At 65.7% G+C, this 230,686-nt stretch carries 196 protein-coding genes, 1 tRNA gene, 1 pseudogene and 2 riboswitches (1 of these 200 cut by a window edge); of the genes and pseudogenes, 97 read left to right on the forward strand and 101 right to left on the reverse strand.

Annotated features, from left to right (window positions below; all coding sequences use genetic code 11):
• Positions 1-62: 62 nt before the first annotated feature.
• On the reverse strand, positions 63-1,043 hold the full coding sequence (locus U5805_RS07755; protein WP_322102881.1) for a LysR family transcriptional regulator: 981 nt from the start codon (positions 1,041-1,043) through the stop codon (positions 63-65).
• Between the two features lie 190 nt (positions 1,044-1,233).
• Here U5805_RS07755 and U5805_RS07760 point away from each other — a divergent pair, with 190 nt between their 5' ends.
• From U5805_RS07760 to U5805_RS07770, 3 genes are all read left to right on the forward strand, one after another.
• Positions 1,234-3,420: an FUSC family protein gene (locus tag U5805_RS07760; RefSeq protein WP_415914555.1), complete on the forward strand. Its 2,187-nt coding sequence runs from the start codon at positions 1,234-1,236 to the stop codon at positions 3,418-3,420.
• A 166-nt stretch (positions 3,421-3,586) separates the two neighbouring features.
• Positions 3,587-3,790, forward strand: coding sequence for a hypothetical protein (locus U5805_RS07765; RefSeq protein ID WP_322102883.1), 204 nt, complete (start codon positions 3,587-3,589; stop codon positions 3,788-3,790).
• A 172-nt stretch (positions 3,791-3,962) separates the two neighbouring features.
• On the forward strand, positions 3,963-5,495 hold the full coding sequence (locus tag U5805_RS07770; RefSeq protein WP_322102884.1) for an acetyl-CoA hydrolase/transferase family protein: 1,533 nt from the start codon (positions 3,963-3,965) through the stop codon (positions 5,493-5,495).
• Positions 5,496-5,556: 61 nt separating this feature from the next.
• Here the strand turns inward: U5805_RS07770 and U5805_RS07775 are convergent, their stop codons facing one another.
• Positions 5,557-5,808, reverse strand: coding sequence for a GlsB/YeaQ/YmgE family stress response membrane protein (locus U5805_RS07775; RefSeq protein WP_322102885.1), 252 nt, complete (start codon positions 5,806-5,808; stop codon positions 5,557-5,559).
• 202 nt (positions 5,809-6,010) lie between these two features.
• Positions 6,011-6,718 carry an MgtC/SapB family protein gene (locus U5805_RS07780; protein ID WP_322102886.1) on the reverse strand — a complete coding sequence of 236 codons (708 nt, stop codon included), beginning with the start codon at positions 6,716-6,718 and terminating at the stop codon, positions 6,011-6,013.
• A 232-nt stretch (positions 6,719-6,950) separates the two neighbouring features.
• Here U5805_RS07780 and U5805_RS07785 point away from each other — a divergent pair, with 232 nt between their 5' ends.
• The 6 genes from U5805_RS07785 (at position 6,951) to U5805_RS07810 (ending at position 16,635) form a co-directional block, all read left to right on the forward strand.
• Positions 6,951-8,015 (forward strand): LysR family transcriptional regulator, encoded by a 1,065-nt coding sequence (locus tag U5805_RS07785; RefSeq protein WP_322102887.1) that lies wholly within the window; start codon positions 6,951-6,953, stop codon positions 8,013-8,015.
• Between the two features lie 234 nt (positions 8,016-8,249).
• The gene (locus U5805_RS07790) at positions 8,250-11,504 is read left to right on the forward strand and encodes an efflux RND transporter permease subunit (protein ID WP_322102888.1); all 3,255 of its coding nucleotides are present in this window, start codon (positions 8,250-8,252) and stop codon (positions 11,502-11,504) included.
• Positions 11,505-11,548: 44 nt separating this feature from the next.
• Positions 11,549-12,796 (forward strand): efflux RND transporter periplasmic adaptor subunit, encoded by a 1,248-nt coding sequence (locus tag U5805_RS07795; protein WP_322102889.1) that lies wholly within the window; start codon positions 11,549-11,551, stop codon positions 12,794-12,796.
• Positions 12,793-14,346 carry an efflux transporter outer membrane subunit gene (locus tag U5805_RS07800; RefSeq protein WP_322102890.1) on the forward strand — a complete coding sequence of 518 codons (1,554 nt, stop codon included), beginning with the start codon at positions 12,793-12,795 and terminating at the stop codon, positions 14,344-14,346. Before U5805_RS07795 ends, U5805_RS07800 begins: the two co-directional genes overlap by 4 nt.
• Positions 14,347-14,509: 163 nt before the next feature.
• A complete protein-coding gene (locus U5805_RS07805) occupies positions 14,510-15,199 on the forward strand; it encodes a heavy metal response regulator transcription factor (protein ID WP_322102891.1) in 690 nt (229 codons plus the stop codon).
• Entirely contained in the window at positions 15,196-16,635 is a 1,440-nt protein-coding gene (locus U5805_RS07810) for a heavy metal sensor histidine kinase (protein WP_322102892.1), read from the forward strand. The genes U5805_RS07805 and U5805_RS07810 overlap by 4 nt, the downstream gene beginning before the upstream one ends.
• Positions 16,636-16,665: 30 nt before the next feature.
• On the opposite strand, the gene U5805_RS07815 is transcribed toward U5805_RS07810, so the two are convergent.
• Positions 16,666-17,757: an AI-2E family transporter gene (locus tag U5805_RS07815; protein WP_322102893.1), complete on the reverse strand. Its 1,092-nt coding sequence runs from the start codon at positions 17,755-17,757 to the stop codon at positions 16,666-16,668.
• 129 nt (positions 17,758-17,886) lie between these two features.
• Entirely contained in the window at positions 17,887-19,044 is a 1,158-nt protein-coding gene (locus U5805_RS07820; protein ID WP_322102894.1) for a metallophosphoesterase, read from the reverse strand.
• Between the two features lie 411 nt (positions 19,045-19,455).
• Between U5805_RS07820 and U5805_RS07825 the strand changes: the two genes are divergently transcribed.
• Both U5805_RS07825 and U5805_RS07830 read left to right on the forward strand, forming a co-directional pair.
• Complete coding sequence (locus tag U5805_RS07825) at positions 19,456-19,788, forward strand: hypothetical protein (protein ID WP_322102895.1); 333 nt, start codon at positions 19,456-19,458, stop codon at positions 19,786-19,788.
• 111 nt (positions 19,789-19,899) lie between these two features.
• Positions 19,900-20,496 (forward strand): alpha-ketoglutarate-dependent dioxygenase AlkB, encoded by a 597-nt coding sequence (locus tag U5805_RS07830; RefSeq protein WP_322102896.1) that lies wholly within the window; start codon positions 19,900-19,902, stop codon positions 20,494-20,496.
• Between the two features lie 223 nt (positions 20,497-20,719).
• Here U5805_RS07830 and mdcH read toward each other — a convergent pair whose 3' ends face one another.
• The 8 genes from mdcH to U5805_RS07870 are packed head-to-tail and all read right to left on the reverse strand — an operon-like array spanning position 20,720 to position 27,725.
• Positions 20,720-21,670, reverse strand: coding sequence for a malonate decarboxylase subunit epsilon (gene mdcH / locus U5805_RS07835; protein ID WP_322102897.1), 951 nt, complete (start codon positions 21,668-21,670; stop codon positions 20,720-20,722).
• Complete coding sequence (locus U5805_RS07840; protein ID WP_322102898.1) at positions 21,667-22,344, reverse strand: malonate decarboxylase holo-ACP synthase; 678 nt, start codon at positions 22,342-22,344, stop codon at positions 21,667-21,669. The genes mdcH and U5805_RS07840 overlap by 4 nt, the downstream gene beginning before the upstream one ends.
• Positions 22,344-23,156, reverse strand: coding sequence for a biotin-independent malonate decarboxylase subunit gamma (gene mdcE / locus U5805_RS07845; RefSeq protein ID WP_322102899.1), 813 nt, complete (start codon positions 23,154-23,156; stop codon positions 22,344-22,346). Before mdcE ends, U5805_RS07840 begins: the two co-directional genes overlap by 1 nt.
• Entirely contained in the window at positions 23,153-24,034 is an 882-nt protein-coding gene (locus U5805_RS07850) for a biotin-independent malonate decarboxylase subunit beta (protein ID WP_322102900.1), read from the reverse strand. The genes mdcE and U5805_RS07850 overlap by 4 nt, the downstream gene beginning before the upstream one ends.
• Positions 24,031-24,345 carry a malonate decarboxylase subunit delta gene (locus tag U5805_RS07855; protein WP_322102901.1) on the reverse strand — a complete coding sequence of 105 codons (315 nt, stop codon included), beginning with the start codon at positions 24,343-24,345 and terminating at the stop codon, positions 24,031-24,033. The genes U5805_RS07850 and U5805_RS07855 overlap by 4 nt, the downstream gene beginning before the upstream one ends.
• Positions 24,333-25,265, reverse strand: coding sequence for a triphosphoribosyl-dephospho-CoA synthase (locus U5805_RS07860; protein ID WP_322102902.1), 933 nt, complete (start codon positions 25,263-25,265; stop codon positions 24,333-24,335). The genes U5805_RS07855 and U5805_RS07860 overlap by 13 nt, the downstream gene beginning before the upstream one ends.
• Positions 25,266-25,270: 5 nt before the next feature.
• Positions 25,271-26,932 (reverse strand): malonate decarboxylase subunit alpha, encoded by a 1,662-nt coding sequence (mdcA, locus tag U5805_RS07865; protein WP_322102903.1) that lies wholly within the window; start codon positions 26,930-26,932, stop codon positions 25,271-25,273.
• The gene (locus U5805_RS07870; protein WP_322102904.1) at positions 26,916-27,725 is read right to left on the reverse strand and encodes a GntR family transcriptional regulator; all 810 of its coding nucleotides are present in this window, start codon (positions 27,723-27,725) and stop codon (positions 26,916-26,918) included. The genes mdcA and U5805_RS07870 overlap by 17 nt, the downstream gene beginning before the upstream one ends.
• Positions 27,726-27,951: 226 nt before the next feature.
• Between U5805_RS07870 and U5805_RS07875 the strand changes: the two genes are divergently transcribed.
• Complete coding sequence (locus tag U5805_RS07875; protein ID WP_322102905.1) at positions 27,952-29,253, forward strand: MFS transporter; 1,302 nt, start codon at positions 27,952-27,954, stop codon at positions 29,251-29,253.
• Positions 29,254-29,339: 86 nt separating this feature from the next.
• Here the strand turns inward: U5805_RS07875 and U5805_RS07880 are convergent, their stop codons facing one another.
• Positions 29,340-30,266, reverse strand: coding sequence for a DMT family transporter (locus U5805_RS07880; RefSeq protein ID WP_322102906.1), 927 nt, complete (start codon positions 30,264-30,266; stop codon positions 29,340-29,342).
• Positions 30,267-30,377: 111 nt separating this feature from the next.
• Here U5805_RS07880 and U5805_RS07885 point away from each other — a divergent pair, with 111 nt between their 5' ends.
• Positions 30,378-31,247, forward strand: a complete 870-nt coding sequence (locus U5805_RS07885) for a LysR family transcriptional regulator (protein ID WP_322102907.1) — start codon at positions 30,378-30,380, stop codon at positions 31,245-31,247.
• Here the strand turns inward: U5805_RS07885 and U5805_RS07890 are convergent.
• On the reverse strand, positions 31,244-32,677 hold the full coding sequence (locus tag U5805_RS07890; RefSeq protein WP_322102908.1) for a carbohydrate porin: 1,434 nt from the start codon (positions 32,675-32,677) through the stop codon (positions 31,244-31,246). The two genes, U5805_RS07885 and U5805_RS07890, sit on opposite strands and share 4 nt — an antisense overlap.
• 251 nt (positions 32,678-32,928) lie before the next feature.
• Between U5805_RS07890 and U5805_RS07895 the strand changes: the two genes are divergently transcribed.
• Complete coding sequence (locus tag U5805_RS07895; RefSeq protein WP_322102909.1) at positions 32,929-33,777, forward strand: arylamine N-acetyltransferase; 849 nt, start codon at positions 32,929-32,931, stop codon at positions 33,775-33,777.
• Between the two features lie 323 nt (positions 33,778-34,100).
• Here U5805_RS07895 and U5805_RS07900 read toward each other — a convergent pair whose 3' ends face one another.
• The 11 genes from U5805_RS07900 to U5805_RS07950 all read right to left on the reverse strand — a co-directional run bounded on the left by U5805_RS07900 (position 34,101) and on the right by U5805_RS07950 (position 44,096).
• On the reverse strand, positions 34,101-34,880 hold the full coding sequence (locus tag U5805_RS07900; protein ID WP_322102910.1) for a hypothetical protein: 780 nt from the start codon (positions 34,878-34,880) through the stop codon (positions 34,101-34,103).
• A gap of 82 nt (positions 34,881-34,962) precedes the next feature.
• On the reverse strand, positions 34,963-35,130 hold the full coding sequence (locus U5805_RS07905) for a hypothetical protein (protein ID WP_322102911.1): 168 nt from the start codon (positions 35,128-35,130) through the stop codon (positions 34,963-34,965).
• Positions 35,105-36,109 carry a cytochrome d ubiquinol oxidase subunit II gene (cydB, locus tag U5805_RS07910; RefSeq protein ID WP_322102912.1) on the reverse strand — a complete coding sequence of 335 codons (1,005 nt, stop codon included), beginning with the start codon at positions 36,107-36,109 and terminating at the stop codon, positions 35,105-35,107. Before cydB ends, U5805_RS07905 begins: the two co-directional genes overlap by 26 nt.
• 39 nt (positions 36,110-36,148) lie before the next feature.
• Positions 36,149-37,582: a cytochrome ubiquinol oxidase subunit I gene (locus U5805_RS07915; protein ID WP_322102913.1), complete on the reverse strand. Its 1,434-nt coding sequence runs from the start codon at positions 37,580-37,582 to the stop codon at positions 36,149-36,151.
• Between the two features lie 362 nt (positions 37,583-37,944).
• Positions 37,945-38,133: a 4-oxalocrotonate tautomerase gene (locus tag U5805_RS07920; RefSeq protein ID WP_322102914.1), complete on the reverse strand. Its 189-nt coding sequence runs from the start codon at positions 38,131-38,133 to the stop codon at positions 37,945-37,947.
• 32 nt (positions 38,134-38,165) lie between these two features.
• Entirely contained in the window at positions 38,166-38,942 is a 777-nt protein-coding gene (locus U5805_RS07925) for a class II aldolase/adducin family protein (RefSeq protein ID WP_322102915.1), read from the reverse strand.
• Between the two features lie 72 nt (positions 38,943-39,014).
• Complete coding sequence (locus tag U5805_RS07930) at positions 39,015-39,935, reverse strand: urea transporter (protein ID WP_322102916.1); 921 nt, start codon at positions 39,933-39,935, stop codon at positions 39,015-39,017.
• A 194-nt stretch (positions 39,936-40,129) separates the two neighbouring features.
• Complete coding sequence (gene kch / locus U5805_RS07935) at positions 40,130-41,314, reverse strand: voltage-gated potassium channel protein (RefSeq protein ID WP_322102917.1); 1,185 nt, start codon at positions 41,312-41,314, stop codon at positions 40,130-40,132.
• Entirely contained in the window at positions 41,311-42,213 is a 903-nt protein-coding gene (locus U5805_RS07940) for a mechanosensitive ion channel family protein (protein WP_322102918.1), read from the reverse strand. Before U5805_RS07940 ends, kch begins: the two co-directional genes overlap by 4 nt.
• A gap of 185 nt (positions 42,214-42,398) precedes the next feature.
• The gene (locus U5805_RS07945; protein WP_322102919.1) at positions 42,399-42,941 is read right to left on the reverse strand and encodes an N-acetyltransferase family protein; all 543 of its coding nucleotides are present in this window, start codon (positions 42,939-42,941) and stop codon (positions 42,399-42,401) included.
• Between the two features lie 252 nt (positions 42,942-43,193).
• The gene (locus U5805_RS07950) at positions 43,194-44,096 is read right to left on the reverse strand and encodes a DMT family transporter (RefSeq protein ID WP_322102920.1); all 903 of its coding nucleotides are present in this window, start codon (positions 44,094-44,096) and stop codon (positions 43,194-43,196) included.
• Between the two features lie 116 nt (positions 44,097-44,212).
• Here U5805_RS07950 and U5805_RS07955 point away from each other — a divergent pair, with 116 nt between their 5' ends.
• Positions 44,213-45,640 (forward strand): PLP-dependent aminotransferase family protein, encoded by a 1,428-nt coding sequence (locus U5805_RS07955; RefSeq protein ID WP_322102921.1) that lies wholly within the window; start codon positions 44,213-44,215, stop codon positions 45,638-45,640.
• Positions 45,641-45,763: 123 nt separating this feature from the next.
• On the opposite strand, the gene U5805_RS07960 is transcribed toward U5805_RS07955, so the two are convergent.
• A complete protein-coding gene (locus tag U5805_RS07960; RefSeq protein ID WP_322102922.1) occupies positions 45,764-47,278 on the reverse strand; it encodes a DHA2 family efflux MFS transporter permease subunit in 1,515 nt (504 codons plus the stop codon).
• 95 nt (positions 47,279-47,373) lie between these two features.
• Between U5805_RS07960 and U5805_RS07965 the strand changes: the two genes are divergently transcribed.
• The 3 genes from U5805_RS07965 (at position 47,374) to U5805_RS07975 (ending at position 50,566) form a co-directional block, all read left to right on the forward strand.
• A complete protein-coding gene (locus tag U5805_RS07965) occupies positions 47,374-48,096 on the forward strand; it encodes a TetR/AcrR family transcriptional regulator (RefSeq protein WP_322102923.1) in 723 nt (240 codons plus the stop codon).
• Positions 48,097-48,317: 221 nt separating this feature from the next.
• Positions 48,318-49,862 carry a deoxyribodipyrimidine photo-lyase gene (locus U5805_RS07970; RefSeq protein WP_322103106.1) on the forward strand — a complete coding sequence of 515 codons (1,545 nt, stop codon included), beginning with the start codon at positions 48,318-48,320 and terminating at the stop codon, positions 49,860-49,862.
• Positions 49,863-50,155: 293 nt separating this feature from the next.
• A complete protein-coding gene (locus U5805_RS07975; RefSeq protein ID WP_322102924.1) occupies positions 50,156-50,566 on the forward strand; it encodes a response regulator in 411 nt (136 codons plus the stop codon).
• A 193-nt stretch (positions 50,567-50,759) separates the two neighbouring features.
• Here the strand turns inward: U5805_RS07975 and U5805_RS07980 are convergent, their stop codons facing one another.
• Complete coding sequence (locus U5805_RS07980) at positions 50,760-51,365, reverse strand: Fur family transcriptional regulator (protein ID WP_322102925.1); 606 nt, start codon at positions 51,363-51,365, stop codon at positions 50,760-50,762.
• A 46-nt stretch (positions 51,366-51,411) separates the two neighbouring features.
• Positions 51,412-52,038 carry a glutathione S-transferase family protein gene (locus U5805_RS07985; RefSeq protein ID WP_322102926.1) on the reverse strand — a complete coding sequence of 209 codons (627 nt, stop codon included), beginning with the start codon at positions 52,036-52,038 and terminating at the stop codon, positions 51,412-51,414.
• A 346-nt stretch (positions 52,039-52,384) separates the two neighbouring features.
• On the opposite strand from U5805_RS07985, the gene U5805_RS07990 reads away from it, so the two are divergent.
• The gene (locus U5805_RS07990; protein ID WP_322102927.1) at positions 52,385-54,049 is read left to right on the forward strand and encodes an ATP-binding domain-containing protein; all 1,665 of its coding nucleotides are present in this window, start codon (positions 52,385-52,387) and stop codon (positions 54,047-54,049) included.
• Between the two features lie 37 nt (positions 54,050-54,086).
• Here the strand turns inward: U5805_RS07990 and U5805_RS07995 are convergent, their stop codons facing one another.
• Positions 54,087-55,034, reverse strand: a complete 948-nt coding sequence (locus tag U5805_RS07995) for a phosphoribosyltransferase (RefSeq protein WP_322102928.1) — start codon at positions 55,032-55,034, stop codon at positions 54,087-54,089.
• Between the two features lie 217 nt (positions 55,035-55,251).
• Here U5805_RS07995 and U5805_RS08000 point away from each other — a divergent pair, with 217 nt between their 5' ends.
• Together U5805_RS08000 and U5805_RS08005 are read left to right on the forward strand one after the other, a co-directional pair.
• Entirely contained in the window at positions 55,252-55,785 is a 534-nt protein-coding gene (locus tag U5805_RS08000) for a molybdopterin-dependent oxidoreductase (RefSeq protein ID WP_322102929.1), read from the forward strand.
• A gap of 22 nt (positions 55,786-55,807) precedes the next feature.
• Positions 55,808-57,670: a hybrid sensor histidine kinase/response regulator gene (locus U5805_RS08005; protein ID WP_322102930.1), complete on the forward strand. Its 1,863-nt coding sequence runs from the start codon at positions 55,808-55,810 to the stop codon at positions 57,668-57,670.
• Between the two features lie 118 nt (positions 57,671-57,788).
• On the opposite strand, the gene U5805_RS08010 is transcribed toward U5805_RS08005, so the two are convergent.
• Positions 57,789-58,643, reverse strand: a complete 855-nt coding sequence (locus U5805_RS08010) for a helix-turn-helix domain-containing protein (RefSeq protein ID WP_322102931.1) — start codon at positions 58,641-58,643, stop codon at positions 57,789-57,791.
• A gap of 396 nt (positions 58,644-59,039) precedes the next feature.
• On the opposite strand from U5805_RS08010, the gene U5805_RS08015 reads away from it, so the two are divergent.
• Positions 59,040-59,639, forward strand: coding sequence for a C39 family peptidase (locus U5805_RS08015; protein ID WP_322103107.1), 600 nt, complete (start codon positions 59,040-59,042; stop codon positions 59,637-59,639).
• Between the two features lie 100 nt (positions 59,640-59,739).
• On the opposite strand, the gene U5805_RS08020 is transcribed toward U5805_RS08015, so the two are convergent.
• Positions 59,740-60,696, reverse strand: a complete 957-nt coding sequence (locus U5805_RS08020) for a LysR family transcriptional regulator (RefSeq protein ID WP_322102932.1) — start codon at positions 60,694-60,696, stop codon at positions 59,740-59,742.
• Positions 60,697-60,976: 280 nt separating this feature from the next.
• On the reverse strand, positions 60,977-62,029 hold the full coding sequence (locus tag U5805_RS08025; protein WP_322102933.1) for an NAD(P)-dependent alcohol dehydrogenase: 1,053 nt from the start codon (positions 62,027-62,029) through the stop codon (positions 60,977-60,979).
• Between the two features lie 212 nt (positions 62,030-62,241).
• On the opposite strand from U5805_RS08025, the gene U5805_RS08030 reads away from it, so the two are divergent.
• The 3 genes from U5805_RS08030 (at position 62,242) to U5805_RS08040 (ending at position 66,510) form a co-directional block, all read left to right on the forward strand.
• Positions 62,242-63,231: an AraC family transcriptional regulator gene (locus tag U5805_RS08030; protein WP_322102934.1), complete on the forward strand. Its 990-nt coding sequence runs from the start codon at positions 62,242-62,244 to the stop codon at positions 63,229-63,231.
• Positions 63,232-63,327: 96 nt separating this feature from the next.
• Positions 63,328-64,260, forward strand: coding sequence for a 2-hydroxyacid dehydrogenase (locus U5805_RS08035; protein ID WP_322102935.1), 933 nt, complete (start codon positions 63,328-63,330; stop codon positions 64,258-64,260).
• A 225-nt stretch (positions 64,261-64,485) separates the two neighbouring features.
• Positions 64,486-66,510: an EAL domain-containing protein gene (locus U5805_RS08040; RefSeq protein WP_322102936.1), complete on the forward strand. Its 2,025-nt coding sequence runs from the start codon at positions 64,486-64,488 to the stop codon at positions 66,508-66,510.
• 240 nt (positions 66,511-66,750) lie between these two features.
• Here U5805_RS08040 and U5805_RS08045 read toward each other — a convergent pair whose 3' ends face one another.
• Together U5805_RS08045 and U5805_RS08050 are read right to left on the reverse strand one after the other, a co-directional pair.
• The gene (locus U5805_RS08045; RefSeq protein WP_322102937.1) at positions 66,751-67,152 is read right to left on the reverse strand and encodes a DUF3597 domain-containing protein; all 402 of its coding nucleotides are present in this window, start codon (positions 67,150-67,152) and stop codon (positions 66,751-66,753) included.
• Positions 67,153-67,380: 228 nt separating this feature from the next.
• Positions 67,381-69,963, reverse strand: a complete 2,583-nt coding sequence (locus U5805_RS08050; RefSeq protein WP_322102938.1) for an adenosylcobalamin-dependent ribonucleoside-diphosphate reductase — start codon at positions 69,961-69,963, stop codon at positions 67,381-67,383.
• A gap of 473 nt (positions 69,964-70,436) precedes the next feature.
• On the opposite strand from U5805_RS08050, the gene U5805_RS08055 reads away from it, so the two are divergent.
• On the forward strand, positions 70,437-70,928 hold the full coding sequence (locus tag U5805_RS08055) for a thioesterase family protein (protein ID WP_322102939.1): 492 nt from the start codon (positions 70,437-70,439) through the stop codon (positions 70,926-70,928).
• Between the two features lie 43 nt (positions 70,929-70,971).
• On the opposite strand, the gene U5805_RS08060 is transcribed toward U5805_RS08055, so the two are convergent.
• Positions 70,972-71,262, reverse strand: coding sequence for a DUF3331 domain-containing protein (locus tag U5805_RS08060; protein WP_322103108.1), 291 nt, complete (start codon positions 71,260-71,262; stop codon positions 70,972-70,974).
• Positions 71,263-71,621: 359 nt separating this feature from the next.
• Between U5805_RS08060 and U5805_RS08065 the strand changes: the two genes are divergently transcribed.
• Positions 71,622-72,689, forward strand: coding sequence for an AI-2E family transporter (locus U5805_RS08065; RefSeq protein ID WP_322102940.1), 1,068 nt, complete (start codon positions 71,622-71,624; stop codon positions 72,687-72,689).
• A gap of 39 nt (positions 72,690-72,728) precedes the next feature.
• Here U5805_RS08065 and U5805_RS08070 read toward each other — a convergent pair whose 3' ends face one another.
• Both U5805_RS08070 and U5805_RS08075 read right to left on the reverse strand, forming a co-directional pair.
• Positions 72,729-73,592 carry an alpha/beta hydrolase gene (locus U5805_RS08070; protein ID WP_415914559.1) on the reverse strand — a complete coding sequence of 288 codons (864 nt, stop codon included), beginning with the start codon at positions 73,590-73,592 and terminating at the stop codon, positions 72,729-72,731.
• Positions 73,593-73,755: 163 nt separating this feature from the next.
• The gene (locus U5805_RS08075) at positions 73,756-74,853 is read right to left on the reverse strand and encodes an OpgC domain-containing protein (RefSeq protein WP_322102942.1); all 1,098 of its coding nucleotides are present in this window, start codon (positions 74,851-74,853) and stop codon (positions 73,756-73,758) included.
• 777 nt (positions 74,854-75,630) lie between these two features.
• Between U5805_RS08075 and U5805_RS08080 the strand changes: the two genes are divergently transcribed.
• A complete protein-coding gene (locus U5805_RS08080) occupies positions 75,631-76,389 on the forward strand; it encodes a peptidoglycan DD-metalloendopeptidase family protein (RefSeq protein WP_322102943.1) in 759 nt (252 codons plus the stop codon).
• A 19-nt stretch (positions 76,390-76,408) separates the two neighbouring features.
• Here U5805_RS08080 and U5805_RS08085 read toward each other — a convergent pair whose 3' ends face one another.
• The 5 genes from U5805_RS08085 to prpC form a co-directional block, all read right to left on the reverse strand.
• The gene (locus U5805_RS08085; protein ID WP_322102944.1) at positions 76,409-76,780 is read right to left on the reverse strand and encodes a type II toxin-antitoxin system VapC family toxin; all 372 of its coding nucleotides are present in this window, start codon (positions 76,778-76,780) and stop codon (positions 76,409-76,411) included.
• Positions 76,777-76,974 carry a type II toxin-antitoxin system VapB family antitoxin gene (locus tag U5805_RS08090; protein WP_322102945.1) on the reverse strand — a complete coding sequence of 66 codons (198 nt, stop codon included), beginning with the start codon at positions 76,972-76,974 and terminating at the stop codon, positions 76,777-76,779. Before U5805_RS08090 ends, U5805_RS08085 begins: the two co-directional genes overlap by 4 nt.
• Positions 76,975-77,069: 95 nt before the next feature.
• Positions 77,070-78,260 (reverse strand): 2-methylaconitate cis-trans isomerase PrpF, encoded by a 1,191-nt coding sequence (gene prpF / locus U5805_RS08095; protein WP_322102946.1) that lies wholly within the window; start codon positions 78,258-78,260, stop codon positions 77,070-77,072.
• A gap of 33 nt (positions 78,261-78,293) precedes the next feature.
• Complete coding sequence (gene acnD / locus U5805_RS08100) at positions 78,294-80,903, reverse strand: Fe/S-dependent 2-methylisocitrate dehydratase AcnD (protein WP_322102947.1); 2,610 nt, start codon at positions 80,901-80,903, stop codon at positions 78,294-78,296.
• 144 nt (positions 80,904-81,047) lie between these two features.
• Entirely contained in the window at positions 81,048-82,214 is a 1,167-nt protein-coding gene (gene prpC, locus U5805_RS08105) for a 2-methylcitrate synthase (RefSeq protein WP_322102948.1), read from the reverse strand.
• Positions 82,215-82,437: 223 nt separating this feature from the next.
• Between prpC and prpR the strand changes: the two genes are divergently transcribed.
• Positions 82,438-84,447 carry a propionate catabolism operon regulatory protein PrpR gene (gene prpR, locus U5805_RS08110; protein WP_322102949.1) on the forward strand — a complete coding sequence of 670 codons (2,010 nt, stop codon included), beginning with the start codon at positions 82,438-82,440 and terminating at the stop codon, positions 84,445-84,447.
• A 102-nt stretch (positions 84,448-84,549) separates the two neighbouring features.
• Here prpR and U5805_RS08115 read toward each other — a convergent pair whose 3' ends face one another.
• Positions 84,550-84,942: a hypothetical protein gene (locus U5805_RS08115; RefSeq protein ID WP_322102950.1), complete on the reverse strand. Its 393-nt coding sequence runs from the start codon at positions 84,940-84,942 to the stop codon at positions 84,550-84,552.
• Positions 84,943-85,152: 210 nt separating this feature from the next.
• On the opposite strand from U5805_RS08115, the gene U5805_RS08120 reads away from it, so the two are divergent.
• The gene (locus U5805_RS08120) at positions 85,153-85,779 is read left to right on the forward strand and encodes a DNA-3-methyladenine glycosylase (RefSeq protein WP_322102951.1); all 627 of its coding nucleotides are present in this window, start codon (positions 85,153-85,155) and stop codon (positions 85,777-85,779) included.
• Between the two features lie 205 nt (positions 85,780-85,984).
• Positions 85,985-86,332 (forward strand): DUF4148 domain-containing protein, encoded by a 348-nt coding sequence (locus tag U5805_RS08125; protein ID WP_322102952.1) that lies wholly within the window; start codon positions 85,985-85,987, stop codon positions 86,330-86,332.
• 330 nt (positions 86,333-86,662) lie between these two features.
• Here the strand turns inward: U5805_RS08125 and U5805_RS08130 are convergent, their stop codons facing one another.
• Positions 86,663-87,106 carry a CBS domain-containing protein gene (locus tag U5805_RS08130; RefSeq protein ID WP_322102953.1) on the reverse strand — a complete coding sequence of 148 codons (444 nt, stop codon included), beginning with the start codon at positions 87,104-87,106 and terminating at the stop codon, positions 86,663-86,665.
• Positions 87,107-87,430: 324 nt separating this feature from the next.
• On the opposite strand from U5805_RS08130, the gene ribA reads away from it, so the two are divergent.
• The gene (gene ribA, locus U5805_RS08135) at positions 87,431-88,078 is read left to right on the forward strand and encodes a GTP cyclohydrolase II (protein WP_322102954.1); all 648 of its coding nucleotides are present in this window, start codon (positions 87,431-87,433) and stop codon (positions 88,076-88,078) included.
• 208 nt (positions 88,079-88,286) lie between these two features.
• Here the strand turns inward: ribA and U5805_RS31770 are convergent.
• Positions 88,287-88,406 (reverse strand): annotated as a pseudogene (locus U5805_RS31770) (sugar ABC transporter substrate-binding protein); the annotation flags it as partial.
• A 184-nt stretch (positions 88,407-88,590) separates the two neighbouring features.
• The gene (locus U5805_RS08140) at positions 88,591-89,421 is read right to left on the reverse strand and encodes a helix-turn-helix transcriptional regulator (RefSeq protein WP_322102955.1); all 831 of its coding nucleotides are present in this window, start codon (positions 89,419-89,421) and stop codon (positions 88,591-88,593) included.
• A gap of 95 nt (positions 89,422-89,516) precedes the next feature.
• On the opposite strand from U5805_RS08140, the gene U5805_RS08145 reads away from it, so the two are divergent.
• Entirely contained in the window at positions 89,517-90,608 is a 1,092-nt protein-coding gene (locus U5805_RS08145) for an NAD(P)/FAD-dependent oxidoreductase (RefSeq protein ID WP_322103109.1), read from the forward strand.
• A gap of 62 nt (positions 90,609-90,670) precedes the next feature.
• Here the strand turns inward: U5805_RS08145 and U5805_RS08150 are convergent, their stop codons facing one another.
• A complete protein-coding gene (locus tag U5805_RS08150; RefSeq protein ID WP_322102956.1) occupies positions 90,671-91,645 on the reverse strand; it encodes a Dyp-type peroxidase in 975 nt (324 codons plus the stop codon).
• Between the two features lie 341 nt (positions 91,646-91,986).
• Here U5805_RS08150 and U5805_RS08155 point away from each other — a divergent pair, with 341 nt between their 5' ends.
• Entirely contained in the window at positions 91,987-94,656 is a 2,670-nt protein-coding gene (locus tag U5805_RS08155; protein WP_322102957.1) for an excinuclease ABC subunit UvrA, read from the forward strand.
• 109 nt (positions 94,657-94,765) lie between these two features.
• Here the strand turns inward: U5805_RS08155 and U5805_RS08160 are convergent, their stop codons facing one another.
• From U5805_RS08160 to U5805_RS08175, 4 genes are all read right to left on the reverse strand, one after another.
• Positions 94,766-96,103 (reverse strand): NRAMP family divalent metal transporter, encoded by a 1,338-nt coding sequence (locus tag U5805_RS08160; protein WP_322102958.1) that lies wholly within the window; start codon positions 96,101-96,103, stop codon positions 94,766-94,768.
• Between the two features lie 72 nt (positions 96,104-96,175).
• Positions 96,176-97,171: an asparaginase gene (locus tag U5805_RS08165; RefSeq protein ID WP_322102959.1), complete on the reverse strand. Its 996-nt coding sequence runs from the start codon at positions 97,169-97,171 to the stop codon at positions 96,176-96,178.
• Positions 97,172-97,229: 58 nt separating this feature from the next.
• A complete protein-coding gene (locus U5805_RS08170; RefSeq protein ID WP_322102960.1) occupies positions 97,230-98,480 on the reverse strand; it encodes a D-amino acid dehydrogenase in 1,251 nt (416 codons plus the stop codon).
• Positions 98,481-98,604: 124 nt separating this feature from the next.
• Positions 98,605-99,687, reverse strand: coding sequence for a GlxA family transcriptional regulator (locus U5805_RS08175; protein ID WP_322102961.1), 1,083 nt, complete (start codon positions 99,685-99,687; stop codon positions 98,605-98,607).
• Positions 99,688-99,913: 226 nt separating this feature from the next.
• Here U5805_RS08175 and U5805_RS08180 point away from each other — a divergent pair, with 226 nt between their 5' ends.
• The 3 genes from U5805_RS08180 to U5805_RS08190 all read left to right on the forward strand — a co-directional run bounded on the left by U5805_RS08180 (position 99,914) and on the right by U5805_RS08190 (position 104,075).
• Entirely contained in the window at positions 99,914-101,068 is a 1,155-nt protein-coding gene (locus U5805_RS08180; protein WP_322102962.1) for a branched-chain amino acid ABC transporter substrate-binding protein, read from the forward strand.
• Positions 101,069-101,494: 426 nt separating this feature from the next.
• Positions 101,495-103,546, forward strand: a complete 2,052-nt coding sequence (locus tag U5805_RS08185; protein ID WP_322102963.1) for an alkyl/aryl-sulfatase — start codon at positions 101,495-101,497, stop codon at positions 103,544-103,546.
• A 7-nt stretch (positions 103,547-103,553) separates the two neighbouring features.
• Positions 103,554-104,075: a hypothetical protein gene (locus U5805_RS08190; protein WP_322102964.1), complete on the forward strand. Its 522-nt coding sequence runs from the start codon at positions 103,554-103,556 to the stop codon at positions 104,073-104,075.
• A 175-nt stretch (positions 104,076-104,250) separates the two neighbouring features.
• Here U5805_RS08190 and U5805_RS08200 read toward each other — a convergent pair whose 3' ends face one another.
• The gene (locus tag U5805_RS08200) at positions 104,251-105,141 is read right to left on the reverse strand and encodes a LysR family transcriptional regulator (RefSeq protein WP_322102965.1); all 891 of its coding nucleotides are present in this window, start codon (positions 105,139-105,141) and stop codon (positions 104,251-104,253) included.
• Positions 105,142-105,279: 138 nt separating this feature from the next.
• Here U5805_RS08200 and U5805_RS08205 point away from each other — a divergent pair, with 138 nt between their 5' ends.
• From U5805_RS08205 to U5805_RS08230, 6 genes are all read left to right on the forward strand, one after another.
• A complete protein-coding gene (locus U5805_RS08205; protein ID WP_322102966.1) occupies positions 105,280-107,232 on the forward strand; it encodes an alkyl/aryl-sulfatase in 1,953 nt (650 codons plus the stop codon).
• 55 nt (positions 107,233-107,287) lie between these two features.
• Positions 107,288-111,136, forward strand: coding sequence for a LuxR C-terminal-related transcriptional regulator (locus U5805_RS08210; RefSeq protein WP_322102967.1), 3,849 nt, complete (start codon positions 107,288-107,290; stop codon positions 111,134-111,136).
• A gap of 152 nt (positions 111,137-111,288) precedes the next feature.
• On the forward strand, positions 111,289-112,998 hold the full coding sequence (locus U5805_RS08215) for a long-chain-fatty-acid--CoA ligase (protein ID WP_322102968.1): 1,710 nt from the start codon (positions 111,289-111,291) through the stop codon (positions 112,996-112,998).
• A gap of 51 nt (positions 112,999-113,049) precedes the next feature.
• A complete protein-coding gene (locus tag U5805_RS08220) occupies positions 113,050-114,477 on the forward strand; it encodes an aldehyde dehydrogenase family protein (protein WP_322102969.1) in 1,428 nt (475 codons plus the stop codon).
• 63 nt (positions 114,478-114,540) lie between these two features.
• The gene (locus U5805_RS08225) at positions 114,541-116,223 is read left to right on the forward strand and encodes a GMC family oxidoreductase (RefSeq protein WP_322102970.1); all 1,683 of its coding nucleotides are present in this window, start codon (positions 114,541-114,543) and stop codon (positions 116,221-116,223) included.
• 89 nt (positions 116,224-116,312) lie between these two features.
• Positions 116,313-117,626, forward strand: a complete 1,314-nt coding sequence (locus U5805_RS08230) for an MFS transporter (RefSeq protein ID WP_322102971.1) — start codon at positions 116,313-116,315, stop codon at positions 117,624-117,626.
• Positions 117,627-117,770: 144 nt separating this feature from the next.
• Here U5805_RS08230 and U5805_RS08235 read toward each other — a convergent pair whose 3' ends face one another.
• Entirely contained in the window at positions 117,771-118,901 is a 1,131-nt protein-coding gene (locus tag U5805_RS08235) for a porin (protein ID WP_322102972.1), read from the reverse strand.
• A 355-nt stretch (positions 118,902-119,256) separates the two neighbouring features.
• Here U5805_RS08235 and U5805_RS08240 point away from each other — a divergent pair, with 355 nt between their 5' ends.
• The 4 genes from U5805_RS08240 (at position 119,257) to U5805_RS08255 (ending at position 123,411) form a co-directional block, all read left to right on the forward strand.
• On the forward strand, positions 119,257-120,459 hold the full coding sequence (locus U5805_RS08240; RefSeq protein ID WP_322102973.1) for an acyl-CoA dehydrogenase family protein: 1,203 nt from the start codon (positions 119,257-119,259) through the stop codon (positions 120,457-120,459).
• Between the two features lie 14 nt (positions 120,460-120,473).
• On the forward strand, positions 120,474-121,640 hold the full coding sequence (locus U5805_RS08245; protein WP_322102974.1) for an acyl-CoA dehydrogenase family protein: 1,167 nt from the start codon (positions 120,474-120,476) through the stop codon (positions 121,638-121,640).
• Between the two features lie 66 nt (positions 121,641-121,706).
• Positions 121,707-122,456 carry an electron transfer flavoprotein subunit beta/FixA family protein gene (locus tag U5805_RS08250; RefSeq protein ID WP_322102975.1) on the forward strand — a complete coding sequence of 250 codons (750 nt, stop codon included), beginning with the start codon at positions 121,707-121,709 and terminating at the stop codon, positions 122,454-122,456.
• 10 nt (positions 122,457-122,466) lie between these two features.
• Positions 122,467-123,411: an electron transfer flavoprotein subunit alpha/FixB family protein gene (locus U5805_RS08255; RefSeq protein WP_415914556.1), complete on the forward strand. Its 945-nt coding sequence runs from the start codon at positions 122,467-122,469 to the stop codon at positions 123,409-123,411.
• 237 nt (positions 123,412-123,648) lie between these two features.
• Here the strand turns inward: U5805_RS08255 and U5805_RS08260 are convergent, their stop codons facing one another.
• Both U5805_RS08260 and U5805_RS08265 read right to left on the reverse strand, forming a co-directional pair.
• A complete protein-coding gene (locus U5805_RS08260) occupies positions 123,649-124,890 on the reverse strand; it encodes a CoA transferase (protein WP_322102976.1) in 1,242 nt (413 codons plus the stop codon).
• Positions 124,891-124,919: 29 nt separating this feature from the next.
• Complete coding sequence (locus tag U5805_RS08265; protein ID WP_322102977.1) at positions 124,920-126,086, reverse strand: acyl-CoA dehydrogenase family protein; 1,167 nt, start codon at positions 126,084-126,086, stop codon at positions 124,920-124,922.
• Between the two features lie 251 nt (positions 126,087-126,337).
• Here U5805_RS08265 and U5805_RS08270 point away from each other — a divergent pair, with 251 nt between their 5' ends.
• From U5805_RS08270 to U5805_RS08295, 6 genes are all read left to right on the forward strand, one after another.
• Entirely contained in the window at positions 126,338-127,414 is a 1,077-nt protein-coding gene (locus U5805_RS08270) for a MaoC family dehydratase (protein WP_322102978.1), read from the forward strand.
• Positions 127,411-128,406, forward strand: a complete 996-nt coding sequence (locus U5805_RS08275) for an HpcH/HpaI aldolase/citrate lyase family protein (protein ID WP_322102979.1) — start codon at positions 127,411-127,413, stop codon at positions 128,404-128,406. The genes U5805_RS08270 and U5805_RS08275 overlap by 4 nt, the downstream gene beginning before the upstream one ends.
• 162 nt (positions 128,407-128,568) lie before the next feature.
• Positions 128,569-129,978, forward strand: a complete 1,410-nt coding sequence (locus U5805_RS08280; protein ID WP_322102980.1) for an arylsulfatase — start codon at positions 128,569-128,571, stop codon at positions 129,976-129,978.
• Positions 129,975-130,925: a transporter gene (locus tag U5805_RS08285; RefSeq protein ID WP_322102981.1), complete on the forward strand. Its 951-nt coding sequence runs from the start codon at positions 129,975-129,977 to the stop codon at positions 130,923-130,925. Before U5805_RS08280 ends, U5805_RS08285 begins: the two co-directional genes overlap by 4 nt.
• 48 nt (positions 130,926-130,973) lie before the next feature.
• Entirely contained in the window at positions 130,974-132,101 is a 1,128-nt protein-coding gene (locus U5805_RS08290) for a formylglycine-generating enzyme family protein (protein ID WP_322102982.1), read from the forward strand.
• Between the two features lie 168 nt (positions 132,102-132,269).
• A complete protein-coding gene (locus U5805_RS08295; protein ID WP_322102983.1) occupies positions 132,270-133,046 on the forward strand; it encodes a GntR family transcriptional regulator in 777 nt (258 codons plus the stop codon).
• Between the two features lie 28 nt (positions 133,047-133,074).
• Here U5805_RS08295 and U5805_RS08300 read toward each other — a convergent pair whose 3' ends face one another.
• The 10 genes from U5805_RS08300 to U5805_RS08345 form a co-directional block, all read right to left on the reverse strand.
• Positions 133,075-133,674 carry a DUF2889 domain-containing protein gene (locus tag U5805_RS08300; RefSeq protein WP_322102984.1) on the reverse strand — a complete coding sequence of 200 codons (600 nt, stop codon included), beginning with the start codon at positions 133,672-133,674 and terminating at the stop codon, positions 133,075-133,077.
• A 73-nt stretch (positions 133,675-133,747) separates the two neighbouring features.
• The gene (locus U5805_RS08305) at positions 133,748-134,518 is read right to left on the reverse strand and encodes a citryl-CoA lyase (RefSeq protein ID WP_322102985.1); all 771 of its coding nucleotides are present in this window, start codon (positions 134,516-134,518) and stop codon (positions 133,748-133,750) included.
• Positions 134,519-134,534: 16 nt separating this feature from the next.
• The gene (locus U5805_RS08310; RefSeq protein WP_322102986.1) at positions 134,535-135,032 is read right to left on the reverse strand and encodes a MaoC family dehydratase; all 498 of its coding nucleotides are present in this window, start codon (positions 135,030-135,032) and stop codon (positions 134,535-134,537) included.
• 11 nt (positions 135,033-135,043) lie between these two features.
• Positions 135,044-136,207 (reverse strand): acyl-CoA dehydrogenase, encoded by a 1,164-nt coding sequence (locus tag U5805_RS08315; RefSeq protein WP_322102987.1) that lies wholly within the window; start codon positions 136,205-136,207, stop codon positions 135,044-135,046.
• Entirely contained in the window at positions 136,200-136,949 is a 750-nt protein-coding gene (locus U5805_RS08320; protein WP_322102988.1) for a 3-oxoacyl-ACP reductase FabG, read from the reverse strand. Before U5805_RS08320 ends, U5805_RS08315 begins: the two co-directional genes overlap by 8 nt.
• A gap of 85 nt (positions 136,950-137,034) precedes the next feature.
• Positions 137,035-137,490 (reverse strand): MaoC family dehydratase, encoded by a 456-nt coding sequence (locus tag U5805_RS08325; RefSeq protein ID WP_322102989.1) that lies wholly within the window; start codon positions 137,488-137,490, stop codon positions 137,035-137,037.
• A 35-nt stretch (positions 137,491-137,525) separates the two neighbouring features.
• On the reverse strand, positions 137,526-138,722 hold the full coding sequence (locus U5805_RS08330) for an acyl-CoA dehydrogenase (protein ID WP_322102990.1): 1,197 nt from the start codon (positions 138,720-138,722) through the stop codon (positions 137,526-137,528).
• A gap of 45 nt (positions 138,723-138,767) precedes the next feature.
• On the reverse strand, positions 138,768-139,679 hold the full coding sequence (locus U5805_RS08335) for an SDR family NAD(P)-dependent oxidoreductase (RefSeq protein ID WP_322102991.1): 912 nt from the start codon (positions 139,677-139,679) through the stop codon (positions 138,768-138,770).
• A 40-nt stretch (positions 139,680-139,719) separates the two neighbouring features.
• Positions 139,720-140,919 (reverse strand): acetyl-CoA acetyltransferase, encoded by a 1,200-nt coding sequence (locus U5805_RS08340; protein WP_322102992.1) that lies wholly within the window; start codon positions 140,917-140,919, stop codon positions 139,720-139,722.
• Between the two features lie 14 nt (positions 140,920-140,933).
• Positions 140,934-142,382 (reverse strand): 3-oxoacyl-[acyl-carrier-protein] synthase III C-terminal domain-containing protein, encoded by a 1,449-nt coding sequence (locus U5805_RS08345; RefSeq protein WP_322102993.1) that lies wholly within the window; start codon positions 142,380-142,382, stop codon positions 140,934-140,936.
• 440 nt (positions 142,383-142,822) lie between these two features.
• Between U5805_RS08345 and U5805_RS08350 the strand changes: the two genes are divergently transcribed.
• Entirely contained in the window at positions 142,823-144,379 is a 1,557-nt protein-coding gene (locus U5805_RS08350; protein WP_322102994.1) for a long-chain fatty acid--CoA ligase, read from the forward strand.
• A 28-nt stretch (positions 144,380-144,407) separates the two neighbouring features.
• Here the strand turns inward: U5805_RS08350 and U5805_RS08355 are convergent, their stop codons facing one another.
• The 3 genes from U5805_RS08355 to U5805_RS08365 form a co-directional block, all read right to left on the reverse strand.
• On the reverse strand, positions 144,408-144,650 hold the full coding sequence (locus tag U5805_RS08355; RefSeq protein ID WP_322102995.1) for a hypothetical protein: 243 nt from the start codon (positions 144,648-144,650) through the stop codon (positions 144,408-144,410).
• Positions 144,651-144,745: 95 nt separating this feature from the next.
• Positions 144,746-145,693: a sterol desaturase family protein gene (locus tag U5805_RS08360; protein WP_322102996.1), complete on the reverse strand. Its 948-nt coding sequence runs from the start codon at positions 145,691-145,693 to the stop codon at positions 144,746-144,748.
• Between the two features lie 25 nt (positions 145,694-145,718).
• Positions 145,719-146,816 carry a 2Fe-2S iron-sulfur cluster binding domain-containing protein gene (locus U5805_RS08365; protein ID WP_322102997.1) on the reverse strand — a complete coding sequence of 366 codons (1,098 nt, stop codon included), beginning with the start codon at positions 146,814-146,816 and terminating at the stop codon, positions 145,719-145,721.
• Between the two features lie 178 nt (positions 146,817-146,994).
• Here U5805_RS08365 and U5805_RS08370 point away from each other — a divergent pair, with 178 nt between their 5' ends.
• The gene (locus tag U5805_RS08370) at positions 146,995-147,672 is read left to right on the forward strand and encodes a Crp/Fnr family transcriptional regulator (protein WP_322102998.1); all 678 of its coding nucleotides are present in this window, start codon (positions 146,995-146,997) and stop codon (positions 147,670-147,672) included.
• Positions 147,673-147,732: 60 nt separating this feature from the next.
• Here the strand turns inward: U5805_RS08370 and U5805_RS08375 are convergent, their stop codons facing one another.
• The 7 genes from U5805_RS08375 to U5805_RS08405 all read right to left on the reverse strand — a co-directional run bounded on the left by U5805_RS08375 (position 147,733) and on the right by U5805_RS08405 (position 152,922).
• Positions 147,733-148,197 (reverse strand): c-type cytochrome, encoded by a 465-nt coding sequence (locus tag U5805_RS08375; protein WP_415914560.1) that lies wholly within the window; start codon positions 148,195-148,197, stop codon positions 147,733-147,735.
• A gap of 17 nt (positions 148,198-148,214) precedes the next feature.
• Positions 148,215-148,712 carry a cytochrome c gene (locus U5805_RS08380; protein WP_322103000.1) on the reverse strand — a complete coding sequence of 166 codons (498 nt, stop codon included), beginning with the start codon at positions 148,710-148,712 and terminating at the stop codon, positions 148,215-148,217.
• The gene (locus U5805_RS08385; RefSeq protein ID WP_322103001.1) at positions 148,709-149,254 is read right to left on the reverse strand and encodes a methylamine dehydrogenase light chain; all 546 of its coding nucleotides are present in this window, start codon (positions 149,252-149,254) and stop codon (positions 148,709-148,711) included. The genes U5805_RS08380 and U5805_RS08385 overlap by 4 nt, the downstream gene beginning before the upstream one ends.
• Before the next feature lie 38 nt (positions 149,255-149,292).
• Positions 149,293-149,898: a methylamine dehydrogenase accessory protein MauD gene (gene mauD / locus U5805_RS08390; protein ID WP_322103002.1), complete on the reverse strand. Its 606-nt coding sequence runs from the start codon at positions 149,896-149,898 to the stop codon at positions 149,293-149,295.
• Positions 149,895-150,461 (reverse strand): MauE/DoxX family redox-associated membrane protein, encoded by a 567-nt coding sequence (locus U5805_RS08395; RefSeq protein WP_322103003.1) that lies wholly within the window; start codon positions 150,459-150,461, stop codon positions 149,895-149,897. The genes mauD and U5805_RS08395 overlap by 4 nt, the downstream gene beginning before the upstream one ends.
• Before the next feature lie 7 nt (positions 150,462-150,468).
• Positions 150,469-151,617: an amine dehydrogenase large subunit gene (locus U5805_RS08400; RefSeq protein WP_322103004.1), complete on the reverse strand. Its 1,149-nt coding sequence runs from the start codon at positions 151,615-151,617 to the stop codon at positions 150,469-150,471.
• A 348-nt stretch (positions 151,618-151,965) separates the two neighbouring features.
• A complete protein-coding gene (locus U5805_RS08405) occupies positions 151,966-152,922 on the reverse strand; it encodes a helix-turn-helix domain-containing protein (protein WP_322103005.1) in 957 nt (318 codons plus the stop codon).
• A gap of 439 nt (positions 152,923-153,361) precedes the next feature.
• Between U5805_RS08405 and U5805_RS08410 the strand changes: the two genes are divergently transcribed.
• The 7 genes from U5805_RS08410 (at position 153,362) to oxlT (ending at position 164,243) form a co-directional block, all read left to right on the forward strand.
• Entirely contained in the window at positions 153,362-154,726 is a 1,365-nt protein-coding gene (locus tag U5805_RS08410) for a DUF1329 domain-containing protein (RefSeq protein ID WP_415914557.1), read from the forward strand.
• Positions 154,727-154,801: 75 nt separating this feature from the next.
• On the forward strand, positions 154,802-156,631 hold the full coding sequence (locus U5805_RS08415) for a DUF1302 domain-containing protein (RefSeq protein WP_322103007.1): 1,830 nt from the start codon (positions 154,802-154,804) through the stop codon (positions 156,629-156,631).
• A gap of 63 nt (positions 156,632-156,694) precedes the next feature.
• Positions 156,695-159,055 (forward strand): efflux RND transporter permease subunit, encoded by a 2,361-nt coding sequence (locus U5805_RS08420; RefSeq protein WP_322103008.1) that lies wholly within the window; start codon positions 156,695-156,697, stop codon positions 159,053-159,055.
• 29 nt (positions 159,056-159,084) lie between these two features.
• Positions 159,085-160,047, forward strand: a complete 963-nt coding sequence (locus U5805_RS08425; RefSeq protein ID WP_322103009.1) for a WD40/YVTN/BNR-like repeat-containing protein — start codon at positions 159,085-159,087, stop codon at positions 160,045-160,047.
• A gap of 211 nt (positions 160,048-160,258) precedes the next feature.
• Positions 160,259-161,041 (forward strand): GntR family transcriptional regulator, encoded by a 783-nt coding sequence (locus U5805_RS08430; protein ID WP_322103010.1) that lies wholly within the window; start codon positions 160,259-160,261, stop codon positions 161,039-161,041.
• Positions 161,042-161,244: 203 nt separating this feature from the next.
• Positions 161,245-162,813, forward strand: coding sequence for a gamma-glutamyltransferase family protein (locus U5805_RS08435; RefSeq protein ID WP_322103111.1), 1,569 nt, complete (start codon positions 161,245-161,247; stop codon positions 162,811-162,813).
• Between the two features lie 116 nt (positions 162,814-162,929).
• A complete protein-coding gene (gene oxlT / locus U5805_RS08440) occupies positions 162,930-164,243 on the forward strand; it encodes an oxalate/formate MFS antiporter (protein WP_322103011.1) in 1,314 nt (437 codons plus the stop codon).
• A 236-nt stretch (positions 164,244-164,479) separates the two neighbouring features.
• On the opposite strand, the gene U5805_RS08445 is transcribed toward oxlT, so the two are convergent.
• The gene (locus U5805_RS08445) at positions 164,480-165,142 is read right to left on the reverse strand and encodes a hypothetical protein (RefSeq protein ID WP_322103012.1); all 663 of its coding nucleotides are present in this window, start codon (positions 165,140-165,142) and stop codon (positions 164,480-164,482) included.
• A gap of 241 nt (positions 165,143-165,383) precedes the next feature.
• On the opposite strand from U5805_RS08445, the gene U5805_RS08450 reads away from it, so the two are divergent.
• The 7 genes from U5805_RS08450 (at position 165,384) to U5805_RS08480 (ending at position 174,012) form a co-directional block, all read left to right on the forward strand.
• Positions 165,384-165,506 carry a hypothetical protein gene (locus U5805_RS08450; protein WP_322103013.1) on the forward strand — a complete coding sequence of 41 codons (123 nt, stop codon included), beginning with the start codon at positions 165,384-165,386 and terminating at the stop codon, positions 165,504-165,506.
• A gap of 772 nt (positions 165,507-166,278) precedes the next feature.
• Positions 166,279-167,247: an SH3 domain-containing protein gene (locus tag U5805_RS08455; protein ID WP_322103014.1), complete on the forward strand. Its 969-nt coding sequence runs from the start codon at positions 166,279-166,281 to the stop codon at positions 167,245-167,247.
• Positions 167,248-167,981: 734 nt separating this feature from the next.
• Positions 167,982-168,404 carry a hypothetical protein gene (locus U5805_RS08460; RefSeq protein WP_322103015.1) on the forward strand — a complete coding sequence of 141 codons (423 nt, stop codon included), beginning with the start codon at positions 167,982-167,984 and terminating at the stop codon, positions 168,402-168,404.
• Between the two features lie 282 nt (positions 168,405-168,686).
• On the forward strand, positions 168,687-169,385 hold the full coding sequence (locus U5805_RS08465) for a response regulator transcription factor (protein WP_322103016.1): 699 nt from the start codon (positions 168,687-168,689) through the stop codon (positions 169,383-169,385).
• Positions 169,382-170,821, forward strand: coding sequence for a FecR domain-containing protein (locus tag U5805_RS08470; protein ID WP_322103017.1), 1,440 nt, complete (start codon positions 169,382-169,384; stop codon positions 170,819-170,821). The genes U5805_RS08465 and U5805_RS08470 overlap by 4 nt, the downstream gene beginning before the upstream one ends.
• Before the next feature lie 11 nt (positions 170,822-170,832).
• A complete protein-coding gene (locus U5805_RS08475) occupies positions 170,833-173,253 on the forward strand; it encodes a CHASE2 domain-containing protein (RefSeq protein WP_322103018.1) in 2,421 nt (806 codons plus the stop codon).
• Positions 173,254-173,325: 72 nt separating this feature from the next.
• On the forward strand, positions 173,326-174,012 hold the full coding sequence (locus U5805_RS08480; RefSeq protein ID WP_322103019.1) for a DUF4136 domain-containing protein: 687 nt from the start codon (positions 173,326-173,328) through the stop codon (positions 174,010-174,012).
• On the opposite strand, the gene bluB is transcribed toward U5805_RS08480, so the two are convergent.
• From bluB to U5805_RS08500, 4 genes are read right to left on the reverse strand one after another with little or no spacing between them, the layout of a single operon-like run.
• On the reverse strand, positions 173,999-174,655 hold the full coding sequence (gene bluB, locus U5805_RS08485; RefSeq protein ID WP_322103020.1) for a 5,6-dimethylbenzimidazole synthase: 657 nt from the start codon (positions 174,653-174,655) through the stop codon (positions 173,999-174,001). The genes U5805_RS08480 and bluB overlap by 14 nt on opposite strands.
• Entirely contained in the window at positions 174,639-175,943 is a 1,305-nt protein-coding gene (locus U5805_RS08490; RefSeq protein ID WP_322103021.1) for a cobyrinate a,c-diamide synthase, read from the reverse strand. The genes bluB and U5805_RS08490 overlap by 17 nt, the downstream gene beginning before the upstream one ends.
• The gene (cobO, locus tag U5805_RS08495) at positions 175,944-176,546 is read right to left on the reverse strand and encodes a cob(I)yrinic acid a,c-diamide adenosyltransferase (protein ID WP_322103022.1); all 603 of its coding nucleotides are present in this window, start codon (positions 176,544-176,546) and stop codon (positions 175,944-175,946) included. It abuts the gene before it with no gap.
• An 18-nt stretch (positions 176,547-176,564) separates the two neighbouring features.
• Complete coding sequence (locus U5805_RS08500; protein WP_322103112.1) at positions 176,565-176,963, reverse strand: cobalamin biosynthesis protein; 399 nt, start codon at positions 176,961-176,963, stop codon at positions 176,565-176,567.
• A 203-nt stretch (positions 176,964-177,166) separates the two neighbouring features.
• A riboswitch (cobalamin riboswitch) is annotated at positions 177,167-177,432 on the forward strand.
• A gap of 255 nt (positions 177,433-177,687) precedes the next feature.
• Here U5805_RS08500 and cobW point away from each other — a divergent pair.
• The 4 genes from cobW (at position 177,688) to U5805_RS08520 (ending at position 184,395) form a co-directional block, all read left to right on the forward strand.
• On the forward strand, positions 177,688-178,779 hold the full coding sequence (cobW, locus tag U5805_RS08505) for a cobalamin biosynthesis protein CobW (RefSeq protein ID WP_322103023.1): 1,092 nt from the start codon (positions 177,688-177,690) through the stop codon (positions 178,777-178,779).
• A 74-nt stretch (positions 178,780-178,853) separates the two neighbouring features.
• Entirely contained in the window at positions 178,854-182,645 is a 3,792-nt protein-coding gene (cobN, locus tag U5805_RS08510; RefSeq protein ID WP_322103024.1) for a cobaltochelatase subunit CobN, read from the forward strand.
• Positions 182,642-183,700 (forward strand): ATP-binding protein, encoded by a 1,059-nt coding sequence (locus U5805_RS08515; RefSeq protein WP_322103025.1) that lies wholly within the window; start codon positions 182,642-182,644, stop codon positions 183,698-183,700. Before cobN ends, U5805_RS08515 begins: the two co-directional genes overlap by 4 nt.
• A gap of 149 nt (positions 183,701-183,849) precedes the next feature.
• The gene (locus tag U5805_RS08520) at positions 183,850-184,395 is read left to right on the forward strand and encodes a vWA domain-containing protein (RefSeq protein WP_322103026.1); all 546 of its coding nucleotides are present in this window, start codon (positions 183,850-183,852) and stop codon (positions 184,393-184,395) included.
• An 8-nt stretch (positions 184,396-184,403) separates the two neighbouring features.
• Here the strand turns inward: U5805_RS08520 and U5805_RS08525 are convergent, their stop codons facing one another.
• Positions 184,404-185,345: a flagellar brake protein gene (locus tag U5805_RS08525; RefSeq protein ID WP_322103027.1), complete on the reverse strand. Its 942-nt coding sequence runs from the start codon at positions 185,343-185,345 to the stop codon at positions 184,404-184,406.
• Positions 185,346-185,731: 386 nt separating this feature from the next.
• On the opposite strand from U5805_RS08525, the gene U5805_RS08530 reads away from it, so the two are divergent.
• Positions 185,732-185,992, forward strand: coding sequence for a DUF1488 domain-containing protein (locus tag U5805_RS08530; RefSeq protein WP_322103028.1), 261 nt, complete (start codon positions 185,732-185,734; stop codon positions 185,990-185,992).
• Between the two features lie 96 nt (positions 185,993-186,088).
• Here U5805_RS08530 and cobJ read toward each other — a convergent pair whose 3' ends face one another.
• Genes cobJ through cobG form a run of 4 tightly spaced genes read right to left on the reverse strand, consistent with a single transcriptional unit; the run spans position 186,089 to position 190,654 of the window.
• Positions 186,089-187,864, reverse strand: coding sequence for a precorrin-3B C(17)-methyltransferase (cobJ, locus tag U5805_RS08535; protein WP_322103029.1), 1,776 nt, complete (start codon positions 187,862-187,864; stop codon positions 186,089-186,091).
• A complete protein-coding gene (locus U5805_RS08540; RefSeq protein ID WP_322103030.1) occupies positions 187,861-188,592 on the reverse strand; it encodes a precorrin-2 C(20)-methyltransferase in 732 nt (243 codons plus the stop codon). The genes cobJ and U5805_RS08540 overlap by 4 nt, the downstream gene beginning before the upstream one ends.
• Complete coding sequence (locus tag U5805_RS08545) at positions 188,593-189,219, reverse strand: precorrin-8X methylmutase (protein WP_322103031.1); 627 nt, start codon at positions 189,217-189,219, stop codon at positions 188,593-188,595.
• Positions 189,212-190,654, reverse strand: a complete 1,443-nt coding sequence (gene cobG, locus U5805_RS08550; protein ID WP_322103032.1) for a precorrin-3B synthase — start codon at positions 190,652-190,654, stop codon at positions 189,212-189,214. The genes U5805_RS08545 and cobG overlap by 8 nt, the downstream gene beginning before the upstream one ends.
• A gap of 141 nt (positions 190,655-190,795) precedes the next feature.
• Positions 190,796-190,989: riboswitch (cobalamin riboswitch) on the reverse strand.
• Between the two features lie 72 nt (positions 190,990-191,061).
• Between cobG and cbiE the strand changes: the two genes are divergently transcribed.
• Genes cbiE through cobM form a run of 3 tightly spaced genes read left to right on the forward strand, consistent with a single transcriptional unit; the run spans position 191,062 to position 193,756 of the window.
• The gene (cbiE, locus tag U5805_RS08555; protein ID WP_322103033.1) at positions 191,062-192,285 is read left to right on the forward strand and encodes a precorrin-6y C5,15-methyltransferase (decarboxylating) subunit CbiE; all 1,224 of its coding nucleotides are present in this window, start codon (positions 191,062-191,064) and stop codon (positions 192,283-192,285) included.
• Complete coding sequence (locus U5805_RS08560; RefSeq protein WP_322103034.1) at positions 192,282-193,028, forward strand: cobalt-precorrin-6A reductase; 747 nt, start codon at positions 192,282-192,284, stop codon at positions 193,026-193,028. Before cbiE ends, U5805_RS08560 begins: the two co-directional genes overlap by 4 nt.
• Positions 193,025-193,756, forward strand: coding sequence for a precorrin-4 C(11)-methyltransferase (gene cobM / locus U5805_RS08565; protein WP_322103035.1), 732 nt, complete (start codon positions 193,025-193,027; stop codon positions 193,754-193,756). The genes U5805_RS08560 and cobM overlap by 4 nt, the downstream gene beginning before the upstream one ends.
• A gap of 3 nt (positions 193,757-193,759) precedes the next feature.
• On the opposite strand, the gene U5805_RS08570 is transcribed toward cobM, so the two are convergent.
• The gene (locus U5805_RS08570) at positions 193,760-194,206 is read right to left on the reverse strand and encodes a MarR family transcriptional regulator (RefSeq protein WP_322103036.1); all 447 of its coding nucleotides are present in this window, start codon (positions 194,204-194,206) and stop codon (positions 193,760-193,762) included.
• Positions 194,207-194,289: 83 nt separating this feature from the next.
• On the opposite strand from U5805_RS08570, the gene U5805_RS08575 reads away from it, so the two are divergent.
• Together U5805_RS08575 and U5805_RS08580 are read left to right on the forward strand one after the other, a co-directional pair.
• The gene (locus U5805_RS08575) at positions 194,290-194,652 is read left to right on the forward strand and encodes a hypothetical protein (RefSeq protein WP_322103037.1); all 363 of its coding nucleotides are present in this window, start codon (positions 194,290-194,292) and stop codon (positions 194,650-194,652) included.
• Positions 194,653-194,704: 52 nt separating this feature from the next.
• Positions 194,705-195,322: a glutathione S-transferase family protein gene (locus U5805_RS08580; protein ID WP_322103038.1), complete on the forward strand. Its 618-nt coding sequence runs from the start codon at positions 194,705-194,707 to the stop codon at positions 195,320-195,322.
• A gap of 77 nt (positions 195,323-195,399) precedes the next feature.
• On the opposite strand, the gene U5805_RS08585 is transcribed toward U5805_RS08580, so the two are convergent.
• The gene (locus U5805_RS08585) at positions 195,400-196,875 is read right to left on the reverse strand and encodes a sodium:solute symporter (RefSeq protein WP_322103039.1); all 1,476 of its coding nucleotides are present in this window, start codon (positions 196,873-196,875) and stop codon (positions 195,400-195,402) included.
• Positions 196,872-197,087, reverse strand: coding sequence for a DUF3311 domain-containing protein (locus U5805_RS08590; protein WP_322103040.1), 216 nt, complete (start codon positions 197,085-197,087; stop codon positions 196,872-196,874). Before U5805_RS08590 ends, U5805_RS08585 begins: the two co-directional genes overlap by 4 nt.
• 257 nt (positions 197,088-197,344) lie before the next feature.
• Here U5805_RS08590 and U5805_RS08595 point away from each other — a divergent pair, with 257 nt between their 5' ends.
• Entirely contained in the window at positions 197,345-198,046 is a 702-nt protein-coding gene (locus U5805_RS08595; RefSeq protein ID WP_322103041.1) for a MarC family protein, read from the forward strand.
• Between the two features lie 14 nt (positions 198,047-198,060).
• Complete coding sequence (locus U5805_RS08600; RefSeq protein WP_322103042.1) at positions 198,061-198,894, forward strand: class II glutamine amidotransferase; 834 nt, start codon at positions 198,061-198,063, stop codon at positions 198,892-198,894.
• A 12-nt stretch (positions 198,895-198,906) separates the two neighbouring features.
• Here the strand turns inward: U5805_RS08600 and U5805_RS08605 are convergent, their stop codons facing one another.
• The 6 genes from U5805_RS08605 to treF all read right to left on the reverse strand — a co-directional run bounded on the left by U5805_RS08605 (position 198,907) and on the right by treF (position 205,364).
• Positions 198,907-200,850 carry a PAS domain S-box protein gene (locus tag U5805_RS08605; protein WP_415914561.1) on the reverse strand — a complete coding sequence of 648 codons (1,944 nt, stop codon included), beginning with the start codon at positions 200,848-200,850 and terminating at the stop codon, positions 198,907-198,909.
• 134 nt (positions 200,851-200,984) lie between these two features.
• Positions 200,985-201,944: a glycosyltransferase family 2 protein gene (locus U5805_RS08610; protein WP_322103044.1), complete on the reverse strand. Its 960-nt coding sequence runs from the start codon at positions 201,942-201,944 to the stop codon at positions 200,985-200,987.
• 210 nt (positions 201,945-202,154) lie between these two features.
• Positions 202,155-202,298, reverse strand: a complete 144-nt coding sequence (locus U5805_RS08615; protein WP_322103045.1) for a hypothetical protein — start codon at positions 202,296-202,298, stop codon at positions 202,155-202,157.
• Positions 202,299-202,312: 14 nt separating this feature from the next.
• Positions 202,313-202,453 carry a hypothetical protein gene (locus tag U5805_RS08620; RefSeq protein ID WP_322103046.1) on the reverse strand — a complete coding sequence of 47 codons (141 nt, stop codon included), beginning with the start codon at positions 202,451-202,453 and terminating at the stop codon, positions 202,313-202,315.
• Positions 202,454-202,469: 16 nt separating this feature from the next.
• Positions 202,470-203,144 (reverse strand): HAD family hydrolase, encoded by a 675-nt coding sequence (locus U5805_RS08625; RefSeq protein ID WP_322103047.1) that lies wholly within the window; start codon positions 203,142-203,144, stop codon positions 202,470-202,472.
• Positions 203,145-203,531: 387 nt separating this feature from the next.
• Positions 203,532-205,364, reverse strand: coding sequence for an alpha,alpha-trehalase TreF (treF, locus tag U5805_RS08630; RefSeq protein WP_322103048.1), 1,833 nt, complete (start codon positions 205,362-205,364; stop codon positions 203,532-203,534).
• Positions 205,365-205,580: 216 nt separating this feature from the next.
• Between treF and U5805_RS08635 the strand changes: the two genes are divergently transcribed.
• Positions 205,581-206,753 (forward strand): 4-hydroxybenzoate 3-monooxygenase, encoded by a 1,173-nt coding sequence (locus tag U5805_RS08635; protein ID WP_322103049.1) that lies wholly within the window; start codon positions 205,581-205,583, stop codon positions 206,751-206,753.
• Positions 206,754-206,827: 74 nt separating this feature from the next.
• Here the strand turns inward: U5805_RS08635 and U5805_RS08640 are convergent, their stop codons facing one another.
• The 4 genes from U5805_RS08640 to U5805_RS08655 all read right to left on the reverse strand — a co-directional run bounded on the left by U5805_RS08640 (position 206,828) and on the right by U5805_RS08655 (position 210,089).
• Complete coding sequence (locus U5805_RS08640) at positions 206,828-207,880, reverse strand: Ldh family oxidoreductase (RefSeq protein WP_322103050.1); 1,053 nt, start codon at positions 207,878-207,880, stop codon at positions 206,828-206,830.
• A gap of 361 nt (positions 207,881-208,241) precedes the next feature.
• Positions 208,242-208,571 carry a DUF4148 domain-containing protein gene (locus U5805_RS08645; protein ID WP_322103051.1) on the reverse strand — a complete coding sequence of 110 codons (330 nt, stop codon included), beginning with the start codon at positions 208,569-208,571 and terminating at the stop codon, positions 208,242-208,244.
• Between the two features lie 151 nt (positions 208,572-208,722).
• Positions 208,723-209,403 carry a DJ-1/PfpI family protein gene (locus U5805_RS08650; protein WP_322103052.1) on the reverse strand — a complete coding sequence of 227 codons (681 nt, stop codon included), beginning with the start codon at positions 209,401-209,403 and terminating at the stop codon, positions 208,723-208,725.
• A 248-nt stretch (positions 209,404-209,651) separates the two neighbouring features.
• Positions 209,652-210,089, reverse strand: coding sequence for a carboxymuconolactone decarboxylase family protein (locus U5805_RS08655; RefSeq protein WP_322103053.1), 438 nt, complete (start codon positions 210,087-210,089; stop codon positions 209,652-209,654).
• 167 nt (positions 210,090-210,256) lie between these two features.
• Here U5805_RS08655 and U5805_RS08660 point away from each other — a divergent pair, with 167 nt between their 5' ends.
• The 3 genes from U5805_RS08660 (at position 210,257) to U5805_RS08670 (ending at position 213,685) form a co-directional block, all read left to right on the forward strand.
• The gene (locus U5805_RS08660) at positions 210,257-211,795 is read left to right on the forward strand and encodes a PLP-dependent aminotransferase family protein (protein WP_322103054.1); all 1,539 of its coding nucleotides are present in this window, start codon (positions 210,257-210,259) and stop codon (positions 211,793-211,795) included.
• Between the two features lie 246 nt (positions 211,796-212,041).
• A complete protein-coding gene (locus tag U5805_RS08665; protein ID WP_322103055.1) occupies positions 212,042-212,485 on the forward strand; it encodes an HU family DNA-binding protein in 444 nt (147 codons plus the stop codon).
• A 261-nt stretch (positions 212,486-212,746) separates the two neighbouring features.
• Positions 212,747-213,685: a LysR substrate-binding domain-containing protein gene (locus tag U5805_RS08670; protein WP_322103056.1), complete on the forward strand. Its 939-nt coding sequence runs from the start codon at positions 212,747-212,749 to the stop codon at positions 213,683-213,685.
• Between the two features lie 230 nt (positions 213,686-213,915).
• On the opposite strand, the gene U5805_RS08675 is transcribed toward U5805_RS08670, so the two are convergent.
• Both U5805_RS08675 and U5805_RS08680 read right to left on the reverse strand, forming a co-directional pair.
• Entirely contained in the window at positions 213,916-215,118 is a 1,203-nt protein-coding gene (locus U5805_RS08675; RefSeq protein WP_322103057.1) for a porin, read from the reverse strand.
• Positions 215,119-215,337: 219 nt separating this feature from the next.
• Positions 215,338-216,759: a YhjD/YihY/BrkB family envelope integrity protein gene (locus tag U5805_RS08680; protein ID WP_322103058.1), complete on the reverse strand. Its 1,422-nt coding sequence runs from the start codon at positions 216,757-216,759 to the stop codon at positions 215,338-215,340.
• Between the two features lie 255 nt (positions 216,760-217,014).
• On the opposite strand from U5805_RS08680, the gene fdnG reads away from it, so the two are divergent.
• From fdnG to bcsB, 12 genes are all read left to right on the forward strand, one after another.
• Complete coding sequence (fdnG, locus tag U5805_RS08685) at positions 217,015-220,086, forward strand: formate dehydrogenase-N subunit alpha (RefSeq protein WP_322103059.1); 3,072 nt, start codon at positions 217,015-217,017, stop codon at positions 220,084-220,086.
• A 9-nt stretch (positions 220,087-220,095) separates the two neighbouring features.
• Positions 220,096-221,034: a formate dehydrogenase subunit beta gene (gene fdxH, locus U5805_RS08690; RefSeq protein WP_322103060.1), complete on the forward strand. Its 939-nt coding sequence runs from the start codon at positions 220,096-220,098 to the stop codon at positions 221,032-221,034.
• The gene (locus tag U5805_RS08695) at positions 221,021-221,650 is read left to right on the forward strand and encodes a formate dehydrogenase subunit gamma (RefSeq protein WP_322103061.1); all 630 of its coding nucleotides are present in this window, start codon (positions 221,021-221,023) and stop codon (positions 221,648-221,650) included. The genes fdxH and U5805_RS08695 overlap by 14 nt, the downstream gene beginning before the upstream one ends.
• Positions 221,651-221,778: 128 nt before the next feature.
• The gene (gene fdhE / locus U5805_RS08700) at positions 221,779-222,711 is read left to right on the forward strand and encodes a formate dehydrogenase accessory protein FdhE (protein ID WP_322103062.1); all 933 of its coding nucleotides are present in this window, start codon (positions 221,779-221,781) and stop codon (positions 222,709-222,711) included.
• Between the two features lie 7 nt (positions 222,712-222,718).
• Positions 222,719-224,170, forward strand: coding sequence for an L-seryl-tRNA(Sec) selenium transferase (selA, locus tag U5805_RS08705; RefSeq protein ID WP_322103063.1), 1,452 nt, complete (start codon positions 222,719-222,721; stop codon positions 224,168-224,170).
• Positions 224,167-226,086 (forward strand): selenocysteine-specific translation elongation factor, encoded by a 1,920-nt coding sequence (gene selB, locus U5805_RS08710; RefSeq protein ID WP_322103064.1) that lies wholly within the window; start codon positions 224,167-224,169, stop codon positions 226,084-226,086. The genes selA and selB overlap by 4 nt, the downstream gene beginning before the upstream one ends.
• 33 nt (positions 226,087-226,119) lie before the next feature.
• Positions 226,120-226,212: transfer RNA gene (locus tag U5805_RS08715), tRNA-Sec, on the forward strand.
• Between the two features lie 434 nt (positions 226,213-226,646).
• Positions 226,647-227,342, forward strand: coding sequence for a cellulose biosynthesis protein BcsD (gene bcsD, locus U5805_RS08720; RefSeq protein ID WP_322103065.1), 696 nt, complete (start codon positions 226,647-226,649; stop codon positions 227,340-227,342).
• 82 nt (positions 227,343-227,424) lie between these two features.
• Positions 227,425-228,030 (forward strand): BcsR/BcsP family cellulose biosynthesis protein, encoded by a 606-nt coding sequence (gene bcsR / locus U5805_RS08725; RefSeq protein WP_322103066.1) that lies wholly within the window; start codon positions 227,425-227,427, stop codon positions 228,028-228,030.
• Positions 228,027-228,353 (forward strand): hypothetical protein, encoded by a 327-nt coding sequence (locus U5805_RS08730; RefSeq protein WP_322103067.1) that lies wholly within the window; start codon positions 228,027-228,029, stop codon positions 228,351-228,353. The genes bcsR and U5805_RS08730 overlap by 4 nt, the downstream gene beginning before the upstream one ends.
• A gap of 11 nt (positions 228,354-228,364) precedes the next feature.
• Complete coding sequence (gene bcsA / locus U5805_RS08735) at positions 228,365-230,608, forward strand: UDP-forming cellulose synthase catalytic subunit (RefSeq protein ID WP_322103068.1); 2,244 nt, start codon at positions 228,365-228,367, stop codon at positions 230,606-230,608.
• Positions 230,605-230,686, forward strand: the start of a protein-coding gene (gene bcsB, locus U5805_RS08740) for a cellulose biosynthesis cyclic di-GMP-binding regulatory protein BcsB (protein WP_322103069.1). Its footprint extends 2,363 nt past the window's final position; only the first 82 of its 2,445 coding nucleotides appear in the window; it begins with the start codon at positions 230,605-230,607; its stop codon lies beyond the right edge, outside the window. The genes bcsA and bcsB overlap by 4 nt, the downstream gene beginning before the upstream one ends.

Raw genomic sequence — 230,686 nt, forward strand, 5'->3', positions numbered from 1 at the left:
TGGAAGAACAGGCCGCCTTGAATGGGCGGCTTTTTTACATCACCACGATACGAATCAAGTCCTCATCGTATCTCGGGAACACTCTCCAGACTTTCTCCCTCCACATTCTGCTCCTGCGTTAACTCTTCCAGCAAAGCCAGGTCGCGTGCAATGACCTGTGGAAGATGCGCGCGCAGAAATTCCACCCACGTCTTCGTTTTTGCATCGACAAATTTGCGCGACGGATAAAGCGCATAGACATTTGTCTTTTGCAGTTTGTGATGCGGCAACACGCGAACGAGCGTGCCGTTGCGCAAGCCCTCGATCGCGGCATACACCGGCAACACACCAATGCCCATGCCCTCGCGTATCGCGACCGCTAATGATTCGGCGATATTCACCTGCACCGGACCATCGACATGCATTTCGATACTGCCTTCCGGGCCCTCGAGTGTCCATTCGTGCGCAGGAAACGCAGGAGTCCGAAGAATCAGGCATTCGTGGTGCGTAAGATCGGCGGGCAGACGCGGCGCTCCGTGCGTATGCACATATCCCGGAGACGCGCAGAGGATGCTGTAAGTCGAACCCAGTTGATGCGAAACGAGATCGGAATTGGGCAGCGACGACGCCGTAACCACTGAAACGTCGCTGCTTCCCTCGAACAGATCGGGCATACGCTGCGAAAGCGTCAACTCGACCGTAACCTCGGGATGCAATGCGCGGTAGCGCGAAATGGCGGGCAATACATATTGCTGCCCAATACTCGCGAAACTGTGCATACGCAGCGCTCCGGCAGGGCGCTCATGCGCACAACTGGCCTCTTCCTCGGCGCTACCCACGTCGGCGAGAATCTGCGAACAGCGCTTCAGATATCGCTCGCCGGCGGGCGTGAGTGCGAGCCGTCGCGTCGAGCGATTCAACAAACGGGTGCGTAAGTGCGCTTCGAGTTCCGATACGGCGCGCGACATCGCACCCGTCGTTGAGTTCAGCGATTGTGCCGCGGCCGTGAAACTGCCTGCTTCCACGACGCGAACGAACACTCGCATATTTTGTAACGTATCCATCAATCCTTCTTGTTCGACATAGAAACGATATTGTCCGCTTCGCCGCCGTCCTCATTGTTGAGTGATCTGGAAGAGACGTTTTGCCGCCTTCCAGTTAATCCGTTTCTCTGACGCTTCTACAATCGGCGGCAGTCGATGTGGGTGATCCGCATTGCTCCCACTTCCCAAAACCCGGGCGTAGTACGTTTTCATGAGCCGTCATTCTGCGATTCATCGACAAGGCGATGCACGTCGGCGTATGGAAATCGTATGGCGCGCAGTGCGGAGAGCCGCTCGCGACTGGCGCGCCACCCATGGCGCGATCTGGCTGCACCTGTCGAAAACGGTCATGGCGGTGTTGCTCGCAATGGGCATCTCGATGGTGCTCGATTTACCGCAACCCCGCATCGCGATGACGACCGTATTCGTACTTATGCAGCCACTTTCCGGCATGGTGTTCGCGAAGAGTGTGTATCGCATCGCGGGCACCGCGGTCGGCATGATTGCGGCGGTGGTGCTTGGCGCGGTGTTCGTGCAGCAGCCCGAGCTTTACATACTCGGGATCACGGGATGGGTGGCCGCGTGTACGGCCGCAGCCATGCGGAATCGGCATTTTCGGTGGTACGGTTTCGTGCTTGCCGGCTACACGGCAGCGCTAATCGGCGTTCCGCTCGTGATGCAGCCCAACGAACTCTTTCTTGCTGCACTTGGGCGCGGAGCGGAAGTCGCCGTTGGCATACTTTGCTCGGGCGTGGTCAGTGCCGTGATCGTGCCCCGGCAAACCGGCTCAGTGCTCGCATGCACGTTACGCGTTCGTTGTCTCGATTTTACTGCGTTCGCGTCGGCGGTGCTGGCTCGCCGGCTCGAAAAGGACGCTTTTGAAGGGCGATTTGCACGTCTTGTCGATGACGTGGTCGGCTTCGAGGCGACGCGTGCTTTCTCATTTTTCGAAGATCCGACGACGCGTTTGCGCACCGGCGTGCTCGCGCGGCTGAACGCCGAGTTCATGGATGCATGCGCGCGGCTTCACGCGTTGCGTCAGCTACTCAAGCGCTTGCACTGGCATGGCGTGTCGCTCGCGCTGCTTACGCCGTGGTTCGACGAGCTTGCGGCATTGCTCGCACAGCGGCCACGCGCTAACGAATGCGATCGCGATTACGCACAACGTCTCGCCGATACGCTCGATGCATTTCAACGCACGTTGCCGCGCAACGTACGCGAGACCCGTCGCCCGCTCGAACACGCGCACCCCGAAGCCTTGCCCGACTTCGATACGTCTGCCGAACTCATCTACCGCTTCACCACCGAGGTCGTGCGTTATGCCCGTACATGGGCGTCGCTGATGTCGCCGGGCCATGCGCACGTGCCCTCTGTTGTGCGCTATCTTCCGCGCACCAGTTGGTATGTGGTGACGTTCACGTTTGTGCGTACCGCTGCGGTGATCGCGGCGCTGGGCTGGTTCTGGATCGAAACCGACTGGCCGAGCGGCGGCCTGGCGGTGATCGCCGCCGCGCTTACCTGCGCGCTCACTTCGGCGGCGGCGAATGCCTCCCGCATGGCGGCGCAGATGTCGCTCGGCGCCGCAGCCGCAACCGCTGTCGGTTACGCGTACACGTGTTACCTCTATCCCAACGTCGACGGCTTTCCGTTGCTTTGCGCAGCGCTCGCGCCGGTGCTCGCAGCAGGCGCCTTTCTTGCCACGCGCGCGCGTAGCGCCGGCTATGGCGTCGGCTTTTCGGTGTTCTTCTGTCTGCTTGCTGGGCCTGACAACGTCATCGTCTACACGCCTGATCTGTTGATCAACAATGGCATTGCCGTGGTTACGGCGATGCTGGTCGCGGCGCTGGCCTTTGCCGTGATCTTTCCGCCGCATATGTCGTGGCTCGTCGAGCGCATGTGCGCGGCATTGCGTGGCCAGGTGGTGCTCGCGTGTACGGGCGAGCTTCGCGGACTCGGTCAGCGCTTTCAATCGGGCACGCACGACTTGATGCACCAATTGCGGCTGATACTGAGCGGACATCGCCGCGCGCATCGGCGCGCATTGCGATGGATGCTCGTTACGCTCGAAGTAGGACATGCCGTTGTCGATTTGCGCGACGAAGCGAGGTCGGCAATATGGCTCGATGCAGCCGACGCCAGATGGACACCAGCACTCGACCGCGCGAGAGAAGCCATTGCGCGTCTTTTTGCGCGCCCCGACGGCATGGCGCTGCGGCGCGCACTGAGCGCCGTTCGCGCGGCAACCTGGATCGCACAGGAGGCACTCGACGCGAATCACGGCGACCGGGAACGGCGCCACGGCGCGCAACGCATTCTCAGTCACCTGCACTTCATTCGCAGCGCTTTACTCGACCGCGACGCGCCGCTCGGCGTGATTGCTCGTCGCACATCGGGATGATGCGAATAATCGAATCCGTTTTTTAAAACGCAATGGGAATTAGCGCTTTAATTGATCTTGCTAAAACCTGGAAATATGCCTTCCATCGCGACTCATTAATTTATTCCCACCTGGGGCATATAGTCACATCGTCGCGTTGCGATTCCCGTTAGTACTGGAGAGTAAAATGAAGTCTGTGAAGATCGCTGTTGTTGCTTGTTCGCTGTTTGCCGCCGGCACCGTCTATGCACAAAACGAAGCCCCGGCAACGAACGCCTCTCAACACGTTGCCCAAAACGCCAACGCACCGGCGCAAACCTCCGCCAAGCCGGCAAAGCACGACGAATGCGTCGGACCTGCCAGCTTCTGCAATATTTATTTCGGTAGCTGAGTCGAATCGAGCCGGCCATGTGCGGGCCAACTATGTGCCGCGACGCCTTCATCGGGTGCCGCGGTTTTGCGCATTGTGGATGTGAGAACGCTTGCGAGATTCGCAACGTACGCGCGTCAATGAGAGAGACCTGGAACAGGCGCGGCGATCAGAGAGTTTGTGGAGACTGAAGATGTACGAAGACCGTATTCGTTGTGCCGCATTGCGCGGAAAAATCACTTCGGCTGCCGAGGCGGCTCAACTCGTGCGCAATGGCATGCGCGTCGGTGCAAGCGGCTTTACGCGCGCGGGCGACACGAAAGCCGTGCCCATCGCGCTCGCCCGTCGCGCACGCGAGGAGAAGGAACCGCTGCGAATTACCCTCATGACGGGCGCTTCGCTCGGCCACGACGTCGACCGCGTGCTGACCGAAGCGGGCGTGCTCGAACGGCGCTTGCCGTTTCAGGTCGACGCAACCTTGCGTCAAGCCATCAATCGCGGCGAAGTCATGTTCGTCGATCAGCATCTTTCCGAAACGGTGGAGATGTTGCGTGCGAATTTGCTCGGCAAACTCGATCTCGCGATCATCGAAGCCGTGGCGATTACCGAAACCGGCGCAATCGTTCCCACGACTTCGGTCGGTAATTCGGCGAGCTTCGCGATTCTCGCGGAGAAGGTGATCGTCGAAATCAATCTCGCGCAACCGCTCGCGCTAGAAGGTCTTCATGACGTGTGGATTCCCGGCCGGCGCCCGCATCGCGACCCGTTGCCGATCGTGCGCCCGCAAGATCGCGTGGGTACGCCGGCAATCGAAATTCCGCCCGAGAAAATTGCCGCCATCGTCATCACGAACCAGCCGGATAGTCCTTCCACCGTTCTGCCCGCCGACGACGAAACCGCGCGCATTGCCGGACATCTGATCGAATTCCTGCAACACGAAGTGAAGCACGGCCGCATGAGCGCGCAATTGCCGCCGCTTCAGGCCGGTATCGGCACGATCGCGAACGCCGTGTTGTCGGGTTTCGTGAATTCGCCGTTCGAAGCGCTCACGATGTATTCCGAAGTGCTGCAAGATTCCACGTTCGATCTGATCGACGCGGGGAAAATGGTGTTTGCGTCGGGGGCATCCATGACGCTTTCCGCGTCGCGTCAGGCGCAAGTGCTTGCCGAACTCGACCGCTATCGCGACAAGCTCGTGCTGCGGCCGCAGGAAGTGAGCAATCATCCCGAAGTGATTCGCCGTCTTGGCCTCATTGCGCTCAATACCGCGCTCGAATGCGACATTTACGGCAACGTGAATTCCACTCACGTCGGCGGCACGCACATGATGAACGGTATTGGCGGGTCGGGCGACTTCGCACGCAATGCGTCGTGCGCGATCTTCGCAACGAAGGCCATCGCGAAGGACGGCCGTATTTCGAGCATTGTGCCGATGGTGCCGCACGTCGATCACAACGAGCACGACGTCGACGTGATCGTGACGGAACAAGGACTTGCCGATTTGCGCGGGCTCGCGCCGCGCGAACGCGCCGCACTCGTGATCGACCGGTGCGCGCATCCGCTTTATCGTGATCTGCTGCGCGATTACTATCGCGATGCATTGAAGATTGGCGGTCAAACGCCTCACGATCTGGCGCGTGCGTATGAAATGCATTTGCGTTTTAACGCATCGGGTTCGATGCTGCCGGAAGCCGGCGGCAGCGGCGGCCTGGTCGCCAACGCGTAATTGTTGAGACGTAAAAAAACGGGAGCGCGGCTCCCGTTTTTTATTTCAGCGATATGAACCGCTACGCTCGTCGCACAAGACGAATGAGAAACAGCAGAATCACTGCGCCAATAATAGCCGTGATGATCGAGCTGATCATGCCGGTGCCGATATGAATATGCAGCAGGTCGGCGAGCCAGCCGCCGATAAACGCGCCGACAATGCCGACGATGATATCGACGATCAACCCGAAGCCGCCGCCCTTGACGAGTACGCCTGCAAGCCAGCCAGCAATTGCGCCGATGATGAGCCAGGCAATGATGCCATGTTGCATGTGAGAGCTCCCTTGTATGCGTGAACGAGTCACGGTAAATGGAGCTTAGTGCAAGGGCGGGAACGCGTCCACGAATTGACGCCGAAATTGACAGTTCTTGAAAACTGATGCGGACAGTTAAAAAAACGCAATGAAAAAGAAATGAATTCGTAATGATTGGTATGAGCAATAGCCGCCCGCATTCGTCGAATGAAAAGCAACGTTATTCGGGTGCGACTTCGGTTTCGGCCGCGGTCCAACTCACGCTCGACACGCCTTTTTCCATGCTCAACCGGCTGGCCATCTGTTCGAGCTTCGCTTGATATTTAGGGTGCAGTCTCATGGTTGCCGTCACGCGCAAACGTTGCGGCTCGCCGGACAAATCTTCGCTCGTCAGGCTTTGAAATGACAGCGGCGTCGAATACATTGAATTCGATAGCACCGTGCGAATGTGGACTTCGTCTTCCTCGCGGCACACCACGGTCAATACGTAACCGCGTATGAGATCGGCGTTGGAAACCGGCGTTGCGTTGATGATGCGGCTGACTTCGCGCAGCACGGTATTCGTCAACAGCACGACGCCCGTGCCGGCCAGCGCGGGAACGTAGTGGCCCGCGCCGCACAGCACGCCAACCGCTGCCGAGCACCACAGCGTGGCCGCCGTGTTGATGCCCTGGATCGACCCCTTGTCGCGCATGATGACGCCGCCGCCAAGAAAACCCACTCCCGAAACCACATAAGCGGCAATTTGCGTGACGCCGGTCGATCCATTGCCGGTCAGCACGCCGAGCGTGACGAACAGGCACGCGCCGCTCGCGACGAGCGTAATCGTGCGCAGGCCCGCCATGCGTTGGCGAATCTGCCGTTCGAGTCCGATGGCGACGCCGCAAGCGAATGCCGCGAAAAGGCGCAAGGCGAATTCGAAAGTCATCGTTTTGTCATGTGGCCGCGGGCCGTGCGAGAGAGCGGCGATGCGAGCGCAAATTCATGCGAAAAGCGTGCCGGGCGTGCGTCGGGCGCGCGGTGGATCATACGCCGGACAAGGCGCTGCGCCAAGCTGTCAACGCCGCCATGTTGAAGTCAGCGTCGGGCCACGGCGCGTGCGCCACACTGTGCGCATAAGTGGGAATGGCAAAAGCCGGGCGATCAAAGAGGAGTTGCTGATGGATACGCTGCGCAACATGCGGGTCTTCGTGCGGGTGGTGGAATCGGGTAGTTTTACGCGTGCCGCCGCGAGCGAAACGATGACGACGGCGCAGGTGTCGCGCGCGGTCACCGACCTCGAATCGCGTCTGCGCACGCGCCTCCTGAATCGCACCACGCGGCGCATGTCGCTGACCGAAGCGGGCGAACGCTACTTTCAGAGTTGCAAGCGCATTCTGGGCGACATCGAGCAGGCCGAGGCGGAGGCCGCCGCGGCGCATGCGAATCCCGCCGGCAAATTGCGCGTGTATGGTGGCACGAGTTTCGGTCAGCACTATGTCATGCCTTTGATCGCGCGCTATCAGCAGCACTTGCCGGAAGTGTCGGTCGACCTCACGATTGCCCAGGAGATGCCCGATATCATCGAGGAAGGCTTCGACGTGGCCGTGGTCGTGGCGGCCGAGCTGGAAGATTCCGCGTTGATTTCCCAGCATTTGGGCAGCACCGCCGCCATTCTCTGCGCATCGCCGGCCTATTTGCGCGCGCGCGGCGTGCCGAAGTCGTTCGACGATCTCGAGGTGCATACGTGCTTGCATCTCACCGATTCGAGCTTGCCGGCAGGGCAGTGGGTTTCGGAAGGGCCGCACGGCGAAACGTTTCGCCATACCGGCGTGACGCCGTTCCAGGTGAACAATCCCGAAGCGCTCGCATTGGCGATACGCGAAGGCATGGGCATCGGCCCGTTGCCGGTGCCGGTTGCCTTGCCCGGTCTCGTCGACGGCACGCTCGTGCGCGTATTGCCCACGCACCGGCTGCAAAAGCTCAATATCTACGCGCTCTATGCATCGCGCCGTTATATCGACGCGAAGATTCGTACCTTTGTCGAATTCCTGCGCGAAAAGGTGCCGCTCGTGCTCGACGAGCAGGAGGCAGCGCTTGCCACGCCGGAAACGCCGGTGCGGCGTCATCTCGACGCCGCGCAAGCCAGCGGACACGGCGCCCGTCCGCGTGAATCGCGCGAAAGTCGCGGCACGCGCACCAGTCGCGACCTACGCGAACAAGAGCGGCTCCGACTCGTGAATTGAAGTAGTTAATGCAATGCAGCGTCCGCTTGCGAATACCTTAACGCGGCGGCGCTTTTTCAAAGCCTAGGCGGCACTTTCTCCGCGCGCCCGCGCACTTGCCGCATGATCGAGTTATTGCCTGTCGGTTTCGTCATATTGTCGCCAGCGACATGCCATTGCGCTTGCCTATGATGCGGCACCGCAGATGAGTGCGTTTCCGTCTCAACCCTCGCCTGAGTTGTCCGAAACACCGACATGTGGATTGTCAATCTCGCGCTGAAGCGGCCCTACACGTTCATCGTCATGGCCATCATGATCGTGCTGGCCACGCCGTTCGTGCTGATGTCGATGGCCACCGACGTGCTGCCCAACATCAACATTCCGGTCATCAGCATTATCTGGACGTACACGGGCTTTTCAGCGAAAGACATGGCCGACCGCATCACGTCGGTCAACGAACGCAGCCTCACGACCACGGTGAGCAACATCGAGCACGTCGAGTCGCAATCGCTGCCGGGCATTGCCATCATCAAGCTTTTTCTTCAGCCGCATGCGAGTTTGCAAACCGCAATTGCGCAGGCGGTGGCTTCGGAGCAGGCACAAGTCAAGCAGATGCCGCCGGGTGCGACGCCGCCGCTCGTCATCAGTTATTCGGCATCCAGCATTCCGGTGATTCAACTCGGTCTTTCGAGTACGTCGATGAGCGAACAGGCGCTGGCCGACGTGGCAATGAATTTCCTGCGCCCACAACTCATTACGATTCCCGGCGCGCAAGTTCCCTATCCTTATGGCGGCAAGACGCGGGTTATTTCCGTCGACATCGACACGCATTCGCTGATTTCGAAAGGACTCACGCCCGCCGATATCGTCAACGCGGTCAACGCGCAAAATCTGATCTTGCCGACCGGCACCGCGAAGCTCGGGCAAACCGAATATCGCGTGGACACCAATGCGTCGCCCGACACCATTGCCGGTTTGAATCGCATTCCCGTGCAGACGATCAACGGCGCGACCACGTATCTTGGCGACGTCGCGCACGTGCGCGACGGCTTCACGCCGCAAACGAATATCGTGCGCCAGGACGGCCAGCGCGGCGTGCTCATGTCGGTGCTCAAGAGCGGCGACGCCTCCACGTTGCAGGTCGTGGGCGCATTGAAAAACCTGTTGCCGAAGGCGCGCGAAACGCTGCCGAGCAATCTCGTCATCAAGCCCTTATTCGATCAGTCGATTTTTGTTTCCGCCGCGGTGCAAGGCGTGGTGCGCGAGGCGTTGATCGCCGCCGCGCTGACCGCTGCGATGATCCTGCTTTTTCTCGGCAACTGGCGCAGCACGCTCATTATTGCGGTGTCGATTCCTCTGTCGATTCTCGCGTCGATCATCGCGCTTTACGCATTGGGCGAGACGATCAACATCATGACGCTGGGCGGTCTGGCTCTCGCGGTCGGCATACTCGTCGACGACGCGACCGTGACGATCGAAAACATCGAGCGTCATTTGCATTTAGGCTCCGACCTGCACACGGGGATACTCGAAGGCGCCGGGGAAATCGCGGTGCCCGCGCTCGTTTCCACGCTCTGTATCTGCATCGTGTTCGTGCCGATGTTCTTTCTCACCGGCGTGGCGCGATTCCTCTTCGTGCCGCTGGCCGAAGCGGTCGTGTTCGCGATGGTCGCGTCGTATGTGCTCTCGCGCACGCTCGTGCCGACGCTCGCCATGCTGCTATTCGAAGGACACGACCCTTCGGCGCACGCGAAGCAAAACGAGTCGCGCCCGTTCTTCGCCAACATTCATTGGCGCTTCAATCACGCGTTCGAACGCGTGCGCGCGAATTACATTGCACTGCTGAGCGTATTGCTCGCGCGCCGCCGGTTTTTCGGCGTGTCGTTTCTCGCGTTCTGCGTGCTCTCGCTCGGGCTGATTTTCTTTCTCGGCCGGGACTTCTTTCCGACTGTCGATGCGGGCGATATTCGCCTGCATATGCGTGCGCCCACAGGCTTTCGCATCGAGGAAACCGCGCGGCTTGCCGATGAAGTCGAACAGGTCATACGCGAAGTGGTGCCGCCCGAGCAACTCGACACCATCGTCGATAATCTCGGTTTGCCTTATAGCGGTATCAATCTCTCGTACAGCAATGCGGGAACGGTCGGCACGCTCGACGGCGAAATCCAGATCGCACTCAAAGACGGCCACGATCCTTCGCTGACTTATGTCGACAAGCTCAGAACGTTGTTGCCGCAGCGTTTTCCGGGCGTGGAGTTCTTCTTTCAACCCGCAGACATCATCACGCAGATTCTCAACTTCGGTCAGCCCGCGGCGATCGACGTGCAAGTGGTGGGCGCGAATCTCGGCCAGAACATGACGCTCGCCAGCGTCTTGCTCAAGCAGGTTCGGCAGTTGCCGGGCGCCGTGGACGCGCATATCCAGCAACGCAACGACGAACCGGCGCTCATGCTCGCGATGGACCGCACGCGCATGCAGCAATTGAATTTGAGCCCGCAAAACGTGGCCCAGGATGTGTTGATCGCGCTTTCCGGCAGTTCACAAACCTCGCCGGCGTTTTGGGTGAGTCCGCAAAACGGCGTCGAATATCCGTTGGCCGTGCAAACGCCGCAGTATCGCGAAGCTTCGGTAAACGAACTGATGGGCACGCCCGTTTCGGCGCACGAGACCACGGCAAACGGCCCGCTTCAACTCGTGAGCAATCTCGTGCAACTGAAGCCGCACGACGGCCCGGCCGTTGTTTCGCACTACAACATTCGCCCCGTGATTGATTTGCTGGTGAGCGTGGAGGGCAGCGATCTCGGCTCGGTGGGTGCGCATATCGACAGCATCATCAAGCAGGCGCAAGCGCATGCGCCGCGCGGGACGACCATCACGATGCGCGGGCAGATCGACACCATGCGATCTTCGTTCATCGGCCTCGGCGTGGGTATCGCGATGGCGGTGGTGCTCGTGTATCTGCTGATCGTCGTGAACTTTCAATCGTGGGCGGACCCGCTCATCATCATCAGCGCGTTGCCGGCCGCGCTTGCCGGCATTGCATGGATGCTGTTCATCACCGGCACGCACCTGAGCGTGCCCGCGCTCACGGGCGCGATCATGACGGTGGGCGTGGCGACGGCCAACAGCATTCTCGTGGTCGCGTTCGCGCGTCAACGGCTCGCCGACGGCGCGAGTCCGCTCGCGGCCGCGCTCGAAGCGGGCGCCACGCGTATTCGTCCCGTCTTGATGACGGCGTTCGCGATGATGATTGGCATGATGCCGATGGCGCTCGGTCTCGGCGAAGGCGCGGAACAGAATGCGCCGCTCGGGCGCGCGGTGATCGGCGGCTTGCTGTTCGCCACGGTCTCCACCTTATTGTTCGTACCACTAATGTTTGCAACGGTGCATACACGGCTCGCGCGGCGGACTGCCGCCAAACGCGAGCGGCAGTCGCAAGCGCAGTCGCAGGGGCAGTCGCGGAGACAGTCGCAAGCAGCGCCGAAGCGCGATGCCGAGCGCCGCGACTGAGGCAAACGCCGCGTCATACCGTTACTCCAGAACCGGCCGAAGACATGAACGAACCTCATCACCATTCATCTCTCGACATCTCCGTGAGCGGCGAGCAAGGCCTGGATTTGCCGGCGCGCGGGCAGGCGGGCAAGCGCGCGCGTCTTGCCGTGATCGTCGTGGCATTGCTGCTTGCGGCAGGCGCGACTCGCACTATCGTCTCGAACCTCATGAGTTCGCATCATCTCGTCGACGTCACGAAGCAGAACGCAAAGCAGTACGTGAGCGTGGTGCAGCCCAAGCCCTCCGGCGCGGACGGTCGTCTCGTGTTGCCGGGCACGTTGCGCGGTTATGTCGAAGCGCCGATCTACTCGCGCGCGAACGGCTACGTGCGCAAATGGTATGCGGATATCGGCGCGCATGTTCGGCAAGGGCAGTTGCTCGCCGATATCGACACGCCCGAGATCGATCAGGAACTCGCGCAGGCGCAGGCGCAACGCGATCAGTCCGCATCGACGCTTTCGCTCGCGAAGACCTCGTTCGATCGCGCGCAGCAATTGCGCCAACGCGACGCCGTTTCGCAGCAGGAACTGGACGATCGGCAAGGCGCGTATAACCAGGGGCAGGCGAATCTTGCCGCCGCCGATGCGAATGTGCGCCGCCTCGCCGAGATGAAGTCGTTTCAGCGTATCGTCGCGCCCATCACGGGCATCATCACGCAGCGCAATGTCGATATCGGCGATCTCGTGAACGCGGGCAACGGCGGCGCGGGGCATGCCCTTTTCGCCATTGCGCAGTCGGACCCGCTGCGCCTTTATCTCGACGTGCCGCAAACCTACGCGCAGCAAGTGACCGTTGGGGAGCACGTCGGCGTGAGCGAGCAGGAGATGCCCGGCGTCACGTTCGACGGCACGGTCACGCGCACTGCGCAAGCGATCAATGTGGCGACGCGCACGTTGCAGGTCGAAATCACGCTGCCGAATCACGACGGCAAACTCTTGCCTGGCGCTTACGTGCAGGCCGCCTTGCACACCGACTCGAAGGGCTTGCTGACGGTGCCCGGCAACACGCTGCTGTTCCGCGCCGAAGGCCCGCGCCTCGCGGTGGTGGACGCCAACGGCAAGATCAAGCTCAAGGCCGTGGAGATTGCACAGGATCTCGGGCAAACGCTCGAAATCGGTCATGGCATCGACCCGGGCGACCGCATCGTGGTGAATCCGGGCGATTCGATTGCCGACGGCGATACAGTCGTGGTCGTGCCGCAAAACAAGGCCGGCGCGGGGCACGAAGCACCGAAGCGGAGCGCGACGTGAGCCACGCGCCAAAATACGCAGGAGGACTGACTATCGTCGTACTGCTGCTTTCCGCGTGTACGGTCGGCCCCGACTATCGGGCGCCGCAAACGGCGAGTCCGGCCGCATGGCGTGTCGATCCCGCCGATGCGTACTGGCACGCGGCGCAGCCTTCGCATGCGCAGCTCGATCAACCGTGGTGGAAAGTTTTCGACAACGACGAACTCGACGGGCTCGAAACCGATGCGCTTGCCGGCAACCAGACGTTGCGCGTGGCGGCCGCGCATTACGCGCAGGCACGCGCGACGCTCGCTTCTGTGTCGTCGCAACAGAGTCCGCAGGTTTCGCTCGCGGGGGGCTTGGCGCGCGAACGCATTTCGGCGAACCGGCCGTTGACGAACTACGCGGTGCCGAGTGAATCGACGGTGCAAAACGATATTCAGGTCGGTCCGACCATCAGTTACGAACTCGATCTGTTCGGCCGCATCCGGCGCATGGTGGAGTCGGCGCAGGCTTCGTCGCAGCAGGCCGGCGACGACCTCGCGAACGCGCGCCTCGTGCTCACCGCCGAACTCGCGACCGACTACTTCGCGCTGCGCGAACTCGACGACGAGATCGACGTCGTGAATCGTTCCGTCGCGTTGCAGCAAAAAGCGCTCGATTTCGTGAACGCGCAACATGACCTGGGCGCCGTGTCGGGGCTCAATTTATTGCAGCAAAAGGCGCAACTCGACGCGGCCAGAACGCAAGTGCATCTGCTGGAGAATCAGCGTCAGCAAAATGAGCATGCCATTGCAGTGCTGGTCGGCAAGCCCGCGCCCGAATTCTCCATTGCTCCCGGGGCTGTGCCGCTGCCGGTGCCCGCGCTGCCCACGGGCTTGCCCAGCGAATTGTTGCAGCGGCGCCCCGACGTGGCTTCGGCGGAGCGTGCGATGGCCGCGGCCAACGCGCAGATCGGCGTGGCGCGCTCGGCGTACTTTCCCGACCTCGCGCTGTCGCCCACGCTCGGTTGGGAATCGACGCGTTTCGGCGGGCTTTTCTCGGTGCCGAGCCTGATGTGGTCGGTCGGCGCGACGGCGGGCGAAGTGCTGTTCGACGGCGGCAAGCGCGCGGCGGGCGTGGATTACGCGCAGGCGGGCTACGAGTCGGCGCAGGCGTCGTATCGGCAAACCGTCCTCACGGCCTTTCAGGAGGTGCAAAATGCGGTAACGGGGCTTTCGGTGCTCGAACGCGCATCGAGCGACGGTCAGGCTGCCGTCGACGACGCGCGCAAGTCGTTCGATCTTGCGAACGACCGCTACCAGGGCGGCCTGGTGGCGTTTCTCGACGTGCTCAACGCGGAGCAGCAGATGCTCACGAGCGAGCGCCAGGAAGTGCAGATTCACGGCCAGCAGGTCGCGACCGTCGTGTATCTCGCGAAGGCGCTGGGCGGCGGCTGGAGCGCCGGCGACCGCGAACTCGCATGCAGCGCGGGAACGTGCAGCGAAAAACCGGCGGCACAGGAAAGCATGAAAACGGGCGCGGCGCAGCAGCCGGGCAGCGCGCCCGAAACGGCGGCATCGTCGGACTAGCCGCACGGCGGGGCCGATAACGAGGCATAGTAGAGCCATACACCGTGGCGTGAAAGGCGCGTGAGGTGAAGCAAGCGGCCACGAGCCGCAACGGGCGTTCGCGGCGCATCAGGGGAAGCGCGCGAAACCGCACCGTCTGGCACGCGCGATAAGGAGGGCGGGCATGAAAGTATTGGTAATCGAAGACGAGCGCAAGGTCGTGGACTATTTGCGCAGCGGACTCACGGAACAAGGCTGGATCGTCGACGTGGCGATGGACGGCGAAGAAGGCGCGTGGATGGCCACGGAATACGACTTCGACGTGATCGTGCTCGACGTGATGCTGCCGAAGCTGGACGGCTTCGGCGTGCTGCGCGCGGTGCGCGCAAGGAAGGATACGCCGGTCATCATGCTGACCGCGCGCGACCGCGTGGACGACCGCGTACACGGCTTGCGCGACGGCGCCGACGACTATCTGACCAAACCGTTTTCGTTTCTCGAACTCGTCGAACGACTGCGCGCGCTGACGCGCCGCGCACGCGCGCAGGAGTCGACGCTCATTTCAGTGGGCGATTTGCAGGTCGATCTGATCAGCCGCCGCGCGACGCGCGACGGCGTGCGCCTCGATCTCACCGCGAAGGAGTTCCAGTTACTTTCGGTGCTCGCACGCCGTCGCGGCGAGATTCTCTCCAAGACGCTCATCACCGAACTCGTTTGGGACGTGAATTTCGAAAGCAATGCAAACGTGGTGGAAACGGCCATCAAGCGGTTGCGCGCGAAGCTCGACGGCCCGCACGCGGCCAAGCTGCTTCACACCATACGCGGCATGGGTTACGTGCTGGAAATGCGCGAAGACGGAGGCCAGTTGTCATGAAGCGCTCGATCTCGCTGCGCTTGTCGGCGATGTTCGCGGCGGTCTCGCTCGTGGTGTTCACGCTCACGGGCGCGGGACTCTTTTTCCTCATGCAGGGGCTGCTTTTCAACGAGTTGCGCGAGACGCTCGACACGCGTGCGCGCATCGCGAATCTGATCGTTGCGCATGCACCCGACGAACAGAGATGGGCCTTCGTGCAGGAGAAGCTGCGCGATCTCTCGCCGGCGGACAGTCCCATGCATTACTACGTGGAAGGCCCCGATCCGCGTTTTCGCTTCGGCACGCCCATTGTCGGCAAGGTCAGGGGCAACGTGGGGCCCAATCATCTGATCGTGCGGCCGCCGGGTTGCGATTACGATGTGATCGTGTCGACGTACACGATTCCCGCCAGCGGCGACCGCCCCGAGGTGAAGCTCGTGGTCGGCAGCGACTGCGTGCGCACCGAAGGCATGCTGCGGCGCTTCGGTGTTGCATTGGGCGTGCTCATCGCGCTGTCGACGATCGCCGTGGCGCTGCTGAGCCGCGCCGTCACGCGTTTCGGTCTTGCGCCGCTCAGGCGGCTGTCGCGCGAAGCCATGCAACTGAGTCCGTCGAATCGGCGTCAGCGTCTGCACGCCGACGAATTGCCCGAGGAATTGCACGAACTCGCCACGTCGTTCAACGGCGCGCTCGAACGGCTCGATAAAGCCTACGAGCGGCTCGAGTCGTTCAATGCCGATGTCGCGCACGAGTTGCGCACGCCGGTGAGCATTCTGATCGGCCAGACGCAGGTGGCGCTAACGCGTGACCGTTCCGTCGAGCAGTTGCAGCAAACCATGCAATCGAATCTTGAGGAGTTCGAACGATTGCGCGTGATCGTCAACGACATGCTGTTTCTCTCGCGCAGCGATCGCGGCGAACGCGCGACCGAACTCACGGAAGTGTCGCTGCGCTCGGAGATCGAACGCATGCTCGACTTCCTCGAAATGCCGCTCGAAGAAGCGCAATTGCGCGTGGAAGTGCATGGCGACGCGAGCGCGTGGGTGAATACCTCGTTGATCGGCCGCGCGGTCAGTAACCTGTTCGTCAACGCGATCCAGCACTCGTCGCCGGGCACGACGCTACAGGCGACCGTCGCGCCGCAGGACGGGCACGTGGAAATTGCCGTGTCGAATCCGGGCGAGCCGCTCGATCCGTTCGTGCGCGAGCATATCTTCGATCGCTTCTATCGCATTCAGGAAGCGCGCTCGAACAGTCACGAGAACCACGGGCTTGGCTTGTCGATCGTGAAGGCCGTTGCGGAGATGCACGGCGGCACCGTGTTCGTGCGCAGCGCGGACGGCATCAACACGTTCGGCTTTTCGGTGGCGATTGCCAGCGCCGGGGCGGCCATCGCGCCCGAGCCAGGCATCATGCGGCAAGGGCGCGCGGGACTGCCCTTGCACGTTTCGCCCTGAAAACAAGGGCTGTTTCGTCGGGCGCGGCGCTCAGACCGGTTCGTCCTCGACGTCGGTGCTTTCGTTTTCGGAGGTGTGCTGATCGCGGCGCAGCAAGTCCCAGCAACTGATGAATAGCGCCGCGATCAACGGCCCGATCACGAATCCGTTGATGCCGATGAGCGAAATGCCGCCGAGCGTGGAGATCAGCACGACCCAGTCGGGCAGGCGCGTGTCCTTGCCGACCAGCACCGGGCGCAGCACGTTGTCCACCGTGCCGATCACCACCGAGCCGAAAATCGCGAGGCCGATGCCCTTCGCGAGCGCGCCGGTCGAAATGAAGTACACGGCAATGGGCGCCCACACGAGCGCGGCGCCCACGGCGGGCAAGAGCGACAGCACCATCATCACGAAACCCCACAGCAGCGGGCCTTGAATGCCGAGCACCCAGAGCGCGAGTCCGCCGAGCGTGCCTTGCACGACGGCCACGGCCACGTTGCCCTTCACCGTCGCGCGAATCACGGTCGTGAATTTGCGTATCAAATGCAGTTTGTGCTGCTCGTCGAGCGGAATGGCGTCGCGAATGAGGCGCGAAATCTCGCGGCCGTCGCGCACGAGAAAGAAGAACAGATACAGCATCACGCCGAAACTCACGAGAAATTGCAGCGTGTTTTGCCCGAAGGTGAACGCCCGCGTGGCGACGAACTGGCTGATTTGCGCCGCGCCCGCCGAAAGCCGCTGTTGCAGTCCCGGCAGATCCATGAGGTCGTAGCGCGCGAGCAGATTCTGGATGGACTGCGGCAGCGCATGCACGATCTGACTGAAATACGCGCCGATGTCGAGACTGCCGCCGCGCACTTGCGCATACGCGGAAGCCACTTGCTGCACGAGCGTGCCCGCGACCAGCGTGAGCGGAAAGATCACGATGAGCAGGCAGGTCGTCAACGTGATGAGCGCCGCGAGATTGCGCCGGCGCCCGAGCTTCGCCACGAGCCGCCGCTGTACCGGCTGAAAGATCAGCGCGAGAATGGCGCCCCATAGCACCGTGCTGAAAAACGGTGCGAGCACGAAGCAAAGCGCGACCGAAACGGCGAACAGCATGAGGTAAAACGAAGTCTGATGCAGATGCTTGTTGCCTTCCATGAGCGGTAGGCTCCTCGGTAGATTCGTCGTGATACGGGCGGTTGCCGCCCCATGATACCGGCAAGCGCATGCGGGCAAGCGCACGCGTGGCCGCCGCCGCATGCGCGGCGACGTTTCGCCGCGAAGCGCTCAGCTCGCGCCGACAAGCCGCACGCGCGTGATTTCCGAAGGCGCGCCAAGGCGCTTCGGCGGTCCCCAGTAGCCGGTGCCGCGGCTCGTATACACCCACAGGCCGTCGAGCTGATCGAGGCCCGCCGTGAACGGCTGTTGCAGGCGCACGAGGAAATTCCACGGAAAAATTTGCCCGCCGTGCGTGTGGCCCGAAAGCTGGAGCGTGAAGCCCGCGTCGGCGGCGGCGTGCGCGCTGCGCGGCTGATGCGCGAGCAGTACGCGCGTGTCGACGTCCTCGGGTGCGCCGCGCAAGGCGCCCGCGGGATCGCTCCGATGCGCGGGATCGAAATGCCCGCCCGAGAAGTCGGTGACGCCGGCCAGCACGAGCCGCGCGCCTGCATGTTCGATCACGACGTGCTGATTCATCAACACCGTCAGGCCGATGCGGCGAAACTCGGCAACCCATTCGTCGGCGCCCGAATAGTATTCGTGGTTCCCCGTCACGAGATAGACGCCGTGACGCGCGTGCAGCGTGCCGAGCGGCGCGGTGTGCGCGGCAAGGTGCGCCACGCTGCCGTCGACGACATCGCCCGTGATCGCGATCATGTCGGCGTCGAGCTGATTCACGGCGCGCACGATCGCTTCGACGTAACCGTGCTTGATCGTCGGTCCCACGTGGATGTCGCTCAGTTGCACGATCGTGAAGCCGTCGAGCGCGGCGGGCAGGTCGCGAATCGGCACGTCGACGTTGCGCACGCGCGCGCGCCGCCGCGCATTGAAGAAGCCCACGCCCGCCGCCACGAAGGCGAGCACGACCACGGCGGCCGCGCTATCGGCGCGCCACACGGCGAGGTCGATGACGTTGGCCCAGAGCGCGGCAACGGTCATGGCCGAGGCGAGCACGATGTCGCGCACGATCGTCAGCATCAGCAGCGACGAGAAAAAGCCCATCGCGAGCATGCCGATCCACGCGAGCCAGTCGCCGAGCGGCTGGCGCTTGAAGCGGCGCGCGAGCATGCCAGGCGGAATGAACAGCACGGAAAGCACGAGCCAGAGCACCGCGATCCACTTGCCCGCGGCGGGAACGGGCAACTCGGGAATCAGGCGGAAGCCGACATAAGCGTGCAGCAACACGCCGATGGCGATGAAGCGGACCAGAAACGAAAGTCGGGGCATGGCGGCGATGGGATGAAGTGGCGCGCGCGAAGCGAATGCGGCTGTCGCTACTGTGGTGGATGGGCGGACCGGCGCGGCGTAATGCGATGCATTCTACCGAGAGCGCAGAGATCGTGCCGGATCGTCGCCGGAAGATGTTGCGGCGCGCCATCGCGTGGCTGGCCTCGGCGCTATCCCTACGTTCCTGTGTGTATGCAGCGACGCTGGCGCGCCTCGCGCGTGCGCGCGGCATCGCAACAATCGGCGCGACGGCCACGGGGCGCACGTTCCGCGCGATACGGTTTTGCGCTGCGGATAAAGGACGTCGCGAACGTTCGCGGCGGTCTATTAAACGTCCATTGAATCACCCCGCGCGATGAACTATGCTCGAAATGAGGCCCGCGCGGTACGGGCGCTCTGGGGAGACGGGTCATGAAAATCGTCAAGCCGCTTGCTCATGAACATCATGGGCTCAATGGTCGTCATGTCGGGTACGAAGGCAGTCACGTCATGCTGCCGCTGGTTGTGCTCTCGATCATGGCCGTGATCGTGTATGTTGCGGTCAAACGCATCGACATGCTCGACATCGGCCGCAACGCTTTGTTCGGCGTCGTGATGCTGTTCGTCGCGCTGGGCATCGCCGGCCTCTTCGGCGTAGTGGGTGCGTGGCTGCGCTCGCGCACCACTGAAGATGCGCCGGAAGGCTTTTGCTTTGTCGGTGCGTTGATCGGTGCGGCGGTCTTTTACATCGCGCTGCTGACCTGACGCGCGCCGCCGGGTGCGGCCGATGAAACCGCAAGGCGCGCGGGCTCGCGCCATGCGACACTGTGCGTTCCCTGTGCTTCCTTCGCACGTTATCGGCGTTTTTTGCCCGCGATGTTCGATCTCTTCGACGATACCCCGCAACCCGACGTGGTTTGGCACCCCGCGTGGCTCGCGCCGCACGCTGCCGCCGATGTGCTCGCGCGCATCGTGGCCGAAACCGGCTGGCGCCAGGAACGCATTCGCACGCCGGGCGGCTGGGTGGACCAACCGCGCTTGACCGCATGGCAAGGCGATGCGGGCGCCATCTACGTGTACTCGGGCATTCGTAACGAGCCGCAGCCATGGACGCCAACAGTCGGCCGTCTGCGCGACGCCATCTCCGACCTTTGCGGCGTGCGCTTCAACAGCGTGCTGCTCAACCGTTACCGCACCGGGACCGACAGCATGGGCTGGCACGCCGATCACGAACCCGAACTCGGCCCGGAACCGGTCATCGCGTCGCTGAGCCTGGGCGTCGCGCGCCGCTTCGATCTGCGCCACAACCAGACGGGCGTGGTTCGGTCGTTTCGCCTGATGAGCGGCAGCTTGCTCGTGATGCAGGGAAAAACGCAATCGGAATGGCGGCATCGCGTACCGAAGGAACCGACGATCTCCGGCGAGCGTGTGAATCTCACGTTTCGCGTGGTTACGACAGGTTATCGGAAATAGGCCGTATGTTCGATGTGAGATAACGGACGTTGACTGATGGCTTGCCGGTTATGCATTGGCGCTAAATTTGCGATAAGACTTTATGCGCATAAATGCGCGCGCTGCGGCGGCGGCTCCTGAAAGCGTTTCAAACGCCGCTGACGATTTCCGCTGCCGAAGTCCTTGATTCGCTAACGGTTCGAGCGGCTACGACCGCAAGCGGCAAGCGGCAAGCGGCCGAACCTCAGCCCTCCTTGCCCAGCCGCCTTTTGACGATCGCAGTCAAGCGCTCGAGCGAAACGCCCGACGCCGCGACCGCCGTGACATCGGAAGCGGCATCGGCATAGTGCTCGCGCGCGATATCGGTGAGCACCTGGCCGGGTGGCGCTTCGACGAATACGTTCGCGCCAGATTCGACCATGACCGTGAGCGCGTCGAACCAGCGGACGGTGTAGCGCATGTTGGTGGCGAGATCGGCGCGAATGGCGTCGCCGGTGTGGAGCGGGCGGCCGCCACGATTGTCGACATACACGCCGCGCGGCGCCTGAAACGGAATGCCGCGCGCGAACTCAGTGAGCGCTTCGGCGGCATTGGCCAATAGTTCGCAGTGCGAAGGAACCGAAACCGCGAGACGCTGCGCCTTGCGCGCGCCGGCCGCGAGCGCGCGCCTGGCGAAATTGTCGAGCGCCGCATCGGCACCGGCCACGACGATCTGGCGCGGCGCGTTGACGTTCGCGACGTAGACCGCGCCGTCGTTTTCCCGCGCGCTGATTTCCGCGAGCGTTTCGATCTGCGTTTCGCTCAAGCCGGCAATTGCGCTGAGACCGTAACCCGAAGGCCACGCGTTTTCCATCAATTCGGCGCGTTTGCGCACCATGCGCAGCGCGTCGGCGAATGCGAGCGATCCGCAACTCACCGCCGCCGCGTAGGCGCCCACGGAAAGCCCCGCGCTGAATCGCGGCACGAGTCCTTCATGCGCGAGCGCGCGGGCCACGGCCACGCCCGCGACCGTGAGCCCGATCTGCACGGCGATGGTGGAGCGCAATGCGTCGGCGGTGTCGAGCGTGAGCACGTCGATGCCGAGTATCGCCGACGCCTCGTCCAGCGTCGCGCGCACCGCGTCATGCGGCGGCAAGCGGTGGAGAAAGTCCGCGTCTTGCGCGCCTTGGCCGGGAAAGAGCAGGGCAAGCGTCATGGCGCACGCCAGGGATCGGCGACGAGTTGCGCGCCGCTGCTTGCGCGCGCGAGCACGCGCGCCTTTCCGGCCGCGAGTTCCGCGAGCGCCACGCCGCCGGCGGGCGTTTCCAGTTGTGCGTCGATGCGCGTGCCCGCGCGGCTGGCGGCGAGCAGCAGCGTTTGAGAAAGCGCTTCGATCGCCGGCCGCTCAAGACGGCGCGGCGTGCGAATCAGAATGTCCAGATCGCTCGATTCGGTCAGCGTGCCCGTTTGCGTGGCGAGTTCGAAACCGGCACTGCCGGTCGGCCCCCAAACGAAATCGCCGAGCGCGGACGGCGTGCGGCGTAGCATTGCGAGTGCAACGAATGCGGGCAGCGCTTCGCGCTCGGGCGCCGCAGTTCGGTCGACGAGATTTTCGGGGCCTAAAATTACTTCGACATCCTGAATATTGATCCATGCGCCGAACCGCTGCGCGCGCGTGGCGCCTCGCACACCCACGGCGATAAATCCTTCCGCCGCCTGCGAGCGCCGCACGACGACCCACGGCGCACGCCTCATCGCATCGCGCACCCATTCCGGCTCGTCGCCCGATGACGCGAGATGCGTCACGCGCAACAGATCGTGCGCGCGCCAGCGCACGTCGCTTACGCGCGGCGCGTCGGCGGAGAAGGGCGGCGCGGCGCACGGCTGCATCAACTGGCGTCCCACTGTTGCGCGAGCCGCTTGCGCACTTCGATCGACGCCGCGCGCGTGCGTTGCGCGGACTCGCTCTGCAAGCGATGCGCGAGGCCGCTCGCATCGGCGCGCGCCTCGCGCACTTTCTGCGCGAGCACGTTGCGCACGCGAGCGATTTGCGCGTCGCTGGGCGCGTCGGCGTTCACGTCCTGGATCAGTTCGTCGAGCAAGCCGAGCTTCGCGAACGACGCCATCGAATACGACATCGGCACGATCTTCTCGCCGAGCGCATCGAGATCCTCCACGCTGCGCCGCGTGACGCGCGCGGCCGCCTCCTTGCCCATCGCATGCACCATCGTGCCGGGCGCGTCGAGCGCGACGATGCGGTTCGCCTGATAGCCGTGCGCGAGGAACGCGCCCGACATCGCCGGGCCGACGATCAGCGCGACCACGGGATGACCCGCGAGCCGGGCGCTCGCATACGCGTCCACGGCCGCCGCGCACGCGAGATGAACGCCGAGCATTTCCTCGCGATAACCGTATGCCTGACTTTTTACGTCGACGATCGCAACGATCGGACGGCGTGTGCCGCTCGCGGCGTCTTGCGCAACCGCGCCGCGCACGGCCTGCGCAAGACGCCAGCCTTGTTCGAGGCCGACCACGTTGTCGCGTGCGCGCGGAAAGCGGTTGCCGGCATCGGGCACGACGGTGATAAAGCGCGCCGTTTCGCCGTCGAGCGGTGCATCGGCGAACTGCACGCACGCGCCGTGTGCGTGGTCGCCGGCAAGCGCGCGCAGCCATGTTGCGCCGCGGCTCGTCGTGTCGTTCATGCGTGTTCTCCGCGAATGTCGAGGGGCGTCGCGGCGAAAATCGCCCGCATCGTATCGGGAGCGATGCGGGCGGGATCGACTTGCGCGAGCTTTGCCAGCGTTGCGTCGACGGCTTCGGTGCGATGCACGGCCGGCACGCCGCGCTCGAACGCCGCGCGCACGGCGGCGCGCACGTCGTCCACGGCGTCGTCGACGAGCGCATCGGCGAAACCGGTGCGCGCGCGTTGTTCGCCGCCGATCAATTGCCATACGCGGCGGCGATCGCTCGCGTCGAGTTCTTCGATGCCGGCTTCCTGCTCGATCACTTCGGGTCCGTTCATGCCGAGGCGTCCTTGCTTCGTCATCACGAGCGCGGAGCAGAGCGCGGCCGCGAGCGACATGCCGCCGAAGCAGCCGACCATGCCCGCGATCACGCCCACCACGGGCACGTGACGGCGCAATGCGACGATGGCCGACTGGATTTCCGCGATCACGGCGAGGCCGAGATTCGCTTCCTGCAAGCGCACGCCGCCGGTTTCGAACAGGATCACGGGCCGCACGAGCTTGCCACGCTCGTGGTCGGCAAGCGCGAGTTCGAGCGCCGCCGCGATCTTGCTGCCCGACACTTCGCCGATACTACCGCCCTGAAACGCCGACTCGATCGCGGCCACCACGGCGGGTTGTCCGTCGATGGTGCCGCGTGCGATCACGGCGCCGTCGTCGGCCTGGCAAACGATGCCTTGCAACGGCAGCCACGGCGATTCGAGCCGGTCGAACGGACCGAGCAATTCGCGGAACGTGCCCTTGTCGAGTATCGCGGCCGCACGTTCGCGCGCCGTGAGTTCGATGAAGCTTTCACGCAGCATCGCGCCTGGCGCAACATGATCAGGCGTACTCATGAATTTTCTCCTTGCGCGGTGTCCTGCGCCGCTTCCACCGCTTCGGCGAGCCGTAACGCGACCACGCCCGGCGTCGCGCCGAAGTCGTTGATCTCGATGAGGGCCGCGCCGTCGAAGCGCGTGAAGAATCGGTCGAGCACGCTCTTCCAGATATGGCTGTAGCCGTCCACGCTCGTGTGGACCACCACGTGCGCCTGCATGTCGTTCGCGGGTTGCAACAGCACTTCGAGATCGCCCGAGCCGACCACGCCCACGTGCGCGCGCGCCGTTACGGCCCGTTGCGCGGGATAGTCGAAATTCAGTTGTTCCATGTAACCGTCCTTCCGCCGATGCGGTGCTGAACCAGTGTGTCGATGAAAAGCGTTGCAGCGAGCAGATCGGCCGCACCGCCCGGCGAGGCGTTGAGTGCGAGCAATTCGCGCTCGAGCGCGTCGAACGCGGCGCGGCCCGCCTGCGTGGCGATGCCGCCGGCGTCCAGCACGCGTCGCGCGCCGCTTTGCGCCGCTGCGCGTCCCGCGAATCCGGCTCGGTGCAGCACGCAGGTGTCGTCGAGCGAAGCCATGATCGCGAGCAGCGCGTCGACGCGCGCATGCGCTTCGTCGCTGCCTTGCGCGCGCGCCGCGAGCAGCGCGGGCAAGCCCGCTTGCATCAGATGCGGGAAGCCGTCTTGCGCTTCGCGCCGCGCGCCGCCGACGTTGTAACGTTCGCGCACGCGTGCGCCGTTGCTCGCCATGGGCTGCGCGAGCAGATCGTGGAAACGCGCGATATGCGCGGCCGTTTCGCAGATACGCCGCGCGTATGCCGTTTCGTTTTCGCCGATAACGGGCGTTTGCGCGATCGTTGCGCCCGCAACCAGCAGCCCGACGATCCAGATCGCGCCGCGATGCGCGTTGCTGCCTTGCGTCGCGCGCATCATCGCGGCTTCGCCGGAGCGGCCGATGCGCGCGAGGTCGGTGCGCAACGCGGTGCCAGGCAGCGCGCCGCGCGAAGCGCGCGCGAGCGCTTCGAACGTGGGTTCGAGCGCATGCGCCGACCGCAGCATGGTCGCGAGATCGAGGTCGGTGTGCGCGCCGTTGCCGCGCGCATCGACGAGCGCGGGCTTAGGCGTGAGGCGCGCTTCGTCGATCAGCGCGTTACGGGCGAAGCGCGCCAGTTGCGCCGCCTCGCCGAAAGGCGCGGGCGCACAAGGCGCGGACCCTTGCGCGAACGTGTCCAATGCGAGCGTGCGCATCGTGCTTACCAGCTACGAAAGCGCGCCGGCGGCGCATAAAGACCGCCCGACCACGTCACCAGATCGTCGATACTGCGCGCGGCGAGCAACGAGCGTTTGGCGTCGCCGCGCCGAATGCCTAAATCTTCGGGGTACTGAACAATGCCTTTGCGGCGCAGTTCGCCGGTTTTCTGCGCTTGCGCGCGCAGGCCGATGGGCGTGACGCCGGCCACGGCCGCGAGCGCGGCGCGCCGTTCGTCGATGCCTTCCGCGCGGTGCAAATGCGCGATGCCTTCCTCGGTGACGACGTGGCTCACGTCGTCGCCGTAAATCATCACAGGCGCAACGGGCATGCCGCTCTTGCGGCCGACCGCGATGGCGTCCAGTTCGTCCACGAAAGTCGGCTCGCCGCCTTTCTTCCACGTTTCCGCGAGTTGCACCACGAGCTTGTGGCCGCGCGAAACAGGGCCGGTGTCTTCGAGCAGCTTGAGCCACGCTTCGCTCGCATGCCGGCGCCCGCGCGGATCGTGGCCCATGTTCGGCGCGCCGCCGAAGCCCGCCAGACGCCCGCGCGTCACGGTGGAAGAATTGGCATCGGCGTCGATCTGCAAGGTCGAGCCGATGAACAGGTCCACGCCGTATTGACCCGCAAGCTGGCAGAGCACGCGATTCGAGCGCAGGCTGCCGTCGCTGCCGGTGAAGAACACGTCGGGGCGCGCGGAAATATACGCTTCCATGCCCACTTCGCTGCCGAAGCAATGCACGCTCTCGACCCAGCCCGACTCGATCGCGGGAATCAGCGTGGGATGCGGATTGAGCGTCCAGTTGCGGCAAATCTTGCCCTTGAGGCCCAGCGATTCGCCATAGGTCGGCAGCAGCAATTCGATCGCGGCCGTATCGAAACCAATGCCGTGATTGAGCGAAGAAATGCCGTAAGGCGCATAAATGCCCTTGATGACCATCATCGCCGTGAGCACCTGCAAGTCGCCGATATGACGCGGGTCGCGCGTAAACAGCGGTTCCACCGCGAACGGCCGGTCGGCTTGCACGACCACGTCGACCCACGAGCCAGGAATGTCCACGCGCGGCAGTTCGTCGACTATTTCGTTGACCTGAACGATGACGATGCCCTGGCTGAACGCGGCGGCTTCGGCAATCGTCGGCGTGTCCTCGGTGTTCGCGCCGGTGTACAGATTGCCGTGACGGTCCGCTTTTTCCGCGCACAGCAGCGCGACTTGCGGAATCAGGTCGACGAACATGCGCGCGTAAAGTTCGACGTACGTGTGGATCGCGCCCACTTCGAGCTGGCCGTCTTCGAGCAGTTGCGCCACGCGCAGGCTTTGCGGCCCTGCAAACGCGAAGTCCACGCGATGCGCGATGCCGCGCTCGAACAGCGTGAGATGCTCGGGGCGGCTGATGCTCGAAATCAGCAGATGCACGTTGTTGATTTTCGCGGGGTCAGCCTCGGCGAGCGAGCGCGAGAGAAAGTCGGCCTGCTTCTGGTTGTCGCCCTCCAGCGCAACGCGGTCGCCGGGGCGAATCAGCAATTCGAGCGCTTCGGTCATGCGCGCGGCGGGGAGCACGCCGTCTTCGAGCCAGCCCGAAACAGCGTTCAAACGGCGGGCTTTTTCGTCGCGGCGCGTGGTCCACGAGCGCGGCACGCTCGGCGTATCAGCTTGAGGCTTCATCGGCGGTTCGACTCCGTGAGCGAATGGTGGCCGCGCGCGCCCTGGACGGCGCGGCGGCTTTGGTCGATTTCGCGCGCGCGGCGGGCAGCGCGGCGCGCTCGGTCAGGAAACGGTAGATCAATTCGCCCGTGCCGAGCAGGTGCGCGGTCACGAGCGCCTGCGCCGCGCCTACGTTGCCGCGCTTCACGGCGGCGATGATCTCGGCGTGCTCGGAATCCGATTCTCCCTTGTATTCGGGAAAGCCGAATTTCAGACGCAAATAGCGTTCGCCGCGCCGATGCAACGCGGTCAGCATTTCCATTAGCTGCGGGCGATTGGCAGGACCGTAAAGGCTCATATGAAACGCTTCGTTGCGCGCGACGTAGAGCGACGGATCGCTTTCGCGCTTCGCGGCGGCGGCCAGCGCGCTCGCCTGCCGCAGCGTGGCATTCGTGTGATGGGGAATGGCGAGGCCCAGCGCGAGACTTTCCAGCGCCGAGCGGATCTCGTAGATTTCGCGCGCTTCGTCGGCGGAAAGCGGCGCGACGCTCGCGCCCTTGTTCACTTCGATCTTCGCCCAGCCTTCGCTCGCAAGCTGGCGCAGCGCCTCGCGTACGGGAATTGCGCTGACCGAAAAATGCCGCGCGATGGCGTCCTGGCGCAGCGGCGCGTTGGGCGCGAGCTTGCCTTCGACGATGGCGGCACGCAACGCGTCGGCGATCATGCGGGATGTGCTGGTACGCGGCGCGGGCGCATTGGGCAAGCCCGGCGCCGTGCCTTCGTCCAGGGGAAAACCATTCGTTGCGTCGCTCATAGGATCAAATATTATATATAAAACGGCATGGGCGGAAGTCTCCAAAACCCGCCGGGCGCGCAACGCGGCGCCTACGAAAACGCAATAAAAGATGCCATCAAGGCGGGGCAAACAGGGAGTTTTTCGATGACGGCCGGCGTCAGACCGGGCCGCATGGGCAGTGCCGATTACACGCATCGCGAGCGCGTTCGCGCGGGAACGAGGCAGCCAAGGAGAGAGACGCATCATGAATTCGATTAGCGAACCCGCGCGGCGCGCTCACCGCAAGACCCCGCTCAACCGCTCGCAGATCGCCGGTTTCTGGGGCGCATGGGCGGGCTGGACGCTCGACGGCATGGACTCGTTCATCTATGCGCTCGTGCTCACGCCCGCGCTCACGGAATTGCTGCCGCGCTCGGGTTACGAGGCCAGCGCGGCCAACGTCGGGCTCGCGGGCTCGATTCTGTTCGCGCTCTTTCTGGTGGGCTGGGGGCTGTCGTTCATCTGGGGGCCGCTCGCGGACCGCTTCGGCCGCACGCGCGTGCTGGCGGGCACCATCTTCATGTTTGCGATTTTTACCGGGCTGGCGGCCACGGCGCAAAGCGTCTGGGCGCTCGGCTTCTACCGCTTTCTCGCGGGCGTGGGGATTGGCGGCGAATGGGCGCTGGCGGGCACCTACGTGGCCGAATCGTGGCCCGAGGACCGGCGCAAGATGGGCGCCGGTTATCTGCAAACCGGCTATTACGCGGGCTTTTTCGTGGCGGCGGCGCTCAACTACACCGTGGGCGTGCATTTCGGTTGGCGCGCGATGTTCCTGACGGGCGCGTTGCCGGTGGTGGTGGCCATTCTCGTGCTCACGCGCGTGCAGGAGCCGGAAAAGTGGCAGAAGTCGGAGGCGAGCCAGGTGCATCGCACGCGGCCGCTGCGCGAGATTTTCGGCGATGTGTATCGCGCGCGCACCGTCGTGGCTTGCGCGTTGCTGACGATTGCCATCATCGGCTTGTGGGCGGGCGCGGTGTACGAGCCTTCCGCCGTGATCCAGCTTGCGACCAAGGCCGGCGCGAGCAAGGCCGAAGCCATTCGCACGGCGTCGATCGCCACGGGCATTCTCTCCATCGGCACGATACTCGGCTGTCTTGCGTTGCCGCCGATGGCCGAGCGCATCGGCCGCAAATGGACGCTCGCGATCTACTTCGCGGGCATGGCCGTGACCATCGCGCTGAGTTTCGGCTGGGCTTACTACTTGCAGAATGGGCTCGTGCCGTTCATCGCATTGCTGTTCGTGCTGGGGTTTTTCGGCGGCAACTTCGCGCTGTTCAGCCTGTGGCTGCCGGAGCAGTTCGAAACGCGCGTGCGGGCGACGGCCTTCGCGTTCTGTACGTCGTTCGGGCGTTTCGTGGGCGCGGGCGTGAACTTTCTTCTCGGCGCGGCGGTGCTGCATATGCACACTTTGGGCATGCCGGTCGCGCTTACGGCCATCGCGTTCGTGTTAGGACTTCTGATTATTCCGTTCGCGCCGGAAACGAAGGGCGAAACCTTGCCGACCTGAACCGCCTTCTCGCCGCAACGCGCAATCGCAATCCGCAATCGCAATCCGCAATCGCAACCCGCGGTCGCAATCATTGACCGCCACGGTTAGCGCCGCAATTTGACGAGCCTCGGCGGCAGCAAACGCCAGCCCAGATTCACGCCGAGGCTCGCCGTCACGATCAGCGCCATGCCCGCGAGTTGCGGCACGCTCAGCGCGCGGTGATAGACGACGGCATCGACGGCGATGGCCGTCAGCGGATACACGAACAGCAGCACGGCGATCACGGGCGTGGTGAGTTTGGGCAGCGCGCCATAGATCAGCACGTACGAAAGCCCCGTGTGCAGTACGCCCATGCCGACGAGCCAGCCCCATTGCGCGGGCGAAATGTGTACGAGTTCGAGCGGGGCGAAAAACGGCGCGATGATCGGCAGGCATACGGCGCCCACCACGCATTGCATGAGCGTGAGCAGATGCGGGCGAAATCCGCCCAGACTCTTCGCGATCAGCGTCACGCTCGCGTAAAGCACCGAGCCCACGAGCGCTTCGAGCAAGCCGATCAGATAGCGCGGGTGATCGGCCACATGATCTTCGGCCAGCACGCCCGAAGCGAGCACGAGGCCCGCGAAGGCAATCGCGATCCAGCCCAGCCGGTCCGCGCCCAGCCTTTCGTGAAAGAGCGCCGCGCCGATCAGCACGACCCAGAACGGTTGCACATGAAACACGACCGTCGCCACGGCGATGCTCGTGCGATGGATCGCATCGAAAAAGCCCACCCACTGCGTGACCATCAGCACGCCCGAAACGAGCGCGAGCGCCAACGTGCGGCGCGTGAATTGCCGTGGCGAGAGCCAGCCCTGGTACGCGCAATACACCGCGAGCGCAAGCATGCCGAACAGGCAGCGGAAGAATACGAGCGTGAGCGCGCCGAGACGCGCTTCTTCGACGAACACGCCGAGCGTGCCCATCAACAAGCCGCCGCTCGCGAGCATGAGCACGCCTTGACGGCGGCTGCTGTGGAAATCGGAATGCATGGCGGTCGCGCGCAAAGCCGAAGCGGGTTGAAAGCAGCCCAGTATTCGGCAGTTGCAGCCCGTCGGCAAACGAATTAAATTGAACAATTCCATTAACGCAGCTTATGAATCATGAATCCCGAGTTCGATATTGATTTGTTGCGCACGTTCGCCGCCGTGGCCGATGCGGGCAGCTTCACGAGGGCCGCCGTGGCGGTGCATCGTTCGCAGGCCGCCGTGAGCATGCAGATCAAACGGCTCGAACAGATGCTCGGCACCACGCTGTTCACGCGCGACACGCGCAATCTCGCGCTCACGCGGCCGGGCAACACGCTGCTCGAATATGCGCGGCGGGCGCTCGATTTGCAGGAAGAGGCGTGGGCGGCCATGGTGCGCCCGGAGGTGACGGGCCGCGTGGTGCTGGGCGCGCCCGACGACTACATGGCTTCGCTGCTGTCGCCGGTGTTGCGGCGCTTTTCGATGCTGTATCCGCACGTCGAAATCGAAATCGTTTGCGCGCAGAGCGTGGCGCTCGGGCCGATGCTCGCCGACAACAAGATCGACATCGCCTTCGTCACGCGCGACAGGAAGCTGCGCGGCGAATTCGTGCGCAGCGAGGAGATGGTGTGGGTGGGCTCGGCTTCCGATCCCGCTCCGCTGGCAATGTCGCCGTTGCCGGTGGGACTTTACGAGCATGGCAGCGTGGCGCGCGCGCATACGGTCGCCGCGCTCGACGCGGCGCGCATTCGCTATCGCGCGGCCTACAGCAGCGCGAGTTTGATGGGACTGATGGCGACGGTGGAGGCGGGCATCGCGGTGGTTGCGCTCACGCGTTGCAGCGTGCCGCCGCGCTTCGCGCTGTTGGGCGACGCGCACGGCCTGCCGAAGATCGAGCCGCTCGATATCGTGGTGGCGCGCAGCCTGAAGTCGAATCGACCGACCTGCGACTACCTTGCGCAGCAGATGGTGCAGGATCTTTCGCTGCCGCGCCAGCGCGCCTAGAACGTGACGTTGGTGCGCACGCCGATCACGAACGTATTGCGCAGCGGCGCGGCGGGATTCTGCGGATTCTGCCCGGCGCCCGCATTGAAGGTGTATTGCGCGTCGGCCTGAAGCAGCCACCACGGCGCGATCTGATATTGATACGTGGCTTCGAGCGCGGTTTCCTGCGTGCGAATACCGTAAGGATTGCCAACGAAGTGCAGATGGTCGAGGTCGAGGTCGTGGGTGGCGTTGCCGACCTTGATATACGTGGCCGCAAGACCGGCGCTGTCGTTGTCGCGCCCCTTGAACGGCGCTTTCATCACCACGCCCACGTTGGCCGCGAAACTCACGAGGCTTCGGTTGCCGGGCGCGCCCATCACGCGCGCGAATACGCCCACGCTGCGCGCTTCGTCGGGGTTAGGTCGCCAGACGGTCTGATCCGCGACGGCATAGACGCTGTAGTTGCCGCCGTGCGTTGCGGGCACGCCGGTCGTCGCCGGGTTGGCGAGCGAAAGGCCGGTGTTGTCGAAGCGTTGATCGTCGAAGCGATTGCTGTTGTACCAGAAGCCCAGTTTGTACGTGCCCGGCAAGCCTTGTGCGCCGGCGTGGCCTTCGGCGTCCGGTTGATTGATCGCGTATTGCAATTCGCCGATCACGAACGCGCCGTTGTGCAGATTAAAGTTCGTACCGCTAACGTTATGCGGATTATTGCCGAGCGGGTCGCCGTCGTAGACGCCCAGCAAGCCGGTGAGCGCATTCGTGATCTGGCCGCGCACGCGCACGCCGAGACTCGCGAGCGGATACGCCGGGCCGCCCGAAGGCAGATCGTAGCTCGGTACGGCGGGCCAGCCGAACATCGTGTTGGCGAACAGCGCGCCATACTGGCTCAGCAGGAATTCGGTGTCGGCGCTTTGCTGGCCGATTTTCACGTCCACGCGCTTGTCGAACAGCGACTGCTGATACCACAGCTCCCAGAGCCGCGTGGCGTCGGGCGCCTCGATGCCGCTTGCCGTATTCAGCGTGCCGAGATGCGTCGCGCTCAGATGCGCGCCGTGAATCTGCAACGCGCTGATGTTGAAAAGGCCGCCTGGAATATGCAGCGCCTTGCTCGTGTCGAGTTGCAGCGTGCCGATCGTCAGGCCGTCGTAATCGCCGCCGCGTGCGAGACCGCCGCGCAGGTTCGCGAGATACTCGCTCGTTTCCGTGAGCGAGAACGTCACGCCGAACTGGTCCAGCCACGGCCGCACGCCGCCCATGTCGCCGAGCAGGGCGGAGCGCGTCCACAGGTTCGCCGATGCGTCGGCGGCGGGCGTTCCGGCCGCGGTTTGCGCGGTGATTTCGCCGGCGGTGCCGGCATTGGCGGCTTCGCCTTGCGCGCACGCCGCGCCATAAGCGAACGATGCGCACGCCGCGAGCGAGGCGAAACGGATTGAACGGTGTGTATTCATCGTATTGCGGGTCTTTTTTACGGCTTTTACTCGCAAGCCGCTGAATATCCATCGGTTCGCGGACGGCGCAATCGTACTGAGCGGCCCTCGCAGCGTCAATTGGGTGCGGCGTTTTTTCAACGCTTCGACGCGGCATTAAAACAGGCTTACGATTGCGGAACGATTATCGCCGCGCCGTGTTACGTCGCCGATGAAATCGCTTCTCGCGCTGCCGCACACGCGGCTTCGCGCTCAATTCCGACTAAAGCGTTATGACTCAAGCCCATTCCGATTCCGCACTCGATCTCGACGCCTATTTCGCCCGCATCGGTTATCGCGGGCCGCGCGCCGCGACGCTCGACGTGCTGCGCGAACTGCACTGTTTGCATCCGTTCGCGATTCCGTTCGAAAACCTCGATCCGCTCGCGGGTCGGCGCGTCTCGGTCAAACTGCCCGATATCGTCGAAAAACTCGTGGCGCGGCGGCGCGGCGGCTATTGCTTCGAGCACAACACGTTGTTCGCCCATGTGCTGATGCAACTCGGCTTCGCCGTCACGCCGCTTGCCGCGCGCGTGCTCTATGGCCAGGCGCCCGGCGCCAGCACGCCGCGCACGCACATGCTGCTGCGCGTGCAGGCCGAAGGCGATGCGTGGCTCGTGGACGTCGGCTTCGGCGGCACGACCGTTTGCACGCCGCTCTCGCTTTCGACCGGGGCCGTGCAGCCCACGCCGCACGAGCCGGTGCGCATCGCGGCGTTGTCGGCGCACGAGCGCAAGCTCGAATTGTTCGACGGCGAAACGTGGGTCGATCTTTATCGCTTCGAAACCACGCCCGCCGAATGGTGCGACTACGAAGTGGCGAACTGGTACACCTCGGCGTCGCCGGAATCGTTCTTCACTTTCAGCCTGATCGCCTGCATCGCGCACGAAGGCGGCCGGGCGATTCTCTTCAACGAGCGTTTCAGCGAACGCGACGCGCAAGGCCGCGTGACCGGGGAGCACACCCTCGCGAGCGGCGCGGAACTCGAGCGTTGCTTGCGCGAGCGCTTCGGTATCGACACTTCGCAACTCGACGCCGGCGCGTTATTCGCGCGCATGACTTCGCACGCCGCGAAGCGCTAGCGCACTCGGTTTCACGCAGCGCGCGAGGCGCGGCATGGCCGATGCGTTGTGCGCGAAACGCTTCGTGCGGATCGTGACGGCCGCGTCGAGGAAGCCGGTCGGTTACGTCGTTGGCTCGCGTGGTTGGGCGCGCTGCTGTTCGTTCCGGCGGGCGCGCCGCTCGTGCCCGGCGCGTGGCGGGGCTTGGCGTGCGTGCCGGCGCGGGTGCTTGCGGTCGCGTGGAGCGGTGTGCGGGAGGAACGCGCGCCGGGCAACTGCCCGGCTATCGCGTGTAGGCGGAGCGCGTGCGGTATCGCTTCGCGCCGGGCGTCTGGTGACGCGTGTTACGAGGCGGCGCGAGTCTTGAGCGCGTCGCCGTAACGCCGATACAGCCAGGCGAGCGCCGTGGTGGTGATGAGCGCGAACACGATGTTGCCGATGCTTTGGCCGATGGCAAGCGCCGTGAACCAGCCGGGCGTTTGCACGATGGCGGGCGAAACGCCCGCGAGCCCCATGCCGAGCAGAATCACGAGGCCGGCGATGGCGATCGGCAGCGCGGCCACGAACACCACGCCGAACAGGCTCCAGAAATGTCCACGACTGTCACGCCACGCCGCGCGGAACGCGATCGGTCCGCCCGCCGCGATCGACGGAAACAGCAGCGAGAAGCGCACGGCCACGAAAATCCAGATCGCGCCGATCACGGCCATCAGGAACGCCTTGCCGCCGTCGTATTGCGGACGCAGCACGAGCAGCAGCACGAGCACGACGGCGACAAGCGCGGCCACCATGATGAGGCCGACCGCGAACAGCCGCAGGAACGGCTTCGCGCCCGCGGGCATGAGCGGCGTGGTGCGTTCGCCGAGCAGCACGAAGCGCGAAACCTTGAGCGTGAACCACAGATAGATCAACGAGTTGACGATGGAGGCGAGGTTGCCGAGCAGCACCAGCGCGCCCGATGGCGCGGCGCCCTCGACCGGCACCGGGCGCCCCGCGAGCCCGAACCAGCCGAGCAGCGCGTAGGCAAGGAAGGTGCCGGCCACGAGCAGCGGCATGCCGGCGACGGCTTGCCCCGCGCTGGCCCATGCGCGCTTGACGCATTCCATGAAGGTCATCTCTTGCATATCGAATTCGTTGAAGTTGACAGACGGCCTACAGTCTAGCGCGGTCTGTCGCGCCGCAGCGAATCCGCGTGCGTGCGCGCCGCTATTTCACGGCGAACAGCGTGAGGTTCATGAACACCTTGAACGCGAACCCGAGCGACATCGCCGCGCCCACGCCGCCGCACCAGAGCAGCACGAACCAGAGCCAGCCGGGCAGCTTGCGCGCCGTGCGCCCGCGCGCGGTTTCAGTGGTAGTGATGGGTGTCGCCATGACGCACCTTGCCTCGAAAAACCCAGTAGCCGAGCGTGGTGTACGCCAGGATGACGGGAAGAATGACGGACGCGCCCACCAGCGTGAAAGTCTGGCTCGCGCGCGGGGCGGCGGCTTCCCAGAGCGTGAGGCTCTGCGGAATCGCGTAGGGCCACAGGCTCACCAGCAGGCCCACGTAGCCGAGCAGCACGAGCGCGAGCGCCGCCGCGAACGGCGCCTTGTGATGGCGGCCCTGCACGGCCCAGCGCATCCACACGGCGCACGCGACCACCAGCAGCGGCACGGGCGCGAGCCGCCAGAACAGGCCCGAATGGAACCAGCGATGGGCGATGGCGGGATCTTGCAGCGGCGTCCACAGACTCACGAGCGCGATGAAGGCGAGCAGCATCATCGTGAGCGGCCAGACGAGACGGTGCAGGCGCCGTTGCAGGTCGCCCTCGGTTTTCGCCACGAGCCAGCCGGTGCCGAGCAGCGCATACGTGGCTACGAGGCCGAAGCCCGAAAGCAGGCTGAACGGCGTGAGCCAGCCGAAGGCGTCGCCGGCGAAACGGCCGTCGTCGACGGGAATGCCTTGCAGGAAGGCGCCCAGCGCGATGCCCTGGAAAAACGCCGCGCCCGTCGAGCCGCCGATGAACGCGAGATCCCAAAGATGTTTGGTGCGATTGGCCTTGGCGCGAATCTCGAACGACACGCCGCGAAAGATCAGGCACGCGAGCATGAACACGAGCGGCAGATACAGCGCGGAAAGCACGGTCGAATAGACGACCGGAAACACGGCGAACAGCCCCGCGCCGCCCAGCACGAGCCACGTTTCGTTGCCGTCCCAGACGGGCGCGACCGTGTTCATCATGAGGTCGCGCTCCGCTTCGTCGGGAAAGAGCGGAAATACGATGCCGATGCCCAGGTCGAAGCCGTCGAGCACCACGTAGAGAAGAACGCCGAGCGCGATGATCGCGGCCCAGATAACGGTGACGTCCATGCTTGTCTAGCCTCTTTCGTGAAAATGAGTGCGCGCGCGTCAGGCGTCGATCAGTTGATCGGCGGCGGACATGGGGCGGCGCGCGGTCTGGTTCGCATCGAGCGCGGAATGCGGCGGGCGGGCGTCATGCGGCGGCGTTCCCGTCGTCGCGGCGGGCGCCGCCGGCCCCGTTCGCAGCAACTTGAGCAGGTAGTAAATGCCCGTGCCGAACACGAGGAAATACACGACCACGAACGCCATCAGCGAAACGCCCACTTGCTGCGTGGTGAGCGGCGAAACCGCTTGCGAGGTGCGCATCACGCCGTACACGACCCACGGCTGGCGGCCGGCTTCGGTCGTCACCCAGCCCGCGAGCAGCGTGACGAAGCCGGTCGGTCCCATTGCAAGCGCGAAGCGCTGGAAGAGGCGCGATTCGTAGAGCGTGCCGCGCCGGCGCAGCACCCAGCCCGCGACGGCCAGCACGATCATCAGGATGCCTAAACCCACCATCACGCGAAAACTCCAGAACAGCAGCGGCGAATACGGGCGCTCGTCGGGCGGGAACGTCTTGAGGCCGCGAATTTCGCCGTCCCAGCTATGCGTGAGGATCAGGCTGCCGAGATGCGGCACCTTGAGCGCGTAGCGCGTGGTTTCGGCTTTCATGTCGGGCATGCCGAAGAGGTTGAGCGCGGTGCCGCCGTGTTCGGTGTCCCAGATGCCCTCGATGGCGGCGATCTTCGCGGGCTGATATTCGCGCGTGTTCAGGCCGTGCGCGTCGCCCACGAACGCCTGCACGGGCGCCAGCACCAGCAGCAGGCCGAGCGCCATCGAAAACATCGTCTTGACGGCGGGGTCGCGGCGGCCCTTGAGCAGGTGCCACGCGCCCGTTGCGGCCACCACGAGCGCGGCGACGAGGAACGCGGCAATCGCCATGTGCGCGAGCCGGTACGGGAACGACGGGTTGAAGATGATCTTGAACCAGTCGATGGGCACGACGTGGCCGTTCTCGATCGCAAAGCCCTGCGGCGTTTGCATCCAGCTATTCGAGGCGAGAATCCAGAACGTCGAGATGAGCGTGCCGACGGCGACCATCAACGTCGCGCCGAAATGCGCGCGCGGGCTCACGCGGTTCCAGCCGAACAGCATGATGCCGAGAAAGCCTGCTTCGAGAAAGAACGCCGTCATGACTTCGTACATCAGCAGCGGCCCGGTGATCGGCCCGGCGAAGGACGAGAAGCCCGACCAGTTGGTGCCGAACTCGTAGCTCATCACGACGCCCGACACGACGCCCATGCCGAACGCCACGGCGAACACCTTCGACCAGAACACGCAGAGTTCCTTGTAGAACGGCTTGCGCGTCTTGAGCCAGCACGCTTCGAGCACGGCGATGAAACTCGCGAGGCCGATGCTCAATGCGGGAAAAACGATGTGAAACGAAACCGTGAAGGCGAATTGCAGCCGGGCGAGATCGAAAGCGGAAAGTGACGTGTGCATGTGAGTGCCTGTTGCGTTGCCTGATGCCTGCGTGCCGGAAAGCGGTGCGATGGGCGTAAGCGTAGGGGAACGGCGGCACTTTTGCTGCGCTGCGGCGTGTGCCAGCTTGTCGCATCAGTCAATCGAAAGGCGACGAAAAGATGCGCTAACGCATTGATAAAAATCAATTAAGCGTCGCGATTCGCGGAGGCGTGTGGGGCGCGCGCCGCGGCGCGCTGCGGCAATCGACCGCGCGCGGCGCGTGCGATGCGTCAAAGTGCCCAGGGGCGTGGGCGAGGGAGCGCGACGAGGCGCTCGCCATGCGGAGGGCGCGAACGCATGGCGAGGCGGAAACGGTCGGGAATTCGATGCAGTCGGCGGGATTAGCGCGGGTCGCTCCAGAGCTTTCCGGCCGTCGCCCAGTTCTCGGGCTTCACGTCGTGAAAGACGATGTCGACCGATTGCGGTTCGACGCCGAGCACCTTGCAGGTGGTTTGCGTGAGCGCGGCGGCGAGTTCGCGTTTTTGTTCGATGCTGCGGCCTTCGAACATTTCGATGTGGAAAGTCGGCATGAAAATGCTCCTGACGATGACGGTTGAAAAACTCAATCGCGATACGACGCGTCGAGGCGGTCGAGCTTGCGCAGCAGCGCGGGCCATTCGAGTTCGCCTTCGACCGCGCCGCCGTCGCGCAACTGTTCGGCCGTGCGCGCGGCCACCTCGGGCGGCGGCAACACGAGCGGCGTGCCGCCCGCCTGCGCCTGAAGCTGGATTTCGCACGCCTTGACGAGCGTGACCATCAGCACGTAAGCCTCGGCGACGGTGCGGCCCGCGGTGAGCGTGCCGTGGTTGCGCAACAGCATCGCGAAACGCGTGCCGAGGCAAGCGGTGAGCCGCGCGCCTTCGGCCGGCGTGAACGCGAGACCTTCGTAGTCGTGATAGGCGAGGTCGCCGTGAAAACGCAGCGCGTGCTGCGAAGCGGGCAGCAGCCCGTCGCGCTGGATCGACACCGCAATGCCGGCCGTGTTGTGCAGATGCATGACGCAGACGGCATCCGCGCGCGCGAGATGCACGGCCGCGTGCAGCGCGAAACCCGTTGCGTTGACCGCATGTTCGCTCGCGCCGACGATGCGGCCTTCGGTGTCGATCTTCACGAGATTCGAGGCGCGCACCTCGTCGAAGGCGAGCCCGAACGGATTGATGAGGAAGCGCCCCGGCTCGCCGGGCACGGCCGCCGAAACGTGCGTGTAGATGAGATCGTCCCAGCCGTTGAGCGCGATGAGGCGATACGCGGCCGCGAGATCGACGCGCATCTGCTGCTCGGCGGCCGAAGGCGGCGCGGCTTCGATGCGGGCGCCGCTCGGGCGATGGGCGAAAGACATGGCGATTCCTTCGTTTGGCGACGTTTGACTGCGATGGTTTCCTGGCGGGCTTTAGGCGGGATTCGGTGCAATTTAGCCGATTGCGCCCGGCTCCGGCGGCCGGCGAACGCGCGCGGTCAGATGCACGCACCAACTCGCGAGCACGAACGGCGCCGTCAGCGCGGGCACGCCGCAGCGCGCGGCGGCGAGATGCAAAGCCGCGGCGAGCATCGTCGCACAGAATGCGGCGCGCTGGCCGAGCGCGGCGGTGGCCAGCGCGGCCAGCGCGCCGTTGAACCCGGCGAGGCCCGCGTCGAACCCGGCGAACGGCGTGCCGCACGCGAGTTCGAGGGCGCTCGCCAGCGCCGCGCCGCCCAGCGCGAAAGCCGCCGCGCGCCGCGCCGCGAGCGCCACGCCCGCGAGCACGCACGCGCCCGCCGGCGCGCCGCTCGCGAACACGGTTTGCGCGAGACCGCTCAAGACGCCCGCGAGAAGCGCGAGCGGTGCGCGGGTTTCGGCGACAAGGATGTCGTGCGCCGCCGGGAACAGGCCGCTCGCGTGCATCGGCAGCCGCCACGCCGCCGTGACGATCAGGCAGGGCGTCGAATACGGCGCGAGCCGCCAGCGCGCGAGTTGCCGTTCGAGCGGGCCGCCGATCCACGCGCCGGCGCCGCCCGCGATCAGCGCCACGGCGGCCGCCATCGACGTATCGCCGATCAACGTCTGCGCGGCCAGCCCCGCGAGCGCGCCGTTGAAGCCCGCGCGGCCCTCGCGGATCGCTTCGGCGGCGTGCCCGGCGACGAGCGCGCAGACGTTGGCCGCCGCCGCGCCCATGAGCGCCGCGCAGGCAAGCCGCCTGTCGGTCAGCGCGAGCGCCGCGAGCACGCACGCGCCCGTGCCCGCGTGCGCTTGCAGCACGATCTGGCCGAGGCTGCGCAACAGCGTGCGCAACGCCGGCCAGCCGTGAGCGTCGTGAGCGTCGTGAGCGGAGGCGAAAGACGGTCGGGCGAGCATCGGCGGCATGAGCGAGAAGGCGAACGGCAACAGCGAGCGCAAAAAGAGAGGATGGCGCGAGCATAGGCGAAGCCGCGCGCGAACGGCGTGCGCGCGCGTGATAACCGCTATTTGCGCGCAAGATGCGCATTGCTTGTTCGAATACGAATGCGTGTTCGCGTGACGCGCGCGCCGTGCCGCGAACCGCGCCTCAGTCAGCGCGCGCTTTCGTCACGTTTGCCGCCGAACAGCAGCTTGTCGATCAACGTGTTGTCGATGGTTTCGTTGTTGAGCGTGCGCGCGAGCAATTCGCCCGCGAGCAGTTGCGGCGAAAACAGGATGTCCGGCTGCAACAGCCCCAGCCGTTGCAGATTGCGGCTGTCGTTCACGAGCGCGACGGTGCGCACCGCCGGCGCGAGTTCCTTGATCGCGAGCGTCACGAACGCGTTTTCGGCGTCGTCCACGCGCAGCGCGAGCACGGCGCGCGCGGTTTCGGCGCCCGCGCTGCGCAAGGTGGCGATGTCGCTCGCGTCGCCGACCACGAGATCCGTTCGCTCGGGATACGTGTGCTGCGTGCCGGGCGCGACGATCACGGTCACGGCGTAGCCGCGCGCCGCCAGCCCGTCGTGCACGCTGTGCGCGAGCGGCGAGGCGCCCACGATCAGATAATGGTTTTTGCGGGTCACGTTGGGCATGCCTCCCTTCACGATGCGTTGCAGATGACCGCCGATCAACGGGCCGACCACGGCGCTGATGGAGGTCGCGAACACGGTGATGCCAAGCACGATGACCGACGTCGTGAACAGCCGCGCGGTGCCGGTGTGCGGCACGATATCGCCGTAACCGACGGTGGTCATCGAAACGATCGAAAAGTAGAACGCGGTGATGGCGTCGCGGATCGGCGGCGTGAAGTCGTTGCCCAGATAAAGCGCGCCGAACACGGCGTAGACGATCAACGAGCCGATGCTCAGGAATGCGAACAAACTGCCGGCGGCCACGCTCACGCGATCGAAGCGGCGCCATTCGTACGCGAGCACGCCCGCCAGCGCGAGCGAGAAAGCGGCGAGCGCGGCGCTGCGATAGCCGCCCCACACGCTCAGGCTCGCGGCGGCGGCGAGCAGGAGCAGCGAGAACACCCATGCCACGCGCGCGCGCAAGGCAATGCCGATCGCCATGATCGCGAGGCCGGTCGCGGTGAGCGCTTGCGGCAGCGCGAGCACGCCGAACGCGTCGATCATCGCGATCCAGTCGTCGAACCAGGTGCCGCGCGCATGGTCGAGCGCCTTCAGCGCGACGGGCCGCAGCAGCAACAGCGCGTCGATCACCATCAGCGCGGCAAGATAGCCGTGCGGCGCGAGTTGCCGCGCGCGCGTTCGCAGACGCCGGGCGAGCGCGTTCATGGCGAGCCGCGTTGCGCCTCGGGTTGTGCTTCGGCTTGTGCCTGGAAAGGCGCCCCGGCTTGCGCTTCGCGGCGCGTCTGCACGATATGCAGTTCGCGCGCACGCAGCGGCAGCGAGCATTCCGCGTCGTTGAGCGCCTGGCGCACCTTGCGCGAGAGTTCCCAGCGCATGTCCCAGTAGGTGTCGATGTTCGCCCAGACGCGCACGTTGAGCACGGCGGTGCTGTCGTCGAAACGCGCGACCATCACTTGCGGCGCGGGCGCCTGGAGCACGCGCGGATCGGCGGCGGCCAGCGTGCGCAGGGCGTCGATGGCGCGGTTCACGTCGTCGCGCACCGACACTTCCACTTCGAGATCGAGCCGCCGCGTGGGATTGCGGCTGTAATTGCGGATCGAATTGCTCCAGAGGGCGCTGTTGGGCACGTATTCGCAGATGCCGTCGGGTTTGGTGAGGCGCGTCGTGAAGAGATTCACTTCCTCCACGATGCCCGCGACGTTGCCGCCGCCGCCGTCGATGGAATCGCCCACCTTGAACGGCCGCAGCAGCAGCAACATGATGCCCGCCGCGATGTTCTGCAACGTGCCTTGCAGCGCGAGACCGATGGCGAGACCGGCCGCGCCGAGCACCGCGACGATGCTCGCCGTCTGAATGCCGATCTGGGAAAGGCCGCCGACGATGGCGATGAGCCGCACGCCCCAGAGCGCCGTGTCGCGCGCGATCGGACGCAGCGTCGGGTCGATGCCGGCCTGGCGCGCGATCCAGTTCGCGACGCGCCGCGCGATCCACCAGCCCAGCCACAGAATCGCCACGGCGGCGCACAGGCGCAGCGCGAAGGCGGTGAGCGCGTCCCACAGAAAACTCCAGTTGGACGGATGGACGTGCGCGAGTAGGGATTGCATGGGCGAGGGTCCTGGCAGGCCGCGTGGCCCGGAAGGACGTATTGTACGAGGCGCGGTATGCGCCGCGTTTCGTGCCTTGCTTCGTGCCTTGCTTCGTGCCGCGTTTCGCCTCGTTTCGTGCCGCGTTTCGCGTCGTTTCGCGCCTCGTTTCGCGCGCGGACGGCGCGTGCCGGGGCGCTCGCGTCTCAACCGGCCGGCGGCGCATCCGCGCCCAGCCCGAGCGTGCGTTGCAGCAGCGCCGTGTCGCGCCACGCGCCGTGCTTGAAGCCGATGCCGCGCAGCGTGCCGATGGACGTGAAGCCGAGTCGTTCGTGCAGCGCGAGCGAGCCGCCTTGCGGGTCGGCGACCACGGCGATCATTTGCCGCCACGGCCCCGCTTCGCAACGCGCGATGAGCGCGGCGAGCAGCGTGCGGCCAAGGCCGCGTCCGCGAAACGCTTCGTCGATATAGATCGAATCTTCTATCGTGTAGCGATACGCCGGGCGCGGCCGGTACGGCGTCGCATAGCAGTAGCCCGCGAGCGCGCCGTCGAGTTCGGCCACGAGCCACGGCAGGCCATGTTCGCGCACGGCGGCGAAGCGGCGTAGCAGTTCGTCGACGCCCGGCGGCGTTTCCTCGAACGAGGCCGTGCCGTACATGACGTGATGCGCATAGATCGCGGCGACGGCGGGAAAGTCGGCAGCGGTGGCGTCGCGCACGAGCGCGGGCGTGGCGGAGATCGAAGTCATGGGCGGGACGTGCGTGGAGCGTGGCGAATCTTGCACTATGCCTCGGCGCGGCGCGGTTTTGAAGGGCTTTAAACATGGCGTCGATGCCGCGTGTCGGCGCTTGCTTTATCGTCGCTTCATGCGTGCCGGATTTCGCTGCCGCAAGCGAGCGTGGTTCGGGATTCCGCTCGCTTCAAGAGCACGTCGAGCGCGAGCGCGCATCGACCGCCCGTCGAGCAACGAGCGCACGTCGACACGCACGTCGGCCGCGAATCAAACACGAACCCGCGCCGCAGCCGGAGCGCGCCCAAAGCGCCGCGCGCCCGCCACGCACGCGATCACCACGACGGTTACGGCAATCATCGCGGGCGGTACGGCTTCGTGCAGCAACAGCGCCGCGAGCACGAAGCCGAAGAACGGCTGCAACAATTGCAACTGGCCGACGCCCGCGATGCCGCCGAGCGCGAGCCCGCGATACCAGAACACGAAGCCGATCAGCATGCTGAACAGCGAGACGTACGCGAGCCCCCACCACGAGGCCGCGCCCACGGCCGCGAGCGATGCGGGCCACAACCCCCACGCGAGCGGCGCCATCACCGGCAGCGAAATCACGAGCGCCCAGCAGATCACCTGCCAGCCGCCGAGCCGCCGCGAAAGGCGCGCGCCTTCCGCGTAGCCGAGCCCGCAGACGACGATGGCGGCGAGCATCAGCGCGTCGCCGAGCGGCGAGGCGCTCAGGCCGTGGCGCAGCGCGAACGCCACGACAGCGGCGCTGCCTATCGCCGAAAAAATCCAGAACGCGGGCTGCGGACGCTCGCCGCCGCGCAGCACGCCGAACAGCGCCGTGGAAAGCGGCAGCAAGCCGATAAAGACGATCGCGTGCGCCGAACTGACGTGCTGCAACGCAAGCGCCGTGAGCAGCGGAAAACCGACCACCACACCGAGCGCCACCACGATCAGCGGCCCGGTTTCGCTGCGTGCGGGCCGCGCGGCGCGCAGTCCGAGCAGCAGCAACGCGCTGATGACGCCCGCGATGGTGGCGCGCGCGCCGGTCAGGAACAGCGGTTCGAGGCCGAGCACGGCCAGCCGCGTGGCGGGCAGCGAGCCGCTGAAAATGAGCACGCCGGCAAGGCCGCAGAGCCAGCCGTCGGTGGTGGAGTCGAGCGATTTGCGCATGGTCGGGGGAAGAAAAGCCAGGGAAAGTGCGGCCGATGATGCGCTTCCCGCACGCGGACGGTAAGCTACAGATCAGTACAATTTTGTCGAACTGTATTGATTACGGAGCAGTACAGATGAAAGACAGCCGCTCGGATCGGCTCGTGATGACGCGCGTCGGGCAAGTCATGGAGACGTTGCGCGAACGCATTGCCGCCCGCGCGCTGGCCGCCGGGGCGCGCGTGCCGTCGATCCGCACGATGAGCGAGCAAACCGGCATTTCGAAATCGACGGTGGTGGAAGCCTATGAACGGCTCGTTGCGGAAGGCGTGCTGGTGTCGCGGCGCGGCGCCGGTTTCTTCGTGGCGGGACATGCGCCGCCGCTCGCGCTCGCGGCGCTCGGGCCGCAACTCGACCGCGAGATCGATCCGCTCTGGCTCACGCGGCAGTCGCTCGATACCGAAGCGGGCGCGCTGCGTCCGGGCTGCGGCTGGCTGCCCGCCGCGTGGCTGCCGCAAGACGCGGTGCGGCGCGCGTTGCGCGCCATCGCTCGCGACCCGCGCGCGCAATTGACCGATTACGCCTCGCCGCTCGGCTTGCCCGCGCTGCGTCAGCAACTTGCGTGGCGGCTCGCGCAGCATGGCGTGGAAGCCGCGCCCGAGCAGATCGTGCTCACCGACGGCGGCACCCAGGCGCTCGACCTGCTGTGCCGGCTGCTGCTCGAACCGGGCGACACGGTGCTCGTCGACGACCCGTGTTACTTCAACTTTCAGGCGCTGCTGCGCGCGCATCGCGTGCGCGTGGTCGGTGTGCCGTTCACGCCGACCGGTCCCGATCTCGCCGCGTTCGAGCGCACGCTCGTCGAAGCGCGGCCGCGTTTGTACGTGACGAATTCGGCGGTTCACAATCCCACCGGCGCGACGCTCGCGCCCGCCGTCGCGCACCGCGTGCTCAAGCTCGCCGAAGCGCACGATCTGCTGATCGTCGAGGACGATATTTTCGCCGACTTCGAAAGCGAAAGCGCACCGCGCCTCGCGGCATTCGACGGCTTGTCGCGCGTCGTCACCATCGGCAGTTTTTCGAAGACGATGTCGGCGGCGGCGCGCTGCGGCTTTATCGCGGCGCGGCCGGACTGGATCGAGGCGCTGGTCGATCTGAAGCTCGCGGTGTCGTTCGGCAATGGCGAACTGGCCGCCGATCTCGTGCAGCGTCTGCTCGTGGACGGCACCTACCGGCGCTATCTCGACGGCCTGCGCGCGCGTCTGGCCGACGCGATGGGCGACACGCTGCGGCGGCTCGATGCGCTCGGTTTGCGCGCGTGGACGCGTCCGCAGGCGGGGTTGTTCTTGTGGGCCGAATTGCCCGATGAACTCGACGCCGCGCAGGTCGCGCGCGAGGCGCTCGGCGAAGGCGTGGTGTTCGCGCCCGGCAACGTGTTCAGCGTGTCGCACGGCGCGGGCGCGTTTCTGCGCTTCAACGTCTCGCAATGCAATCGGCCGAAAGTCTATGAGACCTTGCAGCGCGCGATGGAGCGGGTGGCGCGGCGCGTCGCGCAATCGGCATGAAGCACGCGCGCCTTCGCGAGCAAGCCGCGCGACGGAACGCGTGCGTTCCGGTGACGCGGGTGGCGCGGGCGGCGCGGCTGCAAGGGCGGAGGAAAGGAGAGCGAGGAGAAAGGTAGGGCGCGCTCATTGCTGCTTGCGCAGCGGCACGTCGCGCAACAGCCACGAAAGCGCGAACGAAAACACCACCACGCACGCAGCCGTCAGGTAGACGGTGTGCAGCGCGCCCGCGAACGCGTCGAGATATTGCGCGTGCAGCGCGGGCGGCAAATGACGGATCGCCTCCGGCGTGAGCGATTGCGGCAATTCGGTGTCGGCGGCGAGCAATGCGGCGAGGCGCGCGTGCAGGCCGTGCGAGAACACCGCGCCGAACGCCGCCACGCCCACGGAGCCGCCAATCGAGCGGAACAGCGTCGCGCCCGACGTGGCCACGCCCATGTGCCGGAATGCCACCGCGTTCTGCACCGCGAGAATCAGCACCTGCATCACCATGCCCAGCCCGCAGCCGAGCAGGCCCATGTAGACGTACATGCGCGAAAGCGGCGTGTCGATCTGGATGCGCGCGAGCAGCATCATCGCCGCGGCCACGAGCGCGGTGCCCATGATCGGAAACATGCGGTACTTGCCGATCTTGCTGATGATGCGCCCCGTGACCACCGACATGAGCAGCACGCCGCCCATCATCGGCAACATCTGCATGCCGGCCTGCGAAGGCGTCGAGCCCTTCACCACTTGCAGATAGAGCGGCAGGAACGTGACCGAGCCGAACAGCGAAACCCCCACGATGAAGCCGATCAGGCTCGACAGCACGAAGGTGCGCTCGCGAAACAGTTCCAGCGGCATGATCGGTTCGGCGGCGTGCTTTTCCTCGTGGACGAAACCCGCGACGGACACCGCGCCGAGCACGAGCGTGAGCCACAGCGTGGGCGAATTCCACGGCAGCATCGAGCCGCCTTCGCTCGTGAAGAGAATCAGGCAGGTGAGCGCGGCCGCGAGCCAGGCGGCGCCCATATAGTCGATCACGTGCTTCACGTGCGCGGCGCGCGGCTTGAACACGGCGCCGATCACGGCGAGCGCCGCCGCGCCGAGCGGCAGGTTGATGTAGAAAATCCAGCGCCACGACAGATGCTCGACCAGAAAGCCGCCGAGCAGCGGGCCGACCACGGTCGCGAGGCCGAACACGCCGCCGAACATGCCTTGGTATTTGCCGCGCTGCGCGGGTGGAATGACGTCGCCGATGGCGGCCATCGTCACGACCATGAGGCCGCCGCCGCCAATGCCTTGCAGCGCGCGCAGCGCGATGAGCTGCGGCATGTTCTGCGCGACGCCGCACAGCGCCGAGCCTGCGAGGAAGATGACGATGGCGGCCTGGAGCACGATCTTGCGGCCGAACAGGTCGCCGAACTTGCCGTACAGCGGCACGACGATGGTCGACGTGAGCAGGTAGGCGGTGACGACCCACGAAAGCCGGTCGAGCCCGCCCAGTTCGCCGACGATCGTGGGCAACGCCGTCGAGACGATCGTTTGATCGAGCGCGGCCAGCAGCATCACGAGCAAGAGCGCGGGAAACAGCAGGCGGATCGGCGGGTGGCCGTCGGCGTTCGGTGCCGTCGGCGCGGAAGTATCGAGGGTGCTTTCCATCGCTATTTTTAGCTTGTTCAAGCTTGAAATTAATTAACTTGGCGATTAATATTAGGACAATTATTCCAGTCGGTCAAAATCTGAATCGTAACCAGATGAAAACCTCGCATTCCCCCTCGCATTCCCCTTTGGAGCCGGATGCCCAACCCGCAGTTGCCGCTCCCGCGCGGCGGCCGGGCCGCCCGAGCGGCGGCGGTGCGGGAGCCGCCGGGCAGCGCACGCGGCTGATCGAGGCGGCGCTCGCGCTGTTCGCGCGGCAGGGCATGCTGGACACGTCGCTGGCCGCCATCGCGCGCGAGGCCGGCGTCACGCCCGCGATGGTCCACTACTACTTCAAGACGCGCGATCAGCTCATCGACGTCATCATCGACGAGCGTTTCCTGCCGCTGCGCGCGGCGCTCGGCGGTCTCTTCGAGGCGCATCCCGACGACCCCGTGGCGGCGCTCACGGCGCTCGCGGAGCGGTTCGTCGAAGTGGCGCAAACTTATCCGTGGTTCGCGCTGCTCTGGGTGCGCGAGGTCATCACGGAAGGCGGCCTGCTGCGCCAGCGCATGCACGAGCGTTACGGGCACGAGAGCCAGCGCACGGCGCACGCGGCGGTCGAGCGCTGGCAGCGCGAAGGCAAGCTCAACGCCGCGCTCGAACCGGCGCTGCTGTTTCATTCGCTGATGGGGCTCACACTGCTGCCGCTCGCCACCGCGCCGGTCTGGCGCAGCGGACCGGGCAAGCGCGATGTCGATGCGAAGGACATCGCCCGGCATGCGGTGGCGCTCATCGCGCACGGCGCGGGTCCGGTGCACGGTGCCAATCGCAACTAACTGCCGAATCGGTCGAATAGCGCTGCGACCGGCGAACAGGGTGTGGCCGCCGCCGTTGCGGCGGCGGGGGCACGTTCCGGGGAAAGCCGAGGCTGGCAAGCGTCAATCGACGTGATACGCTGCGGCCGCCGAAACAGGATGCGGCGCGATTTTTGCGCGAACGCGCGCAATCTGCCGTTTCCGGGTCCGGCATCCTCAAATTCCTTCCGGCCGAGGTCCGTCTGACTGCTTCCAGGTCTTCCCAAGCCGCGCCCGCCATCGTCTGGTTCCGCGACGATCTGCGGCTCGCCGATCATCCCGCGCTTGCGCATGCGGCGGCGAGCGGCGCGCCGCTCATCTGCGTGTGGATTCACGACCCCGACGCGGCGGGCGAGCGTCCCGAAGGCGGCGCCGCGCGCTGGTGGCGTCACGTTTCGCTCGCGGCGCTCGAAACCTCGCTGCACGAGCGCGGCGGCAAGCTGCTGCTGCTCGAAGGCGACGAGGCCAAAACGATCGAATGGCTCGTCGAGGAAAGCGGCGCGCAGGCGGTGTACTGGAACCGCCGCTACGGCGCGGCGCAACGCGAATCGGACGGCGCGCTCAAGGCCGGGTTGCGCGAGCGCGGCCTGAGCGTCGAAACTTTCAACGCGCATCTGCTCAACGAGCCGTGGACGGTGCTCAACCAGTCCGGCGGCCCGTTCCAGGTGTACAGCGCGTATTGGCGCGCGTGCCTGCGCAAAGGCGATCCGGCGCCGCCCGAAGGCGAGCCCGATTCGATGATTTTTCAACGTCTGCCTGCACGTCTTACCCAGCGAGCATCGAAGCTGGACGATTTCGGCTTCGCGCCGCGCAAGCCCGACTGGGCGGGCGGCCTGCGCGAGACGTGGCCGGCGGGTGAGGAAGCGGCGCTTGCGCGCCTGCGCGCCTTTCTCCACGACGACCTGGACGCTTACGGCGAGGAACGCGACGAGCCGGCCGGCGCATCGACGAGCCATTTGTCGCCGTATCTCGCCATCGGCGCCATTTCGCCGCGTCAGGTCTGGGCCGCGCTGAAGGCCGCGCAGCACGCGCATGGCCGCGGTTCCGCGCGGCGCGCGTCGAGCGCGGAGAAGTTCGCGAGCGAACTGGGCTGGCGCGAGTTCTGCCATTACCAACGCTTTCATTACCCCGACCTCGCGGCGCGCAACCTGCGTCCCGCCTTCGACGCCATGCCGTGGCTCAAGGACCGCAAGGGATTGCGCGCATGGCAGCGCGGGCTGACCGGATATCCGCTCGTCGATGCCGGGATGCGCGAGCTGTGGCGCACGGGCTTCATGCACAATCGCGTGCGCATGGTGGTGGCGTCGTTTCTCGCCAAGCACCTGCTGCTCGATTGGCGCGAGGGCGAAGCGTGGTTCTGGGACACGCTGGTGGACGCCGATCCGGCCAGCAATCCCGCCAACTGGCAGTGGGTGGCGGGTTCGGGTGTCGATGCGGCGCCGTATTTCCGCATCTTCAACCCGGTTCTGCAAGGGCGAAAGTTCGATCCGCGCGGCGTGTACGTGCGGCAATGGGTGCCGGAACTCGCGAATTTGCCCGATAAATTCGTACACGAGCCTTGGAAGGCGAGCGCGCAGCAGCTCGCAGCGGCGGGTGTGCGGCTCGGCAAGGATTACCCGGAACCCGTCGTCGAGCACGATCTCGCGCGCAAGCGCGCGCTGGAAGCCTTCGCGCAAACCGGCAGGCAGCGCGGGCTTGCACCGCCCGGCAGCGGCGACGAAGAGGAGTCCGGCGCGACAAGACGGTAACGCGGTGAGACGGCAAGGCGGCCGTTGATCGGGCTCACTGACAGTGCGGATAATGTGCGCGGCGCCACACGGCGCGAGCGGCTTTCATGTCAGATTCGGTGGCGGACCCGCGCGAAATTCGACGGAACCCGCGGCACCAATATTGCTCTATCAAGTCGGCCCGCGTCGATGCACGCCTTGGCGTGCCGGGTTTTTCCGCCGCCTCGCATGCGCACCGGCCATTGCCGTGACACGGCCGGCCTCGCGGTGGGCCTGATATTCGGCCTGACAGACAGAAAGGCATCAAAAAGACAATGAACGCAGTACACAAGCTCGACCGGACGACCATCGTTCTCGTCGAAGACGACCCGCAAAGCCGGGCCTCCCTGACTTCGCTGCTGGAAGCGGAGGGCGCCCGCGTCGTGGCGGTCGAAGACGCCGAATCCGGCGTGGAAGCCGCGCTGGAATTGCTGCCCGACGCCGTCGTATGCGACCTCGACTTGCCGGCGATGGACGGTTTCTATCTGATCCAGCGTTTGCGCGACCACGAAATCCGCAGCGATCATGCGCCGGCCGTTGCTGTGGCGCTCACCGGCCACACCGACGAAACGTGGCGGTTGCGCAGCATCGGCGAAGGCTTTCAGCACTTCATGACCAAACCCGCGAAACCCGAGGCGCTCGTGACGCTGCTCAGCAACGCCATCGACGCGCGCCAGTCGCTCTAGGCGTCAACGCCGCGGCCATCCGAAAAGAAACGCCGCGAAGACGCGGCGTTCGTTGTCGATTCTCGGGCTTGATGCGCGGCCATGTTCGCGAAGGCGCGCTTTTAAGGGCCGGGAAGCGCGCATCGCGCTTTCGAGCCTGGAGCCGATCATCTCGCCGGCCTGGTCGCCCGGGCGCAAAGGCGGCACGCTCAGCTCAGGAATGCGCAGATTCCGACGATGCGGTATCGGCCTGCGCGGTCTGCGCGGCCTGCGCCGCCTGGCATTGCGCGCACAAGCCTTTTAGCTCGATGCCGTCGCCCGCGAGCCGGTAGCCCGCCGCTTCGATCTGCGCGACGAGCGCCTGGCGCAGCTTGGGCTCGTGCAGTTCCGTGACGTTCCCGCATTGCTGGCACACCACGAGAATGCCGTGCTGGCACTGCGTGAGGTCGTGGCACACGGCGAACGCGTTGATCGACTCGATGCGGTGAATCAGCCCCGCCGAAAGCAGGAAATCGAGCGCGCGATACACCGTGGGCGGCGCGGAGCCGGGGTGGATCTGGCGCATTTCGTCGAGCAGCGAATACGCCTTGGTCGCGCGCCCCGACGCGAGCAGCAGCTCCAGCACCTTGCGGCGAATGGGCGTGAGCTTTTCGCCGCGTTCGCGGCAATAGTTCTCCGCCATGGCGAGCGCGGTTTCGAGCGGCACGCCCGACACGCCTTCATGCGCGTGCGCATGCACGTGCGCGTGATTCGCGTGATCGTGGGGGGCGTGCGCCGTGCCGTGGAGCGCGGCGTCGGGGGAAGGTTTTGCGGTCTTCATCGCTCGATTATAAAGGGCGCGCCGCCGGCCCGCCCGCGTACCCGCGTCACGTGAGCGGCATGCCTACGTATTTGCGAAAACCCTCGCGTTGCGCGATGCGCTGATACCACCGCTCCAGATTCGGCAGCGGCACGCGCTCCACGCCTTCGAGGCCGAACCAGCGCCGCGCGAACGCGCCCAGCACGATGTCGGCGATCGAAAAGCGCTCGTTTTCGAGGAAAAAGCGGCCCGTGAGATGTTGATCGAGCAGCCTCCAGAGCTGGCTTAGCTGATGCAGGTCGGCCGCGATCTGCGCGGTGTCGCGTTTCTCGGGCGGCGTGCGCACGAGCGCGAGGAACACGGGCCGTTCGGCGGGGGCGAGCGTGGCGGCCGACCAGTCGAGCCAGCGCTCGATCGAGCCGCGCACCTTGGGATCGGCGGGATAGAGCACGCTGGACGGGCCGTACTGCATGGCGAGATAGCGTACGATTGCATTCGATTCCCACAGCACGTAATTGCCGTCGACGAGCGTGGGCACCTTGCCGTTCGGATTCAGGGCGAGAAACGACGGTTCGTCGAGGCGGCCGAACGCGCCGCCCGCGTCGATGCGCTCGAACGGCAGCACGAGTTCGTCGCAACACCACAGGACTTTCTGGACGTTCACCGAATTGGCGCGTCCCCAGATCGTGATCATCTGGCGTGTTCTCCTTGCAATGAATGGGGGCGCCAGTCAGGCGCTGGCAGCCACGATACACGAACCGGCGCCGGTTTTTCGCGTCCGTTCGGCCTATGTCTTTTGGCCGGCTTTTCGAAACCGGCGCATTTCGTAGAATAGGCGCTGCATCGCGCGAGGAGTTCCGCGGACGTTCTGCGATTACCGTTTTTACGTCGCGATTACGTTTGTTATTGCGTTGCGGCTTACGTCGTCGTTACGCCGCTGTATGCAGACATATGCCGCCGGATGCCGCCGTCATGCGGTCTTTTTTCATGGACGTGTCGCACACGGTTTCGCGCCCCGCCCACACCGCCTCGAAAATTTTATGGCCCGCATTGTCCCTGACGACTGGCAGCATCTCGAAGCCACCGGCGCCGCCGCGCGCGAACGCGAAACCCTGGCGGCGTTCGCGCGCGGCTTGCCCGCCGACTACACCGTCTATCACGGCGTACACTGGACGCGCCTTTCCGAAGGCTTTTCGGTGTTCGGCGAGGCGCAGTTCGTGATCGTGAGCCCGGCCGGGCGCGTGATGCTCGTGGAGCAGCGCGCGGGTTTCCTGCGCGAAACGCCCAACGGCCTCGTCAAGGCGCATCTGCAAACCGAGCGCAACGTGGCCGTCGCGCTCGCGCGCACGGTCGAGAATCTGCACCGGCGCTTCACGGCGGCGTTCGGCGCGGGCACATACGGGCTCGAAGAACTGTTTTACTGCCCCGACCACGCGGTGCGCGAACCGGCCATCGCGGGCGTGAATCCGGCGCGTATCGTCGACGCCGCGCGTAAGGCGCAGCTTTGCGCCGTCGTGCTCGAAGCCCTGCCCGCCGACGAGCCGCGCCTGCCGTGCGCCGCAAAAATCCACCACTTTCTCGCCGACCAGCTTTCGCTGACGCCCGACACGAGCGCGCTGATCGGCGCGGCGGGCACGCTCGTCACGCGGCTCGCGGGCGGGCTCGCCACCTGGGCGCGGCGGCTCGAATTCGCGCCGTTCCGCCTGCGCGTGATCGGCACGGCGGGATCGGGCAAGACGCAGCTTGCCGTGCAGGTCATGAAAGACGCGGTCGAGCGCGGCGCGCGCGTGCTCTACGTCTGTTTCAACCGGCCGCTCGCGGATCACATCGCGAAGCTCGCGCCGCCCGAGGTCAAGGTCGCGAACTACCACCAGTTATGCGATTGGGTCGCGCGCGACGGCGGCTACGTTCCCGACTTCGAAGGTCGGGCCGCATTCGGCGAACTGGAGCGGCGCTTCGCGCAAACGCCCATCGACGCGCGCTGGCAGTTCGACGTGCTGATCGTCGACGAAGGGCAGGATTTTCAGGAAGCCTGGGTTGGCGCGCTTGAACGGTTGCTGCGCCCCGCGGCCGCGTGGTGGTGGCTCGAAGACCCGCTGCAAAATCTCTACCTGCGCGAGCCTGCCGCGCTGCCGGGCTGGACCGTGCTGCGCGAGAACACGAACTATCGCAGCCCGCGCGACATTCTCGCGTTCCTGCGCGACGTGGCCGGAGCAACGGTGCCCGACGTCGCGCAACTCGTGGCGGGCAGCCCGTTCGACGGATCGGACGTCACGGTGGCGGCGTGGGACGAGCGCGCGGGCGAAGCGGGCGTGGTCGACGCCACCAAGCGCGCGATCACGCAAGCGCTGTCGCTCGGCTTTCGCAAGCAGGACATCGTCGTGTTGTCGTATCGCGGGCGCGAAAATTCGCGCTTCACGGCGCTCGACGATCTCGGGCCGCATCGGCTGCGGCACTTCATGGGGCAATACGACCTGTTCGGCAATCCGCAATATCGCGAAGGCGACGTGCTGCTCGATTCGATCTATCGCTTCAAGGGGCAGTCCGCGCCGTGCGTGATTTTCACGGAAGTGGATTTCGAAACCTTCGACGAACGCGCGGCGCGCAAGCTGTTCGTGGGCGCCACGCGCGCAACCATGAAGCTGATCGTGGTGGCGTCGCCGCGCGCGGCGGCGTTCATCGAAGCCCGGCGTGCGGGCGCTTGAGCAGCGCGCGGCGCGCGGCGCGCCGAGCCCGCGCGCGTCAACTCCATGCCGAAGCGCCGATCAGCGTGCCGGTGCGCGTTTGCGCGTTCCACCAGATCACGCGCAGCAGCGGCGCGCTTTGCGCGATGAGAATGGCCTGCACGGGATCGCTTTCGATGAAATGCGTCACGCCGCATCTGATCGCGGCCGCCGCCTTGTGCGCGGCCGCGCCCGCCGCGGTTTCGTCGTGCGAGTCGGGCGTGCGCATGATGAGTTCGAGATGCCCGAAGCCGTGCCGTTCGAGCCATGCGAGCGTGCGCTCGCGGTCCATTTCCGGGCGGCCCGTGATGATGGCGCGCGTGCGTTTCATGTCGATGCCGGGCAGGCGCTCGAACGGCACGAGCGCGTCGCGTTCGGCGAGCGCGGCCACGAGGTCTTCGTCGTAGCGCGCGAGCGGAATGTCGGGCAGCAGCACGCCGTCCAGGTCGATGGCGTACACGGCGTATTCGTGGTCGTCGGCCATGAGCATGCCTTCGCTCTTGCCGTCGCGTGTCCAGTCGGCGCGATAGCGGTCGGTGTAGGCCTGGCGCTCCCACGGAAACAGCGCGAAATAGCCGCTCGCGTCGATCGAATAATCGGGCCGCAAACGGCTCAGGTCGTCGAACGCGCCGGTGAGCGTGCGCACCACGAGGCCGTGCTCGCGCAGGAAGGCAATGCAGTCCACGAGCGTGTTGCCACGGCCCGCGATGTCTTCGCAAAGCAGCACTTTCGAGCCGGGTTCGGGCAAGGGCAGCGCCGAATCCCAGCGCACTTCGCGCGTCGCGCGCTCGTAGCGCAGAAACGCGACGCTCGCGCCCGTTGCGTGCGAAACCATCAATGCGAGCGGCGCGCCGCCGCGCAGAATGCCGACCACCATCGCGAATTCTTCCGCGATCAATGCCGGTTGCAGCGATTCGACCCAGTGGTCGAGCTGTTCGTAAGTAAGCGGAACGATGGGCTTATCCATTCGAAGATCATGCGGTGCAATCGAACTCCGACGCGGTTTCCCGACGCGTTTGCGCGCGAGGAAGTGGCCTGGTGTCGGCGCAATGTTTGGCGATATTATGCCTATGCTCGCGAGCCGGTGCTGGCCGCGCGGGCCTGCGCGGCGGCGGGGGCCGCTGCGCGAAAGCCCGGAAATAGACGCGATCGACGCGATTCGTCGCGCGAACAAGGTGAAATAAATGCAGGTTTTCAAGGACTGGCCGCGCTGGCGGCGCGCCGCCGCCGTGCTCGCGTGCGCGCTGGGCGTCACGCTGGAAGCGGCGCCGTTGGCGCGCGCGGCGCCGCCCGCGCTTGCGCTCGACGTGGACGGCGAGGTACGCATGACGAACAATGCCGCGCACACGTCGTTTCATTTCGGCGAGGCGCAGTTGCTCAAGTTGCCTTCGCATTCGATCTCGACGTCGACCACGTGGACGCCGAAATCGACCTTCACCGGCCCGTTGCTGTCCGACGTGCTCAAGGCCGTGGGCGCATACGGCAGCCAGATCGAGATCCATACGATCGACGACTACACCTGCGTCGTGCCGGTCGCCGACGCGGCGCGCTACGGCGTCGTGCTCGCCTACGAGATGAACGGCCGGCGGCTCAAGGTCAGCGACTTCGGCCCGCTGTTCCTGATTTATCCGCGCGATCAATATCCGCTCGATCTCGACGGCGCGGCGGGCGACGCCAAGTTCGCGTGGCAGATCAAGTCGATGACCATCAAACGGTGAACGGCAGGCCATGCACGACCGATTGAAGACTCCGTTTCCGACTCGCCTGCGCCGCTTCGTGCAGGTCGCGATCTGGGTCGCCGCGCTCGCGCCGCCCGTGGTCGCCGTCGGGTATCTGCTTTACGCGAATCTGCTCAATCCGAAAGTCGTGCAGCGCCTGACCGGCAGCTACGACGGCCTTTACTGGGACGCCGCGCAGTTGCAGATCGCCTATGCGCGTTTCGAAAGCCAGTTGCTGATTTACGCCGACGGCATCGACCGCGACGTGGACAAGGTGCGGCTGCGCTACGAATTGCTGCAATCGAAGCTCAACGTGATGAAGGGGTCCACGCGCGCGCTCGCAGCCACGCCCCGCCTCATGAAGCGTCAGGAAGCCGATCTCGCGGTGCTCGACGCGACCATTTCGCCGTTCGAGTCGCAGATCGCGTCGCTCGAAGCGTATCCGTGGCGCGCCGCGCCCATGCTGACCGCGCTCGATTCGCACTGGGCGCAGGTCACCGACCTGGCGCTGAGCCGGCGTTCCGTCGACGTGAGCGAGCGCGAGTCGATCCGGCGCGATTTCATCGCCAAGCGCCGCGACTTGTTCGTGGCCGGTTTCCTGCTGCTCGTGCTTTCCGCCGCGGCCGCCGTTCTGCTCGTGATGAACGGCTATCGGCGCACGCGCCTGTTGCATCAGCAGCGCGCGGCGCTCGAAGCGGAGCACCAGGCGAGCCTCGCGGCGCGCGAGGCGAGCATGGCGAAGGACGCGTTTCTCGGCATGATCAGCCACGAATTGCGCACGCCGCTGCACGCCATTGTTTCGTCGATCGAACTGCTCGGTTTCAACTCGCATTCGGAGGCGGACCGCAAGGTGATCGGGCGGCTCGAAACCGCCGCGCGCCAGCTCGAAGCGCAGATGAAAGACCTCACCGATTACGCGCGGCTCGGCGCGGGCAAGCTCGAATTGCGCGAAGAGGAATTCGATTCGCGCGAACTGCTGCAATCCATCGTCGACGAGAACGAGTGCGCGGCGCTCGCGCGCTCGCTTACCTTCGAGCAGGGTTTTGCGGGCGCGGCGCGGCGCGTGGTTGCCGACCCGCATCGCATTCGCCAGATCGCTAACAATCTCGTGACCAACGCGATCCGCTACACGGAGCGCGGCACGGTGCGGCTCGAATTCGCGCTCGAAGCGAACGTGGCGGCTTCGGCGCCTGCGCCGCAAACGCTCGTAATCCGGGTGAGCGACACCGGGCCGGGCGTGGCGGCCGAGCAGATTCCGCTCATCTTCAAGGAGTTCACGCAGCTCGACGCGTCGCGCTCGCGAAGGTATGAGGGCGCGGGCATGGGCCTCGCGATCGTGCGCGGGCTGGTCGAACTGTTCGGCGGCACGATCGACACTCAAAGCCGCGTGGGCGAGGGCACGACGTTCACGGTGCGCATTCCGGTCGCCTCCGTCGAGCCGCCGGCCGCGCCCGTCGCCGCCGTGGCGCAAGCGGGCGCGCTCGCGCCGCCGCAGGTGCTGATCGTCGACGACAACCCGCTCGTGCGCGAGTCGTTGTGCGAAATGGTCTCGCACATGGGCTACGCCGCGCTCGCCGCCGCCGATGCCGACAGCGCGCTCGCGCGGCTAGACGCGGCGCCGTGCGACGTGGTGCTGCTCGATCTGCACATGCCGGGCCGCGACGGCTATGCGTTCGCGGCCGCGCTCGAAGCGCGCTGCGGCAGGCGCAAAAAACCGCGCGTGATTGCCGTGAGCGCCGACGCGGGCGGCATCGCAACGCTCGCGCAGGCGGAACCGGGCGCCGATGCCGCGTTCTTCGACCGCCTCACGAAACCGGTCCACTACGAAGTGCTGCGCGCGGCCGTGCAGCGCGCGCTGGCGGCGTCGCGCGAGACGCGTGCGTGAGAACGGGTGGCGGGCGTGCGGCGGCGCGATGGAATCCGCGGTCGCGGTTGCGCTGGAATGAGCGATCGGGGCGTTCGGGGCGTTCGCGATAGGCGCGCCGGCCACGCGGCGCGCAGCATCAACCGCGATTCAGACGCTTGGACAGATCGGCGACGAGAATCGCCATGCGCGCGGGTTTTTCGTAGCACGCCACGTTGTAGTGGCGCACGACCTGGCTGATTTCCGATTCGCTGGCCTTGCCCGTGAGCAGTTCGCCGGTGAGCACGAAAATGGGCGCTTCGGGGTTTTCGGAGGCGCGCACGCGGCGGATCGCCTCGGCGGCGGTTTGCGAGCCGAACAGCCAGTCGATCACCACGCCGTCGAATACCTGGCTGTCGAGCGCCTCGTTGAACGCGGCGAGGCCGTACAGCGCATGCGCCGTGTAGCCGCTGTGTTCGAGGTAGTCGCGCAGGTTGTCGGCGGAAGCCTGGTCGTCGTCCACCACGGCGATGGCTGGCTTGTCGAGTTCGGCGCGGCGCGGGTAGATCTCGATCTTGTGGACTTCGCGCGCGTTCTGATACAGCGCGCCGTCGGGGCGCACCACGCGCCATTGCCCCTGCTTTTCGTAGGCGACGAAGTCCGGGCGGCTGCCGGCCTCCACGGGCGCGCCGATCCACGCGGTGCAGGGCAGTTCGGCCGCGCTCACGCACAGCAGCGCCTCTTGCGCGTTGGCGCCCACCATGCCCGGATCGAGCAGTTGCGCGCCGAATAGCTGGCTTGCCGGTTCGCCGAACGCTTCCGCCACCTTCTTGATTTGCGCGAGCGTCCACGGACTGTTGCCGCGCAGCTTGCGATGACCCTGCGAAAAGCTCAGGTCGAGAATCCGGCAAAGCTCGGTGGTTTGCTGGCGTTTGCCGATGCCGTGACGCGTCATCAGCTCGCGTACTCGCTCCGCGACCGTAGCCGAGTCGGTGGTGTCTGCAACGTTCGACATACTGCGATAGGGGAGGAAGAAGGATTCGGTTTTTGATTATGGCGCGCCGCCGCGCGCGCCGCGTGATGGGCGTACGGAGCGGTTGCGTGCGGGTGGCCCATTATTCTAAACGCATAAAAAGCCGAAGGCGGACCGTTTTTTTTACGAAATGTAATCAGGGCGCGAAACGCCGCGTGCTACGCGCGCGCGTGCGACCGCCGCGTTGTGCGGGCGGCGTTCGATCTGCGAAGATGGCGGCTTTCGGACGGATTCGGACCGGATTCGGACGGGTTCGGGTCCGGCAGCAGCGAGGAGTCGAGCTTGGAAAAAGTGCGCGAAAACGGGAACGGCGAAGCCTGGTGCGGGAACGGCGAAGCCCGCTTCGGGAATGGCGAAGCCCGGTGCCGCCATGCGGGCGTGCCGTATTACAGCCAGTGGGGCAGCCCCGAGTGGGTCGCGGCTATCGTCGGGAACAATGCCGATCCGTGCGACGATCCCGGCTGGCAACGCAGCGGCTTCGCGCATGCCGACGATTACCGCTTCTGGGCCAAGCGTCTATGCGGCCTGACGTGCCTCGAATCGGCGCTCGATTACTGGGGCGTCGGCCACGCGCCGCGCGCCGGGTTGCTCGAGGCGGCGCTGCGCCACGGCGTCTACCGCGTGCGCGAGGACGGCGGCGTGGACGGCCTCATCTACCGTCCGTTCGCCGCGTGGGTGGAAGCGGACTTCGGCGTGCGCGTCGAGGTGATGACCGACGAAGGCATCGAAGCGAGCGCCGCGCGCCTGAACGCCGACACGCTCGCGATCGTCTCGGTGAGCCCGGAAATCCGCTATCCCGATCGGCCGAACGCGCGCACCGGCGGCCATTTGATCCTGCTGCACGGTCGCGGCGACGGCGGCGTGTGGTTTCACAATCCGTCGGGCGTCGCGCCGTATCAGGCAGACGCCTGGCTGCCTTACGCCACCGTCGCGCGCTTTCATGCGCGCCGCGGCATGACCCTCGCCAGGCCGCGTTGAAGCCGCGCTCGATCCCGGTCGAAGCCGCGCTGAAAGCGCGCGTCGCGACGAAAACGCACGCGACGAAAACGCAACGCATGCGCCCGCGGCGCGGCCTCGCTCACGCCGGCTGCAAACCTTCCAGCAGCCGCCGGACGTGCGAGAGATCGCGGTTGATCGGGCCGGCGTCGTCGAACAGCTCGGCGAGCCAGTCGACGAACACGCGCACGCGCGGCGAAAGCTGGCGCGACTTCACGAACGCCACCGAAACCGGCGTCGGCAGCGGCTTCCACTGCGGCAGCACCTCGCGCAGCGCGCCGCTGCCCAGATACGGCTGGGCGGCGAGCAGCGGCGGCTGGATCAGCCCGTAGCCTTGCAGGCCGCAGGTGAGATACGCGAACTCGTCGGAAACGTGCACGAAGCCGTCCACCTTCACCTTGGTCGCGCTGCCGTCCACTTCGAAGTCGAATTCGAACGGGCGGCCCGTGACCGGCGAAAGAAAATTGACGACGCGGTGCCGCGCCAGATCGTCGAGCGTTTCGGGCGCGCCGTGCCGCGCGAGATAGGCGGGGCTCGCGCAGGTCACGTGCTCGAGCACGCCCAGCCGGCGCGCGGCCAAACCCGAATCGGGCAACTCGCCCAACTGGATGCTGCAATCCACGCCTTCGCCGACGAGATCCACGTTGCGCAGGCTCACGCCGACCACGAGATCGATCTGCGGATAACGCGCGTGGAAGTCGTCGAGCGCGGGCAGCACGATCGCGTTGGCGATCAGGCCGGGCATTTCCACGCGCAGCCGGCCGCCGATCGCGCCGGGCTGCTGGCGCACGCTCGCTTCGGCGTCGTCGATGTCGGCGAGGATTTGCGAGGCGCGTTCGTAGTACGCGGCGCCTTCGGGCGTGAGCGAAAGCCGCCGCGTCGTGCGCACGAGCAATTGCGTGCCGAGCAGCGATTCGAGATTTTGCATGAGCGTAGTCGCGCTGGCGCGCGGCATGTCGAGCGACTGCGCGGCTTTGGTGAAACTGTTGGTATCGACGATGCGGACGAACGTGCGCATCGCCTGGATGCGGTCGATCACGGGCGAGCTCCTACGGTTTGTCGAAAGGGAACGGCATCCGCGTTGCAACGGCAAAAGCGAAAGACGAACCGGCGTCTCGCGGACAGCGACGCACGGCAGCGGCGAAGCGATACAGGCGATAACGGTTAATGGCGGCGCACGAGGGCGCCGGCTCGACTACGGGGACCGCTCGCGAAACCCGCGCGCGAGGCGGCGGATTCGTTGCGGAGGAAGGAAGGGCTGGCGGGCCGTCCGATCGGACGGCCCGGCGGGGCACGGCGTTGGGTCGGAGCGGCGGCGCTTACTTGCGCAGCGAATCGAGATCGATCACGAAGCGGTACTTCACATCGCTCTTGAGCATGCGCTCGTAGGCGTTGTTGATGTCCTGCATCGGGATCATTTCGATATCCGACGTGATGCCATGCTTCCCGCAGAAGTCCAGCATTTCCTGCGTTTCCGCGATACCGCCGATCAGCGAGCCCGCGAGACGGCGGCGCTTCATGATCAGGCTGAACACTTGCGGCGACGGGTGATCGTGCTCGGGCGCGCCCACCAGCGTCATCGTGCCGTCGCGGCGCAGCAGCTCGATGAACGGGTTCAGGTCGTGCTGCGCGGCCACGGTGTTGACGATCAGGTCGAAGCTGTTGGCATGCTTCGCCATTTGCTCCGGGTCCTTCGAGATCACCACTTCGTCGGCGCCGAGGCGCTTGCCGTCCTCGATCTTCGAAGGCGAGGTGGTGAACAGCACGACGTGCGCGCCCATCGCGTGAGCGAGCTTCACGCCCATGTGGCCGAGACCGCCGAGCCCGACGATGCCGACCTTCTTGCCGGGGCCGGCGCCCCACGCGCGCAGCGGCGAATACGTGGTGATGCCCGCGCAGAGCAGCGGCGCGGCGGCGGCGGCGTCGAGGTTCTCCGGCACGCGCAGCACGAAGGCTTCGTCCACCACGAGTTGCGTGGAATAGCCGCCGAGCGTGATGTCGCCGGTCAGCTTGTCGGCGCCGTTATAAGTGCCGACCCAGCCGTTTTCGCAATACTGTTCGAGGCCTTCCTCGCAGCTTGCGCAGGTGCGGCACGAATCGACGAGACAGCCCACGCCGACCAGTTCGCCCACCTTGAACTTCGTCACGCCGCTGCCCACTTCGGCTACGCGGCCGACGATTTCGTGACCCGGCACGACCGGGTAGATCGAGTTGCGCCATTCGTCGCGCGCCTGGTGCAGGTCGGAGTGGCACACGCCGCAGAAGAGCACGTCGAGACGCACGTCGAGGTCGCGCAGATCGCGGCGCTCGAATTCGAACGGGGCGAGCGGCGAAGCGGCGTCGCGTGCGGCATATCCTTGAGTTGGGTACATGGGGGCTCCTTTGCGTTGCGGTTGTCGTTGCCTGGGTGTTGCGGCAGGGTTCCTATCGTAAGGACCGGGCTCCACCCAGGGAATACCTGAATCTATCGAACACTTGCCTGTTTCTCCTGGCGAAGTCCGCGCGCGCGTGAACGGTGATAGATTGGCAAGCCTGTTTCTCTGCGCGCCTTGTCTATTTGGGGCACAAACTCAGGCACAAACCTATGGTCTACGTCAAAACCGTGGCCGCGCCGGCCGTGACCGCCGCCACGCCGCCCGCCGCCAACCAGCCGCGCATCGTCGAACTGCTCATGCAGCTCACGCAATGCGACGGCGTTCACCCCACGCCTCTCGAAGGCGTGCGCCTTTATCGCGGCAGCCAGAGCCACCCGCGCCAGCCGGTGATGTACGAGCCGAGCATCTTCATCGTTTGCCAAGGCCGCAAGCGCGGCTTTCTCGGCGACCAGGTGTTCATCTACGACGCGCAACATTACCTGGTGCTTTCCGTGCCGATGCCGTTCGAGTGCGAGACCGAGGCGAGCCCGGAGCAGCCGATTCTCGCCATCAGCGTGCGCGTCGATCTCACGACCGTGGCCGAATTGCTGATGGCGCTCGACGATTCGCGCGGCGGCGCGTACTCGGAGCCGTCGGGCATTTACGCCACGCCGCTCGACGCGCCGCTGTCGAACGCCGTGTTGCGCTTGCTCGAAGCGCTCGCGCAGCCGTGCGAGGCGCGCATTCTCGGCCCGGCCATCGTGCGCGAGATCTGCTACCGCGTGCTCACGGGCGAGCAAGGCGACGCGATTCGCGCGGCGCTCACGCATCAGCATCATTTCGGCCGCATCGCCAAGGCGCTGCGCCGCATTCACACCGACTATCGCGGCGAACTCGACGTGGTGACGCTTGCCGCCGAAGCGGGCATGAGCCTCGCGGTGTTCCATGCGCATTTCAAGGCCGTCACGTCAACGTCGCCGATGCAGTATGTGAAGACCACGCGCCTGCACCACGCGCGCCTGCTCATCACGCACGACGGTCTCAACGTGAGCGCGGCGGCCGTGCGCGTGGGCTACGAGAGCGCGTCGCAGTTCAGCCGCGAGTTCAAGCGCCTGTTCGGCATGACGCCCGCCGACGAAATGCGCCGCGCGCGCGACGCCGCCGTGGCCGCCGCGCCGCGCGTGGAAGTCGCGCCGCCGCGCTACGTGAACGCGGTGTGACGCACGCCGTGCCGCGCGCGCTGCGAGAGCGTCGCGGAGCCCTCACCAAGCCATCAACTCGCCACCACCGAGCCATGACAGAGGAATGACAAGCCGATGAAGCCATGCCTGCTGATCCTGATCCTGCTGACCGACGACGACCGCGCCACGCTCGGCGCGTCGTACGACCTGGTCTACGCGCCCAACGCCGACTCGCGCGCGCAAGCGGTCGCGCAACACGGCGAGCGTGTGCGCGCGGTGCTGACGAACGGCACGACCGGCCTGAGCGCCGGCGAAATCGACCGCATGCCGCAACTCGAATTCGTGAGCGCGCTGGGCGCGGGCTACGAAAACATCGCCGTCGACCACGCGCGCGCACGCGGCATCGCCTTGTGCAACGGCGCGGGCGTGAACGCCGATTGCGTGGCCGACCACGCGCTCGCGCTGCTGCTCGGCGCCGTGCGCGCGATTGCGCAATACGACGCCGCGTGCCGCGCGGGCGTGTGGCGCGACGACCTGCCGATGCGGCCCACGGTGACGGGCCGCAAGCTCGGCGTGGTCGGCTACGGGCATATCGGCGCGAAAGTGGCGCGGCGCGCGGCGGGCTTCGACATGGAAGTCGGCTATCACAATCGCAAGCCGCGCGAGGGCGCGCAGGCGCGCTATTTCGACACGCTGATGGCGCTCGCGCAATGGAGCGACTATCTCGTGATCGCCACGCCGGGCGGCCCGCAAACGAAGCATCTGGTCGATCGCGCCGTGCTGGAGGCGCTCGGGCCGCAAGGTTTTCTCGTCAACGTTTCGCGCGGCAGCGTGGTCGATACGGCCGCGCTCGCGGCGGCGCTCGAAGCGGGCACGCTCGGCGGCGCGGGTCTCGACGTCTACGAAGGCGAGCCGAAGCCGCCCGCGGCGTTGATCGGCTTGAAGAACATCGTGCTCACGCCGCATACGGCCGGCACGTCGCCCGACGTGCGCAACGCCACGGTGCGCCATTTCGCCGAGAATGCGCGCCGCCATTTCGCGGGCGAACCGTTGCTCACGCCGCTTTGAGGCGCGCGGGTAGCGGCGCATCGTTTTCTTGAGCTTTTCCCGGCGTGGGCGGTATCGCGCACGGTCGGCGCGGGCCGATGACGTATGATCTCGCTTCGTGCGAGCCGGGAGCGTTGACGCAGCGGCCAACAAAGCGGCCAACAACGCGGCCGCCGCCGACTCAACGCAACGGCCAGGGATCGGGCGCGCCTGCCGCGCCGGGGCGGAGACCTCAAAGGCTCAATAATGAAAACGCTGATCGAGGCGCTGCAAGACCATGCGGCGCTCGTGGTGCGCCGGTTCTATGAAGAACTCGCGCGTCTGCCCAAATCGCGCCGCATCCTCGAAATGCTCGCGGGCGAGGAACTCGCGCATCTCAGGGCGCGCCAGATCCAGAATCTCCTCGCGCTCGCCAACCCCGATCTCACCGCGCGCGAACACGCGGAAATGGCGCAGCGCATCGGCCGCATTCACGCGATTGTCGGGCTCGACAAGGAGGAGCTGGTGCGCAGCCGCAGCGTGCTCCAGGAATTGCTCTACGCGCAGATCGAAGGCGCGGTGAACACCGAATCGCTCGCGCTTTACGCGCGCCGTTTGACTTCCGATCTGGCGTGGCAATTGAAGGCTTATCAAGACGTGCAGGACTCCCAGCAGGAAGCGCTGTTGCGCATCACGCGGCTGGTGTGGGAAGCGGGCAGCTATACGAATTTCATCGATCAGGTGATCGCGACGCTCGCGGCGCATGCCGAAATCGCGGCGTGCCTGATCGGCCGCCCGGACGCCTCGGGCATTTTCCACTTCGAGGCGGGCGCGGGCGGGCGCACGGAAGGCGGCATGCTCGGCGTGCTCGCGGCGCACGGACGGAGCGTGAGCGTGCGCGCCGATCATCCGCAGGGGCTGGGCGCCGTGGGCCGCGCGTGGCGCAGCGGCAAACCGGAGCGCGTCGTCAACTTCCAGACCGACCCGCTCGCCGCGCCGTGGCGCGACCTTGCGGCGAGCGAGGGCGTGCGTTCCTCGGTGGCGATTCCGGTTGCCGCGCCGGGGCAGCCGCCGCTCGCGCTGCTGATTCTGTACAGCGCGTTTCCGGGCGGTTTCGTCGGACCGGATCAGGTGGCGTTCGTCGAATTGCTGCAAACGCTGCTGGGCTGCGCCGCGATGCGTATTCAGATGCACGACGGCATCAGCGCGGCCGTGCCGGTGAGCGTGCGCCAGCACTGGGCGGCGCTCGTGCGCGTGGGCGCGCTGGAGATGCACTATCAGCCGCTGCTCAGTCTCGCGACGGGCGCGGTGAGCAAGGTCGAGGCGCTCGCGCGCCTGCGCGACGGCGAACGCCTGCTCGCGCCCGACGAATTTCTCTCGGCGCTCGCTTCCGACGACTTGCTCGCGCTGTTCTCGCGCGGCCTCGATCTCGCGCTCGCCGACCGCGCGCGCTGGTGCGCGCAAGGGCGCACGCTGGAAATCTCGATCAATCTGCCGCCCGCGGCGCTCAACGACATCCGCTATTTCGAGGCCACGCGCACGACGCTGGCAAGGCACGATTGCCCGGCCGCCTGCCTCACGCTCGAAGTGCTGGAAAACGAAACCTTGTCGCTGAGCGAGGGCAAGCGCGCGATTCTCGAAAAATTCTGTGCGCTCGGCGTGCTGCTCGCGCAGGACGATCTGGGCTCCGGTCACAGCGGGCTCACGCGTTTGCGCGAGTTGCCGTTCGACTGGATCAAGCTCGATCGCGACATCGTGCAGGTGAGCGGCGACGAAGCGCTGAACACGCTGCGCGTCGTGTATCAGCTCACGCGGCTCGGGCATTCGCTCGGTCAGCTCGTGCTGGCCGAAGGCATTGATTCGTTGGACCTGCTCCACGCGCTCGCGATTCTCGGCGTGGACGGCGCGCAGGGCTTCGTCATCGCGCGGCCGATGGAAGGCGAGCGTTTGCTGACGTGGCTCGACGACAGGCCCGCCCTCGCGAACGGCGGCGCGCACAGCCTGCTCGCGCGGCTTGCGCGCTTCGTGATCTGGGAGGAACGCATGCTGATGATCGCCGCGATTCCCGATGCCGCGCAAAACCTGTTGGGCGCGCTGACTTCAGGCGGCGCGAGTGCGGCGCTCGCGCAATCGCTGGTGGGATTCGGCGAGATTTTGCCGGCCACGTCGCAGCGCGAAATGCTGCATCGCGAGATCGTCGGCGCGCTGCTCGCGGGCGGGCGCGAGAGCGAAGCCTGGCGCGTGGCGCTCGCGGCGTTGATGACCGCGATGCGGGAAGCTTCACCGCGTTGATTCGCTGTTCGCCGATTCACTGATTCGCCGATTCGCGGGGCGCGTGGCGCGTGGCGCGTGGCGCGCCGGCGTTGCGCGGCGTGGCCGAACGCGCGCGTCGCGCGGAAGTGCTTGAGAGCGGAAAAAAGCGAACGCTATCGCGGATAGCGTTGCGGCGGGAAAGCGCGAGGACCGGCTGCCATCGCCGCGCGCTTTCAGGACCGGAGCGCGGGGCGATCCGGTCCTTGCCACATCAGCGCATCAACCCGCGAGATCGGCGGGCAGCTTGCCGCCATTCGCGGCCAGTGCGGCCATCACCTGACGATGCAGCCAGACGTTCATGCTGGCCGAGTCGTTCATGTCGCCGGAATATTTCAGTTCCTGCGCCAGTTGCTTGCGGTGTTCCAGGCTGCTGTCCACGCCCAGCGCCTTCATCGTGTCGACGATGGACGTGCGCCAGTTCAGCGTTTGGCCGCTTTGCGCGACGAGCTGGTCCATCACGGCCGCCACGTCGACGTCCGCGAGAGGCGCAGGCGCGGGCGGCGTGCCCGGTGCGGCGGCCTGCGCGGCGGCCGGATCGGGCGTCGGCTCGGCAGCCGGCGCCGGGGCATCGGGTTTGGCCTTGTGGAACAGTTTGTTGACGATGTCACCAAAGATACTCATTTTCTTCATCCCTCCTTTTCAGAGAACGGCCTGTTTGCGATTCGCGGCGGCGCTGCGAATCGCGCGACAAACGCTTCGGAAGTATGGCGCAGTTCGACGCAACGATTTTTCAGAAAAGGTTAAACGATCGAGAATCGTCTCGCGCTGAAGATGTTCGCCACGAATTGCCGCCACGTATCGGCGCGATACGCATGCGCTGTGCCGCGTGAAAAGCGGCGCAAGGCGAATTCAGCCGCACGACCCGATCTCTCCGCACGCCGTGCAGAAATCGCAACCATCCTTGCGGATCACCGCATTCGCGCCGCAGGACCCGCAGCGGCGGCCGAACATCGCATGCGGCCACGCGTGCTGCGCGTCGGCGGGCAGGGCGTTGTCGCTGGGCAGCACCTGATCGCCGGGGCGCTCCCCGGTTTCGGCAACGGCAGTGGAAGCGGACGCCGAAGCCGAAGCAGGAACCGAAGCCGAAGCCAGGGCCGCGTCGCGCCGCCGCGCCAGCAAACGCGAGGGCACCTGGCGTCCTTCCGCATCGAGAAAACCGCGCCGATGCAAAATCTGCTGAATCGCATACGCGATCGCCGCGACTTCCGAGTCGTGCCAGAGCGGCGTGCGGCGTCCGTCGAGACGTTGCGTTTCGCCATAACGCACCTGGCCGCGATCCCACGACACCTTGCGCAAATCCTGGAGATTGCGCGCGACAAAGCCGCCGCGCGCCGCGAGCGAAAGCGAGCGCATCGTCGCCGTGATCCACTGCTGCGATTCGTCGCGCTGGCCCACGGGAATGAAGAACTCGATGGGCCGCTCGATCGTGGTGGTTTCGCCGCTCACCTGGCCCGTCACTTCCATGAACGACACGGCCACGTAAAGCGATACCTTGCCGGTCTGCGTGATGTATTCGATCTTCTCGATCACGGCGGGCAATTCGCCTTTCGGCCGATGGTCGATGGCCACGCGCAGCGGGTCGAGCAAGGCGTCGCTGGCGGCGTCGTCGGGCGTGGCGGCGGGCGCGGGCGTTGGCGTGGCTTGCAGCACCGCGCCCAGCGTCTCGTTCGGCCGGTAGGTGGCGAGCCCCTTGAGGCCGCGCCGCCACGCGTCGAGATAGAGGTTCTCGAAGTCCTCGAACGGATAATCGGCGGGCACGTTCACCGTTTTCGAAATCGACGTATCGACGAAAGGCTGCACCGCCGCCATCATCGCGACGTGTTCCTGCGCGCTCATTTCCAGCGCGCTCACGAAGTACGGCGGCAGCGCGTCCACGTCGCCGCCAAGCTGGCGGTAGCGCCGCCACGCATGGTCTTCCACGTTGAAGGTTTCGCGGCTGCCGTCGGCCATGCGGCGCGTGCGCTGATACGTCCACGAGAACGCGGGCTCGATGCCGTTCGAGACGTTGTCGGCGAAGGCGAGGCTCACGGTGCCGGTGGGCGCGATCGACAGCAAATGGCTGTTGCGGATGCCGTGCGCGCGAATTTCCGCCTTGATGGCCTCGGGCAGACGCGAGGCGAACGTGCCTTCGGCGAGATAGGCGCTCGCGTCGAACAGGGGAAACGCGCCGCGTTCGCGCGCGAGTTCGACCGAGGCACGATAGGCCGCGTCGCGCATCGTGCGGCCCACGCGCGCGCCGAACGCGCAGCCTTCCTCCGAGTCGTAGCGGATGCCGAGCATCACGAGCGTGTCGCCGAGTCCCGTGAAGCCCACGCCGATGCGGCGCTTGGCGGCGGCTTCGGCTTGCTGCTCGGGCAGCGGCCAGAGCGTGGCGTCGAGCACGTCGTCGAGAAAACGCACTTGCGTGCGCGTGCGCTCGGCGAGCGCTTGCCAGTCGAAATCGGGGCGGCCGCCCTCGAGTTGCGCGAAGGCGTCGATCACGAAGCGCGTGAGGTCGAGCGGCCCGAGATTGCAGCAGCCGTACGCGGGCAGCGGCTGCTCGCCGCACGGATTGGTCGCGCGGATCGCCTCGATCGCGCGCAGGTTGTTGTCTTCGTTCATGCGCGAGATGAACACCACGCCGGGCTCGGCCACGTCGTAGGTCGAGCGCATGATGGTGTCCCAGAGCGTGCGCGCGCGTAGTTCGGCGTAGACCCACTTGCCGTCGTCGCGGCGGCGCAGATCGCCCGAGGCGCGCAGCGCCGGCGAGGGTTCCGCGCGATGCACGAGTTGCCACGGCGCGTCGGCTTCCACGGCGCGCATGAATTCGTCGGTCACGGCCACGGACACGTTGAAGTTGTTCCAGCGTCCCTTCGAATGCTTGGCTTCGATGAATTCGGGCAGGTCGGGGTGATCGCAGTCGAGCACGGCCATCTGCGCGCCGCGCCGCGCGCCCGCGCTTTCCACGGTGCGGCACGAGGCGTCGAACACGTCGATATAGCTGCACGGGCCGGAGGCGCTCGATCCCGTCGATTTGACGTGCGCGCCGCGCGGCCGGATCGCCGAGAAGTTGTAGCCCACGCCGCCGCCTCGCCGCATGGTTTCCGCGGCTTGCAGCAGCGCGACGTAGATGCCGGGGCGGCCTTCCTCGTCGACGCCCTGAATGCTGTCGCCGACGGGCTGCACGAAGCAGTTGATGAGCGTGGCTTCGATGTCCGCGCCCGCCGCGCTCATGATGCGCCCCGCGCCGAGCGCGCCGTGCCGCAGGTTGTCGACGAAACGCGCCTCCACTTCGGCGCGCAGTTCGGGCGGCTCGACCTGCGCGACGCCTCGCGCGACGCGGCGATAGATGTCGTCGGCGGTTTGCTCGTCGCCCTTGGCGTACTTTTCGAGCATGACGTCGAGCGAAAACTGTTGCGGGGGAAACGCGAGCGGGGGCGTGTTCTCTGCCATGGCCGGACCTCGGAAGCGCCGCGCGGGCGGCGGCGGTGGAATCGGTTGCAAGGAGCGGTTGCAAGACGCGCTTGTAAATCGCGGTTTTAAGGCGCGATTACGATGCGCGGGCGCAAAGCGCCGTGGAAACGGTTGCAAGGCGCGGTTGCAAGGCGCGCGGTTGCACGGCGCGGCGGGGTTGCGTTCGAATTGCGGTCGAGCGGCTTGAGCGCTGCCCGCCATGCGCGTCGTTCAACCTTACCGCAGCCAGGCGCTGTGTGCACGGTGGCGGATCGGCGCGCGGCGGGACGTGCCCTTGACGCTCCCTTGCCGCTCCCGTCATCGCCCGTTGGCTGGCGGCCTTCGCTGCGGTGCCGCGGCGTCGGCATGGCGTTGGCGCGGCATTTGCCCGCCTCGCGGCGGCGTTCGAGCGCCTGCGGTTACACTGCTGCACGCGCAAACGCCGGGCCGCCGGCCGGGGAAGGAGACAACCGATGAACGAGGCGGCGCCGCTCGTCTACCGCGACACGGTGCGCGGCGAATGGGTCGATTACAACGGCCATCTGCGCGACGCGTTTTACATGCTGATCTACAGCTTCGCGACCGACGCGCTGCTGGACGCCATCGGCCTGAACGCGGCGGCGCGCGAGGCGCGCGGGCGCTCGATGTACACGCTGGAAGCGCATGTGAACTATCGGCGCGAGGTGAAGGCGGGCGCGCGTTTGCGCGTCGAAATGCGCGTGATCGAGCACGACGCGAAGCGCATACGCGTGTATCTGGAAATGTTCGCGGAAGGCGGCGCGCAAGAAAGCGCCGCGCCCGTTTCGGCGAGCGAGCAGCTTTTACTGCACGTGGATCGCGCGGGACCGCGCGCCGCGCCGTTCGACGCCGATGTGCTCGCGCGCGTGGCGGCGCTGGACGCGGCTTCGGCGGCGCAAGGCTTCGTGCCGCGTTATGCCGCGCGGGCCATTGCGCTGCCGCGTTGAGCGTGTCGAGCGCGTTGCAGGCAAGCGCCGGACGCCGCCGCGCTCATTCCGCCGCGACGAGTTCGCCGAACACTTCGGCCGCGATCATCACGGAGGCATTGAGCGGAGCGGGGCGCTCGGCCGGTTTGAACACGGCGTCGCCACGGCGGATTTTGCGGCGCGACACGGCGCAGGTTCCCGACGTATGCGCCGAGCGCCGGCGCCAGCGCTGTTCGCCGTAATGACAGCGCCCCGGCTCGACCCAGCGAATCACTAGCGCAGAATCGGTCTGCTCGAGTATCTCGATGCGCTCACCGTTGGCTCCGCTAAGCGCAAGGCACGCTTTTTTCTTCATTGTCGGCTCCGTAAGTGGGTTGCCGCGACTGTATTCCTGCGCGCCGACAAGTGCCATTGTGTCGCCGTTGAAACACCATTCCAATTCCGGCAACAATTGCCGATAGTCATGTTCCGTCTAACGGCAGAATGCGGGTTTGCGGCCGATCAAGGGCGAAATCTCGAATTTGTGCAACGCACTGTTGTGCGTGGCGCGACATGCGGCGGCCCGAAAATCGGCTTGGAGACGGCGTTTGAAGGAGGGACGGAACGCCCGAAGCGGACGCGAATCTGAAGAAAAACCGGTTCGCGAGATTTGCGTTGCTGCGCCGCACGGCCGGAATCGCGTGAGCGCCTTTTTAAAAATTTTCCCGAGGTTACATGATTCATCGCCCGCCTGCTCCCAACTCCGCACACGAGCAGAAAATCCAGCGCGCTGCCTCGGCAGTGCTGTACGCCATTCTCGTGGTGCTCGCGTTGTGGGTCGTGCGCGAGTTCCTGCCGGCCGTCGCGTGGGCGGCCGTGCTTGCCATCGTGCTGTGGCCGGCCTTCGGCGCTATCGAGCGGCACGCGTGGCTTCGCGGCCGCACGACGGTGATCGCCACGTTGCTCACGCTGGCGATCGGCCTGCTCGTCGTTCTGCCCATTACCGTCACGGCGATCCAGGCGGGCGGCGAGGCGCACGATCTCTATCTCTGGCTGCACGACGCGCAGGAGAACGGCGTGCCGGTGCCGGCGTTCGTCGCGCGTCTGCCCGTGGGCAGCCGCCAGGTGAACGACTGGTGGCAAGCCAATCTGACGCAGCCGCTCAAGGCGTCGCCCGCGATGAAGCATCTGCACGGAGACACGCTCGTCACGTTCGGCCGCCACTTCGGCGCGCGGGCCGCGCATGCCTCGATGACGTTCGGCTTCATGCTCGTCACGCTGTTCGTGATCTTTCAGGCGGGGCCGCGGCTCTCGTCCACGCTCATGCGCGGCGCGCGCCGCGCGTTCGGCGCCGACGGCGCGCAACTGCTTCAGCGCATGGCGGCGGCGACCCGCGCGACCGTGACGGGGCTCGTGGTCGTCGGGCTGGGCGAAGGCGTGCTTCTGGGCGCCGCGTATCTCGGCACCGGCGTGCCGCACGCGGCGCTGCTGGGCGCCGTGACGGCCATCGCGGCCATGCTGCCGTTCTGCGCGCCCATCGTGTTCGCGTGCGCGGCGCTCTGGCTCGCGGCTCAAGGCTCGATGATCGCGGCGGTGGTGTTGCTGGCGTGGGGCTGCGTGGTCGTGTTCGTCGCCGAGCATTTCGTGCGGCCCGTGCTGATCGGCAACTCGACGCGCCTGCCGTTTCTGCTCGTGCTGTTCGGCATTCTGGGCGGCGCGGGCACGTTCGGGCTGATCGGCATCTTCATCGGCCCGGCGCTCATGACGGTGCTGATGGTGCTGTGGGCGAACTGGGCGGAATAACGTGAATTATCCGCAAGATGTTGCTTGTTTCGGCGACGTTCAACGTATGCAGGCGAGTGTGTACCTGAGCGCGGCGGGCAGCAACTCGCGCCAGACGGGCCAGACGTGGCCGCCGTCGACGATGCGCAGCGCCGCCGGATTGCCTGCCTCGCGCAGCCGCGTGTAAAGCAGTGACGATTCGGCCTGGATCACGAGATCGTCGTCGCCGGAAGAAACGAAGAACGGCACGCGGCGCGGCTGCGCGAAATACGCGTTCCAGAGCGCCGGATAGTTGAGCGCGCGCCAGACGCGCGAATCGAACTGGCGCTCGCCGAACACGCCCACGCGCCGCGCCGACGAAGCGGGCGGCGGCTCGCCCGAATAGATCGCGGGCGAGAGCAGCAGGGCGCCGCAGAACATGTCCGGATGCTCCAGCGTGTAGCGCAGCGCGCCGAAACCGCCCATCGACACACCGCCGATCGCGCGGCCGTCGCGGTCGTTCGCCACCGCAAAATGCGACTCGATCTCGGGCATGAGGTCGTCGAAGAACGCCGTTTCCATTTTTTCCCTGCGATCCACGTACCACTCGGTGCCGCCTTGCGGCATCACGATGACGACGGGCGGAATCTCGTGGCGCGCAATCAGTGCGTCGGCGGCGGTCTGGAGCTGGCCTTGCGTGATCCAGTCCATCGCTTCGCCGTTGTTGCCGTGCAGGAGGTACAGCACCGGGTAGCGGCCCTGATCGGCGCGATAGCCAGCCGGCAGATAGACCACGTACGGCCAGTCGCGATTGAGCGCGGCCGAGTGGAAAGTGCGGACGGCGATCGTGCTGGCGGCGGCGGGCTTGGCCGTGGCGGCGAATGCGGCGAGCGTCGCGCAAGTCAGCAGCAGCGGGGCGAATGCGGTGCGGAGAAAGCGGCGCATGGCGGCGGGGCGGATGAGGCGCGGCATCATCGGGTCGACGGCGGATCGGCGGGCGGTGTTCGATGGGGGACGGGCGGCGTGAGGCGAGCGGCGCGGGCTCACGCCGTGCAAGACTCGTTCATCATGGCCGGACGCGAGCTTCGAGGCCAGACTTGCCGGCACATCAGGCCGACGCCTTCGCCCGCGAGGGCAGCAAACGCTTGAGTGGGTCCGACGCGCGCGCAACGAGCAACAGCGCCGTCAACGCGAGCGCGTCGGCAACGAGGCCGGCCGGCACGTTGAGATAGCCGTCGGTGTACCAGTACAGCACGGAATCGACAGTAAGCGAAATCACGGCGCCGGCCACGAACGAGAGCAAGCCCTTTTGCCCGACGAGCCCGACCCACGGCAGCGCGCGTGCCAGCCGCTTCGCCCAGCCGAGCTTGATGACGTGCGCCGTGAGCCATGCGATGCCGACGAAATTGAGCGCGCGGAACCACGCGAGATTGCGCTTGAAGTCGGCGTCGAGCGCGACGTTGCCGAGCTGGAGCCGGTAAATGGCCGCCGCGCCCACGACGAGCAGCGCGAACAACGTGACGAGCACGCCGAGCCGGTGCGCGCTCACGCGCTGGAACACCGGCTGCGCCTGCGCGATCACGCCGAGCACGAACAGCAGTTGCCAGCCGAACGGATTGAAGTCCCACTGCACGTCGGCGACATGCGGCAGATACGGCGCCGCGTGCGGCGCGATGCCCCACAGCGCGAGACTCACGCCGAACAGCAGCCACGGCTTGCTGCGCGCGAGCGGCAGCGCGAACGGCGCGGCGAGCGCGAAGCACGCGTACATCGGCAGCACGCCCGCGAGATACGGCTGGCGGCGCAGCAGCACGATGTCGCGCAGCGCGGCGGCGGGCGCGAGCGTGAGGTCGTCGAGGTCCGTGGTGGCGAGGTTGGGCGCGTCCACGTTGCACGCCACGAGAATGGCCGTGACGAGCAGCATCAACAGCGCGGTGACGACGAACGCGCGGTAGATCTCGAACGCGCGCTTGATGAAGCGCTGGCGCGCGACCGCTTCGGTGCGGCGCGTGCAGAGCGCGGCCCACGCGGTGGCCGTGGCGTAGCCGCCCAGAAACACGAACACTTCGGCCGCGTCGCACAGCGCATAGGCGTGCAGCGTGACGCGCGACAGAATGCTGCCGCCGATGTGATCGACGACGATGAACAGCAGAACCAGGCCGCGAAAAAAATCGAGTTCGACCAGGCGATTGGATGACTTTGGCATGAATGGGGCGGCAGGCCGGTCCTTGCGATGGCGCATTCGATGGAATCGTGCAGCCGGAAGGCCGGACGGGCCGTGCGTGCGTAACGTTATGAATTGCTGCGGTCTGGCGAATCGGGGCAGCTTCCGCGCGCGAGAATGCGGGCGTTTGAAGCGTTGCGCCGCCGCGCCGCGATGCACCAACAGACCGTTAAAACCCTTAAGGGTTCCTACCAATCAACGAGGGTTGGGCGAAACCGCCCGAATACTACCCGAATCAGGAAAACGCGTTTGCGGCCGCGCGCCACATCGTCTCAAGTTTTTCGCTGCTTATGCCGATAAAGTCTTGAAAGGGCTGGATCGCACGTCTGCGCAAACGTTTCCGTATCTCGAATCGTCGAATTTCTCCATGGGTATGAGCTACGGAAATTCGCGTGTTTAACAGTTGTATCAGAGTGTGTGGGCGGCCTGCCGTGCGGAAATTGGGCTTTACAATGCCGCATCCATTTTGAGATTGAGCGCCTCGTTGTTGCGTCCAGGATGGCGCACGTTGACGGTGATTTCTCAGAGTTTCGCTGGGTTTGAATGCAGATCGCGCGGCCGATCCGCGCCGCATGGCGGGATTGGGAGGCGAGAGCGCGTTGAGCGCTGCGCGCCGCCGCGCATGGCGCGTAACGCCCGCGCCGTATGGAAAGCTGGAGGTTCATCATGTTCGAGGATCGTCGCGCTCGCCGCACCCACGGTCTAACAAGTTTTTGCGCCGCACTCGGTTTGGCGGCGCTTTTGGGCGGCTGCGCCCCCATGAATCAGCAGCAGCCTCAGCCGCAACAGCCGCAGCCCGACACGTCGGCGACGAACCAAAACGACAACAACCAGAGCAACGCGACCAGCGCCGCGGCAAGCGTGCCCGTTACGCGAGTCGTCACCAAAACCACTTACGTGCGCGTGCGCCGGGGCGACACGCTGCAACGCATCGCCCAGAGCCAGGGCGTGCCGGTCAAGGATCTGGCCGCGTGGAACCGGCTAAAGCCCAATAGCCGTTTGCGTGCGGGTCAGTCGATCAAACTGGTCTCGAAGCAAACCGTCACGGTTCAGGCGCCGCAAGCCGGCGACACGAGCAATGCCTCGAATGCTCCCAGTGCCGCGGACGCTCGCGAAGTAGCGGCCCAGGTGGGGCGTCACGCCAATAGCGTCGCGCTCGTGTGGCCAGCGCGCGGGCGCGTGGTCGAGCCGTTCGCACCCGGCGAGACGCGCGGCATCGAGATCGGCGGGCGGCCCGGCGACCCGGTTATCGCGGCCGCCGACGGCAAGGTCATGTACGCGGGCACCGGCTTGAACGACTACGGCAGTCTCATCATCGTCCAGCACAACAAGGACTTCCTCACGGCCTATTCGCACAACCGGCGCTTGCTCGTGAAAACCGGCGACATGGTTCACCAGGGCCAGCAGATTGCCGAAATGGGCAGCGAGAGCGCCGACCGCGTAGCCGTGCTGTTCGAATTGCGCCGCGACGGGAAGCCCGTGGACCCGATGCCGTATTTGCCGGCGCCGCAAAGTTAGCCGATGTAATCCGGCGCGCCTAATGCGCGAGTTTTGCGCCCAGGCATAGCTCCCCGGCGACCTGCTGCAAGCGCTTGTCGCGCGTCCAGATGGTGACGCCGGGAATTAGCCGCGCGGAAGCCAGCAGTGACGTGTCGACAAAGCCGATTCCCCGGCTGAACAGCTTTTCGCGTTCGATCAGGTAAAACATCTCTTCCGGCGTGGCGACGGGCGCATGCGGCAGGTCGTGCAATGCGCCGAGCACCACGTCCCGCTCGCGCAAACTGCCGAGCGAAATCTCGCCGATCACATACGGATGCGTCAGCACGCGCTCGTCGTTGAGCAAGCTGACGAGCAGCGGATCGGCCGCGTCAAGATGGTCGATCCAGACCGAGGTGTCGACGAGAATCATGCGCTGTCCGGCCGGCGGCGTGGCGTGGCTTCGACGCCGGGCTGGCTGCCGCCCAGATTCGCGAGCCGCCGTGCGGCTTCGCGCTGGATCAGCGCCTTGAGCGCCTCGCGCACGAGTGCGGTTTTCTCTTCCAGGCCGGTATAGGCCTGTGCCTTGGCTACCAGATCGTCGTCGAGTGCAATGGTCGTGCGCATGGAACACCTCGTATCAATGGCACGAATTATAGCATCACTTGATGCTGTGTTACGTGCCTCCGAATAGGAGGCGGCGCGAAGCGAGGCGGCATTCATCAAAACGAATCTCCCGGCACACGCACCCAGCCTTCCATCAGCACGCGTGCGCTGCGGCTCATGATGGCTTTCGTCACCGTCCATTCGCCATTGACCTGGCGTGCTTCGGCGCCCACGCGCAACGTGCCCGACGGGTGCCCGAAGCGTACGGCGCCGCGCTCGCCGCCGCCCGCCGCGAGATTCACGAGCGTGCCGGGAATGGCTGCCGCCGTGCCGATCGCCACGGCCGCCGTGCCCATCATTGCGTGATGCAGCTTGCCCATCGACATTGCGCGCACGAGCAGATCGGCGTCGCCGGCTTCGACGCGCTTGCCGCTGGACGCCGTGTAACCCGACGGCTTCGCGACGAACGCCACCTTCGGCGTGTGCTGGCGAGTGGCGATCTCGTCCAGATTCTTGATGAGCCCCATGCGCAGCGCGCCGTGCGCGCGGATCGTCTCGAACTTCGCGAGCGCTTCGGCGTCGCTGTTGATCGCGTCCTGCAATTCCGTGCCCGTGTAGCCGATGGCATCGGCGTTCACGAAGATCGTCGGAATGCCCGCATTGATCATCGTGGCCCGGAGCGTGCCCACGCCGGGCACCTCGAGATCGTCCACGACGTTGCCCGTGGGAAACATCGCGCCGCCAGCGCCTTCTTCCTCGGCTGCGGGGTCGAGGAATTCGAGCTGCACTTCGGCGGCGGGAAAGGTCACGCCGTCCAGTTCGAACGCGCCGGTTTCCTGCACCTGGCCATTGGTCATCGGCACGTGCGCGACGATGGTCTTGCCGATGTTGGCCTGCCAGATGCGTACCGTCGCCACGCCATTTTCAGGCACGCGGCTCGGGTCGATCAGTCCGGCGCTGATCGCGAACGGGCCGACGGCCGCCGAAAGATTGCCGCAGTTGCCGCTCCAGTCGACGAAAGCTTTGTCGATCGCCACCTGGCCGAACAGGTAGTCGACGTCGTGGCCTGGCCTGCTGCTCTTGCCGATGATGACCGTCTTGCTCGTGCTCGACGTCGCGCCGCCCATGCCGTCGATCTGCTTGCCGTAGGGATCGGGGCTGCCGATCACGCGCATGAGCAGGCGGTCGCGCGCGGCGCCGGGTTGTTGCGCCGCCTCGGGCAGATCCTGCAAGCGGAAGAACACGCCTTTGCTGGTGCCGCCGCGCATGTAGGTCGCGGGAATCCTGATTTGAGGAACGTGTGCCATGTGCTGTCCTGAAACGATGATTGGAGCCGCGGGTCAAGCCGCCGGGCGCGATGACGCGGACGAGGATTCGAGGAAGTCCTGCGCGAAGCGTTGCAGCACGCCGCCCGCTTCGTAGATCGACACTTCCTCGGCCGTGTCGAGCCGGCACGTGACCGGCACTTCCACGCGCTCGCCGTTGCGGCGCTCGATCACGAGCGTGAGCGTGGCGCGCGGCGTGCGTTCGCCAACCACGCTGAAGGTTTCCGTGCCGTCGATGCCGAGCGCGGTGCGGTTGGTGCCGGGCTTGAACTCGAGCGGCAGCACGCCCATGCCGATCAGGTTGGTGCGGTGAATGCGCTCGAAGCCTTCCGCGACGATCGCCTCCACGCCCGCGAGCCGCACGCCCTTGGCCGCCCAGTCGCGCGACGAACCCTGGCCGTAATCCGCGCCCGCGATGATGATGAGCGGCTGCTTGCGCTCCATGTAGGTTTCGATCGCTTCCCACATGCGCACGACCTTGCCCTCGGGTTCGATGCGCGCGAGCGAGCCTTTCTTCACCGCGCCGTCGACCACCGCCATTTCGTTGAGCAGCGTGGGGTTCGCGAAGGTCGCGCGCTGCGCCGTGAGGTGGTCGCCGCGATGCGTGGCGTACGAGTTGAAGTCCTCTTCGGGCAGGCCCATTTTCGCGAGATATTCTCCCGCCGCGCTGTTCGGCAGAATTGCGTTGGAAGGCGAAAGGTGGTCGGTGGTGATGTTGTCGCCGAGCACGGCCAGCGGGCGCAAGCCGCGCAACGTGCGTTCGCCCGCGAGCGCGCCTTCCCAGTAGGGCGGGCGGCGGATGTACGTGCTTTGCGCGCGCCAGTCGTAGAGCGGGTGGGTCGCGTCGCGCTTCGCGGCCGTGGCCGCGAACATCGGCTCGTACACCTTGCGGAATTGCTCGGGTTTCACGCTTTGTGCAACGATGGCGTCGATTTCCTCGTCGCCCGGCCACAGGTCTTTCAGATACACCGGTTGGCCGTTCCGGTCCGTGCCGAGCGAGTCTTTTTCGATGTCGAAGCGGATCGTGCCCGCAATCGCATACGCGACGACCAGCGGCGGCGAAGCCAGAAACGCCTGCTTTGCATACGGATGAATGCGTCCGTCGAAGTTGCGGTTGCCCGAAAGCACGGCGGTGGCGTAGAGGTCGCGATCGACGATCTCCTGTTGAATGGCCGGATCGAGCGCACCCGACATGCCATTGCAGGTCGTGCAGGCGAACGCCACAATGCCAAAGCCGAGCTTCTCCAGTTCCGGCAGCAGCTTCGCCTCTTCCAGATACAGTTCGACCGCCTTCGATCCCGGCGCGAGCGAGGTTTTCACCCACGGCTTGCGCGCGAGGCCGCGCGTGTTCGCGTTGCGCGCGAGCAGCGCGGCGGCAATCACGTTGCGCGGATTGCTGGTGTTCGTGCAGCTCGTGATGGCCGCGATGATCACGGCGCCGTCCGGCATCCGGCCCGGCGTTTCTTCCCACTTGCCCGCGATGCCGCGTTCGGCGAGCGCGGACGTGGGCAGGCGTTTATGCGGATTAGACGGGCCCGCCATGTTGCGCACCACGGACGAAAGGTCGAATGTGAGCGTTCGCTCGTATTGTGCGTTCGCGAGCGTATCGGCCCAGAGTCCGGCTGTTTTCGCGTAGGTTTCGACGAGTTTCAGTTGCGATTCCTCGCGGCCCGTGAGGCGCAGGTAATCGAGCGTTTGATCGTCGATGAAGAACATCGCGGCCGTGGCGCCGTATTCCGGCGCCATGTTCGAGATGGTTGCGCGGTCGCCGAGCGTGAGGCTCGATGCGCCCGCGCCGCGAAACTCCAGATACGCGCCCACGACTTTCTCCTTGCGCAGAAATTCGGTGAGCGCGAGCACGATGTCGGTGGCCGTGATGCCGGGCTGGCGCTTGCCCGTGAGTTCCACGCCCACGATGTCGGGCAGGCGCATCCACGAGGCGCGGCCGAGCATGACGTTTTCGGCTTCGAGGCCGCCCACGCCGATGGCGATCACGCCCAGCGCGTCGACATGCGGCGTGTGGCTGTCCGTGCCCACACAGGTGTCCGGGTACGCCACGCCTTCGCGCACGCCGATCACGGGCGACATTTTCTCCAGATTGATCTGGTGCATGATGCCGTTGCCGGGCGGAATGACGTCGATGTTCTCGAACGCTTCCTTCGTCCAGTTGATGAAGTGAAAGCGGTCTTCGTTGCGCCGGTCTTCGATCGCGCGATTCTTCGCGAACGCATCCGGGTCGAAGCCGCCGCATTCCACCGCGAGCGAGTGATCGACGATCAATTGCACCGGCACGACCGGATTGACTTTCGCCGGGTCGCCGCCTTGATCGGCGATGGCGTCGCGCAGGCCCGCGAGATCGACGAGCGCGGTTTGCCCGAGAATGTCGTGGCACACCACGCGCGCCGGATACCACGGAAAGTCGAGGTCGCGCTTGCGCTCGACGAGCTGCTTGAGCGAAGCGGCGAGCGTGGCCGGGTCGCAGCGGCGCACGAGATTTTCGGCGAGCACGCGTGAAGTGTAGGGCAGCGTGTCGTAGGCGCCGGGCTGAATGGATTCGACGGCTTCGCGCGCGTCGAAGTAATCGAGGCCGGTGTCCGAAAGAGACTTGCGATAAGCGGTATTCACGGCGTGGGGACCAGTTTGAACAGGATGAATGCGAAGGGTTGCAGCGGCGCTGCATGCGTTCCGTAGCGTCAATCTACGCGCACGCCGCGCCGCGTTGCAGTCGGCCGGACGTCATAGTCCTTCCGGGCGACTGGCATGCTCGGATCAGCGCTTGCCGATCGGCACGAACTTCAGGTTTTCCGGCCCGGTGTAGTTGGCGCTCGGGCGAATGATCTTGTTGTCGATGCGCTGTTCGATGATGTGCGCGCTCCAGCCCGCCACGCGCGCGATCACGAAAATCGGCGTGAACATGGCCGTGGGCACGCCCATCATGTGATACGAAACCGCGCTGAACCAGTCGAGATTCGGGAACATCTTCTTGATTTCCCACATCGTGGCTTCGAGCCGCTCGGCAATCTCGAACAGCTTCATGTTCGACTGTTCTTTGGAGAGCTTTTTCGCCACTTCCTTGATGACCTTGTTGCGCGGGTCCGAAATGGTATAGACCGGATGGCCGAAGCCGATCACGACTTCCTTCTTCTCGACGCGCGCGCGAATGTCGGCCTCGGCCTGATCGGCGTTGTCGTAGCGCGTTTGGATTTCGAACGCCACTTCGTTCGCGCCGCCATGCTTCGGGCCGCGCAGCGCGCCGATCGCGCCCGTGATCGCCGAGTACATGTCCGAGCCGGTTCCCGCGATCACGCGGCCGGTGAAAGTGGACGCGTTGAACTCGTGTTCGGCGTAGAGATTGAGCGAAACGTGCATGGCGTCGACCCACGACTTCGACGGCTCCGCGCCGTGCAGCAGGTGCAGGAAGTGGCCGCCGATCGAGTCGTCGTCGGTTTCCACTTCGATGCGCTTGCCGTTGTGCGAATAGTGATACCAGTACAGCAGCATCGACCCGACCGAGGCCAGCAGCCGGTCGGCGATGTCGCGCGCGCCGGGCAGGTTGTGGTCGTCCTTTTCGGGCAGCACGGTGCCGAGCACGGAAACGCCCGTGCGCATCACGTCCATCGGATGCGCCGAGGCGGGCACCCATTCGAGCGCTGCCTTCACGTTGGCGGGCAGGCCGCGCAGCGCCTTCAACTTGGCCTTGTACGCGGCGAGTTCGGCCGCGTTCGGCAGCTTGCCGTGGACGAGCAGGTACGCGACTTCCTCGAATTCGCAGGCCGTGGCCAGGTCGAGAATGTCGTAGCCGCGATAGTGGAGGTCGTTGCCGGTGCGTCCCACGGTACACAGCGCCGTGTTGCCCGCGGCCACGCCCGACAGCGCGACCGACTTCTTCGGCTTGAAACCGCCTGCGGATTGCGTGCCGTTGTCTGCTTCGCTCATGATGTCTTCCTCTCTTTGACTGGATGGGATGCGCGGGCGGCGGTGCCGCGGCGCGTGCTTTATGCATTCGGAGATCCGGGCCGATCTTGCGAATAACGTGCCAGGTCGCCGTGCGCGACTAGTGCGTTGATTTTGCGCCGGTTTGGCCGTGCGTGACCGTGGCCCTCGATTTCCTTTGTGAAATCAGCATTTCAAAATTGAAATTCGGCGGATAATGCGCGTCATGAACCGCTTTCCCGCCTCCGCTGCTTCAACCGAATTCCGCCCGCGCGTCTGGGCGATGGGTATCAGCCGCCTGCGCGACCTGTTTCGCGACATCGCGCGCGAGTATGACGACCGCGCGGACTTGCGCGTGATCGCGCGCGGTTTCGAGGAAGCCGCCGCCGACATCGCCGCCGCCGGTCCCGGCCAGCGCCCCGACGTCGTGGTGGCGTCGGGCTCGAACGGCTCGTATCTGAAGTCGCGCGTGGACGTGCCCGTGGTGCTTGTGCAGCCCAGCGGTTTCGACGTGATGCAGGCGCTCGCCCGCGCGCGCCGCGAAGCCGATCACGTCGCGCTCGTCACCTATGGCGAAACGCCCGCCGAAGTGCGGCGCTTCGCGAGCGCCTTCGGCATCGACGTGACGTTTGCTTCGTATCGCACCGTGCAGGACGCCGAGGCGTGCGTGCTCGATCTGCGCGATCGCGGCGTGGGCGCGGTGGTGGGGCCCGGTCACGTGAACGACCTCGCGGCGCGGCTCGGGCTCGTGCCGTTCTTCGTCTACTCGCGCTCCTCGGTGCGCGCGGCGTTCGACAACGCGCTCGAACTCGTGCAGGCCACGCAGCGCGAAACGCAGCGGCGTCAGCGGCTCGACAGCGTGCTGCAACATTTGCGTGACGGCGTGGTGGCGCTCGACGCACGCGGCCGCGTCGAAGCGATCAACCAGCGGCTCGCGGCCGTGCTGGGCATCGACCCGGCGACGGCGGCGGGCCAGCCGCTCGCCACGCTCGCGCCCGACATCGCATTCGCGTTGCCCGAAGCCGACGGGGAATCGATCGAAACCGACGGCGAGTCGCTCGAAACCGTGCGCGGCGTGAGCTACGTCGTGCATCGCGGGCCGCTGATCGACAACGGCGTGACCACGGGCGCCGTGCTCACGTTCCAGGAATCGCGCGCGGTCGAACGCCTCGACCGCACCTTGCGCTCGCGTCAGCGCACGCAGCAATTCGTCGCGCGTTACCGGCTCGACGATCTGAGCGGCGCGGCGCCCGGCATCGAGCGTATTCGCGCGCTCGCGCGCCGTTACGCCAAATCGGACGCCACCGTGCTGATACGCGGCGAAAGCGGCACCGGCAAGGAAATGGTCGCGCAGGGCATTCACCGCGAAAGCGCGCGGCGCGATTTTCCGTTCGTCGCGCTTAATTGCGGCGCGTTTCCCGAAGCGCTGCTCGAAAGCGAACTGTTCGGCTACGAGGAAGGCGCGTTCACGGGCGCGCGGCGCGGCGGCAAGGTCGGGCTGATCGAGGCGGCGCATCGCGGCACGCTTTTTCTCGACGAGATCGGCGAAATGCCGCTGCCGCTGCAAAGCCGCCTGCTGCGCGTGTTGCAGGAGCGCGAAGTCGTGCGGCTGGGTGCGACGGAACCCACGCGCGTGGACGTGCGCGTGGTCGCGGCCACGCATCGCGCGCTCACCGGGCAGATCGAAACCGGCGAATTTCGCGCGGACCTGTTTTATCGGCTGAACATTCTCAACCTCGCGATTCCGCCGCTGCGCGAACGCGGCGCCGACGTCGCGCTGCTGGCCGCCGAACTGCTGTTGCAGGCGGCGCGCCGCGAGCCGCGCGTGGCCTTGCGCATCCGCACGCCCGACGACGCCGCGCGCGCGCTCGCGCTGGTGGGCGTGCCGCTCGCGCGCCATACGTGGCCCGGCAACGTGCGCGAATTGCAGAACGTGATCGAGCGCATGGTGGTGGAACTTGCCGATTCCGACGACGACGTGCTCACGCCGCACGTGCTGCGCGAGATCGCGCCGGAAGTGTTCGAGACGCGCGAGGTGCCGGCCGGCGAGCGCGGCGGCGCGGGCCAGGCGCTCACGCTGCGCGAGCGCAGCCTGCATGGCGAAGCCGATCAAATTCGCGCCGTGCTCGACGCCTGCAACGGCGACCGCGATCGTGCTTGCGAACTGCTCGGCATCAGCAAGACGACGCTGTGGCGTCGCTTGAGCGCGGCGAAGCAGCGAACTGACGCGCGGTAAAGCGCGCTTAAAAAACGCCGGTTGAAAGCGCCGGTTGAAAGCGCCGGTTCAAAGCGCGTCTGAAATGCGGTTAGAGCGCGCGTCTGACCGCCTTCCCGGCACTCAGTTTTTCAGCGCATTCAGCAGCGGCGCGACGGTGCCGTGCAGATGCAGGATGTCGGGGCTTGCCTGTAGCAGCGCCTGATAGCGCTCGTAGAATTCCGCCGATTCGTCGCCCGAAAACAGCGCCGCCACGCCTTGCGCCGCGCCCACGCGGTCCTCGGGTGCCGCGTCCTTGGCGTCGAGCGTTTCGTCGACATTGGCGATCACGGTCGAAAGCGGCATCAGCCAGCGAAACGCCGTGCCGTTGATGAGCACTTGCAGGAACGCCGCGGGCGTGACCGGGCCGAATTCGCGTTCGTACGCGGCGCGCTCGTGATCGAGAATCGCTTTGTGCAGCGTGAGCAGCGGCCTGCGCACGTCGTTGAGAAATTGAATCGCGCTCTGTTCGTTCATCGTGCGTCTCCTTCAATGACGATGACGCGCGCAAAACCCGGGCCGCGCGCGCCGGTTCGTGGACCGCCGGTTCACCGGCGGGGGTGTGCCGGTGGATGAGAAGGCGCGAGCGGGTCGCGCGGGAATGCGGTCGATGGTAACGCAACGCGCGTGCGCGCGCGCTCGGGCGCGGCGCTACACTGGGCGGCCCGAACCGCAACGGAGAGACTCTTGCCCGCCATCCTGCCGCTTCGACGCGAAGATTTGCCTGTCGATACCGCCGAACTCGCGCGCTTCATGGTCGGCAAATACCTGGTGCGCGACATGGCGCAAGGGCGCATGGCGGGGCGGCTCGTGGAAGTGGAGGCGTATCCCGTCGGCGATTCCACGAGTCATGCGTTCATCGGGCGGCGGCCGTACAACGAATCCATGTTTCGCGAGCGCGGCCATGCGTATGTGCGCCTCACTTACGGCAGCGCGTGGATGCTCAATATGTCGAGCGAAGCGCTGGACGTGGGCGCGGGCGTGCTGTTTCGCGCGGTCGAGCCCGTCGAAGGCATTGCGGCGATGGAAGCGCGGCGGCCCGGCGTGCCGCTGCGCGATCTCGCGCGTGGTCCGGGGCGACTCACGCAGGCATACGGCGTGGGCGCGGCGTTCGACGGTGCCGATCTTTGCCTCGGACACGGGCTGTGGATCGGCTGCGTGGAGGAGCCGGGGGAACCGGCGGAACCGGCGGAACCGGCGCGGCTCGTCGGCGTGACGACGCGCATTGGCCTGTCGCGCGAGATGGATCGGCCGCTGCGCTTTTACGAACTCGGCAGCCGCTTTGTCAGCGGGCCGCGTCGGCTGCTTGCCTAGTACAAGCGTCTCGCGCCAGGCCGCAAGCGCTAAGGGTATGCCGCCGCGATCGTACCCTTACAGTTGTGCTCATTGTTTCCGCGCTTGAAACTGTGTCTTTTAAAAATAGGGGTTTCCCCTAGGTCGCCGCCTGCCTAGACTTCCATCACTGGCCCGGCAATGCCATCAAAGCCGGCACACAAAACAAGTGTTGGAGGTCAATGTCATGAAAACCCGTACGTTCGTTCAAGCCGCGTTGGTTGCTGCTCTGGTTGCGGCACCGGCGCTCTCGTTTGCCCAAGCTCAAGTGCAAAACAACGGACCGCTGACGCGCGCCGAAGTCAAGGCGCAGCTTATCCAGCTCGAAAGAGCCGGCTACAACCCGGCCACCGCCGACGACGCCACCTATCCGAACGAAATCCAGGCCGCCGAAGCGCGCGTCGCCCAGCAGCAAGGCGTGGCGCAGGCGCAAGCGCCGGAAACGAGCGGCTATGGCCCGTCGACGTCGGGTTCGTCGCAGTCGGGGCAACCGGCCACGGTGCGTCCGTCGCAATCGGTTTATTTCGGCAACTGACTTTCGGCAAGGCAGAGGCCAACGGGCACCGTGGTGGAAGTCGAGCCGCAGCAGGCGCGGCCGTTAGTTCGGCCGCATCGACACGGCGGGGCGGCGTTTTTGCCGGCTCGCGCGGCATCGAAATGATTGTGAACGGTTGTACAAACGGTTGTACAAAGAGTTGTACGCAGGCACGGCGGCATCGCGTCCGCCGTTGCCGCACGCCGGCGCGACGTGTCCGCGCGACCGTCGTGCAGGAACCTCCGCCGCCGTCGAGGTGGCTTCGCCCAAGCCCGTGCGGGATTGGGCGCTTTTTCGTGACCGTCTCCCGCTGCCGTTTCGCGGCGGATGTCACCCGCCCGCGCCGCCCTGGATGTATTGCTCCAGTTGTTCGATCGTGAACTTCTGCTCGGCGATGATTTCCTTCACCAGGTCGCCGATCGACACCATGCCCACGAGCTTGCCGCCGTCCATCACCGGCAGGTGGCGCATGCGCCGCTCGGTCATCAGCGCCATGCAGTCGTAGGTGGTCTGTTCGGGGCTCACGAAGCGCACGTGCGGACTCATGATGTCGCGCACGGCCGTCGTTTTCGAGGCGCGATCCATCAGCACGATCTTGCGCGCATAGTCGCGCTCAGTCACGATGCCCGCGATCGCGGCGCCGTCGGTCACGAGCAACGCGCCGATCTGCTTTTCGGCCATCAGCCGGATCGCATCGTAGACGGAATCGCCGGCGTCGATCGTATAGACCACCTGTTCCGGCTTCGATTTCAGTACCTGTGCAACGGTTGTCATAGAGCGGTTCCCTTTTTGGTCCTGTGCGTCTTTTGAGTTGCGGGTCCGTGGGGCGAGCTGATTCCAGATTCCATGCAAGGCGCGGTGCGGTGCGTGGCCGTTTGTCGGGCCGCGCCCGTATGCCGGCCGTATGCCATCAGAAAGCCTTTCCAGTATAGGCGGATGAATTCGCATGCGACCTCGGGATAAGCGCGAAGTCGGCGGCGGCCGCCGTTGGCGATCGAGCAGGGCCGCCCCGGCGTGGTGCGCCAAATGGCGGTAAACTCCGGTTCCGAACTTCAATCCGGCTGCGTGCCGGTTTTTGCCAGCCTCTTGCCTTAGATCATGCCTACGCTTACTGAGCCGTCCTGCGCGGACGACGACAACGCCAACGAATGCGTCGTGCTCGACGCGACCGCCAAGCTGCCCACCCGTTACGGCACGTTCGAGTCCTATGTGTATCGGGTGAAGGACGGCGGCGCCGAGCATCTCGCACTCGTGATGGGCGACGTGGGCAACGGCGAGCCAGTGCTGACGCGGCTCCACTCCGAATGCCTGACCGGCGACGTGCTCGGTTCCTACCGCTGCGACTGCGGCGAACAGCTCGATCTCGGGCTGCGTTACATCGCGGCCGAAGGCCGTGGCGTGATGCTGTATTTGCGCGGTCACGAAGGGCGCGGCATCGGCCTGTCGAACAAGATTCGCGCGTATGCGTTGCAGGAGCAGGGCCGCGACACGGTCGAAGCGAATCTCGACCTCGGCTTGCCCGACGACGCGCGCGAATACGACTCGGCGGCGGCGATCTTGCGCCTGCTCAACGTGACTTCGGTGCGGCTGATGAGCAACAACCCGAAGAAGTTCGACACGCTCGCGCAGCACGGCATTCCCGTGATCGAACGCGTGGCGCTCGCGATCCCGATGCGCGAGGAAAACGAACGGTATATCCGCACGAAGCAGACGAAGTTCGGCCACTATTTCGAAGAAAACGAGTAGGTCGATGGACCTTCGGGTCTCCGTTGACCTTTCTCTGTTTGACGGGCTGGGCTGGTGACGGTTTTTCTCCGTCGGTTTTCGCCTGTTGCGGGAAAACCTACGCTCGCGGTCTTTTCCGCAAAAAATCCACGCCGGGAATCGGTAACCCATCGGCAACCCTTTACGCATCGCCGCGATGCCGGTCACGACGCGTCGCTGCCTGAACGTGTCACTGAGCGTTGGGCATCCATGCCGCCGTCGCAGCGTCGCTGGCGCGGAACGCGGGGAATTGCGCGCCCGGTTCGGCTATCGTGCGGATGTCGTTTCTCACCGGATCGTCGCGCGTCACCCCTGGGCGTCACGACGATGCGATGCGCGAGCGGCCGGCCCGTCAAAGCCGCGTGCCGGCTTATACCTTACGACTAGGGCGGCAGTACGGCGTTGTGCTCCTTGAGGCATTCAAGGCAGTCTCAGGCTTCGCCCCACTTTCTTTACCGCGTTAGTTGGCCGAACCTTTCCCGAGAACGCCGGCATCAGGCGTCCTGACCGCTAGTCCTGACATATCTTCCCGGCGTCACGCCAAAAGCAGTACGGAACATAGCAATGAAATTGCTCGGGCTGGCATAGCCCAGGACATCTGCCACCGTCGATACGGACTCGCCCTGCGCAAGCAGATCGATTGCACGCAGCAGCAGCGCCTGCTGGCGCCACTCCGCCAACGATATACCGAGCGCTGCGGAAAACAGGCGCCGAGCGCTTCGTGGCGACAGCCCGGCCATTAACGACAGTGCTTCCAACGAGTGTTCCCGGCTCAGATCATTCAGCACGACGTTGACCATCTTTAGAAGGCGCTTGTCGTCGGGTAGCGGAAGGTGCAACGGTTCGTGCTTTGCCGCGCGAATTTCATCAATCAACACAGACACGACGCGCGCTTCTTCGGGCGTTCGCGTGGCGGTATGGTCCCACAGGGCGACGCGCTGTATCAGCGCTTCCAGCAACGATCCGACCGCCAGCACCTGCGGCCGCCCCGGCAGCAGACGGCAGCGTTTAGGCGATAGCAGAATGTGCGACCACGCTTTGGCGCCTCGCAAGTCGCCGGTATGCATGAGATCGGGCGGAATCCAGATCGCACGCCTCGGCGGCAGCAACCATGCACCGATCTCGGTTCGAATCTGCAAGCGGCCCGTCGCGATGTAAATGAGCTGTCCTTCCGGATGCCGGTGAAATTCGGTGCGGCGTTTGCCTCTTCCTGGCAGGATCTCGCATGCACAGACCTCAGTGGCATCCTTCGCATTCGGGTTGGCTTTGACTGATTCTCGAGGCGGCATCGTAGGCGTATAAAAAGATTGGCCGATATCCAGCATATTTTGACCAGATACCGATAACCAATCAACCCTCGCAACCGTTAGTGTTTGGCATTCCCGGGCCTGATATCCAGAATCCGATCACCAGAACCGAGATGCCATCGAAACCATCCATCTTGATTGCGGGCGGCGGCCCGGCTGGGCTACTTGCCGCGAACATGCTTTGGCGGCACGGACTTGACGTGACCGTACTCGAAGCCGATGCCTCGCCGTCTTCGCGAGATCAGGGCGGCACGCTGGATCTGCATCCACATGAAGGGCAACTGGCGCTACGAAAGGCCGGTTTGCTAGCGCGATTTCTTGCTCTTGCCCGCCACGAAGATCAGGAGCAAAGGGTTGTCGATGCCGTGACGGGCGTGGTCCTGCGCGAAGAGATTCCAGAGCCGGGAACAGGAACACGTCCGGAGATCGACCGGATTGTGTTGCGAAAGATGTTGCTGGATCCGCTTCCACCGGAGAAGGTCGTTTGGGGGGCTCGCGTCATCGACGTGGTCGAGGCAGCCAACGGGCGCTGGTCGGTACGGCTGCAAGGCGGGGTGGCGCGCGAATGCGACCTGGTCATAGGCGCGGATGGGGCCGGCTCGGCAGTGAGAGCGGCACTCACCGATGTGCGTCCGGTCTACACAGGCGTGTGCTTCGTTGAGCTGTGGATGACTGACGTGGACCGCAAGCATCCCGCCAACTCGCAATTCGTGGGGCGGGGCACACTCTTCGCACTGCACTACGAGAAAGGAATCTTTGCTCAGCGCAATGGCAATGCCGTAGTACGCGTGTACGCCGCGTTCAAAACGTCCAACGACACCGCCGAACGACCAGAACGAGCGTTGGCGGGAATGAGCAGAAACGATCTTCTGGCCCGATACGAAGGCTGGTCGCCTGCGCTGCGCTCGCTCATCGCGGACGCCGATCGGATCGCTGCCGTTCGTCCGATCGTTAGCCTTCCTGCCGGAACGAAATGGCCCTCGAAGTCGGGACTCACGCTAGTGGGAGATGCCGCCCATGTCATGCCGCCAATGGGCTCGGGCGTCAATCTCGCCATGCTCGACGCTGCCGAACTCGCTGAAGCAATCGTCTCTGCGCCGGATTGGCGAGCCGCGGTTCGCGCGCAGGAGCAGGTCATGCTCGATCGGGCGACGCCTATCGCAGAAGCGTGTCTGCGCGGTTTCGGCAAATGGTTTGACGCGTAGTTACCCGCCCGCGACAGTCGCGGTCGCGGCGAGCGCGGACATGACGCGTGTGCGAGCGTGCTTCAATCTCCAAGGCCCATCAGGAACGACCGGCTAGGTACAAAGAAAGTGTTGCCAGTCATCGCTTTCGAAAAATCGAGGATACGGTCGTGAAAAGGGGGAGGGTCGCCGATGAACATGCGTTGCAGCATTTTTTCGATGACCCAGAGGTGACGCGAGTAGCCGACGAAGTACGTGCCGAACTGGCCCATGCCCGGCACCGCAAAGGGCATATTGTCCCGGAGGATGTCGTGCTCGCCTTCGGCATCAACGATCGTACACAGGCTCTTGTGAGACTTCTGGCTATCGGTGGAGTCCGGCAATTCCACGTTGTCATACTTCGTTCTGCCAATGATCTGCTCCTGGGTTTCGATCTGCTGTGACCGCCAGGCATTCAGATCATGAACATATTTCTGCACAACGACGTAGCTGCCGCCCGCGTGATCCGGGTCCTCGCTTCCAACCAACGTCGAATCAGGTAGTTCATCGCCGTCTGGATTGCCCGTTCCGTCGACAAATTCGAGTAAATCCCTTCCGTCGAAATATCGGAAACCCGCTACGTCATCCACGGCCGTAACGGAAAGAGCAAACGCTTCCAGAAGGAGTTTTTCGAATTCGACGATCAGGTCCATCGACTCCGCGCGAATGTGATACAGGAGATCACCTGGAGTAGCGACCGCAACATGCTTCGCTCCTCGCACTTCCTGAAACGGTCGCAACTCGGCGGGCATCGGCTTTCTGGTGAGTGGCGTCCATATGCGATGCGATATTCCAACGTTGCACGTGAACAATCCGGTGTTGGAACGCAGCCTGATTCCCTTAACGAGATCGTCCGTATTATGCGCAATCACGGATCGCACCTGCGAGAGAGCGCGTTCGTCTTCCTTGACGTTAAGGACAAGGAACGCTGCGGCAGACGAGAGCGGGGCGTCGATGCTCTGCAACCCCGAGAGAGGGCAAGCCTGGCTCGTCACGTTGAATGCAGTTTTCTGGCTCACCTGGCGCTCCTGGATATTCGTGTGAAAAGGACAATCCTGTTGGCAAAAAAGGGTGTCCCGATCGTTTTAAACCCCAGGAAGGGGATGTCGGTCATACAAGGCTACCACTCAATGCCGATGCGTCCACCATGAACCCGAGGGCTGCACGGCGGGTCAGACTACTTCCGCGGCGGTACATGGCCGGAGTGTGTTATCAACGGACGGATCGCGCAGAAGTCAAGTCGGGAGAGGCTCGTGCGGCTTCGTTTGTTTGCCGGGATGGTACCGGTAGCAAAGCGTCATGATCTGTCGTGGCGGAATGTGCGCAAGATCCGCGCCAATGCGAACTGCAAGGGAAAACAATGCCAAACAATTCGTCCGGTAAATCAGACCATAACGCTTCGACCAGCGGCTTCGTGGAAGTGCGGGGCGCGCGCGAACACAATCTCAAGGACGTGGATGTCGACATCCCGCGCAATGCGCTGGTCGTGTTTTCCGGCGTCTCCGGCTCCGGCAAATCCTCGCTCGCCTTCGGCACCATTTACGCCGAGGCGCAGCGGCGCTATTTTGAGTCGGTGGCGCCGTATGCGCGGCGTCTGATAGACCAGGTGGGCGTACCCGACGTGGATGCCATCGACGGCTTGCCGCCGGCGGTGGCGCTTCAGCAGCAACGCGGCGCGAGCAACACGCGCTCCTCCGTGGGCAGCGTAACGACCTTATCCAGCCTCGTGCGAATGATGTATTCGCGGGCCGGCGCTTATCCGGCTAATCAGCCGATGCTGTATGCCGAGGACTTCTCTCCTAACACGCCGCAAGGGGCGTGCGCTGCGTGTCATGGGCTCGGCCGCGTCTACGAAGTCACTGAAGCCACCATGGTGCCGGACCCGTCGTTGAGCATTCGCGAACGCGCAATCGCCGCCTGGCCGCCGGCGTGGCATGGACAGAACCTGCGCGACATTCTGGTGACCTTGGGCTACGACGTCGATCGGCCGTGGAAGGATCTGCCTAAAAAAGACCGCGACTGGATACTGTTCACCGAAGAAACCCCCACAGTGCCGGTCTACGCGGGTTTGAGTCCCGCCGAAACTCGTGCGGCTCTCAAACGCAAGCTGGAGCCGAGCTACATGGGAACCTTCACCGGCGCGCGGCGCTACGTGCTGCATACTTTCGCGAACACGCAGAGCGCGCTGATGAGAAAGCGCGTGTCCCGCTTCATGGAGGGCAAGCTCTGCCCGGCCTGCCACGGAAAACGGCTCAAGCCGGAGGCGCTTGCCGTGACCTTCGCCGGCGTGGATATCGGCGAATTCATGCAGATGTCGCTGGATGGTCTTGCGGCCTTGCTGGAGCCGATAACTCGCGGCGATTTCCGCACCCATGCCGCCGGATCTGGCGCCAATAAGGAAGCGACGCGGCGTGACCGGGCCGAGCGCGCAGCATCGGGCCGCGCCACTCACTCCATCGCACCGGACGTGCGTCGCACCTCGGCGCTATCGGAAGAAAAGCGTCTGGCCGCGCAACGCCTGGCGGATGGGGTGGTTGCGCGGTTGCGCCAACTGCGGGGGCTGGGCCTCGGCTACCTGACGCTCGACCGGGCAACGCCAACCCTGTCGGCCGGCGAACTGCAACGGCTACGGCTGGCCACGCAACTGGGCTCCCTGCTGTTCGGCGTCGTGTACGTGCTCGACGAGCCCTCGGCCGGTCTGCACCCGTCGGACAGCCAGGCCCTGTACGATGCGCTCGACAGGCTGCGCGACGCGGGCAATTCCGTCTTTGTCGTCGAGCACGATCTCGAGTTGATGCGCCGCGCGCAATGGCTGGTCGACGTCGGCCCCGAAGCCGGCGAGCGAGGCGGCCGGGTGCTTTACAGCGGCGCTCCCGCTGGCTTGCGCGAAATCGCCGAATCCCGCACCGCGCGCTACCTGTTCGACAAGATTCCCGCGCCGGCCGGCCGCCGTCGCGAACCCACCGGCTGGCTGGAATTGCAGGGCATTCACCGCCACAATCTGCGCGGCGTCGACGCACGCATTCCACTGGGCGTGTTGACCGCGGTAACCGGAATCTCCGGTTCCGGCAAATCCAGTCTGGTCGTGCAGGCGCTGCCCGAGCTGTTGCTGCTGCACCTGGGTCACGAACCCGACGACGATTCGGCCGAAGGCGCAGGCGAGAGCCCGGCCATCATCGAAATAACGGGCGGCCATCTGGCTGGCGACGTGGATGCCGTACAGCGCCTGGTGCAGGTCGACCAGAAGCCGATCGGGCGCACGCCACGATCCAATCTGGCCACGTACACCGGCCTGTTCGATCACGTGCGCAAACTATTCGCCGCGACGCCCGATGCACGGCGCCGCCGTTTCGACGCAGGACGGTTTTCGTTCAATGTGCCGAAGGGGCGCTGCGAAACCTGTGAGGGGGAGGGATTCGTCAGCGTCGAACTCCTGTTCATGCCCAGCGTGTACGCACCCTGCCCGACGTGCCACGGCGCACGCTACAACGAGGCGACGCTCAAGGTGCTCTGGAACGGACGCAATATCGCGGAAGTGCTGCGAATGACGGTGGACGAAGCGCACGACTTCTTCGGCGGCGAGGAAGCGGTGGTCCGCCCGCTCCAGTTGCTGCGCGAGATCGGGCTGGGCTATCTACGCCTGGGGCAACCGGCCACGGAACTCTCCGGTGGCGAAGCGCAGCGTATCAAGCTGGCCACCGAGTTGCAGCGCAGCCAGCGCGGACGCAATCTGTACGTACTCGACGAGCCCACCACCGGCCTGCATGCGTCCGACGCCGACCGGCTGATGGTGCATTTGCAGCGTCTGGTCGACGCGGGCAATACGGTGGTGATGATCGAGCACGACATGCGGGCGGTGGCGCAAGCCGACTGGCTGATCGACATAGGGCCCGGCGCGGGGGATGCAGGCGGGCGAGTGGTGGCGGCAGGCACGCCGCATCACGTCTCGCGGGTGCGAGATAGCCGGACAGCGCCCTTTCTCGCGCAGGAACTGGCACGCGGTCACGCCGAAAAGACGGATCGCCGTTGAAAAGCGGGCGGACCGCGGAAATTGGCGCGGCGCCGCTTCAACCTCGATTTGCGGATCGTCGACGCAGCAGCAGGAATCCGGCGCATCGCATGCACTTTGACGTGTTGTGTTAGCGCGCAGCCCATTGCGCGACCTCCAGCACGAAGTGTGCGACGACGACTGCGCCGGTGACGAGCACGGCGAGCCAGCACAGGGCGCGTAATGACCAGTGTGCCGCCATGCTGCCGACCACTTCGCTTTTTGCGCTGAGCAGCACCAAAAGCACGAGTACGGGCGTCATCGTCATGCCGTTGACGATGGCGCTCCAGTACAACGCCCTGACGAGATCGACGTGCCAAGCGCCAAGCACAACGCCGAGTGCGGTGCCCAGAGCCGCAATGCCGGTCAGCATCCGCGCAATACGAATGTCGCGCCGCTCTCCATGGGCCCAGTCGAACGAACTCGCGACGGCCTGCGCCGCCGAGCCGGCAAGCGGCGGCAATGCGAGCAGCGCCGAGCCGATCAATGCAAGCCCGAGCAGTGGGCCTGCATATCCGCCCGCGAGCGGTTCGAGTACCTTTGCCATTGGCGGGTTAAGGCCGATGGGAACCGTGCCGTGCAGCGTGGCGGAAGCCGCGACGATTATCAATAAAGCGACGCCGCTTGATAACGCGGTACGTAGCAGCGTTTGCGCACGTAAATGGCGAAGCAGCGCTGACGAACGCGGATCGCGACTGGCGGGACTTGCCTGTGGCCGGGGGCCTTCCTTCTCTTGCTGTGCCGTCTGTTCGGCTTGCGAAAAGAGCAGATACGGACTCATCGTCGTACCTAGCACGGCCATCAGCATGGTAATGAAATCCTCTCGCCATTCGAGGCGCGGCACGAGGGAGCGCAGCGCGACGGTGTGCCAGGGCACATCGACGATTAGCGTCACACCGGCGTAGGCGAAGACGGGCAAGATCAACCATTTGAGAACGCTCGCATAGCGAGGGTAGGGAACGAACCATTGCAGTGCTATGGATGCACCTCCGCACGCGATTGCCAGCGCGCCCAGAGGCGCGTGGAGGAAGCGCTGCAAGGCCGCTGCCATCGCCAGAACGTCGACAGCAATATTCAGTGTGTTCGCGATCGCAAAGCGCACCACCGCGAAATAGAAGAACAAAGGCGAGTAGTGGGCCCGCATGTTCGCCGTCAGTCCCTTACCGGTGAGGGCAGCGACGCGCGAACTGACCAGTTGCAGCGCGACCATCGACGGGTAAGTGAGCACGCAGGTCCACAACATATCGTAGCCGTACCATGCGCCCGCAAGCGAATAGGTTGCGATTCCGCTTGGATCGTTATCGCTGCCAAGACTCGTCAAACCTGCGCCAATATCGGCGGCCCACGAATGGGCCGCCCGGGAGGCGGCGGCCTGCGGAGTATTTTGCGGCGCGCTGCCCGGGTTGCGCTTTTCAGGAACGGAGTGCATCGGTCGAGGACGCGGGATGGGGATGCCGCCGTGCCGCGCAGAAGACGTTCCCGCTCGCGGGCGGGCGGCGCTTCAAAAGCGATAAAAGGCTGCCTGCAATGCGCGGCGATCGTCCGGGTTATCCAGCATCGCCAGCATCAAAAGAATGCGGGCTTTTTGCGGCGGCTGATCGTCGACGACGAGCCAGTCATAGTCGTCGTCGGGCTGCGCGCCGTTGCGGATGACCACACCGCTGCCGGTGCGTGACGCCCTCACCACGTGTACTCCCCGGCGCGCCGCCTCCCGCAGCGGCTCGACCATATGCGCCGCGATGTTGCCGTTGCCAGTGCCGGCGAAGACAAGCCCGCTCGTATCGGCCGCAATGGCGCGGACCCGTTCGCTCTCAAGCGCACCATAGGCATATACGACGTCGACTTTCGGAAGCGTCTCGATGTCGTCGATCGACCACGGAGTGGATACAGTGTGATCCCGCGAGGGCGTACGGTAGTAGCGGGGCTTGCCTTGCGCCACGTAACCGAGCGCGCCATAGGGCGAACGGAATGCCTCGAGCTTGAAGCTATTCGTTTTCGTCACGTCTCGCGCGGTGTGGATTTCCTCGTTTGAAACGACAAGCGTTCCTTTTCCATGCGACGATGGATGAACCGCCACCGCGATCGCGTCGTAGAGATTCAGGGATGCATCGGAACTCATCGCCGATGGCGGCCGCATGGAGCCGACTACGACCACGGGTTTCACACTCTTCAACGTCAGATGAAGAAAGTACGCTGTTTCTTCGATGGTGTCGGTGCCGTGCGTGAGAACGACGCCATGTACCGTATCGTCCTTGAGCACCTCGGATACCCGCTTGCCGATCATAAGCAGATGCTGCTCGCTGAAATTCTCCGAACCCGTCTGGAGCAGTTGTTCCGCGCTCAGGTTCGCGAGCGACGACGCTTCCGGAACGGCCGACAAGATTTCGTCTACCCCCAGCACCGAGCATGTGTAGGCTGATGTGTCGACGGCGTTTGCACCACGCCCGGCAATCGTCCCGCCCGTGCCGATGACTGCAATATTGGGCTTGTCTTTCATTCGGTATCGATTCGAGAATTTTTGTTGGAGGAGCGCGAGGCCTCGCACGCCGCACGGGTCATTGTGCGGTCGAGAAAAGACGGGCCAGCGAAGCGTCAGGCTGCCCGTCGATCCAACCCGCGAGCAACGCAGCCGATCCGCAGGCCAGCGTGAAGCCGAGCGCACCATGCCCGACGTTGAGCCAGAGATTGGGATATCGTGTAGGCCCGATAATCGGCGCGCCGCCGGGCGTCGCCGGGCGCAAGCCGGTCCACTCGGCCGCATCGACGCAATCGGCCACGACCTGCGGGAACAGCGCGGCGGCCTCGCCACGCAACGCGGCAAGGCGCGAGGAATCAGGCTTTAGCGAGTAGCCGTCGAGGTCGGCCATGCCCGCCACGCGCAACCGGTCGCCAAGACGCGCATAGACCACCTTGCGCGCGAAATCGGTGACGCTCAGTGTCGGTGCCATGGCTTGCGGTCCCAGCGGGTAGGTCAGGCTGTAGCCCTTGAGCGGATAAATGGGCACGCGGAGGCCCAAAGGCCGGAGCAGACGCGTTGCGCCGGCCCCGGCAGCCACGACGACATGGTCCGCATCGACCACCCCGTCACTGCCGCGCGCCACGACGTGTCCGCCTTTGACTTCCAGTGCGTCGATGCGCGTATTCATCGCAAAACGCACGCCGCGCGCCCGCAAAATGGCTTCGAGACCTTTGCTGAAGCGATGGCAGTCCGCGGTATCTTCGCTGCGCGTATGAATGCCGCCGACGATCCGTTCGCGCACATGAGCCAGCGCGGGTTCGAGCGCGACGCATTCGTCGGCGGAGAGCGCCTCCTGCTCGCAGCCGAGCGAGCGCTGGAAATCGAGCAGATCGACGGCGCCTTGCATCGCGGCGGCGTCGCGGTGCAGGACGAGCTTTCCGGAGTGCTGAAAGTCGAAGTCGAGCGTGGGTTCGTCGCGCAGGAATCGGTGCATGAGCGCACGGCTCGCGAACGAGAGCGAGAGCAATTCGCGCGTGGTGAGATTGCTGCGCCGTTGCGTGCAGGCGAACACGAATTTCAGGCACCAGAGCCACTGTTCCACGCTCGCCGACGGCCGGAAGCGCACCGGCGAATCCCGCCGGGCGAGCCATGCGGGCAGCTTCGACAGCACGCCCGGCCCGGCAAGCGGCGCGACGTAGCTATACGACAACTGGCCGCCATTTCCGAAGCTGGATTCGGTGGCCACCTCGCCATGCCGGTCGATGACGATGACCTGATGGCCGGCACGGTTCAAATAGTAGGCGCTCGTCAGACCGACGACGCCCGCACCCAATACCGCAATCTGCATGTCGCCTGTTTCCCTGTTTTACGGTGCATTCGCACGAAACAGGATGTTGAGCCAGGCGACACCGGCGGGATTGCACCGACGAGCAAAAAAATAGAAGAAACGCGACAACGAATCGTCGCCAGCTTTAGTGTTCGGTGGGACCGGCGCGCGAGCCGCGCAGCTTGCCCGGCGTCACGCCGTAGGTTTCGCGGAAGACCCTGATGAAGTGAGCGGAATCGGCGAAACCGCATTCGTAGGCGATGGCCGTGACCTTGCGCCCGGTGTTCAGCAGCATCCAGCGCGCATAGCGCAGCCGCATACCGCGATAGAACTCATTCGGCGACACGTTCATCTCCGCCATGAACGCCCGCTCCAACTGACGCACGCTCGTGCCGATCATCTTCGCGATCACCGCGATGTTGAGCGGCGCTTCGAGGTTTTCCTCCATGAGCAGCGCGGCATGACGTACGTTTGCATCGTCCACCGACAGGTAGCCCAGTGCGCGGCGGCGCTCGATGAATGAGGCGCCGGCCTGCCGGCTGACAGTCATCTGATGAATCACTTTGGATGCGCGGTCAGGTCCGCAATGCAGATTGACGAGCCGCGCCGCGAGTTCGATGACCGAGATTCCGCCCGCACAGGTGATGCGATCGCCGTCGATGAGGTAGTCGGCGTGCGTGACAACGCGTAGCGCGGGAAACCTGTTCCGATAGTCGTCGAAGTGAAAGCTGTGTACGCACGCAACGTGATCCTGCATTAGCCCCGCATCGGCAAGGACAAAGCTACCCGTGCAGATGCCGACCAGCGGAACGCCTGCTCGTGCGGCGGCGCCCAGATAGTCCCAGTAGCGCCGGTCCACCTTCTCCAGATGCGAGAGCAAGCCGCCGATGACGACGACGTAATCAAACTGCGCGACGTCCGGAAAGGCCGCCTGAACCGGTACGGCGATACCGCAGCTCGATTCGACGGTGGTGTCGCGCACGCCGATCGTCGTCCAGAGACAGCGCAACTGGCGGCTCTGATCGCTGCGGTCGGCAGCGTGACGTAACGCGTCGCAAAGGCCGCCGAGCGACAGGAGCGGAAAGCGCGGCCATAGCAGGATTCCGACGTTGAGCTCCGCGCCGGAACGCCCCTGAGGCGAGTCGGATGCCGTGGACAGCGAGTCAAGCCGGTCGACCAGTTCGTGAGCTGGCGGTGCTTGGGTCGGGGGATCGTCGGAGAAAACCATGGGCGGCGCGAATAAGCGGTGTCACGCCATTATAGGGCTGCCCGACCCGCATCGCCGCTGTCGCATTTCTTCTGTTTTCTGGCAAATCGGTGCAATGCCGCCGGTTTGTGTCCGCATAAATTTGTCTCGCCGGCGCAGACCAACGGGTGCGCGGTAGCAGGGCGGAGGCGACGGGACAATCCAGCAGATCGCCCTCGATGCAGACAACTATCGACGAGGTAATGCAATGACCAAGAGCAGGAGATTGGGTCGCCGTGCGACGGCCTTTGGCATTCTGGGGGCGCTGGCCGCCGTTTCCAGCGGAGCGGCGCAGGCCGACGAAACCGTGAACGTCGGCGAAGTTGCGCCGCTCACCGGTCCGGCTTCATATCTGGGCAAGGACACGGAGAACGGCGCAAGGCTCGCTGTCGAGGAGATCAACAAAAAGGGACTGGTGGTCGGTGGAAAGAAAGTCACGTTGGTGCTCGACGCCGAAGACGATGCTGGCGATCCGCGCCAGGCCACGCAGGTCGCGCAAAAGCTTGTCGACGACAAAGTCGCGGCGGTGGTCGGCCACATGAATTCGGGAACGACGATTCCCGCGTCCAAAATTTACAGTGACGCCGGTATCGTGCAGGTCTCGCCGTCGGCTACGAATCCGGCATACACGCAACAGGGCTTCAAGACCGCATACCGTGTGGTTGCGACCGATGCCCAGCAAGGGCCGACCCTCGCCGATTACGCGACGCGGACGCTGAAAGTCAGGACGGTTGCGATCGTCGACGACGCTACCGCATACGGGCAGGGTTTAGCCAACGAGTTCGAGAAGCGTGCGAAGGCGGACGGTCTTTCGGTGATTTCTCACGACGCGACCAACGACAAGGCCACCGACTTCCGCGCGATCCTCACCAAAATCAAGGGCGAGCATCCGGACATCGTCATGTATGGCGGTCTCGATGGAACGGGCGGCCCGTTCGCGAAGCAGGCAAAGCAGCTTGGCATGGCGCAGAAGATTCTCGCGGGCGACGGCCTGTGCGCGGACGACCTTGCGAAACTTGCCGGCGACGCAGCCGACGACGTGATCTGCTCGATTGCAGGCTCGCCGCTCGAGAAGATGCCGAAGGGCCCGGCCTTCACACAGCGCTACGAAAAGCGCTTTGGGACGCACCCTGTCTTGAACTCGCCATTCGCCTACGACGCGGTGTATGTCATCGCCGACGCGATGAAGCGTGCCGGTTCGACGGCTCCGGACAAGATTCTTGCCGCAATGCCGGCGACGAACTATGAAGGCGTGCTGGGTCAGACACAGTTCGACTCGAAGGGCGACCTGGTCCACGGGACCATTTCTCTCTACAAGTACGTCGGAGGAAAGCAAACCCTTCTCGACTACGTGAAGAACTGACTCGCCAAGGTCTGCCGGGAAGGCGAGGCGAAGCAGATGCTCGACGATCCGAAGGCGCGCGGCGTATCCGGGGGAGTAAATCGGGAACGCCAGTAAAAGCCGAACTCCCCCGAGAAACATTAAGTGCCGAGACAAAATGCCGCTGGTGCAGCTTCGCTCGACTGGCGCTAAAGACCATACTCAATCAATCTGAATATTCTTGCCTTCTTCCGAACGCATTTAGTTTCTATTCGTTCGATACATTATCTGGCGACATTACGCGCGTTTTTCTCCCCCCCAGTAATTTACCCCCCCCATTCGGAATAAAGCAGCCACCCGTCGTTCCGTTTGAAGTTTTCTAGCCGATTACGTAACATCCATATCGTTGTTTGAAGCATTACTGCTCGCGTTTCACCTCTCAGATCAAAACATAACAGGAAGTTGGCCATGTCCAAGGAAAAGGAGCCGGCAGTTCCCGGCACACGCAGGGCTTTCTTGAAGAACGTGGCGATTGCCGGTGTCGCCACCGGCCTGGGTTCCACGCTTGGCGACGCTGCCGCTCAAACGCAAACGATGATGCCGAGCGGAGTCGCTTTCAAACCTGCAACGCGCGCGACCATTGAAATTAACGCGGCCTACGCCAACTTTCTCTCGTTTGCAGACACTCAGGATTTCGAGGACGCTCAACGTGGCCGGATCGCCGCTTTGCCGGAGCCCGTTGTCATCCCCGGCAAGGGTGACTTTCCCGCCTGGAATCTCCAGCAGTTTGCTTTCCTGAGCGGCGGCCCGGAAAACAACGCCCCACCCACCGTTAATCCCAGCCTTTGGCGCAACGCCAAGCTGAACATGCATCACGGCCTCTTCGAAGTCGTGGATGGAATCTGGCAGGTGCGAGGCTACGATTTGTCGGTGATGAGCATCATTCGCGGCGAAACGGGATGGATCGTCGTCGACCCCTTCATCACGACGGAAGTTTCGTCTTACGTCTGGAAACAACTGGTCATACCGCATCTGGGCGATCGACCTATTTCCCATGTGATTTATACGCACAGCCACGCCGACCATTACGGCGGCGTGCGCGGCATCGTCTCGGAAGACGATCTTAAGTCGGGCAAGGTGAAGATCGTCGCGCCCACCGGCTTTATGGAAGCCGCGGTGGGCGAGAACGTCATTGCGGGAAATGCAATGGGGCGGCGCGCAACCTACATGTACGGCACGCTGCTGCCTCGCAGCGCGACGGGTAGCGTTGATGGCGGCCTCGGCAAAGCTTCTTCGGTGGGCACCATTACGCTCGCCGATCCCACCATCTTCGCCGAAAAAACCGGCCAGTCCCTGATCCTGGATGGTGTCGAGATCAACGTATTGATGGCGCCCGAGTCAGAAGCGCCATCTGAATTCATGTTTTATTTACCCAAATTCAAGGCGTTTTGCGCGGCGGAAGACGCCACGCATACGCTACATAATCTCTACACGCTACGCGGCGCCAAAGTGCGCGACGGGCTGCTCTGGTCAAAATATCTTCAGGAAGCGATCGACGCCTTCGGCGCAGACGTGCAGGTAATGTTCGCTTCGCATTACTGGCCGACCTGGGGAAATGAACGCATTGTTCAGTTCCTCGGCGCGCAACGCGATATGTACCGTTATCTGCACGACCAGACCATGCGGCTGGCGAACACCGGGTACACGCCGCTCGAAATCGGCGAGATGATCCGATTGCCCGACGCCCTGGCAAAGCACTGGTATTGCCGCAGTTACTACGGCACGGTTTATCACGACGCAGTTGCGCAATACAACCTGCGCCTCGGCTTCTTCGACGGTGTGCCCGCCAACCTGCACCGTCTGCCACCGGTCGAAAACGGCAAGCGCTATGTGGAGTACATGGGAGGTGCGGCAGCGGTGTTGCACAAGGCTCAGGCGTCCTTTGACAAAGGCGATTACCGGTTCGTCGCGGAAGTGGTGAATCATGTCGTGTTTGCCGATCCCCAAAACGTGGCGGCAAAACATCTTTTGGCGGATGCCTATGAGCAACTCGGTTATCAGTCGGAGTCCGCGCCTTGGCGGAATTTCTATCTGACGGGAGCGCAAGAGTTGCGCGGCGGCATCAGGAAATTGCCGGCGAGCAATCCGCAAAGTCCGGACACGATTCGCGCCATGCCGCTCGATATGTTTCTGGACTTTCTGGGAATTCGTTTGAATGGCGACCGGGCGGCGGGCAAGAAAGTCAGTTTCAACCTGATTCTTGACGACACGAAGGAAAGCTACGCAGTTGGCGTCGAAAACAGTGCGCTGCATTACTCGAAGGGACGAACATCGAACTCGGCGGATGCAACGCTCACCATGGCGCGTGCGGACCTGAACGACGTAATGCTGGGCACGATGACGATACAGAATCTGGTGATCGCCGGTAAGGCAAAGATAGACGGAGATAGTCAAAAGCTCGGGGACTTCGTCTCTTGGCTCGATAACTTCGAAGTCTTTTTCAATATCGTCACGCCATGAGGCGACCATGTGTGCGATCTGCGATTTCAAAGTCGAATTCAGCGTCAGTCACCCGCAGGCGCTGAAGGTTGCCGTAGCAACGCGCCAGGGCATCGAACAGGGCCTGTTGCGAGACAGCGCCACGCAAGGAGCACTGGCTAACGCCCGGCAGAAAATCATTGCGGTGGAGACGCTGAGCGAGTTTCAGGCTCACGTGGAAGCCGCCGTGCCGATCGAGCAATTGCTTGGCTTGCCCGATTTTTACGTGTTGTTGATCGAGAGCGACACATGGGGATTTTTCCATCCGACACCGGACGGATTCGATCCCGATGTCGTTCCCGATCTGCCCGATCTGACTGCCACGGACAATGCGAAACGCAGCGTCGTAATGATTACGGCGGAATGTGCCTTGAGAGCCTTGATCGAAGGAGCGCTCGACTTGCAACATTCGTTGGACGCGGGCCTCGTTGTGCTCGACGGACCTGAGCACGGTGAGACGATGCGCTCGCTGTTGCACCAGGTATTCGGCAAAACGGTCGCCGTGTCGTGACCCGTAGTCCGACCGAGGCGGGTCGAGGCTGGTCGAATCGCATATACGACAAACGCCATCAATAGCACGCACACGCGGCTGCGCAAGGTCGTGGAGAATCGCGGCCCTTTTCCGGGCTGCGAAGCCGCCAGCAAACCGCGGTATCCCGCCTTGCGCAATATCGCGAGCAGAACCGTCAGCCCACCGCCTCGATCGTTGCGATCGCTTTCTCCGCCGCCGGCGAAAGCGTTCGTTGCGCAAGATAAGCAATCGAATACTGCACCTTGAAATCCCGAAGGTCTTCGACGCGCAACTGCACGAGTGCGCCCGCCGCCAGTTCATCTTCCAATGCGCGGTTCGGCGCGATCAGGATGACGTCCTCATGGCGGGCAAGCTGCGTCAAGGCACGAAAATCGTTGCTCTCGACGCGCGTCGCCACGTCTTCGCCGGGGCGGCATCGAAGCAGGGTTCGCCAGCGCTCGTGTACCGCCACCGGCAGCGGCACAGAGGCGAGCCTCGCTTCGCGAATCTGCACCAGCTCGACGGGAGTGCCGCACAACGGATGATCGGGCCGCACGAAAAAGCCCATCGGTTCGGGCATCAGCGGGCGCACTGCCATTTCAACGGTTAGCGGCATCAAGCTGTTCGCGCTCAGCACGAAATCCAGTTGCTCCGATTGCAGTGCCGCGAACAGGACTTCGCTGTTGCTGACTTCCGCGTTGACGCGCAGATTGGGCCAGTTGCGCTGCATGACCCTGAGAACGCGCGAAAGCAGAATGGCGGCCGGAAACGGGCCGAGCCCAAAGCGCACGCTGCCCATTTCATGCTGTTGCACGAGCTGGAGGTCGCGTTCGAGGCAGCTTGTCTCGAACAGGATGCGTCTTGCCCGTTCCAGCACCATCCGTCCCGTCGACGTCAACGTCACGCCGCGGGCGCCGCGATCGAAGAGCGCCATGCCGGCCTCGTCCTCCAGTGTCTGAATGCTGCGTGTCAACGCAGGCTGCGTGAGGTTGACGCGCCGCGCCGCCGCGGCGAGCGTTCCTTCCTCCACCACGGCCACCAGATGTTCCAGTCGCTTAAGGTTCATGAATTAACCTTTTCTGCATGGCTCGAATAAAAAACTTTCATTTGAATTATATGTCGCGTGGGGATGAAATGGTGCCTGCGGTTCAAGAGCACAACGAAACATCAAAACGAAACATCAAAACGACCGGAGACCCCAAGCATGTCGTTTGTCCCCCCCGTTACCCCTGTTACCCCCGTTGCACCGTCCGAAAACGAGCGCGCCGAGCGCTTTGCCACGCCGTCGACCCTAGCGGCCCATCAGCAGGCCATCCGCGAGTTGCCGGTGGAGGACCATATGGACGAGGAGGAGGCGCGGCGCGGGTTCATCGGCACGGTGCCCGATGCCGAAGTGCGCGACGCGTACGGCAAGCTGGTATGGAGCGTGGCCGACTACGGTTTCCTGAGCGATCCCGTGGCTCCGGCAACCGCCCACCCGTCGTTGTGGCGTCAGGCGCGTCTTAACCTCATCCACGGTCTTTTCAAGGTCACCGAGCGCATCTATCAGGTGCGCGGCTTCGATCTGTCGAACATGACGATTATCGAAGGCGATTCGGGGCTCATCATCATCGACCCGCTGACCTGTCGCGAGACGGCTCAGGCAGCGCTCGACCTGTACCTGCAACACCGTCCGGAGAAACCCGTCGTCGCCGTGATCTACAGCCACAGCCACGCCGACCACTTCGGCGGCGTGAAGGGCGTGACGACCGAGGCCGACGTGCGCGCCGGCAAGGTGTCCGTGATCGCGCCGTTCGGCTTCATGGAAGAGGCGGTGTCGGAAAACGTCATGGCGGGAACGGTCATGTGGCGGCGCGCGCAGTTCCAGGGCGGCTCCACGCTCGCGCGCAACGCCTGTTGCCAGATCGACGCGGGGCTCGGCAAGACCGGCCCGAGAGGCACCGTCACGCTGATCGAGCCTACGCAACTGATTCGCGAGTTGACCGAGACGCACGTGATCGACGGCATCGAGATCGTGTTTCAGTTGACGCCCGAAAGCGAGGCGCCCGCCGAAATGCACTTTTTCTTTCCGCAATTGCGCGCGCTGAACCTGGCCGAGAACGGCACGCGCACACTGCACAATCTCTGCCCGCTGCGCGGCGCGCAGGTCCGCAACGCGAAATTGTGGTCGAACTACCTGAACGAGTCGCTCGAGCGCTACGCGCCGCATGCCGATGTCGTGTTCGCCCAGCACCATTGGCCCACGTGGGGCAATACGCGCCTCACCGCCTTCATCGAGCAGCAGCGCGATCTCTACAAATTCCTGCACGATCAGACCGTGCGCATGATGAATCACGGCCTCAGCGGCGTCGAGATCGCGGAACAGATGCGTCTGCCCGATAGTCTCGCGTCGCAATGGCACGCGCGCGGCTACTACGGCACCGTCTCGCACAACGTCAAGGCGATCTACCAGTTTTATCTCAGTTGGTACGACGGCAACCCCAGCAACCTGCATGCGTTGCCGCCGGAGATGTCGGGGCCGCGCTATGTCGAGTACATGGGAGGCGCGCAAGCGATGATCGAGCGCGCTCGCCGCGACTTCGAGCGCGGCGAATACCGCTGGGTCGCGCAGGTGATGAACCATTTGGTCTTTGCCGAACCCGGCAACCGCGACGCACGCGAACTGTGCGCGGCGGCGCTCGAACAGATGGGTTTTCAGGCCGAATCGGCGACGTGGCGCAACGCGTTCCTGCTCGGCGCGCGCGAACTGCGCGAGGGCCGCGCGAGCACCGCGGCGGTGAGCCCGCGCAGCGCCGACATGGTGTGCGCGATCAGCGACACGCTGTTCTTCGACTACCTCGCGATACGCGTGGACGGTCTCAAGGCCCAGCACATGCACAGCCGTTTCGCGTGGCATTTCACGGACACGGGCAAGCGCTATGCACTCAACCTCCAGCACGGCGCGCTGACGCACTCCGAAACGCCGCACGTCCTGCCCGCGCATGTGACGGTGTCGCTGTCCCGCGCCACGCTGAACCAGATCCTTCTGGCGCAGATCACGTTTGCGGACGCCATCGCGCAAGGGCATATCGTGCTCGAAGGCGAAGCGGCACGCTTTACGGCACTGCTGGCCACCCTGGACCGTTTCACTGGGGACTTCAATGTTGTAGAGCCGTGAACCAACGATCACGGCACGTTTGCGATTTTCAATAGCCATTTCATCTCGTCCGATCATGCGCGTTGCTCCTCCTGTTGTTCTCTCTGCCGCCGAGCGCGATGAACTCGTTGCACTGGTTTCGTCTTCCATCGGCAATGCGAAACTCGCCCAGCGCGCGCGAATCGTGCTGATGGCGGCCGACGGTGTCCAAAACAAACTGATCGCGCACGACCTCGGCATTGGCCGCATGCAGGTGGCGCGTTGGCGCGAACGGTACGTCCGTTCGCGCATGGCCGGGATCAAGGAGGAACTGCCGCGCGGCGCGCCGCCCGTCAAGGTCGACGTCGCGCGGCTCGTCTCGCTCACGACCGAGACGCCGGGCAACGGCGAAAAGGCCTGGAGCACGCGCAAGCTCGCGGCGGAACTGGGCGTGAGCGCGGCAAGCGTGTCGCGGCACTGGAAGGCAACCGGAATCGCGCCGCAGGGGACAAGCGCGCAGCGCGGCGACGGACTGCTGGAGTTGTACGGCCGGCACGTGGCGATCGTCGGGCTTTATATCGCGCCGCCGGAGCACGCGCTCGTCTTTGCGCTCGACGAGCGGATCGAGGCTCACCCCGCGGCCGACCTCGCGCGCGCGCCTGGCGTTGCGCGTCCGGTTCACGCGTGGCAGCGTCACCTGGCGACATCGCTGATTACGTCGCTGCGGGCTTTGATGAACGGCAGCGGCGGAACCTACCTCAACGTGCAGCGCCACGTATCGTGGCTCGGCTTCCTCGGCCAGCTCGAAACGAGGCTGGAGCCTGGCAAGCGTCTGCTGGTCGTCGCGGACAATCATCTGTCCCATCATCATCCGGCGGTTCAGCAGTGGCTCTGCGGCCGCGAGCATTTTCTGGTTCAGCTCGCGCCGAACGGCAGCGCGTGGCTGCGTCTGCTCCAAGGCTATCTGCGCGATGCGCAGTCCGGGCTGTGCGCGGGCGGCTTGCCCGAGCATATTGCCGAAGCGCTGTCGTTCATCGAAAAGCAGCGCGCCTCGCAGGGAGCGCGAGGGTTTCACTGGTTCATGAACGCCTACGGGGCGGAGGCGCTTCCTTTGGCGGGTTTCGGAAACGACGGCGCCGCTGACGAGAACCTTCAGCCGCCGACGTCGGCAGAGGCCGCCGCGCCGGCCGGCGCTCACGCGGCGAGCGAGACGGCGCCGCCCGATCGCGCCGTGCGGCCCGTTGCCAGCACCAAGCTGCTGCCTCCGCGCGGCACGCGGCGCATGATGTCGCGCGATGCCCTCATGACGCGCCTGCTCGAAGCGCGGCGCCATCGTTGCGTCGTGATCCAGGGGCAGGCCGGCAGCGGCAAGACAAGCACGATGGTCGCGTGGCGCAAGTCGCTCATCCTGATGGGCTTCGACGTGAGCTGGCTCTCGCTTTCGAGCGAGGACAACGAGCCGGCCCGGTTCTTCGACTGCCTGCTCGCGAGCATCGCCGAAGCCGACCCGTCCGTCGTGCGCGATGCCGCGTTGCTGGTTGCGCAGGGAAGCGACGATACGGCGATCGAGCACTGGGTCATCACGCTCGTGCAGGCGCTCGGCAAGCGTCAGCGCCACATCATGCTGATGATCGACGATCTGCATCACGTCAACGATCCGCGTATTTTCGAGGCGCTTCAATGGCTGCTCGACTATGCGCCGCCTCAGTTACATCTCGCGCTGTGCTCGCGCAGCGCGCTTGCGCTTTCGCTCGACCGGCTGCGATCGCAAGGCGTCGTGAGCGAGTTCGACATGCGCGACCTGCGCTTTAGCGAAGCGGAATCGGAGCGTTACCTGCGCGAGCAGCTCGGCTCGATCGAACCGCGCGACGCGGCCGCGCTGCATGCGCTGACCGACGGCTGGGTGGCCGGGCTACAGCTTTTCGCGGTGGACCTGCGCACGCGCCAGGGAAGCGACTACCCGGTCGTGAAGGTCCACGATCCGCGCACCTTCGCCAATTATTTCGAATGCGAAGTCCTGTTGCGGCTCGCGGCGGACGACCTGGACATGCTGACCCGCGTGGCCGTGTGCCATCGCTTCAGCGCTCCGCTCTGCGCGAGCGTCGTCGGGCGCGAAGAAGCGCTGGCCCGTATCCGGGCGCGGCTCGCGCAGCTCGAAGCCGACAACCTCTTCATCACGCAGGTGGGCAGTCACGACCGCGAGATCTGGTATCGCATTCATCCGCTGCTGCGCGAAACGTTGCTGACTCGTCTCGCGGAACGCGATGCCGAAGCGCTGCGTCGCGCGCACGCCGTGGCATGGCGCTGGTTCGAAGCGCACGGCCAGATCGACGATGCGGTGTTTCATGCCGTCAAGGCGGGCGATCCCGCCGCGGCGGCCGGCATGGTGGAGCGGTGCGCGCAGGCGCTGCTGGCCCAGGGCGAGCTGAACCAGTTGTCGGGCCTCTTGCGGATGCTGCCGCTCGAACTGGTCCAGAAGCGCTTCGCACTCCATATCGTGATGGCGTATGTCCATCTTTATTCGCGCAACTTCCAGGCGCTCGGGCGCAGCCTCGATCAGCTCGAAGCCACTTCGGATGCGCTCGACGAGCGCCAGCGCTATACGCTGTGCCTGCTGCGCGCCGGCCTCGCGCTCCAGCAGGACGACACCGACGCGGTCGTGGCCATGCTGCCCGCGTTGCGCGCAATACCGGCCGACGCCGACGATTTCGCCTGGAACGGCCGCGGCAACGTGCTCTCCTGGCTGCATATGTCGAGAGGCGAATACGACGAAGCGCGGGCCGTGCTCGACGACATGGGGCGGCGCGCGGGAGCGCCGCGCAGTAGCCTGCTGGGCCGTTGCATGGGCGCGCTGAGCCTTTCCATGGAAGGGCGCATCAGGGAGGCGGAGAAGATCATCCGCGAAGTGCTCGACGAGGCCGAGCGCCAGGGGCCGCCGTACGTGGGCGTTGCGTGCATGGCGGCGAGCCTGCTGGCCGACACGCTCTACGAACTCAACGACATCGAGGCGGCGTGCCAGTTGCTCGAGCCGCGCATCGGCATGCTCGAACGCGTTTCGCTGCCCGAGATCGTGATGCGCGCCTTCGTGGTGCTCTCCAACGCCCATTGGGCGGCGGGGCGGCGAGCGCAGGCTTGCGCCTGGCTCGACCGTCTCGAATCGTATGCGGGGCGCTACGGCCTCGACCGCGTGCTGGCGGAAGCGCTCGTGCTCCGCTTGCGCAGACATCTCGAGCAGGTGGAAACGGAGCGGGCCAATACCGTGGTCGAGCGCCTCGCCACGCTCGAAATGCGTTATGCGGGCGCGGGGCCGGACACGGCGGCGCGAATTCGCTTTGCCGCCGCCCGCGCATGCGTGGAAATGTGCCTGCACACGGGCGACTACGCGGGTCTCGTCGGCCGTCTCGAAGCGCTGGTTGCCGCCTCCGAGCAGAACGGCCGCGGCCGGCTCTCCACAACGCTCCGGCTTCAACTGGCCATGGCGCATCACGGCGTGGGCAATGAGCCTGCCGCGGAAAAAGCGTTCGTTCACGCGTTACGGCAGGGGCACGCGCTCGGCCTCATGCGCACGCTGCTCGACGTCGCGGCAAGCGCACCGGGCATGTTTGCCGCCCTGGCCAGCCAGACCGTATCCGATCCCGTGCTCGCGTTTTACGGCGAACGCCTGCGTGCCGCGCGGGCGACCGCGGTGGTCATGCCCGCCGCAAGGGCGGCGGCCGCCGTCGTGCCTGTCGACGCCCTGAGCGAGCGCGAACGCGAGATTCTTGCGCTGCTCGCGCAGGCTATGTCGAACAAGAAGATCGCCACGGTGCTCAACGTGTCGGCCGAGACCGTGAAGTGGCACCTGAAGAACATCTACCTGAAGCTGGGAGTGGGCGGGCGCGGCGGCGCGGCGGCGCGTTTTCGCGATCTCAACGCGAGTCACGCCGAGGCGCACATGGTTTCCTGATGTGTCGCCCCGGTCCCGCCGAGGCTGCCTTGCGACCTATGCATAAGCACTGCGGCTCTTGCCCCCCGCGTCGGGGAGGGGAGTGCCGCAGCCGGCCAGCGATGATGCGAACAACCGGGACGCCGTCCCGCCCAACCTTGTGACCCACCGCCATGGCGCGATTGACACGACACTACGCACACTGGCCCGAGGGCGTGCCCCATACGCTGCGGGCGCCCGAGTCCAACCTGTTCAGCTTCCTGGCTGCGAGCGCGGCGCGCTGCCCGGAGAAAACCGCAATCGATTACTACGGCGCGCAGATGAGCTACCGCACACTGCACGAAGCGGTGCTCAAGCTCGCCGGCTACATGCAGCAACGTCTTTCGGTGCGCAGCGGCGACCGCGTACTGCTGCTCATGCAGAACTGTCCGCATTTCGCCATCGCGTATTACGCGGTGCTGCGCTGCGGCGCGGTCGTCGTGCCCGCCAACCCCATGAGCACGGCCGCCGAAGTCGCCTATTACGCAGCCGACTCCGGTGCGCGCGTGGCCGTCACCACCCAGGATATGCTGCCGCGCCTCGCCCCGCTGCTGGATAGCGGCGCGCTCGCCGGGTGCGTGGTCGGCGCGTGTTCCGAATTTGCCGGCGAGCCGCGCGACGTGCCGTTCATGGAGATTCCCGCGTTCGTGCGCGAGCCGCGCCAGCGCCTCACGCAAGCCGGCGTACACGAATTCGCCGGCGCGCTCGCTGCCGGCATCGCACCCACGCCGCTTGCCGACGGCGCGGGACTGGCCGTGATCGGCTACACCTCGGGCACCACGGGCGAGCCCAAGGGCGCGATGCTCAGCCACCGCGCGTTTTCGTACGTGGTCAGCCAGCGCGTGCTGTGGTTCTCCGACGATCCCGAGAGAAGCGACCTCATTACCCTGCCGGTGAGCCACGTAGCGGGCATGTGCGCGCTGAATCAGGCGCTGGTCCAGGGCCGCACCATGGTCCTGCTCGCGCGCTGGGACGCCGCCGCCGTGCCGCGCCTCATCGAGCATCACCGCATCGGCTGCTGGGCCGCGGTCACACCCATGCTCGTCGAGCTGCTCGGGCGTCCGGAACTGGCGCAGCACGACGTTTCCTCGCTGCGGCGTCTGTACGGCGGCGCCACCGCGATGCCCGAAGCCGTCGCGCAGCAGATCGAACAGCGTCTCGGCGTGCCCTACATCGAGTGCTACGGCATGACCGAGACCTGCGGCAGCACGCACATGAATCCGCCGCAGGCGCCGCGCCAGCAGTGCGCGGGCATTCCGCAGATCAACGTCGATGCGCGGGTGATCGAGCCGGACGGCGGCGCCGAACTCGGCCCGAACCAGCCCGGCGAGCTGGTGATGCACAGCCCGACGCTGTTCGACGGCTACTGGGGCCGGCCCGACGCGAGCGAGGCGGCGTTCATCGAAATCGAGGGCAAGCGCTTCGTTCGCACCGGCGATATCGGCCACTACGACGAGGACGGCTACTTCTACATCACGGACCGGCTCAAGCGCATGATCAACGCGTCGGGCCTGAAGGTGTGGCCGGCGGAGATCGAGTCGCGCCTGCATGGACACCCGGCGGTGCAGGAAGCCTGCGTGATTTCGGCTCACGACTCGCACCGCGGCGAGACGGTCAAGGCGCTGGTGGTGCTGCGCGAAAAAGCGCGCGACACGCTCACGCCCGAAGCGCTGATGGAGTGGGCGCGCACCTGCATGGCGGCCTACAAGGTGCCGCGCCAGATCGAATTCGTGGAAAGCCTGCCGCGCTCGGCCGCCGGCAAGCTGCTCTGGCGCATCGTTCAGGACAATCAGAATCAGCTCGACAGCAAGGCAAATCTCGCATCACCGACAGAGCGCGGCTAAAGCGCCAAACCGGGCCGGCAGCGTGCCAGGCCCCATGGACAGGAGACGGCATTGAAGCAATTGAAGCAGTTTTACATCGACGGCGCGTGGGTCGAACCGTCGTCGCCCGACACGTACGTGGATATCGTCGATCCCGCCACGGAAGCTGTGGTCGGCACGCTGGCCATGGGCGGCCCCCAAGATGTCGAGCGCGCGGTCGCCGCCGCGCGCGCGGCGTTTCCCGCGTGGTCGCGCAGCAGCCGCGAAACCCGGCTCGCGCTGCTGGAACGCGTGGTGCAATGCTACAAGACGCGCATGGCGGACCTCGCCGCGGCAGTCACCGACGAGATGGGCGCGCCGTCATGGCTCAGCCGCGAGCTGCACGTGCCCGCCGGACTCGGCCAGATCGCGACGACCATCGCGGCGCTCAAGGACTTCGCGTTCGAGACGCGCCGGGGCTCGACCTCCATCGTGCGCGAACCGGTGGGCGTCGCGGCGCTGATCACGCCCTGGAACTGGCCGCTCAACCAGATCGCCGCCAAGGTGGCGCCCGCGCTTGCCGCGGGTTGTACCGTCGTCCTGAAGCCTTCGGAAGCCGCGCCGCTCGACGCGCACCTCTTCGCGGAAATTCTGCACGAGGCCGGTGTGCCGCGCGGCGTGTTCAACATGGTCTACGGCGACGGCGAGCGCGTGGGCGCGTCGTTGTCGAGCCATCGCCATGTCGACATGGTTTCGATTACCGGCTCCACACGCGCCGGCGTGGCCGTCGCCATCAACGCCGCGCCGAGCGTCAAGCGCGTGGCGCAGGAGTTGGGCGGCAAGTCGCCGAACCTCATTCTCGACGACGCCGATCTGTCCGCTGCGGTCTCCGCCGGCGTGGTGAGCTGCATGATGAACTCGGGGCAGACCTGCATCGCGCCGACGCGCATGCTGGTGCCGCGGCAACACTATGCGGCGGCGGTCGACATCGCGGCCGCCACCGCGTCCGCGCTGAGCGTCGGCGACCCGCGCGAAGCGGCGAACAAGCTGGGCCCGATGGCGAGCCGCGCCCAGTTCGAGCGGGTCCAGCAAATGATCGCGACCGGTGTGAGCGAAGGCGCACGGCTCGTCGCGGGCGGCCCGGGCCGACCCGAGGGCCTCGCGCGCGGCTTCTACGTCAAGCCCACGGTCTTCGCGGACGTCCACGCGGACATGACGATCGCGCGCGAAGAGATCTTCGGGCCGGTTCTCGTGATGCTTCCGTACGAGGACGAGGCGCACGGCATTGCGCTCGCGAACGACACCGATTACGGCCTTGCCGCCTATGTGTGGTCCGCCGACTCCGCGCGCGCCAAACGCGTGGCGGGCGAACTGCGCGCGGGCGCCGTGCTGATCAACGGCGCGCGCATGGACCTGAGCGCACCGTTCGGCGGCTACAAGGCGTCGGGCAACGGACGCGAGTTCGGCGAATACGGCATCGCGGAATTCCTCGAGTTCAAGTCGGTGGTGGGAGCCGCATAACGACCAGCGCCGTGAATGCGCCGTGAATATATGCGGCGCCCGCAAAACGATATGGAATGCTAAATGATGAATAACGGGAAAATGCCGTCGCCGCCGAGTGCGGGCGAGTTCGACTATATCGTCGTCGGCGCGGGGTCGGCGGGATGCGCCGTGGCGAGCCGGCTTGCCGAGGACGAGGGCGTGACGGTGGCGTTGCTGGAAGCGGGTCCGCACGATCACCACTACACCGTGTGGACACCCATCGGCATCGCGAAGACGGCGGGCCATCAAGGCGAGCGCAACTACGGCTATTACTCGGAGCCGCAGGACGCCATGGGCGGGCGGCGCTCGTGGCAGCCGCGCGGCCGCGGTCTTGGCGGCTCCTCGTCGATCAATGCGATGGTGTACATTCGCGGCCACCGCCGCGATTACGATCACTGGGCGACCCTGGGTTGCAATGGCTGGAATTACGAGGACGTCCTGCCGTATTTCCGCCGCAGCGAGTGCAACGAGCGTTACGCAGGCCGCGACGACAACCCGTGGCACGGCGGCACCGGCCCGTTATACGTGAGCGATCTGCGCACGCCGAACCCGTTTTCCCGGCGTTTTCTGGAAGCGGCGCAGCAGGCGGGCATCTGCCTGAACCCGGACTTCAACGGCGAGACGCAGGAAGGCGCCGGCCTCTTTCAGGTCACGCAGCACAACGGCGAACGCTGGAATGCGGCGCGCGCCTATCTTCATCGGGCCGACGCGAGCGACACCGGTTTGAACGGCGGCCGCAAAGGTCTTGCCGTGCTGACCGACACCCAGGTGCTGCGCATCGGCTTCGAAGGGCGTCGGGCAGTCGGCGTGACGGTCGTGCGCGGCGGCGTGGAGCAGACGCTGCGGGCGCGGCGCGAAGTGATCGTGAGCGGCGGAGCGTACAACTCGCCGCAGTTGCTGATGGCTTCGGGTATCGGGCCGGCCGCGCATCTGCGCAATCACGGCATCGACGTCGTTCACGATCTGCCGGGCGTGGGCGAAAACCTGCACGATCACCCGGACATCGTCATCAACAAACAGGTCGATTCGACCGATCTGTTCGGTTATTCGATGCGGGGCTTCGCACGAATGCTCGGCGAAATATTGCGCTACCGCAAGCACCGCACGGGCATGGTGGCTTCCAATATCGCCGAGGCGGGCGCTTTCGTGAAGAGTCGGCCTGACCTTTCCGAACCCGATCTGCAACTGCACTTCACGGCGGCGATGGTGGGCGAGCGCGGCGAAGGCAAGAAGAAGCCGCCGCACGGCTACTCGTGCCACGCCTGCGTGCTGCGCCCCCATAGCCGGGGCCACGTCAGGCTGCGGTCGGGCGACATGCGCGATGCGCCGGTCATCGACGCGCGTCTCTTGTCCGACGAGCGCGACATGGAAGGGCTCGTTGCCGGCGTGAAGCTGATCCGCAGACTCTTCGCGCAACCGGCGCTCGCCCTCGAGGGCGGACGCGAGATCGCGACGGAAGCGTTCGACGCCGACAACGCGAACGACGACGCGATCCGCGCCTACGTGCAAACGAGAGCCGAAACCGTGTTCCACCCGGTCGGCACTTGCCGCATGGGCGTGGACGGGATGGCCGTGGTCGATCCGCAGCTTCGGGTACGCGGCATGGAAGGCCTGCGCGTGGTGGACGCTTCGATCATGCCCACGGTGCCGGCCGGCAACACGAATGCGCCCGCCATCATGGTGGGCGAGAAAGCGGCGGACCTGATTCGCAACGCCGCGAAATAAAAGGGCGCTCGCGCGGCGGCCTTCGGTGCCCGGCGCCGCGAGGCGCATGCAGCGAAGCGCCGGGCGTGACAGTCCACAAAGGAGACGATATGAGCACGCAATACGAGCCGTTCAAGGCATGGCGCATCGCGCTGCTGATGCTGGCCTTTCTGATGGTTAACTTTTTCGACAAGGTGGTCATCGGCATGCTGGCCGTGCCCATCATGAACGACCTTGGGTTGACGCCCTTGCAGTTCGGCATCGTGAGCAGCAGTTTCTTCTGGCTGTTCGCCTTGGGCGGCATTGCCGGCGGCTTTATCGCCAACCGTATTTCCACCCGCGTCATCGCGCTCGTCCTGGCGCTCTCCTGGTCGCTGTGCCAGTTGCCGCTGGTCGTCTCTTCGTCGATGCTGGTGTTCATCGCTTCGCGCGTCGCGCTCGGTTTCACGGAAGGGCCCGCCTATCCGGTCGCCGTGCATGCGGTCTACAAATGGTTTCCGCCCAGCAAGCGGATCTTGCCCGTTTCGCTGTACGTGGCGGGCGGCAGCATCGGCTTGCTGGCCGCCGGCGTCATCGTTCCCCACGTGACGCGGCATTGGGGCTGGCGCGCGAATTTCATCATGCTGTGCATCATTGGCGTGATCTGGTCGGCGATATGGCTGGCTTACGGCAGGGAAGGCCGTCTCGACGAGTCCCCGGTCTCGCATGCGCCGCAGGCGCGCGTGGCTTATCGACGTCTGCTCACGGATCGCACGGTGCTCGGCAGCATGCTGCTCCAGTTCGCATCGTATTGGGGCGTTGCGCTCGGCTTTACATGGTTGCCCGTTTATTTTCAGAAGGGCTTGTCGTACGACGCGGTCGCTTCGGGGCGCTACTACGCGCTCGTGATGGCGGCGGCCGTGCCGGTGTCGCTTGGCCTGTCGTTCGTCGCACAGCGGCTGATCGGAGGAGGCGTGCGTTCCCGCTTCGCGCGCGGCTGGTACACGTCCGGCTGCCTTCTTGCGGCGGGTCTCGGTTACATGAGCATGCTCGACGGTCAAATGCCGCTTGCGCTGCGCCTTGCGATTCTGATCCTGACGTTCGGCTGCACGCCGATCGCTTATGGGCTGTGCCCGGCGTTGCTGGCCGAAGTCACCCCCGCGCCGCAACGAGGCGCGATTCTGGCGATAGGCAATTCGGTGGCATCGCTCGCCGGCGTGATCGCGCCCGTGGTGATGGGGCGGCTCGTGCAAGGCATGCCCGGCGCGCAAGGCTACGAAGCCGGCTTCGCGCTGTGCGGCGCGCTTGCGGTCGTGAGCAGCCTGATCGGCGCGGCGCTCATTCATCCGGGGCGAACGATGGAGCGCCTGCGCATCGCCGTGCCCGTTGCGCGGACCCTGGCCGGCGATTCGACGAAAACGATCGAACCTGCCGGGCAGCGCTGATTGCTCCGCGCGGTTCGAACGCGCTTCCGGCAGTTCCGCAGGTTCCGCAATGAAGCGGGCCTTGCCTGGTTTCCCAGGCAAGGCCCGTTTTCTTGTTTCGCGTCGTCGTTAAAGCGTGGGCCGCACGCAGGTGCGGCCCGATGTTCAGAACGAATGCCGCACGCCCAGCAGAACCGCCACCGTGCCTTGACCCGGCGCGACCAGTTGACCGTAAGTGACCGGCACGCGCATGGTGCCCATGTTGTTGACGCCGCCTACGTCCGCATACAAAACGGTGCGCTTCGAGACGTTGTAGTCGGCCGTGACGGCCCACGTGATCGACTTGTTCGAAGCGTTGTTCTTGTCGCGCAGATAGTAGGCGCCGCTCGTGACGTTGAGGGCGGGCGTGAACTGATAGCCCGCGCCGAGCGACCAGAGGTCGTAGTTCACGAGGTTCGAGCGGGCGGGGCTCTTGCCGTTGCTGTAAGCCCCCGATACGGAGAAGCTGCCGATCGTGTATTTTGCGCCGAAGTACAACTGCTGGTTGTTGTCGACGCCGGTGGGCGCCCCGGGCGCGACCGGCGACGGATTCGTGTCGTGCGCGTCGTACCAGGCCGCCGCGAGATTGAGACTGCCGTTCTGATACGAGAGCACGGCGGACTCGCGCGAACGCGCCGTCAGGCTGCCGGAGACGCCGCCGGGCGCATATTCGAGGGCGAGCTGCGCGCCCATGAAGCGGGGCGAGTGGTAGATGAGCGCGTTGCTGTCGAAGAGTGCGCCGATAGGCACGTTCGTGCTCGCGCCGGACCATCCCGCCTGGAAGTTCATCCCGGCCCATGTGGTCAGAACGCTGCCGAAATATTGCGCGCCGCGCACATCGGTATCGACCATGGCAATCGCGATGGGCGCGATCTGACGGCCGACGTCGAACGAGCCGAACGGCCCCGATACGCCCACGCGCGCGATCTGATTGAACAGCGCCACGGTTCCCGCCGTGTCGGGAAGGCCCAGCGCGCCCGTCCCGGTGTTGAACGCGCTTTGCAGCTTGAAGTTGAGGCGATAGCCCCCGCCGAGGTCTTCGGTCCCGAGCAGACCCCAGAAGCTCGAATAAATGCCGCCGTCCTTATAGCGGAACACCGATCCCATATTGGCTGCGGTTGGACTTAACGTGGCGGCCGATGTGTTCTGGTACATCAGACCCGCGTCGAGTGCGCCGAAGAGCGTGACCGAGCTTTGCGCATGCGCTCCTGCTGCCATGACTGCCAGTGCGGCGGCAGCAACTGACTTCAACTTCATAGCGTCTCCTGATTGTATTTCCGGCCACCTGTCGGGCAGCCCTTATGTTGGCGTCCGCCGACGGCATGAGATGCGCGGTTCGGCCTGGACACCGGTAAGGTGACGCGAAACGCCCGAATCGCTGCCCCCCAACGTGGGGGGCCGATTTCCTGTGGGATTAAGGCCCGTTCTGCATGCACGCAAACCTTTCGTCGATCGCGTCATCGGGTGGCGATCCATAACGCTGTTGCCTACCTGGGTAGGCTTAAGAACCCCCAACGGTGGGGGGCGTTGCCTGTCCAGGTGCTCCCCTACCATGCGTCGAATCTGGCAGACGCACCTGCGCCGCGTTTGCCCTCATTCTGGAGAGCTACGCATGGACTTTCGATCGGACCCGGGCCTCAGTGCGTTTCGCGAGGTGGTGCGCGATTTTCTGCGCAAGCATTTGCCGCCGGACCTGCCGCGCCGCACCGACGGCGTGCGGTCGCCGCGCGCGCAACTGGCGCAATGGCAACGCATCCTGAACGAGTACGGCTGGGGTGCGCCTTATTGGGCAAAAGAGCACGGCGGTACGGGCTGGAGCGTCGCGCAGCGCCTCATATTCGACGAAGAATGCTCGACCGCGGGCTCGCCTTCGCAGGACACCTTCGCGCAACGGCTCGTCGGTCCCGTGCTCAACCACTTCGCCACCGCCGAACAGAAAGCGGAGCACGTGCAGGCCATTCTTCGCGGCGAACGGATCTGGTGCCAGGGATTCTCCGAACCCGGCTCCGGCTCCGATCTCGCCTCGCTGCGCACGCAGGCCGTGCGCGAAGGCGACCATTATGTCGTGAACGGCCAGAAAATCTGGACGAGCTACGGTCACGAAGCCGACTGGATCTTCCTGCTCGTGCGCACCGATACCACCGTCAAGAAGCAGGCCGGCATCAGCTTCCTGCTCGTCGACATGAAATCGCCGGGCATCACGGTGCGCCCGATCATCAGCATCGACGGCTGTCATCATCTGAACGAAACGTTCTTCGACAACGTGCGCGTACCGGTGGGCAACCTGATCGGCGCGGAAGGCGACGGATGGAAGCTCACGAAATTCCTGCTCAACAACGAACATGCCTCCACGGCCGATCTGCCGTCGCTGATGCGGTTCCAGCGCAAACTGCGCAAGCTCGCGCGCGAAACGCGGTTTGCCGGCTCGCCGCTGATCGAGCGCGACGACGTTGCCTTGCGGCTTGCCGCGCTCGAAGCCGAGCTGCGGGCGATCACGGTGCTGGTGCAGCGCGTGGCGGCGCTGGAAGAGGACCATAGCCCTGCCGCGCATGCGATAGGGTCGATCCTCAAGGTGCGCGGCACGGAATTGCAACAGAAGATGAGCGCGTTTCTCGTCGAGTGCCTGGGCGACTACGGCGCGGTCGCATGGGCCGGCCCGAGAGGCGAAGGTGCCGGTGCGCAGCCGGTCCACGCGCTTCAGTCCGAAGCGCGAAGCATCGCGGCAGAAATGTTCTTCCGCCGCGCCACCACGATTTATGGCGGCACGAGCGAAGTCCAGCGCGGCATTGTCGCGAAGATGATGTTTCAGTTCTGAGGGATAGGCCCGAGATGAATTTCAACCTGAATGACGAGCAGAAGATGCTCGAAGACAGCGTGCGCCGTTTTGTCGACAAGGCCTACGCATTCGAAACACGCAGCGCCATCGTCAAGGCGGCCGAGGGCGGCAGCGCGGAAAACTGGCGCACGTTCGCCGAGAACGGCTGGCTCGCGGCCGCATTGCCGGAGGCGCACGGCGGACTGGGCGGCACCGTGCTCGACACGGCGCTGATCGCGCAGCAATTCGGGCGGGCGCTCGTGGTCGAGCCGTACCTCGGCTGCGCCGTGCTCGCGGCCCAGACGCTCGCCGCCGCGGGCACGCCGGACGTCAAGGACGCGCTGTTGTCGGCGCTCGCCGACGGTTCCGAGCGCGTCGCGCTCGCCTACAGCGAAGCGTCGTCGCGCGGAGACCCCGCCATCGTGCAGACGCTGGCGATTCGCGACAAGGACGGCTATCGCCTCGAAGGCGCCAAGACGCTCGTGCTCGGGGCGGCCCATGCCGACTGGTTCATCGTCTCGGCACGAATCGTGGACGACGGGCGCCAGGACGAGGGCATTTCGCTCTTTCTCGTGCCTGCCGGTTCGTCAGGGCCGGCGCAGCAGACGCTGCCGTTGCATGACGGCACGCAAGCCGCCGAATTGACGTTCGCGCAGTTTGCCGTGCCCGCGAGTGCGTTGCTCGGCGAGCGCGGAGCCGGCCTCGATGCGCTGCGTTTTGGCTTGTCGCATGGCATGACGGCGTTGTGCGCCGAGCTTGTCGGCGCGATGGAACGCGCGATCGAAATCACGGCGGAATATCTCAAGGTGCGCAAGCAGTTCGGCGTGCCGATCGCGAGCTTCCAGGCGCTTCAGCATCGCATGGCCGATATGGCGGCGGAACTGGAGCTTTCGCGCTCCATGCTGTACGCGATGCTCGCGGCGCTCGAATGCGAGTCGGGGAAGGCGCAGCAACTGACGCTCTCGCAAGGCAAGGCGTTCATCGGGCGCGCGGCGAAATGGGTTTGCGCCCAGGCCATTCAGTTGCATGGCGGCATCGGCATGACGGAGGAGTACGCCGTCGGGCACTACTTCAAGCGCGCCGTGGTGGCCGACATTCTGTTCGGCACCAGCGATCAGCACGAGGCGGCGAACGCAGCGGCGCTTCAGCACGCGCTGGGCGCGCAGACCGAACTGGTTTGAACCGGCGCGCGGGTGCGCGCGCGATGGCGCCGCCACGGCGGCCTCAACGGCTAAAGGAGCAGACAGATGAAAGTATTGGTGGCGGTAAAACGCGTGGTGGATTTCAACGTGAAGGTGCGGGTCAAGCCGGACGGCTCCGGCGTCGATCTCGCCAACGTGAAGATGAGCATCAATCCGTTCGACGAGATCGCGGTCGAGGAGGCGGTGCGGCTGCGGGAGAAGGGCGCGGCCAGCGAGGTGGTTGCCGTGTCGTGCGGCGTGGCCGCGTGCCAGGAAACGCTGCGCACGGCGATGGCGATCGGTGCGGATCGGGGCATCCTCGTTCAGTCCGACGAGGAATTGCAACCGCTGGCGGTCGCTCGCCTGCTTAAGGCGATCATCGACAAGGAGCAGCCGCAGCTCGTGATCCTCGGCAAGCAGGCCATCGACAACGACTGCAACCAGACCGGGCAGATGGTCGCCGCGCTGGCGGGCCTCGCGCAGTCCACGTTCGCCAGCAAGGTCGAAATCGCGGACGGTCACGCGATCGTGACGCGCGAGATCGACGGCGGCCTCGAAACGCTGAAGCTCGCGCTGCCCGCGGTGATCACGACCGATCTGCGTTTGAACGAGCCGCGCTACGCGACGCTGCCCAACATCATGAAGGCGAAGAAGAAGCCGCTCGAAACGGTGACGCCGCAGGAACTGGCGGTGGACGTGACGCCGCGGCTCAAGACGCTGAAGACGGTCGAGCCCGCCGGGCGCAGCGCCGGCGTGAAAGTCCCCGATGTCGCGACGCTGGTTGCGAAGCTCAAGAACGAAGCAAAGGTTATCTGAGGAGAACTCCATGACTGAACGGATCAATGTGCTGGTCGTGGCCGAGCACGACCATGTCTCGATCAAGGGCGCGACGCTCAGCACGGTGGCGGCCGCGCGCCAGTGCGGCGGCGAGGTTCACGTGCTGGTGGCGGGCAATGCGTCGTCGGCGGCGGCCGCCGCGGCAGCGCGGATCGAAGGCGTCACGCGCGTGCTGCACGCCGACGCGCCGCAGCTTGCCGAGGGCCTCGCGGAGAATCTGGCGGCGCAGGTCGTGGCGCTCGCGCCCGCCTATGCCGCTATTTTCTTCGCGGCCACGAGCAGCGGCAAGAACGTCGCGCCCCGCGTGGCCGCGCTGCTCGACGTCGCCCAGGTCTCGGACATCACGCGCGTGGTCGGCGCCGATACGTTCGAGCGGCCCATCTATGCCGGCAACGCGATCGTGACCGTGCAGAGCAGCGATGCCGTCAAGGTGGTCACCGTACGCGCCACGGCGTTCGACGGCGTGGCGGCGCAAGGCGGCGCGGCGGAGGTCGTCGGGATCGACGCCGTGCCGGATAGCGGCCTCTCCGCTTTCGTCGAGCGTGTCGTGGCGCAGAGCGACCGGCCGGAGCTTGCCGACGCGCAAATCGTCGTGAGCGGCGGCCGCGCGCTCGGCAGCAGCGAGCGCTTCGCCGAAGTCCTGACGCCGCTCGCCGACAAGCTGGGCGCGGCGCTCGGTGCCTCGCGCGCCGCCGTCGATGCGGGCTTCGCGCCCAACGACTGGCAGGTGGGGCAGACGGGCAAGATCGTCGCGCCGCAACTGTATGTGGCCTGCGGCATCTCGGGGGCGATCCAGCATCTGGCGGGCATGAAGGATTCGAAGGTGATCGTGGCGATCAACAAGGACCCCGAAGCACCGATCTTCAGCGTGGCCGACTACGGCCTCGAAGCGGACCTCTTCGAAGTCGTGCCGGAGTTGACCGCGGCACTCTGACGTAACGCCTGACCCGGCGCGCATGGATACCTCGTTATCCATGCGCGTTCTGCTTTTTGCGCGGCGCGAAGCTGCGCCGCCACGGCGACAAGGAGGCGAGGCGGCGAGGCGGCGAGGCGACGAGGCGACGAGGCGACGAGGCGACGAGGCGGCGTTGGCGGGAAGGGAAGAACCAGGATGCGCAGCGAACCGCGCCAGGACTCGATGCAGGCGCCGGACTGGCGCCTGCGGTGAGGATCAGCGAATCGCGCCCGACTCGCGCAGGCGGGCAACGCCGAGCGCATCGTAGCCGGCCGCGAGCAGCACTTCGTCCGTGTGTTCGCCGAGCATCGGTGCGCGGCGATGCACGCCGCCGGGGGTGCTGCTCATCTTGATCGGCACGCCGGCGATCTTGACCCGCGTGCTCGAGCCGGGCTGCTCGACGTCCACGAGCATGTCGCGCACGCGGTAGTGCGGATCGCCGAAGATTTCCGCCGACGTGTAGACCGGCCCGAACGGAACGCGGCCGCCGAAGCATTCGGCAAGCTCGGCCTTGGTCCGCACCGAAGTGAATGCCTCGATGATTTCCACCACCTGCTGCGTGTGCTTCACGCGCGCGGCGTTCGTGGCGAAGCGGGCGTCGGCGATCAATTCGGGCTGGCCGATCGCATGGGCGAGCTTTTCCCAGAAGCCGTCGTGCGCGACCGCGATCGACACCCAGCCGTCGCGCGCCTGAAACAGCCCGAACGGGCAAAGCAGCGGATGACGGTTGCCTTCCGGCGTCGGCACGGCGCCCGTGTACGAGGTCTGATAGACGATGCGCTCGCACATGGCCAGCACGCAGTCGGTCATGGCGACGTCGACGAATTGCCCCTCGCCGGTCTCGCGCGCCCGCAGCACGGCGGCCAGCAAACCGATGCAGAGCATGAGCGCCGGCACGGTGTCGCCCACGCCGGGGCCGATCTTCATGGGCGTTTCGCGGTCGGGCCCGGTGATGCCCATCATGCCGCCCATCGCCTGGGAGACGACGTCGTAAGCGGGCCACTCGGCATAGGGGCTTTCGCCGCTGCGCGGATCGCCGAAGCCGCGCACCGCGCCGTAGACGAGCCGGGGGTTGAGTTCGCGCAGGTCTTCCCACGCGAGGCCGAGCCGCTCCATCACGCCGGAGCGGAAGTTCTCGACCACGATATCGGCCTGCGCGATCAGCTTGCGCACGACGTCGAGTCCCTGAGCCGTTTTCAGATCGACGGCAATCGAGCGCTTGTTGCGGTTCACGCTCTGAAAATAGCCGCCGAAATCGCGCAGCGTGTCGTCTTCGCAGTAAGGGCCGTTGGCGCGCGTGCCGTCGCCGCTCAGGCCTTCGATCTTGATGACGTCGGCGCCATGATCCGCGAGGATCTGCGTGCAGAACGGGCCGGCCAGCATTTGCGTGAGATCGACGACGCGTATGCCGCTGAGCGCTCCGCCGGACTGCTGCGCCGTGGTGGTGGAAGTCTCCATGTTCTTCTCCTGTGCCTCGTGAAAGCCGCCTACGCAGCGGCCTTGCCGAGCAGGGCGTCGGAGATGATGCGCATCTGGATTTCGGACGTCCCCTCGAAGATCTTCGTGAGGCGGGCGTCGCGCCAGTAGCGCTCCGCGGCGAAATGCGTGGTGTAGCCCGCACCGCCGTGAATCTGCAACCCTTCGCTCGTCACGCGCTCGGACATTTCGCTTGCGAAGAGTTTCACCATCGCGGCTTCGGTGTCGCAGCGCTTGCCCGCGTCGATCTGTTCGCACACCGAATAAAGCAGCGCGCGCGACGCCTCGATTTGCGTGGCCATGTCGGCGATCTTGAAGCGGATGGCCTGGAAGTGCCCGATGGGGTGGCCGAACTGCGCGCGGTCGTGCGCATACTTCATCGAGTCTTCGAGACTGCCCTGAGCGAGGCCGATGGAGCGCGCGGCCGTATGCGCACGCGCGGTTTCGAGACCGGCCGTGGCGAGATAGAACGCCTTGCCTTCCTCTCCGACCATGCTCGAAGCGGGAACCCGGCAGCCGTCGAACGCGAGTTCCCACGTGGTCCAGCCGTGATAGCCGATCTTCGGAATCGGGCTGCCCGCGACGTTGGCGGGCAGCTCGCCGCGCGGCTTTTCGACCATGAAAGCGGAAAGCCCGCGGTGACGCGCCTTGGGATCGATCTCCGGATCGGTGCGCGCGATCACGAGAATGAAGTCGGCTTCGTCGGCGAACGTACACCAGTACTTGCTGCCGGTAATGAGCCAATCGTCGCCGTCGCGCACCGCGCGGCACGAAATGTTGGCGACGTCCGAGCCCGCGTTCGGCTCGGAAAGCGAGAAGGCGCCGAGGAATTCGCCGCGCGCCATGCGAGGCAGATAGTCCGCCTTCTTTTCGGGGCTGAGGCTCTTGAGCGCGCCGATCAAGCCGTTGCCGCGCGCGATCAGGCTCGCCACGCTCATCCAGCCGCGCGAAAGCTGTTCGGCGACGAGGCAGTACTCGTACGCGCCGAGGCCGAGGCCGCCGTACTCCTCGGGAATCAGGATGCCGAAGTAACCGAGTTCGGCCATTTCGTCGATCAGCTCGCGCGGAATCTTGCCCTTCTCGGGGTCGAGCTTGTTGGCGAGAGGAAGCACGCGCTCCATCGTGAACTGGCGCGCCGACTCCTGAATCATGCGGCGTTCGTCGGTGAGTCTCTGCATGGGGGCTCCTTGAGTTCGGTCCATGTTTCCAAGATGCGCGTTGGCGCGACTATGTACGGACATATTAGCAGTGCGCTTGATCGGAAAAAGCAGAGATTCGGGGGGTGTTAAGTTCAAATAAGAGCTTAAAATCGCGGAAAAATGCGCAATAAGTCCGCATCTTCGAAAACGGTTGACGCCGTGCGGTGTTTTCGTGAATATGTACGGACATATCGCCGACGCGCGGGAAAGCGCAGCGAAACGGAGGAAGGATGGTCAAGAACCGCAGCGGCAATTTTTTCGAGGATTTCCGCGTGGGCATGAAGCTATGCCATGCCACGCCGCGCACGCTTACCGAAGGAGACCGGAGTCTCTACATCGGGTTGACGGGAAGCCGCGCCGTGATCGGCACGGCTACGACGAACGCGCTTCAGTTGGGCTTCGACGTGCGGCCCCTTGAAGATTTGCTGGTATTCAACACGGCGTTCGGCAAAACGGTGCCCGACATCTCGCTCAATGCCGTTGCGAATCTCGGCTATGCCGACGTGCGCTTTCTCGCCCCCGTCTATCCCGGCGACACGCTCACCGTGGAAACCGAGGTGATCGGCTTGAAGGAGAACACGAGCCGCAGGAGCGGCATCGTGTACGTGCGCTCCACGGCCAGGAACCAGCTTGGCGAAGCCGTGCTCACCTGGGTGCGCTGGGTGATGGTCCACAAGCGCGACGCGCAGGCCGACTGCGCGCAAGCCCATGTGCCGGCGCTGCCGGCTTCGGTGGAAGCGGGGTGCCTGCCGCGTCATCCTTTCGGCCCGAATGTCGCGCAGATCACCGCGCTCACGGGCGTCGCCGATTTGTGGGAGGACTACGCCGTTGGCGAACGCATCGATCACCCCGGCGCGATGGCGGTCAACGACAGCGATCACAGCATCGCCACGCGGCTGTACCAGAACACGGCGAAGGCGCACTTCGACGCGCGCGCGGCATCCGCCAACGAAGGGCGCCGCCTGGTCTACGGCGGCCATGTGATGTCGATCTGCAAGGCGCTCGCGTACGACGGGATCGAAAACGCCCTGACGATGCTGGCCATCAACGCGGGCACCCACGTCAATCCCACGCTGGCCGGCGACACCCTCGTTTGCGCAACCACGGTGACCGGCAAGTTCGAATTCGGCGACGACCACGTGGGCGCGCTGCGCTTGCGCATGATCGCGGCGAAGAACGTGGATGTCGCCTCGATCGTTTTTCCCGCCGCCGACGCGGGTCGCCCCGTTCATTCGTCCGACGTCGTGCTCGATCTCGACTATACGATCGCAATGCCCAGGAAATCTGCAACACGGAGCCAGTCATGACTGTCCACACGCATCCGAAAAACGCCCTTTTCTCGGGCGAAAAACCGTTTCCCGCCTTGCCCGCCTGCGAGCACTTCGCCGGCAGCGAAAAGCTGATCGCCAAGGCGTTTGGCCTGCAAGCCGAATACGGGCCGGTTTTCGACATCACCTGCGACTGCGAAGACGGCGCGGCGGCCGGCCAGGAGCGCGAGCACGCGCAGATGGTGGCGCGCATGATCAACTCGGAACTCAACCGCTTCGGCCGCGCGGGCGCGCGCATTCACGATCCGTCGCACCCTGCGTGGCGCCAGGACGTGGAGATCATCGTCGGCGAGGCGGGGCAGCGCGTCGCCTACATCACGATCCCGAAAGCAACCACGGCGGTGCAGGTCGCCGAGGTGATCGAGCATATTCAGGCGGTCGCGCGAAAGCGCGGCGTCGATCATGCCGTCCCGGTTCATGTCCTGATCGAAACGCACGGCGCGCTGCGCGAGGTCTTTGCAATCGCGGCGTTGCCGCATATCGAAGTGCTCGACTTCGGCCTCATGGATTTCGTGAGCGGCCACCACGGCGCGATTCCCGCCGCGGCAATGCGCAGCCCGGGGCAGTTCGAGCACGCGCTGCTGGCGCGCGCCAAGGCCGACGTGGTGGCGGCGGCGCTCGCCAACGGTATCGTCCCGGCGCACAACGTCTGCCTGAATCTCAAGGACGCCGCCGTGATTGGCGCCGACGCGGGCCGGGCGCGCAACGAGTTTGGCTTTTTGCGCATGTGGAGCATCTATCCGGCGCAGATCCAGCCGATCGTCAACGCCATGCGGCCGGATTTCGAGGAGGTGGCCGACGCTGCCGCGATTCTCGTCGCGGCGCAGGACGCCGCCTGGGGGCCGATCCAGTACGAGGGCGAACTGCACGACCGCGCCACTTACCGGTACTTCTGGAGCGTGCTGGAAAAGGCGAAGGTGACGGGCATGCCGTTGCCCGCCGAAGCCGAGCAGCGCTTTTTCGCGGGCTGAGCCTGAGCCGGCCGCGCATTCGCTGCGCGGCGCTCCGGCCTCGGCGCGCCTCGACATTGATGCTTTTCGGCTGTGTGAGCGTGCGATCGGGCGATTCGCCGGCGCGGCGTAATCGGTTCGACGCACACCTCGATCATCTCGATACTAAAAAGGGGAACGCCAATGAGATCAGCGACGCTGCTGTTGCTCTTCGTGCTTAGTTTCGGCGCATTTGCCCAGGACAAGCCCAACATTGTCTTCATCCTGATGGACAACCTGGGCTACGGCGAACTGGGCGTGTATGGCGGAGGCGAACTTCGTGGCGCTCCCACGCCCCGCATCGACCAATTGGCGGCCGAGGGCATGCGCCTGACCAATTTCAACGTCGAAGCGCAATGCACGCCCAGTCGCTCGGCGATCATGACGGGACGGTTCGCGATTCGCTCGGGCACGCATTCGGTGCCGCTGCCCGGTTCTCCGGAGGGGCTCACCCAATGGGAAGTCACGATCGCCAGGCTCCTTTCGGGCGTCGGGTACGCAACCGGCCATTTCGGTAAATGGCATCTTGGCAGCGAGCAGGGCCGCTTGCCGACCGATCAGGGATTCGATGAATGGTACGGCATTCCGCGCACGACCGATGAGGCGATGTATCCGTCGCAGGCAGGGGCGAAGGCGGCCGGGTCCGTCAGGTTCATGCACGTCATGGAAGGGCGCAAGGGCCAGAGGAGCCGCGAGCTGGGCGTGTACGACCTGCAAGAGCGCCGTTTGATCGACGGTGAAATTACCCGGCGAACCATTGATTTCATGCAGCGCAGCGTTGCGGCGGGCAAGCCGTTCTACGCATACGTGCCGTACACCCAGGTTCACTTCCCGTCATTGCCCAATCCGAAATTCGAAGGTGTTTCCGGGCACGGCGAATTTGCGGACAGCCGAATGGAGATGGATGCCAACGTCGGTCAGATACTGGACGCCATTGACGCGCTACAGATCAAGGGCAACACCATCGTTGTTTTCACGAGCGACAACGGGCCGGACCCGACGTTTCCCTCCAATGGGTCGGCCGGGCCGTGGCACGGCTATTACTTTACCCACATGGAGGGTTCGCTTCGCGTGCCGTTCATCATCCGTTGGCCGGGCCATATTCCCGCTGGGCGCGTGAGCAACGAGATCGTTCACGAAGTCGATACCTTCACCACCTTTGCGCACATTGCCGGCGCGAAGATTCCCACGGACCGGCCGATCGACGGAACGGACCAGTTGGATTTCCTCTCGGGCAAGACCCGCAGTTCCGCCCGCGAGGGATTCCCGGTTTTCGTTGCAGACCGTCTTGAAGCGGTGAAGTGGCATGACTACAAGATGGCTTTTTACGGCGACGAGCGCGATTGGTGGACGCCGCCCACACAGTTGGGTGTGCCGAAGATTTTCGATCTTCTGAACGACCCCACGGAAGAGTATGGCAAAACGCTCACGCCGGACGGTTGGACCGCGGGGCCGATGATGAAGATCGTCAGTGATTTCCGGTCGAGCGTGAAAAAGTACCCGTTGATCCCGCCGGGCGCACCGGACCCCTATAAGCCGGCAAAGGAAAAATGATGCGCGTTCTCGTGCTCGCTGCCATGCTGGTCACGTCGGTTGCCGTCGCGGACGAAGGCGGCACCAGTTTCTGGCTCCCCGGCAATTTCAGCAGCCTGGCGGCTGTTCCGACCGACCCCGGATGGGCGCTGCCGGTCATCAATTACTACAGCTCGGCGAATGCGGGAGCGGACCGTACTTTCATCCGCGGGGATCGCGTGAGCGCCGGCGTTAGGGCGCAAGGCGACTTCCTTTTCCTTTCGCCGACCTACACCTTCGCCACGCCGCTGGCCGGCGCGCAGGCTTCAATCAGCGTGACAAGCGCAATCGGTTACGTCAACGCAAGCGCCGACGCATCGTTGAGATCGCCGAACGGGGCGGCCGTGGCCGGTAGTCAGTCGGACTCGCGCATGGGGTTCAGCGACCTTTACCCGACCGCGACGCTCAAGTGGAACCATGGCGTCCACAATTTCATGACGTACGCCGCCGCCGAAGTGCCGGTGGGGACTTACGACAAGACCCGGCTCGCCAATATCGGATTGAACCACTGGGCGATCGACGGGGGCGTGGGCTACACCTATTTCAACGAGAAATCGGGCAACGAATTCTCGTCGGTGCTCGGTCTCACCTACAACTTTGAAAATCACGCCACGCATTACCGTAATGGCAACGACCTTCACCTCGACCTCGCGGCATCCCACTTCTTTTTGCCCACGTTTCATGCGGGGCTGGTCGGATATTTCTACCAGCAGTTGACGGGCGACAGCGGCAGCGGCGCGATATTGGGCGATTTCAAATCCAGAGTGGCGGGAATCGGGCCTCAGGCAGGCTGGTTCTTCAACGTGGGTAAAAGAAAGTGGTACGCAAACATACGTGGCTATTACGAGTTCGCGGCACAGAATCGACCCTACGGCTGGAACCTCTGGCTCACGCTGGCGATTCCTCTGTCCGAGCCTGCTGCGCCGTAAGCAAACGTCGCAAAGGTCTTAGCGATTGTTCATAGCCCAGGAAAGCGGATGAAAGTCTTGACTCGCTGGAGGTTCATCGGCGCCGTTGCCGCCTGCGCCGTCGTGCTTGGCTGCGTGTATGCGGCTCGCGGCGAACACGTCGCGCCCAGGCCGCTCACGCTCGGAAACGGCATCTCCGGACCTCGGAACATGGTCTGGATACCGGGCGGCAAATTCGTGATGGGCAGCAGCAGTCGGCATGCCCAACGCAACGAAGGGCCGCCTCATGAGGTGAAACTGAGCGGCTACTGGGTCGATCGCTATGACGTGACCAATGCCGATTTCGCGAAGTTCGTCGCGGCAACGGGATATGTCACGACTGCCGAACGCAAGCCGCGCTGGGAAGACCTGAAGGTGCAACTGCCGGCTGGCACGCCACGGCCCGACGATAGCGTGCTCGTGCCGGGCGCGCTCGTGTTTCAGGGGACGGACGCGCCGGTTCCGTTGAACGACTACTCGAGGTGGTGGAGGTACATGCCGGGCGCCGACTGGCGTCATCCGACGGGGCCGGACAGCAGTATCGCAGGCAAGGAAAATCATCCGGTCGTACAGGTTTCCTATGAGGACGCGCAGGCGTACGCACGGTGGGCTCATAAGCGTCTGTTGAGCGAGGCAGAATGGGAGTACGCGGCGCGAGGCGGACTTGAACAGGCCGACTACGCATGGGGTGCGGATTTCGCGCCCAACGGCAAGAAGATGGCGAACACCTGGGACGATGCGGCCCGGCCGTTCCCGGTTTCCGCAGCGGATGTTTCGGGCGAGAAAGTCCACGTGGGTACTTCGCCCGTCGGTCAATACGCGCCGAATGGCTATGGTCTTTACGACATGGCCGGCAACGTATGGCAATGGGTTGCCGACTGGTATCGCGCGGATGCCTTTCGTATCGAAGCGGCGTCGCCGGGCACTGTCGAAGATCCGCGCGGACCGGCAACCAGTTGGGACCCGGAGAGCGCCGTGACCACGGCGCCGTCGCGAGTGACCCGGGGCGGCTCGTTTCTATGCAGCGAGACCTATTGCATGAGTTACCGGACCAGCGCCCGGCGCGGCACGGACCCCGCAAACAGCATGTCGCATCTGGGCTTCCGTCTGGCGATGGACGAAAGCCAATGGGAGGCGCGGCGCGACGGCGCGCATTGACGTTGCCGGTCGCGCATCGAACAGGCGAAGAGAGAACGTCTCGCGAGGTTTCGCCGTGCGATCGTTCCGGGCTGCCCCACCGGTTTATCGGCAGCCCGCAGCCCTCACGTACAATCGTTCTCTGCGAAGCGGCGCCCACGCGCTACCGTAACGACGATGCAGCAACCCATGAGCGCGAACCCCAAAGATAACCCGATCAATCCGCCGTTGCCGACCACCCGGTACGCCGCACTCGCGCAAGCGCTGGTGAAAGCCATTTCCGGCGGGCGCTATGCGGTGGGGAGCTTGCTGCCGACGGAACCGGAACTGGCCGAGTTGTACAGCGTAAGCCGTCACACGGTGCGGGCGGCGCTCAAGATGCTTCAGGATCTGGGGTACATTTCGCGCAGGAAGTCGGTCGGTACGATCGTCGAGAGCGCCAATCCGCGAACGGCTTTCACCCAGTCGTTCGAAACCCCCGAAGACCTGATGAGGGTGGCGGCAACCGAAGTGCGCTCGATCGAGACGGCCACGCCGGTCAAGCTCGATCGCGCGCTGGCGCGGACCTTGGAGGCGCCGCCGGGAAGTCACTGGATACGGCTTTCGGGGTTGCGCGTTGAGGCGGGAAAGCGCGGGGCGCCGCTCGCGTGGGCCGACATTTATATCGACGCCGCGTTTGCGCATTTGATCGACGAAATTCGCAGCCGCCCAGGCGAACTCGTGAGCGCGATGATCGAGCGCGAGAGCGGACAGCCGTTCGACGAAATCAGGCAGATCGTGAGGGGCGTGCTGATCGACGCCGCGCTCGCCAGGCGGCTGAAGGTGGAACCCGCCTCGGCGGGGCTGCGGCTCGTCCGGCACTATCGTCGTCAGGACGGCCGCATCCTGGAGATTTCCGATACGCGCTATCCGGCCGACCGCGTATCCGTATCGTTTCAACTCAAGCGCGGCCGGCTGCCCGGCTGAGCCCGGGCCGGCCGCTCCATGGCTGCGTCTACGTCGCGGGCCGTCTGTGCAGCGGCCACAGCACCTTCATGGCCTCGCCATCGGCGCGATTGGTGTAGCAACTGTTGATGACCGCGGGCGGAGCCATCGTTCCGGATTCGTCGGCGGGCAGCCGTCCGTTGCGCTCGACGCGACCCACCGCGAAGCGCGTTTGCATCGCCGTATTCGCGAGCAGGCCCAGCAGCTCGGTCAGGTGCGTGCAGCCGCTCACTCCGCCAACCACCGCCTTGATCTGCTTGCGAAAGCCCGCGCCGATCTGCATGCCTTTGAGCCCCGCATAAGCCGACTCGATGTCCACGCAGTACACGGTCGGACCCGCCTCGATATGCGCCTTCACGTCCTGAATCACCATTTTCGTGTCCAGCGTCATGACGATGCGCATGTGATGAATCGGCTCGCCGGCGGGCACGCGCTTGAAGAGGAGATCGGTGTCGACCGGGGTGATGTCGCGCAGTTCGCCTTCGATGTCGAAAAGACCGTCGCTGCGCAAATAGCCGTTGCAGCTCATCGTGCGCGTATGCATGAGCTTGCGCGCAGCGGCTGAATCGGTTGAACCGGCTGAAACAGGGGAAGCGGGGGAGGTGTCCATGGAGAGCATCCTTTTTCCACGAATGAAAAGGCGGCGCCCCGCCTCAGTGCCGCGGGACGCCCGAGGGTGGAGATCAGGGCAGGACGTTGCGCGGGTCGTCCCTCAGCACGAGTTGCCAGGCTTCGCGGGCCATGGGTGCGCTCTTTTCTTCCATGATGTGGGCGAGCAGGCCGGCCGAACGGCCGACCAGCGAAAGGCCGCGAGCGATCAGCGGATCGAGGCCCATCGCGGCGACGATGGCCGCGATCGCGCCCACCGCGTTCAGCGGCAGCGGCTTCTTCTGCTCCTGGGTGAGCACGTCGCCGATCGCGTCCATGAGCCGCCAGTGTACGTTGTAGTAGCCGTTCTCGCGGGCCAGTTCGCGCAGCGTGGGAACGCGCGGATCGCCGTCGATATGGATCGGATGCCCCACGCCGTAAATCGCGCGGCGCTGCTCCTTGTGCTGGCGAATCACCGCGCGGGCGGCTTCGCGAACCTGCTCGTCGCTGGCGTCCGCTTGCAGGTCTTTCGCGCCTTCCAGCAGCATTTCAGCCGCATTCTGCATCGTGCCGAGAAATACGCTGCCCGCGCCCAGCAGGCCGGCCGCGACCGCGCCCTGGAGCGCTTCCGGCGCGCCGATATAGGTCAGGCGGCCGGCGAGCGAACTGGGCGTGATGCCGTGGTCGGCCGTGGTCACCAGCAGCGCGTTGACCATGACCTTCTCGCGCGGCTCGGGTTTGCGGCCGAGCGTGGTGAAAAAGATCATGTCGATGAAATCGAACTTGCCGATGATCTCGGTCGACAGGTTGAGGCCGCGCACCATGATGGTGTCGGTCGTGGTGTAGCCAATTTCGGTCTTTACCATGAAGCTGTCTCCGCAATCACTGCGCCGCCGGGTGGCGTCGCTTGAACAGGCACGTCGCGGCCATCTCGGCGACGCACTCGTTGCGCTGGTTGATGCCGCGACGCATGAAGGCGATGATGCCGCGTTCCGGCCGGCTCGTTTCGCGCTGTTCGAGCACTTCGATCTCGACGCGCAGCGTGTCGCCGATGAAGGTCGGCTTCGGGAACTTGAGCCGGTTTTCCAGCACGCTGAAAAGCGCGCCTTCCATCAACTGGTTGGGAATCGAGCGCGAGGTCAGACCGGCCATGAACGAAGCGACCAGCATGCCGTGCGCGATGCGCTGGCCGAAGATCGTGCCCTTCGCGTATTCGGCGTCCACGTGTACCTTGTTGAAGTCGCCGGTGAGGGCGGCGAACGCCGCCACGTCGGCTTCCGTGATCGTGCGCGAGGAAGTGGTGTAGGTCGTGCCGGGCGTGAGGTCTTCCCAGTAGATCGACGCCTTGGCGATCTCTTCGAGGACGCTGGTTTCAGTCATGTTGTGTCTCCTTAGGTGAGCGCTGAAATGCCGAGGATCTCGCGCCCGATGATGAGTGTTTGGATTTCGGTCGTCCCTTCGGGGATCATGCCGCCGCGCGTGTCGCGGAAGATGCGCTCGATCGGGTACTCGGTCGCGTAGCCCATGCCGCCGTGTACCTGTAGCGCGTGATTCGCGACGTCGAATGCGGCTTCGGTCGCGTACAGCTTGGCGATCGAGCATTCGGTGCGCGCCGTGCCGTTCTGCATCGCGCGCGCGGCGCGATAGCCCAGCGCGCGGGCGGCCAGCGTTTTCGCGCTCATGTCGACGATATGCTTCTGCACGAGCTGGAACGATCCGATCGCGCGGCCGAACTGCTTGCGCTGCTTCGCGTATTCGATGGAAAGATCGAGTGCGCTTTGCGCCGCGCCGACCGCGCCCATCGCAACGTTCAGGCGTCCGAAGTTAAGGCCGATCAAGATTTGCCGCAGCCCTTCGCCTTCTTCGCCGATCAGGTTCGCAGCGGGAATCTCCGCATTTTCGAACGTAAACGCGGCGGTGCCGGTGCTGCGCGCGAACATCGTTTCGACCGGGCTCACGTCGAATTTCGTTTCGCTGCTCTCGACGAGAAAGAGCGATAGCTTGCCGTCGCACTGCTCGCTGTAGGTGCGCGCCACAACGATGCCGAAGTCGGCGAACAGACCGTTGGTGATCCACAGCTTGCTGCCGTTGAGCACGTAGCGGTCGCCGCGCTTGTCGGCGCGCGTCTTGATTTCGGCGACGTTCGAGCCGACGTCCGGTTCGGAGATCGACACGAAGGTCTTGCGTTCGTTGCGCAGCAACGGCCGCATGAATCGCGCTTTCTGGTCTTCCGTGCCGTATGCGTTGATGATGCCCGAGACGATGTTGAGGCCGTTGAGCAGGATGCGCAGCGAAAGCCAGCAATAGCCGGCCTCTTCCATCATCACGGCCCAGGTCAGATAGTCGATGCCGAGGCCGCCGTCCGCTTCGCTCAAATGGCCGCCGAGATAACCGAAGTCGCCGAGGCCGGTGAGCACTTCGTGCGGAAAGCGCTTGTCGCGCTCCGCCTGCTGGATGCGCGGCGTGACGTGCTGCTTCAGGTAACGGCGGATGTTGTCGCGCAGCAGTTGCTGGCTGCTGTCGAGGCCATCGACGTCGCAGTCGAGATCAGCCATAACGTCCTCCGGTCACGAAGAGCGTGGTGCCGGTGATGTAACGGGCGTGCTCGGACGCCATGAACGCGACGGCGCCCGCGATGTCGCTGGTCTGCCCGGCGAACGTCACCGCGTTCTTGGCCAGCGCGTTTTCGCGAATCGTGTCGTAGTTGGGCAGGCTCTGGATATATTCCGTTTCGATGAAGCCCGGCGCGATGGCGTTGACCGTGACGCCCTTGCGCGCCTGCTCCAGCGAGAGCGCACGCGTGAACCCGACGAGCCCCGCCTTGGCGCTCGAATAGTTGGCCTGGCCGGGGTTGCCGAACATCGCCCGCGAGCTGATGTTGATGATGCGGCCCCAGCCGCGCTCGTGCATGTGCGGCAGCACGGCGCGGCAGCAGTGGAACGCGCCCTTGAGCGTGACGTTCAGGACGAGGTCGAAGTCGGCTTCTTCCATCTTGAGCAGCGTGCGGTCCTTCACGAGGCCCGCGTTGTTCACCAGCACGTCGATGCGGCCGAACGCCTCGGCGCCGGCGCCGACCATCTTTCGCACCTGCTCCTCGCTACGCACGTCGCACTGCACGGCGATCGCCTTGCCGCCGTTCGCCTCGATATGACGCGCGTTTTCCTGTGCCGCGTCGGCGTCGAGGTCGGTGACGACCACGGCCATGCCCTCGGTGGCGAGCATGCGCGCCGTTTCCGCGCCAATGCCGCGGGCGGAGCCCGTCACGATTGCCACGCGATCTTTCAGTCCCAGATCCATCTTCGTTCCTCCATTCCTGGTTGGATTAGTTTGCGGCCGCCTGGCCGTTGCGCCTTGCCGTTGCGCCTCGTCGTATCCCGCGATCTCAGGGATAGCGCCGCAAGATCGATTCGGCGATGCACACCGGTTTGGCCGAACCTTCGCGCTCCACGGTCATTTCCACTTTTATCTGTGCGCCGCCGTTCTCGAGCGGCTCCCACGCCAGCAGGCGAAAATGCGCGCGCACGAGGCTGCCCACCGGCACCGGGGCGGGGAAGCGCACCTTGTCGAGCCCGTAGTTCACGCCCATGCGGCTTTGCTCGATGCGATACGCCGTGGAGGAGAGCACCGGCAGCAGGCTCAGCGTGAGAAAGCCATGCGCGATCGCGCCGCCGAACGGGCCGTTTTTCGCGCGTTCCGGGTCCACGTGAATCCACTGGTGATCGCCGGTGGCGTCGGCGAACAGATTGATGCGCGCCTGGTCGATCGTCGTCCACTCGCTCGTGCCGATCACTTCGCCGACCAGCGGCTGAAGGTCGGCGATCGTTTGATACGTCTTCATGTCGGTTCCTTCGATTTCGATGTGACCGTTCGCATTCAAAACTGAAACAGCGCGCGCGCGACGATGGTGCGCTGAACTTCGCTCGTGCCGCCATAGATCGTGGACGCGCGGCGGAAGAACATTTCGTTGGCAAGGCCGCGGCCAAGCTCCTGCATCGGCAGCGTTGCCGCGTCGCGTTCCTGCGGACCCGGATACGCGATGGCGCCGTGATCGCCGAGCGACTCCACCACGAACGCGCTCATCTGCTGTTGCAGTTCGGTCGCGCGCACCTTGAGGATCGAGCCCATGGCGTGAGCCGCGGGGCTGTGATCCTGCTCCAGTGCCGCCACGCGCTGCACCATCATGGCGATGGCGTTTGTTTCCGCTTCGAAACGCGCGAGACGCAGGGCGAAACTGGTGCGCTCGATCAGCGGGCTTGCGCCGTCGCGCGCGAGGACCGCGAGCGAGCGCAACTGCTTGAGGTAGCGTCGCAGCACCGGCAGGTCGGCGGTCGAAGCGTGCTCGTTGTTGAGCAGGAACTTGGTGATCGACCATCCCTCGCCCTCGGCGCCCACGCGGTTCGATACGGGCACGCGCACGTTGTCGAAGAACGTTTCGTTCAGGTGATGGCAGTCGTCGATGCTGCGGATCGGGCGCACCGTGATGCCGGGCGTCTTCATGTCGACCAGCAGGAAGCTGATGCCGGCCTGCTTCTTCGCTTCCTGGTCGGTGCGCACCAGCAGAAAAATCCAGTCGGCCCGATGCGCGTAACTGGTCCAGATCTTCTGGCCGTTGACGACGTAGTGGTCCCCGTCACGATCGGCGCGCGTGCGCAGCGAGGCGAGGTCCGATCCCGAGCCAGGCTCGGAAAAGCCCTGGCACCATTGACGCTCGCCGCTCAGCAGCAACGGCAGATGCGCCGCTTTTTGCTCAGGTGTGCCAAATGCATTGAGCACGGGGCCGAGCAGTTTCTGCGCGCCGCCGTCCTGGGTCGGCGCGCCCGCATTCATGCATTCCTCGTCGAAAACGAGGCGCTCCTGCACGCTCCAGCCCGGGCCGCCATGTTCGGACGGCCACGAAGGCGTGCCCCAACCCTGCTCGTTGAGGATGCGCTGCCAGCGCGTCACGTCCTCGCGCGCCGAACGCGTGCCGGTGCGCAGCGGGCGGACGAGGTCGGCCGGCAGACGCTCGCGCAGGAAGGTGCGCACGTTCTGCCGGAAGGCCTCGAGGTTTCGATCAGGCTGGAAATCCATGTGTACTGTTCCTTTGCGTGCTGGCGGAGCGCGGAGCCGTCCCGCTCAGACCGGGTCCCAGGCGAAGACGTCGCGCGAGAGTTCGAGCGGGTAGAACGACTTCTCGAACATCGGAATGGCGCGCTCCACGCAGGACTCCACCGTCCAGCCTTGCGCCGTGTGCGCGGTGCGGATGGGGCGCGGCTGCGAGAACAGATAGATTTCGTTGTTTCGCACACCGAAGATCTGGCCGTTGACGTGCTTTGCGTTGTCGGTGAGAAGGGCGAGCGTGAACGGCGCGATCTTGCCGGATTCCATCGTCATGTAGACCTTCATGCGCTCCTTCGCTTCATCCGATTCGGTCGGCACGCTGCCGACCATGCGCGTGAACGCGAACGGCGCGATGCAGTTCGAGCGCACGTTGAAGCGCTGCATGTCGATCGCGATGGACTTGGACAGCCCTACGATGCCCATCTTGGCGGCGGCGTAGTTCGCCTGGCCGAAGTTGCCGATCAGCCCCGAGGTCGAGGTCATGTGTACGAACGCACCGCTTTCCTGCGCCTTGAAGTGCGGCGCGGCGGCGCGCGACATGTTCCAGGAACCCTTCAGATGGACGCGGATGACGGCGTCGAACTCTTCTTCGGTCATGCGGTGGAACACCGTGTCGCGCAGATTGCCGGCGTTGTTGACCACGGCATCGACGCGGCCGAAGGTGTCGAGCGCCTGCTGGACGATCTTCTGCGCCGATTCCCATTCCGCGACGCTATCGGTGTTGGCGGCGGCTTCGCCGCCCGCCGCGCGAATCTCGTCCACGGTCTGCTGCGCGGGGCCGGCGCTGCCGCCGGAGCCGTCGATGTTCACGCCGAGATCATTGACGATGACGCGCGCGCCCTGGCGCGCGGCCTCGCAGGCAATGCCCTTGCCCACACCGGCGCCCGCGCCGGTCACGATGACAACCTTTCCTTCGAGCAAACCCATTGTGTACTCCTCGATGAATCGGAATCCTGATGTTCCGTTGTTAGTGGTGAAGACCCAGCACGCTGATCGCGGCAATACCTTGGTAGGGCACGCCGCCCAGGTTGTGCGTGAGCCCGATGGCCGGGTCCTTGAGCTGGCGCTCGCCGGCGCGGCCCTGCAACTGGTTGTAGATTTCGTAGGCCATGCGCAGGCCCGACGCGGCGATGGGATGGCCGAAGCATTTGAGGCCGCCGTCGATCTGGCACGGCACGCCGCCGTCGCGGTCGTAGAAGCCGTCGAGCACGTCGTGCACCGCGCGTCCCGCTTCGGAGATGAAGAGATCCTCCATCGTCACGAGTTCGGTGATGGAGAAGCAGTCGTGGACTTCGATCAGATCGAGCTGTTCGCGCGGGTTCGTGATGCCGGCTTCGGCGTAGGCGCGTTGTGCCGCGTTGCGCGTGTTGCGCACGTGGCTGCCGTCCCACACGTTGGTCGTCGATTCGATGCCGGAACTCACGCTCAACTGGATCGCCTTGATCGTCACCATGTCCTTGCGGCCGAGCGCGCGTGCGATTTCCGGCGTCGTGACGATGGCCGCCGCCGCGCCGTCGCTCACGCCGCAGCAATCGAAGAGGCCGAGCGGTTCCGCGATGATCGGCGCGCCGAGAATCTGCTCCATCGTCACGGCTTTGCGCAGATGCGCCTTGGGACTCAGCACGCCGTTCTGATGGCTTTTCCACGACACGCGGGCCAGCGCGCGCTTGAGTTCGTCCTTCGCGATGCCGTGCCGCGTGCGATAGCCGTCGGCCAGTTGCGCGAAGCCCGCGGGCGCGGAGCCGAGCGGCAGCCACAGGTCGTTCATCGTGCCCTTGTAGGTGGGCGGCAGGCCGCCGTAACCGGTGTCCTTGAGCTTTTCCGCGCCGATGGCCAGAGCGATGTCCACCGCGCCCGAGGCGACCGCGTAGGCCGCGCCGCGCAGCGCTTCGGTGCCGGTCGCGCACATGTTTTCCATGCGGCTGAACGGAATGCCGTCGAGGCGCAGCGCGAGCGAGGCCGGAATGGCCGAGTTGCCCACGTTCACCGCGTCGAGACACGAGCCGTACCACGCGGCGCCGATCTCGTTGCGCGCGATGCCCGCGTCCGCGAGCGCTTCGTTGAATGCCTCGGCGAGCAGGTCGTGCGTGCCCGCGTCCCAACGCTCGCCAAAGCGCGAGCAGCCCATGCCGATGATGGCGACCTTGTCCTTGATACCGTTTGCCATGGTTGTCGGCTCCGTTATGCCGCAAGCGGCGTGGCTTTCCAGAAATAGCGCGGATAGTTGCGCGCCTTGTCGATGTCCTTGATGCGGAACACCATGCGCAGCGGCGTGCCCACGTCGAGACCTGCCGTGCCGACGTCGGTGACTTCCATCAGCACGCGCGCGCCGTTGTCGAACTGCACGAAGCCCACGTAAAGCGGCGGGGCCGGGTGGTACGAGAGCCAGTCGGCGGTCATCGTCAGCACCTTCGCGCCCACGTCGTAGAGCGCCACAGGCTCGAACTCCGTGGCGCTCGCGTGGCAGTTTTCGTTCACGCAATAAGCCAGTTGGGGAAACTGCACGGTGCCGCAGCGGCACTTGCCGGCCACGAAGCCGCCGAGCTGCCACGCGCTGCGGTATTGCTCGGTGAACGCGGTCTTGACCTGCTTTTCGGCGCGCATGCCCCATTCGAGGTCGATGGCGTTGTCGTACGAGAGCATGCGCAGATAGTCGCCATGCACCTGGGCGTCGGCGAGTGCCTGCGCCAGGCCGCGGCGCGAACTGAACGACGCGATGGCGTCGGTGGTCTTGAGCACGAGCACGTCGCATCCCTGGCCGAAGCCCGCCACCACGACGATCTCGCCCGGGTGCGCGCGTTCGAGCGTGGCCGCGAGCATGAGACACGGATGCGCGGCGCCCGCGTAGCCGCAGTGTTCGTCGAGATGATCCGCAACGGCCGGCGCGGCGATGCCGGCGCGCTTGGCCACGGTTGCGCCCACGCCCTTGAGCGGCGCGGCGAATACGAAGTGCGCGACCGCGTCGGCGGGCACGCCCGCGCTTTCGAGCGCGGCCTTGACGGTGGCCGGGACGATCTTCGCGTAGCCTTCGTCGCGAATCCAGCGCTCCTCCCAGTAGTAATCGTGCTTGCCGTCGGCGGCGCGAAAATGATCGACGAACAGATTGGCCTCGCTCGCGCTGCCGATGAGTTCGGCAATCACGCCTTCGCTGCCCAGCGTGAACGCCGCGGCGCCCGCGCCGTACGCGAGTTCCTGCGCGCTGGCGGGCTTGGCCGCCGGATGGTCGCTCGCGACGAACAGCACGTCCTCTCGCGCCGCGCGCAGGTGGTTCAGCAGGCCCGCAACGCCGGCGCGCTGCGATTGCCCAATTTCGAGCGTGCGCACGCTGGCGGGCAATTCGAGCGCGCCGGCGACGATGCTCGCGCCTTGCAGATCGGCGAAGGCGGGGCGGGTCGTGGCGAGCGTCAGCGCTTCGATGTTCGTGCGCGCGCGCTGGCCGAGCGCGTCGCGGGCGGCTTCGACGGCCATCGTGATGCTGTCCTCGTCCCAACTGCAAAAGGCGCGCTCGCCTTTGGGCGCGGAACCGGCGGCGCCGCTCATCCAGCGATGGGCGGCGGCAATGGCGGCGCGCTGCATGCGCAGGCGCGGCACGTAGCCGCCATAGCCGGTGATGCCATACGTTCGGGTCATGCTTACCTCGCGGTCTTGGATGCTTGATGAGTCCTGCCGTCGAGCGGACCTTGGTGGTGCAGGGCGCCCGGGTAGCCAAATCATCGCCAGAGGTCCGATCGGGGCCACTCCCCAACGCGGGGGGCGGCGAGGACGGCACTTAAACGCCGGGTGGGAAGCGTGCGAACCGCCCGACGAGGGCGAGCGTAATGTCGGGACGGCGTGAAGGGGGGGCGACGGGCGGCACGAAGCGCGGCACGGAGGACAGCACGAAGGGGCCGGGTGCGGCAGGCGCGCCCGGCGAAGGCGCAAACGGAACTTATGCGCGTGGCCGGAGCGGCTTGCCCCCTGAGTCGAGGGGGCGGCGATATCATGCCCGGCGCCATACTGGCGCAAACGATTTTTCGTCCATTTCAGGGCCGCGCGTTCCGATATGGATACCGACAACGGAGACAATCACGATGTATCTCACCCAATGCCTGCATCGCGCGGTTCAGCAATACCCGGACCGGACGGCCACTGCGTTTCGCGGGCGTCGCCGCAGCTACGGCGAATTCGGCGAACGCGTCGCGCGCCTCGCGGGCGCGCTCGTGGGCCTCGGCATGGCGCATGGCGACCGGGTCGCGATGCTGGCCCCGAATTCGGACCGGTACGTCGAGTACATCATGGGCGTGTGGTGGGGCGGCGGCGTGCTCAATCCCATCAACGTGCGCTGGAGCGTGCCGGAAATCGTCTATTCGCTGGACGATTGCGATACGCGCATCCTGTTCGTCGACGACGCTTTCCTGCCCCATGTCGAGGCGATTCGCGCGAAAGCGAAGCACGCGCCGCTCGTGATCTACGCGGGCGACGGCGAGGCGCCCCAGGGCATGCTCTCGTTCGAGACGCTGATCGCCGATACGCCGCCCATCGAGGACGCCTGGCGCGGCGGCAACGATCTCGCCTGCATCATGTACACCGGCGGCACCACGGGCTTTCCGAAGGGCGTGATGCAGACGCACCTGAACCTGTGGTCCGGTTGCGTGCCGCGTCTCGCGGAGATGCCGCAGCCGCCCAATTGCGTCGTCATGCACGTGGCGCCGCTCTTTCACGTGGCGGGGCTCGGGCGAGTCGCGACGCAGTTCCTCGCGGGCGGCACGCACGTGCTGGTGCCGTCGTTCGACGCGGGCGAGCTGCTCGCAACCATCGAACGGGAAGGCGTGACCGAATCGGTGCTGGTGCCGACGATGATTCAGGCGCTGCTCGCGCATCCCGACCTCTCGCGCTACAACCTGAGCAGCCTGCGCCGGCTGTACTACGGCGCGTCGCCGAGCGCGGGCGCGATGGTCGAGCAACTGCTCGTGCAGTTTCCGGGCATCGAACTATCGCACAGCTATGGCCTGACCGAGACGTGTCCCGTCGTGTCGAGCAATCCGCCGGAGAATCACAGCGAGGCCGCGCGCCGCAGCGGGCTTTCGCGCTCGGTGGGGCGCGGCGGGATCGGCGTCACCATCCGTATCGTCGATACCGAAGGACGCGAGGTGCCGCGCGGGACGGTGGGCGAAATTGTCGTTCGTGGTCCTAACATCACGCCGGGATACTGGAACAAGCCCGAGGAAACGGCGCGCGCCATGCGCAACGGTTGGTTCCATACCGGCGACGGCGGGTACATGAACGAGCAGGGCTATGTGTTCATCGTCGACCGCATCAAGGACATGATCGTGACGGGCGGCGAAAACGTCTATTCCGCCGAGATCGAGAACGTGATCGCGCGCCATCCCGCGGTGGCGATGTGCGCGGTGATCGGCGTGCCGCACGAGCACTGGGGCGAGGCGGTTCACGCCGTGGTGGTGCTCAAGCCCGGCGCCGCGCTCGACGAAACCACGCTGCGCGAGCATTGCCGCGAGTTCGTCGCAAGCTACAAATGCCCGAAGACCGTGGAGTTTCGCGAAGCGCTGCCGCTTTCCGGCGCCGGGAAAATTCTGAAGAAGGATCTGCGCGAGCCTTACTGGAGCGGCAAGGCTCGCGAGGCGAAGTAACACGGATTGCAGGCGCGGCGCGCCTCGATCAACGGAACTGGCCGCCGGCTAGCTGACCGGCGGCCAGTTCGTTTGCGTGACAGCAGAGGATCGCGTCGAGCGCGGCGACGCCGTGTTCTTGCGGCCGCACCGCGAGCGGGTTGATTTCCAGCTCGCTGACCGAACCGGCATGGCTCATGACAAGGTCGCGCGCTTTCACCGGAACGGCCGCCGGCGCATCGACGTCGTAGGCGCACTGGGCGCGATGGCCCTTGAGTGGCGGCGACGGCAAATAGCCAGCAAGCGCTGGCTATTTGCCGTCCGCGAAGCGGTTGCACGAGGGATCAAAGCGGCAGGCTCCCCGACGATTCGAGCGGCAGCCCGCGTCTATGCCTGGCTCATGACGGCAATGGCGACGCCGCTGGCCGTGACGATCACCGCATCGGCCGCGGCCAGTGCCGCTTCCGAGCTTTGTGCCAGCGGCGTGCCTTGCTTCTGACTCGAACGCCCGTCGCGCAGGAGCGGCCAGAACAGTTGCACCATTCCGGGTTCCACGGGCATGCCGGCGGGCACGCCGTAGGCGTCCTGCCGGCGCGGTCGACTCTGGCGGGTCGTGCCGTGCAGCACGTCCCAGACGCAAAGAATATTGCCGTAGTTCGAAGACGCATTGCCATAACGGCCAATGCCGTGGTGCGCGTGGTGAAAGTCTTGCAGCACCACGACCTTTTCCACGATGTCGAGCATCAGACGGCCCGCGCGATATCGCCGTACCTGAAGATCCCAGCGATAACACGTGTGCTGGAGCAGCGTCACGACCCCCTTGAATCCGAATACCACGGCGGAGGCCGTGCCGGCGCCGAGATAGATCAGCACAGGCGCCATCCACAAGGCCGGAACGAGAAAGTAGTAGAACGCATTTTCGCGCCCCGCCATCAGGACGTTCAGATAGGTCGGCGTGTGATGGGGCTTGTGCAGGCGCCACAGCAGCGGCCACTGGTGCGCCATGCGATGCAGCCAGTAGTTCAGATAGTCGTCGATCAGCAGGATGATCAGGAACATCGCCCACACCGGCACCGCAGCCAGCGCGCCCTTCCATTGCGGCAGGAAGCGGGCGATCGGCCAGGCGAGCGCCACGAGCAGCAGCGCCCGAACCGAAAACGTCAGAATCTGGCTCAACACGACCAGGACGTCGATGCGCGAGCGCTCGGGCGTGATGTTCATGCGCGACGAGTTCTTGATCGCGCCGCCGATGGTGAGGTGAATCGGGGCGCTGGCGGCGTGTGCGTAAGCGGTGAGGGACAGCAGCAGGCTGGCAATAAGGGTTTTCTTCGTCATGATGGATTGGCTCTGGCGGTCGGGTTCAGGCGGTGGCTTCGGCGAGATGGCTGCGGTCGAAGAACCGGTCGTAATGGATGCAATGCGCGGGCGTTTGCTCGTGAAGCTTTTCGAGGGTTGCGTCGATCATCGGCGGCGGTCCGCACAGGTAGAAGCTGGTGTCGGCGAGGCTGCAAAACTGTTCGAGATGCTCGGTGCAGAATCCGCGCAAGCCTTCCCAGCCCGATTCGGCGGCTTCGCTGGAGAGAACCGGCAGCACGAGCAGGCGCCCGGAGCCGGGCCAGCGGCGTTGCAGGTGCGCCAGCTCGTCCATGCAGTACAGGTCGCGCTGGCTGCGCGCGGCGAAGAAGAGCGTCGTGTCCGGCGCGGCGGGCAACTGGCTCATGTGTTCGAGCATGGCCTTGACCGGCGCGAGTCCGCTGCCGCCCGCCACGCACACGACCGCGCGGCCGTCGTCGTGAAAGCCGAAATTGCCGAGCGGGCCTGTGAGGGCGAGCGCGTGTCCCGCGCGGTCTCCGGCGAAAAGCCATTCGGTGAACTGACCGCCGGGGACGCGCCGCACGTGGAACTGCACCTCGGTCTGCGCGCGACCTTGCGAAGCGGAACTGAACGAATAGCAACGCGGCGCGGACTCCAGCAATGGATGTCCCGGCACGCAAAGCTGTGCGTATTGTCCCGAGCGATAGGCGATGGCTTCGTCGAGTTCGACGGTAAGCAGCCGGATATCGTGATTCAGTTCGCTCACCGATTTGATGCGGCCGCCGGTGTTGATCAGCGCGCCGGTTTCCGTGCCGCGCGAAAGGCCCGGCACGGCCAGCAGAATGTCGCTTTGCGCCTCGCTTTGGCAGGCGAGCACGTGGCCGCTTCGCAGTGCGGCGGCATCGACATGGCCGGAAATGTCGCGCTTGAGCCGAACCCTTCCGCGCACGAGGCGACAGCGGCATGACCCGCATTCGCCCGTCATGCACAGATGCGGAATGCGGATGCCCTGACGCACCGCGGCCTTGAGCACGCTCTCGCCCGGACGCAGCCAGCCGGACCCCGCACCGTCGGCGATGTCGAGGCGAAACGCCCCCGGCGGAACGCTGTCGCGCTCCGTTGTCGTGTTGTCTCCATCGTTCATTTTGTATGTGCCTGGCTCGTGAATGGATCGGCACCGCTTTTCGCCGCTGACTTTCGCCGCTGACTTTCGCCGCTGACTTTCGCCGCTGATGGACCGCGATGCCACGCTTGCCACGCGAAACTTTTATCAGCCGGGTAGCCGGTAGAATATGAACGGATTCACAATTTTGGGGTTATCGATGACTGCCCAGGACCCTCGCGGCCCTCATCTGCTGTTCGCCACGCTCGACGATGCAGCGCGAGCCGAATTGTTCGCCGGGGGCAAGGAAGTGCGCTATCGCCCGGGGCAGACGATCCACCGGCAGGGCGACCGCGATAGATCGCTACAGGTCATCATCGAGGGGCAGGTGAGTTTCAGCCGTCTCGACCTCGACGGGCGCAAGGTGAATGCGGCCGTTTTCGGGCCGGGGGAGACGTTCGGCGAGATTCCATTGCTCACGGGGCGCGCGCGCACTCACGACGCCGTGGCGGTCGGCCCCGTGCGGCTGCTGCGCATCTCCGATCGCCAGTTCAGGGAGCTGCTGGATCGCAAGCCGTGTCTGCGCGACCGGCTGCTCGCGGAGCTTGCCGAAAGGCTGATTCATGCCGCGGACAGGCTCGACAGCGCGCTGCGCCTCTCGGTGCCGCAACGGGTCGCGCAATTTCTCGTCGGCGAGACGGAGCGGGGCGCGGGCGCGCGGACCCTCGGCGTGCGGCAAGCGGATATTGCCGAAGCGCTGGGCGTGACGCGCGAGGCGGTCGCGGCGGCCTTGAGGCAGTTCCGGGCGGCGCGGTGGATCGAGACCCGCTACCGCGCGATCGACATTCTCGATGTCGAGGCATTGCGCCTCGCGGTGCGGCGCACAACCGCTGCCTGAATCGCGTCGCGCCGAAGGCCGGGCATCAACGGACGAAACTCGAACGGGCGCAGTGCCGTTTCAGTAATTGGGTGCGACCTCGTGAATGCCGCGCCGTTGCATTTCGCGCACGAGCGCGGCCCGGCGCGGGGCGACGTCGGCGAACGCGGGGCGGCGGTGTTCCGCGACTTCGGCCGCCGTATAGGGCTTGAAGTCCGGCGGAATTGCCTCGCGGTTCATCGTGATGAGCAGCCAGTTCAGCACGTCGGCCAACTGCTGATCCGAGAGCGCGGAGTTGGATGCGCCCGGCACGCGCATGACGTACTCGCGCCCGCCCGGCACGCGCTCGAAATAGCCGAGCGAATGCGCGAGCGGCGGGACTTTTCCGGCAATGCCGCCGCCGGTGGCCGTGTGGCAGCCCATGCAATTCTGGACCCAGTGCTGCCGGGCGAGGGGCCATGCGCTGTCCTGGCCGGCGGGCGCGCCGACCCCGGCCGCCGTCGCGGCACTCGTCCAGACCGAGACCAGCGCGAGGCAGCAGGTCATCGACCGGAAAGCGGATTTCATCGCAGGCCTAGCGCTTTCGTGACGGCGGCTCGCTGCGCATAGACGGCGCCGGCGTCCATCGCTTTCGCGCGCGCGGCCTTGATTTCCGCCGCCGTGAACGGCTTCGCCGCGCCGTGGCTGCTGCCGCTCAGGTCGAATACGACATAGTTCAGCACCTGGGCGAGTTCGTCGTCGCTCAGACTGTCGAAGTTGGGCATCTTGAAGTTGTAGGTCTTGTCCGCGACGCGGATTTCCCCGTACATGCCGTGCAGAACCGTATCCGGAAGCTGATGCCGGCCTTGTGCCGAGGCCGCATAGTGGCCGGGATACGCGGTGAGCGGCGGCGCGAGGCCGTCCTGTCCCTTGCCGCCGGCTTGGTGACAGACGGCGCAGCGGGCGTCGAACGTGGTCTTGCCTGCCGGAAAGCGGATCGCATCGGCGTGCGCCGTGCCGGTTGCGATGCCGAGCGCGCAGAGCACGGCAGCGCCGCAGGATTTGAGGGCGTCGATTTTCATTGTTTGGCGGCTCCCAGCAGCACGGAAACCGAGCAGTGGTAATTCGAATTGCTGTTCGCCATGCACCAGTTGATGTCGTTGTTCAGAGAAAGTTTGTAGAGCGGCTTTTCGCGTTCGTTGCGGTTGCAGAAGCATTGCCCGCAGGAAGTCTTGCCGCAGCAGTCGTTGTACGAAACGATGTAGTCGGAGCCATCGTGCGGATTGCGGCAGGTGCCGATCCAGGTAATCGGCGAGGCCGTCGTGCCCGGCGGGCAACTGCTCGACGTGCCGCCGCAGCAACTGCATAGCCAGCCGTCGATAGCGCAGTACTTCCAGTAGTCGCAGCTCGTGGGGTCGTCCACGCCCGGCGCCAGGGCTGCCGCGCCCGCACCGCTTGCGGCAGCGGGCCTGTCCGCCGCGTAAGACGTGCGATCCACGGGCAGCAAGGGAACCAGCGCCGAGCCGACCAGTACCTTGCCGAGCCGCGCCATCGCGCTGCGCCGGGAGCTTCGCTGCGCTACGCCGCGCGCGGAATGCTCGAACCATGAATCAAACCAGGCCATACAGGAAATCTCCGGTCAAATTGAATGAAGGGCGGTGCTCACGCGTGCTGTTGACCATGCACGTACTGCTGCAAGGAGGCAACGCCCCGTTCCTTCGCTTCGAACAGGCTTTCGAGGTGCTCGCGCGTATTGACGAGACCCTTGGCGCGCACCTTGCCGCTTTCGTCGAGCAGGACGGCGTAAGGAAGCTTGCCGATCTGGTAAGCCATGCCGAGTTCCTGGGAAAGCACGTACGGGAAGCGCTCGAGCTGTTGCTTCCGCGCGAAGCGCGTGTGTTCGGCCAGGTCGCCGTCGCTTGCCAGCACGACGTTGACGGGCGTCGCTTCGCTCGTCTGAATCGAAGGCAGCAGCGGCAGGAGCTTCTTGCAGACCGGACACGTGGGCGACAGGAAGAACAGCAACGTGGCCTTGCCGGTTGCATCGAGGCCGCCGACCTTCACCGCGCGCCCGTGGATATCGGCCAGTTCGAAAACCGGCGCGAGCGTGCCGACGGCCGGACCCTTGTCGATCATCAGTGCGCCGGCCGGCATGATGCGTTCGTACAGAATGCCGACCTGACGAACGAGCGCGAGGCAGATCGCACCCAGCGCGAGTACGGCGACCCAGAGCATGGCGGTGGAGACGGCAAGAGCGGTTTGCATCATGAATTCCTCAGGTGTTCGAGCTTCGGGCCGTTGGCGATCAGTGCGTCCAGCGTGAGCAGCACGCAGACGATCGACAGGACAGCGAATAAAAGCGTGAGATGGTCGAATGAGACGGTGGCGCGCGCGGTGCTCTCCAGGTACGCCGTGGCGGTGAGCGCGGCAAGCAGGCCGAGCCGCGCGACGTGCCACCAGCCGATGCCGCGCGGGACGGCGTCCGGCCCGCTTTGCGCGAGCGAAGCGAGGCCCGAGCAGCCGCAATCAATGTCCGTATGGCCGCGCAGGATGTTGAGCGCGAGACCCGCAGCGAAGAGGGCGAACAGGGCGATGAGCAGCGTCGCGCCATCGACGCGCGTTTCCTTGCAAAGGAGCGCGAGTGCGCCGAGCGTTTCCGCTGCCGCTATGGCGATGGCGCCGGGCCAGGCGAGTCTTTCCGGCACGATCTGCCACGCGGCGAGTGCGTCGCGGAACGCGGCAGGACGCTTCCACTTGGCCAGTGCGCCCAGCAAGACGATGATCGCCGCGCCCGATTGCACGGCGCTGGCGAGAACGGGGTCGATCTGCATGGCGGCCTCAGGGGTTCACGAGCAGCGTCGGCGTGCGCGCTACGTGTTGCGTGATGTAGTGCAGCTTGCCGGTCTGGGCGTCCATCACCACCAGATCGCCGGTCAGCGTGAGGCCGTAGAGCAGGGGATGATCGTCCTCGCTGACCTGAATCGACGCCACGAGCGGCCGAATCTTCTGATCCGCAAGGCTCCAGCGCGCGATGCGCTTGCGGGTGCTCAGGTCGAACACCCAGATTTCGCTGGCGGACTCCTTGTGCGAGCCGTCCGCGCCTTGATGCATGGCGACGTAGAGGCGATGCGTCTTGTCGTGGACCGCGGTCGGCTGGAGGCCGCCGGGCCGCCATCCGGCAGCGCGTTCGGCGTCGGTGAGAAGCGTCCAGGGCGAACCGAACACGGCCTTGTCGCCGCGAAAATCAGCAGTGCGAACCATGCCGTGAAAGGTGGTGAAGACGTAGCCGCCTTGCGACGGCGAGGCGTTGGCGAACGCCGGATCACGTTCCACGTCGATGAACGCTTCGGACATCGCGCGGCGGCTTTCCTTGCCGGCGGCGTCGAGCGTGATGGTCAGCGCCTTGCCGCTTTCGCACAGCGCCGTGAATTTGTTCGGGCCGCTCGGCAAGGCCAGCACGCAGGCGGCCATGTCGATTTCGCCGGTCAGCTTGCGCGAGTGCGCGTCCACCACGCTCACCGAGGCCGACGGCGTGAGATTCGCCACGTAGATACGCTTGCCGTCGGAGCTGAAGGTCGTGTTCCAGGACGACGGAACGGACTGGGCGTGCTTCGGCGGGATGATCGTTTCGCCGGTGTGATCGAGCGTGCTGTTGTCGGTGAACTCCATGACGTCCGTGCGCGTGCCATGCGAGCCGCGCGAAAAATAGGTCGTCGCGACGACGCTCGTCTTGTGGTCGGGCGAGATGACGAAGCCCGGAAGAAAGCCTGCGTCGATCTGGCCAAGCTCCTTGCGCGCGTCCGCGTCGTACAGGTAGACACGGCCGTCGGTCGCGGCGTCTCCGGACGGATCGACGATGAAAATCTCGTGAGGATGCCAGGCCGGCAACTTCTGGATGGTCAACTCTTCCGGCTTCTCGGCGGCCGTTGCGGCGCACGCGAATGCCAGAACCGCCGCGGCAGCCGCAGCGCGCTTTCTGATGGTCATGTTCACTCCTCGATCGAATCTCGATTTGGAGCGGACTGTAATACGGTACGCGCGGACTCGATGGCTCGAATCGGCAGACCGTGGATGAGGGCTTGCCCTGGTGGGGCGTGACGGCGCCGAGGCCGCGCCGAGCGCGCTCGGCCGAACGCCTGCCGCCCTGTTGATGACCGCTATCGCGCTGGGCGTCGTAAAAAAAAAAACCGCGCGAGGCCCGCGCGGTTTTCGGTTTGAGTTTCGGTTTGAGTTTCGGTTTGAGTTTCGGTTTGAGTTTCGGTTTGAGTTTCGGTTTGAGTTTCGGTTTGAGTTTCGGTGCGAGTGTCGGGCGTTCGGCGCAGTGCGTTCAGGCGTTCAGGCGAGCGTGCCGAAGCGCGAAGTCTGCGAGGGCAACTCGCCGAACAGGCGCCGGTAGTTGCTGGCGAATTTGCCGAGATGGACGAAACCCCAACGGGCGGCGATGCTCGCAATGCTCATTTGCGCGGCGCGCTCCTCGCGCAGCATCTTGCGCACGCCGCACAGCCGTACCGCGCGCAGATAGTCGGCAGGCGACTCGCCCGTGATTTGCCGGAAGCACGTTTGCAGCGTGCGGCGGCTCACACGCAGCTCGGTGCAGAGATCGAGAACCGTCACCGGATTGCCCGCGTGACGCATGACGTAGTCCTGGCTGCGCCGCACGATCTCGCTATAGGTGAGCCGCGTCAAGTCCTCGCGCGGCGCAGGCGCGAGTTCCTCCATGGCGAGAAACACGTCGTCGAGCAGCGCTTTGCGGAATGCGTATCGCGTGGCGGGGCACGCGAGCCGATCGGCGTGAGCCCTGAGTTCGCCCACGCGCGCATGGAGCCTGAGAAGCGCTACGGGTGACGTTTCGCCGGTGGGCGTGGGGGCGTCGCACCGGGCGTCGCGCCGGTTCCCCGCACGCCTGAGGTGTTCGGCCAGCCCGTCGAATTCCGATTCGGCCAGGGTAATGCCGAACATCGTGGCGTCCGAGGGAAGATGCACGACCCAGTCGTTGTCGCTGCGCGCGGCGCTGATGGTGCGATTGGTGATTTCGCGGCCGCGCGAGGTGGGCGCCACCGACGAATGCGAAACCCAGCCGATGCCAACCATGCCTGCCGAGATCCGGCCGCATTCCACGACCCGCCGGTTGACCTGTTCGCAGAAAAGATGCAGCCCGTCCAGGTCGAACTGTTCCAGGGTGCTGCCGAACTTCCCTCTTTCGATTTGAAAGTATTGCTGCTTGATGTTGGCGAGCTGCTGGGCATGTTCGCCGGCGTCGGCGTAATGCCTGACGGAATAGTGAGTAGCCATTGCAAGGTTCGAAGCCGGGAGGGCCGGTTACGCCGGCCCTCTTGAAGAGAGTTTCTGAATTCCGGGGAGAGGTTTTGAAGCGTGCGGGCGAGCGCACCTCCGTCTTGCGACACGCATGGCGGAGGACCGTATCACGGAAAAAAAACCGGCGAAAGCCGGGTTCAACCTGGCACACCCGTATTTTCCCGAAGGCGCGAGTTGCCGATTCGGGCCAGGCGCGCAACGGCCGGTCCGTTAAAGTCGGACCGGCTTGAGCGCCACGCGCGCCGTCAAAAAAACGACGTGGCGCCGCATCGCGAAGACGACGTGGCGTGATTGATCGGGCAGCCACAAACCGCTGCCGTGGACCTGAGAGCGATGTTTGCCGGCCCGTGTCCAGGGCCGACCGATACCGCGCACGTGCCTGCGAGGGACGTGCGCCCAAATGGAAGGGAGAGGGATGATGAAAAAGCGGAGCATGAGTGCCGCGTGTGTCGTCGCGGCCACTGTTTCGGTTGTCTGCCTGGCGGCGGCCGCGGACAACTTCACGCCGGCAGGCGCCAATCCTGCGGCGAGCAGCGATGGAGTCGTCCCCGCGTTCGCGGGGCGCGAGGCGCCCGAGCAGGGCTGGGCATACGGGAAATATCGCGGCGACTTCTGGAAGCACCGCGCGGAGAAGCCGCTGTATTCGATCGACGCCTCGAATGTCGACAAGTATGCCGAGCACCTTTCGGCCGGTCAGGTTCAGTTGATCAAGCAGCGCAAGGGATACCGGATGGATGTCTATCCGGCGCACCGCGAGTGCCAGCTTCCCGACGTCGCCGAGCAGAATTCGCGCGAGAACCTTACCGCCGCGAAGCTCGACGCGAGCGGCTCGATGCTTCAGTCGGCGTATTTTCCGGGTGTCGCCTTTCCGAAGCCGCAGAACGGCGCGCAGGCCATCCTGAACTACGAGTACCGCTATCGCGGCCTCGGTATCGAGTGGCCTTCGACGACGACAGCCGTTTCGCCGCGTCCGGGCAGCGACGACTGGATCATGACGATGGGACCGCAGAGTTTCTATTTCCCGGCGGGCAAGCTTGGCAAGAATACGCCGGGCGACGTCGACCAGCTTAGCCTTGCAGGCTACTTCGGCTACAACTCGCCGGCCGCGATGGCCGGGCAGGGCGGGATGCAGCGGCAGTACTACGACAAGGACTCCGAAACGTTCTACTACTTCCCGGGCCAGCGCCGCGTGCGCCGCATGCCGGCGTATACGCACGACGCGCCGCAGATCGGCTACGAGAATCAGTACACGGTCGACGACGCGAACATGTTCAACGGCTTCATCGACCGCTTCGACTGGAAGCTGGTCGGCAAGCGCGAAATGATCGTTCCGTACAACGACTTCGCCATGTACAACTTCAACGCGAAGTTCTCCGACATCGCGAAGCCAGAAGGTCTGACCGAGGCGAGCCGGCGCTACGAGATGCATCGCGTCTGGGTTGTCGAGGCGACAGTCAAGCCGACGGCGCGGCACGTCGCGTCGAAGAAGGTCTTCTATCTCGACGAGGACAGTTGGCTCGCGCTCGTCGGCGAGGACTACGACGCACAAGGCAAGCTCTGGAAGGTGCGCGAGGGGTATCCGATTCCGGTCTGGGAACTGGGCGGCGCGTGCGACCTTGAAACGTTCGTGCAGTACGACCTGAACGACGGACGCTACGTGTTCGATCAGTCGCCGATCGGCGCGGGAAAGGATATTCACTGGTACGCGCAGTCGAACGATAGCCGCTTCAGGTCGGACTACTACGGTTCGGAGACCTTGCGATCGATCAGCGAGCGTTGATCCGGGTACGGCACAAGAGGCGCGGGCCAGGACACGCCTGAGCCACGCGCCTCGACAAATACAATGAGGATAGCCATGAAGGGACAGGGGATAGGCAAGTCGGTTTGCGCTTCACTCGTCGCGTTGGGCGCGGCGACCCCGAGCGCATACGGCTACGAGTTCACGACGGGCTTGGGCGACATGCAGGGGTCGTGGGTGACCAACCTCACGGCGGGCGCCGGCATACGCCTGAAAAATCCGAGCTGTTCGCTGACCGGCGATCCCAACGCCGCGGGTTGCGGAGCGGCGGCCAACACGGATCAATGGGGCTTCGGCGACAACGGCAACCTGAATTACCGGAAAGGCCAGCTTTATAGCACGTATGTCAGCGCGACCAGCGAACTGCTGCTGACCATGCCGGGCGAGGGCGTGAAGTTCATGGTGCGCGGCACGGGCATGTACGATTTTCTCGCGAAGGACACGGCGAGAACGCCGCTCACGAGCGCGGCGGCGTCCCAGGCGGTGTACGACACCCAACTGCTCGATTTGTGGGTCGAAAAGGATTTCACCATCGGCGACAGGCCGGCGCACCTGAGGCTGGGCAACCAGGTGATCAACTGGGGCGAGAGCGCGTTCGCGGCGGGCGGCATCAATGCGACCAACTCGCTGGATATCCAGAAGCTGCTGATTCCGGGCACGCAGCTCAAGCAGGCGTTGCGGCCGGCGCCGATGCTGAGTTTCGCCGCCGATCTTTCGCACGGCTTCAGTACTGAGGACTACTATCAGTTTCAGTGGAACGGAAACCGCTATCCGCCGGTCGGCACGTACTGGTCGATCACGAACAGTTTCGGCCGCGGCGCGGAACCGCTTACGCTGAGCACGAACAATCTCAACGTGGCGGGCCCCAGCGCGGGAACCATCGCGGGGCCCAACAGCGGCAACGCGGGAACGATCGCGGCGATCAACGGCGGGCTGGTCGACGGCGTGTTTGCCGGGCCGCCGTTCAATTCGATCGGCATTCCCGTGTCCACGGCGCTGCCCTCGAAATATCGGCCGCAATTCGGCGTGAAGTTCAACTACCGGCCGCGAACGATCGACGCGAACTTTGCGTTCTACTACGAAAACTATACCGACAAGTCGCCGGTGGTATCGGCGCTGCCCAACGGGACTGCTCAGTTCTCCTATCTTCAGAATCGTCAGCTTTTCGGCGTGAGCGCGAACTTCGGGCTCGGGGAATGGGCAATCGGCACTGAACTCTCGTATCGTCCGCACGATGCCGTTGCGCTTTCGAGCTGTTTCGGCGCGGGCGGTCCGCTCGATTCGAACACCAATGGCATTGTCGGCGTCAACTGCCAGCAGTGGGCCGACAAGAAGAAAATTCAGTACGACATCAACGGCATTCTCAGCCTCACGCGCAGCGAGTACCCGTTCCTCAAGCTGATCGGCGCGGATATGGCCGTGCTGACGACCGAGCTGACGTGGATCTACTATCCGGGCGTCAGTTCGAGCGGCGTGACGCGCACGGTGGACGGCCAGTCTGTGACGCAGGTCCCGGCCGCCGGCTATCTGCCGTGGCTCAACTACGGTTCGGGCGCCGGCTATCCGATCGTCATGGCGCAGGGCACGTCCAGTTCGGTAGGCGCGACCGTCGATTTCAACTGGACTTACGACGGCAGCCTCATTCCGGGCTGGCAGGTCACGCCCGGCGTGACGTTCTCGGACGCGCTCTACGGCTATACGCCGACGTTTTCCGCGAATTACCTTCAGGGCGCGAAGTCGGTCAACGTCTACGTGCTGTTCAACCAGAACCCGGCGTTGTGGCAGGCCGGGATCAACTTCACCGCGTTCTTTGGCGGCCACCAGACCGTGGGCCAGCCTTTCGCAGATCGCAATTTTGTCGGCATGTTCGCGACCCGTAACTTCTGAGGTATCGAACGGGAGCCGGTTCTTGCCGCCGAGCGTCGGCTGCCAAACTGAAGGGAAATTTTCGTGCTAAATCGCCTGGTCTGTCGTCTTGAGACGCTTCTGTTCAGTCATCGTGCCGTCGTGCTGATCGCGATCGCGGCATTCACCGCGGTCATGGCCGTGTTCGCCGCGCAGTTGCGCATGGACGCGGGCTTCGACAAGCAGATGCCGATCGGTCACGAGTACATCGAGACCTTCCAGAAGTACCGGAACGACCTGTTCGGGGCGAACCGCATCACGGTGGTGGTGCGCGCGCGCAAGGGCTCCATCTGGACGCCCGAGGGGCTCGCGCGTTTGTACAAGGTCACGCAGGCCGTAACGTATCTGCCGAACGTGGACCGGTTGGGCGTGCAGTCGCTTTGGACACCTAACGCTTATGTCAACGAGATCACGGAAGACGGCTTTCGTGCCGATCCGATCATCAGCGGCACGGTCACGCCGGACCAGTTGACGCCCGCGATCGTCGAGAAGATTCGCCGCTCCACGACACAGGGCGGCTATATCGGCACGCTCGTTTCGCATGGCGAAGACAGCGCGATGATCACGGCGGAACTCACCGAACGGGACCGGTCCGGCAAGGTGCTCGACTACCTGGCGTTCAACCGCTTGCTGGAGAGCCAGATCTGCAAGCCGTTCGAGGACGCGGGCTACGAAATCCAGATCATCGGCTTCGCCAAGCAGATCGGCGACATTGCCGACGGCGCGACCTCGGTGCTCGGCTTTTGCGGCATCGCGCTCGTTCTTACCGCGCTCGCGGTGTATTGGTACAGCCACTCCATCCGCTTCACGGTCCTGCCGATCGCGTGTTCGTTGACATCGCTCGTCTGGCAGTTCGGCACGCTCAAGCTGCTCGGTTTCGGGCTCGATCCGCTTGCCGTGCTCGTGCCGTTTCTCGTTTTCGCCATCGGGGTGTCTCACGGCGTTCAGCAGGTCAACTACATCGTGCGCGAACTTTCGCTTGGACGCACGCCGTTCGAGGCCGCGCGCCACAGCTTCAGCGGATTGCTGGTGCCGGGCACGCTCGCGCTCGTCACCGCCTTTGTTTCGTTCGTCACGCTGTTGCTGATTCCGATTCCCATGGTGCAGGAACTGGCCATCACGGCTTCGCTCGGGGTCGGCTACAAGATCGTGACGAATCTCTTCATGCTGCCGGTCGTCGCGTCCTGCTTCGATTTCACGAAGACCTATGCGGACCGCGCCCTTGCGCGCCGCGAGCGCCGTTCGGCGTGGCTCAAGGGGCTCGCGCGCGTGGCCGAGCCGCGCTACGCGCCGCTCGTCGTGGCGCTCACGATCGTCGTGTTCGCCGTGGCCGTGTGGCAAAGCCGCGAACGCGTCATCGGCACGCTCGAACCGGGCGCGCCGGAATTGCGCGCGGATGCGCGCTTCAACCGCGACGCGCTTTCGATTGCAGGCAACTACGACGTGGGACTGGACTGGCTCACGGTGGTTTTCGAATCGAACGGCTCGTCGTGCGACAAGCCCGCACTCGGTTTTTATGAGGACGATTTTGCGACCGCCATGCAAACGGAGCCGGGCGTGGTGTCGGTGCAGTCGTTCCCGGCGATGCTGCGCACGTACAACGAGGGCTACAACGAAGGCTATCCGAAGATGAACGTGGTGCCGATCGACGCCAGCAATTACGGTGCGCTGGCGGCCGAGGTCGGGCGTGTGAAAGGCTTCATGAACAGCGACTGTAGCATGACCGCCGTTCACCTTTTCCTTGCCGATCACAAGGCAACGACGATCAATCGCATTCTCGCCGACGTGAAGCAGTATCGCGCAACGCACGAGATGCCCGGGGTCGCGATACGCCTCGCGGCGGGCAACGCCGGGGTGCTCGCGGCAACCAACGAAGAAGTGGCGAAAAGCGAATTGCCGATGATGCTCTATGTGTATGCGGCAATCCTGATTCTCGTGTTCCTCGCCTACCGCGACTGGCGTGCGATGGTGGCCTGCTGTGCGCCGCTCACCGTGGCGACATTCGTGGGCTACTGGTTCATGAAGGCGCTGCATATCGGACTCACGGTTGCGACGCTTCCCGTCATGGTGCTCGCCGTGGGCATCGGCGTCGACTACGCCTTCTATATCTACAACCGGCTGCAACTGCATCTTGCCGGCGGCGAAAACATCGTGAAAGCGGTGGAGCATGCACTGCTCGAAGTCGGCGTGGCGACGATCTTTACGGCGATCACGCTGGCTGTCGGCGTGGCGACGTGGAGCTTCTCCGCGCTCAAATTCCAGGCGGATATGGGCAAGCTGCTGGCCTTCATGTTCGTGGTCAACCTGCTGATGGCGATGATTGCGCTGCCCGCGTTCGCTTCGCTGCTTGAACGCTGGTTCCCTCGAACGAAGCCCGCGCGCGCTCCCGGGCTGCTGAGCCACTGATCCGAACGACCTCACTGGAAGAGATAGCCATGCTGAAAACAATCGCCGTGTGTGCGGCGTTGTGCGCCAGCTTGCCCGTGCTCGCGCAAACGGACGACAAACCCGCCACGCTCCTCGAAGCGCCCGCCCATGCCTGGCGTGCCCCTGAACGCAAGACGATGCTCGACGCCGCGCGCGCCGGCGCACGTATCGTGGCGGTGGGCGAGCACGGCATCGTGCTGCTGTCCGACGACGGCGGCCGCTCGTTTCGTCAGGCCGCCAAAGTGCCGGTGAGTTCGACCCTCACCGCCGTGACGTTTGCGGATTCGACGCATGGCTGGGCGGCCGGCCATTGGGGGACGATTATCGCCACCCACGACGGCGGCGAGACGTGGAAACTGCAACGAGTGGATACGTCGACGGACCAGCCGCTTTTCTCGGTCGATTTTCTCAATGCGCGCGATGGCTATGCGGCCGGGCTTTGGTCGCTGTTGCTCGCGACGCACGACGGCGGGAATACCTGGACGCGCGTTCCGGTGCCGAAGCCGGCGGGCGGCAGTCGTGCGGACCGGAACCTGTACCGTGTCTTTGCCGATCGCGCGAATTCGATCTACGTGACGGCGGAGCAGGGGGCGGTATTGCGGTCGAGAGACGGCGGCGCGAACTGGGAGTGGCGGGAGACGGGCGGCAAGGGTTCGCTTTGGGCGGGGATCGCGGCGGCGGACGGCCGGCTCTTTGTCGGCGGTCTGCTCGGCAATCTGTACGAGAGTCGCGACGGGGGCGAAACGTGGTCGCATGTCGATTCGCACGCAAGCGGGTCGATTACCGATCTGGTGGGCACGCGCGACGGTGTGGCGGGTGTCGGGCTCGATGGCTTCATGCTCGAAACACGAAGCGGCTCGCCGGACTTCACCGCGACACAGCGCGCCGACCGCGCCGCGCTGACGGCGGTCGTGATCAACGGGAAGGGGGTGCCGGTGTTGTTTTCGAAGGATGGCGTGATAGGGCGGTGAGGATGCTGCGCAATCGGGTATTCGGCCTCCCGCTGCTGCGGCGTGTCGCGCAGCACATCGAGCGGGCGCGATGAAAAGCGGTCGTGAAGCGCGGTCGTGAACGGGCGCGTGCCGCACGGCGTCGCGCCGGCGCAAACGGCGCTATCGCCGCAAACGCACGGCGTCGCGATTCTTTTCTTCCCGGCATGCGTCTTTGATAAGCTTTCCGACCATGCCCGACATCAAGCTGAACCTCACGCTCGACGACAGTGCGCCGGCCACGCCGGACGCCGCGTTGACGCGCGCGGACCGCGTCTATTACACGCTGCGCAGCGAAATCTTCGACATGCACCTGCTGCCGGGCGACCGGCTCACCGAGGGTGCGATCGCCGAGCGTTTCGCGGTTTCGCGCACGCCGGCGCGCGAGGCGCTGCAACGGCTGCAAAGCGACGGCCTGATGCAAGGCTACGTGCGCAGCGGCTGGGAAGTCGTGCCGATCGACAACAAGCGTTTCGACGATCTTTACGAAATGCGCCAGATGATCGAGACCTTCGCGGTACGCAAACTATGCAGCGCGCAGGCGCCGCAAGCGCAACTGCATCTGCTGCTCGACGCGCTCGACCGAATCTGGAAAGTCGGGCGCGCGCAGCGCATCGCCGACGGCAGCAAGCTCGTCGAACTGGACGAAGCGCTGCATCACGCGCTGGTGGCGGCGGCCGGCAACGACGAACTTACCGCGACGATGCAGCGCGTTACCGACCGCATACGCGTCGTGCGCCGCCTCGATCTCGTGCATGGCGACGGCATCGCCGAAACCTACGATGAGCACGCCGCGATTCTCGACGCGATCCGCTTGGGCGACGGCGCGCTGAGCGTCGAACTCGTTTCGCGCCATATCGGCGGCAGCCAGGCGAGCGTCAACAATCTCACGCTGCAACGCCTGCGCGCGGTGCGCACCGACACGGGGCGCGATGCCGTCGCGCTGGCACCAGCCCGGCCACGGCGCACCAACTGACGGCATGGCGCGGGGGCGCGAGCAAGACGCCTCGGGCGGGCTGGAAGGCTTATCCAATCGGCATTCTCAGGGTTTTTACCGAGTCCTGGCACGGATCTCGCATTGACGTTTTCGTTGTATACAAGGAAACGTCGATGCGTCTCGAAACCCCTGCCGAATTCACCGCGGCACCCTCGCTGAATCCCACGCGCGCCTCGCGCGGCATGGCGGTCGCCCCGCACGCGCTGGCGTCGCAAAGCGCGCTCGCGGTCCTGCGCGAAGGCGGCAATGCGGTCGAGGCGATGATCGCCGCCGCCGCGACCATCGCCGTGGTGTATCCGCATATGAACAGCATCGGCGGGGACGGTTTCTGGCTGATCTCGCGTCCGGGCCACGCGCCCGTCGGCATCGAGGCGTGCGGCGCCGCGGCGATGCGCGCCGATATCGCCACGTACCGCGCGTTCGGGTTGTCCGCCGTGCCGGCGCGCGGACCGCTCGCGGCCAATACGGTGGCCGGCACGGTGTCCGGCTGGGACTTCGCGCAGCGCTACTCGCAGGCGGCGCTAGGCGGCCGTTTGCCCGTCGCGCGTCTGCTCGAGGACGCCATTCACTACGCGAAGCACGGCGTCCCGGTCACGCGCGGCCAGGCGGATTGCGTCGCGGGCAAGGGCGCGGAACTGCGCGACGTGCCGGGATTCGCGCGAACCTTCCTGCCCGATGCACGCGCGCCCCGCACCGGCGAGCGCTTCGTCAACGCACGGCTGGCGGCGACGCTGCAACAACTCGCCGATGCGGGCCTCGACGACTTCTATCGCGGCGATCTCGCGCGCAGCATCGCGCGCGATTTGTCGTCACTGGAAACGCTGCTCACGCTCGACGACCTCGAACGCCATCGCGCCCGCGAGCGCACGCCGCTCGCGCTCGAACACACGCTCGGCACGGTCTATAACATGCCGCCGCCGACGCAAGGGCTTGTCTCGCTGCTGATTCTCGGCGTGCTCGACCGCGTGATCACCGACGACATGGACCCGCTCGGCCCCGAGTTCGTGCATGCGTGCGTGGAAGCGACCAAGCTCGCGTTCAAGGTGCGCGACCGGCACGTGACCGACCCCGACCACATGCGCATTGATCCGGATGCGCTGCTGGAGCCCGCCGCGCTCGACGCGATGGCGCGCCAGATGTCGATGGCGCGCGCGATGCCGTGGGGCAGCGGACGCGGTCCCGGCGACACCGTCTGGATGGGCGTCGTCGACGGCGAGGGCGTGGCCGTGAGCTTCATCCAGAGCATTTATCACGAGTTCGGCAGCGGCATCGTGCTGCCGCATTCGGGCATCAACTGGCAGAACCGCGGGTGCAGCTTCTCGCTCGATCCCGCATCGCTCAATCCGCTGATGCCGGGGCGCCGTCCTTTCCACACGCTCAATCCCGCGCTCGCGCGCTTCGCCGCCGGCCGCACGATGGTCTACGGCAACATGGGCGGCGACGGCCAGCCGCAATCGCAGAGCGCCGTGTTTTCGCGCATCGCGCGCTTTGGCTGGAACCCGCAGGCCGCTATTGATGCGCCGCGCTGGCTGCTCGGGCGCACGTGGGGGCAGTCCACCGATTCGCTGAAACTCGAAGCGCGCTTTCCGGCGGCGACCGTGGCTGCCTTGCGCGCGCTGGGCCACGACGTGGAAGTGCTCGCCGATTACGACGAAGCGATGGGGCATGCCGGCGCAATCATTCGTTATCCGAACGGATTGTTCGAGGCGGGCCACGATCCGCGCAGCGACGGCGCGGCCGCGGGCTGGTAGCGAAAACCGCGCGTTAGCGCATTACCCGATCGATTTGTCTTTGCATCCGGATCGGCATCGTGCCGGCCCGGAGGGTGTCTCTCTTCCTTTTCATCCGCATTCAACGGGGAAAACTCATGAACACACGCACTACGACGCTGCACGCGGAGACCACCGCCGGCACGAACGCCGCCGCGACGCACAGTCGCTGGCTCCAGCTCGGCCTCGGCCTGCTTTGCATGATGGCGATATCGAGCCCGCAATATGTGTGGACGCTGCTGACCAAACCGCTGTCCGCCAAGCTCGGCGTGCCGCTGCCGGAATTGCAGGTGACCTTCTCGCTGCTCATCATTCTCCAGACCTTCTTCTCGCCGTTTCAAGGCAAGCTGATCGACCGCTTCGGCCCGCGCCTGCTGATCTCGCTCGGCACGGTGATGTCGGGCCTGAGCTGGGTGCTCGCCTCGATGGTCACGAGCACCTCCATGCTCTATCTCACGTACGGACTCGTCGGCGGACTCGGCACGGGCATCGTCTATGTCGGCGTCGTCGGGCTGATGGTGCGCTGGTTCCCCGACCGGCGCGGTTTCGCGGCGGGCGCGGTGGCGGCCGGCTACGGCATGGGCGCGATCGTCACGACGTTCCCGATTTCCTCCTCGCTGGCGACGCGCGGACTCGATGCCACGCTGTGGATCTACGGCATCGCGTTCGCGGTCGTGGGCTTTCTCGCCTCGCAAGGTTTGCGCGTGCCGCGCGACGCCGCGCCTTCGGTGTCAGCGTCCGTGTCGGCCGCCGCGCAGGCGGCGGGCGTGCCGAACTTGCGTCCCACGCAGATGATGAAGTCGCCGCTGTTCTGGCTCATGTTCGCCATGATGACGATGATGTCGACCTCGGGCCTGATGGTCACGTCGCAGATGGCGACCTTCGCCGCGGATTTCGGCATCACGAAAGTGGTGGTGTTCGGCATGGCCGCGCTGCCGCTCGCGTTGACCATCGACCGCTTCACGAACGGGCTCACGCGTCCGCTGTTCGGTTGGGTTTCGGATCGTTTCGGCCGCGAAAACACCATGTTTTTCGCTTTCGCGCTCGAAGGCGCGGCAATGGCGCTGTGGCTGCTGACGCGCGATAACGCCGTTCTGTTCGTGCTGCTCTCGGGCGTGGTGTTCTTCGGCTGGGGCGAGATTTTCTCGCTGTTCCCGTCCACGCTGACCGACACCTTCGGCACGCGCCACGCCACCGAAAACTACGGCTGGCTCTATATCTCGCAGGGCATCGGTTCGATCTTCGGCGGCCCGCTCGCCGCGCTGCTGCATCAGCACGCGGGCAGTTGGGTGCCGGTGTTCGCTTCGGCGATCACGCTGGACATCGTCACCGCCGTGCTCGCGCTGTTCGTGCTCAAGCCGATGCGCGCGCGCTTTCTGCTGCGAAACGGCGCAACGGCCGCGTCCCGCTGAACGGCAGGCGCGATTGCCGACGCGCCGTGGAGTTGCTGTCGAGCTTGACGCGCTCGGCCACGCGCTTGGACAAGATAGTTGCTGACGCAACTTGCTGCATGCCGCTCGCGCCACGGCAACAATTGCAGTATCCCGGCCGAAGGCTGTTCACAGGCCGACGATTGCCTGGCGTAGCTGCCAGGCAGCGCCGCCGGCGGATAGCGGTACGTTTCGGTATCCTTACGACCGCAGCCGGGTCACGCCGCTTGGTCACCGGCACGATGACGCGTATTACGTTCTATCGCGGTGAGCAGCAACAGCAAGACAAGGAAGCCAGCCAGTGCGAGGAGCGTTCCCAGCGACGATCCAAGCTGTTCGCTCCTGCCGCGCGCGGCCCGAATGGTGCTTTGCGCCGCGCCGATGCGCTCGATCTTGACGCGGGCGTACTGATTCATGGCAGCCGCGACATAGCGCTCGCGATTGTCCCACTCCCACGACGCGGCGCGCTGCGTCGCCCGCGCGACGACTTCCGAGAGTTCGTCCAGAAATTGCTGCCTGTCCGCGAGCGGAACGCTCGTCAGCCACGCCTCCAGCAGCGGCTGGCTGGCATTATCCTGGTTCAATACGGTGCGCAGCGGCCCGGGAATCAGGAATCCGGCGGCGCCGGGCACATTCACCGTGGGGCTGCCGCCGTTCGCGCTGTCGTTCGACAATGCGTCATTCGCCGCTTCCGAACCCGGTATGGAAGCGAGCACGTCGCTGGCGCTAAGCGGAGGGTCCGCCGATACCGCCGTTTTTTCTGGAACCGCCAGCGCGAACGTCAACACGATCATGGCGAGCATCGCTCCCACGAGGGCGATGAGACACAGCAGATGTGCCATGCCCAGCAGGCGTTTCTCCAGTTTGTCCGCAATTTTCATCTCAACCCCGTTGAAATCCGTTCCGACCCGAGGCCGGTATTCGCCTCATGGCGCGCGCAGAGAATGCTCCGAAAGCGGCCCCGCACACTGGCGCCGACGAGCTTCGCGCCCGCCGTGTTCGACACCTGGCCGCAGAGCATAGAGAAGCGATTGCGTGACGCGGTACGCGCCGGTCGCGACGCCGGCGAGCAGAAGGCCGTCGCCGCCGGGAAGGGCATTCGCATAGACGGGAACCCCCGACTTGATCGTCAAGAGACCGGGCATGCGCAGCGCGAAGATCGCCGTGTGCGAGACAGTCGCGCGCCACTCGAGCGCACTCTTTCGCAAGCGGGATCTGGACGACGCGGGCATTGCGCGCATGTAAATGATCAAAAAAAACCCAGCGAACGCTGGGTGAAATGAGTTGCCGGTCCTGTCATGGAAGGCAACCGGACGCTTCCGTCCGACAAGCTGAGGACACAACCATGCCATGGGACCACGCATCGAGCGCGCTGAAAGCACACTGTGAAGATAGGTCACGACATGACATGTTGGCGATTTTTGCGCGGGAACCTTAAGGGAAACTTAAACAGGCGAACGTGTGAGCGAGGCGAGAGACGGTTGGGTGCAAGCGATCGGAGAACTGCAATATCGCTTGTCTCGATGGTGGCGCCATGCCGCGTCGTGATGCGATCGCCAGGTCTGCAAAGAGCCGAAGCTCGGAACCTTGAATGACCAATGCTCTTATAGACAGCGCGTTGCGTGACGATCTATCGAACATGGTTCGCACTGCTATGTTTTTGCGGGGTTGCGAGGCTTCCATGCAGCCACGATGAGATTGCTATTGCACGTTGTCGCGTCGGCGCGGCGAAACCCGGTTCCGCATGCGGCTCGCTCCAGAACAGGCCGGGTTATCGTAAGCCGCCACATACTCCAGCCGCTTTTGCCGAGCAGACGTTAATCGCGAGCCGATTCATCGCGTACGTCGACAGTAGCCGGAATTGTGGCGAAAACGCGACACGAAGAAGGGAAGGCCGCCGGTTTTGGGCGAATGAGCCGTGCCGAACAAGCAAACCTTCCGATCGCGAGCAAAACGAATAGGGCGGGAACATGATTTGCATCGTCACTTCAACGACAGTCAAAATCAGGGAGAGGCGATGTCAATTCGTTCCCGGCCGCGTCAGCGCGCCCTTACTGCGACGCTCGCTTCAGCATGTCTTGTCACCGGCCTTGCGCTCGCGGCCACCGATGCTTCCGCGCAAACCGCCGCGTACACGAGCGAGCCCGTCGATCTGTATGCCGGACCGTCCGGCGATTACCCCGTCGTGTCCGAGATTGGGCCAAGCGAGCCGGTCAACGTAATGGGTTGCGTCGGCGATTATTCGTGGTGCGACGTGACGGTCGATGGCCTGCGCGGCTGGGTCTACGGCGGTTATCTCACTTATCCGTATCAGGGCGGCTACGTGCCGCTGCCCAACTACGGCGCGGCAATCGGCCTGCCGATCGTCACGTTCTCCCTCGGCGCGTACTGGGGCAGTTTCTATCGCGATCGCCCTTGGTACGGCGAACAGCAGCGCTGGGCGCACGTTGCGCCGCCCGAGCGCGGCCGCCCGCCGCCGGGACCGCCGGCGTGGCACGGCCAACCGGGCCGTCCGCCGGGCAATGGCGGGCGGCCGCCGGGTAACTTCGGCGAGCAGCGGCCGAACGGCGGGGCGCCGCAGGGCGCGGGCCGGCCGGGTGCGCCCGGATACGGCGAAACACCGCGTCCGGGCAACATGCCGCCCGAGGCGGGGCGTCCGCCCGGCCGTGCCGAAATGCCGCGCGCGCCGGGCAATGCGCCGGGCGCGCCGCAGTTCGGAGCGGGACGTCCGCCCGGTAACGAGGCAAGGGAGGCTAGGCCGGAAGGGGCGCGTGCGCCCGCGAACGTCCCGGCCAACGCGCCGCGCGCACCGGAACCCGCGCGAGCGGCCGCGCCGCCGCAGGCCAATCGTCCGCCGCCTGGCGCGCCGCAGGGCGGCGGCATGCACGGCCCCGCGCCCGAGCACGGCGGCGGCCGTCAGGAAGGGCCACAGGGCGGCCATGGCGGCGGCGGCGGTGGTGGCGGGCACGAGCCGCATCCGCAGTAACGCCGGTAACGCCGGTAACGCCGGTAACGCCGATCACGCCGATCACGCCGATCACGCCGATAACGGCGCTGCATGAGCCACACATCGCAAAGGGATGCCAGCTACGGCATCCCTTTTTTATATCCGAAGCCACAACATTTAATTCGGATGCCGAAATAAATGGGCCTTGGCGCCAGTCTTGGATGTCTTGCGATTTCTCTGTCAGATTTAACAATCTCTGACAGTAACTTCCGGCTTACCAGGCGAGAATAAGCTCTCGTGATCGATTGCAAACGATCGGGGCTTATCGCCAGTGCGCGCGTTGAATCGTGTTCGCGCCGGCATCGGTTTCTGCTACGGGGGCCGGCACGCTTGGGACACGGTAAAGCGGCCGGAACGAGAGGGAAGCCAGAGCGAACTCCAGTTCGCCGGATAACGCTGGAACACCAGCGCTTTGAGGTGGAAGTGGCGACGGCGGTTCGCCTCTCGTCGTGCCAAGGGCGGCTGCGACCGGTGGGGCGGCGCCGGGCGGTGGCGCCGTTCGCTGGGCGCGCCGGCACGACGATGAATGCATCGCGATTCGTTTTCCGAGGGCCGGATTTCGCGGATCGCGGGCGCGGGGCGGGCGTCGTCGCCACGTCTTTTTCGGGTGGGCGGGCCGTTTGAGGCGTGCGCACCGCCCGGCTCCTCCGCCAATTTCATTTTGCGCGACGGTTTGCGCAACGGGCGGGCGCTGGCCCGCCAACGAGGGCTTCATGGTTTTCCGCTTCGGACGCATTGTTTTTCCGCCCGCCTCGCGCCCGGCCAACGCCGGCGGCGGGCGCGGCTTCGAGCGCATCGAACTCGACCTCGCGCGCGACCGTCACGCGCGTGCCGCGATGGAAGCCTACGCCGATTCGTGTGCCGCCGAGCTGCCATGGCTCAGCGAAACGCTGCGCGACTCGCGCCATGGCCGGGACGGGCGGCTGACGCAATGCTCGTCCACGGTGCTGCGCGTGTTCCTGGCGGCGCAGGCGCGCGCCGCCACGCAGCCCGACTATGCGTATGCCGCGTGGGAGCACGTGCGAACGCAACTCAACGCGCTGTTGTCCGGCGAAGGCGCGGCAGGCGCGCCGCCCGATACGGAGTCGGCGCAGGCGGCGACGGGCGAGGCCGGTGCGCTGCCGCCGCGGGCATGAGCGCGGCTCGCCTCGCGCGTTTTCGACTACCATGGGCGCATTCCGATACCCGCGGCGCGTGAATTGATGCCGGGCCGATCCGATCGAATGCGATCCGATGGGATGCAAACGGCATGTGCCGCTCCCAATTGTTTCGAGACGCGGCGAAAGTAATGGTTTTGCGCGCGGCAAAGCGCTGCGTGCCCAGATATCGAGGACGGAAGTCCGCCGGCCGCGTTCCGCACGTGCATCCGGCGCGATCAGCCGTCCGCAGAATGAATAAGATTCTTGTTGCGGGGTGTTATGAGAATTGCAGTACTGGATGATGATCCGGCACAAACCGATTTCGTGTGTCAGACCTTGACGGCCTCGGGCCATATCTGTCACGCGTTTGCGAAGGGCGGCGAGCTGGTCAAGCAGCTTCGGCGTCAAACCTTCGATCTGCTCGTACTCGACTGGAATGTGCCCGACATGGCGGGCGACGAAGTCCTGCACTGGGTGCGGCAAAGTCTGTCGACACGGCTGCCCGTGCTGTTCATGACGAGCCGCAGCCGCGAGATCGACATCGCGCAAATGCTCAACGCGGGCGCCGACGACTACGTCGTCAAGCCCGTTTCGGCGCCGGTGCTGATCGCGCGCGTCAATTCGCTGCTGCGCCGCGCGTATCAGTTGCACGCGCCCGCGCTCAAGGAAACCTTCGGCGAATACGAATTCGATCTGAAGTCGCGCCAGGCGTCGGTGGGCGGCCGGCAGGTCGCGCTCACGCAGAAGGAGTTCGATCTCGCGCTGCTGCTGTTCCAGCACCTGAGCCGCCCGCTCTCGCGCGCGCACATTCTCGACGTGATCTGGAAGCAGTCCGACGACATTCCCTCGCGCACGATGGACACGCACGTCTCGATGCTGCGCTCGAAGCTCGGCCTGCGGCCCGAAAACGGCTATCGCCTCACGCCGATCTACGGCTACGGCTACCGGCTCGAACGCATCGAGGGGGACGACGCGTGAGCGCCGCGCGCAGGACGCAGGGCGCCGCGAAGGAGCGCGCGGCGCGTGCATCCGTGGCGCCGCTCGTTGCCTGCGCGCTCGCGCTCGTTCCCGCCGCGCGCGGCGCCGAAGCGCGCGAACCCGCGCCGCGCGCCTCGCGTCCGGCCGAGTCCGTCACCTACGTCACGCGCGCGGGCGATTCGCTCTATGACATCGCCGTGCGCTACCTGCGCGAGCCGGCCGACTGGACGACGCTCGCGCGCGTCAATCGTATCGGCGAGCCGCGGCGGCTCCGGCCCGGCACGGTCTTGCGCGTGCCGGTCGCGCTGATGCGCCAGGAAGCGCTGAGCGCCACGGTGATCGCCGCGAACGGTCCCGCGCAGCATGCATTTCGCGGTGGCCCGCTGCTGCCGCTCGGCGTGGGCGACAAGCTGGTCGAAGGCGATCGCGTGCAAACCGGCCATGACGGCTTCACCACGCTGGAACTTGCCGACGGCTCGCATCTCGTGCTGCCGCCCGACACCTCGCTTGACCTCGCCACGCTGCGCAAGACCGTGCTCACGGGCGCGACCGACCGTATCGTCAACCTGCATCGCGGCGAGGTGAACACCGAGATCACGCATGCCACGAAGAAGGACGACCGCTTCCAGATCCGCTCGCCTTCCGTGGTGGCGGGCGTGCGCGGCACGCAGTTTCGCGTGAGCTTCAACGGCGCGAGCGGCGCCACGGCGGTCGAAGTGCTCGACGGCGCCGTGGGCGTGGACGCCGCGGCCGCGCAAGGCCGCAGCGGCGCCTATGCGCCCGCGCCGGGCACGCCGCTCGCCGCCTCCGAGCAGCTCGTGGCGGCGCGGCACGGCAGCGTGACGCTGCCGGGCGAGCCGGCGGGCAGTCCTGTCGCCCTGCTCGACGCGCCCGAACTGGAGAACGGCTCGAAGGTCCAGGACGATGCCGACGTCGCGTTCGACATCGCGCCGGTGCCGGGCGCGCGCGGCTACCGCGTGCAGATCGGGCGCGATGCGGGCCTGTTCGACATGATCCGCGACGTGCGCAGCGAAACGCCGCACGTATCGGTCGGCGCGCTCAAGGACGGCACGTACTTCGTGCGCATCTCCGCCATCGGCGAGCGCGGTCTCGAAGGCATGCCGGCGGCTTACGCGTTCGAGCGCCGCAAGCTCGCGCTCGGCGCGAGCGCCGGGGCCATCGCAGGCTCGCGCGACTTCGCGTTCCGCTGGTTCGTCGAGCGCGGCGCGCAGAGCACGCGCTTTCGCTTCGTGCTCGCGGCCAACCCCGACTTGCGCTCGCCGCTCGTCGACCGGCCGGACCTCGCGGGCGGCGAGGCCGTCGTGCGCGATCTGCCGAAGGGCGTCTACTACTGGACGGTGATCGCCGAGCAGTTCGAAGGCGGCCGTTATCACCAGAAGGCAACCCCGGTCCAGTCGTTCAGGCTCGACTGGTGACACACGCGCGCATGAGCGTGAGGCCGCCCACGCAACTCGGCCGCTCCATCGGGCGGCGCTTCCTGTTCGAATGGGCGGGCGTGGGCTGCGCGGGCGTGGTCGTCGCGGTGGCGTGCGTGCTGCTGCACCTGACGGGCGGCGCCGACCACCTCGTCTACGATCGTCTGCTCGCCGCGCGCGCGCTGCCCATTTCGCCCGACATCGTGCTGGTTGAAATCGACAACGCGAGCGTGGCCGCGCTCGGGCGTTGGCCGTGGCCGCGCGCGGCCCACGCGCAACTCGTCGACAAGCTGGCGAAGGCGGGCGCGGCGGCCGTCGTCTACGACGTGCTGTTCACCGAGCCTTCGTCCGACGACGCGCGTTTCGCGCAGGCGTTGCACGAGCGCCCCGTCTTTCTGCCGATCCTGCTGTCTCCCGCGAGCGAGGGCGACCCGGCCGGGCGGCGCGACGCCGTGCGTCCCGTCGCGCCGCTCGCGCAGGCGGCGGCCGGGCTTGGTCACATCAATCTCGAAGTCGACAGCGACGGCATCGTGCGCAGCGTGGCGCTGTTCGAAGGCGACGCCGCGCAGCGCTGGCCGCAACTGATGGTGCCGCTCTGGCGCGCGGTGCGCAGCGGCGCCGTGACGCTCGCGCACGGCACGCCGCAAGCCGCGCATCGCGACGACATGCTGCGCGCGGGCGCGCCCGGCAGCGAATCGCGCTTCCTGATTCCGTTCGGCGCGAATTCGCAGCATTACCGCAAGGTTTCGTTCGTCGACGTGCTCGAAGGCCGCGTTCCCGCCGAAGCGCTGCGCGGCCGCGTGGTCATCGTCGGCGTTACGGCTTCGGGCTTGTACGACCGCTTCGCCACGCCGCTTTCGGGCACGCTCGGGCCGCTGCCGGGCGTCTATATCCACGCCGTCGTGCTCGACACGCTGCTCAACGGCACGGCCATCCAGCCCGCGCCCATGGTGGCCGTCGTGCTGCTTTCGCTCGTGCCGCTCGGCCTCGTGCTGGCGGGCTTTCTCGTGCTCTCGCCGTTGCGCACGCTGTTGCTGCTCGCGCTGCTGATCGTCGTTTCGCTCGGCGCGAGCGCGGCCGTGCTGCATTTTTCGCGTCTGTGGATCACGCCGGTGCCCGCGATCGTCGCGCTCATCGTCGTGTATCCGGCGTGGAGCTGGCGGCGGCTCGAAATGACGATGGCCTATTTGCGCAAGGAATTGCGCCAGCTTGCCGACGAGCCGTATCTGCTGCCCGAAGCGCCCACGCCGCGCCACGAGTTCGGCGGCGACGCGCTCGCGCAGCAAATGTCGCTGATGGCGCAGGCCGCGCAGCGTTTGCAGGACATGCGCCGCTTCGTGTGGGACAGCCTGGATTCGGTGCCGGAGCCGATTCTCGTTGCCGACTTGCGCGGCGTCGTGCTGATCGCCAATCACGCGTCGCGCACCTATTTCGCGAGCCTGAACGTCGGCGCCGTGGAAGGGCGCGCGATGCAGGACGTGTTCGGCGACCTCGCGCTCGTCAAGCCGATCGACCCGAACCCGGAAGCCGCGGCGCAGGCGCACGCGCATTGGCCCGCGCCGCTCGATCCCGCGCGCGGCGAATTCGCGGAGCTGATGGAGCGCGGCGTGGAAGTGCGCGCCCGCGACGGCAGCGACTATTTGCTGCGCTACGCGCGCTGCACGAACGCGCAGGGCCAGGCCGTGGGCTGGATCGCGGGTCTCGTCGACGTGACGGCGCTGCACGACGCCGAGCGTCAACGCGAGGACGCGCTGCGGCTGCTGTCGCACGACATGCGCTCGCCGCAGGCGTCGATCGTGGCGCTGGTGGAGACCGAACGCGAGCGCGGCACGCTGGGCGCCGCGCCCGTGCGCGACGTGATGGAGCGCATCGAGCGCTACGCGCGCCGTTCGCTCACGCTCGCCGACGACTTCGTGCAACTCGCGCGCGCCGAATCGCAGGTCTACGCGCTGGAGCCGACGAGCCTCGCCGAACTCGTGATCGACGCGAGCGACGAAGTGTGGCCGCAGGCGCGCGCGAAGCGCATCCAGATCGACACGAATTTCGAAGGCGACCAGATGGGCTGGATCAACGCCGACCGTTCGCTGATGACGCGCGCGCTCGTGAACGTGCTCAACAACGCGGTGAAGTACAGCCCACCCGACACGCGTATTGTTTGCCGCCTCGCGCTGGACGCGCGCGTGCCGCAGCACGTGATCTGTGCGATTCGCGATCAGGGCTACGGCATCGCGCACGAGGACCAGGCGAGATTGTTCGAGCGTTTTCGCCGCTTTCACGCGGGCAAGCGCCCGGAAGTCAGCGGCGCGGGGCTGGGCATGGCGTTCGTGAAAACCGTCGTGACGCGTCACGGCGGCGACGTTCTCGTGGAGAGCGAGCCCGACAAGGGCACCACGCTGACGATGTCGTTGCCCGCGCTCGACGTGCCGGGCTGAATGCAAACGTCCAATATGACTGAACTTGCGCGCTACGTTGCTTCGTGTCGTGTCGCGCCGATGGAGCTTTCCGTGAAAATACTGCTGTCAATCTGCTGTTTGTCGATGCTGGGCGCGCTTGCCGGTTGCGCGGGCGTGACCACCAATCTCGCCACGCGGGGCGTGCTGCCCGCCGCGAGCGCCGCCGTCGCGAACTACCGCTTCGCGCCCGTGCCCGTGCCCGCGCCCGCGCCCGCGCCCGCGCAAGCCCATGCGGGCGAGCCGGCGCCGGCCGAACCGCTGCTGCGCGCCGGACTCGCGAAGCGCGGCTTCGAGGAAAGCGCGCCCGAGGCCGCGCGATATCTGGTTTCGGTGTCGTCGGCCACGCGGCCCGCCGGCGTGAGCTTTGTCGAGGGCGATTGCCGCGGCGGCTGCGAGCCGGCCGCCGCCCCTGCGTTGCCGTGGTTCGGGCACCCTTACGTGCATACGCTGACATTGCGATTTTTCGCGCTGCCGGAAGGGCGCGAGGTCTACAAGGTGAGCGCCGTGAAGCGCGACCGCAACGCCGACGCGCAACAAGCGCTGCCGTATCTCGTGACGAGCGCGCTCGCGCGGTTGCCTGATGAAAACAAGACGCCCGCAAACGCGGACGTAACGACGGCGGGCGCGCAGCATTGGCGCGTGAAGCTCGACGCTGGCGACTCGGGCGCCGCGCCTGCCGTGCGGTCGATCCAGCCGATTACGCCGATTACGCCGGTTACGCCGGTCATGCCTCACTAGGCGGCTCGGGCCAGCGGTTTTCGAATACGCACTCGTCGAGCGCCTTGCGCTGCGCCCAGCGCTCCATTTCCAGCATCGGCTGCGGATAAAACGTATCGACGTGGCCGAGGCAAAGCATCGCCACGGGCTTCGCGCCCACGGGCATGCCGAGCAGCGCGCGCACCTGGTCGACGTCGAAAATCGACACCCAACCCATGCCCAGCCCTTCGGCGCGCGCCGCGAGCCACATGTTCTGAATCGCGCACGCCACCGAGGCGAGATCCATTTCCGGCAGCGTGCGGCGGCCGAAAATATGCGGCTCGCGCCGGTCCATCAGCGCGACCACGAGCAGTTCGCCGCATTCGCGCATGCCTTCCACCTTGAGCTTCATGAACGCGTCGCGACGTTCGCCGAGCGCGTCGGCGGTGGCCAGCCGCTCCTGCTCGACCGCCGCTTGCAGTTGCGCGCGCAACGAAGCATCGGTGATGCGCAGGATGCGCCAGGGCTGCATGAAGCCCACGCTCGGCGCGTGATGCGCGGCGTCGAGCAGGCGCGCGAGCGTGGCCGGATCGACGGGGCCGGGAACGAAGTGGCGCATGTCGCGCCGCTCGTAAATCGCGCGGTAAACCGCCGCGCGCCCGGCGTCGTCAAAAGGCTGTGCCATGAAAGAGTGCGGCCGTGAAAGCCGGATTGGAAGGCCAGTAGGCGTGCATGTAAGTCGCGACGATCGAGCCGTGCCGATAAACCGCTTCGCCGTGCGCGCCGGTGTTCGGATTGCGCGCCGTGAGCGCGGCTGCGAGCGGCGTGCTCACGTGCGAATAATGAAACGTGTGCCCGCGCAGCGCGCCGTGCGCGACGCTTTCGAGCTGCTGCATGCCGAGCGCGGCAAAACGCTTTTGCAGCGTCGCTTCGCCCGGCAGCAGGCCGAGCATCGGCGTGCGCCGGCCGTGCGCGTCGGTGAGCGCGTCGAGCAGCCATAGCATGCCGCCGCATTCCGCGAGCAATGGTTTGGAATCCGAACAATGTGCGCGCAGCGAGGCGGCGCTGCGGGCGTTGCGCGCGAGCACGGCCGCGTGCAGTTCGGGATAGCCGCCGGGCAGCCAGACTGCGTCGGCGTTCGCGGGCGCGGGTTCGTCGGCGAGCGGCGAAAAGCGGCTCACGCGCGCGCCCATGGCTTCGAGCAGCGCGACGTTCGCGGGGTAGACGAACGAGAACGCGGCATCGTGCGCCACGGCGACATGGCGGCCTTCGAGCAGGCGCGGCACGGCGCCGCCACGTGCCGGTTCTTCGAATGCGACGGGCGGCGGCAGTTCCGCGAGCGACGTATGCGCGAGCGCTTCGGCGGCGCGGTCGAGGCGCGCGTCGAGATCGGCGATCTCGCTTGCCTGATGCAAGCCCAGATGTCGATCGGGCAATTCGAGCAACGCGTCGCTCGAAACGTGACCGAGCCAGCGCACGTCATCGGGCAAGGCTTCCTGGAGCATTTGCGCGTGGCGCGCGGAGCCCACGCGGTTCGCCATTACGCCATGAAACGGCACGTCGGCGCGAAAATGCGCCAGGCCGAACGCAATGGCGCCGAACGTTTGCGCCATCGACTTCGCGCTCACCACGGCCGCCACGGGCACGTCGAACGTGCGCGCGAGATCGGCGCTGCTCGGCGTGCCGTCGAACAAACCCATCACGCCTTCGATCAGAATGAGATCCGCCTCGCGCGCGGCTTGTGCCAGCAACGCACGGCACGCCTCTTCTCCCACCATCCACAGATCGAGCGACTGCACGGGCGCGCCGCTCGCATGCGCCAGTATCATCGGGTCGAGAAAATCCGGCCCGGTCTTGAACACGCGCACGCGCCGCCCCGCCTGCCGATGCAAGCGCGCGAGACCCGCCGTGAGCGTGGTCTTGCCTTGACCCGATGCAGGCGCGCTAACGAACAGCGCGGGGCACGCAATCATTTAGAACTCCACACCTTTTTGCGCCTTCACGCCTTGCTCGCGATACGGATGCTTGACGAGGCGCATTTCGGTGACGAGGTCGGCGGCTTCGAGCAGCGCTTCGGGCGCGTGACGCCCCGTGATGACCACGTGTACGTGCGGCGCGCGCGCGTTGACCACGCCAAGCACTTCGTCGAGCGGCAGATAGTCGTACTTCAGCACGGTGTTCAGTTCGTCGAGAATCACCATGACGTACTCGCCGCTTTCGATCATGCGCTTCGCTTCGTTCCAGCCCTTGCGCGCGGTGGCCATATCGGCGTCGCGGTTCTGCGTGTTCCAGGTGTAGCCGTCGCCCATCGTCACGAATTCGCAATGCGCCACGCTGCCGAGAAAATCGCGTTCGGCCGTATGCAGCGCGCCCTTGATGAACTGCACCACGCCCAGTTTCATGCCGTGGCCGAGCACGCGCACGGCCATGCCGAACGCGGCCGTGCTTTTCCCCTTGCCGTTGCCGGTGTTGACGATCAACAGACCTTTTTCGAGCGTCGCCGAAGCCTGCTTTTTCTCGTGGCCTTCGCGGCGGCGTTGGGTCATGCGCAAGTGCGATTCGGGATCGGTTTTCATCGTCGATGTCGGGTGATTTCAGGTGAGCTTGAGCGCGATCGCGACGGTCACGCCGTCGAGCGCGAGTTTGCCGCGCACGAGCGGGCCGCCGTTTGCCGCGAGCCGCGCGCACGGTTCGCAAACGCCGTCCACGCCATGACGCGCGCGCGCGGCGAGCGAGGGCGGCGAGAGCGCGGGCATTGCGTCGATCTGTTCGCGCGTGAAGGCGGCGAGCGCGAGCGCATGCGCGGCGCAGAATTCGCGCAACGCGGGTTCGCCGGCTTTCGCGGCGAGCGTCGCCACCGCCGCCACGCGCGCGATCGGCCAGTCGCCAAGCGCCGCCTGCACCGCCGCCTCCAGTTGGGCGAGCGTCACGCCGCGCCGGCAGCCGATGCCGATGGCGAGCGGCGCGGCGCTGCCATCGGCGTCGGCCGGCATCGAAGCGAAAACAGCGGAAAACAAGGCGCGATTCACGGCGAAGGCGGATAAAGACGTGACAAAGCGGGCGGAAGCGTTTCGTAAAGCCGCGGTGAAACCCCGGCGGAACCCGCGAATTGCGCGCTACGATAGCACACGCGCTTTCGCGCGCGAGCGCTCGCCGGCTTTCAGCGCGCTTCCTTGACGCGGGAACCTCGCGCGCCTACACTCGCACGCACTCTGGTGCTCGCGCGCGCAAACTGGCGCGCGCAGTTAAACGGGAATCAGGGAGCCATCCCGCCACGGGCACGGCCAACCTGAACTGCACCCGCAACGGTACAACGAGCGCGGCAATCGAGCGAAGCATCGCACGAACGCCGCAAGCCGCTTTCACGAAGCCACTGTGCGAAACGCCCGCAAGGACGTTCGCGCGGGAAGGCGAGGCGGCGCATCGTCAGTCCGGATACCGGCCAGAAACGAGGATTCGCGCTGCGGGGATGCGGCGTAGAAGCCGTGACTTTCATGCTTTCATGCGATCGGCGGGCGTGGCCCGCGTTGCGTTCGAGAGCGATCGGAATCGTTCGTCCCCAAGGGAAGCCGCCGCGCCATGCAGCGCCGTGCCGTTGCGCGCGCAACGTTTTCGGCGCGCGCGAACGCATGCGCCTTGGCAGGCCGCTTCCCGGTTCGAACGATCGAGATTCGCATCGCGCCACGTTGGCCTCGCCGGGCGCCGAAGGAGCACTTCATGCAGATGCGCAAGATTCCGGTCACCATCGTGACGGGCTTTCTCGGCAGCGGTAAAACCACGCTGCTGCGTCACATTCTTCGTCACGCGGGCGGCCTGCGCGTGGCCGTGATCGTCAACGAATTCGGCGAACTCGGTATCGACGGCGAAATTCTGCGCGGCTGCGGCATAGGCTGCGATGAAAACGGCAACGAGACCGAAGGCCAGCTTTACGAACTCGCGAACGGTTGCCTTTGCTGCACCGTGCAGGAAGAGTTTTTTCCGGTGATGGAGCAACTGCTCGAACGTCGCGGCGAGATCGACCACGTGCTGATCGAAACCTCGGGGCTCGCGCTGCCGAAGCCGCTCGTGCAGGCGTTCAACTGGCCTTCCATTCGCAACGCGTTCACGGTCGATGCGGTCGTGACCGTGGTCGATGCGCCCGCGGCCGCAAGCGGCCAGTTCGCGGAAAACCCGCTGGCCGTGGATGCGCAGCGCCGTGCCGATCCGAATCTCGATCACGAGTCGCCGCTGCACGAGTTGTTCGAAGACCAGCTCAGCGCCGCCGACCTCGTCATTCTCAACAAGACCGATCTGCTCGACGAAGCCGGGCAGGATGCGCTCGTTGCGCAGTTGCGCGAAGAACTGCCGCCGCAGGTGAAGATCGTGCGCGCGCAGCACGGCAAGCTCGACCTGCATACGCTGCTCGGGCTCGAAGCCGCATCGGAAGAAAGCATTCATCTGCGTCACGATCACCATGGTTCCGCCGACGACGCCGACCATCATCACGACGAGTTCGACTCGGTCGTGGTGGCCGCGCAGGTCGCCTCGCGCGACGCCGCGATCGAAGCGCTCCAGCAACTCGTCGACGCGCACACGATTTATCGCGTGAAGGGTTTCGCCGCTTTGCCGGGCGCGCCCATGCGCCTCGTGATTCAAGGCGTGGGCCGCCGTTTCGACAGCTATTTCGACCGCCGCTGGAATGCGCAGGAAAGCGCTGCGCAACCGCTCGCGAGCCGCTTCGTGCTGATCGGCGAGGACCTCGAAGGCGCGGCGCTGCAAGCGGCGTTCGAAGCCGCGCTCGCGCAAACGCAAACCACGCCCGCGAAGTGAGCGCCGCAATGATGTCACGCACGCCGCACATGCCACACACGCCACACACGCCACGCACGTAACGAGGCCGCGAGATGCATTTGCTGCGCACCACGCCGGGCGGTTTCGTCGACGACACGCAAGGCGTGGTTCGCGTCGACCAGCAGCCGGCCGAAATCGTCGTGCTGAGTTCCGCCGACACGACGCTCGCCTTGCTCGCGAGCGTCGTGCCCCGCTTGCCCGAGGGCTTTCCGGCCGTGCGGCTCGCGAACGTCACCTATTTGCGGCAGAACGCTTCGGTGGACTTTTATGTCGACGACGTGTTGCAGCATGCGCGCGTGGTGGTGGTCGATCATCTGGGCGGCGAGGCATATTGGCCATACGGCATCGAACAGGTGGTCGCGCTTGCCGGGCGGCGCGCGCAGTTGCTCGCGATGTTTTCGGGCGACTTGCAGGAAGACCCGAATCTCATCGCGAGAAGCCGCGCCGAGCCCGCGTTTTGCCGCTTGCTGTGGCGCTATCTGCGCGAAGGCGGCGCGGCGAACGCCGAGTCGTTTTTGCGCGCGCTGGCGTGGCGCGCGTTCGGTTGGGGCACGGAGCCGCCGCCGCCGGTCGCGCTGCCTGCCGCCGCGCTTTATTGCCCGCAGCGCGACGTGGCGACCATCGACGCATGGCGCGCGCGCTGGAAGCCCGGCGCGAGCGTGGTCGCGCTGCTGTTTTACAAGGCGCATTTGCAGGCCGCGAATACGGCGGCCTTTGACGCGCTGATCGAAGCGCTGATCGAACGCGGCATGAATCCGCTGCCGCTCGCCATCACGTCGCTCAAGGACGCGCTGAGCCGCGACGTGCTCGCGCAGCTCGCGGCCGAGCATGACGTGGCGCTCGTGTTGAACACCACGGCGTTCGCGGCTTCGTCGCTGGACGATCCCGAGCCGATCGAGATCGCCGGCGACGCGCCCGTGCTGCAAGTGATCCTGAGCGGCGGCAATCGCGACGACTGGCTCAAGGACAATCACGGCCTCAATTCGCGCGACATCGCCATGCATATCGCGCTGCCCGAAGTGGACGGCCGCGTGATTACGCGCGCGATCAGTTTCAAGGGACTCGCGTATCACTGCAAGCATACGCAAGTGGACGTGGTGCGTTATCAGCCCGACGAGGAACGCGTGGCATTCGTCGCGGAACTGGCTCGGCGCTGGTGCGCATTGCGCAGGATTCCGAACGAAAAGAAAAAGCTCGCGCTCGTGCTCGCCAACTACCCGACGAGCGAAGGGCGCATCGGCAACGGCGTGGGGCTCGATACGCCCGCATCCGTCGTGGGCATCTTGCGCATGCTGCGCGACGAAGGTTATCGCACGGCCGACGTTCCCGCCGACGGCGAAGCGCTCATGCAGGCGCTCACGCAAGGCGTGACCAACGACCCCGGCACGCGCGCGCTGCGGCCCGCGTGGCAAAGTCTTTCGCTCGACGACTACCGCGCGCGCTTCGCGCAACTGCCGGTGGAGGCGCAGAACGCATTGATCGGGCGTTGGGGCGCGCCCGAGCAAGACCCGACGGTACGGCGCGGGCGCTTCATGATCGCGGGCTGGCGCTGCGGCCAGGTGTTCGTCGGCATCCAGCCTTCGCGATCGCGCGGCGACGACACCTACGCGAATTATCACGACGCCGAACTCGTGCCGCCGCATGCGTACCTCGCGTTCTACTTCTGGCTGCGCGACGCGTTCGGTATCGACGCAATCGCGCATGTGGGCAAGCACGGCAATCTGGAATGGCTGCCGGGCAAAAGCGTCGCGCTCGCGCAAACCTGCTGGCCCGACATGATTCTCGGGCCGCTGCCGCATCTTTATCCGTTCATCGTCAACGATCCGGGCGAGGGCAGTCAGGCCAAGCGCCGCGCGCAGGCCGTGATCGTCGATCATCTGATGCCGCCGCTCACGCGTGCCGAAAACTACGGGCCGTTGCAGGATCTCGAACGTCAGGTGGACGAGTATTACGAAGCGCTGATGGTCGATCCGCGCCGCGCGAAACTGCTGCGCAAGACAATACTCGCCACCCTCGTGGAGCATCGCCTGCACGAGGAGTTGAGCCTGGCCGCGCCGCAGGATCGGGCGGCCGAAGACGATCTGCTCACGCGCGCCGACGCGTACCTTTGCGAACTCAAGGAAGCGCAGATTCGCGACGGCCTGCATACGTTCGGCGAATCGCCGCAAGGCGTGCAACGGCGCGACACGCTGCTCGCGCTCGGGCGTTATGCGTGCGCCGACGGGCAGGGCGCGAACGCCGGTTTGATCGACGCGATCGCGCGCGACCTGCAAATCGAACATGGGCTCGATCCCGCTACGGTGGATTGGGCCGCGCCGTGGCGCGGCGCGCGTCCCGCGTTGCTCGCGCAAGTGAGCGATGCGCCGTGGCGTCATGCGGGCGATACGCGCGAACGCATCGAAGCATTGGCATCGAGGCTGATCGACGCCATTTGCTTAGGCATGCCAGGCGATATTCATGCCGATGCCTTGCCGCGAACCGCCAGGGTGTTGGCCCGCTTGAGCGACGACGTGCTGCCGCGCCTCGACGCGTGCGGCCGCGCGGAAATGCGTGCATTGCGTCGCGGTTTCGAAGGCCGCTTCGTCGCGCCCGGCCCGAGCGGTTCGCCTTCGCGCGGGCGTCCCGACGTGCTGCCCACGGGCCGCAACTTCTACTCGGTCGATACGCGCGCCGTACCCACGCAAGCGGCGTGGGCGCTCGGCTCGAAGTCGGCGCAACAGTTGATCGAGCGGCATTTGCAGGAGCACGGCGATTACCCGCGCGCCATCGGGCTTTCCGTGTGGGGCACCGCCACGATGCGCACGGGCGGCGACGACATCGCACAAGCCATGGCGCTGATCGGCGTGCGGCCGAAATGGGCGGCGGGCAGCCAGCGCGTGACCGACTTCGAGATCATGCCCGTGGAAGCGCTCGACCGGCCGCGTATCGACGTGACCTTGCGCGTTTCCGGCTTTTTCCGCGACGCGTTCCCTAACGTCATGCATCTCTTCGACGCGGCCGTGCAAGCCGTGGCCGAACTCGACGAACCCGAGTCGCAGAACCCATTGCGCGCGCGCGTGCAACGCGAGCGCGTCGCGTTGATCGCGGGCGGCATGAACGCCGACGAAGCGCGCCGCCGCGCGGGCTGGCGCGTGTTCAGCGCGCGTCCCGGTGCCTATGGCGCCGGTTTGCAATCCATGATGGATCATCGCCAATGGCAAACGGACGCCGATCTCGCGAACGCGTATCAAGCGTGGGGCGGCTTCGCCTACGCACAGCAGAGCGCGGGCGACGAAGCGGGCGAGGCGTTTCGCGCGCGGCTTTCGACGCTCGACGTGGTGTTGCAGAACCAGGACAATCGCGAACACGACTTGCTCGATTCGAACGACTACTACCAGTTTCAAGGCGGCATGGCGGCGGCCGCGCGGCACTTCTCGCGCGCGCAGCCCACGCTTTATCACGCCGATCACAGCAATCCCGCCGCGCCGCGCATTCGTCCGCTGCACGAAGAGATCGCGCGCGTGATTCGCTCGCGCGTGGTGAACCCGAAATGGATCGACGGCGTAAAGCGTCACGGTTATAAGGGCGCGGCCGAAATGGCGGCAACGGTCGATTACCTGTTCGGTTACGACGCCACGGCGCGCGTGGTGGGCGATCATCAATACGCGCTGGTGGCCGACGCCTACGTGCATGACGACGACACGCGCGCCTTCATGCAGCGCCACAATCCGCACGCGTTGCATGCCGTGTGCGAGCGTTTGCTCGAAGCCATTCAGCGCGGCCTTTGGCAAGAACCGGGCGAGCATCGCGCGCAACTCGAACACCGTTTGCTCGAAGCCGGGCAACAACTCGAAGGACGATCATGACGAATGCCGCGGCCCCTCGTTCCCGCCACGCCAACCGGCCCGCGTTTCCTTTTAGCGCGCTCGTCGGCCAGGCGCCGTTGCAGCGCGCCTTGCTGCTCGCGGCCATTGATCCTGCGATTGGCGGCGTGCTCGTGTGCGGCCCGCGCGGCACCGCGAAATCGACGGCGGCGCGGGCGCTGGCCGCGTTGTTGCCCGAAGGCGCGTTCGTCACGCTGCCGCTCGGCGCGAGCGAGGACAAACTCATCGGCACGCTCGATATCGAAGCCGCGCTGCGCGAGAACGCCGTGCGTTTTTCGCCGGGACTGCTTGCACGCGCGCACGACGGCGTGCTCTATGTCGACGAAGTGAACCTGTTGCCCGATGCGCTCGTCGACGTGTTGCTCGACGCTGCCGCAAGCGGCATCAACACGGTCGAACGCGACGGCGTTTCGCACACGCACGACGCGCGTTTCGTGCTGGTGGGCACGATGAATCCCGAAGAGGGCGAGTTGCGCCCGCAATTGCTGGATCGCTTCGGCTTGATGGCCGAGCTGGCAACGCCGCGCGAAGTGGCCGAGCGGCAGCGCATCGTCAAGGCGCGTCTCGCGTTCGACGCCGATCCGCAGGCGTTCTGCGCCGCGCACGCCGCCGCCCAGCAAGCGCTGGCGCAACGGATCGCCGCCGCGCGCGCGGCCTTGAGCGCGTTGCCGTGGAGCGACGCGGTGCATGAGCGCGTGGCGCAGCATTGCATCGAAGCCGCCGTAGACGGCATGCGCGCGGACCTCGTGATGTTGCGTGCGGCGCGAGCGCTCGCGGCCTACGAAGGCGCGCGCGCGGTGAGCGCCGAGCATGTCGATGCCGTGGCCGATTGCGTGCTCGCGCATCGTCGTCATGCGATGCCGGAGTCGCCCTCCAAAGCCGCTCAACCGAAGCCGGATCGTCAGCATTCCGAAGCAAATCCGGCGAGCCGCGCTCCCGATCTTGCCGATCAAACCGACTGGGGCGAATTGCCGCCCGAGCCGGTCGCGGCCGCGCACGTCAAAGGCGTGATTGCGCTGCCCGCAAAAAAACGCTGAGCCGCCGGACAAGGGCGGCCGCCTTCGCACAAGGCGGCGTCCGGCGGCATCATCCTTCAGGCCCGGGCTTCGGCGGCGGCACGAATGCAAATGTAAATGCAAGTGCGGCCGGCGCTGCGAGCCGGCGCATCGCTTGGCCGCCCACGCTCATGGCGAAGCGCGGCGCGGCGCTGCAAACGCGGCATTTGCGTTTTGCGCGGCCTCGGCCTTCGTCGGGTGTCCTGCATTGCTTCGTGCTCGATTGCTCGGCTTCGATGTTGGCGCGCGGGCAACTCGCGCTCGCGAAAGGATTGCTGATCGCGCTGTTCGATCGCGCGCGCGCCGAGCGTGCCGAAGTCGCGCTGATCGCGTTCGGCGGCGCGCGCGCCGAATTGCGCTTTGGCCCCGCCGTGCCGCGCTGGTGGAACGAACGCTGGATCGAGCCGATTGGCGGCGGCGGCGGCACGCCGCTCGATGCGGGCATGCGCCGCGCGGCGCAGTTGCTCGAACGGGCGCGGCGGCGCGAACCCGTGCGCGAGCATCATCTCTGGTTGTTCAGCGACGGTCGCGTGACGCAATGGCCCGCGCGGCCGCCTCATGCTGACCGGGTGCGCGTGATCGACTGCGAAGCGGGCGCGTTGCGCGTGGGGCGCTGCGAGGCGATGGCGCAGGCGTGGAGCGGCGAATGCCTCGATGCCCACGCGCTGCTTGCGTGAGGCGCGCGTCAGCGCATGCTGCCGGTCCAATAAAGTACGTCGTCCTGACGATCGAACACGTACACCTTCATCGCCATTTGCTCGGCCGGCGTGAGGCGGTCGAGTTCAAGGCCGAGCACGGCGTGGCCCAATGCGCCGGCCGCGCCGGATTCGCTTTGCAGGTTGCGCACGATGGCCGAGGTTTCGATCGACGTGACGTTGTCGCCCGAGCGCAGCTCGAACGCCACGCGCAAGCGCTCGCCGATCTTGCCGACGGCCCAGGCGGCGCTCACCGAAAGCCCGAGCGCGCTGATGCCGCGCGCGAGCGCCACGCCGTCATATTGCGTGCCTTCCTCGCCGATGCCGTAGCGCACCGCGAATTGCGCGCGCACGCGAATCGAACTGCGTTCGCGCAGGCGGCGAATGTTGGCGGGCTTCGAAAGCACGAGATAGCCGAGCGGCGACTGGCACAGCGCCTCCACGGTACACACGAAACGATAAACGGCCTGGCTTGCGATCGCGACGATCTCCACGTTTTCGCTGGGCGTGATCGGAACGGGGCGGCCATCGGCAACGGGCAGCGTCACGAACATGGCGTCGTTGGGCGCGAGGCCGATCAGGCGGCACGGATGCATGGGCGCGCCGCTCGCGCCCATTTGCGGACGCAGGCCCATCAACGCGCCGATCGTCAGGTGCATGTCGCGCGCGCCGGCGGCGCCGCCGTTGCCGGCGGCCCCGGTTTCGGCGGCGGCTTGCGGCACGAGCTGATCGCCGCGATGCGGCGTGAAGTGCTGGAACAGGAACGCGCGCTCCGCTTCGTTGACGATCACGGTATCGCGATCGAGCAGCAGCGTGCCGTCGCGATCGACCACGGGCCACGCAAGCGGCTCGCCCACCGGCAGCGCGTCGGGCGTCAGCGGAGCGATCTCGGCGGCGGGGGTTTCAGCTTCGGCTTCTTCGGTGTGAGTCATGTGCGGCGATGAACGGGTGTCGGCATATCTTCGTTTACGGCGCTGCCGCGGCGAAGTTTAATTCCGGCGCTAATTTCATGCGCGCTGCGTGAAAGATTGGGGAAAGCGGGGCGTGGAGAAACGCGCCGGCCGCGTCGTGTCTGCGACGACATCGTTCGTGCATCGGTTTGCGCGTTGTGGGACGATGGTCGTTCGCGCCTATCGTGCAGTCATTCGAGCAACAAAAATCCTCCGGCCCTCATATTCAACGGCCGTCCTGCATGGAAGTGCGAAGTGAATCCGCGATGGGCCGGCGCACAGGTCCGGCGCTTGCGGATTCCACGGGAGGTGCCGGCGGCTGCGCGCCGTCCGGTCCGGTTTATCCGCCAACTTAACGGAGGACAACGATGCGGATCGAATTTACGAATCGCCGTCACACGGTGGCTGCCGCGCGTGTTGCGTTCGAAGCGCAAGTCGACAATCGCGCGGTCTGGTGCAGCGTGTCGCTGGATGCACTCAACGATTCCTGCGGCAACGAAGGCACTTCGTCGCATGCGCTGCTCAGCGCATTCGAGGCCAATCGCCCCACCATCGAACGCGCCGCGCGCCGCGCGCTCGAAAAGAACGGCGGGCAATCCGTCGAGTTGGAAACGCGCGATCTAAGCTGATCGTCGCGTGCGCCCGGCCGCGTTTAGCAGCACCGCGCGCGCCGGGCGCGAGTTCTCCACGAGTTTCCACTTCGCTTGATCGATGCGCTCGACGTATTAAGTCTCGCCATCGTCTTGCGGATACCAGCGCGGCGTATAGATCCACTCGCTCGCGCCCGTTGAATCGTGTCCGAGCCCGCGTGCAAAGCCGCGCGTCATCGACGATCCCACAATCACCATCGTGCGCATGTCCACGTCGCTCGAACGCAGCGCGCCGAGCGTGGTCGTGCGCAGCGTTTCGGCGGGGCGGCCCACGTCGCGGCCCAGCACCACGCGCGTGCCGAGGTTGCGCACGCCGCGTATGACGTCGAGCGCGCGATCGAGTTGCCACGGCCGCGCGCGCGAGATCGGGTTGTAGAACGCCATCACGAGATCGGCCTGCGCCGCGTGCAGCAAGCGCTTTTCGATCACGGACCAGGGCTTGAGGTTGTCGGAAAGCGAGATCATGCAGAAGTCGTGGCCGAGCGGCGCGCCGATTCGCGCGGCCGTGGCGAGCGCGGCGGAAACGCCCGGCACGATGGCGAGTTCGACCGCGTGCCAGCGCGCGTCCCGCGAGCCTTCCAGCGCTTCGAGCACGGCCGCGGCCATCGCGAACACGCCGGGGTCGCCGGACGACACCACCGCCACGCGGCGTCCTTCGCTGGCCATCTCGAACGCGTGCTTCGCGCGCTGCAACTCTTCGCGATTGTCGGTGGCGTGGCGGCGTTGTTGCGCGCGCAACGGTCCCGCCATCTCCACATAAGTGGCATAGCCGACGATATCGGTGGCGTCGTCGAGCGCGGCGCGCGCGGCCGGCGTGAGCAGATCGGCGCGGCCGGGGCCGAGCCCGATCACGGTGAGCTTGCCGCGCGCGCGGCCGAGCGTTTGCGGGTCGAGCGGCGTGCGGGCGACGGCGAGCGCGACGCCCGTATCGCCGGAATCTTTCGCGTCGATCAACTGCACGTTCGCGCAATCTAAAGCGAGCGCCGCGAGCGTGTCGTTCGCGGCTGAACCGGCGGCATCGGCATCGGCATCGGCATCCACATCCGCATCCGCATCGACAAACCGCAGCGCCGCGTTCAACTCCGCCGCCGCGCCGGCAAGCGACGCATCGCTCATCAGCGCGCAAGGCGCGACGAGGGCGCTCAACGCTTGCGGCGCGAGGCCGTGCCTATGCAGCGCGCGCAGGACGTTGGCGGCGAGCGTGGCGCAAGGCGCGGAGACCGCGGCAACCACGCTGCGAGGATGAATCACGAGATCGGCGGGATTGCCGTCCCATGCTTGCGCGCTCACTCGAATCGCGTGGCGCGCGTGCGCGTCGCGCGGCAGGTCCACGTCGTCGAGCCAGGGCGCCGCGCCGTCGATGCGCGTGCGGTCGCCCGCGAGCAGGTCGGAGACGAAGCGCTTGCCTTGCGCGAGACTCGCGAGCGCATAACCTTCGGGCGGATTCAGCAGGCAAGTGCCGAAGCGCAATTCGCCGCTCGTGGTGATCGCGGGCGCGACCGCCAACGCCGCGCCGATCTCGCGCGCCATCGCGTTCACGCCCGTGAGCCCGCCGAGCAGCGGCACGACGGCGCTGCCGTCCTCGGCGAGCGCGAGCACGGGCGGTTCCGCGCCTTTGTTCGCGAGCATCGGCGCGAGGCAGCGAATCACGATGCCGGCCGCGCACAACGCCACGATGGGCGCGCCGCGCGCATAGCAGTCGCGCAAGTGCGCGCCGAGTTCGTCGAAGGCAACGTCGCCCTGCACGCGGCTGCGCAGCGCGTGTATCCGCGCGCCGGCATACAGCGCCCGCACGCGCTGCGCGGTGGGCAGCGCGCCCGGCCCGAGCACGACGATGGCGGGCGGCGTCATGCTTGCCATTTCGCCCCCGGCACCACGAGCAGCGAAAAATACGGCGACGCCATCGGATCGACCTGATCGAGCGGCACGATACGCTGATTCGCCATGGTCGCGCGTTCCACATACCGCGCGCGCTGCGCGAGCCCGAGTTCGAGAAGCACGCGGCGCACCTTGTCGAAGTTGCGGCCGAGCTTCATGATGACGGCGGCATCCGCGTCGGCGAGGCGGCGTCGCAGTTCGTCCTCGGGCAGCACGCCGGAGAGCACGCAAAGGCTCTGGTTGCGGTACACGAGCGGCACGCCGAGCACGGCCGCGCCGCCCAGCATCGAGCACACGCCGGGCACGACTTCGGCTTCGTAGCGCGCGGCGAGACGATCGTGCAGATACATGTACGAGCCGTAAAAAAACGGGTCGCCTTCGCAGATCACCGCCACGTCGCGGCCCGCGTCGAGATGGCGCGCGACGGTTCGCGCGGCGCCGTCGTAGAAGTCGGCGATGATCGCTTCATACGAAAGCGGCGGCTCGAGCGCTTCGGTCGTCACGGGATAAACGAGCGGCAAGCGTTCCTGTTCGGCGCCCAGATGCGATTCGACGATGCCGAACGCATTGCCCTTTTTCCCCTTCGCGACGAAATACGCCACCACGGGCGCGGCCTTGAGCAAACGCACAGCCTTGAGCGTGAGCAGTTCGGGATCGCCCGGACCCACGCCGATGCCATGCAAGCGTCCTGGTCGGCTCATTTATTCGTTCTCCGAAGCAAGCGCGTTGACGGCGGCGGCGGCCATCGCCGAACCGCCGCGTCTTCCGTTCACGACCACGAACGGCACGCCGAAGCCGTGCGCCGCGAGTTGCGCCTTCGACTCGGCCGCGCCCACGAAACCCACGGGAAAGCCCAGGATCAGCGCGGGGCGCGGGGCGCCGGCCGCGATCATGTCGAGCAGATGAAACAGCGCCGTGGGCGCATTGCCGATGGCGACCACGCTGCCCGCGAGTTGCGGCCGCCATAGTTCGAGCGCCGCCGCCGAACGCGTGTTGCCGATCTCGCGCGCGAGCGCGGGCACGGCGGGATCGTCGAGCGTGCAGATCACGGCGTTGTTGGCGGGCAGGCGCGCGCGCGTGATGCCGAACGCGACCATCTTCGCGTCGCAGAGAATGGGCGCGCCGCTCGCGAGCGCGGCGCGGCCCGCCGTGCCCGCGCCCGCGGAAAACGCGAGGTCGGCGGCCACGTCCACCATGCCGCAGGCGTGAATCACGCGCACGGCGAGTTTTTCGAGGTCGGCGGGAATGCGCGAAAGGTCGGCTTCGGCGCGGATCGTCGCGAACGATTCGCGATAGATCGCCTGGCCGTCGCGGAGGTAATCAGACATCGGTGGTGCTCCGGGGCCGACGCGCGAGCAAGGGCGCGGCGGCTTCGATCGTCAGGTGGGTCGCGACGAGGCGGCCGAAGCCGCTTGCATCGTCGTCGCGGGAGGCTGGGGTGCAGGCGGCGTAGAGGTCGTAGCGCTGCGGCGCGCGCGCGAGCAGCGTGAAGGGCGCGCGATGCGCGGCGGCGCACGAACGCTCGCAGCCGCTCAAGTGGACTTGCGCGGCGGCTTCGTCGCGCGGCAGCAGCGCGGCGAGGCGTTGCGCGTCGGCCTTGGTGTCGGCGCGGCTTTTCGCGCAGCCCGGCGAGCCCGCGCACGCAACGAGGCGCGCGAGCGGATTCGCGCGCGTGTGAATCAGGCCGAGCGCGGCGAGCGCGTCGAGCACGCCGGGCATCGCTTGCGCGGGCACGTTCGGCAGCAGCAGGCCTTGCCACGGCGTGACGCGCAGCGTGCCGTCGCCGTGCGCTTGCGCGAGCGCGGCCAGCGCGTGCAGCGTGGAGGCATCGAGACGGCCGAGCGCGGGTTGCGCGCCCACGTAACCGCTGCCGTTCGCGTGCAACGCGTGCGCGCCGAGGCGCGAACCGGCATCGGCCGATGTGCTGCGTTTCGCGTCGATGCCGTGCTCATCGGGCGTCAGCGTAAAACCCGCGCGGGCGCGCGCGCGTTCGAGCAGCGCCTCGCGGTTCGGCACGTCGCGCATACGCTCGACGTTGGCGTGCTTATCGGCTTGGTTATCGACGAGGTTATCGGCGATATCGAGGAACGCATGCAGCAGCGCGCGCACCGTTGCGCGGATATCGCGCGCGGCCAGCGTGCCGAGCGGCGCATCGCAGGGGCATCCCGCGAGACCGAGCGCAAAGCGTGTTTCGTCGGCATGAGCCGCGTCGTGGCCGCGCGCCGCGAGCCAGATATCGTGCGGATGCGCGCGCTCCGCGAGCCGTTCGCCGCCGTCCAGCAGCAGCGCGAATTTCGGCGAAAGCGCGGCGAAACGCGGCTCGCTTCGCAGCATGTCGATGAGCGCGGCGGCGAGCGGCGTGGTGTCGAACGCGAGCGGATCGAGGCCGGCAAGCGGGCTTTGCATCACGTTGCGCAATTCGTCGGCGATGCAGGCTTGCGCGGGCGAATTCGCGGCGCCGATGCCGTCCGGCCCGAGCCCGGCTGCGATCAGCGCGGCGCTCAACGCGGCTTCCTCGCCCGCGCGCACGCCGCGAATCTGCACGTTGGCGCGATTCGTCAATTCGAGCACGCCGCTCGCGTGCGCGCGCGCGGCCTCGGCCAGCGCGCGGGCATGCGGCGCGCGCAGCACGCCGCCGGGCAGGCGGAGGCGGCAAATGCCGCCGTCGCGCGCGGCGACCACGCGCACGAGTCCGGGACACGCCGAAGGGCGGATCGCGGCATTAGCGTCGGCGGCCGACGCGAGAGAAGATTCGTGCTTCAAGGGCATGGCGCAAAAAGGCGTCGCGCAAGCGCGGCGCGCACTGCGCACGGTAGGGCACGGCGTGCGCGAGGCGGGCGCAACAGGCGGCTGCGGTACGGGCAAAACGCGAGTGCAACCCCCGGTACACCCCGCCCGGATGGGTTCGCTCAATGTTCGGCCGGCAGGTCTCCTGGCTCGCAGGTCGTGGGCCGCATCGGCCTTCCCGGTAAAACCAGTGGCTCGGGTGGATGCGGTCTCGCTGCTCACAGTCGCGGGGGCGGCCACAGCTTCGCTGTGTTCCCTTTTCAGCTTTCGGGCTTTTCAGCCCGGAAAGCGCCGGCGGAAGCGGTATTATGCCCGTTTTCATGCGCGCTCCGGCCGCCGGGCGGTTTGCGCGCGCGAGGCGGCACGGCAAGAACGGAGAACGAATGCAGGGCAGGCAGGCGTGGCTGACGGTGATCGGCATTGGCGACGATGGTTACGCGGGACTCGCGCGCGAGGCGCGGCGGGCGCTTTTCGAAGCGTCGATCGTGACGGGCGGCGCGCGGCATCTCGCGATGCTGCCCGCGCGCGTGCGCGCGCGGCGAGAAGCGTGGCCGCAGCCGTTCAGCGTGGAGGCGCTGCTCGCGCATCGCGCGTCGCGCGCGAACGTATGCGTGCTGGCGAGCGGCGACCCGATGCTGTTCGGCGTGGGCGCGACGCTCGCGCGTCATGTCGGGCCGGGCGAGATGCGCGTGCTGGGCGCGCCGTCTTCGCTTTCGCTCGCGGCGGCGCGTTTGGGCTGGGCGTTGCAGGACGTCGCGGCCGTTTCGCTCGTCGGCCGCCCGCTCGACGCGCTGCGCCGCCATCTTTACGCGCGCTCGCGCGTGCTGGCTTTATCCGCCGACGGACACACGCCCGCCGCGCTCGCCGCCTTGCTCGTGCAAGCCGGTTTCGGCGCGACGCGGCTCACCGTGTTCGAGCATCTGGGCGGCGCGCTCGAGCGCCGCGTCGAGGGCCGCGCCGACGCCTGGCATGGCGATGAAGCCGCGGCGCTCAATCTCGTCGCGTTCGAATGCGCGAGCGACGCGCCCGCCGCCGCGCAATCGTGGAGGCTCACGCCGGGCCTGCCCGACGACGCGTTTCGCCACGACGGCCAGCTCACCAAACGCGACGTGCGCGCGCTCACTCTCGCGCGCCTCGCGCCCACGCCGGGCGCGCTGCTCTGGGACGTGGGCGCGGGCAGCGGCTCCATCGGCATCGAATGGATGCGCGCGCACGCGGCGTGTCGCGCGATTGCGATCGAGGCCAATGCGGAGCGCCGGCGCTTTATCGAACACAACCGCGCGGCGCTGGGCGTGCCCGGCTTGCAGCTCGTGGCGGGCCGCGCGCCGGCCGCGCTCGCGGGACTCGCCGCGCCCGACGCCGTGTTCGTCGGCGGGGGCGTGACGGCGGCCGGCGTGCTCGAAGCGTGCTGGGACGCGCTCGCGCGCGGCGGGCGGCTCGTCGCGAACGCGGTCACGGTGCAGAGCGAAGCGGCGCTGGTGGCATGGCGCGCGCAGCACGGCGGTACGCTCACGCGCATCGGCATCGGCGAGGCGGAACCGCTCGGGCGCTTCGATACGTGGCGCCAGGCGCTGCCCGTCACGCTCTACGAAGCCGTGAAGCCATGACGGCGCGCGTTCTGCTGCTGGGCGGCACCGGCGACGCGCTCGCCATCGCGCGCACGCTCGCCGCGCCGCATGTGTATTCGCTCGCGGGTCTCGGCCGCGTGCCCGCCGATCTCGCGTGCAATGTGCGCGTGGGCGGTTTCGGCGGCGCGCCGGGGCTCGCGCGTTATCTCGCGGAGCAACGCATCGCGCTCGTGTTCGACGCCACGCATCCGTATGCCGCGCGGATCAGCGCCAACGCGGCCCAGGCGTGCGCGCGCGAGAAAGTGCCCTATTGGGCGCTGCGGCGCGCGCCCTGGCAGCCGCAGCCCGGCGACGACTGGCGCATGGTCGACGACTGGCGCGGCGTCATGGAGGCGCTCGCGCCCTTCGCGCGGCCGCTGTTCACGCTCGGCCGCGAGCCGCTCGCGCATTCGCACGACGTGCCCGCGCATCAGCATTGGACGATTCGTTGTCTCGAAGCGCATGCGGGACACGCCCGCGCGCGCGTGATCGACGCGCGCGGGCCGTTCACGCTGGAAGGCGAGCGCGCGTTGTTCGAGGCGCGGCGTATCGACGTGATCGTCAGCAAGAACAGCGGCGGCGCGGCCACGCAAGCGAAACTCGCGGTCGCGCGCGAAAAGCGCTTGCCGGTGGTGATGATGCGGCGTCCGCCGCTGCCGCCCGCGCAACGCGAATTCGAGTCGGCGCAAGACGCGATTCGCGCGCTTGCCGCCTTCGGCAACACGGAAAGGATTCAGGCATGACGGTTTTCTTTATCGGCGCGGGGCCGGGCGATCCCGAACTCATCACCGTGAAAGGGCAGCGCCTCGTGCGCGCGTGCCCCGTGATTCTCTACGCGGGCTCGCTCGTGCCGCCCGCCGTGCTCGAAGGCCATCGCGCGCACAAGGTCGTGGATACCGCGCCGCTTACGCTCGACGAAATCGTGGCGCTGCTGGAGGATGCGCATCGGCGGGGTTGGGACGTGGCGCGCGTGCATTCCGGCGATCCCTCGCTTTATGGTGCGATCGGCGAGCAGATCCGGCGTTTGCGCATGCTTGGGATTCCTTATGAAATCGTGCCGGGCGTGACGGCCGCCGCCGCGTGCGCCGCGGCGCTCGGCAGCGAACTCACGCTGCCCGGCATTTCGCAAACGCTGATTCTCACGCGTTATGCGACCAAAACCTCGATGCCCGCGGGCGAGTCGCTCGGCGACCTCGCGCGTCACCAGGCGACCATGGCGATTCATCTGGGCGTGCGGCATATCGGCCGTATCGTCGACGAATTGAAGCCGCATTACGGCGAAGATTGTCCGATTGCCGTGATTTATCGCGCGAGCTGGCCCGACGAGGAGCGCGTGATGGGCACGCTCGCCGATATCGCGGCGAAAGTGCAGGCCACCGACATCGAACGCACGGCGCTCATTCTCGTGGGGCGCGTGCTCGCGGCGGAAGGTTTCGCCGATTCGACGCTCTACGGCGCGTCCAAACGATAAGGCTCAGGAAAGCGCGCGCAGATGCGCGCGCAAGGCGTCGACTTCGCCCTCGGCAAACGGCTTTTCAATGGCCTCGTGCGTTTGCTGCCAGAGCGGAAACGCCTTCGCGAGCAAACGATGGCCTGCGGGCGTGAGACGCAGCAGGCGGTTGCGCTTGTCCTCGGGATCGGGCTCGATCGTCACGAGGCCGCGGCGCTCCAGCGGCTTGAGCGCCGCGGTGAGCGTTGTGCGGTCCATCGCCAGCAACGACGACACGGCTTTCATGGGCGGCGGCTCGGGCCGGTTCAGCGACATCAGCAGGGAAAACTGGCCGTTCGTGAGATCGAACGGGCGCAACGCCTCGTCGAAAATGCGCGCGAGATTGCGCGCCGCGCGCTGCATGTGCAAACACAAACAGCAATCGCGCACCAATAGCGTGGTTTCGAAGGGCAGTTTTTTCTCGCGTGCCATGTTGCAATTATGTTGATATCAACCTATTGTGTCAAGGCATGACGGGCGACATGCCGTTGCCCGCGAAATCGTACGGAGGAAGCATGAGCGATCAGACTTTTCTCGCGATATTTCTGGGCTCGAAAGACCCGGCGCGCATGAAGGCATGGATGGCGCAGCCCGAAGCGGAACGGCAGGCGAAGGAGAAGGCGGGCATTGCGGCGTGGCATGCGTGGGTAGAGCGGCACAAGGCGGCAATCGTCGAGATGGGCGGACCGCTCGGCAAGACCCGGTCCATCGGCGCGCAGGGCGTCACGCAGACGTCGAATCTGCTGGCGGGCTTTACGGTCGTGCGCGCGGCTTCGCACGAGGCGGCCGCGAAGATGTTCGAGAACCACCCGCATTTCACGATGTTTCCCGGCGAGGCGGTCGAGGTCATGCCGGTGCTGGCCATTCCCGGCGCGTAACGGGAGAACGGGAGAATGGGAGAATGGGAGAACGGGAGAACGGGAGACGCTCATGAAACTGTACGGTTTTCCCGGCACGCGCGCGCAACGCGCGCTGTGGGGTCTCAAGGAAGTCGCGGCGGACTTCGACTACGTGTCGGTGAATCTGCTCGAAGGCGAGCATCGGCGGCCCGAATTTCTGCGCATCAATCCGGCGGGCAAGGTGCCGGTGCTGATCGACGGCGACCGCGTGATTCCCGAGTCGGCGGCCATCGTGCTGTATCTCGCGGAAAAATATCCCGAGAAGGCGCTATTGCCCGTGGATCTCGAAGCGCGCGCGCAGGCGTATCGCTGGACGATGTTCGCCGTCACGGAACTGGAGCAGCCGTTGTGGCGCATGACGCGGCACATGGGCCTGTATCCGCCGGAAAAACGCCTGGCCGCCGAAAAAGAACTGGCGCGCGAGGATTTCGTCGCCATGGCGTCGATTCTCGACCAGCATCTCGAAGCGCGCGAGTTTATCGTCGGCAACGCGCTTTCCGTCGCCGACTGCGTGACCGTTTATCTGATGGACTGGGCCAACGAGCTGCATCTGCTCGACGGCTTTGCGCGTTTGACGGCCTATATGGAGCGTCTTTATGCGCGGCCCGAAGCGCCGCAGCGCATTGCCGAGGCGCAGAAGGCGGCGTGAAAGACAATCGGCCGGATCGCCGCGAGGCGCTCCGGCCGGCCGGTTTAGTCAGGATGCCGAATTATTCGCCGGCGTGCCTAATGCGCGCGTGCGTGCTCGTGATCGATATGCGCGCGCGGCTGCGTCGCCGCGCTCACGGCCGCGAGCACGATCACGTTGACGAACAGCGCGAGAAAGCCGATGTTCACGTCCTTCACGGCGTCGGGGGCGAACGGCAGCAGTTGCGCCACGCTCAGCTTCATCAACGTAATGACGACGACCACGAGCACGCCCGCGAGAATGCCGCAGAATGCGCCTTGCTTCGTCACCCGGTTGCGCGCGGCGAGACTGCACACGAGCGCCGGAAAAAGCTGCGTGACGAAGTTGTAGCCCATGAGCAGCAACGCAACGATGGTGTCGCCGCCGCGCAGCGTGAACGCCACGGCCACGAGCGCGATCACCGGCACGAAATAGCGCGCGAGCCGCGCCACGCGCGCGTCGTCGGCGTTCTTCATGAGGCCGCCGCGATACACGTCGTTGGCGATCAGCGTGGAAGCGGTGGTGAGGATCATCGAACCCGGCACGAGCGCCGTGAGCACGCCCGCCGCGCCGATCACGCCCACGAACCACGGGTCGAAGGTTTGCAGCGAGAGGCGGAACAGCGAGAGGTCGATGTCGCCGCCCTTGAGGCCCGGCACCTTGAGCACGGCCGCGAATCCGCAGAAGAACACGAACAGCAGGATGAGCTGATACAGCGGCAGGATCGCGGCGTTGCGGCGGAAAATGCGCTCGTTCTTCGCGGTGTAGATCGAGCCGAACGTATGCGGCCACATGAAGAAGCCGAGCGCCGTGAGCAGCACGGTGGACTGGAACCACGCCACGCTCTGGCCCTTGGGCGCGAACGTGAGGAAGCCGGGCCTGGCCGCGTCGATGGCGCGGAACATTTCGCCGAGACCGCCGTAATGGTGGATCGGCAGATAAATGCCGAGAAACACGGCGATGGCGAGGATCATCGTGTCCTTCACGACCGAATTCCACGCGCAGCCGCGCACGCCCGAAACGATCACGTAGGCCGTGACCACCACGGCGCCGATCCAGATCGCGGCCGTGGACGACACCGCGCCATACGACGCGGTGGCCACGATGATGCCGAGGCCCTTGAGTTGCAGCACGAGATACGGCACGAGCGCGAGCACGCCCACGCACGCGACCAGCACGCCGAGCGCGGGGCTTTGATACTTGCTCGCGAAAAAATGCGGCTGCGAAAGCAGGCGATGCTGCTTGGCGTAGCGCCACACGGGCGGCAGCATCCAGTACGACAACACATAGGCGAGCGTGCCGTAGCAGAGAATGTAGTAAGTGGGCGCACCCTTGCCGTAGGCGAAGCCGCTGCCGCCGAGGAAGGTGAACGTGGTGTAGATTTCGCCCGCCATCAGCAGGAACACGAACGCCGTGCCGAAGCTGCGCCCGCCCACCGACCACTGTTCGAGGTTCATGTCGTGGCCGCGCCGCGCGCGCATGCCGAGCCAGAGCGCGACCACCGTGATCGCGACGATGATGACGAGCGCGCTCATGATCGCACCTCGTCGGCCGGTTCGAGCGGCAGGCGGTTGACCGGATCGAGCTTGTAGACGAGCCCCATGATGACGGCGGTCAGCACGACCCACGCGACGATCCACGCCAGCACGAGCGGCATGCCGAATACGAGCGGTTCCGTGCGATTGACGAACGGCACGCCCAGCAGAATGCCGATGAAGGGCAGGGCGGCGAGCAACCTCAGTGACATGGCAACTCCTCTTTCGTATGGAAGAAAAGAAACGTCGCGCCTGGGTGCGAGGCAACCTACTCTATGCTTGCGAACGCGCCCCGTAAAGACGCCAAAATTACCGAGGGCGGCGGAAAGGCATGGTGCGACGCCGCATGGAGCGGCCGTCCGGCCACATTGCGGGCGGCGTCGGAAAGACGCCGTGCGCTCATGGCGCGAGCCGTTCCAGTTACACTTCACGCAGCCGATTTTCGCGCGGGCCACACCGGAACGTCTCCATGATCGAAAGCCTCATTTCAGACATCCTGTTCGGGTTTACCGGACTCATCAGCATCATCAATCCCATTGGCATTGCCTTTGTTTTTCTCGACCGCACCACCACGCTCAACGACGAACAGCGGCGCCTGCTCGCCAAGAGCGTGGCCATCAACGCGTTTTTCGTGCTGCTCGCGGCGTTTTTCGTCGGCACGCCCGTGCTGCATTTCTTCGGCATTTCGATGGAAGCGCTGCGTATCGGCGGCGGCCTCGCGGTGGCCGTGAGCGGCTGGCAAATGCTCAATGCGCCCGAGCCGGAGCCGCGCCCGGCCATGGACGAAACCGCCATCGTCGATACCGAGGGCAATCCCACGCGCGTGAGTTCGCCGTCCGGCAACGCGTTCTTTCCGCTGACGATTCCGCTCACCACCGGCCCCGGCTCGATCGCCACGGCCATCGCGCTCAATGCGAACCGCACGCACAAGCTTTCGGCGTGGCTTCTGTCGAGCTTCGCGTCGATCGTCATTTCGGCGCTCGTGATGGTGGTGATCTACTACGTCTATAGCCGCGCGGCGCGCCTCGCGAATTATCTGGGCGTGGAAGGCACGCGCGTGGCGATGCGCATTTCGTCGTTTTTGCTGCTGTGCATCGGCGTGCAGATCATTCTGACCGGCCTGACCGGTTTCCTCACGCCTATCGCCGATCTGCGCAACGCCGCGCAATAACGGAGGAGTTCATCATGTGCCGCTGGCTCGCCTATACGGGCAACGCCGTGCCGCTCGAAACCGTGCTGTTTCGCGCGCGCCATTCGCTGATCGACCAGAGCCTGCATTCGACTCAAGGCGCGACCACCACGAACGGCGACGGCTTCGGGCTGGGCTGGTATCAGCATCCGCACGACATTCCGTACCGCTTTCGCAGCGTTCACCCCGCATGGAACGACCGCAACCTGCGCGAGCTGGCGCGCGCCGTTTCCGCGCCCATGTTTATCGCGCACGTGCGCGCGGCCACGCACACGCCCGTGCAGGAAACCAATTGCCATCCGTTTCGGCACCGGCGCTGGATGTTCGCGCACAACGGGCTGATCCAGAGCTTTCCCCTCATGCGGCGCGAACTGCTGGTGGCGATCGACCCCGGGCGTTTCAACGCGCTCGAAGGCTCTACGGACTCCGAAGCAATGTTCTATCTGGCGATGACGTTCGGGCTCGAAGCCGATCCCGTGAAGGGGCTCGAACGCATGGCGGGTTTCGTCGAATCGGTCGCGCAAAAACACGGCATCGAGCCGGCGCTCAACATGACGGTGTGCGCGAGCGACGGCGAGCAACTCGTGGCCGTGCGCTATTCGAGCGAACGCAACTCGCGCTCGCTGTATCACAGCACGTCGTTCCGGCATTTGCACGATTTGTATCCCGACGACCCACGCATTGCGGCCGTGGGCGAGGACGCGTATCTGATCGTTTCCGAGCCGATCGTCGATTTGCCCGACGCGTGGGCCGAGGTGCCCGAGTCGACGGCCATCGTGGTGCGCGGCGCGCAGATCGAATACCGGCCGTTCGCGCCCGTCGCGCCCTGAAGCGCGCCGCGCCTAACGTTGCCGCCGCGCGGCGGCGAGCGCGAGCACTTCGTCGAACAACTCCACGTCCACGGGCTTGATGAGGTGTTTCTCGAAGCCCGCCGCGCGCGTTTGCTCAACGTCGGCGGCCTGGCCGAAACCGGTCATGGCGGCGAACAGCGTGTTGGCGAGCAGCGGCACCGCGCGTAGTTCGCGCAGCGCCGCGTAGCCGTCGATCTCGGGCATGGCGATGTCGATGAGCGCGGCGTCGGGCGTGAACGCGCTCACGATCTCGCGCGCCTGCGCGGCGCTGTAGACCGCGCGCACGTCGTGGCCCTTGAGTTCGAGCAGCATCGCGAGGCTGTCGGCGGAATCGCGGTTGTCGTCGACGATCAGCACGCGCAGCGCGGGCACGCCCTGTTCGGCGAGCGCGGCGAGTTCGGCGTCGCTGTCGGTCGGCAGGGCGGCGTGCGCCGGGTGCGTGGCCGCGCGCGCGTACGGCAGGCGGATCGAAAACGTGCTGCCCTTGCCGGGGCCTTCGCTTTTTGCCGAAATCGTGCCGCCGTGCAGTTCCACGAGCGAGCGGCACAGCATGAGGCCGATGCCGAGACCGTTTTCGGCCGGCCCCGGCATCGAGCGGTCCTGGCTGAAGAGGCCGAAGATCGATTCCGCGGTGCCCGCGCGCAGGCCGCGCCCTTCGTCGCTGATCTGGATTTGCAGCGCGCGCGGAGTCTGCTGCACGTCCACGACGATACGGCTCGCGTCCGGCGAAAACTTCGAGGCGTTGTGCAGCAGGTTCTGCAACACTTGCACGAGACGCGTGTGATCGCCCGTCAAGGTGAGCGGCGCGTCGGCCATGCGCACTTCCACGCGCTGGCTGCGCGCGGCGGTGAACGGCTGCGCGGCGTCGATGGCATGCGCGATCACTTCGCTCACGTTCAGCGGCGCTTCGCGCAATTCGATCCTGCCCGAAGTGATGCGGCCCACGTCGAGCAGATCGTCGACAAGCCGCGTGAGATGCGTGATCTGCCGGTCGATCATGTCGCGTGCGCGCTCGATTTCCGGGCTCGGGCTTTCCATCAGCCGCATCGTGGCCACGGCGTTGCGCACGGGCGCGAGCGGGTTGCGCAACTCGTGCGCGAGCATCGCGAGAAACTGCTTCATCTGCTCGCTCGAATGCTCCAGCTCGTCGGTGCGGCGGCTTTCGGTCATGTCGCGCGTGACCTTCGCGAAACCGGTGAGATGGCCGCTGTGGTCGCGCACGGCGGTGAGCGTGACGCTGCCCCAGAACATCGAGCCGTCCTTGCGCACGCGCCAGCCTTCGGTCACGAAACGGCCGCGCTCGCGCGCAAGGCGCAGTTCGCGCTCGGGAATGCCGGCGGCAATGTCCTCGGGCGGAAAGAACACCGAAAAATGCTGGCCGACGATTTCCGCCGGGCGGTATCCGTTGAGATTTGTCGCGCCCGTGTTCCAGCTCACCACGCAGCCTTGCGGGTCGAGCATGAAGATCGCATAGTCGCTCACGCTTTCCACGAGCAGGCGGAAGCGCTCCTCGGAAAGCCGCAGCGCCTCGACCTGGCGCCGTTCCTCGGTGAGGTCGCGCGTGACCTTGGCGAAACCGCTGAGGCTGCCGTCGTGCTCGCGCAGCGCCGTGATGACGACGTTGGCCCAGAACATCGAGCCGTCCTTGCGCACGCGCCAGCCTTCGTCCATGAAACGGCCGTGCAGCGCGGCCTGTTCGAGTTCGTGCTCGGGCCAGCGGCGGCCGTTGGCTTCGTCGGTATAGAAACGTGAAAAATGCTGGCCGATGATTTCGTGCGCCGCATAGCCTTTGATGCGCGCCGCCCCGCGATTCCAGCTCGCGACGAAGCCTTTCGTGTCGAGCAGGAAGATCGCGTAGTCCTCGATCGGTTCGACGAGCGCTTCGAAGCGGCGCCCGCTGTGGCCTTCGGGGACAGGGGTAGTGTCCGGTTGCATAGGGCTGCCGTGCAAGGCGATGCCGGAATCGGGCGTCGTCATGGTCCTCGGGTGGTTGGGGCTCTCGTGTGCATGCCCGCGTGCTGTCGGTCTGGTTCGATCCTATGCGTTTTCCGCACAGGGGGCGCCGCAGCTTACCACGCGCGTTGCCCCGAGCGGTCCGACTTTTCCGCCATCGCGGGAATGCCGGCGCGCACGTGGCGCTCCGCGCGGCGCACCTGGCGCGTGAGCAGCGCGACATGCGGCGGCACCACGCGGCGGCGGCGCAGCGTCCAGAACGCGCCGCGCAGCAACGCAAGGCCCGCGGGCCCGAGCGAACGCTGGCGCGCGAACACGGCCAGCGCGCGGCCTGTGGCGGCCAGCGCGTCGCGCGCGGGCAGGCGCATCCATGCGACCCACGCCGAGTTGCGCGCGAGCGCGCATTGCTGCGCGCGCGTGAACCAGCGGCACAGCGGCTCGCGATGCGCGAGCGCCTGCTCGCAATAGACGATCCGGTGCCCGGCCGTCAGCACGTCGAGCGCCGCGAGCGCTTCGGCGCCGCCTTGCGAGAGCCGTTCGTCGTAGCCGCCGAGCGCGCGGAACACGCTCGCGCGCACGATGCACGCGCCCGCCATGTAGCTCGCGAGCGCGGGGCCGGCGTCGTTGTCGGCGTCGGGCGAGGTGGCGGCGAGCATGAGGCAGGCCGGGTGGATTTCGCGTTCGTCGTCGCCGACCACGCGCGCGTTGAGCACGGCGACTTCGCCATGCGCGTCGAGCAGCGCCACCGCGCGCGCGAGCGCGCCGGGCGCGAACCAGGTGCCGTCGTCGCAGCAGGCCACGTATTCCGTGCGCGAAAGGTTCACGGCGCGGTTGAAGCCGGCCAGCCCGCGATCGCGCAACGCCTGAACGATTCGCACTTGCGGAAACAGCGAGGCGAGGAGGCCGACGGTGGAATCGGTCGAGCCGTTGTCGGCGACGATCACGTCGGGGCGCTCGGGCAGCGCCGTGAGCCGCGCCACGGTATCGACGGTTTGGCGTACATGATTGCGCGTGAGCACGATCACCGTCACGCGAGTCGCGGATTCGGAACCGGAAGCATGGTCGGAGGCGTTCATCGCAGCGGGCCGCGAGGCCGTGGATTGAGAGGCCGATGAAAGATCGGAACCGCAGTGCCAAGCATTCAGCATACGCCGATGCCGTTCGTGACGCAGCACGCGTCACCGTGACTGAGCAATTTTCGCGCCGCGCGGGCGATTGGCGTTTGCGCGTGCGAAAAGCGGCGCCGAGCGACGCCGGAGCGATGTCGATCGCGAGGCCGATCGGTTTCAATCGACGGCGAACGACTGGAACGGTGGCAGCATGTTCGCGGCGTTTTGCGCCGCCGCCGCGTCCATCGCGCTGCGCGGGTTGCCTTCGGGCGGCTCGCACGGCGCCGGCTCGATCGGCTCGATTGGCCTCAATCGACTCAATCAGCTCAATCGGCTCAATCGGCCTCGATCGACTCAAACGGCGCAATCGGCGCAATCGGCGCAATCGGCTCAATCGGCTCAATCGGCTCAATCGGCTCAATCGGCTCAATCGGCGCAATCGGCGCAATCGACTCAATCGGCTTCAATCGACTCAATCGGCTTCGGTCGACGTCAATCGCGCGCGCACACCTCGTCGAGATGCGCGAGCAGATCGCCGGGATCTTCGTACACGCGCAACGCGCCCGCGCGCTCCAGTTCCTCGGTGCCGTAGCCGCCTGACTGCAAGCCGATGCCCAGCGCGCGGCAGCGCTGCGAGGCGAGCATGTCCCACACCGCGTCGCCGACCACGAGGCAGCGCTCGATCGGCACGTTCAGGCGCTCCGCCGCCGCGATGAAAAGGTCGGGATCGGGCTTGGCGTGACGCACCTGGTCGCGCGTGACGACGGTGGTGGCCGCCGGATCGACGCCCAGCGCTTCGAGATTCACGGCCGCCGTTTCGATGCGCCCGCTCGTCGCGATTGCCCACGGCACCTGAGCGGCCGTGAGCGCGTCGAGCAGCGCGCGCGCGCCGGGCAGCGGACGCACCTGCGCCGCATGACGCTTGTACGCGGCGGCATGGCCTTGCTGAAGGCGTGCGATGCGCTCGGGCGAGATCGACGTACCGGTTTCGCGCAGTAGCTGATTCATGAACAAGCCGCCGCTCATGCCGATGCGCCGGTGAATCCGCCAGACCGAAAGCTCGATGCCCTCCGCGTCGAGCGCGTCTTTCCACGCGAGAACGTGCTGATAAACGCTGTCGACGAGCGTGCCGTCGAGGTCGAACAGAAAGGCGGTCTGCTGGCGCATGGGCGTTCTCCGTGCAAGTTGGCGAGGGCTTCCGGGCGTGGCGGCGGCGCTTCGAAAAGTGTACGCCCGGCTTCCATCGCGCGCGGCTCACGTGTCGCTTAGGAGTCGTTCGCGCGGTATTCACGCGACGTTCACGCGCCGCTCGAGAGTCGTCCACGCGGCCGCTTACGTGGCGTTCGCGTGTCGCCCGCGCGTCGCTCGTACGCCGTCCGCGCACCGCTCACACGTTGCCCGTGCACCGCTCGCATATCGCTCGCACGCCGCTCGCATATCGCTCGCACGCCGCCCGCGCACCGCTCACACGTTGCCCGCGCAGCGCTCGCATATCGCCCGCACGTCCCCCGCGCACCGCTCACCTGCCGCCGCTGCGCGAGCCGAAGCCTGACCTCAAGGCGCGCTTGCCGCCGCTCTCGCCGGCACCTGCGCCGCCGATGCCTGCGTGCCCGCCGCGGCGGCTTGCGGATACATCTGCAACAGCACGCGCAGCACGCCGTTGGTCCAGCCGAAGCCGTCCTGCAACGGATATTCGCCGCCGCCCGCCGACGAAGCCTGCGTGGCTGCCGCGCTCACGTCGTACTTCTCGACGAGCTTGTGCGTGCGCTGGTAATACGCGAGATTGGTGGCGATCCAGCGCGTGGCGATTGCCTGCGCGAGATCGTCCTGACCGTAGCGGCGCAGGCCCGCCACCGCGATGTATTGCAGCGGCGCCCAGCCGTTCGGCTCGTCCCATTGCTGGCCGGTCGCGACCTGCGTGGTGGCCAGACCGCCGGGGCGCAGCAGGCCCGCGCGCACCGCGCCGGCCACGTCTTTCGCCTGCTGGCGCGTGGCCACGCCCGCATAGAGCGGATACAGCGTCGCCGCCGTGAGCCGGTGCGTGAGCGTGTGATGCACGAAGTCGTAATCGCCGAACGCATGCTGCTGCGGGTCCCACAGCACGCGGTCGATCGCTTCGGTGCGTTGCTGCGCGCGCTTGGTCATGAGCGCGGCCTCGCGCGCGTCGCCCTTGATGCCGTACGCCTTCGCGAGCGTGCTTTCGAGCGTTGCCATCAGCGAATTGAGGTCGACGGGCGCGAGCGAGGTCACGTCGATGGTGGAAAGCGTGCGGCCGTCGGCGAGCCAGCGCGAGCTATAGTCCCAGCCGGTTTCCGCGCCCGCGCGCAGATTGCGCCAGAGGTCCGAGGCGTCGCGCTGCGGCGTCGCTCGCGCGGTGAGAATGTCCTCGCGATACGACTCGTCGCGCGGACGGTTGCGCGCGTCCCAGTAGCGGTTGAGCAGCGTGCCGTCGGGCAGGCGCACGACGTGGCGCGCGGCGTGGCCGGGCGCGAGCGTGTCCGCGCCCGCCATCCAGTAGTCGTATTCCTTGCGCAGTTCCGGCAGGTAATGCAGATACACGTCGTCGCCGTCCTTTTCCGCGACGAGACTCACCATCTGCGCGAAGAACGGCGGCTGCGAGCGGCTCAGGTAATAGGTGCGGTTGCCGTTGGCGATGTGGCCGTAACGGTCGATCAGCGTGGCGAAATTGTTCAGTTCGTCGAGCGCGAGTTCGTGGCGGTTGCTCGCTTCCAGGCCGAGCATGATGAAGTACGAATCCCAGTAATAAATCTCGTTGAAGCGGCCGCCCGGCACGACGTACGCATGCGGCAGCGGCAGCAGCGACGAGTAGGTTTGCGCGTCGGGCGTGGCGTCGGGCTGGCGCGTGAGCACGTTCCAGAGCGTGTCGATGTGGCTCACGACGTCCTGGTTCGGATCGGACACGTAGTGGTCGTCGGCGGTGGGCGGCGCCTTGAAGTACTGGTTCACGAATCCGGCGAGCGCGGCCTTGTGCGCGGCGGCGTCGCGCACGCCCACATGCTGCTGGCGCCAGCGGTCGTAAGCGGCGGTGATCCGGGCCGGGCGCTCGGTCGGCAGCATGTCGGCGAAGGTCTTGCTGTCGGGAAAGACTTGCGCGAGTTCGACGTCGTGATACAGGCGGCCGTAGAGATCGGCGGGCGTGGGCGGCTGGATCGGCGCTTTCGGCAACTGGTCGGGCTGCGGCGCGCTCGCCTGCACATCGTGCGTGGGTTGCGCGTTGACAGTCGGGCTGCTCGCCGTGGGCGCGGGCGGCGCGGCTTGGGCGAGCGCGCCGGCGGCGGGCAGCGCGAAGCACAGCGCGAGCGCGGCGGCAATTACGGTGGAACGGGTGCGGGAGCGAGCGGAGAAACCAGGCGGCGATACGTGCATGAGCGTTTTCGGTGGTCGGTGAGCGGGACGGCGAAACGCTGCACAGCAGCAATTTCTATTCCGCAGAGGTTTGCGCAATGACCGTTGCGGCCCGCGCGCCGCTATTCGAAATCGGCATAGTTCATATTCTCGATATCGCGTTGCGCGATAACGGGCCGCGCGGCGACACTTGCGAAAAATCAATTTCTACAAGCAACGCCGCATAGGAGACATCGCATGCGCACTCAGGTTGGCATCATCGGCGCCGGGCCCGCGGGCCTGCTTCTTTCCCATCTTCTGCATTTGCGCGGCATCGACTCGGTCGTGCTCGAAATGCGCAGCCGCGCGCAAATCGAATCGACGATACGCGCCGGCGTGCTCGAACAAGGCACCATGGACACGCTCAGCGAAGCGGGCGTGGGCGCGCGCATGCAGGCCGAGGGCGCGCTGCATCACGGCTTCGAACTCGCGTTCGAAGGCAAGCGCCGCCGCATCGATCTCACGGGTCTCACGGGCAAGGCCATCACCGTCTACGCGCAGCACGAAGTGCTCAAGGATCTCGTGGCCGCGCGCGTGGCGGCCGGCGGCAAGCTGTTCTTCAACGTCTCGAACACCTCGCTGCACGGCATCGAAACGAGCGCGCCTTCCATTCGTTTCGAGCACGAAGGCGAGCGGCACGAACTGCATTGCGACTACGTGATCGGTTGCGACGGCTCGCAAGGCGTCTCGCGCGCCGCCGTTCCGGCCGCGCTGCGCGAAGACTACGAGCGCGTGTTTCCGTTCGGCTGGTTCGGCATTCTGGTGGAAGCGCCGCCTTCATCGGACGAATTGATCTACGCGCGCCACGAACGCGGTTTTGCGCTCGTCAGCACGCGTTCGCCGGACGTGCAGCGCATGTATTTCCAGTGCGATCCGAAGGACAACGTGGACAACTGGTCCGACGACCGCATCTGGGCCGAGCTGCACGCGCGCGTGGATTCGCACGACGGGCATCAGGTGGTCGAAGGCAGGATCTTCCAGAAGAATATTGTCGGCATGCGCAGCTTCGTTTCGACGACAATGCAGCACGGCCGCCTCTTTCTGGCCGGCGACGCCGCGCATATCGTGCCGCCCACGGGCGCGAAAGGTCTCAATCTCGCCGTTTCGGACGTGCGCATTCTCACGGCCGCGCTGGTCGCGTTCTATCAGGAAAATCGCACCGACCTGCTCGACGCGTACAGCGAAACGGCGCTGCGCCGCATCTGGCGCGCCGAGCATTTCTCGTACTGGATGACGCGCATGATGCATCGCCTCGACGACGCCTCGCCGTTCGAGCAGCGCCTGCAAGTCGCGGAACTGGAGCACGTGACCACGTCGCGCGCGGCCGCCACGGCGATGGCCGAAAACTACGTGGGCGCCGTGGCCGTGTAAAACGCCTGTTTCTGCCGCCGATAAAAAACCGCGCGGTCGTTGCGACTCGCGCGGTTTTTTATGCGCTCAGCGGCTCATGCGGCCGCGAGCGGCGCCACGTTCAGCTCGCTCGCGAGATCGGCGAACGGCTTTTTCACGGAGTCGGGCAGGTCGATCGTGTGTTCGTGGCGCGCGCGGTTTTCCGCTTCGTACTGGCCGGGATACTGCACCGGATGATGCGGGTCCTGCGGCGGGCAGCCGAGCAGGTATTGCAGAAACGTCTCGACTTCCAGCGAGCGCCACGTCGCGTTGAAATCCACCTGCGGATCGAGCACGAGCGCGAACATGTTGTTGGTGGCTACGCCGTTGGCCGGGTTTTGGGCGTGGATCGTGCCGCCGCCCGAGAGCACGCCCGCGAGCAGTTCCGCCACGAGCCCGAGCGCGTAGCCCTTGTGCGCGCCGAACGGCAGCAGGGCGCCGGGCGGGTCGGCGAACAGCACGTTCGGATCGGTGCTCGGATCGCCGTTCGCGTCGATCAGCGAATGCTCCGGCGCTTCGAGGCCGTTTTCCGCGAGCACGCGCGCCTTGTTCACGGCGATGGCGCTGGTGGCGATATCGACGACGAACGGCGGACGCCCGCCCGGCAGCGGTCCCGCGAAACAGAGCGGGTTGGTCGTGAGGCGCGGCTCCCGCCCGCCGAACGGCGCGACCATCGGCGGGCGGTTGGTGACGTTCGTGAACGCGAGCAGCACGTAGCCGTGCGCCGCCACCATTTCGCCGTAATGGCCCATGCGCCCGAGATGATGGCTGTTGCGCAGCGTAACGATGCATTGGCCGTGCTCGCGGGCGCGCGCGATGGCGTGTTCGACGACCACCTTGCCGACGTGCTGGCCGAAGCCGCTGCGGCCGTCGAAAGCGATCAGGCTGCCGCGATCGACGGCGAGTTCCGCGCGGGCGTCGGCGACGACGAAGCCCTCGGCCAGCACGCGCCGGTAGTTCGGCAGGATCGACAAGCCGTGGCTCGCGTAGCCCACGCGATCGGACTCGATCAGGTGGTCGGCGACGTCGGCGGCGATGTCCTCGGGCACCGAGATTTTCGTGAGCGTGGCCGTGGCGAAACGGCGCGCTTCGTCGATTGACACTTGCATCAGCGGCTCCTGTTCACCTGCGTTCTTGCGCGCTGCGCGGGCGGCGGCGCGCGGGACGTGAATTGCGCGAGCGGGCTTCGGCGACGGATCGGGCCGGTCGCGAACGCGGTGGCCTGCCCGCCTGGGCGATGGTACTGCCATTCGTCGGACCAAGCTTCGCGCGCGGCCACGCCAGGCGAGCGCGTGAAAGAGCGAGGCATTCGGGCGGCGCAGATGGAGCGGAAAAGCGGGGCGAGAAAGCGGAGCGGAAAGCGAGAAGCGTTCGGCGCGGCGGAACGCACGCCGAACGCGGGATAGGGCAGACGATATGTGACGCGTTACGTGCGCTACGTGCGCGGCGCGCACGCGCCACGCCCTGCGCTTACTGGCTCGCGCCGCCGGCGGCGTTCGCCTTCTTCTGCGCGTTTTGCAGATTCTGCGGATAGTTCGGGTCGTTCTGCGAAGGCTGATAGCCGTTGTCTTCGAGCTTCTTCAGTTCGGCGCGGTTCTTCGCACGCGCGGCCTTGCGGTCGGCTTTGTGCTGCGCCCTGGTTTGCGCTCTCTTTTGCGCTTTGGTGAGCGGCTGCGATGCGGCGGTGTCAGCGGCGGCCGGCGCGCTGGCGTCGGTCTGGGCAAACGACGGCGCGGCGGTGCCGAGCAGGAAAGCGGCGCTGGCCGCGGCGAGAGTCAGCCTGGTGATCGTGGAACGCATGAATACCCCTAAATTGATTGGTTTGAACGACTGGTTCAGGGCTGCATTTCTAGTAGTACCTGGGTGGGCGAGTGACGCCCGACCTCGAATGTATACGATTTCTCACGATTCCCGCGCGCGGCGTCGGCAAGCGAACGCTCCGCGCAAACCTTCATTGAAGCCGCGCCGCCGCGATAGCGACGATCCTGGCGCGCTCCGCGAGCGAAGCCGCCGTTTGCGCACGCAACCTTTCGACGATCGCGCGCGGCGCCGTGGCCGGGTCGCCCGCATCGAACGGCGGCGCGGGCGCATATTCGAGTTCGAGCTGAAGCGCCTGGGCCGCTTGCGTGCCGATCAATTCGGCCGCGAGCGTCAGCGCGAAGTCGATTCCGGCCGTGATGCCGCCGCCCGTCAACACGTTGCCGTCGCGCACCACGCGCTCCTTCACGGGAATCGCGCCGAGCGGGGCGAGCAGTTCGTGGAACGCCCAGTGCGTGGTCGCGCGCTTGCCGCGCAGCAAACCGGCGGCGCCGAGCACGAGCGCGCCCGTGCAAACGGAGGTGACGTAGCGCGCCGTTTGCGCCTGGCGGCGCAGGAAGCCGAGCGTTTCGTCGTCCGGAATCAGCTTGCCGACGCCGCTGCCGCCCGGCACGCAGATCACGTCGAGCGGCGGGCAATCGTCGAACGTGGTGTCGGGCGAGAACGTGAATCCGTTGCTCGATTGCACGGTGTCGCGCGTTTTCCAGACGAGCCGCGCGCGCGTGTCCGGCATCGACGCGAGCACGTCGTAGGGGCCGGTGAGATCGAGTTGCTGAACACCGGGAAAGACGAGAAAGCCGATTTGCAGCGCCATGATGAATCCCCGAAAAGTGGCATGAACGACGCGACGGGAACCCGATGCGGGCACCCGATGAGAGAACACAACGCGGCCGGCGTTGCGCCGGTCGAACGGGATTCACTGTAGCGGCGGGCGGCGCTGCCATCGTGCCAAAAGCGGCGCAAAAACTGCCAGCGCCCCGCACGGCGGCGCACAGGCGCGGGCCTTCGAAACGCCCCGAGAGACGCGCGTAATGCGCGGGCGAAACGTGGGCCGCGCCCGCTTTAGGCCGGCAGCTTGCGGAACGTCACGGCAATGCGGTTCCAGCCGTTGATCGCGATGACGAGCATCGTGAGATCGGCGATTTCCTGCTCGCTGAAATGCGGCTTCACGCGTTCCCAAACGTCGTCGGGCACGTGCGTTTGCGCGAGCAGCGTGACCGACTCGGTCCATTCGAGCGCCGCGCGTTCGCGCTCCGTGAAGAACGGCGTTTCGCGCCACACCGAAACCGTGGCCAGCCGGCGATCGGTTTCGCCGCCCTTGCGCGCGTCGGTCGTGTGCATGTCCACGCAGAACGCGCAGCCGTTGATCTGCGAGGCGCGCAGGCGCACCAGTTCGGCCAGCGGCTTTTCGATCGAGCTTTTGCTCACGCGCTCCTCGAGCGCGATCATCGCCCGGGTGCCTTCGGGCGAGACCTTGTAGAAGTCCAGACGTTGTTCCATGACGTTCACCTTATCCTCGTTGAGTGTGAGCCGGGCGATTCCGGCGATTCCGGCGACCCGGTTCGCGGTGCCACGGAACGAACTTTAGGCCTCGCACTGGCGCGTTCATATAGCCATTCTGGCAATATTTCGGGTGACCACTTTCGCTCTCGAAACGCCGCGCCATCATGGAACTTCACGTCACCGTCTCGGGCCGCCGCGACCTCGCCGGCCAGATCTATCGCCAGTTGCGCGACAGCATCGTGGACGGCCGGCTCGCGGGCGGCACGCGTCTGCCTTCCACGCGGGATCTCGCGCAGCAACTGGGCGTTTCGCGCAAGACCACGCTCGACGTTTTCGAACGCCTGCTCGCCGAAGGCTATCTGCATTCGCGGCGCGGCTCCGGCACCTTCGTCGCCGACACGCTCGAACGGCTGCCCGCGCGCGAGCGCGCGCATCCGAATCCGCAGATTCGCGCGGCCACGCTCGGCGCGCGTGAGCATGCGCGCTCGCGCGGCGCGTTCGCCACGCCGTGGTGGCGGGCGCAAGCCGAAGCGGCCGTACCGCTGCCGCGCGTGGATGCGCGCCTCGCCTGCGATTTCGCGGGCGGCGTGACCGACAAATCGCGCTTTCCGTTCGACGTCTGGCGCCGCTGCATCAACGACGCGCTGCGCGTGCAGGCGCGCGGATACGGCATGTATCGCGATCCGTCCGGCGAGGAAAAGCTGCGCCTCGCGGTGTCGCGTTATCTTGCGTTCAACCGCGCGGTGCAGAGCAACTGGAACGAGGTGATCGTCACGCAAGGCGCGCAGCAGGCGCTCGATCTGCTCGCGCGCGTGACGCTCGCGCCCGGCGACGTGGCAGCGGTGGAGGAGCCCGGATATCCGCCCGCGCGCGACCTCTTCGCGGCGCTTGGCGCGAAGGTCGTGCCCGTGCCCGTGGACGACCAAGGACTCGTGGTCGCGCGGCTGCCGAAGGCGGCGAAGCTCGTGTACGTCACGCCATCGCATCAGTTTCCGCTCGGCATGCCGATGAGTCTCGCGCGGCGCGTGGCGCTGCTCGAATGGGCGCAGGCGCGCGGCGCGCTCGTGATCGAAGACGATTACGACTGCGAATACCGCTTCGAAGGCCGTTCGATGGAGCCGCTCAAATGTCTCGATCACGCCGGTCTCGTGGCCTACGTGGGCACGTTTTCGAAAACCCTGTTCCCCGAGCTGCGCGTGGGCTACATGGTGCCGCCCGCCACGCTCGCGGCGCCGCTCGCCCGCGCGCGGCAAATCGGCGACAACCACGGCTGCGTGCTTACGCAAACGGCGCTCGCCGATTTCATGCTCAACGGCCACTTCGCGCGGCATCTGCGGCGCATGCACCAAACCTATGCGGCGCGCCGCGACCGGCTGCTTGCGCATTTGCGCGGCCCGCTCGCGCCGTGGCTCGAAGCCGTCGCGCCGAACACGGCGGGCCTGCACCTTGCGGCACGGCTCGTTGCGCCGATCGACGAAAACGCGCTGGTCGCGGCGGCCCGGCAAGCTTCGATCGGCTTGCATCCGCTCGCGCCGTTTCATCTGAAAACGCCTGCGCAGAAGGGGTTTCTGTTCGGTTACGGCGCGGTGGAAGCGGAGCGCATCGACGCCGCGCTGACGTCGCTTGCCGCGCTGTTGCGCGCTTTGATGCCGGCGCGCGGGCCACGATTGCGTAAAAGCGCCATACGTAAAGCGTTTTCTTGACAATTGCCGCGCGCGCCGCGGTCCTGCGCGCCAGCGGCGCGTGCTTCGCCGGCACCCGCGCCGGTGCACGTTTACCCCTGTAAACAGGCATCGAAATGCGTTACGGAGTCTACGCCGCGCAACAAAATCGTAACGACAATGCAAAAGCTTCACGCAAAACGCTTGCGTCTATGTAGAATCCGCCGTTGAAGCACGTGCATCCCGCACGGTTTCGCTGATTCACTGACCAACACTGGTAGGAGAAACATGCCGACTTCCGCAAAGAAAGTGGCCAAAAAGGCAGCTGCCCCGGCCAAGAAGGTTGTTGCAAAGAAAGCGCCCGCCAAGACGGCCGCAGTTAAGAAGGTCGCCGTGAAGGCGTCCGGCGCACCGTCGCCGATCAAGGACACCTTCACGAAGGCCTCGCTGGCTGCACACGTTGCCGAGCGCGCCGGCGTCGAGCCGAAGGCCGCCAAGGCCGTGCTCGCCGCGCTGGAAGACACCATTCTCGGTTCGGTCCACAAGAAGGGCGCCGGCGAATTCACGCTGTCGGGCCTGCTGAAGATCGTCGTGCAAGCCGTGCCGGCGAAGAAGAAGCGCTTCGGCAAGGACCCGTTCACCGGCGAAGAACGCTGGTTCCCGGCCAAGCCGGCTTCGGTCCGCATCAAGGCGCGCGCGCTGAAGAAGCTGAAGGACGCAGCAGCGGCGTAATCGCCCTGCCGCTGAAGCCGCCGGACGATTTCGGCGGCTCGTCAGTACCCAAAAAATCCCCGTTGGCGTTGGCCTGCGGGGATTTTTTATTTGCGGCGGAAAAGTTGCCGCCGGCAAGCTATTCATCGCATGATGTTATGGTTAGGGTTGGCTACGGAATAAGCCTTTGCAAAGGCATCCAAGGACGCTTGCGATAAGGCTCGAAAAATCCGCGATCCTCAACTTTCATAACATCGTCTTATGCCATCAACCGACCTCAGCTTGCGTCAGATCGAAGCATTCCGTGCGTTGATGCAGTGGCGCACCGTCACGCGCGCGGCGTCGTCGCTTGGCGTATCGCAGCCTGCGGTGAGCCGCCTGCTCGCCGACTTCGAGACGAACGTGGGGCTCGCGCTGTTCGAGCGGCGCGGCGGCCGTCTCTTGCCCACGGTCGAAGCACACGCGCTGCACGATGAAGTCGAGCGCGCGTTCGTCGGTTTCGAGCGCGTGGCGCGGGCGGCGGAGCAGATTCGCGGGCAGCGGGGCGGCGTGCTGCGCGTGGCCGCTTCGGCGGATCTTTGCGCGGAATTCGTGCCGCGCGTCGCGGCGGCGTTCGCGCGCGAACACGCGGGCGTCGGCATCGAACTGAGCACGGGCGAAGCCGCCGATATTGCCGAACGCGTCGCGTCGCGGCAATGTGACCTGGGCTTCGTCGCGCAAGCGGTCGCGCATCCCGGCGCGCGCGTCGAAGCGCTCGGCGAATGGCCGCTGCGTTGCATCGTGCCGCGCGGGCATCGGCTTTCGCGCAAACGCACGATCGGCGCCGCCGACTGCGAGGGCGAGCGCTTCGTCTCGCTGCCGGCCGGCAACGAGGCGCGTGCCCGTATCGACAAAGCCTTCGCCGAACAAGGCGTGACGCGCGAACTATGCGCGCAGGCGCCGCTTGCGCAGGCCGTGGTGACGATGGTCGAGGCGGGCGTGGGCATCGCGCTCATCGACGCCTTGAGCGCCGCGCAGGCCAGCGCGCGCGTGAGCGTGAAGCGCTTCACGCCCGCGCTGACCACGGCGATTCACGTGATCCGTATCGCGCCGCCACGCGGTTCGCCACGCATTGCGCCGGGTAATGAGCAGGGTAGCGCGACACGCATTGCATCAGGTCGTGCGCCGCGCGCGGAGGCGTTCGTGCGCCATGCGGCCACGGCGCTCGCGCGATTGCGTTGAAACCGGCGTTGAATGGTGCATGGGCGCACCGCGCCAGTAGAGTCCAGGATTGTGATTCCTGTCGCCGGCATGGCGTTTTGCATCGTCGCGTAGAGTTATCGTTCTAAAACCTGCCGCGCATAAAAAAACCAGCCTGGCTTGCGCCGAAGGCTGGTTTGTGCAGCGTGTGGTTTTTAGCTGCGTGGTCTCGCTCGCGACGCCGGGCCGTAGCCCGGCGAAAGCGGTATTGCTTAGAACTTGTGGCGGATACCGACGCTCACGAGCTCTTGCGAGTTCGAAGCCGAGTTGTAGCTGTACGAGCCGATTGCCGCGCCGGCGCCCGACGTCGTGCCGTCCGCGTTCAACTGGTTGCCGCTCGCGTGCTGGTAAGCCGCGACAGCGTACAGGTCGGTGCGCTTCGACAGGTTGTAGTCGCCGCCCAGTGCGACCTGATGGTACGTGTTCGACACGTTGCCCGAACCGTGCGTGTACGTGTAGCCGAGACCGAGCAGCATGGCCGGCGTCAGTTGATAACCCACGTAGCCGCCGGCGATGTTGAAGCGCTCGGTCGAGTTGAAGCCGGCGTTCGCTGCCGTCGAGAATGCGTCCGGCTTGAACTGGACGTTGCTGTAACGGATGCTGAACGTGAACGGGCCTGCCACGTACTGGCCGGCTGCCGAAGCGATGCCGATCGACTTGGCCGAAACGTAGCCCGCCGTGATCTGGTTGTCGAACACGGCGTCCGACGTCGCGCCCGAGCTCCACGCCGCGTCGCCGCTCGTGTTGAAGCGCGAAGCGAGCGTCGAGCCGTTGTCGGCGCGGAAGTAACCGGCTGCGAAGTTGAACGAGCCGACGCCGTACGTGGCGGCTGCCGACCACGTTTGACCCGAACCCGTCGAGCCTGCCACGCCGCCCAGCGCGTAGAAGCCTTCGAACTGGAAGCCGCTCAGAACCGGCGACGTGTACTTGATCGCGTTGTTGGTGCGCGAGCTGTTGTCGTTGTTGTCGATGTCGCCCGGCGTTGCGAACGTGCTGCCGAAGTAGTTGTCAGCCGTCAGCGGCTGAACCATGTCGACGAGCGGGTCGTACTGGCGGCCGAGCGTCAGCGTGCCGTACTGGTCGTGCGCGAGACCGACGAAAGCTTGACGGCCGAACATCTTGCCGCCCTGGCCGAGTGCGCCGCTGTTGATGTCAAAGCCGTTTTCCAATTGGAAAACTGCCTTCAGGCCAGCGCCCAGATCTTCGGTGCCCTTCAAGCCCCAACGATCGCCCGACAGATTGCCGCCGACCAGACCCACCTGGTTCTTGTTGGCGCCGTTCGCGTCCATGGTGTTGTGCGCCCACTGGATCGATTCGTCGATCACGCCGTAGAGCGTCACGCTGCTTTGAGCGTGTGCGACACCAGCGGTGGCCAGCAGAGCCAGCGAGAGGGTCGAGAGTGCGACTCGTTTCATTCTGTTTTCTCCACGCAGAGATTGTGTAGTTGTTGCGCGATGGAGAATAACGCAGCAGGCCAATGCACCAGAACTGAAAAAAAATGTTTGTCGCAAAAACCTGACACCTGCCAGAACGCCTTATTTGACAAGGCATTGGTCGATTATTCCGATTTTGGAAATATTGGATTGTTGACCCCGCATTATTGTTGTTTTTGATAAAAGTCACTAAGCGCCGCGCTAACGGACGGGCTTATTGCGGTTTTTAGCGGCGTGCGCGAGCGGGTTGGATTCCTGTATATGACGACGCCCCGCGGCGGCCGTTACGGCGAGCACGGCGCTGCCCACGACCAGCACCGAACTCCAGGGATGGCGCCTCACATAGCGGTCGGCGGCGGCCACACCGCGGCCTGCGCCAACCAGGGTGCGCGCGGCCGCGTAGGTCGCGCTATCTTCGAGCCGCACCACGGAACGGCGAATCTGGAGCCCGGTTTTGCGTCGCCCGAACGCGCCTTCCTCGGCCTTCGCGCTGCCTAATGCGTGGAGCGAAGTTTCCGATAGTATCGAAGCATCCGCGGCGACGCTCGCGGCGTAGGCCGGAGGCACGCCCGCTACGGCAGCGGTGGAGTTTCCGATCGGCACGGAAGCGGGCGCGGCCGGCTTCGCGCCGCCTTCGGCCAGCTTCGCCGCCTGCTGCTCCTCGCGCAGCGGCGCGATGGTGGAGGCCGCAAGCACCGAAGCGAGCTTGGCGCGGCTGCCCGGCGGTGTTTCCTCAAGGAAACCCCAAGCGCCGCGCGGGTCTTGCTGGCGGCCGCGCGCCGCCGCGAATTCCGCGCCGAGCAGCAGCACCGCCGCCGAAAAATACAGCCACATCAGCAATACCGCGAGCGAGCCGGCCGCGCCGAACGCCGTGGCCATGCCCGCGTGCGCCAGGTAGAGCGCGAACAGCTTCTTGCCCGCCGAAAACAGCACGGCCGCCACGATGCCGCCCACCAGCGCATCGCGCCATTTCACGGGCGCGTCGGGCAGGAACTTGAGCAGCGCGCCGAACGCCACCGCCAGCACCAGCAGACCGACGCCCAGTTGCAGCAGATTGCCGATGATGACGTAAGGCGAATTGCCCCAGATCCAGTTGCCGATGAAGGTGATGGCCGTGTCCAGCACGAGCGAAACGATCAGCAGAAACGCCACGCCCAGCACGAGCCCGAACGAAATCAGCCGCACGCGCACGAGCGCCATCACGCTGGACGCGCGCGGGCCTTCGAGCGGCCAGACGAGATTGAGCGCCGAATTGAGCGACGAAAAGGTGGCCGAAGCGCCCACGGCGAGCATGACGAGCGAGATGATCGCGGCAATGCCGCCCGCGTCGCCGGAGCGGTGCGCGTTCTGCACGATCGTGGTGATGCCGGCGGCCGCGTCGTTGCCGAGAACGTTGTGGACCTGGCGGAACAGCTCGCCGCGCGCGGCTTCGGCGCCGAAGAACCAGCCGGCCACCGCGATCACCATGACGAGCGTCGGGGCGAGCGAAAACGCCGAATAGAACGCGATGCTCGCCGCGAGCGACGGACACCGGTCGGCAATGAACTGGCGCAATGCCCCGACGACCCACGACGCTTCCTTGCGCGCCGCAGACTGCAAGCGTTCCGATGAGATGGTTGCCATGATGAGCGCCTCCCCGCAACTCGAATCGAAGGCCAGCGACGAAGGGCGCGAAAGCCTTCGTCATGAAGATGGCGCATTCGCGATTCACTATAGCAAGCGCAATTCCCGGCGGCGCGCCGCGTGGCCGCGCGCGGCGCGCATCGCGCGGCGCACCGGCGCCGCCGGGCGTACATGGATCGCGAACATTGGTATGATCCGTCGCCGAAAAACCTCTTATACTGAAAACACCCACAACCAAACAGCCGAGGACGCATCATGCTGCAGATGTCCCGGCGTCAGTTCCTCAAGGTCACGGCAACGTCGCTGGCTGGTTCCAGCCTCGCGTTGATGGGCTTCGCGCCCGACAACGCGCTTGCCGAAGTCCGACAATACAAACTGGCGCGCACCACAGAAACCCGCAACACCTGCCCGTACTGCTCGGTGGGTTGCGGCATCCTTATGTACGGTCTCGGCGATGGCGCGAAGAACGCCACGGCGAGCATCATCCATATCGAAGGCGACCCCGACCACCCCGTCAATCGCGGCACGCTGTGCCCGAAGGGCGCGAGCCTCATCGACTTCATCCACAGCCCGAGCCGGCTCAAGTATCCCGAGTACCGGGCGGCGGGTTCGAACGAGTGGAAACGCATTTCGTGGGAGGACGCGCTCGACCGCATCGCGAAGCTGCTGAAGGCGGACCGCGACGCGAATCTCGTCGAGAACACGGCGGACGGCAAGACCGTCAACCGCTGGCTGACCACCGGCGTGCTGGCCGCTTCGGCGGGCAGCAACGAAGTCGGTTATCTCACGCATAAAGTGGCCCGCAGCATGGGCCTGCTCGCGTTCGACAACCAGGCGCGTGTCTGACACGGCCCGACGGTGGCAGGTCTTGCCCCGACGTTTGGCCGTGGTGCGATGACGAACCATTGGGTCGACATTCGCAACGCAGATGTGATTCTGGTGATGGGCGGCAATGCGGCCGAGGCGCATCCGTGCGGCTTCAAGTGGGTCACGGAAGCGAAAGCGCACCGCAAGGCGCGGCTCATGGTCGTCGATCCGCGCTTCACGCGCACGGCATCGGTCGCGGACTTTTACGCGCCGATCCGCTCCGGCACGGACATCGCGTTCCTTGGCGGCGTGATCAACTGGCTTATCGCGAACGACAAGATCCAGCACGAGTACGTGAAGAACTACACGGACTTCTCGTTCATCGTGCGCGAGGACTTCGCGTTCAACGACGGCATTTTCTCGGGCTACGATCCGCAAAAGCATGCGTACCCGGACAAGACTTCGTGGAACTACGAGTTGGGCGACGACGGTTTCGTGAAAACCGACGACACGCTGCAACACCCGCGCTGCGTGTATCAACTGCTCAAGCAGCATTATTCGCGCTACACGCCCGAAATGGTCGAGAAGGTGTGCGGCACGCCGAAGGACAAATTCATTACGGTGTGCGAAACGTTGGCTAGCACGGCCGTGCCGGGGCGCGCGGGCACCATTCTGTACGCGCTCGGCTGGACGCATCATTCGGTCGGCGCGCAGATGATCCGCACGGGCGCGATGGTGCAATTGCTGCTCGGCAACATCGGCATCGCGGGCGGCGGCATGAACGCGCTGCGCGGCCACTCGAACATTCAGGGTCTCACCGACCTCGGGCTGATGTCGAATCTGCTGCCGGGCTACATGACGCTGCCGTTCGAAGCCGAGCAGAACTACGACGACTACATCAAGAAGCGCGCGATGCAGCCGCTGCGGCCCAACCAGTTGAGCTACTGGAAGAACTACGGCGCGTTCTTCGTGAGCTTCATGAAGGCGTGGTGGGGCGACGCGGCCACGAAGGACAACAACTGGGGCTACGACTGGCTGCCCAAGCTCGACAAGTCCTACGACCTGCTGCAAACCATCGAGCTGATGAATCAGGGCAAGGTCAACGGCTATATCTGCCAGGGCTTCAACGTGATCGCGTCGGCGCCGGACAAGGCCAAGACGCTTTCTGCGCTGGGCAAGCTCAAGTGGCTCGTGATCATGGACCCGCTCGCGACGGAAACGTCCGAGTTCTGGAAGAAGTACGGCGACTATAACGACGTCGACACGGCTTCGATCCAGACCGAAGTGTTCCGCTTGCCCACCACCTGCTTCGCCGAGGAAAACGGCTCGCTCGTGAGTTCGAGCCGCGTGCTCCAATGGCACTGGAAGGGCGTGGAGGCGCCGTACGAAGCGCGCAGCGATCTCGAGATCATGTCGGGGCTGTTCCTGCGCATTCGCGCGGCGTACCAGAAGGACGGCGGCAAGCTGCCCGATCCCATCGTCAAGCTCGACTGGAAGTATGCGAACCCGGAAAGCCCGACGCCCGAGGAACTGGCGAAGGAGTACAACGGCCGCGCGCTCGCCGATCAAACCGACCCGAAGGACGCGACCAAGGTGCTCGTGAAGAAGGGCGAGCAGCTTTCGGGCTTCGCGCAACTGAAGGACGACGGCACGACCTCGAGCGGCTGCTGGATCTTCTGCGGCGCGTGGACCCAGGCGGGCAACCAGATGGGGCGGCGCGACAACTCGGACCCGACCGGCATCGGCCAGACGCTCAACTGGGCGTGGGCGTGGCCCGCGAACCGGCGCATTCTGTACAACCGCGCCTCGTGCGATACCGCGGGCAAGCCGTTCGATCCCACGCGCAAGCTGATCGCGTGGAACGGTGCGGCATGGACCGGCGCGGACGTGCCCGATTACAAGGTGGACGAAGCGCCGGATCTGGGCATGGGGCCGTTCATCATGAATCCCGAGGGCGTCGCGCGCTTCTTCGCCCGCGACGGCATGACCGAGGGACCGTTCCCCGAGCATTACGAGCCGTTCGAAAATCCGCTCGGCTATAACCCGTTCCATCCGAACAATCCGCAAGCCACCAGCAATCCGGCGGCGCGCGTGTTCCCCGACGACCGCAAGACCTTCGGCACGGCGCAGGCGTTTCCGCATGTCGGCACCTCGTACCGGCTCACCGAGCACTTCCACTTCTGGACCAAGCACGCGCGCCTGAACGCCATCATCCAGCCGCAGCAATTCGTCGAGATCGGCGAGGCGCTGGCAAAGGACATCGGCGTGGTCGACGGCGGCCGCGTGAAGGTTTCGAGCAATCGCGGCTACCTGATCGCGGTGGCCGTGGTGACGAAGCGTCTGCGCGCGCTCACCATCGACGGCAAGACCGTGCATCACGTGGGCGTGCCGCTGCACTGGGGCTTCACGGGACTGACGAAACCGGGCTATCTGACGAACACGTTGACGCCGCCCGTCGGCGACGGCAATTCGCAGACGCCCGAGTTCAAGTCGTTTCTCGTGAAAGTGGAAAAGGCATAGGGGAACGACATGGCATTGCAATCACTCGACGTCAAGCGCCTGTCGGCTACCACCACGCCGCCGCCGGGCGTGCGCGAGCCCGTGACGGGCACCGTCGCGAAGCTCATCGACGTCACCAAATGCATCGGCTGCAAGGCATGCCAGACGGCGTGCATGGAGTGGAACGACCTGCGCGACGAAGTAGGCATCACCACGGGCGTGTACGACAATCCGCGCGATCTCACCGAGCACTCGTGGACCGTGATGCGTTTCACGGAATACGAGAACCCGAAGGGCGATCTCGAATGGCTGATCCGCAAGGACGGCTGCATGCACTGCGAGGACCCGGGCTGCCTGAAGGCGTGTCCCGCGCCGGGCGCGATCGTGCAGTACACCAACGGCATCGTCGACTTTCACGAGGAAAACTGCATCGGTTGCGGCTATTGCATCACGGGCTGCCCGTTCAACATTCCGCGTTTGTCGAAGACGGAGCATCGCGTGTACAAGTGTACGCTCTGCTCCGATCGCGTGGCCGTGGGGCAGGAGCCCGCATGCGTGAAGACGTGCCCGACCGGCGCGATCGTGTTCGGCACGAAGGAGGACATGAAGGTCCACGCGGCCGAGCGCATCGAGGACCTCAAGGAGCGCGGCTTCGAGAACGCGGGGCTCTACGATCCGGCCGGCGTGGGCGGCACGCATGTGATGTACGTGCTGCATCACGCCGATAAACCGTCGCTGTATCACGGGCTGGCCGACAACCCGCGCATCAGCCCGCTCGTGCGCGTGTGGAAGGGCATTGCGAAGCCGCTCGCGCTCGCGGGCATGGCGCTCGCGGCCGTGGCCGGTTTCTTCCACTACACGCGCATCGGCCCGAACGAAGTGCATCCGGCAGACGAGGAAGCCGCCGCCGAAGAGGCGCGGCGCATCCGTGGCGAACCACCCGAGGAGCGCAGCGATGAAACACGTTGACGAACCGCAGTTGATTCAACGCTACACGGCCAACGAGCGCAGCAATCACTGGATCACGGCGATCAGTTTCGTCCTGCTCGCGCTCTCGGGCCTCGCGATGTTTCATCCGTCGATGTTCTGGCTTTCCGCGCTGTTCGGCGGCGGGCAGTGGACGCGCATCCTGCATCCGTTCATCGGTCTCGTGATGTTCGTGTCGTTCCTGATTCTTGCGCTGCGTTTCTGGCATCACAATTATCTGGACCGAAGCGACATCCAGTGGATGAAGCAGATCGACGACGTGCTGAACAATCGCGAGGACAAGCTGCCCGAGATCGGCAAGTACAATGCGGGACAGAAGCTGCTATTCTTCGTGATGGTGGTTTGCCTCGTGCTCTTGCTCTTGAGCGGCATCGTCATCTGGCGGCGTTATTTCTCGTTCTACTTTCCGGTCGGGGTCATTCGCCTTGCCGCGGTGGTCCACGCGGCCGTGGCGTTCGTGCTGATCGTCGGCATCATCGTCCATATCTATGCGGCGTTGTGGGTGAAAGGATCGGTCGGCGCCATGACGCGTGGTTACGTCACCTGGGGCTGGGCGAGAAAGCATCATCCTCGCTGGTTCCGCGAGAGCATCAAGTAGTTTCGGAGGCCGCGCGCGGCGTTCATGCGCAGGCATGAACGGCGGCGCGCGGGCCGCAGACCGCCGGTTCCATGCCGATGGAGCGCGGCGGTTTTGCTTTTTTATGGCGCGTTTGGAGCCAATCAGCCGTGACGCAACGCATTCTCGACCCCGAGCAGATTCAGACGCTCGATCCCTCGGCGATACCGCGCATTCGCTTGCCCGAACGCCTCGCCTTTTTCACCGCGCGCGCGGCGCGCTTGCGCCGCCTGGCCGACGCCAATCCGATCGGCGGCTATGTGCGCTTGATGGCGGCGCTCGTGGACGCGCAGCAGCAGGCGCTCGACGCGTCGAACGTGCCGCTGCCTTCGCGCGAATCGGTCATGAACGCGCAGCGGCATTCGATGCCGATCGTGCCCGCGCTGTCGGGCGAGCGCGATCCGCAATGGCGCGGCGTGCTGCGCGATCTCGCGAATCGCGTGGAAGCGGCGGGCGCGGCGGCGCCCGCGCTCGCGAACGTGCTCGACGCGTTGCGCGCGATGAGCGACGCGCAGCTCGACGCGCAAGCCGACGCGATTCTCGCGCAGCGCTATGCCGAAGTCGCGCCCGCCACCGCGCCGTTCATCATGGCCGCGCTGCAAGTGGTGTGGACCGACCTCGCGAGCCGCCTCGACCCGCGCGACGTGCCTTATGTCGATGCGCCCGGCGCTTGCCCCGTATGCGGCTCGCCGCCCGTGGCCAGCATCGTGCGCGTGGGCGGCGCGTATCAGGGCTATCGCTACGCGCAATGCGGCTTGTGCGGCACCGAAGCGCACGTGGTGCGCGTGAAGTGTACGAATTGCGATTCCACCAAGGGCATCGCGTATCACGGCATCGAGGGCGGCAGCGCGGCGCTCAAGGCCGAATCGTGCGACGAATGCCATACGTATCGCAAGATCGGCTATCAGGACAAGGATTTCGACGTCGAGCCGCTCGCCGACGACCTCGCGAGCCTCACGCTCGATTTGCTGATGGGCGACGCCGGTTATCGCCGCGCGAGCCCGAATCCGCTGCTGTGGCCCGAAGTGCCCGGCGATCAGTGAGCGCGACATGAGCGATACCGTGGCGCAAACGCCGGCGCTCAACGCGCTGCTCGCCAAAATGCCGGCGGTGGAGCGCGTGCTCGCTTCGCCGCTTGCGCAAGCGCTCGTCGGGCAATACGGGCGCACGCAGGTGCTCGCGGCGATTCGCGCGACGCAAGACGGCTGGCGGCGTGACGCGCAGGCGGGCGCACTCGCGCTGCCCGCGGACGCAGCGGAGCCGTTCTCGCTCGAACGCGTGATCGCGGCGAGCGCGCAACGTCTGGAAGCGCGCGCGCAAAGCAGGTTGCGCAGCGTGTTCAATCTCACGGGCACGGTGCTGCACACCAATCTCGGCCGCGCGCTGCTGCCCGACGCGGCCGTGCAAGCCGTCATGCGCGCGCTCACGCAGCCCGCGAACCTGGAATTCGATCTCGCGAGCGGCAAGCGCGGCGACCGCGACGATCTCATCGACGAATTGATCTGCGAGCTGACCGGCGCGGAAGCGGCCACGGTCGTCAACAACAATGCGGCGGCCGTGCTGCTGTTGCTGAGCGCGCTGGCCACGCGCAAGGAAGTGGTGGTCTCGCGCGGCGAACTCGTGGAAATTGGCGGCGCGTTTCGCATTCCCGACATCATGAGCCGCGCGGGCGCGCGTTTGCGCGAGATCGGCACGACCAACCGCACGCATCTCAAGGACTACGAAGCCGCCATCGATCACCGCACCGCGCTGCTGATGAAGGTGCATTGCAGCAACTATGCGATCAGCGGCTTCACGAAAAGCGTCGAAATCGACGAACTCGCGTCGCTCGCGCGGCAGCACGGCTTGCCGGTGGCGGTCGATCTGGGCAGCGGCACGCTGGTCGATCTCGCGCAATGGGGTTTGCCTGCGGAGCCCACGGTGCGCGCGACGATCGAAGCGGGCGCCGACGTCGTGACGTTCAGCGGCGACAAATTGCTGGGCGGCCCGCAAGCGGGCCTGATCGTCGGGCGCAAGGCGTTGATCGCGAAGATCAAGAAGCATCCGCTCAAGCGGGCGCTGCGCGTGGGCAAGCTCACGCTCGCGGCGCTCGAACCGGTGTTGCGGCTTTATCAGGCGCCCGAATTCCTGCGCGAGCGTCTCACCACGCTGCGTTTGCTCACGCGCCCGGCCGGCGAGATGCACGCCGCGGCGCAGCGCGCGCTCGCGCCGTTGCAGCGCGCGCTCGGGGAGGCGTACACCGCGAGCGTCGAGCCCATGTTCAGCCAGATCGGCAGCGGCGCGTTGCCCGTCGACGTATTGCCGAGCAGCGGCCTCGTGATACGCCACGCCGGCAAAGGCGGCAGCGGCCGCGCGCTGCTCTCGCTCGAACGCGCGTTGCGGGGCTTGCCGCGCCCCGTGATCGGCCGTATCGCCGACGACGCCTTGCGTCTCGACCTGCGTTGCCTCGAAGCCGCCGACGAAGCCGCGTTCCTCGCGCAACTCGCGGAGCTGCGCCTGTGATCGTCGGCACGGCGGGGCATATCGACCACGGCAAGACCACGCTCGTGCGCGCGCTCACGGGCGTGGACACCGACCGGCTCAAGGAAGAGAAAGCGCGCGGCATTTCCATCGAACTGGGCTACGCGTACACGCCGCTCGCGAACGGCGACGTGCTCGGTTTCATCGACGTGCCGGGCCACGAAAAGCTCGTGCATACGATGGCGGCGGGCGCGTGCGGCATCGACTTCGCGTTGCTCGTGATTGCCGCCGACGACGGCGTGATGCCGCAAACGCGCGAGCATCTCGCCATTCTGCAATTGCTCGGCGTGCGCGAAGGCGCGATTGCGCTCACCAAAACCGACCGCGTGGACGCCGCGCGCCTCGACGCCGTGCGCGCGGAAATTGCCGCCGCGCTCGCCGATACGACGCTTGCCGGCGCGCCCGTGTTCGCCACGAACGCCACGGTCGAGCGCGACGAAGGCGTGGCGCAACTCGACGCGTTCCTGCGCGAACGCGCGATGGCATGGCAAGCGCGCCGCGACGATGGTCTCTTTCGGCTCGCGGTGGACCGCGTGTTCACCTTGACGGGGCAGGGCACCGTGGTCACCGGCACCGTGTTCTCGGGGCGCGTGCAAACCGGCGACGCGCTGGCGCTCGCGCCCGCCGGGCTGCCGGTGCGAGTGCGCGGCCTGCACGCGCAGAATCGCGCGGCGCAAAGCGGGCGCGCGGGACAACGTTGCGCGCTCAACCTTTCCGGCATCGACAAGGACCAGATCGCGCGCGGCGACTGGATCGTGGATGCGCGGCTTGCCCAGCCCGTCACGCGGCTCGACGTCGAACTGCAACTGCTCGCCGACGCCGATCTCACGCTGCAACACTGGTCGCCGCTGCACGTGCATCTGGGCACGACGCACCGCGTGGCGCACGTCGCGCTGCTCGAAGGCGATACGCTCTCGTCCGGCGCGAACGCGCGCGCGCAACTCGTGTTCGACGCGCCGCTGCATGCGCTGCCCGGCGACCGGTTCATCGTGCGCAACGCACAAGCCGCGCGCACCGTGGGCGGCGGCCGCGTGCTCGACCCGTTCGGGCCGTCGCGGCGGCGCCGCACGCCGGAGCGCCGTGCGTGGCTCGACGCCTTGCGCGCGTGGCTCGACGACGCGCGCCTTGCGCCGCTGATCGACGAAGCGCCGCGCGGCATCGCGCGCGCAACGTTGATGCAGCTCACCGGCTACGACGAAGCGGCGCTCGCCTTGCCCGCCGACGCCATCGTCGTTGCGCCGCAAGGGCGCGGCGAGGAAGGCGCCGTGATTTCGCGCACGCACTGGACGCGTCTTGCCGCCGCTGTCGTCGATGCGCTTGCCGCGTATCACGCGCGCTCGCCCGACGAGCAAGGGCCGGACGCGGCGCGCTTGCGCCGCATGGCGGCGCCGCTCGTGAGCGACGCCATGTGGCGCGCCGCCGTCGATGCGCTCGTGAACGAAGGGCGCGTCGCGCGCAGCGGGCCGTGGCTGCATCTGCCTTCGCATGCGGTAGCGCTCGACGCGGCCGAGGAAGCGCTTGCGGCGCGTTTGCTGCCCTTGATCGCGCAAGGGCGTTTCGATCCGCCCTGGGTGCGCGATCTGGCGCGCGAAATGCGCGAGCCCGAGGACAAGGTGCGCGCGTTGATGCGCAAGCTTGCGCGGCTGGGCAGGACCTATCAGGTCGTGCGCGATCTGTTCTACGATCGCGATGCGATGCAAACGCTGGCTCGCGTTATCGCGCGTATTGCCGACGAACAGGGCGGCACCGTGAGCGCCGCCGCGTTTCGCGACGCAACGGAACTGGGCCGCAAGCGCGCGATCCAGATTCTGGAGTTCTTCGATCGCGTTGGATATACTCGGTTCCACCGCGAAAAGCACTTGCTGCGGGCCGACAGCCGCATGCAGGAATGGTTGTAGGCGCAACGAGCAAGCGAGCGCAGGTGAGGTTACGGAGGGCATTCGTATCCGGTGGTACGGCCAGGCTTCAAACCTGGTTGGGGACGTTAGCCGTTCCCAGGTCGGTTCGACTCCGGCTGCCCTCCGCCGTCACCTCTTCCAGCAACGTCGCCGGCACGCGCCTGAGTGCCGCCCGCGATAAAACCGCGTAAGTTCCTGGCGCTAATTCCGCACGCCGGTTCCCGCAGGGTTTTCCTCGGGTAATCGCCTTCAATTACTGGAGAGCGAGCGCCGGAATTAAATTCATCGCAAACGTTTGCGCGTCATTAAAAGCGACGGACTAAAGCCGATTCACGGGCGCGAGCAAAAGGTGAAATCGAATTCATTGCCTCGTTGCCAAGCCCAAAATCATTGCGTGCTCAAGACGCGGTTGCCAAAAATCGCACTTGTCTAATCAAATTTCGGCGATTACTTCATACGATTAATTCGCGCGAGGCGGAATGACGCGTTCAGGACGCTTCAATCCGAAAAAGCCTTTTGTGCCAAGTGGTTGCGCGCGTTGATTCGGGTTTTCCCTTTTAGTGCGCAAACGTTTCCCTGCAATTGATTTGTCGCGCGAACGTGACAGTTTTGGCAACGCGTCAAAATTAAAAAATAGAATCAGACAAAAGGATCAGTATAATCCGACGCGTCGTTTATTAACCTGGCATCACCGCAAGCAACCCTCACCCTCGTTCGCACGCCGCGTTGGCTTCGCTCGAATGGTATCCGGGCCGCTGCTGTCCGTTCCGTTGTTATACGGTGCGTCCGCTTCGAGCGTTTTCGGAGTGAGGGCGCACGACTATGCGATGAATTCCATACGTGCTCCCCAGTGGCGCCCATTCCTGTCGCTTTTCGCGCAAGAGTTGACGCAAAACTTGACGCCCAGGCTTCTGGCCCAGTTCGCACGCGGTGCGGGCAAGCAGTTCGCCGGTCAGTCCGCGCTTGCCGGCGCCGGCACGGTCGCCCAGATGCAGGAGGCCATGAACCGCGTGTGGGGCGAGCTGGATTGGGGGGGCGTGGAAATTCGCGAGGCGCGCGACTGGCTGGTGCTCACGCACTATCACGCGCCGTTTAACGCGGTGTTCGGGCCGGGAAATCTGGAGTGGGCCGGCGCTTTCCTCGAAGGCGTGTATGAAGCGTGGATGCATCAACTGGGCGCCGACTCGCAACTGCGAGTGACCACGGCGGGGCCGGCGGACGCATCGGGCGCGATGGTGTTTCTTTTCGGTAAATAAAAACAGCCGTGGTGGCGCGGCGCACGCACAGCCGCCGCAACGATACGACGGCCATACGGTGGCGATACGACGGGGTTGGCGGATGAGTAGTGCATCGGACATTGCGAATCTTTTCGAACTGGCAGGCGGAAGTCCATCGCAGTACCAGGAGGTGGAAAGGACGGAGCAGCAGCAAGGTTCGCGCGGACGCTGGTCCGCGCCGGCCGAGGCGTTGCCCGACGAAGTGCTGCTCGCGCAGATGGCGAGCGGCCAGGACGCCCGGCTTGCTGCGCTCGGCGGGCCGCCGCCGCAAGGCTCGACGGCGTGGGCCTTGCCTGTTGACGGCGCCGAGCCGCCGCCCATGGTTGCCGTTGCGCCAGCTGTCGTGGAAGAAGCGTCCGCTGCGGGCGAAGCGCTTGCTATCGACGGTGCGCTGTTCGTCAACGAAGCGCCCGCGATCAACGGAGCGCCAGCGATCAACGAAACGCCCACGATCAACGAAGCGCCCACGATCAACGAAACGCCAGCGATCAACGAAACGCCAGCGCTCAAAGAAACGCCCATCGCCCAGGCGCTCGCGGCGCAAGCCGCCCGTCCCGCGCCCGAACCTGTCCTCACCGAGCCGCCTGCCGCGCTGAGCCGCGTGTTCGCGCGCCTCATGGAACGCACCGAGCCCGGCGCCGATTCCCCGCGACGCGGCGCGCCATGAGCGTCGTTGCAGTCGTTTCCGCCAAGGGCGGCGCGGGCAAGCGCATCGTCGCCCATCTCGCTCTCGTGCCGGCGCGGCACGGGCGCACGGCGCCGGCCGTCAACTCAGGGCGTGCCGCGCGGCACGCGACGAACGGCGCACCGTCGGCGAATCGGGAGGCCGCGCTTGCCGCGCAAGCCGTCCGCATGGTGCCGTGCGCGGAGGATCGGCGTGTGCCGGCGCCCGCACGGTCCGCGCGCAAGCCGGGCATGAATCGGTTGATGGCCTTGCCGCCGCGCGTGGCGCCGGTGCCGCCGCTCGTGCTCTGCGCACAGATCCGCTGAGAGAGACCGCCATGGCACAGAGCGAACACGAAACCCCGCAGGCAGCGCCGCGCCAATCGGCGGGACAGAGCGACGCCGCCGGCACCTGGGACGACAAGCTGCTCGATGCCGGCACCGCGCTGCTGGCTTCGGCCTGGGCGCGCGCGCTCATCGCGCTCGTGGCGGCGTTGCTGTTCGTGTCCGCGATGACGGTTCATCTCGCGCTGTCGCGGCAATGGGTGTTCGCGGTGCTGTGCATGGGCGTCGCGTATGGCCTGAGCCGCATTCCGGGGCGCGTGCTCACGGTTTCGCTGGTGGCGCTTTCGGTGTTCATGTCGCTGCGCTATCTCTACTGGCGCTTCACGCAGACGCTGGCGTTCAGCAGTCCGCTCGACATGACCTTCGGCTATTTGCTGTTGTTCGCCGAATGCTACGCAGTGCTGATGTTGCTGTGCAGTTACTTCCAGACGCTTTGGCCGCTGCACCGCCGGCCCGCGCCGCTGCCGGCCGACACCGCGCTATGGCCCACCGTCGACGTATTCATTCCGACCTATAACGAGCCGCTCGAAGTCGTGCGGCAGTCGGTGCTCGCCGCGACGCTGCTCGACTGGCCCGCCGACAAGATGCGCGTGTATCTGCTCGACGACGGCCGCCGCGCCGAATTCCGCGAGTTCTGCGAGCAGGCGGGCGTGGAATATCTGACGCGCCCCGACAATACGCACGCGAAGGCGGGCAATCTGAACGCCGCGCTGGCGAGGACGAGCGGCGAGTACATCGCGGTGTTCGACTGCGACCACGTGACCACACGCTCGTTCTTGCAGGTCTGCATGGGCTGGTTCCTGAAAGACCCGAAAATGGCGATGGTGCAGACGCCGCACGTGTTCTATTCGCCCGACCCGTTCGAGCGCAATCTGGAAACGTTCCGCAAGGTGCCGAACGAAGGCGATCTGTTCTACGGCGTGCTGCAAAACGGCAACGACCTCTGGAATGCCGCGTTCTTTTGCGGCTCCTGCGCGGTGCTGCGGCGCTCGGCGCTCGACGAGGTGGGCGGCGTGGCCACCGAAAGCGTGACGGAAGACGCGCTCACCGCGCTCAAGATGAGCATGAAGGGCTACAACACCGGCTATCTCGCCATTCCGCAGGCGGCCGGTCTCGCCACCGAAAGCCTGGGCCGTCACGTGGGGCAGCGCATTCGCTGGGCGCGCGGCATGGCGGAAATCTTTCGCCAGTTCAATCCGCTGCTGATCTCGGGTCTCACGCTGCCGCAGCGCCTGTGCTACCTCAGCGCGATGATGCACTTCTTCTTCGGCTTGCCGCGCATCGTGTTCCTCATCACGCCGATGGCGTATCTGTTCTTCGGCGCCCACGTCTTTCATGCGTCGGCGTTGATGGTGCTCGCGTATGCCGTGCCGCATCTCGTCATTTCGAGCGTCGGCACGTCGCGCATTCAAGGGCGGTTTCGCCATTCGTTCTGGAGCGAAGTCTACGAAACGGTGCTGGCGTGGTACGTCATCCTGCCCGCGCTGCAAGCCGTGCTGCTTCCCGGCAGCAAGGGTTTCAACGTGACCTCCAAGGGCGGCGTGATCCGCCAGTCGTTCATCGACTGGGCGATGGCGCGGCCTTACATCGGCCTGCTGCTCGTGAACCTCGCGGGCTTCGCGGTGGGCGTGGTGGGGCTCGTGCGCAGCCCCGGCTGGCCCGAGGCGATGAGTATCGTGTTCAACCTCGTCTGGGTGATCTACAACGTGATGAACCTGAGCGCGGCGGCGGGCGTGGCGAGCGAGTCGCGCCAGCTGCGCCTCACGCCGCGCGTGCAGATCGAGTTGCGCGCCGCCGTGCGTCTCGCCGACGGGCAGCGCATCGCATGCCGGACGAGCGACTATTCGCAGGGCGGTCTCGGGCTCGTGCTGCCCGAGGATGCGCCGATGCCGCAGCGCGGCGAGCGCATTCTCGTTTCGGTGTTCCGCGACGACTACGAGGCGAAATTCCCGGCCGAAGTGCAGGTGTGCCGTGGCCGCACGGTGGGCGTGAGCTTCCCGGCGCTCACCATTCACCAGGAGCGCGATCTGATGCGTGTGACGTTCTCGCGCTCCGATAGCTGGCTTTCGTCGTGGCGGCGCTATCGTCCCGACCGGCCGCTGCGCAGCCTGTTCGAAGTGCTGGGCGTGGGCATGCGCGGTCTCGTCGAATTGTTCCGGCATCTGTTCCTGGGCGGCCGCGAACGCCTGAGCCGGGCCGCGTCCGCTGCCGACAAGCTGGGATCGAACGGATCGTGAGCGCCGGGCATCGGTCGGTTTGGCGCGCCTCGACGCGCGCGCGGGCTGCGGTGGTCGCCGGGTTCGGCGCGGCTGTGG

This window comes from Paraburkholderia sp. J41 (assembly GCF_905220235.1).
In the GTDB taxonomy this organism is placed as follows: Bacteria; Pseudomonadota; Gammaproteobacteria; order Burkholderiales; family Burkholderiaceae; genus Paraburkholderia.

Bases quoted from the DNA above. Each gene is read 5' to 3' on its own strand.
- fdxH (WP_322103060.1), top strand. From the start codon at position 220,096: ATGGCATTGCAATCACTCGACGTCAAGCGCCTGTCGGCTACCACCACG.
- U5805_RS07995 (WP_322102928.1), bottom strand. From the start codon at position 55,034: ATGGATAAGCCCATCGTTCCGCTTACTTACGAACAGCTCGACCACTGG.
- U5805_RS08330 (WP_322102990.1), bottom strand. From the start codon at position 138,722: ATGGATTTCCAGCCTGATCGAAACCTCGAGGCCTTCCGGCAGAACGTG.
- U5805_RS08640 (WP_322103050.1), bottom strand. From the start codon at position 207,880: ATGCAAGTGTCAATCGACGAAGCGCGCCGTTTCGCCACGGCCACGCTC.
- U5805_RS08280 (WP_322102980.1), top strand. From the start codon at position 128,569: ATGAGATCAGCGACGCTGCTGTTGCTCTTCGTGCTTAGTTTCGGCGCA.
- U5805_RS08305 (WP_322102985.1), bottom strand. From the start codon at position 134,518: ATGGTAAAGACCGAAATTGGCTACACCACGACCGACACCATCATGGTG.
- U5805_RS08335 (WP_322102991.1), bottom strand. From the start codon at position 139,679: ATGGGTTTGCTCGAAGGAAAGGTTGTCATCGTGACCGGCGCGGGCGCC.
- U5805_RS08590 (WP_322103040.1), bottom strand. From the start codon at position 197,087: ATGTCACTGAGGTTGCTCGCCGCCCTGCCCTTCATCGGCATTCTGCTG.
- U5805_RS07915 (WP_322102913.1), bottom strand. From the start codon at position 37,582: ATGCACACGTCACTTTCCGCTTTCGATCTCGCCCGGCTGCAATTCGCC.
- U5805_RS07940 (WP_322102918.1), bottom strand. From the start codon at position 42,213: ATGCAATCCCTACTCGCGCACGTCCATCCGTCCAACTGGAGTTTTCTG.
- U5805_RS07985 (WP_322102926.1), bottom strand. From the start codon at position 52,038: ATGATCACGATCTGGGGACGCGCCAATTCGGTGAACGTCCAGAAAGTC.
- U5805_RS08140 (WP_322102955.1), bottom strand. From the start codon at position 89,421: ATGCTGGATATCGGCCAATCTTTTTATACGCCTACGATGCCGCCTCGA.
- cobJ (WP_322103029.1), bottom strand. From the start codon at position 187,864: ATGACGCCGCCCGCCATCGTCGTGCTCGGGCCGGGCGCGCTGCCCACC.
- U5805_RS08070 (WP_415914559.1), bottom strand. From the start codon at position 73,592: ATGCGCCGCTTTCTCCGCACCGCATTCGCCCCGCTGCTGCTGACTTGC.
- U5805_RS08215 (WP_322102968.1), top strand. From the start codon at position 111,289: ATGGCGCGATTGACACGACACTACGCACACTGGCCCGAGGGCGTGCCC.
- U5805_RS08560 (WP_322103034.1), top strand. From the start codon at position 192,282: ATGACGGCGCGCGTTCTGCTGCTGGGCGGCACCGGCGACGCGCTCGCC.
- U5805_RS07810 (WP_322102892.1), top strand. From the start codon at position 15,196: ATGAAGCGCTCGATCTCGCTGCGCTTGTCGGCGATGTTCGCGGCGGTC.
- U5805_RS08170 (WP_322102960.1), bottom strand. From the start codon at position 98,480: ATGCAGATTGCGGTATTGGGTGCGGGCGTCGTCGGTCTGACGAGCGCC.
- U5805_RS08325 (WP_322102989.1), bottom strand. From the start codon at position 137,490: ATGAAGACGTATCAAACGATCGCCGACCTTCAGCCGCTGGTCGGCGAA.
- U5805_RS08570 (WP_322103036.1), bottom strand. From the start codon at position 194,206: ATGGCACGCGAGAAAAAACTGCCCTTCGAAACCACGCTATTGGTGCGC.
- U5805_RS08525 (WP_322103027.1), bottom strand. From the start codon at position 185,345: ATGACTCACACCGAAGAAGCCGAAGCTGAAACCCCCGCCGCCGAGATC.
- U5805_RS08375 (WP_415914560.1), bottom strand. From the start codon at position 148,197: ATGACCTGCTGCCTCGCGCTGGTCTCGGTCTGGACGAGTGCCGCGACG.
- U5805_RS07930 (WP_322102916.1), bottom strand. From the start codon at position 39,935: ATGCTCGCCCGACCGTCTTTCGCCTCCGCTCACGACGCTCACGACGCT.
- U5805_RS08665 (WP_322103055.1), top strand. From the start codon at position 212,042: ATGCCGACTTCCGCAAAGAAAGTGGCCAAAAAGGCAGCTGCCCCGGCC.
- U5805_RS08050 (WP_322102938.1), bottom strand. From the start codon at position 69,963: ATGGCAGAGAACACGCCCCCGCTCGCGTTTCCCCCGCAACAGTTTTCG.
- U5805_RS08585 (WP_322103039.1), bottom strand. From the start codon at position 196,875: ATGAGCGCGCTCGTCATCATCGTCGCGATCACGGTGGTCGCGCTCTGG.
- U5805_RS08575 (WP_322103037.1), top strand. From the start codon at position 194,290: ATGAGCGATCAGACTTTTCTCGCGATATTTCTGGGCTCGAAAGACCCG.
- treF (WP_322103048.1), bottom strand. From the start codon at position 205,364: ATGCACGTATCGCCGCCTGGTTTCTCCGCTCGCTCCCGCACCCGTTCC.
- U5805_RS08265 (WP_322102977.1), bottom strand. From the start codon at position 126,086: ATGCAGAGACTCACCGACGAACGCCGCATGATTCAGGAGTCGGCGCGC.
- U5805_RS08145 (WP_322103109.1), top strand. From the start codon at position 89,517: ATGCCATCGAAACCATCCATCTTGATTGCGGGCGGCGGCCCGGCTGGG.
- U5805_RS08295 (WP_322102983.1), top strand. From the start codon at position 132,270: ATGAGCGCGAACCCCAAAGATAACCCGATCAATCCGCCGTTGCCGACC.
- bluB (WP_322103020.1), bottom strand. From the start codon at position 174,655: ATGGCACAGCCTTTTGACGACGCCGGGCGCGCGGCGGTTTACCGCGCG.
- U5805_RS08680 (WP_322103058.1), bottom strand. From the start codon at position 216,759: ATGGCAACCATCTCATCGGAACGCTTGCAGTCTGCGGCGCGCAAGGAA.
- U5805_RS08155 (WP_322102957.1), top strand. From the start codon at position 91,987: ATGCCAAACAATTCGTCCGGTAAATCAGACCATAACGCTTCGACCAGC.
- U5805_RS07815 (WP_322102893.1), bottom strand. From the start codon at position 17,757: ATGGAAGGCAACAAGCATCTGCATCAGACTTCGTTTTACCTCATGCTG.
- U5805_RS08040 (WP_322102936.1), top strand. From the start codon at position 64,486: ATGAAAACGCTGATCGAGGCGCTGCAAGACCATGCGGCGCTCGTGGTG.
- U5805_RS08350 (WP_322102994.1), top strand. From the start codon at position 142,823: ATGTATCTCACCCAATGCCTGCATCGCGCGGTTCAGCAATACCCGGAC.
- U5805_RS07830 (WP_322102896.1), top strand. From the start codon at position 19,900: ATGTTCGATCTCTTCGACGATACCCCGCAACCCGACGTGGTTTGGCAC.
- U5805_RS08730 (WP_322103067.1), top strand. From the start codon at position 228,027: ATGAGCGTCGTTGCAGTCGTTTCCGCCAAGGGCGGCGCGGGCAAGCGC.
- U5805_RS08185 (WP_322102963.1), top strand. From the start codon at position 101,495: ATGTCCAAGGAAAAGGAGCCGGCAGTTCCCGGCACACGCAGGGCTTTC.
- U5805_RS07955 (WP_322102921.1), top strand. From the start codon at position 44,213: ATGAAAGACAGCCGCTCGGATCGGCTCGTGATGACGCGCGTCGGGCAA.
- oxlT (WP_322103011.1), top strand. From the start codon at position 162,930: ATGAACACACGCACTACGACGCTGCACGCGGAGACCACCGCCGGCACG.
- U5805_RS08180 (WP_322102962.1), top strand. From the start codon at position 99,914: ATGACCAAGAGCAGGAGATTGGGTCGCCGTGCGACGGCCTTTGGCATT.
- U5805_RS07780 (WP_322102886.1), bottom strand. From the start codon at position 6,718: ATGACTTTCGAATTCGCCTTGCGCCTTTTCGCGGCATTCGCTTGCGGC.
- U5805_RS08275 (WP_322102979.1), top strand. From the start codon at position 127,411: ATGACTGTCCACACGCATCCGAAAAACGCCCTTTTCTCGGGCGAAAAA.
- U5805_RS08545 (WP_322103031.1), bottom strand. From the start codon at position 189,219: ATGTCTGATTACCTCCGCGACGGCCAGGCGATCTATCGCGAATCGTTC.
- U5805_RS08290 (WP_322102982.1), top strand. From the start codon at position 130,974: ATGAAAGTCTTGACTCGCTGGAGGTTCATCGGCGCCGTTGCCGCCTGC.
- U5805_RS07960 (WP_322102922.1), bottom strand. From the start codon at position 47,278: ATGGAAAGCACCCTCGATACTTCCGCGCCGACGGCACCGAACGCCGAC.
- U5805_RS07925 (WP_322102915.1), bottom strand. From the start codon at position 38,942: ATGTCTTTCGCCCATCGCCCGAGCGGCGCCCGCATCGAAGCCGCGCCG.
- U5805_RS07905 (WP_322102911.1), bottom strand. From the start codon at position 35,130: ATGGCGACACCCATCACTACCACTGAAACCGCGCGCGGGCGCACGGCG.
- U5805_RS08500 (WP_322103112.1), bottom strand. From the start codon at position 176,963: ATGCCGGCCGACGCCGATGGCAGCGCCGCGCCGCTCGCCATCGGCATC.
- U5805_RS08625 (WP_322103047.1), bottom strand. From the start codon at position 203,144: ATGCGCCAGCAGACCGCCTTTCTGTTCGACCTCGACGGCACGCTCGTC.
- U5805_RS07880 (WP_322102906.1), bottom strand. From the start codon at position 30,266: ATGCATTCCGATTTCCACAGCAGCCGCCGTCAAGGCGTGCTCATGCTC.
- U5805_RS08240 (WP_322102973.1), top strand. From the start codon at position 119,257: ATGGACTTTCGATCGGACCCGGGCCTCAGTGCGTTTCGCGAGGTGGTG.
- U5805_RS07760 (WP_415914555.1), top strand. From the start codon at position 1,234: ATGAGCCGTCATTCTGCGATTCATCGACAAGGCGATGCACGTCGGCGT.
- U5805_RS08395 (WP_322103003.1), bottom strand. From the start codon at position 150,461: ATGCAGATCGACCCCGTTCTCGCCAGCGCCGTGCAATCGGGCGCGGCG.
- U5805_RS07805 (WP_322102891.1), top strand. From the start codon at position 14,510: ATGAAAGTATTGGTAATCGAAGACGAGCGCAAGGTCGTGGACTATTTG.
- cbiE (WP_322103033.1), top strand. From the start codon at position 191,062: ATGCAGGGCAGGCAGGCGTGGCTGACGGTGATCGGCATTGGCGACGAT.
- U5805_RS08205 (WP_322102966.1), top strand. From the start codon at position 105,280: ATGTCGTTTGTCCCCCCCGTTACCCCTGTTACCCCCGTTGCACCGTCC.
- U5805_RS08125 (WP_322102952.1), top strand. From the start codon at position 85,985: ATGAAAACCCGTACGTTCGTTCAAGCCGCGTTGGTTGCTGCTCTGGTT.
- U5805_RS08610 (WP_322103044.1), bottom strand. From the start codon at position 201,944: ATGAACGCCTCCGACCATGCTTCCGGTTCCGAATCCGCGACTCGCGTG.
- U5805_RS08430 (WP_322103010.1), top strand. From the start codon at position 160,259: ATGCCCGACATCAAGCTGAACCTCACGCTCGACGACAGTGCGCCGGCC.
- U5805_RS08230 (WP_322102971.1), top strand. From the start codon at position 116,313: ATGAGCACGCAATACGAGCCGTTCAAGGCATGGCGCATCGCGCTGCTG.
- U5805_RS08530 (WP_322103028.1), top strand. From the start codon at position 185,732: ATGCGGATCGAATTTACGAATCGCCGTCACACGGTGGCTGCCGCGCGT.
- cobW (WP_322103023.1), top strand. From the start codon at position 177,688: ATGCAGATGCGCAAGATTCCGGTCACCATCGTGACGGGCTTTCTCGGC.
- prpC (WP_322102948.1), bottom strand. From the start codon at position 82,214: ATGAGCGAAGCAGACAACGGCACGCAATCCGCAGGCGGTTTCAAGCCG.
- mdcE (WP_322102899.1), bottom strand. From the start codon at position 23,156: ATGAACGACACGACGAGCCGCGGCGCAACATGGCTGCGCGCGCTTGCC.
- U5805_RS08210 (WP_322102967.1), top strand. From the start codon at position 107,288: ATGCGCGTTGCTCCTCCTGTTGTTCTCTCTGCCGCCGAGCGCGATGAA.
- U5805_RS08175 (WP_322102961.1), bottom strand. From the start codon at position 99,687: ATGGTTTTCTCCGACGATCCCCCGACCCAAGCACCGCCAGCTCACGAA.
- U5805_RS08370 (WP_322102998.1), top strand. From the start codon at position 146,995: ATGACTGCCCAGGACCCTCGCGGCCCTCATCTGCTGTTCGCCACGCTC.
- U5805_RS08415 (WP_322103007.1), top strand. From the start codon at position 154,802: ATGAAGGGACAGGGGATAGGCAAGTCGGTTTGCGCTTCACTCGTCGCG.
- U5805_RS08160 (WP_322102958.1), bottom strand. From the start codon at position 96,103: ATGCACTCCGTTCCTGAAAAGCGCAACCCGGGCAGCGCGCCGCAAAAT.
- cobM (WP_322103035.1), top strand. From the start codon at position 193,025: ATGACGGTTTTCTTTATCGGCGCGGGGCCGGGCGATCCCGAACTCATC.
- U5805_RS08515 (WP_322103025.1), top strand. From the start codon at position 182,642: ATGACGAATGCCGCGGCCCCTCGTTCCCGCCACGCCAACCGGCCCGCG.
- U5805_RS08300 (WP_322102984.1), bottom strand. From the start codon at position 133,674: ATGGACACCTCCCCCGCTTCCCCTGTTTCAGCCGGTTCAACCGATTCA.
- U5805_RS08405 (WP_322103005.1), bottom strand. From the start codon at position 152,922: ATGGCTACTCACTATTCCGTCAGGCATTACGCCGACGCCGGCGAACAT.
- U5805_RS08445 (WP_322103012.1), bottom strand. From the start codon at position 165,142: ATGAAAATTGCGGACAAACTGGAGAAACGCCTGCTGGGCATGGCACAT.
- U5805_RS07975 (WP_322102924.1), top strand. From the start codon at position 50,156: ATGAACGCAGTACACAAGCTCGACCGGACGACCATCGTTCTCGTCGAA.
- U5805_RS07900 (WP_322102910.1), bottom strand. From the start codon at position 34,880: ATGCAAGAGATGACCTTCATGGAATGCGTCAAGCGCGCATGGGCCAGC.
- selA (WP_322103063.1), top strand. From the start codon at position 222,719: ATGAGCGATACCGTGGCGCAAACGCCGGCGCTCAACGCGCTGCTCGCC.
- U5805_RS07790 (WP_322102888.1), top strand. From the start codon at position 8,250: ATGTGGATTGTCAATCTCGCGCTGAAGCGGCCCTACACGTTCATCGTC.
- U5805_RS08000 (WP_322102929.1), top strand. From the start codon at position 55,252: ATGCAGGTTTTCAAGGACTGGCCGCGCTGGCGGCGCGCCGCCGCCGTG.
- prpF (WP_322102946.1), bottom strand. From the start codon at position 78,260: ATGGCACACGTTCCTCAAATCAGGATTCCCGCGACCTACATGCGCGGC.
- U5805_RS08085 (WP_322102944.1), bottom strand. From the start codon at position 76,780: ATGATTCTCGTCGACACCTCGGTCTGGATCGACCATCTTGACGCGGCC.
- U5805_RS08225 (WP_322102970.1), top strand. From the start codon at position 114,541: ATGATGAATAACGGGAAAATGCCGTCGCCGCCGAGTGCGGGCGAGTTC.
- cobN (WP_322103024.1), top strand. From the start codon at position 178,854: ATGCATTTGCTGCGCACCACGCCGGGCGGTTTCGTCGACGACACGCAA.
- mdcA (WP_322102903.1), bottom strand. From the start codon at position 26,932: ATGAAGCCTCAAGCTGATACGCCGAGCGTGCCGCGCTCGTGGACCACG.
- mauD (WP_322103002.1), bottom strand. From the start codon at position 149,898: ATGATGCAAACCGCTCTTGCCGTCTCCACCGCCATGCTCTGGGTCGCC.
- U5805_RS08520 (WP_322103026.1), top strand. From the start codon at position 183,850: ATGGCGAAGCGCGGCGCGGCGCTGCAAACGCGGCATTTGCGTTTTGCG.
- U5805_RS08645 (WP_322103051.1), bottom strand. From the start codon at position 208,571: ATGCGTTCCACGATCACCAGGCTGACTCTCGCCGCGGCCAGCGCCGCT.
- U5805_RS08675 (WP_322103057.1), bottom strand. From the start codon at position 215,118: ATGAAACGAGTCGCACTCTCGACCCTCTCGCTGGCTCTGCTGGCCACC.
- U5805_RS08055 (WP_322102939.1), top strand. From the start codon at position 70,437: ATGAACGAGGCGGCGCCGCTCGTCTACCGCGACACGGTGCGCGGCGAA.
- U5805_RS07860 (WP_322102902.1), bottom strand. From the start codon at position 25,265: ATGCGCACGCTCGCATTGGACACGTTCGCGCAAGGGTCCGCGCCTTGT.
- U5805_RS08255 (WP_415914556.1), top strand. From the start codon at position 122,467: ATGACTGAACGGATCAATGTGCTGGTCGTGGCCGAGCACGACCATGTC.
- U5805_RS08540 (WP_322103030.1), bottom strand. From the start codon at position 188,592: ATGAGCCGACCAGGACGCTTGCATGGCATCGGCGTGGGTCCGGGCGAT.
- U5805_RS08580 (WP_322103038.1), top strand. From the start codon at position 194,705: ATGAAACTGTACGGTTTTCCCGGCACGCGCGCGCAACGCGCGCTGTGG.
- U5805_RS07875 (WP_322102905.1), top strand. From the start codon at position 27,952: ATGAATTCGATTAGCGAACCCGCGCGGCGCGCTCACCGCAAGACCCCG.
- U5805_RS07870 (WP_322102904.1), bottom strand. From the start codon at position 27,725: ATGAGCGACGCAACGAATGGTTTTCCCCTGGACGAAGGCACGGCGCCG.
- U5805_RS08695 (WP_322103061.1), top strand. From the start codon at position 221,021: ATGAAACACGTTGACGAACCGCAGTTGATTCAACGCTACACGGCCAAC.
- U5805_RS08060 (WP_322103108.1), bottom strand. From the start codon at position 71,262: ATGAAGAAAAAAGCGTGCCTTGCGCTTAGCGGAGCCAACGGTGAGCGC.
- U5805_RS08130 (WP_322102953.1), bottom strand. From the start codon at position 87,106: ATGACAACCGTTGCACAGGTACTGAAATCGAAGCCGGAACAGGTGGTC.
- cobO (WP_322103022.1), bottom strand. From the start codon at position 176,546: ATGAAAACCGATCCCGAATCGCACTTGCGCATGACCCAACGCCGCCGC.
- U5805_RS08340 (WP_322102992.1), bottom strand. From the start codon at position 140,919: ATGGCAAACGGTATCAAGGACAAGGTCGCCATCATCGGCATGGGCTGC.
- U5805_RS08380 (WP_322103000.1), bottom strand. From the start codon at position 148,712: ATGAAAATCGACGCCCTCAAATCCTGCGGCGCTGCCGTGCTCTGCGCG.
- U5805_RS08360 (WP_322102996.1), bottom strand. From the start codon at position 145,693: ATGACGAAGAAAACCCTTATTGCCAGCCTGCTGCTGTCCCTCACCGCT.
- U5805_RS08115 (WP_322102950.1), bottom strand. From the start codon at position 84,942: ATGAACGAACAGAGCGCGATTCAATTTCTCAACGACGTGCGCAGGCCG.
- U5805_RS08270 (WP_322102978.1), top strand. From the start codon at position 126,338: ATGGTCAAGAACCGCAGCGGCAATTTTTTCGAGGATTTCCGCGTGGGC.
- U5805_RS08320 (WP_322102988.1), bottom strand. From the start codon at position 136,949: ATGGATCTGGGACTGAAAGATCGCGTGGCAATCGTGACGGGCTCCGCC.
- U5805_RS08310 (WP_322102986.1), bottom strand. From the start codon at position 135,032: ATGACTGAAACCAGCGTCCTCGAAGAGATCGCCAAGGCGTCGATCTAC.
- U5805_RS08385 (WP_322103001.1), bottom strand. From the start codon at position 149,254: ATGGCCTGGTTTGATTCATGGTTCGAGCATTCCGCGCGCGGCGTAGCG.
- mdcH (WP_322102897.1), bottom strand. From the start codon at position 21,670: ATGACGCTTGCCCTGCTCTTTCCCGGCCAAGGCGCGCAAGACGCGGAC.
- U5805_RS08435 (WP_322103111.1), top strand. From the start codon at position 161,245: ATGGCGGTCGCCCCGCACGCGCTGGCGTCGCAAAGCGCGCTCGCGGTC.
- kch (WP_322102917.1), bottom strand. From the start codon at position 41,314: ATGAACGCGCTCGCCCGGCGTCTGCGAACGCGCGCGCGGCAACTCGCG.
- U5805_RS07950 (WP_322102920.1), bottom strand. From the start codon at position 44,096: ATGCGCAAATCGCTCGACTCCACCACCGACGGCTGGCTCTGCGGCCTT.
- U5805_RS07850 (WP_322102900.1), bottom strand. From the start codon at position 24,034: ATGAGTACGCCTGATCATGTTGCGCCAGGCGCGATGCTGCGTGAAAGC.
- U5805_RS08425 (WP_322103009.1), top strand. From the start codon at position 159,085: ATGCTGAAAACAATCGCCGTGTGTGCGGCGTTGTGCGCCAGCTTGCCC.
- U5805_RS08260 (WP_322102976.1), bottom strand. From the start codon at position 124,890: ATGGAGACTTCCACCACCACGGCGCAGCAGTCCGGCGGAGCGCTCAGC.
- U5805_RS07820 (WP_322102894.1), bottom strand. From the start codon at position 19,044: ATGCCCCGACTTTCGTTTCTGGTCCGCTTCATCGCCATCGGCGTGTTG.
- U5805_RS08460 (WP_322103015.1), top strand. From the start codon at position 167,982: ATGGTTTTCCGCTTCGGACGCATTGTTTTTCCGCCCGCCTCGCGCCCG.
- U5805_RS08065 (WP_322102940.1), top strand. From the start codon at position 71,622: ATGATTCATCGCCCGCCTGCTCCCAACTCCGCACACGAGCAGAAAATC.
- bcsR (WP_322103066.1), top strand. From the start codon at position 227,425: ATGAGTAGTGCATCGGACATTGCGAATCTTTTCGAACTGGCAGGCGGA.
- U5805_RS08400 (WP_322103004.1), bottom strand. From the start codon at position 151,617: ATGACCATCAGAAAGCGCGCTGCGGCTGCCGCGGCGGTTCTGGCATTC.
- U5805_RS08030 (WP_322102934.1), top strand. From the start codon at position 62,242: ATGGTCTACGTCAAAACCGTGGCCGCGCCGGCCGTGACCGCCGCCACG.
- U5805_RS08190 (WP_322102964.1), top strand. From the start codon at position 103,554: ATGTGTGCGATCTGCGATTTCAAAGTCGAATTCAGCGTCAGTCACCCG.
- U5805_RS08635 (WP_322103049.1), top strand. From the start codon at position 205,581: ATGCGCACTCAGGTTGGCATCATCGGCGCCGGGCCCGCGGGCCTGCTT.
- U5805_RS08035 (WP_322102935.1), top strand. From the start codon at position 63,328: ATGAAGCCATGCCTGCTGATCCTGATCCTGCTGACCGACGACGACCGC.
- U5805_RS08200 (WP_322102965.1), bottom strand. From the start codon at position 105,141: ATGAACCTTAAGCGACTGGAACATCTGGTGGCCGTGGTGGAGGAAGGA.
- U5805_RS07840 (WP_322102898.1), bottom strand. From the start codon at position 22,344: ATGCAGCCGTGCGCCGCGCCGCCCTTCTCCGCCGACGCGCCGCGCGTA.
- bcsA (WP_322103068.1), top strand. From the start codon at position 228,365: ATGGCACAGAGCGAACACGAAACCCCGCAGGCAGCGCCGCGCCAATCG.
- U5805_RS08025 (WP_322102933.1), bottom strand. From the start codon at position 62,029: ATGTACCCAACTCAAGGATATGCCGCACGCGACGCCGCTTCGCCGCTC.
- U5805_RS08650 (WP_322103052.1), bottom strand. From the start codon at position 209,403: ATGGCGCTGCAAATCGGCTTTCTCGTCTTTCCCGGTGTTCAGCAACTC.
- U5805_RS08075 (WP_322102942.1), bottom strand. From the start codon at position 74,853: ATGCCAAAGTCATCCAATCGCCTGGTCGAACTCGATTTTTTTCGCGGC.
- U5805_RS07920 (WP_322102914.1), bottom strand. From the start codon at position 38,133: ATGCCGACTTTCCACATCGAAATGTTCGAAGGCCGCAGCATCGAACAA.
- U5805_RS08080 (WP_322102943.1), top strand. From the start codon at position 75,631: ATGAATCAGCAGCAGCCTCAGCCGCAACAGCCGCAGCCCGACACGTCG.
- U5805_RS07855 (WP_322102901.1), bottom strand. From the start codon at position 24,345: ATGGAACAACTGAATTTCGACTATCCCGCGCAACGGGCCGTAACGGCG.
- U5805_RS08165 (WP_322102959.1), bottom strand. From the start codon at position 97,171: ATGAAAGACAAGCCCAATATTGCAGTCATCGGCACGGGCGGGACGATT.
- U5805_RS07785 (WP_322102887.1), top strand. From the start codon at position 6,951: ATGGATACGCTGCGCAACATGCGGGTCTTCGTGCGGGTGGTGGAATCG.
- U5805_RS07945 (WP_322102919.1), bottom strand. From the start codon at position 42,941: ATGACTTCGATCTCCGCCACGCCCGCGCTCGTGCGCGACGCCACCGCT.
- U5805_RS08660 (WP_322103054.1), top strand. From the start codon at position 210,257: ATGGAACTTCACGTCACCGTCTCGGGCCGCCGCGACCTCGCCGGCCAG.
- U5805_RS08345 (WP_322102993.1), bottom strand. From the start codon at position 142,382: ATGACCCGAACGTATGGCATCACCGGCTATGGCGGCTACGTGCCGCGC.
- U5805_RS07795 (WP_322102889.1), top strand. From the start codon at position 11,549: ATGAACGAACCTCATCACCATTCATCTCTCGACATCTCCGTGAGCGGC.
- U5805_RS07765 (WP_322102883.1), top strand. From the start codon at position 3,587: ATGAAGTCTGTGAAGATCGCTGTTGTTGCTTGTTCGCTGTTTGCCGCC.
- U5805_RS08490 (WP_322103021.1), bottom strand. From the start codon at position 175,943: ATGATTGCGTGCCCCGCGCTGTTCGTTAGCGCGCCTGCATCGGGTCAA.
- U5805_RS08285 (WP_322102981.1), top strand. From the start codon at position 129,975: ATGATGCGCGTTCTCGTGCTCGCTGCCATGCTGGTCACGTCGGTTGCC.
- U5805_RS07890 (WP_322102908.1), bottom strand. From the start codon at position 32,677: ATGAATACACACCGTTCAATCCGTTTCGCCTCGCTCGCGGCGTGCGCA.
- U5805_RS08315 (WP_322102987.1), bottom strand. From the start codon at position 136,207: ATGGCTGATCTCGACTGCGACGTCGATGGCCTCGACAGCAGCCAGCAA.
- U5805_RS07980 (WP_322102925.1), bottom strand. From the start codon at position 51,365: ATGAAGACCGCAAAACCTTCCCCCGACGCCGCGCTCCACGGCACGGCG.
- prpR (WP_322102949.1), top strand. From the start codon at position 82,438: ATGAACCGCTTTCCCGCCTCCGCTGCTTCAACCGAATTCCGCCCGCGC.
- U5805_RS07755 (WP_322102881.1), bottom strand. From the start codon at position 1,043: ATGGATACGTTACAAAATATGCGAGTGTTCGTTCGCGTCGTGGAAGCA.
- U5805_RS08475 (WP_322103018.1), top strand. From the start codon at position 170,833: ATGAGCGTGAGGCCGCCCACGCAACTCGGCCGCTCCATCGGGCGGCGC.
- ribA (WP_322102954.1), top strand. From the start codon at position 87,431: ATGCCTACGCTTACTGAGCCGTCCTGCGCGGACGACGACAACGCCAAC.
- U5805_RS08600 (WP_322103042.1), top strand. From the start codon at position 198,061: ATGTGCCGCTGGCTCGCCTATACGGGCAACGCCGTGCCGCTCGAAACC.
- U5805_RS08455 (WP_322103014.1), top strand. From the start codon at position 166,279: ATGTCAATTCGTTCCCGGCCGCGTCAGCGCGCCCTTACTGCGACGCTC.
- U5805_RS08235 (WP_322102972.1), bottom strand. From the start codon at position 118,901: ATGAAGTTGAAGTCAGTTGCTGCCGCCGCACTGGCAGTCATGGCAGCA.
- U5805_RS08595 (WP_322103041.1), top strand. From the start codon at position 197,345: ATGATCGAAAGCCTCATTTCAGACATCCTGTTCGGGTTTACCGGACTC.
- U5805_RS08465 (WP_322103016.1), top strand. From the start codon at position 168,687: ATGAGAATTGCAGTACTGGATGATGATCCGGCACAAACCGATTTCGTG.
- U5805_RS08410 (WP_415914557.1), top strand. From the start codon at position 153,362: ATGATGAAAAAGCGGAGCATGAGTGCCGCGTGTGTCGTCGCGGCCACT.
- U5805_RS07895 (WP_322102909.1), top strand. From the start codon at position 32,929: ATGACTCAAGCCCATTCCGATTCCGCACTCGATCTCGACGCCTATTTC.
- cydB (WP_322102912.1), bottom strand. From the start codon at position 36,109: ATGGACGTCACCGTTATCTGGGCCGCGATCATCGCGCTCGGCGTTCTT.
- U5805_RS08090 (WP_322102945.1), bottom strand. From the start codon at position 76,974: ATGCGCACGACCATTGCACTCGACGACGATCTGGTAGCCAAGGCACAG.
- U5805_RS08250 (WP_322102975.1), top strand. From the start codon at position 121,707: ATGAAAGTATTGGTGGCGGTAAAACGCGTGGTGGATTTCAACGTGAAG.
- U5805_RS08245 (WP_322102974.1), top strand. From the start codon at position 120,474: ATGAATTTCAACCTGAATGACGAGCAGAAGATGCTCGAAGACAGCGTG.
- U5805_RS08655 (WP_322103053.1), bottom strand. From the start codon at position 210,089: ATGGAACAACGTCTGGACTTCTACAAGGTCTCGCCCGAAGGCACCCGG.
- U5805_RS08605 (WP_415914561.1), bottom strand. From the start codon at position 200,850: ATGCAACCGGACACTACCCCTGTCCCCGAAGGCCACAGCGGGCGCCGC.
- U5805_RS07775 (WP_322102885.1), bottom strand. From the start codon at position 5,808: ATGCAACATGGCATCATTGCCTGGCTCATCATCGGCGCAATTGCTGGC.
- U5805_RS07990 (WP_322102927.1), top strand. From the start codon at position 52,385: ATGGCCCGCATTGTCCCTGACGACTGGCAGCATCTCGAAGCCACCGGC.
- U5805_RS07885 (WP_322102907.1), top strand. From the start codon at position 30,378: ATGAATCCCGAGTTCGATATTGATTTGTTGCGCACGTTCGCCGCCGTG.
- U5805_RS08365 (WP_322102997.1), bottom strand. From the start codon at position 146,816: ATGAACGATGGAGACAACACGACAACGGAGCGCGACAGCGTTCCGCCG.
- U5805_RS07770 (WP_322102884.1), top strand. From the start codon at position 3,963: ATGTACGAAGACCGTATTCGTTGTGCCGCATTGCGCGGAAAAATCACT.
- U5805_RS07825 (WP_322102895.1), top strand. From the start codon at position 19,456: ATGAAAATCGTCAAGCCGCTTGCTCATGAACATCATGGGCTCAATGGT.
- U5805_RS07965 (WP_322102923.1), top strand. From the start codon at position 47,374: ATGAAAACCTCGCATTCCCCCTCGCATTCCCCTTTGGAGCCGGATGCC.
- U5805_RS08010 (WP_322102931.1), bottom strand. From the start codon at position 58,643: ATGTCGAACGTTGCAGACACCACCGACTCGGCTACGGTCGCGGAGCGA.
- U5805_RS08045 (WP_322102937.1), bottom strand. From the start codon at position 67,152: ATGAGTATCTTTGGTGACATCGTCAACAAACTGTTCCACAAGGCCAAA.